The organism is Roseibium suaedae (assembly GCF_900142725.1).
Classification (GTDB): domain Bacteria; phylum Pseudomonadota; class Alphaproteobacteria; order Rhizobiales; family Stappiaceae; genus Roseibium; species Roseibium suaedae.
In genome coordinates, this window is the sequence record NZ_FRBW01000003.1 from 1 (window position 1) to 230,686 (window position 230,686).

Here is a 230,686-nt window from a genome sequence, read left to right on the forward strand (position 1 = left end):
CTTGATGAGCGCTTGTCTCGCTGGGTGCGCAAGCCCTGAGGGAAGTTTCTGCGAGGTGTCGCGCCCGATCTATCTGGATAGCATCGCAGGCAAGTCTGTCGCGGAGAAGCGGGCGATCCAGTCGCACAACGAAAAAGGTGAGGCCCTTTGCGGCTGGGAGCCGGTTCATGACTGACACTGTGAATACGGCGCTGATGAAGATGATGGACGAGGGCTTCCGGGAAGTCCGTTCCATTCTGGCTTCGCAGCAGGAGACCGCCTCGGAAAGCCGCAGGCGCCTCTATGCAAAGCTGGAAGAAATGTCGGGCGAAATGCTGGCGCTCAAGAGCCGCGTTGATGCGGTAGAGCGGAGTATCGAGGCGTCTGGACCGACGCTTGCGGAAGTCCGCCAGTATCAGCTTCAGGTGCAAGGGGCAGGGCGGCTGGGTCGATTCCTTTGGTGGGCGGGCGGCGGTCTCTTGACCATCGCATTTGCGCTTTACTCGTGGCGCCAGGTCATCGCGGAGTTTCTCAGAAAATCCTAACAGTCATCCAATCATTGGCTAAACGATCAGACGTCGCGGCAAGGCCAGTTTACAGTATTTTCCCCATCCAAGTTACCTGCATTTGGTGCTTCATATTGACTTGGTGGTGATGGGGCATACTGTATCTAGTGTTCGAGGTCTGACGATTCTAATGAGTTGTCAGCTAAGAGGGAAGCCGGTGCGCTTTGTCTTTGAGGCAAATCCGGCGCTGCCCCCGCAACTGTGAACGGTGAGCCGTTGTCCAAAAGCCACTGGGATATCCCGGGAAGGTGGATGACTTAGCTTTGACCCGTGAGCCAGGAGACCTGCCTTGGATGAAACACGTCAGCGGACGGTGGGTCCGGGCGACGCTTGAAGGTGTGTGCCTCACACATGCTCTCTTGTCCCGCCTGCCGTTCAGATTTCGATATTCTTCGGGGTGCAAGAGACATGACCGTCATCGTTTACAGCAAGCCTTCCTGCGTTCAATGCAATGCGACCTACCGTGCGCTCGATCAGCGCGGCGTCGACTATACCGTCATCGATCTAAGTGAAGACACGGTTGCCTTCGAGCACGTGCAGTCGCTCGGCTACAGGCAGGTCCCGGTTGTCGAGGCACTGGGCGAGCACTGGGCTGGGTTCCGTCCGGACAAGATTGCAGCGCTGAGCTAGGTTCTTGGCACAGCTCGTCTATTTTTCGAGCGCTTCGGGAAACACCCATCGGTTCATCGAAAAACTAGGAAGTCCGGCGTTCCGCATTCCGCGGCACAAGTCGGAAGCGCTTCCCTATGTCCGTGCGCCTTTTGTCCTGATCCTGCCGACTTACGCGGATGGAGAGGGCCGGGGAGCCGTGCACAGCCAGGTGATCCGGTTTCTGAACGATGCGCCGACGCGATCCTTCCTGAAAGGCGTCATTGCCTCCGGCAACCGCAATTTCGGGGCCTATTTTGCCCATGCAGGAGATGTTGTGTCGAAGAAATGCGGCGTTCCACTGCTCTACCGTTTTGAGCTTGCCGGAACCGACACCGATCTCCACCGCGTCCAACACGGGATGACAGAGTTTTGGAAACGACAGTCCTAGACCGTCCGGCAAGCCCGGCGGCAAACCTCGACTATCATGCGCTCAACGCGATGCTGAACCTCTATGACGCAAACGGCAGGATCCAGTTTGATGCCGACCGTCAGGCAGCGCGCCAGTATTTCCTCCAACACGTCAACCAGAACACGGTTTTCTTCCATTCCCTGGAGGAGAAGCTCGGCTATCTGGTGCGTGAGGGGTACTACGAAAACGAGGTGCTGGAACAATACGACGAGGCCTTCGTCAAGGCGATCTTCGAGGCGGCCTATGCGCGCAAGTTCCGCTTTCCGGCCTTCCTCGGCGCCTTCAAATATTACACCAGCTACACGCTGAAGACCTTCGACGGAAAACGCTACCTGGAGCGCTTCGAGGACCGGGTGGTGATGGTTTCTCTGACACTGGCCGCCGGCGACGAGGATCACGCCATGCGGCTGATGGACGAGATCATTTCCGGCCGGTTTCAGCCGGCGACGCCGACCTTCCTCAATGCTGGCAAGAAGCAGCGCGGCGAGCTGATCTCCTGCTTTCTGCTGCGTCTTGAAGACAACATGGAATCCATAGGGCGCGGTATCAATTCTGCACTCCAGCTTTCCAAGCGCGGCGGCGGCGTGGCGTTGCTCCTGACCAACATCCGCGAAGCGGGCGCGCCCATCAAAGGGATCGAGAACCAGTCATCCGGCGTCATTCCGGTGATGAAGCTTCTGGAGGACAGTTTCTCCTATGCCAACCAGCTCGGCGCGCGCCAGGGTGCAGGAGCAGTCTATCTCAACGCCCATCACCCGGACATCCTGCGCTTCCTCGACACCAAGCGCGAGAACGCGGACGAGAAGATCCGCATCAAGACCCTCTCACTCGGCGTCGTGATCCCGGACATCACCTTCGAACTCGCGAAGGAAGACGACGACATGTACCTGTTCTCGCCTCACGATGTGGAGCGGGTCTACGGCACGCCGTTTTCGCAGGTTTCGGTCACGGAAAAGTACCGTGAGATGGTCGATGATCCACGCATCCGCAAGAAGAAGATCCGGGCGCGCAGTTTCTTCCAGACCATCGCCGAGATCCAGTTTGAGAGCGGCTATCCTTACGTCCTGTTCGAGGACACCGCCAACCGGGCCAATCCGGTTGACGGGCGCATCAACATGTCGAACCTCTGCTCGGAGATCCTCCAGGTCAACGAAGCGTCAGAGTTCAACGACGACCTTTCTTACAGCTATCTCGGCACGGATATTTCCTGCAATCTCGGGTCGCTGAACATCGCCAAGGCAATGGATGGCGGCGACCTCGGTGCAACTGTCGAGACTGCGGTTCGCGCCCTGACCGCCGTCTCCGACATGAGCTCAATCGAGAGCGTTCCGTCCGTGCGCCGTGGCAATGACGAAAGCCATGCCATCGGTCTTGGCCAGATGAACCTGCATGGCTACCTAGCCCGTGAACGCATCCATTATGGTTCGAAGGAGGGTGTCGACTTCACAAGCATGTATTTCTGCGCGGTCGCCTATCACTGCATCCGGGCTTCCAATGCCCTGGCGCGCGAACGCGGCAGGAGCTTCAAGGGGTTCGAGAAAAGCAGATACGCCGACGGTTCCTTCTTTGACAAATACACCGAGCGCGGGTGGAAACCGAAAACCGGTAGGGTAAGGGAACTGTTCGAGGAGGCGGGCATCGATCTTCCGACGCAGGCGGACTGGCTGGCGTTGAAGGAGGCCGTCATGGCGGACGGGCTCTACAACCGGAACCTCCAGGCCGTTCCGCCAACCGGCTCCATCAGCTACATCAACAACGCCACATCCTCGATCCACCCCATTGTCTCGAAGGTCGAGATCCGCAAGGAAGGCAAGATCGGCAGGGTCTATTATCCGGCCGCCTACATGACCAACGACAATCTGGAGTTCTACCGGGATGCCTACGAGATCGGACCGGAGAAGATCATCGATACTTACGCGGCTGCGACCGAGCATGTCGACCAGGGCCTGTCCCTGACGCTTTTCTTCCGCGACAGCGCGACGACACGGGATGTCAACCGCGCCCAGATCTACGCCTGGAAGAAGGGCATCAAGACCATCTACTACATCCGCCTGCGCCAGATGGCCCTTGAGGGCACGGAAGTGCAGGGCTGCGTGTCCTGCTCGCTTTAGGGAACCTTGATCATGACCATTCACACCCCCGTATCGCGTCTCGCGCGCAAGGTGCCCAAGGCCGTCAACTGGAACCGGCTTCAGGACGACAAGGATCTGGAGATCTGGAACCGCCTGACGGTCAATTTCTGGCTGCCGGAAAAGGTTCCGCTTTCCAACGATATCCAGAGCTGGGCAACGCTCCACGAGGACGAGCAGCAGCTGACCATCCGGGTCTTCACCGGCCTGACCCTGCTCGACACGATCCAGAATACGGTCGGCGCCCCTGCGCTGATGGCCGATGCGCTGACACCGCACGAGGAAGCGGTTCTTACCAACATTGCCTTCATGGAGGCGGTGCATGCGCGCAGCTATTCCTCTGTGTTCTCGACGCTTTGCCGCACAGCCGACGTCGATGAGGCCTTCCGTTGGTCGGAGGAAAACGAATTTCTCCAGGCAAAATCGCGTCTGATCCTGGGTGAGTACGACACGGCTTCCTCGCCGCTGAAGAAGAAGATCGCCAGCGTCTTCCTGGAGAGCTTCCTATTCTATTCGGGCTTCTATCTGCCCATGCACTGGTCTAGCCGGGCAAAGCTCACCAACACGGCCGATCTCATCCGCCTGATCATCCGTGATGAGGCCGTTCATGGCTATTACATCGGCTACAAGTTCCAGCGTATGCTGGAACGGTTGCCGGAGGCCGAGCGCCAGGAAATGAAGGACTTCTCCTTCGCGCTGATGTTCGATCTCTACGAGATCGAGAGCCGATACACCGAAAGCCTCTACGATGGTGTCGGGCTAACTGAAGATGTGAAGCATTTCCTGCACTACAACGCCAACAAGGCACTCATGAATCTCGGCTACGAACCGCTCTTTCCGGACAGCGTGTGCCAGGTGAACCCGGCGATCATGGCGTCCCTGTCGCCGAACGCGGACGAGAATCACGACTTCTTCTCCGGATCCGGTTCGTCCTATGTCATCGGCAAGGCGGTCGCGACAGAAGACGAGGACTGGGATTTCTGATGAGGCTTTTCTTCAATGCACTGATGATGGTGTCTTTGACGTCAGGCCGCGAAGTTTGATACCCGAACGAAGCCCTTACCTAGTCCGCTTAAGCAACATCAAACTTGCGTATCATGTTTGGGAACCGTGACAAAAAGGGTGTTCTGGAAGTTTCCAAGACCCAAAACCTGGAGATCTAAATGACGGCAAAGTCCCGACCGGCCCCTGATCAGGATGGCTCCCTGGCAAGTATGATTGAATGCCATGGCTTGATCTTGTTCACTGAGAATTATGAAGACTGCGTGTCTTTCTATCGTTTTAAACTAGGTCTGCCGCTGTGGTACGAGAAAGATGGTCTGACTTGCTTACATTTCGGTGATGGATACCTGATGATTGAGACGGGCGGGATCGCCCGCAAGTCTCGAAAAACCGTTTCCGAGAACCCGACTGCGATCCGATTTAACGTGCAGGACGTCAAGGCTGCGGCCCAGAGATTGGAAAAGCAGGGCGTCGACGTACGTATCAATGAGTATAGTTGGGGAACAACTGGCAGCTTCGTTGATCCAGATGGCAATGTTTGCAGTCTAAAGAACGCTGATGATCCTTACTTCAAAGTTAGCTAAAATATAATCAGCCGTTCTCATCCTCCGGAAAGAGGCGGGGCAGGGATGACCCGCGCCATCTCTGGCCGGACGTCGCCAGGATCATCAGAGAATGCGATCCCGAATGGGTCTTCTGCGAAAACGTCGAAGGACATCTGGACCGTGGATTTGAAGAGGTCGCCGGGGACTTTCAGGCAATGGGCTATAGCGTCAACGCGGGATTGTTCTCGGCGGTTGAAGTTGGCGCGGCCCACATCCGGAAGAGGCTCTTCATTCTGGCCCACGCCGACCATAAGCCTCTACTGCTGCCGGACGGATGTCCTTATCGATCAGGGAGCGTTTCGTTTCCGGACGGCGACCGATCAGAAGGGCAGCCAGCATTCGATCGGGAATGCCGCAAGGGTATGGTCGGTGTTCTGGATGACTGCGCAGACCATGGGGCTGAAGCCCTCTCAGGCTCTGATCTCCCGATCTTCGCACCCGCTCCATGTGACCTTGATGCCTGGAACACGCACCTGTCCCGGGGACTGGACCTTCAACCCGAACTTTTCCGACTGGCTGATGGGCTGGCCAATCGGGTGGAGCGATCCAGGGCAGCCGGTAACGGGGTTGTCCCGCTGGCTGCAGCGCATGCGTGGCGAAATCTCAAGGCTGAGCATGTTTAGATGCGGTAGCTGACGGCTCCTTGCTGCCGTTAAGATCTTGGCTGACCCACTTCCGCCTAGCGTCGCCCACGCAGTCGTTTACCGGCTGATGCGGATTTCCTGAAAGCGGTCAGACCATTCGGCAGGAATTGATTCGGCGGCCACCTGCGTTGCTAGTCGAATCACAAGAAAACGTGCATAAGTTTCCAGTTTTTCGATCGGCTAAAGTAGATTCAGTAGACAACATGGCGAAGGCGAAAAAAAACAAATCGATCAGTGAAGAGGCGAAGCTTGCAGCGGAGCAGGCCGTCATCGCCATCTCGAGGCAGGTAAAATTCAACGTCGCGGAATATCCGGTATCGATGTACGTGAGCAGGTTCAAGGATGATGTTAGCGATCGATATTTCGTTCCGGAATACCAGCGCAATTTGGCCTGGAACGACGAGCAGAAGTCTCAGTTTGTGGAATCGTTGTTGGTCGGCCTCCCGATCCCGTTCATGTTTTTCTATCAGACCCCAGAAGGACGCATGGAAATCGTGGACGGTTCGCAGCGCATGCGCGCGATGCGTTCGTTTTTGAAGGAAGGTCTGCGGCTCAGCGATCTGGTATTGGTACCCGAACTCAATGGCTTTTCGTTTTCCGATCTACCTAGCGATCGGCAGAATAAGCTCGAAGATATCACGATCCGCACGATCCTACTTGATACGGACACCGATCCGGCGACACGCGCGGAGATGTTCGCGCGCATCAACAGGACGGGTACGATGGCCAATGAGGCGGAGATACGCAGGGGCTCGCTCCCAGGTCCTGTTACTAGCCTGATCCAGGAGCTTGCCGAGTCGGCTCAGTTCGTTGAGGCCACACCTCTTACCGAAAAGGCTGTCGCGCAGCGCGAGCGTGAGGAACTGGTGACGCGGTTCTTCGCTTACCTCAACAGGAACGACACACCGGATGGCCGCTTTCCGGGATACCGCGACCGGCCGAAGAAATTCCTGTACGACTATCTAAAGGAGGCGAACACGGCAGCCACGGCCGATCCTACGATCGTACCCGCGATGCGGGAGGAATTCGTACGAATGCTAAATTTGGTCTCGGCTTCTTTTCCGCTCGGCTTTCGCAAGACCAAGACCGCGAACACGGTGCCGCGCGTCCGGTTCGAAGCGATCGCTGTCGGCTCAGCACTTGCGTTGCGGCAAGACCCCGACGTAGTCGTCGCGCCAGAGGTGGTTGCGGACCGGATGGTCGCAGCAAACTTCGACAAAATCGTCGTGTCCGATGGAGCGAACGTGCGCTCTAAACTCGAGGGGAGGATCGATCTCGGCCGGTCGCTCCTGATCGACGAATGACAGATCTACATGCGACCCTTGCCGAACGTAGGCAGGAATTCGAGGGCCACCTTGCATTCGCGGCTGCACTCGACCGACGCCTGATTGAGGGGGACACAATCTCAATCGGCGAGATGGCCCTGTCGGCACGGCACCTCTTGACGATCAAGTCGGGCCTCATCGTCCATCTCTACAACGTTGTTGAAGCGACGATGACGAAGGTAATCGAAGAGATCGGCAAGGAAGTGTTAGCGGTTCCACCATCACAGTGGTCGCACATCACCGTCAAGGAATGGCTTCGTCACTATGCTGCGATCGGCGTGGATGGAAACGAACACACGAGGCTTGAGGTCGTCCATGGAGCGGCATTAAAACTCCTTGCTAGGGAGCCAATCGAGCACTCTAAATTCAAGAAGCCCTCCGGCACCTGGTCCGACAAGGTCATCCTGGAGTTCTCTCGACGGCTTGGCGTGAACTTTCCGCTCAATGCGCAGATTGCACCGCGCATCCAGCCATCGCCGAAATACAGGGATATGACGCCTTTGGAATTCCTCGCCGATCGAAGAAACGCTATCGCGCATGGGCGGCGTACGTTCGAGAACGGTGCGAACGACCTTACGCTGCCCGCGATTGCAGAGCTCGCTTCAGTGTCCCTCGACTATCTGGTGCTGGCGGTGACGGCGTTCGAAAACTATATTGTCCAGAAACAATTCAAAACAGCCGATGCATAAAGTAGAGCAACCAATAATTGTAGCGGTCGACCTCTTCTGCGGAGTAGGGGGGCTCACCTATGGCCTGCAATCGTCTGGCATCGCGGTGAAACTCGGCGTCGATATTGATCCCGACTGCGCCTATGCCATAGAGCATAATTCCGGCGCGACTTTCCTGGAGGCCGACGTCGCTTCGCTTGATGAAGGGATCATTACCGGCGCGTTCGAGAACGCGGAAGTCAGTCTCCTGGCGGGATGTGCTCCATGTCAACCCTTCTCGACATATTCCCGCGCGGCGAAGCAGAAACACGGTGATGCGGCGGGAGAGAACCGCAGCAAGGATTGGCGCCTTGTGGAGCACTTCGCCAATCTTGTCGAGCGAGTCCAACCGGATCTGGTGACGATGGAGAACGTGCCTCCCTTGGCGCAGCAACCCGTTTTTGGGCTGCTCCTAGAGAAGCTTCAAGGGTATTGGGTGGATTGGCGGATCGTAGAGTGTCAGGCAATCGGCCTTCCTCAAACTCGGAAGCGCCTCGTGCTTGTCGCGTCCCGGCTCGGGCCAATTGCCATTCCCGATTTCGAGAAACCTATCCTGACGGTCCGCGCTGTGATCTCAGAGCTTCCAGAACTGGAAGCCGGGGGACAGGATCCCAATGATCCGCTGCATCGCGCGAGCAAGCTGAGTGCCGTAAATCTGGCAAGAATACGCCACTCGAAGCCGGGGGGGACATGGCGCGACTGGCCGGAGGACCTAAGGTCCTCGTGTCATCTTAAAGAGACCGGAGCAACTTATCCGTCGGTGTATGGAAGGATGCAGTGGGATAAGCCTGCGCCAACCATCACAACCCAGTGTTTCGGTTACGGCAACGGTCGATTTGGCCACCCAGAGCAGGATCGGGCTATCAGTCTGCGAGAAGCGTCGATGCTCCAAGGCTTTCCCAAGGACTACTCGTTCCTACCGAACGAGAAAAGCGCAAGCTTCGACAAGCTCGGCCGTTTGATCGGCAATGCGGTTCCGGTCAAGCTTGGACAAGTCATTGGCGAATTGTTCTCGGACCATGTCGCTAAAATTCGCCTGCACAGGTTAAAGCATTGACGTGGTGCCGCAGGCTCGTCCCATGGTCTTCAAGTCTGAGCTGCTTTTCCGTGTTTTACGTTTCCTTTATCTGAAAAGGAGTGGAAGATCCCCGAGCATGGGCCATGGCTAATAGCGAAAACACCGTTCACACCGTGCGCGGTTTCCAGGCCGCAAGCGCGTCAAAGATGTTCAAACGTATGCCACACACAAATTTCCTGACAGTCCCGCCAACCATGTTGTTAGTTCTTTCAAAGCCAGTTCACTAGACCCTGATTCCTTAGACCAGACAGTCTGCAAAAGGCCTCTTTCGGTAATTAGTTCCGACCACAGCGAACGTCCGCTCTCCGCCGTGTCTAGACCTTGGAGCAGAGCGTATCGAACGGTCGAATACGGAAGCTGAGGGCGCAAAGCAGCCGGATGATAGAGCTGGAAACCCAACTCTGCCTCTCAATGCTTTAGTTTGAAACTGGGTGCCAAGTGAAGTTGCGCGCTACACTTTGTGGCCCAGAATGTGACCCATTTTGTGACCCAGTGTGCAGATTTTTGAGCCTAAGGTGCAGGCGCTTTCTGCAAAAATCACTTTAAAATCAATAATTTAAAGGAAAAACGAGTGGCGGATGGGGTGGGATTCGAACCCACGGAACGCTTCCACGCTCGGCGGTTTTCAAGACCGCTGCCTTAAACCACTCGGCCACCCATCCGTTGCCTTCCGTTTCATATCTTGTGAGCGGCTTGTCAAGCACTTGCGGGCAAAGAGCTGCAATTCCTGACAGAAATCCCCGGAAGGGCTGCCCAAAAGAAAACAGCTCCCGGGATCCTGGGCTGTGGATCCGGGGAGCTGAGCGAAGGCTGCTGGTTCCCATTCATGGTGGGCAGGGTTGAGAACCAGCAGCTCTAGCCGGTGTGGCCGGCGGTCTTCGGGAGTGGGCTGCCCCGTCGACAGAAACAACTCTAGGAGGCGGAGAGATTCTCGACTGTGACCTGCGTCACACCTTTGCGCCTTGTCAGTTTTGCCATGGCGTTTCCCGCTGCGGCGATCTGTCCCTGCCAGTGAAACGGGCGCCAAGGCACTTTCAGGTGAGGCTTGAAAGACCCGGAAAATGCGGAAATTCGTGCGGTTTTTCAGGTGGCTTGAGGGGAGGCGGGGGCAAAATCCTGCCGGGCGGTCAAAGGCCTCTCGACGGGATGTTCATGATGGGTTAATGAGTTTGATATCTACATGATTGCTGTGCGCTCTAGCGGGGGCTGGGTGCATTGCCAGTGTGGGATGTCCAAAGACATTTTCCGGAGCTTCCGGAGGTCAGATTCAGCAGTCGAGGCGCGTCACGGACGCGCGGCCTGACTGGGCAGGGATGTTCTGGTGTCTGGCAGCAGGAAGCATGTGTTTGAATGCGTGTGCATGGGGCCGCCAGCGCGTACGAGGTAGGACGGCAGAATGCAGGATAGGAACGACCCGTTTGAGCTTCAGGCGAAGGCGCCTGAGATGCAGCAGGCAGGCAACGTTGTGTCCTCTTCTCCGTCACAGATAAAAACTGCGGGACCAGTGGCAGAAAAAACCAGATCCTCAGCAAATTCCAGTGTGTGGTCGATGCTCCGCACCGTGTCTTGCGTCATTGTCGCTGGCGGGATCGTCGCGGCTTGCGGCACCACCGAGCAGACCACTTCCAAGTTCAGCCCGAAGAAATACGGTGTGAAGGGCAGCCCGCGCGTCGTGGCTGATGGACAGCCCGTTCCCAAGGGCGGCGGACGCTCCATCGTCGGCAAGAAGTACAAGGTTGCGGGCAAGTGGTATTATCCGACCGAAGATCCGGACTATAAGGCAGTCGGCCTTGCTTCCTGGTATGGTCCGACGTTCCATGGCCGCCAGACCGCAAATGGTGAAGTCTTCGACAAGCGCGCGATCACCGCTGCGCACACCACCATGCCGCTGCCGTCCTATGCCCGCGTGACCAACATGAGCAATGGCCGCTCGATGATCGTGCGCGTCAATGATCGCGGCCCGTTCCATGGCAACCGCGTGATCGACCTGTCCGAGCGGGCAGCCAATCTTCTGGGCACCAAGGCAGCCGGTGTTGCCAAGGTGAAGGTCGAGTATGTCGGCCCGGCCCGCATGGATGGCCGCGACGAGCAGTATCTGCTGGCCTCCCTGTCCGGACCTGGTTCCGTGGCTCCGGGTGCGACCATGCCGGGAACCATGCTGGCACAGGCAACGCCGCCGGCTCCGGTGGCTCCAGAAGTGCCTGTTCTCAGCTATGGTTCGACGGCACCGGCTCCGGCACCGCGTCCTTACTTTGATGCGCTTGTGCAGGTGGCCTCCGCGACCCCGGCTCCCGCCTATTCTGCTGGCGCGTCCTATGACGTTGCCTATGATCCGGCGATTGCGTTTGAGGCAACGGCGACCAACGTTCAGGTTGCTTCCGCCAACACCTTCTCCGCGCCTGTCATTTCCACCGGTTCGCCGGTCGTCGAAACGACTCCGGCCGCTTATGTCGAACCGACGGCTCCGGCCTCCGGCTCTCTCGGCGTGCTGCGGATGCCGGCAAACGGCCAGATGTCGTCACTCATGACTGGCAGTGCCGTGTCTTCCTATCGGGCGGACAGCCGGATCAGTGCAGCCCATGAGGCGGCCGCGACCTTCAGTTCCGGTTCCATTCCGCTGGCACAGCTCGTGAAGCTGCAGCAGGGAAGCTGAGACGGGCTGAAAGGCTGAAATCAGAAAGGCGGTCTGGATCCCTCCGGCCGCCTTTTCTTGTTTCTGGCCGGCAATCAGGTCTATTGTGCCGGCATCTTGTGGCAAGGTGGAGGAAGTGCGTGGGGGCTCTTCGCAAAAACGACCGCGGGTTATTCGCCCGGTGCCGTCAAAAGGCCGGGACGTTGTTCAAAGGGGTGGCGGCCATGGCCGTCTTTGCAAGCGGCAGTCTGTCCGTGCAGGCAGAAACCCTTGGCACCCGTGCGCCCATTGCCTTTCTCTATGCGCCGGCGACCGACACAAGCCTCTATCTGAAGGATGCGGATACCGGGTTCGAGCCGGGCTCTCTCGTCAAGGTCATGACGGCGGCTACCGTGTTCGAGGCCTTGTCTTCGGGTGAAGTGACGCCCGAGACCACTTGCAAGGTTAGCGAACACGCCTGGCGCACGGGCGGTGCGCCTTCCCGCCGGGCGACGATGTTTGCGGCGATCAAGTCCGAGATCCCGGTGATGGATCTCCTGCGCGGCCTCCTGATTCACAATGCCAATGATGCGGCCATCGTCTTGGCCGAGTGTCTGGATGGCAGCGAGGAGGCCTTTGCCGGGCGCATGAACACGCTGGCGGCCGCCCTTGGGATGAAGGGCAGTCATTTCGTCAATCCGACCGGCTATGGCGAATTGGAAAATCCGGATGGCAAGGCCGAGGCAAACAGGACGACGGCGCGGGACATGGCGATGCTGGCCAAAATGATCCTGGACCAGCACAAGTCCTACTATCCGCTGTTCTCCGAACTCGAGTTTACCTGGAACAACATCTTCCAGCGCAACAAGAACCCGCTTCTGGGCGAGATTCGCGAGCTGGATGGTCTGGGGGCAGGGCAGGCCGCCAGCGGCTTCTCCGGGCTCGCCTCCGTGGAGCGCAATGGGCGCCGAGTGATCGCGGTTGTGGCGGGCCTCGCCGATGAAAAAGCCAGACTTGCCGCCATGAAGGAAGTGGTCGAAGGCGCCTGGGACTATTTCGCGGTTCAGCGAATCTTTGCCAGGGGCGAGACGGTGACCGATGCCAAGGTCTTCGGTGGCACGGCGTCCTCGGTTCCCTTGCGTGCTGTTTCCGACGTGGATGTGCTGCTGCCTCGCGGCGGCACGCTGGACTATCGCCTGAGGGTTGTCTATTCGGGTCCTTTGAAGGCTCCCGTCAGGATGGGCACTCCGTCCGGCGAGATTCAGGTGCTCGGAAATGACGGCATCGTCTACCGCGCTCCGCTTGAAACAGCGGGTGAGGTTGATGAAGGCAGTCTCGAAGAACGGGCGCTTGGGGCGGTCAGTTATTATCTGTTCGGCTGGTTCTGAGGGCGGAAAAGATCCCGCCCGGATAGGAGCCTGCTTGGAGCAGCACAGGATTGGGCAAGACGTGCAGGGACGGTTCATAACCTTTGAAGGCGGCGAAGGGGCAGGCAAGACCACCCAGATCAAGCGCCTGAAAAGCTATCTGGAAGACCGCGGCCACAAGACCATTGTCACCCGGGAGCCGGGCGGCTCGCCGGGTGCCGAGAAGATCCGCGAGATGCTGCTTTCCGGTGCGGCCCGGGATCTGGGGCCGCGCGGCGAAGCCATGCTGTTTGCTGCGGCCCGTGCCGATCACGTTGATCATACGATCCTTCCCGCGCTGGAGCGCGGCGAATGGGTGTTGTGCGACCGGTTTGCAGATTCCACCCGCGTCTATCAGGGTGAAGCCGGTGTGGATCCGGCCTATCTCGACCTTCTGGAGACGGCTGCAGTTGCAGGTGTCCGGCCGGATCTGACCATCCTCATCGATGTACCGCCGGAGATCGGTCTTCAGCGGGTGAATTCCCGGGCCGCGGAAACGGCTTCCGGAGGTCCGGACCGTTTCGAGGCGGATGATCTCAAGGTTCATGAGCGCCGCAGGGTGCTGTTTCTCGAACTCGCCAGAAGCCATCCCCAGCGCTTTGCCGTGATTGACGGGCGGCAGGATGCGGACAAGGTAACAGGGGATATCCGGAAGGCAGTCGAAGCTCATTTCGCGCTGGAAATCGGGGAGGGTGCCCATGGCCCGCGCGACTGAAGTGATTGAAGCGCCGGAAGTCGATTCACTGCCCGGCATCCCCTTGCCCCGTGAGCGGGCCGTGCTGGTCGGCCACAGGGATACGGAGCAGGAGCTTCTGGACGCCTATCGATCGGAGCGCCTGCATCACGCCTGGATCCTGGGTGGCCCGAAAGGCATTGGCAAGGCGACGCTGGCCTATCGTTTTGCCCGGTTTGCCATCGCCAATCCGGACAGGTTTGGAGCGGCAGTGGCTGCGGCCCGTGATCTCAGCGTGCCGGAAAATCATCCGGTCTTCCGCCAGATTGCTCAGGGCGCCAATCCGAATCTTCTCCATCTGCGCCGCCCCTGGGACGAAAAGGGCAAACGGTTCAAGACGGAACTGCCGGTCGACGAGATTCGCAAGACCGTTTCTTTCTTCGGCACGACCGCGTCTGCCTCCGCCTGGCGGATCTGCATCGTGGATGCGGCGGATGACATGAACATCAGCTCGGCCAATGCCTTGCTGAAGATTCTGGAAGAGCCGCCTGCACGCTGCCTGTTCCTCGTTCTCTCCCATGCGCCGGGGCGCCTTCTGCCAACGATCCGCTCCAGATGCCGCCGGCTCGACATGTCGCCCTTGAGCGGCGATGAAATCGCTGAAGGTCTTAAAGGCCTGTGCCCGGAGGATTTGCCGGGTTCTGCGGAAATGGCCGACCTGATCCGGTTTGCCGATGGCAGCCTTCGGTCCGCGCTGACGCTTCTGTCCGGCGATGGTCTGGCGATCAACCGCGGGTTTGTTCAGCTTGCCGAACAGGCGCCCAATGTGGACCAGGCCGCTCTTCACGGGTTGGCTGATCTGGTCAGTGCCCGAGGTCAGACAGACAACTGGGAAAGCTTCCTGCATATTGCCCGCCAGTGGCTGCACCAGCGCATGCGGGCTGGCGCTCAGACGGGGACGCCGCAAGGTGCTGGTGAGGGTAACCGGCAAGGCCTCGGGCGTCTTGTCAGCTGGGCCGACATGTGGGAAAAGATGAACCGCGCGGCGGCGGATGCCGACGCACTCAATCTCGACAGGAAACAGGTAGTTCTCGACGTGTTCCGGACCCTTTCCCAGGTCATGCGAATGCCCCGGTAAGGGCACGAAGCGGAGCTGCCCCAAGAGCTCCCGAACCCTGTTTCCCGGACCTATCCGTCTTTCTTTTCAGGCGCCTGCGCCAGAACATTCAAGAGCGTCATGACCGACCGACAGAGCTATTACATCACGACCGCCATTTCCTATCCGAACGGCGCCCCCCACATCGGCCATGCCTATGAGGCGATTGCGACCGATGCCATGGCCCGTTTCCAGCGGCTCGACGGGAAGGACGTCTACTTCCTGACCGGCACGGATGTTCACGGCCAGAAGATGCTGCAGACCGCCCAGAAGGAAGGCATCACCGCCGCTGAACTGGCGAACCGCAATTCTGACCGGTTCCAGGCGATGGTCGAGGCGCTCGGCTGCACCAACAACGACTTCATCCGCACCAGCCAGGAGCGGCATTACAAGTCGTGCCAGGAAATCTGGCGCCGCATGGCGGCCAATGGCGACATCTACAAGGACAGCTATTCCGGCTGGTACTCCGTCCGCGACGAGGCCTATTACCAGGAAGCGGAAACGGAAGTGCGCGAGGATGGCGTGCGCTACGGTCCGCAGGGCACTCCCGTCGAGTGGGTGGAGGAGGAAAGCTACTTCTTCAAGCTCTCTGAATATCAGGACCGTCTGCTTGCCCATTACGAGGCGCATCCGGACTTCATCGGTCCGTCCGAGCGCCGCAATGAAGTCATGAGCTTCGTCAAGGGCGGCCTCAAGGACCTGTCCGTATCGCGCACCACCTTTGACTGGGGCGTGCCGGTGCCGGGCGACGAAAAGCACGTGATGTATGTCTGGGTGGATGCCCTGACCAATTACATCACCGGTGTTGGTTTCCCGGATGAGGAAACCCCGCTGTGGAAGCATTGGCCGGCTGATGCGCATATTATCGGCAAGGACATTATCCGCTTCCATGCGGTCTACTGGCCTGCCTTCCTGATGTCCGCTGGTCTGCCGCTGCCCAAGCGCGTCTACGCCCATGGCTTCCTGTTCAACAAGGGCGAGAAGATGTCGAAGTCGGTCGGCAACGTGATCGACCCGTTCAATCTGATCGAAGCCTACGGACTGGACCAGACCCGGTATTTCTTCCTGCGTGAAGTGCCCTTCGGCAAGGACGGCAACTATAGTCATGAAGCCATCGTCAACCGTATCAACGCGGATCTGGCCAATGACCTTGGCAACCTGGCGCAGCGCTCCCTGTCGATGATCTTCAAGAACTGTGACGGCAAGCTGCCGGCACCCGGAGCCTACAGTGCAGAAGACAAGGCGATCCTCGATCAGGCCGACGCCATGATCGCGACCTGCCGCGCGGCCTTCAACCGCCAGGAACTGCATCTGGGCCTTGCCTGCGTGTGGGACTGCGTTGCCGAAGCCAACCGCTATTTCGCAGCACAGGAACCCTGGGCGCTGAAGAAGACCGATCCGGAACGCATGGGCACGGTGCTCTACACCACAGCCGAAGTGATCCGCCAGATCGGGATCCTGGCGCAACCGGTGACGCCGACAGCGGCAGGCAAGTTGCTGGACAACCTGTCTCTGGCTGAAGAAGACCGGGTCTTTGCCAAGCTTGGACCGGACAACCGGTTGACGCCAGGCGCAAGCATTCCCAAGCCAGAAGGCGCTTTCCCGCGCTATGTGGAGCCGGAAGCCGAAGCTGGCGCCTGATCGCCCTGGTCCTTTCGAACAGGGACCAACTTGAGAAGACATTCCGGCCAAGCCCAGGCGGGCCGGGATGATCAACCGGACATCGCCATCCTCCCGGTGGCCCGCTTATCTGAACAACGGCAAAGCCTCTCATGATCGTAGACAGTCACTGCCACCTGGACTTCCCGGATTTTGATGGAGAGCGGGACGAGATCATCGCCCGCGCCCGGGAAGCCGGGGTCGAATTGATGGTGACCATCTGCACGCGGGTGCGGAAGTTCGATCAAATCCGGGCCATCGCCGAACAATATGACAAAGTCTATTGCTCCGTCGGCACCCATCCGAACAATGCGACGGAAGAAAAGGGCATTCCGGCTTCGGAAATCCTGGAGCTGACGAAGCATCCCAAGGTGGTCGCCATCGGCGAGGCGGGGCTCGATTATTTCTACGACTATGCCAAGCCTGAAGACCAGCAGGAAGGCCTTCGCACCCATATCGCTGTGGCGCGGGAGACCGGCCTGCCGCTGGTGATCCACTCCCGTGACGCGGATGCCGACATGGCCGCCATCCTGGAAGAGGAAATGGGGAATGGGGCCTTTCCGGCCATCCTGCACTGCTTCTCTTCCGGTCTGGATCTAGCTCTGAAGGGCGTCGAACTTGGCCTCTACGTGTCCTTCTCGGGTATCCTGACCTTCAAGCGGTCAGAGGAAATCCGCGACATTGCCCGCCAGTTGCCGCTCGACCGGCTGCTGGTGGAGACAGACGCTCCCTATCTTGCGCCCCAGCCCCGGCGCGGCAAGCGCAACGAGCCTGCCTATACCGCGATGACGGCTGCCGTCCTTGCAGAGACTTGCGGCCTCTCCTATGAGGCAATGGCACGCCAGACGAGCGAGAACTTCTTCCGGCTGTTCAAGAAAGTGCCGCGTCCTGCCGAATTTGCCGGGGTTATCTGATGCGTGATGGACTGACGATCACCATTCTCGGCTGCGGCTCCTCCGGCGGCGTGCCCCGGATCGGCAATGACTGGGGAGCCTGTGATCCGAACAATCCCAAGAACCGGCGCCGCCGTTGTTCGATCCTGGTCGAGCGCCAGTCGGCCACCGGCAAGACCACGGTCCTGATCGATACCGGCCCGGATCTGCGCGAACAGATGCTGAGCGCCGATGTTCAGGCTCTGGATGCGGTGATTTATACCCATGCCCATGCGGATCATCTGCATGGCATTGACGACCTGCGCATGTTTGCCATCCGAACCCACAAGCGGGTTCAGGCCTATATGGACGAGGCGACGCTGGCCCGGATCCACGAGGCCTTCGGCTATTGCTTCAGAACGCCCTACGGGTCGTCCTATCCGCCGATCATGGAAGCCAATCTCATCGAGGCCAGAAAGACCGTGCGGATTGAAGGCGAGGGTGGTCCGATCGACTTCCTGCCCATCGAGGTGGTCCACGGCGATATCAATGCGCTCGGCTTCCGCATCAACGACCTCGCCTATCTACCGGATGTGTCGGATATTCCGGCAAGTTCCGCGCCCCATTTCAAGGGCCTGAAGATCTGGGTCCTGGATTGCCTGCGTCATGCGCCGCATCCGAGCCATTTCAATCTGGATGATGCCCTGCGCTGGATTGCGGACATGGCGCCCGAACAGGCGGTACTGACCAATCTGCACAATGACCTGGATTATCTGGCGCTCGCCAGCCAGCTGCCGGACAACATCACCCCGGCCTTTGACGGCATGGTGATCCAGGCCTGATCAATCAGGCCTTCAACTGGGGTTCCGGAGCCCGGGTTTGCGAGTTGAGACTCAGGCTTCCCGGTTGGTGCCATAGGCTGCCAGAAACACGTCCACGGCCGAAGAGACGTGTCTTTCCATCTCTTCCCGTGCAGGTGCGCGCTCCACATTCAGGAGAATGCGGCGCAGGATCTGAGAGACGCAGAGGCTGAAAAACTGGCCAGCGGCCAATTCCAGATCGCATTCCTTGAGTTCGCCTTGCTCGATCCGGGACGTCAGGAAGGCGCACATCTTGGCTGTTCCCCGCTTGGGGCCAGCCTCATAAAGCATGGCTCCGAACTCGGGAAACTGATCGGCAGAGCCGACAACCATCCGGAAGGTGGAAACCCGCTCGGGCTTGACCATCTTGGTCACGTAGCCAAGGCCGATGGTCTGGAGAGCCTCACGGATCGGGCCGAGGTCCCGGCCAAGGTTCAGGCCGCTTTCGGCCTGATCGCTGCTTTCACAAAGGATCAGCGCCTTGAACAGTTCTTCCTTGTTCGGGAAATAGACATAGAGCGTGCCCTTGGAAACGCCGGCCTCCTTGGCGATCATTTCCATGCTGGCGCCTTCATAGCCGCGCGCGCGGAAAACCACCCTGGCTCCGTCGAGAATCTGCAGGCGTTTGGCCGGCTCAGGGGGGGAGGCTGGCTGTACGGCTTGCTCTTCACTCATAGGCTCTTTTCGTCCCTTCACTTCGGGCTTTCATGCCGGGACATGTGTCCTGGCGCCGATGACTTTCCAATACCATCAAGGCGTATGGCAGCCATGCATTTTTTGACTGCAAGTCAACTTGCACTGCCGAGTGTACATTGCTATATACGATTGACCGAACCGTTCAGTCAATATTTTCTCATGACCGTCTCCCTCCCAAGCAGGCGGTGAGACAAACGGTTGAACGGCAGAATTATTGGGGCATTTCCGTGACCGAAAAGACCGAAGCACCGGCCGACGCGCCGCAGACCAAATCCGTTGCAGCCGAACCTGCCAAGCCCAAGAGCGGCAAGGGCAAGAAGATCCTGACGCTCGTCCTGCTCGCAGGCGTCTGCTTTGCAGGGTTTGAAGGCTATAACTGGTGGACTCATGGCCGCTTCGTCGAAGAGACCGATGATGCCTATGTGACCGCCGACATCACCACCGTCCTGTCCAAGGTTTCCGGCTACGTGTCTGAAATTGCGGTTTCGGACAATGAAGTCGTACGCCAGGGCGACGTGCTGCTGACCATCGAGGACGGCGACTACAAGCTGGCTGTTCAGGCCGCCAAGGATGCGCTCAACAGCGCAAAGGTGACCGTGGAGCGCATCAGCGACCAGATCAAGGCTGGTGAGGCCTCGGTTCTGGAAGCGCAGGCCGGTGTCAAATCCGCAGAGGCTTCCCTCGAAGATTCCAACCTGACCTTCAAACGCCAGGAAAGTCTGACCAAGAGCCGGGTCGCCAGCCAGGCAACCCTCGATACGGCCCGCACTTCCCAGATGAGCGCGGAAGCCAAGCTGGAACAGGCCAAGGCAGCCGTTGAAATTGCCAAGGCGAACATATCTGTTCTGGAAGGCCAGAAGAAGGAAGCCGAGCAGGCCGTGAAGTCGGCACAGACCTCCCTTGAAAAGGCCGAGCGCGATCTCGAGTTCACCGTTGTGCGGGCAACCGTTGACGGCATCGTCGGCAACCGTGCGGCGCAGATCGGCTCCTTCCTGCAGGCCGGCAGCCGGATTGCAGCGATCGTTCCCTTGAGCGAAGCGCATATCTCCGCGAACTTCAAGGAAACCCAGCTTGGTGACATCCGCCAGGGAGCCAAGGTTAAGGTGTCCGTGGATGCCTATCCCGACGCGACCCTGACCGGCACCGTGGAGAGCATTTCCCCGGCCACCGGATCTGTCTTCAGTCTGCTTCCCTCGGAAAACGCCACCGGCAACTTCACCAAGGTTGTCCAGCGCGTCCCGGTCAAGATTGTTGTGACGCCGGAAGAACTGGCAGCGCATCCGCTGCGGGCCGGAATGTCCGTGATTGTTGAAGTCGACACCCGGACGGGTGGCGAAGGCAAGCCTGCCGCGCTGGCCTTCAAGAACTGACTTTCAAACCGGCAGGCATCGAGAGCATAAGAAATGTCCGCAGCGGCAGCCTCAGATACGATCGACAAACGGAAGCTTTTCACCTTCCTTTGCATGGTCTTCGGCATGTTCATGGCGATCCTGGACATCCAGATCGTCTCGGCTTCACTGCCCGAGATCCAGGCGGGCCTGGGCGCATCGCAAGATGACATCGCCTGGGTCCAGACAGCCTATCTGATCGCCGAAGTGATCATGATCCCGCTGTCGGGCTATCTCTCTCGCATGCTGTCGACCAGGTGGATGTTCACCCTGTCGGCTGCCGGTTTCACCCTGATGAGCCTGATGTGCTCCACCGCCACCACGATCAATGAAATGATCATCTGGCGGGCGCTGCAGGGCTTCCTCGGCGGCGGCATGATCCCGACCGTGTTTGCCTCTGCCTATACGATCTTTCCGCGCAGCAAGTTCAGCATCATCTCTCCGATGATCGGGCTCGTCGCAACACTTGCTCCGACCATCGGGCCGACGCTTGGCGGTTATCTGACCGAGTTTGCCTCCTGGCACTGGCTCTTCATCATCAACGTCATTCCGGGGATCTTCGTCACGCTTGCCGCAGTGACCCTGATCGACTTCGACGAGCCGGATTTCAGCCTGTTCGACAAATTCGACTGGGTCGGCTTTGCGGCCATGGCAGTGTTTCTCGGCTCTCTGGAATTCGTTCTGGAGGAGGGGGCTTCCGATGACTGGTTCCGCAGCGAAGAGATCGTCTTCTTCACCATCCTCGCTTCCGTGGGGGCGCTGCTCTTCTTCTGGCGCAGCTTCACGGCGGAAGAGCCGGTTGTCGACCTTCGCGCCTTCAGCGACAAGAACTTCGCCATGGGCAGCATCTTCAGCTTCACCATGGGGATCGGCCTCTACGGTCTGACCTATCTCTACCCGGTCTATCTGAGCGGCATCCGTGGCTATACCTCGCTGCAGATCGGTGAAACCATGTTCGTTTCCGGTCTCGCCATGTTCTTGGCCGCGCCTTTGGCTGGCCGCCTGATGACGGTCATGGACCCGCGGGTGATGATGGGCTTGGGTTTTGCCGGCTTCGGGCTGGGCACCTGGATGGTCACCGGACTGACCCATGACTGGGATTTCTGGGAACTCTTCGTGCCGCAGATCCTGCGTGGCGTCTCCCTGATGATCTGCATGGTGCCGATCAACAACATCGCCCTTGGCATGCTGCCGCCGCACATGATCAAGAACGCGTCGGGCCTCTTCAACCTGACGAGAAACCTTGGCGGTGCGGTCGGTCTGGCGCTCATCGGGACGGCTCTGACCAACCGTCAGGACTTCCACTATGCCCGTCTCGCGGAAAGTCTGAACTGGACCCGTCCGGTTGCGACCGAGACCCTGGACGCCATGACGAGAGCCTATTCCAGCCTTGGTTCGCTGTCGGAAACCGCGGCTCTCAAGGCCTTGTCCGGGATTGTCACGCGGGAAGCTTTTGTCATGTCCTTTGCGGATGTGTTCCTGGTTCTGACCGGCCTCTTCATCCTGTTGCTCTTTGCGCTGTTCTTCGTCGACAAGCCGAAGGCAGGTGCCAGCGGCGGGGGCGGGCACTGATCCCTGTTTCAGGCGGTTTGGCGTCTCCATTTCGCAAGGTTCTCAGGCTCTTGTCCTGAAAACCTTGCGAATTTTCTTTGATTTGCGCCGTTTTTTCCGTAAATTCGCTTCATGGAACAAGACGGGAACAAATTCTTCGGGTCTTTTGCGCTGACCGGAACTGGCAATGAACGCCCGCCAGAACCCAGCGATCGGCAGCCCTCCGGCCAGAAATCCCAGAAGCCGCGCCAAAAGCGCCTCAAACTGCCGACGGAAGAGCGTTTGACCCGGTCCGCAATTCATTATCTCGACAGATATGGCTCGTCTTCGGAAAATCTGCGCCGTGTGCTGACCCGCAAGGTCGACCGGGCTGCCAGGTTTCATGACAAGGATCCTGCCGAATTTGCCGGTCTGATCGACGCTGTGGTCGACAAATGCATCCGCTCCGGAATGGTCGATGACCAGGCCTTTGCCGAGGCAAAGCTTGCTGCAGACAGGCGCCGCGGCCGGTCTCATAGACAGATCGCCATGCGTCTGAGGTCCAAGGGCGTGAATGCCGGAACCGTGGCAGAGGTGCTCGCTGGCGATGAGATGAGCGATCTGTCTGCGGCTCGGATTGCCGCGCGGAAAAAGCGCATCGGAGCCTGGCGGCCGGAAACCAAACGCAAGGACAACCGCGACCGGGATCTGGCCGCACTGTGCCGCGCCGGATTTTCCTATCAGATCGCACGCGCCGTGATCGACGAGGATCAAGACCAGAACGGCGACGATCAGGAGATCTGAGGCGGAAGCCTGACCGACCGTTCCAGTTCAGGCGGCCGTGTGGCAGGAAAATGGTTTGGGTGTCTTGCCGGGGTGTTCAGTGGAGGCTGAGCATTCAGTTGGCCATGGCGGCGTTGTTGTCGACTGGCGGGCAGGATCGACCCTGGACACAGGAGGCGCATTCCGGAGACGCCTCCAGGAGCAACTGGAAGAAGCCCCAAGGAAGCGTCAAGGAAACCCTCCGGGGACCGCGCCATTTCAGGTCAATCTAAGAGGTTCCATAATCTACATTATCCGACTTTTGTAATTGCTACGGGCGGAGCCACTCTGAACCCAGCATCCGTCCGCGCTGATGCTTTGACCACAAGGTTCATACGCCGTGCCACGGTGCCTTGAACGTTCATGCCGGCTTCTGGTGACCAGCCATCTGCATTCGCCTGCGCCGGTCATATGGGATTGACGCTTCGGACGGGATGGTCTGTGATCCGGGTCCATCCCAAGTCGGGTGTTTGCCGATGATCGTACCCAGCCATATCACCCATTACTATTCTCGTGCTCAGGGACCGCTCCGCAACCTCAGCGATTTGAGCGAGGCACAAGCCGCAGACGTGATCGCGGATCTGGCGCAGCGGCGTCTGGAAGATCCAGCGTTCAAACGTGTCTTCGGCCGGACCTATATGGAGCTTCGCCGTCGGACGGAAGACAGGTTGCGGGCTCTGTTTGTTTCCGGCGGCGGAAAACCGGAGCGCTCATCGCCTCATTATTTCGTGCTGGGTTCCTGCGATTGGTTCGCCGGTCTTTATCCTGATACGGGTGTTGTCAGCCTTGATTGGCGCGATCTACCGCAGGAAACCACCAGTTTCACCTATCCGGACAGTTTCATTTCCATGCGGCTTGGCGAGCCATATGGCCTGCCACCAGTTCCATTGCAGGACTATCACGAGAAGGTCTTCAGGCTCGAACAGCTTGATGAGATGGTCGCTGCCCACGGCCTTCCGGAAGGTGGTCGTGACACTGGATATCAGGGCTATCACACCAGACCATTCGAGAAATACATTGAGGTTCAGATCTGGTCGGATGGGCCGGTTTCGGCGTATCTGGGAACCTCCGGCACCGGAATTTGAGAGGCGCTTTGTGGCTCGTCTCAAGGCAGATCCGCAAGCTATTCATGGGAAACCGGGAAGGGGACCCCTCCCCGGTTTCCCAGGTTTTCATTCAGTTCCCTGTTTCAAAAATCTGCGCAAGTAACTGAAATAAAGGTGCTTTTCTCAGTCACTTGATCATGAAATACGGAGCCAGGTTGGCTCTTACGCGGGCCAGCGGTGTTTCGCCGGACATGTCAGGTACAAAGGTCTGGCCGGTGATCGCTTCGAAGGCGTTGACATAGACCTGTGCCGTCGCCTGGATCAGGTCGGCCGGGATCTCCGGGATCGGATCCTTGTAAGGGTCACAGCGGGCATCGACCCAGGCGCGGATGATGTCCTTGTCGAAAGACGGCGGACGGCTGCCTTCTTCAAAGGCCTTGGCATAGCCATCGGCCAGCCAGAAACGGGAACTGTCCGGAGTGTGAATCTCGTCGGCGAGGATGATGTTGCCCTCCTCGTCGGTGCCGAATTCGTATTTCGTGTCAACAAGGATCAGGCCACGTTCGGCAGCCATCTTCTGACCGCGGGCAAAGAGAGCCAGGGCGATGCTGGACACCTTTTGCCACTGGTCTGCGCTCAGGATACCCTTCTCGACGATTTCCCCGGCTGTCATCGGCTCGTCATGGCCGCCATCGAATTCCTTGGAAGTCGGTGTGATGATCGGCTCCGGCAGAGCCTGATTGTCCCGCATGCCATCGGGGAAATCCAGGCCATACATCCGGCGCTCGCCCTTCTTGTAGCGGGTCAGGATCGAGGTGCTGGTGGTGCCAGCCAGATAGCCGCGCACGACCACTTCCACCGGCAGGATTGTCAGGCGCTTGCCGATGACCACATTCGGATCCGGATAGCTGATCACGTGATTGGCGCAAATGTCCGCCGTGTTCTCGAACCAGAACCGGGCGGTCTGGGTCAGCACCTGTCCCTTGAACGGAATGGAAGCCAGGATCCGGTCGAACGCGGAAATGCGGTCGGAGGAAATCAGGATGCGGCTGTTGCCGGGCAGATCATAGCAGTCGCGGACCTTGCCGAAATAAGGGTTCGGAAGTTCGTCGATGCGGGCATGATCAAGGATGCGGTTTGGAACGGACATCAGAGCCTTCATGTGGATGTGAGCGCAGACGGAGCCTTTTGAGCCGGCGCCACCTTAACGCATCAGGCCTCAGGTGCCGCGCAGAATATTGTGCGCGGCAGGAAGCTCAAGTGCCTTGTTGGCCCTTCCTGAGGCAATGATGCCGGTTGTCCCCTTCCAATGCAGTCTTGAGGGACCGGTCAGGCCGTTGTGGCGGCCCGATCCCTGGCTTCATGTCCGGCCCCTACCCCTGCTCCCGGCCTATGCCCAACCGGTTGGCGCAGCGGACCAGCCGGTTCTCAGTTGGCCTTTGGCGCATCCTGCCGGCCGAGAAAGGCGGTTGCCCGCTCCAGGACCGACTTGGTGTCATTTTCCATCCAGACCGCCTGAGACATATCGGGCAGATGGTGGGCGATGCCCTTGTGGCAATCGATGCAGGTCTTCTCACCGGTGAAGAGGAAACGCTGATGCTGTTCTGCGGCGCGTCCGCTCTGCCGGGTGATGTCCATGCTGTCGGCGGAATGGCAGTTCCGGCATTCCAGCGAGTTGTTCGCCTTCAGGCGGGCCCACTCATGCTGGGCCAGCTCCAGGCGTTTCTCCAGGAATTTCTCGCGCGTGTTGATGGTGCCGAAGATCTTGCCCCAGACTTCCTTGGAGGCCTGCATCTTGCGGGCGATCTTGTCGGTCCATTCGTGGGGCACATGGCAATCCGGACAGGACGCGCGCACACCGGAGCGGTTGGAATAGTGGATGGTGCTCTTCAATTCGGCGAACACATTGTCCCGCATTTCATGGCAACCGGTGCAGAATTTCTCCGTGTTGGTCAGCTCCAGGGCGGTGTTGAAACCGCCCCAGAAAATGATGCCCATTAGGAAGCCGCCAAGGGTCAGAGCCCCGAGGCTGTAATGCACGCTGGGCCGCCGGATGGTGTTCCAGAGCCTCTTCAGAAAGGACAGCATTATTTCGTCCCCTCTTTCGACTTCACATAGTCAATCACCGCATCAACATCGATAAAGCCGTTTTCGACCAAGGGCTTAGCGTCTGTCTGCGGCACGTGGCACTGATTGCAGAAATAGCGGCGTGGGGTTACGGACGCGAGAAACTGGTTCTCTCGGTTCATGAAATGGGTGATCGACACCATGGGGGCCTGGCTGACTTCGACGGCGGTGCGCGAATGGCATGTCAGGCACTTGTTGGAGTTCTTGTCGATCTGGTAGCCCTCGATCGTATGGGGGATCAGGGGCGGCTGTTCCGGATAGTTGCGCACCTGGCGCAGGTCCGAATTGACGGGCTTGGCCATGGGCGCAGGCGTGCCATTTTCAGCCAGCGGCGTATGCGGTCGCAGGGTGGCGATGTTGTCGGCTGCAAAAGCTGCGGCGCTCAGCAGGCTGACGGCGGCGAAAAGGCTCAGAACGATGCGTTTCATGACACACCTCAAACAGCTTCGATGCGCACGGCGCATTTCTTGAAATCGGTCTGCTTTGAAAGCGGATCGGTTGCGTCCAGCGTCACCTTGTTGATGAGCTGGCGGGCGTCGAACCAGGGCACGAAGACCAGCCCCTTCGGCGGCCTGTTGCGGCCCCGGGTTTCCACCCGGGAGATGATCTCGCCCCGGCGCGACTTGATCCGGACTTCCACACCCCGGCGCAGGCCAAGGGCCTCCGCATCGTCCGGATGCATGAAACAGACCGCATCCGGCACGGCCTTGTAGAGTTCGGGCACGCGCTGGGTCATCGAGCCCGAATGCCAATGCTCCAGCACGCGGCCGGTCGAGAGCCAGAACGGGAATTCGTCATCCGGGCTTTCTGCAGGCGGCTCGTATGGCAGCGCGAAGACAACGGCCTTGCCGTCCGGCTTGCCGTAGAAGTCAAAGGGCGCGCCATTACGCACATAGGGATCGAACTTGCCGTTGTAGCGCCACTTGGTTTCCTTGCCGTCCACCACGGGCCAGCGCAGGCCGCGCACTTCGTGATAGGTGTCGAAGGCGCCAAGGTCATGGCCATGGCCGCGGCCGAACGTGGCATATTCCTCGAACAAGCCCTTCTGGATGTAGAAGCCGAAATCCTCGGCTTCATGGTTGCCGTAGCCTTCGGCGCGCTGCTCGTTCGGGAAGGCGTTGACGTTGCCGTTCTCGTACAGCACCTGATAGAGGGTCTTGCCCTTGTAGTCCGGATTTGCATCCAGGATTTCCGCCGGCCAGACCTCGTCCGTGGTGAAGCGCTTGGAGAATTCCACCAGCTGCCACAGATCCGACTTGGCCCCCTCCGGCGCCTCGACCAGCTGATGCCAGAACTGGGTCCGCCGTTCGGCATTGCCATAGGCGCCTTCCTTTTCCACCCACATGGCGGTGGGCAGAACCAGATCGGCAGCTTCCGCGGTTACGGTCGGATAGGCATCGGAGACAACGATGAAGTTGTCCGGGTTGCGGTAGCCCGGCAACCCCTCCTCCATCATGTTCGGAGCGGCCTGCATGTTGTTGTTGACCTGCACCCAGTAGACGTTGATCTCGCCGTCCCGGAGCTTGCGGTTCTGGAGCACTGCATGGGCGCCGACCCAGTCCGGCACCGTGCCTGTCGGCAGTTTCCAGATGGTCTCGGCCGTTTCCCGGTGGGCCGGGTTGGTGACAACCAGATCGGCAGGCAGACGGTGGGCGAAGGTGCCGACCTCACGGGCGGTGCCGCAAGCCGAAGGCTGGCCGGTCAGAGAAAATGGCGAGTTACCCGGCTCGGCGATTTTGCCGGTGAGCAGGTGGATGTTGTAGAGCAGGTTGTTCATCCAGACGCCGCGGGTGTGCTGATTCACCCCCATGGTCCAGAGCGACATGACCTTGACCTTCGGGTCCGCATAGAGCTCGGCGATCTGCTTGAGCGTTTCCTTCGGCACCCCGGACTTTTCAGCAGCAAACTCGAGCGTGAACGGCTTCACGAATTCCGCGAATTCTTCCAGCGTCATCGGCTCGCTGTCGCCGCTGCCGGCATTGGCGGCGGCCATTTCCAGCGGGTTGTCTGGACGCAGGCCATAGCCGATATCTTGCGCGCCCTTGCGGAAATTCACATGCTGGGACACGAAGTCCTGATTGACCGCGCCGGTCGAAATAATGTGGTTGGCGATGTAGTTCGCGATGATCAGGTCGGTCTGGGGCGTGAAGACCCCCGGAATGTCGGCCAGATCGAAACTGCGGTGGGTATAGGTCGACAGCACCGCCACCTTCACATGGGGGTGGCTCAGGCGCCGGTCGGCAATCCGGGTCCAGAGGATCGGATGCATTTCCGCCATGTTGGAGCCCCAGAGCACGAAGGCATCCGCATGCTCGAAGTCATCATAGCAGCCCATCGGCTCATCGATGCCGAAGGTCCGGATGAAACCGACCACGGCCGAAGCCATGCAGTGGCGGGCGTTGGGGTCGATGTTGTTTGAGCGGAAGCCGGCCTTCATCAGCTTGGAGGCGGCATAGCCTTCCCAAACGGTCCACTGGCCGGATCCGAACATACCGACGGCCTTGGGGCCCTTGGCCTTCAGCGTGGCTTTCCACTTCTCGGCCATGATGTCGAAGGCTTCGTCCCAGGACACAGGCTCGAAGTCGCCGTTCTTGTCGAATTTGCCGTTCTTCTTGCGCAGCAAGGGGGTGGTCAGCCGGTCCTTGCCATACATGATCTTGGACAGGAAATAGCCCTTCACGCAGTTGAGGCCACGGTTGACCTCTGCTTCCGCGTCACCATGGGTGGCAACCACCCTGCCCGCCTTGGTGGCGACCATGATCGAACAGCCCGTGCCGCAAAACCGGCAAGGCGCCTTGGACCACTTGAGGTCCGTGAGGTTCGCGTCGGTGATCAGGTTCTGCGCGGAGGCCGGGACGGCAATTCCGGCCGCAGCTGCCGCAGCAGCGATGGCCTGAGCCTTGATGACATCGCGTCTGGTAATTCCACTCATCATGGTCTCCTCAGTGTTCAGCAGTCAGGCTGGCCTGCCCGCTGTCCGCCTGGTGGTAAACTAGGGACGCGCTCACCACCCCGGTGAGCAGCTGAATGTTGGTCAGGGCATCGACGATCTCGGCTTCGCTTGCGGTTTCCAGCGTCACGATCAGGCGGCCCTGTTCATCGGAATGGGCAACCTCTGCCCCGCAGCCGAGACCCAGGATCCCGGCTTCGATTGCGGCCCGGTCCTGGGGATGAGCCTGCACAAGCAGGCTGGCGATATGGACGGTCTCGCTCATGCGGCTTCCCTGCCCTTGTTGCTGTGGGTGATGGCGATGACGTCTTGCGGACAGACCCCGAGGCAGGCGCCGCAGCCCGTGCAGGCATCCGCGGCGATCGTCAGACTGCCGAAGGGGCGCTTGGTGAGATCGACACGGATGGCTGAAGTCGGACAGCTGTCACGGCACAACTGGCAGCTGATGCCATGCTGCTGAAGACAGCCCTCGCCGATTCCTGCCTTGAGGTCCCAAGGAGCTGGCTGGTGCAGATCGAACACCGGCTCTTCGCAGGCTTCCGCACATTTTCCGCAAAAGGTGCATTCCCTTCCGTCGAAGACGACCATGGGTTTCTGGGTCTGATCCAGTTGCAGGATGGATTCCGGGCAGGCGCTTACACAGGCCTTGCATCCTGTGCAGCTGGCAGCAATCCGCCGCCCGTCCGTCCAGGGAGGTCTAAACGTAACGGTTTCCGGCTGGCTCCGAAGCTTCAGAAAGGCTCTGCGGCTTGCCGAGAAGTCTGGGTCTGGGGACATGGTGTGCCTGCGGTATCAGCCTGTGGGGGGACCGAGAACGAGCTGGGACATCCAGATGATGAACCCGTAGCCCCCGACAATCGCCACCGCCAATGCAGGGGCAAGCACAACCGCAAGAAGGACAAACGCAATGCGCTCATCCCGCTTGGTATGAGTTACGTCTTCCACCTTGAGCTCTCCCTCAAGCAGTCCGTAAAAGTATAAAAATCAGTCGTTTTGATTATTTTATAAGCATTTCCGGCAAGGGGCCAATTAAGGGGAAACACGCACCAGTTATGTTCATGAAAGTGAATTTATTGAGCGAAGTATCTTTGCCTGAAAATTTGCATCAAATTTCGCGCCGAAAGAACAGCGCCAATCCTGCTTCAATAAACTGTCGAGTTTACAGTCAAACGGCAGAAATACGCCGGATATCCTTGAGGGTTAGATTGCAATCGGCGGGATCCGCTTTCCCTATGGGAAGGACCGGAGGGCAGCTGGCTAAAAGACTGCAACCGACCTTTGCGCAGGGCAATTTGGAATATTGTCGGCTTAATCCAGACCTTGCCGCCTGTGGACAAGTTTACCATGGGGCAGAATGACCAAACAAAACCCGCCCCGATTGCTCAGGGCGGGCTCAAGTCATGCGGAGGAAGAATTATTCTTTTGGGAGAGTTTCGTCCGCGTCACGCCAGTCAGGAGGTCAGGCTCTGGCTGGAGAGGTAGCGCTGCAGAACGGCGCGTGCACCGTCCTGCCATAGCGCCTTGAGATGGGCGGAAAAGGCCGAGGAGAAGGCCTGGTCCTGCCCGAGATCCCCGAAGACATCGGTCAGGGAGAGGAAGGCCGCCGGATCTTCCTTAGCGGCAAGGGCCGCGCTCTGGAGCTGATCGCGGCGCTCGTCTTCCAGCGGAATGCCCGAAGCTTCATCGGCCGTCAGGGCGCAATAGGCACACCAGAAGGCGACTTCCAGGGCAAGGCCATTGACCGGCCGCCCTGCCCTGCGCGCATCGGCAATGCTTGGCAGGATGAACTTCGGCTGACGGTTGGAGCCGTCAAGGCAGAGCCGGGCAATGGTGTCGCCCACTGCGGGGTTGGCGAAACGTTCGGCGCAGGTATCCAGATAGGTCGCAAAGGAGATGCCGGGAATGACGGGCACGATCGGGATCACTTCGGTGCTGATCAGGTCCTTGAGCCAGGCCGCGATATCCGGATCTGCCATGGCCTCATGGACATAGGTGTGTCCGAGCAGTGCAGACGGATAGGCGATGGCCGCATGGCCGCCATTCAGGATCCGCAGCTTCATCAGCTCGTAAGGGGCAACGTCTTCCACGAACTCGACGCCGACCTCTTCAAGGCGCGGGCGGCCGAGCGGGAAATGATCTTCCATGACCCACTGGCGGAAAGGCTCACAGGCAACAGGCGCTGCATCAGCAATGCCGAAAGTGTCGCGGACCAGCGCACGTTCCCGGTCGGAGGTCGCCGGTGTGATGCAGTCGACCATGGAGCTGGGAAACGCGACTTCATTCTCGATCCAGCCCGCCAGATCCGGGGCCATCAGTTTTGCAAGACCGACGACGGCCTGCCGCGCAACCTTGCCGTTTTCCGGCAGGTTGTCACAGGACAGGATCGTGAAGGGCGAAAGGCCGTTGTCCTTGCGCAGCCCCAGGGCGGCGATCAGGATGCCGAAAATCGTTTGCGGATCGCCAGTGCGGGCAACATCACCCTGAATGTCCGCATGATCGGCGTCAAACCCGCCGGTCTTGGCATTGACGTAATAGCCACCTTCCGTGATCGTCAGGGTCACGATCCGGATTTCCGGCTGGATCAGCGTCTTGATCAGGGCGGACGGATTGATGTCGGAAAAGCCGATCATCGAGCCGGTCACCCTTGCACTCAATCCATGCGGGTCGAGTTCGATGATGGTGGTCAGCCAGTCCTGGGCCTCCAGACGCTCGCGCATGGCCGCGTCATATGTCTTCACCCCTGCGCCGATCAGGGCCCAGTCAAGATCCAGCCCCTTGTTGAACAGCCGGTCCAGATAGACCGCCTGATGAGCCCGATGAAAATTGCCGACGCCGATGTGAACGATGCCAGGAGACAGGTCTTCGCGGGAATAGGACGGCGTGGCAACGGAGCCGCCGAGATCCGGAAGGGTTTTGAGAGACAGTTGACGTGCCACTTTCGCCTCGTAGGTCATGGGTCCTCGGCCGGGAGCCTTGATGGGGGCCGGGACGGATACTGAATTTGTCATGTCTTGAACCGGTGAGCTGACCTCAGCTCATCCAGTTGCCGCCATCCACGTTGTAGGTCTGGGCGAGGATGTAATCGGCGTCGGAACTCGCGAGAAACACGGCCATGCCGGTCAGGTCCTGTGCTGTGCCCATGCGCCCGAAGGGCACGGCTTCGCCGACCAGGCGCTTCTTTTCGCCAAGCGGACGGTTTTCGTGCTTTGCAAACAGCGCATCGACCCCGTCCCAATGTTCGCCGTCGACCACGCCGGGGGCGATGGCGTTGACGTTGATGCCGTATTTGATGAGGTCGAGCCCGGCAGACTGGGTCAGGCTGATGACGGCTGCCTTGGTGGCGCAATAGACACCGACAAGGGCTTCCCCGCGGCGGCCTGCCTGGCTTGCCATATTGATGATCTTGCCGCCCTGCCCGCGTGCAATCATGGATTTTGCCACGGCCTGCAGCATGAACAGGGTGCCGGAAACGTTGATCGAAAACAGCCGGTCATAGCTTTCCCGGCTGATCTCGACGATCGGGGCCAGATCAAACAGGGCGGCATTGTTGATCAGGATGTCGATGCCGCCGAAAGCGGTTTCGACTTCCGCCACAGCTGCATCGATGCTGTCCTGACGGGTCACGTCCAGATGGACCGCGATGCAGCCCTTGCCGATTTCCTCTGCGGTTGCGCGGGCGCGTTCAAGGTCAATGTCGGCGATGGCAACCCTTGCACCTTCGCGCACATAGGCTTCGGCAAAAGCCTTGCCGATGCCGCGCGCCGAACCCGTGATGATGGCCGTCTTGTTTTCCAGGCGCATCATGCTGTCGCCTGCCGGATCGCCAGGCCATTGGCTTCAAACCGGTGAAGGTTTTCAGCGACCGGGGAAATGAACACGGTGTCGCCATGGTGAACGCCAGCCTCGCCCTGAACGCGGACGGTCAGCGGATCCATGCCGGGAACGGTGACATAAAGGAACGTGTCGGAGCCAAGGTGTTCGGCAACGCCGACCTTGCCCTTCCAGGTGCCGTCCGTGGTCGACAGAACGCAGTGTTCCGGACGGATGCCGATGGTGTGGGCCCCAAAGCGGGCGGCTTCCTCGCCGGTAATGAAATTCATCTTCGGCGAGCCGATGAAACCGGCCACGAACTGGTTTGCCGGGGTGCGGTAGAGCTCCAGCGGCGTTCCCACCTGCTCGATGCGCCCTGCCCTCAGCACCACGATCTTGTCGGCCATGGTCATGGCTTCCACCTGGTCATGGGTCACGTAGATCATGGTGGTGGCCAGGGACTGGTGCAGTTCGGAGATTTCCAGGCGCATGTTGACGCGCAGGGCCGCATCCAGATTGGACAGCGGTTCATCGAAAAGGAAGGCTGCCGGTTCGCGCACAATCGCACGTCCGATGGCGACACGCTGGCGCTGACCCCCGGACAACTGGCCCGGACGGCGGTCCAGATAGTCGGTCAGGTTCAGAACCTTGGCGGCTGCCGTGACACGCCGCTCCTGTTCCGCCGGATCCATCTTTGCCATCTTCAGCGGAAAGGCGATGTTCTTGCGCACCGACATATGCGGATAGAGCGCATAGGACTGGAACACCATTGCCAGACCGCGCTTTGCGGGCGGCACTTCGGTGGCATTCTGGCCATCGATCTCGATCGTGCCGCTGGACACATCTTCCAGACCGGCGATCAGACGCAGAAGGGTGGACTTGCCACAGCCGGAGGGACCGACGAAGACCACGAACTCGCCTTCGTTGATGTCCAGATCCAGCGGCGGAATGACCTCGGCATCGCCGAAGGCCTTGGTGACTTGCTTCAAGGAAATCTTGCCCATCGGTCCGGTCCTATTTCACTGCGCCGAAGGTGAGGCCGCGCACCAGCTGCTTCTGGCTGAACCAGCCGAGAACCAGGATGGGAGCGATGGCCAGCGTCGAGGCGGCAGAAAGCTTTGCGTAAAAGAGGCCTTCCGGGCTGGAATAGCTCGCGATGAAGGCGGTGAGCGGTGCGGCCTTGGCCGCAGTCAGGTTGAGGGTCCAGAAGGCTTCGTTCCAGGCCAGAATGACGTTCAGCAGCAGGGTCGAGGCAATCCCCGGAACCGCCATGGGCGTCAGCACGTGGATCACTTCTTCCCACAGGCCAGCCCCATCCATGCGGGCGGCCTCCAGGATTTCGCCGGGGATCTCCTTGAAGTAGGTGAAGAGCATCCAGACGATGATCGGCAGGTTGATCAGGGTCAGGACGATCACCAGACCGGTGCGGGTATCGAGCAGGCCGAAGTCCCGGAACAGCAGGTAGATCGGGATGAGCACACCCACGGGCGGAAGCATCTTGGTCGAGAGCATCCACATCAGCACGTCCTTGGTCCGCTTTGCCGGGACGAAGGCCATGGACCAGGCTGCTGGAATGGCGATCGCCAGACCCAGAAGCGTGGAGCCGAGGGAGATGATCACCGAGTTCATGAAATGCAGGAAATAGTCCGAGCGTTCATTGACTTCGGTGTAGTTCTCAAGGGTCCAGTCGAAGAAGACGAAGGACGGCGGCGAGGCAATGGCTTCGGCTTCGGTCTTGAAGCTGGTCAGCACGGTCCAGAGGATCGGGAAGAAGATCGCAATCCCGATGGCCCAGGCAATCACCGTCACGAGAGCCTTGCGGCGGTTTGATACGCGTCTCGACATCTCACGCCTCCAGGTTCTTGCCGATCATCCGCATCAGGAAGACCGCAACGATGTTGGCGAGAATGACGGCGACGATGCCGCCAGCGGAGCCGCCGCCCACGTCGAACTGAAGCAGCGACTGGGCATAGACCAGATAGGTGATGTTGGTCGAAGAGGTTCCCGGCCCGCCGTTGGTCGTCACCAGAATCTCGGCGAAGACGGACAGGAGGAAGATGGTCTGGATCAGGATCACCACCGTGATCGCCCGGGACATGTGCGGCAGCACGATGTAGACGAACCGGTTGAGGAAATTCGCGCCATCCATTTCAGAGGCTTCCAGTTGCTCCTGGTCGAGGGACTGAAGCGCGGTCAGCAGAATGAGCGTCGCAAAGGGCAGCCACTGCCAGGCTACGATGACGATGATCGAGGCCAGCGGCGCATGGGCCAGGAAGTCGAAGGGCTGCAGGCCGAGCGCCTTGGCGAAATAGGCGAACAGGCCGTTGACCGGGTTCATGAACATGTTCTTCCACACCAGTGCGGACACGGTCGGCATGACGAAGAACGGGGCAATGACCAGGATGCGGACGATCCCCTGCCCCCAGAATGGCTGATCAAGCAGGAGGGCGAGCAAGGTTCCGCCGACAATGGTGATGACAAGCACACCGCCGACCAGAAGCAGCGTGTTGGCCAGTGCCGCGAAAAACGCGGGATCGGTCAGAAAGAACTCGTAGTTGGTGAAGCCGATGAATTCTTCCATTCCCGGCATGAGCAGATTGTAGCTCAGGAAGGAGAAATACACGGTCATCGACAGGGGCACGATCATCCAGCCGAGCAGCAGCAGCACGGCGGGGGAAATCATGAGCCTGGCCGCGGCACGGGAATGTGCGGTCGCCATGGGTCAGCCAATCCGGTCAGAGGTGAAATAAAAGAGAGGCTGGCCCTGACACGGGCCAGCCTCGGAGTGTCGAAGGCTTACTTGATGTAGCCAGCCTTCTTCATGGTGCGTTCGGTGATCGCCTGGGCGTTCGCCAGAGCGTTTTCCGCGCTCACGCTGCCGGCAAGAGCTGCCGAGAAGGCCTGACCGACGGCGGTGCCGATGCCCTGGAACTCAGGGATTGCGACGAACTGGACGCCGACATACGGAACGTCATCCACGGTCGGGTGCTGGGGATCGGCCGCATTGATGCTTTCCAGCGTCATCTTGGCGAAGGGAGCAGCTTCCTGGTACTTCGGGTTCTCATAGAGAGACGTGCGGGTTCCCGGAGGAACGTTCGCCCAGCCTTCCTTTTCGGCGACCAGATCGAGGTATTCCTTGGAAGTTGCCCAGGCCACGAACTTCTTCGCAGCTTCGGTCTTCTGGGAACCAGCCGGAATGGCCAGGTTCCAGGCCCACAGCCAGTTGCCGCGCTTGCCCAGACCCTTGTCCGGAGCCAGTGCAAAGCCGACCTTGTCCGCGACCGTGCTGTCCTTCGGGTTGGTCACGAAGGAAGCCGCCACAGTGGCGTCGATCCACATGCCGCACTTGCCGGTCTGGAACAGGGACAAGTTTTCGTTGAAGCCGTTGTTGGACGCGCCCGGAGGACCGTAGTTGGTCATCAGGTCGAGATAGTCGGTCAGGGTTGCCTTCCAGGCTTCCCCATCGAACTGGGGCTTCCAGTCCATGTCGAACCACTTGGCGCCATAAGAGTTGGCCATGGCGGACAGGAAGGCCATGTTCTCGCCCCAGCCGGCCTTGCCGCGCAGGCAGATGCCATAGACTTCGGCGTTCTTGTCGGTCATCGCGGCCGCAGCCTGCTTGATGAAGTCCCAGGTCGGAGCATCCGGCATTTCCAGACCGGCCTTCTCCATCAGGTCCTTGCGGTACATGACCATGGAGCTTTCGCCATAGAACGGCGCAGCGTAGAGCTTGCCCTCGACGGTCAGGCCGCCACGGATGGCCGGCAGCAGATCGTCGACGTCATAGTCTGCGCCCATGTCATCCAGCTCGACCAGCCAGCCCTGCTTCGCCCAGATCGGGGCTTCATAGGTGCCGATGGTCATGATGTCGTACTGGCCGCCCTTGGTGGCGATGTCGGTCGTGACGCGCTGACGCAGAACGTTCTCTTCCAGCGTGACCCATTCCAGCTCGATGTCCGGGTTCTTGGCCGTGAACGCATCGGTCAGCTTCTGCATGCGGATCATGTCGCCGTTGTTCACGGTCGCGATCGTCAGCTTCTCGGCAAGGGCCGGCGAAACAGCGAGCGTCAATGCGGTCGCGCCCAGAAGGACGCGTGCGAATTTGGTCATGATTTCCTCCCAAAGCTCACAGTGTGAACTCACTGTCTGAGCATTTGCTAATCTAGCGGGCAAATACTCACAAAACTCGGAACGAACGTCAAGACACACTGAGAAACCGCCACAAACTTTCGATGCTGCAGCGCGGAAACGAAAATATTTTCAGAGGGTTGGGAGGCCGGGTTTCGGGCGAAACTGTCCGGCAGGACCCAAAATGGTGGGATATGGCACCGGCAAATGTGCCCGATTCCGCGCCTTCGATCAGGCACGGAATGGAGGTGGTATCGGTCGATCGCACGCTAGGATTTTTGGCTGTTTAGGGGGGCAGGATCTGCGGTCATATCCTGGTTGAGCGCATAAGATCGCGTCCGGAGAGAGGGGGCTCTCCGCCACCAGATCTCACAGACTGGTCTTCTGGGGACTGACCTGTCTGGCTTAGCGGGACAGAAGACGCTCGGCTGTGGCCTCGTTGGTGATGAGCCCGCTGATCAGGCGGCCGGTCAGAGCGCCATGGATGGCCTTGACCTTCATTTCACCGGCGGCAATGCCGATCACGGACCGGCCGACCGCCGGGTTGAGCGGCGCGCTGGCAACCCGGTCATTGGTCAATCCGTCGACCAGCTGTCCGCCTGCATCGAACACCCAGCTGGTGATTTCGCCGACTGCTCCGGCTGCGGTCAGGTCATTCAGCTCCTGCCGGTTGATGAAGCCGTCCACATAGAGCGGCGCGGTCTCGTCCATGTTGCCGATGCCGACGAAGGTGACGTCCGCCTGTTTGGAAAGCTCCAGGATATTGTGCACCGGCTCAAGGTTATGGAGCAGCGTGCGTTCTTCCGTCGATCTCGCAAAGACCGGCAGCGGCATCGGATAGTGCTTGGCGTTGACCCTGTCCGCCATGCGGATGATGACGTTATAGGCCGAGGCCGAGCCGTCGAAATTCATGTTGCCGAGCAGCGACACGATCTTGTGCTGCGGACAGTCCATGGAAGGCAGCTGATCGACAGAGGAACGCAGGGCGCGGCCGGTACCGAAGGCTATGATCTTGGGATCCGGGCACTTCAGATGCCGCTCCATTTCCACGGCGGCCGCCTGGGCAAGGCCGGTGATGGCGGAGGGATTGGCCGGATCGCTGGGCACTACCTCGCAAAGGTCGAGGGCGAACGCCGCTTTCATCTGCTCGGACAGTTCCATGCAGCGGGCAATCGGGTGGTCGAGACGGACCTTGATCAGCCTTTCACTGACCGCCAGGGACACGAGCCGCTGGGCGGACTGGCGGGAAACCCCAAGCTTGCGGGCAATCTCGTCCTGGGTGTTTCCGGCGACATAGTAGAGCCATCCGGCGCGGGCCGCTTCGTCAAGACGAACCGTCTCATTGTCAGACTTTCCGGCCATGCTCGGGCTCCCGCTCTCAGGTGTCGTGCGTTTTCAAATGAGGGGCCATATCAAAAAATATGTCCCAGGTCTCGAAAAACGGCACTGGCGGCGTCACAGGCGCCTTGGCAGCATCGGATGCGTCCAGATGGCTGCCGCCGACGAAATGAGCGACTTTCATGTTGGCAGCCTTGGCAGCGATGAGCCCCGGAATGCTGTCTTCGATGACCAGACAGGCTTCAGGCTCCACGCCGCAGACCTTGGCCGCATGAAGGAAAAGATCCGGAGCCGGCTTGCCGTTTTCTACCAGAGAGGCGGTGAAAACGGCATCCGGAAAATATCTGTCCAACCCGGTCAGTTTGAGGGAATGGGCCGCTCTCGGCGGTGAGCTGCTGGTGGCAACGCAGGCCCGGCAATTGAGCTTCTCCAGAACGTCGAAGATGCCCGGTACCGGTCGCAGCTCCTGGTCAAAGGCTGCCAGCAAATTCTTGCGGTAATCGGCCTCGAAACTGTCCGGCAGTTTGACCTGAAAGTCCGAGCGCACGCTGGCTGCCACTTTCGGAAAGCTGCGGCCAAGGAAATTCGCCTTGAAATAGGGGAAATCCACGTCGACGCCCTGCTCTTTCAACGCCTGCATCAGCACACGGGCGCTGATGATTTCACTGTCGATCAGAACACCATCGCAATCGAAGATCACCAGCTCGATCGGGCCATCAAAGACCGGAGCAGCCGTGTCCCGGGACAGTAGCGGAGAGAATACCATGACAATCGGCCACAGGGTTGCGGGCAAAGCCCTAAGAGACGGAAATCTTATCTGAAAGGCGGATCTTGCGCCAAGAGCCTCTTGGATGTGAGGCGACGGCGCACTTGCTCAGGACAGTGCCTCTTCGACGGCCTTGGCGGCAGCAAGCAGGATGTCGTCTATGCCCCCTGCGCCAATCAACATGGCGCTTAGAACCTTGCCCTGGCTTTGGAACGGCAGAGCCACGCTGCAGCCATCAGCGCTGTTGGCAAGCGAGGGATTGCGCAGGGCAAGCAGGTTGAACCGTCCGAAAGCCTCGTCGTCCTGCAAGTCGCTCAGTGCAGGCGGCAGGATCGGAACGGTGGGCAGCAGAAGCAGATCATCGCCAAGCTCAGCAGCAAAGGCACGGACGAATTCGTAGTGTCGGTTCAGGCTCTGCCGGTAGGTGACTGCAGATATCTCGTCGGCTTTCGCCATTCTTGCATGAACGCGCGGATCAAACTCGCTGGCTCTTGTCTGGAACTGGGTTTCGTAATGGGCACGCGATTCCACCGACGTCAGATGCCAGGCTGCGATCGCCTTGTGCAATTCGATGGCTTCGATGGGTCTTTCGGTGATCTCGAACCCCGCCTGAATCAGTCTTTGCTTCAGGTCATCAAATCCGGCGGCGACCTCTGGGTCGAGAACGTCGAGACCGAAGTTCAGCGGCACGATCAGGCGCCGCGTCTGAGCCTTGACGGGCTCGGCGGGGCGTCCTGCCATGATCTGCCAGGCAAGTTCGCAGGCCGCAACGGTGCGGGCCATGGGGCCGAAACTGTCGAGCGTGTCGGACAGGGCATTGCCGCCTGCCATGGGCACGCTGGCTTGAGAGGGCTTGAACCCGGTAATGCCGGTAAATGCGGCCGGAATGCGAAGGGAACCGCCGGTGTCGCTGCCAATGGCAATGTCGCACAGGCCGAGCGCCACGGCGACCGCGCCGCCGCTGGTGGAGCCACCGGGCGCGCAGCCTGGATAGGCCGGATTGTCCGGGGTGCCGTAATGCGGGTTGAGCCCAAGCCCGGAATAGGCAAATTCCGACATGTTGGTAAGGCCGGTGAACACCGCACCAGCGCTTCTGAGGCGGGCGATGCAGGGGGCATCTGCCTGTGCGGGCTCATTGGCGGTCATGACTTTGGCGGCCGAGCTTGTCACTTCTCCTGCAACATCGAACAGAGCCTTGATGCTGACAAGAGCGCCTGCAAGCGGCAACGCGTCACCAGCTTCTGCCACACTCACCGCCTGAGCTCGGGCCGTATCAGTAAACGCACTGATGTAGACGGACGCTGCCGAGGGATCGGACTTGATCCGGGCAAGAGCTGCCTCAAGACGCTCAGGCGCGGAAGCCGCTGCCCAGGAAAAATCCGTTCTCGAAGTCATTGCGCCCGCTCCCGCTTGCTCTGTCGTTCCACAATCCGGCTTAGCCGAAACGGCATGGCTCTTGTAGTCCAAAATGCAATCGCACCGCCTTGAACTGGCGATTGCACTTCCATCCCTAGCGGAGAAAGAAAGGTGCAGGATCTGTAAGCGCAATTCGGTCTCCGGGCCCTGTTTCACGGATTAATTTAGCTGGATAAATAACTCCGTGAAACATCATATGACAGCGGAAACGCTCGTCGTTTCTTGCCTTTAGGTCCCGGCCGCCTTAGACAGTTGCCACGCAGTTCGGCAGAATGGGGCGCTAAGACATGAAACAAATGGTCATCATCATGGGCGTTGCCGGTTGCGGCAAAACGACGGTAGGCGAGCGGCTCGGCGAAGCATTGGGCTGGTCCTTCCTGGATGGTGACAGCCTTCATCCTGCCGCCAATATCGAGAAAATGTCTGCAGGCACGCCCCTCACCGATGAGGACCGCTGGCCCTGGCTGGACATTGTCGGGCAGGAGTTGGCGCGAAGTGCCGGATCCATGATCATCGGGTGTTCAGCGCTCAAGCGCAGCTACCGGGATTGTATCCGCAAGGCTGCCGGTGGACCGGTCACTTTCGTGCATCTGGCCGGAAGCCGCGAGCTGATCGGCGCGCGCATGCAGTCCCGTCCTGGACACTTCATGCCGGTCTCCTTGCTTGAGAGCCAGTTTGCCGCGCTTGAAGCGCCTGCTGCGGACGAGGACGTGGTGACCGTCGATATCGCCGAAGATCTGGATACATCCATCAGCCGGCTGAAGCAGCATTTCACGTCTTTAAAGGCTTGAACAATCCCTTGAGGATCCAGTCATGAACCAGTCCCTGTGCCTCATGTCCCTCGTCGTTCGAGACTATGACGAGGCGATCGCGTTCTATACGGAGAAACTCGGTTTCGAACTGATCGAGGACACCTATCAGCCCGAGCAGGACAAGCGTTGGGTCACTGTGCGGCCGAAGGGACAAAGCGGGGCTTCGCTGCTTCTGGCAAAAGCCTCGAAGCCGGAACAGGAGCCCTTTGTCGGCAATCAGGCTGGCGGGCGCGTGTTCCTGTTTCTGCAGACCGATGATTTCTGGCGGGATTACAAGCTCTATCAGGACCGGGGCATCGAGTTCGTGCGGCCTCCCAACGAAGCAGACTACGGCACCGTCGCGGTGTTCAAGGACCTCTATGGCAATCTCTGGGATCTGGTGCAGTTCACCGGTCCGAGCCGTCTGGCGGGCGGTGCCGGATAAGCGCGCCTGAAATCCCGGATCTGACGGTTCAGTCAAAAGCTCCGGAGCGGCCGCGCATCTTCTTGATTTCGCCGCGCTGCTTTTTTGTTTCCAGCCGGCGCTTCTTTGATCCAAGCGTCGGCTTGGTTGCCTTGCGTGGCTTGGGCCGTTCGCAGGCCTTTTCCAAAAGGGCCACCAGCCGTTCAAGCGCGTCTTCGCGGTTGCGCTCACGGGTGCGGAACCTATCGGCCTGGATCAGGATTTCACCGGAAAGGATCAGCCTGCTTCCGGCGAGCCGTCCTGCCCGCGCCTTCACGTCTTCCGGTAGCGTGTCGTTGCCGGCAAGATCGAAGCGAAGCTGGACGGCGGTGGAGACCTTGTTGACATTCTGGCCGCCCGGGCCCGAGGCGCGGACAAAATCCTCCGACAGGTCTTTTTCCGAAATGGCAAACCGGTCCGTCACTGCGATCCGTCGACGCCCAAGGCCACGGCTGGGAGGCCGGTTTGGCGCCTGATTTGTCGCAGGGGCCGTCGCCCTGCCCTGCGCCCGGTCAGCTGGTTGGCCCGAAACTTTGCCCGAACTTTTGCCTGAACCGTGGTCCTGAAATTGACCACTCTCTGTGCCGGGCACCGTTCCCGGCCCCCGGCCAGGATTGCCATTTTGCCCGTCATTGCCAGCCATTTCGTTCCCATTCCGCGCGTGTGAGTCGCTCCAAGGCTGCCTCAACTCGCAGGCACGGTCAAAAGTACTGGAGAAAAAACGGTGCCCTGGACTTTCGTTTGTCCTTCAACGGTCCTTCGGAACCAGCCCGAGCCCGCTGAGCACCATGGCAATCACGGCTTCTTCAGCCCCCTTGCGGAAGTCCGGATCCTGCAGGGTGCGGCCGGTCAGAACCTCGATCTGGGTCTGGAAATCCGCATAATGCTGGGTCATGGCCCAGATCAGGAAGATCAGATGCACCGGGTCTGTCTGGCGGATCTTGCCCGCGGCCATCCAGTGCCGGATGACCTCGGACTTCTCCGCGACCAAGCCTTTCAGATCTTCCTCCAGAACCCGCCGGATACGCGGCGCGCCCTGCATCACCTCATTGGCGAAAAGCCTCGATGCTTCAGGCCGTTCGGCGGACATCTGCAGCTTCTGCCGGATATAGGCGGAGAGTTCCGCCGCCGGATCCCCTTCCGGATCGAGACTGCGCAAGGGCGCCAGCCAGACGTCGAGAATATGTTCCAGAACCGCTTCGTAGATGTCCGGCTTCGACGCGAAATAATAGAGCAGATTGGACTTGGACATGCCCGCCTCGCCCGAGATTTTCTCGATCGTCGTGCCGGAATAGCCGTACCTGGAAAACTGGCCGAGGGCCGCATCCAGGATCTTGGCCCGGTTCATCTCCTGAATCCGGCTCAGTCCCTCCGGGCGCGGCTTCCTGGTCTGGCGTTTTGCCCCGCTCATGCCCCGCTCCCGTTCTTCTGCTTTCCAAGACCTGCCGGCCGGATGCCGACGCCTGCCAGAATGATTGCCACGACAGTTGCCTTGGCCGTCTCGAACTGGGCATCGCTCAGCGGCGCGCCATGGTTCAGCGTGTGGATCTGGTGGTTGAAATCCGCATAGTGCTGGGTGGTGGCCCAGATCATGTAAAGCAGACTGCGCGGATCGATCGGGGCCATCCGGCCTTCCGCGATCCAGCGCTTGATCACGGCAATTCGCGTGTCGGTCCAGTCTCCCAGGGTCGTCTCCAGATAGTCCTGGATGACGGGAGCCTTGTGCAGGATCTCGTTTGCCCAGACTTTGGACCCCATCGGGTGCTGACGGGAGATGTCCATCTTGGCGCTGATGTAGCGGGTCAGCGCCTCCTCCGGATCGTCGCAATCATCGAAGGTGTTGGCCGCATCCAGCCAGATCTGGAAGATGTTTTCCACCACCTGCCGGTAGAGCGATTCCTTGGTCGAAAAATAGTAATGCAGGTTGGCCTTGGGGATGCCTGCCCTGTCGGCGATCTTGCCGGTGGTCGCGCCCTTGAAGCCGTATTCGGCAAACACGTCTTCTGCCGCCTTCAGGATCAGGCGCTCCGTCTCGGCCCGCGCGAGAGAGCGCGGCGTCGGCAGGGCTGCGTCCTGGGCGGACATTGGGCTTGAAGCCGTGGATTGGGGCTTTTCGGGCAAGTTCGGTCCCTGATCAAGTTTTCAGCATGCCGATTGAATTATCATCTTGACCGTTTGGTCAAGTCTTCATAACGTCTTCTTGACCGTTTGGTCAGGTTTCGTCTGTCTCTCCGCAGCATTGCCGCGGATCTGTGGCGGCACCTGTCCGCTGACGGAAGAAGATACAAACAAAATGACGGGATGCTGGAAAACAGCACCTGGGTGCCGGAACAATGGCACCGCTCCAGAGAATGTACCGGCGCTTCAAAAGGGGACTGGCAAGTCCCTTGGAAGATGTCACAGTGGGAACAGCCCGGGTGGCCAGCCTGTCGCGGGAGTCTGATCGGTAACCGGATCTGCCGGACCTGACAGCCTCGGACAGAGACAGGAAGCTTCTCCGCGCCCTTTAGAACCAGCAGATCCGGCCCGCAGACCCCGCGTGCCGCAAGGAGGACGTATGTCGAATCCGACATCAGCCGCGACAAACAATCTGGAAGCATTCTGGATGCCGTTTACGGCAAACCGGCAGTTCAAGCAGGCGCCGCGCATGTTCGTTGGCGCCAAGGACATGCATTACACCACGTCCGATGGCCGCCAGGTGCTGGATGGCACGGCAGGCCTGTGGTGCTGCAACGCCGGCCACAGCCGTCCGAAGGTGGTGGAAGCGGTGCAGAAACAGATTGCCGAGCTGGACTACGCACCGGCCTTCCAGATGGGGCACCCCAAGGCCTTCGAACTGGCTGCCCGCCTGGCAGCGATGATGCCGAGCCCGCTGAATCATGTGTTCTTCACCAATTCCGGCTCCGAGAGCGTCGACACGGCGCTGAAGATCGCCCTCGCCTACCAGCGGTCCATCGGTCAGGGCACCCGGACCCGTCTGATCGGCCGTGAGCGCGGCTATCACGGTGTCGGCTTCGGCGGCATTTCCGTTGGCGGTATCGTTTCCAACCGCAAGACTTTCGGCACCATGCTCACTGGCGTGGACCACATGCGCCACACCCATGATCCGGCACGCAACGCCTTTTCGCGCGGCATTCCGGAACATGGCGCGGAATATGTCGAGGACCTGATCCGCATCATCCAGCTGCACGACGCTTCCACCATCGCAGCCGTTATTGTTGAGCCGGTGGCCGGCTCCACCGGTGTTCTGCTGCCGCCGAAGGGCTATCTGGAACGTCTGCGCAAGATCTGTGACGACAATGGCATCCTGCTGATTTTCGACGAAGTCATCACCGGCTTCGGCCGTCTTGGTGCGCCGTTTGCCACCGATTTCTTCGGCGTTACGCCGGATCTGGTCACCACCGCCAAGGGCATCACATCGGGTGTGATCCCGATGGGTGCGGTCTTCTGCTCCTCCTCGATCTATGATGCCTTCATGAATGGTCCGGAGCACATGATCGAGCTGTTCCACGGCTATACCTATTCGGCCCATCCGGTTGCCTGCGCCGCAGCCCTCGGCACCCTGGACACCTACGAGGAAGAGGGTCTGCTGACCCGTGCGTCCGAGCTGTCCCAGTACTGGGAAGACGGTCTGCACGGCCTCAAGGATTGCCCGCATGTCATCGACATCCGCAACCTCGGCCTGATCGGCGCGATCGAACTCGAGCCGATTGCGGGCGAACCGACCAAGCGTGCCTTCTCTGCCTTCCTCAAGGCCTATGATGACGGCATCCTTATCCGCACCACCGGCGACATCATCGCCCTGTCCCCGCCGCTGATCATCTCGAAGGCTCAGATCGACGAGCTGTTCGACAAGCTGCGCAAGGTGCTTCACGCCATCGCTTAAGGAAACAGACGAGAGGCGGCGCTCTTTTGCTGCCTCTCGCTCGCCTTGAATGACGAAGCCTCAGCCTGACAGGAAACCATTTCCGGGAAGGATCCAGCACGTGACCAGACCTCAAGCCACTGCAGAACTGCTGATCGATGATGCGCGCGTGCGGGTCACGCGGTTTGACTTCGCACCCGGCGCCGAGACCGGCTGGCACAGGCACGGCATGGACTATGTGATCACGACGCTGACCGAGTGCCGCATGGTGCTTGAGGAGCCGGATGGCACCTCCCGTGAAGCCCTCATTCCCGCCGGCACGGTTTACCGCCGTCATGAAGGCGTCGAACACAATGTAATCAACGGCGGGGACGTGCCCATGTCCTTCGTCGAGACCGAATTGAAATAGGAGACTTTCCAAGATGGCAGCCCCAGGCGAAAACCTTCGGATCAACGGCGACCGGCTGTGGGACAGCCTGATGGAAATGGCGCAGGTCGGACCAGGCATCGCGGGCGGCTGCAACCGGCAGACCCTGACCGATGAGGATGCCGAAGGCCGCAAGCTGTTCCAGAAGTGGTGCGAAGACGCAGGCATGACCATGGGCGTCGACAAGATGGGCACCATGTTCATGACCCGGCCCGGAACCGATCCGGATGCCCTGCCCGTCTATGTCGGCTCACACCTCGACACCCAGCCGACCGGCGGCAAATACGATGGCGTCCTCGGCGTTCTCGGCGCGCTGGAAGTCGTGCGCTCAATGAACGATCTCGGCATCAAGACCCGGCACCCGATCGTCGTCACCAACTGGGCCAACGAGGAAGGCGCGCGCTTTGCGCCTGCCATGCTCGCCTCCGGCGTCTTTGCCGGCGTTCACAGCCTCGAATACGGCTATGGCCGCAAGGATCTTGAGGGCAAGACCTATGGCGAGGAGTTGGAGCGGATCGGCTGGCTGGGCGACGAAGAAGTCGGTGCCCGCAAGATGCACGCCTATTACGAGCTTCACATCGAACAGGGCCCGATCCTGGAAGCCGAGGGCAAGGACATTGGTGTCGTCACCCATTGCCAGGGCCTGTGGTGGCTGGAATTCACCCTGACCGGCAAGGAAGCCCATACCGGCTCCACGCCCATGGCCCTGCGCGTCAACGCAGGTCTTGCCATGAGCCGTATCCTGGAAATGGTACAGGACGTCGCCATGAGCGAACAGCCGGGCGCGGTCGGCGGCGTTGGCCAGGTCAATTTCTCACCGAACTCCCGCAATGTCCTGCCGGGCAAGGTCGTCTTCACTGTCGATATCCGCACGCCCTCCCAGGAAAAGCTGGACCGCATGCGGGCGAAGATCGAGGCGGAGGCAGCCAGGATCTGCGAAGATCTCGGCGTTGGCTGTTCTGTCGAGGCGGTCGGCCATTTCGATCCGGTCACCTTTGACGAGGAACTCGTCGGCAATGTGCGCAAGGCTGCCGAGCGTCTTGGCTATTCACACATGAACATCATCTCTGGCGCCGGACACGATGCCTGCTGGGCCGCCAAGGTGGCGCCTGCCACCATGGTCATGTGCCCCTGCGTCGACGGCCTCTCCCACAATGAAGCCGAGGAAATCTCCAAGGAATGGGCCAAGGCCGGAACGGACGTGCTGTTCCATGCTGTGCTGGAAACGGCGGGGATCGTGGAGTGAGAAATAGACTTGCACGCCCCGGCGTCAGGTCGGGGCAGTACGGGATCAGGTCGCCAGCATTGAAATCTAGCTTGGAGAACACTCCAAGAAGAGTGCAGATTTGTATGACCCTGAAAAACTACGGAGAACAGATGTGGTCTTAACTAGAAAATCAATTGGCTACATTTCCGTTCTTTCTGCTCTGGCAGCAACTTTCGATGTGTCCCAATCGTTTGGAAGCGAAAGAACTTTCGCAAGCCTCAAAATTGGCGAGACTGCATACGCTTGGATTGAAGACTTGTGCTCGGTCCCTACCGGCGGGGAAAAGGAATTCACGTCAGTATTGAAGTCGAACAACAAGGTGCGCTCGGAGCCTCCACAAGGAGTTCCGTTCATGGTCGTCTACGGAGCAAAAGATGGAGCATTCCTGATGATACATGCTCCTGTCGGGTCGACCAATCCAAATGACGTTATCCTAGCCCACTCAAGAATTCATGCAGGAAAAGATCGGGGCTGTGTTCCGGACGATGGGCCGATTCCTGTGCTGTTTGGTTTGGATGGTTTTTCGAAGTTTGATGAAGATTTATCTGTTCTGGACGTCCCCAAGTAGTCGCTTTTCCAAAGCGGGAAAACTGGGAACTGAACTATTCAGGAGCAAGAAATGGCAACAAAGGTGATCAAGGGCGGGACGGTGGTAACAGCCGATCTGACCTATGCAGCGGATGTGAAGATCGAGAACGGCACCATCATCGAGATCGGGCCGAATCTGTCCGGTGACGAGACCCTGGATGCCACCGGTTGCTACATCCTGCCGGGCGGCATCGATCCCCACACCCATCTGGAGATGCCCTTCATGGGCACCTATTCCGCCGACAATTTCGACAGCGGCACCCGTGCTGCGCTGGCAGGCGGCACCACGATGGTGGTCGACTTCGCCCTGCCCTCGCCGAACCAGTCCCTGCTGGAAGCCCTGCAAATGTGGGACAACAAGTCCTCCATGGCTCATTGCGACTATTCCTTCCACATGGCGATCACCTGGTGGGGTGAACAGGTCTTCAACGAAATGGAGACCGTCGTCCGCGAGAAGGGCATCAACACCTTCAAGCATTTCATGGCCTACAAGGGGGCCCTGATGGTGCAGGACGACGAGATGTTTGCCTCGTTCCAGCGCTGTGCGGAACTTGGTGCCATGCCGATGGTTCATGCGGAAAATGGCGATGTGGTTGCAGACCTTTCCGCCAAGCTGCTGGCAGAGGGCAATAACGGTCCGGAAGCCCACGCCTATTCCCGCCCCACCCAGGTGGAAGGCGAAGCCACCAACCGCGCCATCATGATCGCCGACATGGCGGGCGTGCCGCTTTATGTGGTTCACACCTCCTGCGAGGAAGCCCATGAGGCGATCCGCCGGGCCCGCCAGGCCGGCAAGCGCGTCTATGGCGAGCCGCTGATCCAGCACCTGACGCTGGACGACAGCGAATACATGAACAAGGACTGGGATCATGCTGCCCGCCGGGTGATGTCGCCGCCCTTCCGCAACAAGCAGCATCAGGACAGCCTGTGGGCGGGTCTTGCCAGCGGTTCCCTGCAGGTGGTCGCCACCGACCATTGCGCCTTCACCACGGACCAGAAGCGCTATGGAGCCGGTGATTTCACGAAGATCCCGAACGGCACCGGCGGCCTCGAAGACCGCATGCCGATGCTATGGACCTATGGGGTGAACACGGGCCGCCTGACCATGAACGAATTCGTGGCGGTGACTTCCACCAACATTGCCAAGATCATGAATGTCTATCCGAAGAAGGGTGCGGTGCTGGTCGGCGCGGATGCGGATCTTGTGGTCTGGGATCCGGAAAAGACCAAGACGATCTCGGCCTCCAGCCAGCAGTCGGCCATCGACTACAACGTCTTCGAGGGCAAGACCGTCAAGGGCCTGCCGCGCTTCACGCTGACCAGGGGCCGCGTGGCGCTGGTCGACGGCGAGATCAAGCCCGCCCAGGGCCATGGCAAGTTCGTCAAGCGTGAGCCCTATCCGGCCGTCTCCAAGGCGTTGTCCACCTGGAAGGAACTGACGGCTCCCCGCAAGGTGGAGCGCAGCGGCATTCCCGCCAGCGGCGTGTGAGGAGAGCAACCAGGTGCTGCAAGCTGCTAGATTAACGAGATGAGTACGAACTCATCTGTAGATCGGGCTTTACATGCTATCGCAACCTATGCCGAATTTTTGGGCTCGCTCCTGACCGACGAGCGCTTTCTTTTCGTCATAGTATTCGGTGTTATTGTCCCATTTCTTGGAATTTGGGCAATTATCGCCATTCTTTCGCGATGGCTGCACCCATTTTGGGGGGCAGGCCTCGGTCTCCTGTCAGCGGTGGGCTGTGCCTACTATGCGTATTCGGAAATCCAGTTTTGTAATGCACCACCAACACTAGTAAGCAATTCCGGAGATCCGAATGATCTAGGCATGGTCATCTTCAATTGTGATGCTCCTTGGGGACTATATATTGTGGTTTATGCCAATTTCCTGCTCCCAATTTTGTGCGTCGCTCTAGTAATTCTTACTATAATGCACTTTAGAAGCGGGTTGAAACAAACGCGAAGGGTTGGGGACAAGGCCTAAATGAGCAGCGTAATTGACATCGAAAAACTGTCGCTCACCTTCCAGACCAATGACGGCCCGGTGCATGCGCTGTCCGAGATCGATCTGAAGATCGAGGAAGGCGACTTCGTCTCGTTTATCGGTCCGTCCGGTTGCGGCAAGACCACGCTTCTGCGTGTCATCGCCGACCTGGAACAGCCAACCGACGGCACCATTTCCGTCAATGGCATGACGCCCAATCAGGCCCGTCTTGCAAGGGCTTATGGCTATGTGTTCCAGGCTGCGGCGCTCTACCCCTGGCGTACGATCGAGAACAACATTGCCCTGCCTCTGGAAATCATGGGCCTGTCCAGGGCCGAGCAGCGCGAGCGTATCAAGCGCAACATGGAGCTGGTGAACCTTTCCGGCTTTGAGAAGAAATACCCCTGGCAGCTCTCCGGCGGCATGCAGCAACGCGCTTCGATTGCCCGCGCCCTCGCCGTCGAGCCGGACCTTCTGCTCATGGACGAGCCTTTTGGCGCGCTGGATGAGATCGTCCGCGACCATCTCAACGACCAGCTTCATCAGCTTTGGGAGAAGACCAACAAGACCGTCGTCTTTGTGACCCATTCAATCCCGGAAGCAGTCTACCTCTCAACCAAGATCGTCGTGCTCTGCCCCCGCCCCGGCCGGATCTATGACGTGATCGAAAGCGACCTGCCCCGTTCGCGTACGCTGGACATTCGCGAAACCCCGGAATTCCTCAAGATCGCCCATCGTGTGCGTGAGGGGCTGAAGGCGGGGCACAGCTATGAGGATTGAGGCCTCTGAAGCGCTCGGGTTCGCCTCCAGTCCGGCAACAGTATCGGCACGCCTGACGAGAACAGACGTTGGGGAGCGCACGGAGTTCGAATTCGCGCAGCGTTGTCGTTGGTACGACTTGCTTGCAATTCCGTTGAGCATACTGATGGCTGGAATGTTGGTGTGGGATTATGCAACAGGGTTACCGCGGGCGCTCCCAACCTTTGAATGGCAGCACATCACGTTGGCAGCATTGTTCTTTCTCTTTACCATGTACTTGTACAGGTGGCTTTTGCTTTCCTTTCTGTGGGGTAAGTTTGGTGCAAGGGTCATCGAGGTTGGTGATCGCGTTGTGATGTCAAACAAGCTTTTCAACGTGAAGGTTAAATACAAGTCTTTCAGAATGGCGAAGGTTGTGAGTGCTGAAGTTTGCCATCGTGATGACGGGAAAACGGACGGGACAGCTGAAACCCCTGAACCTGGTCAGTATTTTGTCCGCCTCCGGTTCCCGAGCACAACTTTCATGATTACCGACTGGATAGAAAAATCAGAAGCAGCAGCGATTGCTGAAGGCATCAACCAGAGACTCCCGGATGGGAGGACTATTTAATGGCGCGGACAGCCACCCAGACCGGGCAGGAAAAGGTTAAAGTAGATGCAGGCGTGGTATACGATCCAAATCACTCAGAGCGCCTGAGTTTTTCCTATTTTAAGCGTTCGAAACGAGTGGAACTCAAAGGCTCCCTCGATGGTCCCGTGTTCATTTTTTTGACGCTCACCTACATAGCTCTCTCAACTGCCGTCATGGTCTATTTTTCACTGCCGCAATCATCGATATTGGCTTTTATAATTCTGTTCGCGTTCTGGGAATATTTAAATCGCACTAAATATCCGGTTTCGTTTTCTTTTATTATTACGAAATCGAACATCGATTTTATTCGAAGAAATTTCTTCTTGATGAAGCGCCGTGTTTTTCAAAGCGACGCGATCGAGCGAATAATTGTAGCGCCGGTTTCTGTAACCAGGCCAATTCCGGGCAGGCCTTATGCAAGAAAAAAATATCGCGTCGAACTTGAATACGCTGGAAAGCGAGAAGTTATCCTCTCAGGAGCCTGTCATGCGGAGGCGAATACTGTCGCGTTCGAAATCGTCAGATCCACACCGGTTGAGAATATTGAATTCTACGAAACAACCCCAGGCTTGCTTCCCTTGAGCATTCAGGGTCCCCTGGAAACTCAAAGCCAATTGCCCGTGATATCTGACGATTCCAATAGTGGCAAGGTTGAGTTTTGTCCTGACTCCGGCGAGGTAAAAATATACTCTAGGGTGAAATTCAGCCTGAATATGTTGAACGCATTTGTTGCCATGTTTTATTTTTTCCCAAAATTATTTTTTGACGATGTTGGATTTGTAGATTTTATTGCCTATTTACTTATAATTTTCACTCCTTTTATTTTATTCGCCTGCATGCTTTTGCAAGACCTCACTTTTCGTGAGGTTGTCGCGGTCGACGGGGACGATTTGCGCAAATCATCCAGCTCATTATTTTCCTCGAAGGACGTTTTGTTTGAGAGATGCCTGATTTCGAATATATCCGTTTGTTCTGAAATTGATGAATACCTCTCCGAAGAGGATGTGAAGACCAAACCTGCGTTCAAGGTCAGATTTGACTACGGGCTTTCAACACACAGTGTTGGTCGCAACCTGACGTATTCTGAAGCCAGGAAAGTTGAAGAAATTCTCATTCAAATGACTTCTGACAAGGGCCTCAGCATAACCGACAGGAGTGCCGCATGACTGCTTCCACCCTTCCCGCTTCCCGGAGCACAAATCCGTTTGCCGGGTTGATGCGTGGCACGACCGGCCCTGTGATCGTCGTGGTTCTGGCACTTCTTGCCATCTGGTATGTGGCTGCGGTGGTGCTCAACACGCCATTCCAGCGCGACACCTATGCGCGGGCAAACCAGAGCGATGTGCCCTTCAGCCAGCTTGTCGGTGATACGCTGGCACAGGAGCGGCCCGTGCTGCCAGCGCCCCATCAGGTGATTGCCGAGATGTGGGACACGACGGTGAAAAAGGCTGTCACCTCCAAGCGCTCCCTCGTCTATCACACCTGGATCACCCTCTCGACGACGCTCCTCGGCTTCCTCATTGGCACGTTGCTGGGCGTTCTGATTGCCATTGGCATCGTCCATTCAAGAGTGCTGGACAAGTCCCTGATGCCCTGGGTGATTTCTTCTCAGACCATTCCGATCCTGGCCATCGCACCCATGATCATCGTGGTGCTGAATGCGGTCGGCATTTCGGGTCTTCTGCCCAAGGCGATGATTTCCACCTACCTGTCGTTCTTCCCGGTGACGGTCGGCATGGTGAAGGGGCTGCGTTCGCCCGAAATCATCCATCTGGACCTGATGCATACCTATAGTGCCTCGAAGCTTCAGGCCTTTTTGAAGCTGCGCCTGCCCTATGCGGTGCCCTATCTCTTCACGTCGATGAAGATCGGCATTGCCGCAAGCCTCGTCGGCGCCATCGTTGGTGAATTGCCGACTGGCGCCGTAGCAGGCCTTGGTGCCCGTCTTCTGGCCGGGTCCTACTATGGCCAGACCGTCCAGATCTGGTCTGCCCTGATCATGGCGGCGCTTCTCGCCGGATCTCTCGTCGGCCTGATTGGAATTGCGGAAAAGATCACGCTGAAACGGATGGGAATGGCACAATGAACGAGTGTTTCCTGCGCCCGCGCGGCAATGCGCTGATCCTGTCGGCCGCCACCGGACTTCTCGCCCTTGCCTCGCTTCTGAGTAATGCGTTTGGCGATGATTTTCCGATCGTCTCCGTGCCGCGCCTGACGATTGCCGCGGTGCTTCTGGCCGTTCTGGGCTGTGCCTTTGCCCTCGGCTTCATCCGCCGCCTGCCCGGTGACATCGCCATTCTGTTCTCCTCGCTCTTCTCCGCTTATGCGTTGATTGAGACCGTCTCCGAGCACCCGGCGTCTTCCAGTGGCGGCTTCTGGCTTCTCACCTTGGCGGCCTGGACATGCGGCTGGCTCTTTGTCGAGCGGCTTGCCGCCTGGCAGGCCGTCGGACTTGGGGCAAAGCGGGTCATCAATCTTGCCATTCCGCTGCTTTTTGGCGTCTGGCTGCTGATCCTGTGGCAGATCGTCGTCACTGGCTTCGGCGTGCCGAAGGTTCTCCTTCCGGCGCCCTCTGAAATCTGGCTTCGGCTGACCGGATCGGTTCCCACGCTCTGGGCCGATTTCCAGCAGACGTTCCTGAAGGCCGTTCTCTTCGGCTATGCGGCGGGCTGCGGTGCCGGTTTCGTCATCGCAATCCTGGTCGACCGGGTGCCGTTCTTGCGGCGGGGGCTTTTGCCGATCGGCAATCTTGTGTCCGCTCTGCCGATCATCGGTGTCGCGCCGATCATGGTCATGTGGTTCGGCTTTGACTGGCCGTCCAAAGCCGCGGTCGTGATCATCATGACCTTCTTCCCCATGCTGGTGAACACGGTCTCCGGCTTAGCTGCCAGCGACGCCATGCAGAAAGACCTGATGCGCACCTATGCCGCCGGTTACTGGCAAACGCTGGTCAAGCTGCGCCTACCGATGGCCATGCCCTTCATCTTCAACGCGCTGAAGATCAACTCCACCCTGGCGCTGATCGGTGCCATCGTGGCGGAATTCTTCGGCACGCCGATCGTCGGCATGGGGTTCCGTATCTCAACGGAAGTGGGCCGCATGAATGTGGACATGGTCTGGGCGGAGATTGCTGTCGCAGCCCTCGCCGGGTCACTGTTCTACGGTCTTGTCGCACTTCTCGAAAAGCGTCTCACCTTCTGGCATCCGTCGCAGCGGGGATGAACATCTGGAACCTCATCTCCGAGACCCTGGTTATTCCGGCGATAGCTATAGCGATTGTTGGAAAGCTCACCTCGTATTGGAACAGGCGAACCGGTCCGTCGGATAACGGTGAAAGTCCTGGAAGGTTCAACAAACCCTTTCTGGCATTCACTGTCTTTTGCCTGCTGATCTATTACGGCTATTTTCTCGCAAGCTGGCTGTCCACAGCGCCTGATTCCGGAACGGCGATGGTTGATGTGGTTCCTTCAAGACCCTCATCAACCGAGGTGAGAAAATTGCTTGAGAAGTGATAGACCCGCTCGGAATGACAAACTCAAGTCTCAAGGAAATCCGATGAAACCGGCACGCGATGTCTCCCGTCTCGTTGAAATCATGGCGGCGCTCAGGACGCCGGTGACCGGCTGCCCCTGGGATCTGGAGCAAACCTTCGAGACCATCGTGCCCTATACGCTGGAAGAGGCTTACGAGGTCGCCGATGCGGTCCGCCAGGGCGACATGGACGATCTGCGCGAGGAACTGGGAGATCTTCTCCTGCAGGTGGTCTATCACGCCCGGATGGCTGAGGAGGAAGACCACTTCGACTTTGCCGATGTGGTGGAAGCGATCACGAAGAAGATGATCCGCCGTCATCCTCATGTTTTCGGGGATGAAGACGCCCGGTCTTCCGGAATGGCCAAGGGCATGTGGGACCGGATCAAGGCAGAAGAAAAGGCCGAGCGCTCGGCCCGGCGCGAAGCGCTGGGATTGCCTGACAAGAAGAAGCGCTTTCTGGATGATGTCCCGGCGCTTTTTCCGGCCTTGGTCGAAGCGGAAAAGCTGCAGCGGCGGGCGTCAAAGGTCGGGTTCGACTGGGGCGATCCGGTGCCGGTTCTCGCCAAGATCCGTGAGGAAACCAGGGAGCTGGAAGCCGAGCTGACCAGCGGCAATCCGGACCGGGCGCGCATCGAGGATGAGTTGGGCGACACACTTTTTGCTCTCGCCAATCTTGCCCGTCATCTGGACATCGACCCGGAAGCGGCCCTCAAGCGCACCAATACCAAGTTCCGCACCCGCTTTGCCGCCATCGAGGATCATGCACAAGACACCGGCACAACGCTGGACGCGATGACCCTCGATGAGATGGAAGCCGTCTGGCAGGCCGCGAAGAAAAAATAGAAGACGTGTGAGGACGGGCTCAAATCCCCTCACACAGGATTCCCCCAAGGGAGACGGGTGGTTGAGTGGGGTCATAAAGCGGCTGCGTGCAGGACAGACCCGGATCGATTTAGCCTGCCGCCCATCCTTCGAGACGCAGCTGATGCTGCTCCTCAGGATGAGGATGTCGTGTTGAAACCGCGTAGAAACAGGGAAAATCCACACAACACCTCATCCTGAGGAACCGCGCAGCGGTGTCTCGAAGGATGGGCTTCTTGTCGAATTCCGTATTTTTCCAGCGGAAACGACCTTCCATGCTTCTTGTGGATACGCGCCACCTCTCCATCAGGGAGAAGCCGGGCTGCAGGTCCGGGTGACGGCTTATTTCCCCGAAAGGTCGCCCGCCGTCGTCAGGATCGGGGCGGCGTCCAGATCCTGAGCATTGAGCATTTCGGCGATTGCCTCGATTGAGGACACCAGAACCAGCCGCTGTTCATCGGACATCTGGTCGAATTTTCTGCCGAAATCCTCATGCAGGAGGCCCGGCACCTTGGCCATCACCTCCACGCCTCTATCTGTCAGAAAAGCATGCACGATCCGCCGGTCCGTGTCCGAGCGGTAGCGCCCGACAAGCTCCTTTTCCTCCAGCTTGTCCAGGATCGTTACCACCGTCGCGGAGGAGAGGTCGGCATGGTCGGACAGGGCCTTTGTCGTGACCTTGCCAAGGTCACGGATGGCCTGAAGGACAACGATCTGGGGGATGGTCAGACCGGACACTTTGGCCACCTCCCGCGAGCGCAGGTCGATGGCGCGGACAATGCGCCGGATCGCCTTGAACACGCGGGCGGGATTTTCGGTCTGCATATTTATAACTCTGATGATTTGAACTCGAACGATTAGGGCTCTATGTATCTAGCCGATCGATAACAGACAAGGAAATTTGAAGCCTATGTGTGGCATTTGCGGAGAAGTGGTGTTCAACGATGGTCTGGCCGACACGGCCCGCGTCGACCGGATGGCCAAGGCCATGGAAGCCCGGGGACCGGACGCCATGGGCGTGACCATGCGCGGGCGCGTCGCCTTCGGCCACCGCCGGCTGATGATCATCGACCTGTCTGAAAAGGGCACGCAGCCGATGACCGATGCGGGCCTGGGCCTTACCCTGGTCTTCAACGGCTGCATCTACAATTACAAGGAGTTGCGGACCGAACTGGTGGCCAAGGGGCATCTCTTTGCCTCCACCAGTGATACGGAAGTGATCCTCAAGGCCTTCTCTGAATGGGGCCGCGAGTGTTTCAGCCGCTTCCATGGCATGTTCGCTGTCGCCATTCACGAACATGACAGCGGACGTATTCACCTTGCCCGCGACCGGTTCGGCATCAAGCCGCTTTATTATTCCGAGAGCGGCAAGCGCCTTGCCTTTGCCTCTTCCCTGCCCGCGCTTTTGGCTGGTGGCAATGTCGACACGAGCATCGACCGGATCGCGCTCAACCACTATATGAGCTGGCATGCGGTGGTGCCTGCACCCCGGACAATTCTCAATGGCGTGCGCAAGCTGAATGCTGCAACAGTCCGCACCATCGAGGCAGACGGCTCCTCCCGGGACTTCACCTATTGGGAGCCGGCGTTCGAGAAGTCGTCTGAAGACATGAACCGCTCTGCGGAAGAATGGCGCGACATGGTGCTGGAAGGCCTGCGTACGGCTGTGCGTCGCCGCATGGTCGCAGACGTTCCCGTGGGCGTGCTGCTGTCGGGTGGTGTGGACTCCAGCCTGATCGTCGGCCTTCTGGCAGAACAGGGACAGAAGGATCTCGCGACCTTCTCTATCGGCTTTGAAGAGGCCAATGGCGAAAAGGGCGATGAATTCCAGTATTCCGACCTGATCGCCGAGCACTACGGCACGGATCACCGCAAGATCTTCATTCCCTCTTCGGAAATGCAGGAGAACCTGCCGGCGGCCATCAAGGCAATGTCGGAACCGATGGTGTCCTATGACAACATCGGCTTCTATCTCCTGTCGCGGGAGGTCTCCAAGCACATCCGGGTGGTGCAATCCGGTCAGGGGGCGGATGAAGTCTTTGCCGGATATCACTGGTATCCCAAGATGCAGGGCTCCAACGATCCGGTGAACGATTACGCCAATGCCTTCTTCGACCGGTCCGAGGAAGCCATGATGGAGGCCCTGGCTCCCGCCTATCATACAGAGCGGGACGAAAGCCGGGCCTTCGTGGAGGCGCATTTCGCCCGTCCGGGGGCGGAAGATCCGGTCGACAAGGCGCTTCGACTCGACACGAATGTCATGCTGGTCGATGACCCGGTCAAGCGGGTGGACAACCATTCCATGGCCTGGAGCCTGGAAGCGCGCGTTCCCTTCCTTGATCATGAGCTGGTGGAACTAGCCGGCCGCATTCCGGCAGAGCATAAGCTCGCTCAGGGTGGCAAGGGCGTCCTGAAGGAAGCTGCCCGCCTGGTGGTCCCTTCTGCCGTAATTGACCGGCCGAAAGGCTATTTCCCCGTGCCTGCGCTCAAATACATTCAGGGCGACACGCTGACCCTGGTGCGCGACGCGCTGACCAATGACAAGGCCCGCGAGCGCGGCCTATTCCGTCCCGAGTGGCTGGACAAGCTCTTTGCCGACCCGACCCGCTACATCACCAAGCTAAACGGGTCCGAGCTGTGGCAGGCAGCCTTGCTGGAAATGTGGCTTCAGGCCCAGGAGATCTGAGCATGGCACAAAGTGAAATTGCGCGCCCCCGCCGCAAGGCGCATGGCCAGCGGTTCCAGCGCATGAAGGATCAGGCCCTGGATCTTAAGGTGCGGCCGGATGCGCCTCTGGACCAGCAGAACCGCTTCGTGGACTGTGGCTGGGGCCGCCTGATCTTCGGTCACACTTTCCAGGAGCCTGCAGATCTGATCGAAATGCTGCGCGAGGAAGGTCCGGACAGGCGGGACATTGCCTTTTATGTCCGTGATCCGCATGTGCTGCTGGGTCAGGCGCCTCAGGAACTGTTCCTGGATCCGTCCCACACGTTCCGTCTGAACCTTGCCACTTATCGCCCTGCCCGCAGCCGTAGGAAGGGCTTCACCGTGCGCCGGCTTGCCTCCCGGCGGGATGCGGATGCAATCAATGTTCTATACGCCAGCCGGAAGATGGTGCCCGTATCGCCGGAGTTCTTCTGGAACGGAATGGACCAGCGGGAAATCACCATTCTTGTGGCCGAGGAAGACGAGACCGGCGCGATTGTGGGAACGGCCATGGGCGTCAACCACAATGCCGCGACCAACGGGGCCGATCCCGGATCGTCGCTCTGGTGCCTTGCGGTCTCGCCCCAGGCCCGGTTTCCGGGAATTGGCGAGGCATTGGTGCGCCGGCTGGCGGAGCAATATCGCGGTCTCGGCATCCCCTATCTCGACCTGTCCGTGCTCCATGACAATGACATGGCCATCGGGCTTTATGAGAAGCTCGGGTTCGAGCGGGTGCAGGTTTTTACGGTCAAGCGCAAGAACACCATCAACGAAGCGCTTTATGCGGGTCCCAGTGTCGAGGAACGGCTGAACCCCTATGCTGCCATCATCGTCAATGAGGCCCGCCGCCGGGGCATCAGGGCCGAGATCATGGATGCGGACGGCGGCTTCTTCCGCCTGTCCTATGGCGGACGCTCCGTGCGCTGCCGGGAGTCCCTGTCCGAATTCACCAGCGGTGTTGCCATGTCCATCTGCGATGACAAGGCAGCAACCCACCGGATCGTTTCGAGTGCTGGCGTGAAGGTGCCGCAGCAGATCCTGGCTGGCGACGAAACGGGACTGAAGGCTTTTCTGGCCCAGCATGGCCAGGTGGTGGTGAAGCCCCTGCGTGGAGAGCAAGGAAAGGGCATTTCCATCGGCATAAGCACCATGGACGACCTGCAGGCCGCCATCACCACCGCACGCACCTATTCCTCCGAGGTGCTGGTGGAGGAATTCGTTGAGGGCGACGATCTGCGGCTGGTTGTCATCGACTTCAAGGTCGTCGCTGCCGCGATTCGTAAGCCTGCGGAAGTCATGGGCAATGGCAGGGCGACAGTTGGAGACCTGATCGAGGCCCAGTCGCGCAGGCGTGCCGCCGCCACCGGGGGCGAATCCCGCATTCCGGTGGATGCGGAAACGATCCGCTGCCTGGCCGCCGCTGGCTGCGATCTTGAGACCGTGCTGGAGGAAGGCCGGGTCATCCGTGTGCGCAAGACTGCCAATCTTCACACTGGCGGCACGATCCATGACGTGACCGGCGAGACAAACCACGCCCTGATCGAGGCCGCGATCAGAGCTGCCCGGGCCATCGACATTCCCGTGACCGGCATCGACCTGATGGTGAAGTCGCCTCGCGAGGCGCAATACCATTTCATCGAGGCCAATGAGCGGCCGGGTCTTGCCAATCATGAGCCCCAGCCGACGGCTGAACGGTTTGTCGATTTCCTCTTTCCCCTGTCCGTGCCCCAGCCGGTGCGGGACGCCATCAGCCGGAGGCCCGCATGAGCCTGGTCGCCATCGACATCGCCTATCTGGCGCGGGTGCTGCAGGACATTCTGGCGATCCCCAGCCCCACCGGATACACGGACGAGATCGCCCGGCATGTCTGCGAGGAGCTGGAACAGCTGGGGATCGAGTACGAATTGACCCGCCGCGGCGCGATCCGGGCGCGCATGAAGGGGCATTCGCCAAAGGCTGCCCGCGCGTTCGTTGCCCATGTGGACACGCTGGGAGCCCAGGTGAAATTCCTGAAGGACAATGGCCGTCTGGAACTGGTGCCGATCGGGCATTGGTCTTCCCGCTTTGCCGAAGGCGCAAGGGTGACCGTGTTCTCGGAAAAGGGCGCCTACCGCGGCACGATCCTGCCGCTCAAGGCGTCCGGCCACACGTTCAATGACGAAGTGGACACCCTGCCCGTCAGCTGGCGCACGGTGGAACTGCGCATCGACGCCTATGCGAAGTCAGCGGAGGATGTGAAGAAGCTCGGCATTGATATTGGCGACATTGTTGCGGTCGATCCCCAGCCCGAGTTTCTGGACAATGGGTTCATCGTGTCCCGGCATCTGGATGACAAGGCCGGGGTCGCCGTCATGCTGGCGACATTGAAGGCACTGATTGCCTCGGGCGAAACGCCAATGGTCGACATCTACTGGCTCTTCACCATCGCCGAGGAAACCGGGCACGGGGCAACCTCGATCCTGCCGCCGGATGTGGCCTCCCTTGTCGCGATCGACAATGGCACAAGCGCTCCGGGGCAAGCGTCCGAGGAATTCGGCGTCACGATTGCGATGGCCGACCAGACCGGACCTTTCGACTATCATCTCTCGCGCAAGCTGGCCCAGCTCTGCCGGGACCATGAGATCAAGCATCAGAAGGACGTGTTCCGCTATTACCGTTCGGATGCGGCAGCTGCCGTCGAGGCCGGGGCGGATGTGCGCACGGCCCTCATCACCTTCGGGATCGACGCCAGCCATGGCTATGAGCGCATCCACATGCATGCTCTGCGCTCTCTGGCGGAACTTGCCGCTGCCTATGCCCTGAGCCCGCTGGCCATCACCCGCGACACCCGCAATTTCAGCGGCCTCAAGGGTTTTACGCATCAGCAGGTCGAAGAGGCCGAACAGACCCTGGCGCCTGAGGTGGAGGAGCCGGAGCCCGAAGCGGAGGAATAAGGCTGCATCAAGGTGTCGTGGCGTATCCGCTCCAGACACAGCATGCCATGGCTAAACCCAACGTTGACCGGTTTAATTCCGGGACTTCATCAAAGATGATGAAATCTAAGCTTATTTCCGGCTCAAAGTTGGATGAGGCACGAAAGGCGTGCGGCATACACTCTTCTCCACCCTTGCGGGGGAGATGTCAGCGATAGCTGACAGAGGGGGGTAAGGCTTCGGCATATTCCGAATAAGTTGGAATGTTCCGATGGGCTTATACCCCCCTCTGCCCCCAATTTTGGGGGCATCTCCCCCTCAAGGGGGGAGATTGGAGCCTGCCGAACCGGCGTCCATCAACCATAGTTGATTTTAAACCGGACAGCAGTGGGGCTGGCCTGAGCATGATCAGGCCCAGATCCACTCAAAGCTTCAGAAGCGCGCGGGCGTTTTCCTTCAGGATCAACGGGCGGACTTCGTCGCGGATGTCGATCTTCTCGAAATCGGCAAGCCAGCGGTCCGGGGTGATCGCGGGCCAATCCGAGCCGAAGAGCATCTTCTTCTTCAGGATCGTGTTGGCATACTGGATCAGGATCTGCGGGAAATACTTCGGCGACCAGCCGGACATGTCGATGTAGACGTTCGGCTTGTGGGTTGCGACTGACAGCGCTTCTTCCTGCCAGGGGAAGGACGGATGGGCGAGGATAATCGGCATGGTCGGGAAGTCGGCCGCCACATCATCGAGATAGAGCGGATTGGAGTATTTCAGCCGCATGCCCATACCGCCCGGCATGCCTGCGCCGACGCCGGTCTGGCCGGTGTGGAACAGGCTGATGGCGCCTTCCTCCGCAATGGCCTCGTAAAGAACATAGGCATTGCGGTCGTTGGGGTAGAAGCCCTGCATGGTTGGGTGGAACTTGAAGCCCCTGACACCGAATTCCCGCACCAGGCGGCGGGCTTCGCGGGCTCCAACCTTGCCCTTGGCCGGGTCGATGGAGGCAAAGGGGATCATGATATCCGCGTTTTCGGCAGCAATTTCCGCCACTTCCTCATTGGAATAGCGCCGGAAACCGGTTTCCCGCTCCGCATCCACCGGGAAGATCACGCAGGCGATCTTGCGTTCACGGTAATAGACAGCTGTTTCACGAACCGTCGGCAGCATGCCCTTTGCGCCGGCAGGGTTCCTGAAATATTTGGCCATTCCGGCCTGAAACTCGTCATAGCCATCGTCCCGGTGACCGCAGCACGGCTCTTCCGCATGGGTGTGGAAGTCGATGGCGATGATGTCGTCCATATTCATTGAACGCTCTCCCTCGAAATGCCTGAGAACTTTGCCAGAAGACGGATCAGCTCGCGGGTCTCCCCTTCATCGAGCGGACTGTCCAGGGACTGGATGTAGCCGAAGAAGTCCGGCTTGTGGCGGGCGACAAAGGCCTCGCCCTGTTCGGTCAGGGACAGTTCCACCGAGCGGCGGTCCTCTTCCGGAATGCGGCGCTCGATGAAGCCATAGACCTCGAAGCTGCGGATCAGTTTGGTCATGTGAGCATTCTTGATCGCCAGGCTCTGGGCCAGTTGCCCCTGACGGATGCCCGGGTTGTGGCTGATCACCCAGAGCACGGAATATTCACCTGGCTTCAGGCCGATATGGCCAAGCTTTTCAAAGAAGTGGTCGAATACCTTCAACTGCGAGACACGCAGCAGAAAGCCGAGAGACTGTTCCAGTCCACCGAGATTGATCCCGTCGCGGACCTGCGGATCAAGCATATCCAGGCTCATGCGTTGCCTCCATTGGGGTTGTGTACTTTTGCCGCCCGCTTTTCCAGGAAGGCCCTGAGGCGTTCCTTGGCTTCATCCGTGGTGGTGGTGAAGGAGGCGACGAAGGATTCGGTGAAGAGACCGTCTTCCCGGGCCATGTCATGAATGCGCGGCAGCGCATGGATCACGGCGTAGTTGGAAAGTTCTGCATTGGACGCGGCCTTCTTGGCCAGTTCGACGGCCTTTGCCCGGGCCTCTCCCGTCTCGACGACATATTGAACCAGATTGACGCGCTCGCCTTCCTCCGCATTGAGGGAGCGGCCGGTCAGCATCAGATCCATCATGCGGGCAGTGCCCATCAGGCGCTGGATGCGCACGGAGCCGCCGCCGCCGACGAAAATGCCGCGCTGGCCCTCGGGCAGCGCGAAGAAGGCGCTCTTGTCGGCCACACGGATGTGGGTGGAAGCTGCAAGCTCGAGCCCGCCGCCAACGACAGCACCATGCAGTGCGGAGACCCAAGGGATCATGCCGAATTCGATCTTCGCGAAGACCGCATGCCATCCCCGGGAATTGCGGATACCCTCGATGGGGGTGCGCTCGGCATGTTCTGCCAGATCAAGCCCGGCGCAGAAGTGGTTTCCGGCGCCGAACAGAACGCCCGCCTTGGCTTCCCGGTCAGCCCGGTCGATGGCCGCAGACAGGGCGTCGATCACCCGATCGCTGACTGCATTGCGTTTTTCCGGCCGGTTCAGCCCGATCAGGGCGATCCCCTCCGAAAGCTCATAGGTCACCAGAGGCTGTTGATCCGCTCGAGTCATTCCTCACCCATTCTTCTTGTCGCCGCGTCTTGTCCTGCACCGTTTCAGGAGCTTGAAAAAAGACTACACATAAAATGTTTACAAGGAAACAATTATCATGCAAAGCATTTATAGGCGCACTTCTCGAGGAGGAGGAGTGTGCTGGCATATCCGCATTCGTGCGCGAAACCGCACATTCGGGAGGACGAGTGATGGTCACGGCAGCACAGCCGGCAGGCAATGGATCACGGGCCGCGGGCAAGGTTTCGACCTGGACCCCCGAGATTCGCTGGGAAACAAGGGCAAATGGCGCAACCTATGTCTGGCGCGCCGATGAGCTCGCGGCTTACCCCGACCGCATGACAGAGCGCCTGGAGCACTGGGCCAGGACCACGCCGGAACGGACCTGGATCGCAGCACGGGCCAAGGACGGAAGCTGGCGCAGGGTTTCCTACGGCGAAGCGTTGAAGCTGGTCCGCTCTCTAGCTCAAGGCCTCATGAATCTGGGCCTGGGGCCTGATCATCCCGTCCTGATCCTGTCCGGGAACTCCATTGAACATGCCTTGATCGCGCTGGCTGCCCAACATGTCGGCATTCCCTCCGCAGCCGTTGCCCCCGCCTATGCGCTTGTCTCCGAGGACTTTGCCAAGCTCAAGGACATTACGGCGCAAATCACCCCCGGTGCAGTCTTTGCCGACAAGGCTGGGGGGTATGACCGAGCAGTTTCCACGATCTTCGACGGGTCTGTTGCCGCCATTGCCGGGGATGGCCAGTTTTCGGGACGTCCGACGATATCCTTCAGCGAGTTGCTTGCAACAGAACCGACCGATGCGGTCGACCTGGCAGCCTCAAGGGTGGGACCGGACACAGTCGCCAAATTCCTCTTCACGTCTGGCACCACAGGCTCTCCCAAGGCCGTGATCCAGACCCAGAGGATGATGTGCGCGAACCAGGCGATGGTCGCCGATTGCTACGCCTTCCTGACGGAAGAGCCGCCCGTGATCGTCGACTGGGCGCCCTGGAATCATGTTGCCAGCGGCAACAAGGTCTTCAACATGGCGATCTACCATGGTGGCACCTATTACATCGATGAAGGCAAGCCGACCCCCAAGGGCATTGCCGAAACATTGAAGAACCTGCGGGAGGTCTCGCCAACCTGGTATTTCAACGTGCCATCCGGCTACGAAATGCTGATCCATGCCATGGAAAGTGATGACCAGCTGCGCGAAAGCTTCTTCAAGAATCTCAAGATGATGATGTATGCGGGGGCCGGAATGGCCCAGCATACCTGGGATGACCTGATTGCCCTGTCGACCAGAACCGTCGGCTATCCGGTCAATCTGGTGACCGGGCTCGGGGCGACCGAAACGGCACCTTTCTCGCTCGCCATTACTGAAACGCAGGTCTCTCCAGGTAATGTGGGCATTCCCTCGCAGGGCATTACCCTGAAGCTGGTTCCCAATGGCGGCAAGCTGGAGGCCCGGCTCAAGGGACCGAACATCACGCCTGGCTACTGGCGCAATCCGGAACTGACCGCGAAGGCCTTCGATGACGAAGGCTATTATTGCCTCGGCGATGCCTTGCGCTATGCCGTGCCGGGTGATCCCTCGAAAGGCTTTTATTTCGATGGCCGCATTGCGGAGAACTTCAAGCTCCAGACCGGCACCTGGGTTGCCGTCGGTGCGCTGCGGGCAACGCTCGTCAACGATCTTGGCGGATTGATCCGGGATTGTGTGATCACCGGTGAGAACCATGAGGAATTGGGGGCCTTGATCCTCCCGGCCATGCCTGCGGTGAGAGCGCTGTTGGGCAATGACTGTCCCTCTTCCGATGCCGAGGCATTGACCCATCCCAAACTATTGGCGGAACTGGCCCTGCGCCTCGGCGCTCATGGCCGCAAGGCGACGGGGTCTGCAACACGGATCACCCGTTTGATCTTCCTTGATTCAGAGCCGTCCTTTGACCGGGGTGAAGTGACGGACAAGGGCTCCCTCAACCAGAGAGCCATCCTTGCTCACCGGGCGGAACTGGTTGACCGGCTTTATGCAGATGGAACCGGTGTGGTCTTGCCGGAACAGCAAGGAAGAGCCTGATGCAGATTGAGGGAACCACAGCTCTTGTGACCGGCGGCGGATCGGGCCTTGGCGAGGCGACGGCCCGGCTGCTCGCCAGCCGTGGCGCACATGTCGGTGTCTTTGACCGCAATGGCGAAGCGGCAGCCCGCGTGGCCGGAGACATTGGCGGAGTGGCCCTGACTGGGGACGTCACCAGTGAAGCAGATGCGTCCAGGGCAATCGCTGCGCTGGCGGATCAGAAGGGTCCGGTGCGGATCCTCGTCAATTGCGCCGGCATCGGGACGGCGAAGCGGATCGTCGGACGGGAGGGAGCCATGCCTCTCGCCGATTTCGAACGGGTCATCAGGGTCAATCTGATCGGCACCTTCAACATGCTGCGGCTCGCGTCCGCTCACATGGCCGAACAGGATCCGGTTGCGGACAATGCGCGGGGCGTCATCGTCAATACGGCCTCGGTGGCAGCCTTTGATGGCCAGATCGGTCAGGCCGCCTATGCGGCGTCCAAGGGAGGCATCACCTCTCTGGCCCTGCCCGCCGCCCGGGAACTTGCCCGGTTCGGCATCAGGGTCAACACCATCGCTCCCGGCATCTTTCTGACGCCTCTTCTGGCGGAGCTGCCGGACGAGGCGCAGCAAAGTCTGGCAGCCAGCATTCCCTGCCCCGCCCGCCTGGGCGATCCAGCCGAGTTTGCCGATGCGGTGCGTTTCGTGATCACCAATGGCTACATCAACGGCGAAGTCATCCGCCTTGATGGCGGCGTGCGCCTTCAGCCGAAGTAATTCCCTCAAGCGATCGAAGACGTCTGCCCATGACCGGATTTCAGCACCAGGCTCAAACCTCTGCCGCGCTTTTGGCTGCCTTGCCTGGCTGGGCTGCACTTCAGGCAGCACGTCCGGATCTGGACCGGGAGACCGTCGAGGCAATCCTGTCGGAGGCCGCAAGGTTTGCAGAAGGCAGGCTGGCACCGGTCAATGGCAAGGCCGATGTGCAGGGCTGCCAGCTGGTCTCTGGCCGGGTGAGCGCCCCGCAAGGTTTTGCCGAGGCCTATCAGGCGCTGGCAAACGATGGCTGGATCGGCATGGACGTGGCAGAAGACCTCGGTGGCCAGGGGCTGCCGGTGGTGCTTCACACGGCTGCGCAAATGCTGTTCGACCGGGGCTGCACCTCGCTGATGATGCTGGCCGGTTCAAGCCGTGCGGCCAGCCATCTTCTCGCAGCGCATGCAGACGATGCGGTGCGCGCTGACTGGGTGCCTGCGCTCTGCTCGGGTCATTCAGCCGCGACCATCTGCATTTCCGAGCCGGATGCCGGATCCGATGTTGGCCGCATCCGTACACGAGGGGAAAAGCGGGAGGGGATCTGGAGGATCACCGGTCAGAAGATCTGGATCTCCTTCGGGGATCATGACATGGCCAGCCGCCTTGGCCATTGTCTTCTCGCCCGCACGAGCGATGCTCCCGGCACCCGTGGGCTCAGTCTGTTCCTTGTCCCGGATACTCTTGAAGACGGCCGCCGCAACGCCATCGTCATTGAGCGGCTGGAAGAAAAGATGGGCCTTCACGGCTCCCCCACCTGTGCCATGCAGTTCGAAGGCGCGGAAGCCATCCTGATTGGCGAGGAAGGGCGCGGTCTGGCCCAGCTTTTCACCATGATGGAGTTCATGCGTCTTCAGACGGGCGCTCAGGGGCTCGGTCTTTCTCTCAGTGTGGCCGATATTGCCGCCGGCTATATCAAGGACCGCTGCCAGGGCGGTGATCCGAAGGGACAGCCCCTCCCGATTGCCGCGCACGGCGATGTGCGCCGCCAGGTCATGGATCTGTCCTCCAAGGCCGCCACCTTGCATATGGCCGTGCTGGATCTGGCCCTGCTTCTGGACAGGATCGGGCTTGAACCGGCCCCGCAAGCCCGCGCAGCACTGGAGGCGCAAGCTGCCTTCACCTTGCCGATGATCAAGACCTTCGGTGCAGAAACCGCGTTCGAGACCGCAAGTGCAGCCATGCAGGTTCTCGGCGGTGCGGGCTATACCCGTGAATGGCCGGTCGAACAGGTGCTGCGCGACAGCCGGGTGCTGGCGATCTATGAAGGCACCACCGGCATGCAGGCACAGGACTTCCTCATGCGCCGTCTGTGGCGGGAAGACGGGGCCGGGCTCAAGAGCTTTCTTGCCTCAGCGCGGAACGAATCGAATCAGTTCGCATCTTCAGATGGTTGCGGGCAGTTGCTTGATGCATTGCTTCAAGACTTCGAGTGCTTGAGTGCCGAAATGGACGGCCTCAAGACCGGCAACGCCCGCGCAGGCGAGTATGCGGCTGAACCATATCTCAGGGCTGGCTGGATCGCTGTTTCTGCGCTCAACGCATGGCGCCTTACCAGGCTTCATGGCCAACCGCGTCTGGCAGCCCTTGGCCGCTACCGGCTGGAACAGCTTTCCGGAGAGTTCTCTCTTCACGCAGGCAAGTGCCGCTCCGCCTCAGGCAATCTGGACGATCTGTTCGAGACGGCGTTTCCACCAGCCTGACAGGAGTGGGACCGTTTGGCCTCAGAATTCTGCCGGTTCCACCAGTCAAACTTTGCGATGCCGGGCACAAACAAAAACGCCGTCCTTTCGGACGGCGTTTCGTTGTGAGACAGGCCTCTGGCTGTGCAGATTACTGCGGCTTGCCGTCGGTGCCCTTCTGAGCGTCGATCAGCTTCTGACGGGCTTCGTCAGCGCGGCGCTGCAGTTCGTTCTGGAGCTCTTCCTGCTTGCGCTGCAGTTCTGCAACGTCGGTCGGAGCGCCCGTATAGACCTTGGTGAAGCCGGCGAGGGTCAATTCCATCGGAATCGGCTTTGCCTGCTGGTTCAAGGTGGTCAGAACGAGCTTGCCGCCAGCCTTGAGCGTGCCGATAAAGGCATCGTCAACGACCAGTTCGGAATAGCATGCGTTCGGGAAGCAGATGCCGTACTTGCCTTCGGTCTGCTTGCCGGCATCAACCTGTACGCGCAGGCCCGGCTGGATCAGCATTCCCGGCGGGACGGCGATCAGAAGGGTCTTGCGTGCTTCCCCTTCGATTTCGCGAAGGGCAACAGAAGCCAGGAACTGGCCGGTGTTGGTGCGAAGCTCCTGCGTGATGAGGCAGATCTGCTTGTTGACCTTGGGGTCGACGTTACAGACCTTGATCCAGGGAGATTCTTCCCCTTCACTCTGCGCAGCTGCGCCGGTCACCGAAGAGGAGATTGCCAGTGCGGCAAACGCACAGCCGATCAATCCTCTTTTGAAAAAACTCGTCATTCGAACCTTCCTCAAACGTTCGTCCGCGAACCTAACGCCGTTCTGCTGCATTCACGCTTCAACTTCAAGAGCCAGAACCGGCGGTTTGTTGCCCGGCGCACCGTTGAATGATGAATAGGGCAAGAGGGTGGCGGAATTGCAACGCTAACGCTTTCAACGTGTGTGTTTTCAAATCACCTTTTACAAAGCAGTTCCAACTGCCCTGTCTAACCTCGCGAAGTCAATATCTTGTCCTCAGTGTTGCATAATCAAGGTTTGGTTTGAAGCGACTGGGGCAGCAGATTGGCCCTTGTGTTAACATTGTTCGAGAATCAAAGCCGGATGTGAGCCCCGGACCGAGCACCTGCAGACTGAGCCCCAGACCATGACCCGTACCGCCATTACCCGTTTTCTGTTCCGGTTGGGCATGACTGCCCGGTCCGTTGCGCCCGTCCTGGGCGCGGCGCTGGTCCTGGCTCCGTTGAATGGCCATGACGTTTGGGCGCAGGACGCGGACGTGCCATCCGTTCCGGCGATCGCCATGCATGGAGAACCGGAGCTGTCGCCCGGGTTCACATCCCTGCCCTTTGCCAATCCGGATGCCCCCAAGGGCGGAATTCTGACGCTTGGCGTTCAGGGCACGTTTGACAGCATGAACTCCTTCATCATCCAGGGGGGCTGGACCAGTGCCCGCGGCATGCGGGAGCGGGAGTTCGGCAACAACGTGCTGGAAAGCCTGATGATGCGCTCCTACGGGGAGCCTTTCACGCTCTATGGCTTGCTGGCAGAAAGCGTGCGCATGCCTGACAGCCGGGAGTGGATCGAGTTTACCCTCAATCCCAAGGCGGCATTTTCCGACGGAACGCCCGTGACCGTCGAGGATGTGGCGTTCTCTCTCGACATTATCCGCGACAAGGGCCGTCCGCCGTTCCGCAACTGGTACAAGCAGATCGTCCGCAAGGAATTTCCCGCTGAACGGACCATCCGCCTGGTGTTTGAGAACGGCAACAACCGGGAACTGCCCTTGCTGATTGCGCTGGCTCCGGTCTTTTCGAAGGCCGCGACGGATGCGGAAAACTTCGACAAGTCCTCTCTCAAGCCGCTGGTTGGGTCGGGTCCCTATGTCTTTTCGGAGATTGACCCGGGCAAGCGCACGGTTCTGAAGAAAAACCCGGACTACTGGGCAAAGGATCTGCCGGTAAAGGCCGGCTTCGACAATTTCGATGAGATTCGGGTCGAGTATTTCCGTGACGAGACAACGCTTCAGGAGGCCTTCAAGAAGGGCCTGATCGATGCGCTGAAGTTCGGCGACCCGACCCGCTGGGCCACAGGCTTTGACTTTCCCGCCGCCAAGGATGGCCGGGTCAAGCAGCTTTCCATCGAACTTGGCATTCCGGCCAATACGCAAGGCATTGCCTTCAACACCCGTCAGGACGTGTTCCAGGATGTGCGCCTGCGCCGAGCGCTCGCCATGCTCTATGATTTCGAGTGGGTGAACCGGAACATGTATCACGGCCTCTACAGGCGGACGGCCGGATATTGGGACAATTCGATTCTCTCTTCCATTGGCCGTCCGGCCGACGACCGTGAGAAGGCATTGCTTGCTCCCTTCCCGGACGCGGTTACCCCGGAGGTGATGGACGGCAGCTGGCGTCCGGTTCAGGCCGATGGCACCGGACGTGACCGCAAGGTGATGCGTCAGGCTTTGGACGCCTTCAAGTCCGCCGGATATGACATCAAGGACGGCAAGATGATCAATCTGGCAAGCGGCAAGCCGCTGACCTTCGAGATCATGACCAAGAACGAGGATGAGGAGAAGCTGGCGCTGGTCTATGCCCGCACGCTCAAGGCGCTCGGCATCGAGATCTCCGTTCGCGCCGTCGACCCCTCCCAGTTCGAGGATCGCCGCACCAAACGACATTTCGACATGGTGTTCAACACCTGGATCTCGTCGCTTTCGCCGGGCAGCGAGCAATATGGCCGCTGGTCCAGCGCCTCCGCCGATGCGGAAGGTTCGTTCAATTTCGTCGGGGCGCATAATCCTGCCATCGACGCCCTGATTGATGCTATCGTTGCGGCACGCACGCAGGAAGATTTCCTGGCGGCCGTGCGTGCGCTCGACCGGGTTCTGATTTCGGGAGCCTATGCGGTTCCCCTGCACCATTTGCCGGATGAATGGATCGGCTACTGGGCCAACAAGGTTCAGCCGCCGGAGACTTTCTCTCTCTATGGCAATTCCTTTGATACCTGGTGGTCTGCCGAGGCAGCTGGCAAATGACCGGATACGGGATCTGACGCGATGAAAGTGATCACCGACAAGCAGGCGGAAACCTACCGGCAGGCCGGCATCTGGGGCGATGCGACCCTGGACAGCCTGTTCGCCGCCACAGCTGCCGCTCATCCAAACCGGGTCGCAATGGTGGATTCTCCGGACCGCCCCGACTGGACCGGCGGCACGCCCCGCAGTCTGACCTATGCCGAGGCGGACCGGGAGATCGACCGCCTTGCAGCCTTTTATGGCGCGGTGGGGATGCAGCCCGATTTCGTTCTGGGCATCCAGTCCCCGAACACGGTGGACACGGTTCTGGCCTTCCTTGGAGCCTTGCGCGCAGGACTGATCGTCTCGCCGCTGCCGCTTCACTGGCGCCAGAAGAATGTTCTGAGCGCGCTGAATTCCATTGGTGCCAAGGGCTTCATTGCTGCTGACCGGGTGGAAACGCGCATGATGGCCCATGCCGCGCGGGATGTGGCTGGCGAGTTGTTCAGCCTGCGCTTCGTCTTCGGGCTGGGCCATGAACTGCCAGATGGTTTGGTCGAACTCGGCCCGATGCTGGAGGAGATGGGCAATGACCTGCCGCCTCTGCCGCAGCCCCGTGACGAAGCCTCCGATCATATCGCCACCATTTCCTGGAGCCGGTCTTCCAAGGATACGGTCGCTGTCACCCGCAGTCACAATCACTGGATGGCGGCAGCTCAGATGATCATGAGCGAAACGGGCCTCAAGGAAGGCGCGTCCGTTCTGGTTCCCTATGCGCTGAGCGGGCTGACCGGCCTTGGCGGTGGTCTTGCGCCCTGGCTGATGTGCGGCGGCACCCTGCACCTCCATCATCCGACGTCCCTGCCCGGTCTTGCCCGTCACGCGAACTCTGTGTCTGCGGATTACATTCTGGCACCGGGACCGCTGGCGCAGATCCTCGACCGGGGCGTTGCCTCCAAGGATGCCGCGATCATTGCCGCCTGGAACATTGCCGCGCCGTTGCCTGGACGTTTCACCCCGCGCCACCCCCTCATCGACCTGCATATTGCCGATGAATATGCACTCGTCGCCAAGAAGCGCACCCATGAGGAGGTCGAGGCCGTTCCGGTGGGAAAGCCCCTGGGGCCTGACGGATGCCAGCCCGGGGCAGCCCTTCTGGAGATCGGCCTGAAGGATGGCATTACCGCGAATTATCCCGGAACGCTTCTGGTGAAGGGGGCCGTCGTGCCGGGCACGGACTGGCCAACGATCCCGGAACACAAGCGGGTCAAGAAGGACGCCGAAGGATTCCTTGAGACCGGCATCATGGTGCTCACCCACGACGATGGACTTCTCGGTTTCGGCATTCCCGGGGTCTATGCCCAGGGTGTGGGCGACCTGGAGCAGGTGGACGAGGCCTATAAAGGGTTCCCGGGCTTGCGCGAAGCCGCTGCGTTTCTGGTTGAAGACGAGGTGCTCGGCAGCCGCATCTTTGCAGCTCTTGTTCCCTCGTCCGGAACCGTACCCGATGCCCGCGCTTTCTATTCCTATCTGGACGCGCAGGGTGTCGATCTGGCCGCGATTCCCCACCGGGTTCTGGTTCTCCAGAGCCTGCCGCGTCTGGAAGATGGATCTGTTGACCGTGAGCGTCTCACGTTGAGGACGCAGCGCATGTCTGCACAGGTAGCCTAGGGTTCTGACCCTAGACCTTCCTGTGGCTGCGCGAAACGGATAGTGTCGCCCGATGGATTCTGAAAGTTCATTTCTCTGGCAGGGACCAACCTGGTTCCTGGGCTGCATGCCGCCTGTTCCCACTGGCGGTCTTCCGGGCCTGGGAGCGGATGTTGATCTTCTGACAGCCTTTGCCGCGGATGAGGACATTTCCTTTCCGCTTCCAAGCTCCGTTTTGGTCGATCCCGAACAGATCCCGGCTGACGTCAGGGACAAGTTCCTTGTCTGGCTGGCAAACCAGTTGCTCGCGCTGCCGAGTGACGTGCCGGTCATCTATTTCAGCGAAGGCGATTGTCTCGTACCGGACAAGCCGAAATCCTCCGCCATCCTGAACAGGAGCATTTCAGAGACCGCGCTGTTCGAGCGGATCTGTGACCTGCAACGGGTGTTGATCCGGTCTGAAGAGGCCCGGCTTCGGCGCTTGGTCTTCGGCAGGGTTCCAGGATATGGCGCAGCGCCCCATATCTCCGGACGCGGAGGCCTTCTGGTGATCGGCTTCGGCGGACGATTCCTGGATGTGATGCAGGCGCGGCAGAAGAATGTCGACGTGATCGGTGCCTTCGATCAGCGCATGGGCGAGGAATATCTGTCCCAGCGCGCGTTCGATGCGGTCATCCTCGATGGCGCATTTGATGACGTGCTCGAGAACCTGCGCTGCCTCAGGCGGGATGCCCGCTTCGCGTCGATTCCCGTGCTGGCGGTCACAAGCTTCGAGAGTGATCTTCCGATTTTCTATGACGCTGGCGCAAACGACGTGCTGCTCGCCCCGCTCTCCCAGGACATGCTGCGTCAGAGACTGGCGGCGGCCATCCGCCTTGGCAAGCGGCGCCGGCTGGCTGACCGGGTTCTGGCTGAAAGCCGCAAGTGGCTCATGCAGCAGCAGCAATCCGGAGGCCTCAAGCGCCGGGATTATGACAGCTATCTCCAACAGGCGGCAAAGGCCCTGTCTGCCCGCGGATTGATGATCTGGCAGATCAGCCTTTTGCCCGATGTTCCGCCGAGCGGTGACTTTACCGGCATGATCGCGCCCGACCTTTGCGGAACGGTGCTGTCCATCGCCGATGCTACCAGCCGCGAGGAAGATCTTGTCTGTTTCGTCCGTGATCTCGGTCCCGTCGCTGTTCTCAAAAGCGAAAGAGGCTGCGAGAGACTGAAATCCCGGATCAGCGCGATCCTCGGCCACACGAGGCTTTGAAGGTGAGATGAGCGTGCTGTTGCGCTAGTATCTGCCTGACAAGCCATCAGATTGGCGGAGTTTGCCGCCGAAGGACCCATCATGACGTCTTCCCCTGCCCCGATTTCCGTCGATATCGTTTCCGATGTCGTGTGCCCGTGGTGCTACATCGGCAAGCGCCGGCTTGAGGCCGCCCTGTCGCAGGTTTCTGATCTATCCGTGCAGGTGCGCTGGCATCCCTATCAGCTTGACGAGACCATTCCGCTCGAAGGCAAGGACCGCCGCCGCTACCTGCTCGACAAGTTCGGCCCGGACCGCATTGAAACGATCCATGACCGGATTGAACAGATCGGCGCGGAAGAGAACATCGACTTTGCCTTCGACAAGATCGAGATCAGTCCGAACACGCTGGACGCCCACCGCCTGATCCTCTGGGCAAAGGCAGAAGGCAAGCAGACGGAAATGGTCGAGCGCCTGTTCCAGGCCTTCTTCGTCAACGGAGAGGACCTGACAAAGGCCGAAACGCTCATCTCGATCGCAAAGGAAGTCGGGCTGGAAGAAGACCTTGTCGAGCAACTTCTCGATACGGATTCCGACGTGGAGAAAACCCGCAAGCAGATCGCCAAGGCCCGGCAGATCGGTGTGACCGGCGTTCCCTTCTTCATTATCGATGGCCGTTTCGCCGTTTCCGGTGCCGAGGCTGCAGAAACGCTCGCCGCCGCCTTGCGCCATGCGGAAGAAACCCGTCCGGGCGACGGGATGCAGGCGCCTCCCTCCCCCTTGTAATTACAAGAGGATAGCTCCCCTTTCTGCGATTTCAGATGATCGGCGACAGGCATGTCAGGGGCCAGATCATAGAGGCCCCATGTCATAAGGGATCAATGTCTTAGAGGACCCATGGAATTTCAAATCCGCTACCGCTTCGAAGACTATGTCCAACCGATCTACTATCCTTTCAAGCGCCGCATAAAGCGCCGCTGGCTGCGGCAACTGATCTTCTGGGGTGCCATCCTTGCCAATTTCGGCATTTCGGCCACACTCATTCGCACGAGCCTCAGCAATGGCAAGCCTCTCGACTGGTTTTATTTTCTGAACGGGCTGCTCGGCGTGCTTCTGCTCACGCTGACCTATGTCGTGACGCCTCTGGCCTTGAGAAAGAGGTTCAAACGCACGGTCTTTCAGACACATGATGTTCAGTTCCGCCTGTCTGAAGCGTTTTTCGAGGTCACAGCCGGACCGATCTACAACAAGGTGGAATGGTCCGGAATTCAGGGGCTTGGGGAAAGCCCTAGCTGCTATCTTGTCTGGATAAACAGTCAGGCGTTCGTTGTTCCGAAACGCTGCTTCAAAACGGCAGAAGAGCAAACAGCCTTCACCCATTTTGTCGAGGAGCGGACAGGGTTCCGTTTTTCCTGATCTTCCTGCGCCGCTCGTGACGTACACGGAAAATACCTGAAAAACAAAACCCCCGGACCGATTTGGCCCGGGGGTTTTGCTGTTTTCGGACAGGGCCAATATCCTGCGCCATTAGGGGCGAAGGGTTTCGGCGTGCCTGCTATTAGCCGCGCAGGATCGAACGGCCGGCGTAGATTGCCTGTGCGCCCAGTTCTTCCTCGATGCGGATGAGCTGGTTGTACTTGGCAAGCCGGTCGGAACGGGCCAGGGAGCCGGTCTTGATCTGACCGCAGTTGGTGGCAACCGCGAGGTCGGCAATGGTCGCATCTTCGGTTTCACCGGAGCGGTGAGACATGACAGCGGTGTAGCCGGCCTTGTGGGCGGTCTCGACGGCGTCCAGGGTCTCGGACAGGGTGCCGATCTGGTTGACCTTGATCAGGATCGAGTTGGCGATGCCTTCGGAGATCCCGCGGCGCAGGCGCTTGGAGTTGGTCACGAACAGGTCGTCGCCCACGAGCTGGCACTTGGAGCCGAACAGGTCGGTCGCAGCCTTCCAGCCAGCCCAGTCATCTTCAGCCAGACCGTCTTCGATCGAGATGATCGGGTAACGGGCAGCCAGGTCTTCCAGGTACTTGGCCATTTCTTCCGGAGACAGGGTCTTGCCTTCACCGGCCAGAACGTACTTGCCATCCTTGAAGAATTCGGTGGAAGCAGCATCGAGCGCGAGGAACATGTCTTCGCCCGGCTTGTAACCGGCCTTTTCGATCGCCTTCATCACGAAGCCGATGGCAGCATCGGTGGATTCCAGGTTGGGAGCAAAGCCGCCTTCGTCACCGACGTTGGTGTTGTGGCCAGCGTCGTTCAGGGCCTTCTTGAGGGTGTGGAACACTTCCGACCCCATGCGGACGGCTTCCTTCAGGGAGGAGGCGCCAACCGGCATGATCATGAATTCCTGGAAGTCGATCGGGTTGTCCGCATGAGCGCCGCCGTTGATGATGTTCATCATCGGAACCGGCAGGGTGCGGGCAGACGTGCCGCCAACGTAGCGGTAAAGCGGCAGGCCGGAAGCCTGAGCAGCAGCACGCGCGACGGCCAAGGAAACGCCGAGGATGGCATTGGCGCCAAGGCGGCCCTTGTTCTCGGTGCCGTCCAGGTCGATCATGGCCTGGTCGATCTTGAGCTGCTCTTCCGCATCGAGGCCGGAAACCGTCTCGAAGATCTCGCCGTTCACGGCATCAACAGCCTGCTCGACGCCCTTGCCCAGGTAGCGGGAGCCACCGTCGCGAAGTTCCACGGCTTCATGGGCACCGGTGGATGCACCCGACGGAACGGCTGCACGGCCGAAAGATCCGTCTTCCAGAAACACGTCCACTTCGACGGTCGGGTTGCCGCGGCTGTCGAGGATCTCGCGGGCCTTGATGTCGATGATTGCGGTCATAGATCAACTCCTGTGTTTGCCGCCGGGCGGCAGATGCGGACCCTCCCGGGAGGTATGGATCCAATTGCGAAGGGCTGCCCTGATGGACAGCCCTTAAAGTCAAATTCAAGCGGAAGCGCTGGCTTTCACCACGGTGTCGATTGCCTTGAGCTCGGACAACATCGCCCCGAGATCCTTGAGAGCAATCATGTTCGGCCCGTCAGAGGAAATGGTGTTGTCCGGATCCGGATGGGTTTCGATGAAGAGACCACCGACGCCGACGGCAACAGCGGCGCGTGCCAGAACGGCAACCATGCGACGGTCGCCACCGGACGAGCCGCCAAGGCCGCCCGGCTGCTGGACCGAATGGGTCGCATCGAACACGACCGGGGCACCGGTCTCCGCCATGATCGGCAGGGCGCGGAAGTCGCTCACCAGCGTATTGTAGCCGAAGCTCACGCCGCGCTCGGTCAGAAGAACATTCGGATTGCCGCTTTCGACAATCTTCATCAGAACGTTCTTCATGTCCCAGGGCGCCAGAAACTGCCCCTTCTTCACGTTGACAATCGCGCCGGTGTTGGCTGCGGCAACGAGAAGGTCGGTCTGGCGGCACAGGAAGGCCGGAATCTGAAGCACATCGACCACCTCAGCGACCGGAGCACACTGATCGGCGGAGTGGATGTCGGTCAGAACAGGAAGTCCGTAGGTTTCCTTGATCTCGGCAAAGACCGGCAGGGCGTCCTTGAGCCCAACCCCGCGCGAGGCGGACAGAGACGTGCGATTTGCCTTGTCGAAGGAGGACTTGAATACAACCGGAATGCCGAGGCCGCCCGCAATTTCCTTGACGGCGGCTGCGCATTCCAGAACGTGCGCACGGCTTTCCATCTGACAGGGACCAGCGATCAGGCTGAAAGGGGCTGCATTGTCAAAGGTGACGTTGCCGACGCGAACCTGACTGTTCGGCTGGGACATGAGGCATTCCTTATGGAAATGTGGCCTGGCCATTTTGAAGGTGGCACGGCCACTTTGGAAATCGCCCGTTCCATAGCCTTTCTTGGCAATGGCCGCAAGATTCACAGCACCTTTTGCAGCTGATTAAGGACCTGTGTTTCACAGTGGAAAAGTTATAATGTAGAATGCGATGTCCGCGAGATGCTCCGCCTCGAATTCGACATTATAAGACTTGTTATTGGAACCACCTGAGGTCTGCTGCGTTATCGATTTGGCCCTTGGCCAGTTTTCTCCGCCGTGACCTTTGAACTTATAAGATTTGGAAGATTTCTGAATGACCAGACCGATCCGTAAAGCCGTCCTTCCCGTTGCCGGTCTCGGCACGCGGTTTCTGCCAGCCACCAAGGCTGTTCCGAAGGAAATGCTGACAATCGTCGATCGTCCGATTGTTCAATATGTGGTCGAGGAAGCCAAGGCTGCCGGCATCGAGCACATCGTCTTCGTGACGGGCCGCAACAAGCAGGTCATCGAAGACCATTTCGACCGTGCCTATGAGCTGGAAGACACCCTTCAGGCCCGCAACAAGAAGTCCGCGCTGGACCTGCTCGACAAGCTGCGCCCCGTCGCCGGTGCAACCAGCTTTACCCGTCAGCAGGACCCGCTCGGTCTCGGTCATGCGATCTGGTGTGCCCGTGACATCATCGGTCATGAGCCCTTTGCCATTCTCCTGCCGGACATGATCATGAAGTCCGACCCGGGCTGCCTGAGCCAGATGGTCGACATCTACAATCAGAAGGGCGGCAACGTGATTTCCGTTGAAGCCGTACCGGAGGACCAGACCCATAACTACGGGATCGTCGAGATTGATGGCGATCAGAATGATCTGACTTTCGGCATCAAGGGCATGGTCGAAAAGCCGGCCCAGGGCACTGCCCCGTCCAATCTCTACATCAATGGCCGTTATATCCTTCAGCCCGAGATCTTCGATCTTCTGGAAAAGCAGGAAAAGGGTGCGGGCGGCGAAATCCAGCTGACCGATGCCATGCTGACGCTGATGGGACAGCAGACCTTCACCGGCCTGCGCTTCACCGGCCAGACCTATGATTGCGGCTCGAAGGCGGGCTTCCTCAGCGCCAACATCGCCTATGCTCTGGAAGATCCGGAACTGTCCCGCGAGCTTCTGCCGCTGCTACGCGACATGATCGGTGACAAGAGCCTGATGGCCGCCGCCGAATAAGCCAAAGTCTGCTGCCGCTTGCATTCAGCGGCAGCTTCCGGCTAGGAGAGAACCGGGTGTCCATGGCGTGTCCTTGGCGCCCGGTTTTTCTTTGTCCCCAAAAGGTTCCCGCTCCCCATGACTGCCATTGCTTTGGAAGACACCCGGATTGCCGTTATTGGTCTGGGCTACGTGGGCTTGCCGGTGGCCGTCAGCTTTGCGGAAGCGGGCTATGACATTCTGGGCTTCGACATCAAGGAAGGCCGGATTGCCGAGCTGAGCAAGGGGACAGACAGCACCTCGTCAGTGACCTCCGAAAGACTGCGCAAGAGCACCCTGAAGGTCAGCTCCGACCCTGCAGATCTCACCGGCTATGACGTCTTTATCGTGGCTGTGCCGACACCTGTCGACAAGGCCAAGCGCCCCGACCTGACACCCTTCGCCAGTGCAGCGCGCACGGTCTCTGGTGCCCTGCGCCCCGGTTCCGTCGTGGTGTTTGAATCAACCGTCTTCCCGGGCGCAACGGAAGATGTTGCGGTTCCGATCCTTGAGGCAGGCTCCGGGCTTCGTTTCGGAGAAGGGTTCGAAGTCGGTTACTCTCCGGAACGAATCAATCCGGGGGATCCGGACCGGGACTTCAAGGACATCGTGAAGATCGTCTCCGGCAGTTCCGCCTCGACCCTCTCGTTCCTCTCTGCTCTCTACGGCAGCGTTGTCACGGCGGGCATACACGAGGCGCCATCGATCAAGGTGGCGGAAGCGGCCAAAGTCATCGAGAACACCCAGCGGGATCTCAACATCGCGCTGATGAACGAACTTTCCATGCTCTTCCATGCCATGGGCATCGATACAAGGGATGTGCTTGCGGGCTCTTCCACGAAGTGGAACTTCCTGCCGTTCCAGCCCGGTCTCGTCGGCGGCCATTGCATCGGGGTCGACCCCTACTACCTCACTCACAAGGCCCATGAAATCGGTCTGACCCCTCAGGTCATTCTGGCCGGACGCGGCACAAATGAGGCCATGCCTTCCTATGTGGCTGGCAAGATCATTCAGGCCTGCGTCCGCCTGGGGCGCCAGATGCCGCCAAAGATTGCCGTTCTCGGCCTGACCTACAAGGCGAATGTGCCGGATACGCGCAATTCCAAGGTCGTGGATCTGGTGAGGGAGTTGAAGGATTTCGGCGCGGACGTCCGTATCCTGGATCCGATGGCGGATGCGGAGGACGTGCGTGAGGAATATGGCCTCGAACTGAGCACGGCTGCCGATCTGAAGGGGTCGGATGCGGTGATCCTTGCCGTTCCCCATGATGACCTCTTTGAGGGTGGCCGCAACTGGGGGGCAATCACACCCTATCTCGGTGAGGGAACCTGTCTGGTCGCCGACCTGCCGGCCCGTTTGGATCGGGATCTTTGCCCGGACAATGTACAACTCTGGCGGCTGTGATTTTTGAGCTGGGCTGAACAGTCTTGCGAAATCGTCCTGCCAAAATTACCAGCAATCCAATCCGGATTTTCTGACGTATACTGACCGTTCCCCTTTGAAGAGGAGTGGTCCGTCATGCGGTTCATCGGCTTTTTCTGTCTTTGGGTACTGGCTGCCGTGGTCTTCGGTACGGCAGGCAGCAGTGTATCGGCGCAAGACGCCTCAAGTGGCAATGGTCCTGCCTTCCAGAAGATCATCAAGGGCCAGATGAATGCCTTTGCCCGCGGGGACGCGGTGCAGGCCTTTTCCTTTGCCAGCCGTGACCTCCAGCACCGGTTCCAGACCCCGGATTTCTTTATGCAGATGGTGCGTCAGGGCTATCAGCCTGTCTACCGTCCGCGCGACGTATCCTTCGGTGCCTTGAAACCGGGACCGCAAGGGCCAGTGCAGGAAGTCTACGTGATCGGCCCGGATGGCGAGACCTGGCTGGCGCTCTACAGTTTCGAACAACAGGAAGACGGCACCTGGAAGATTTCCGGCTGCTATCTGACAAAGTCGCCAGGCCTTTCGGCCTGACGGCGTTCTTTGCTGCCTGACAGTCCTGGACTAGAGGGCGGCGATATCGCCCCGGGCCCAGTCTTCCTTGGTCTTTTGATAGAAAGCCTCGAAGGTGCCTGCCTCGATCGCATCGCGCATGCCCTTCATCAGGGTCTGATAATAGGCGATGTTGTTCCAGGTCAGCAGCATGGCTGCCAGACCTTCGCCGCAGCGGACCAGGTGGTGCAGATAGGCGCGGCTGTAGGTCGAGGTCGCAGGACACGCCGCTTCTTCATCCAGCGGACGCGGGTCGTCCGCATGACGGGCATTCTTGAGGTTGACCTTGCCGAAACGGGTATAGGCAAGGCCATGGCGGCCTGCGCGGGTCGGCATCACGCAGTCGAACTGGTCGATGCCGCGCTTGACGCTTTCAAGCAGATCGTCCGGTGTGCCGACGCCCATCAGATAGCGCGGCTTGTCGACCGGCATGACCGGCGTGGTGATGTCCAGCATGCGCAGCATCACGTCCTGCGGTTCGCCCACGGCCAGTCCCCCGACGGAATAGCCTTCGAACGGCATCTTGCCGAGTTCTTCAGCCGACCGGATACGCAGGTCCGGCACATCGCCGCCCTGAACGATGCCATAGAGCCCCTGCCCCTTGCCCGGACCGCCCATGGTCTCGAACTGGCGGCGGGAGCGTTCTGCCCAGCGGAGCGATAGCTCCATGGCGCGCTTCACTTCCTCAGGAGGCGACGGCAGCTTGATGCATTCATCGAGCTGCATCTGGATATCGGAGCCGAGAAGTCCCTGGATCTCGATGGACCGCTCCGGGGTCAGGTGATAGCGCTGGCCGTCGATGTGGCTCTGGAACTTGACACCGTCCTCGTCCAGCTTACGCAGCTGAGCGAGCGACATGACCTGAAACCCGCCGCTGTCGGTCAGGATCGTGTGCGGCCAGTTCATGAATTTGTGCAGCCCGCCCAGCCGGTCAACACGCTCGGCGGTGGGGCGCAGCATCAGGTGATAGGTGTTGCCAAGCACGACCTCGGCACCGGTCTGTTCGACATCGTCCATGAACATGGCCTTGACGGTCGCCTGGGTGCCAACCGGCATGAAGGCCGGGGTCTGGACGGTGCCATGGGGCGTGGAAATTTCCCCACGGCGGGCCATGCCGTCCGTCTTGATCAGCTTGAAGGAAAAGGGCTTGGCGGAGGCGCTCATGGCGTCAGTCCTGTTGTTCGCGCGTCAGCCGGGGGAACAGCAACGAAGAGTCCCCATAGCTGTAGAAGCGGTATTCGGTCTGGATGGCGTGGGCATAGGCCCGGTGCATGGTCTCAAGACCGGCAAAGGCCGAGACCAGCATGAAGAGGGTCGAACGCGGCAGATGGAAATTGGTCATCAGCGCATCGATGGTCCGGAAGCGATAGCCGGGAGTGATGAAAATCCGGGTTTCACCGCAGAAAGGGGCGAGACCTTCCTCCCCTTGGGAGGCGCTTTCCAGAATGCGCAAGGAGGTGGTGCCAACGGCAACCACCTTGTTGCCACGCGCTTTCACAGCCTTCAGAGCCGCGACAGTGGACGCAGAGATTTCTCCCCACTCGGCATGCATCTTGTGGCCGTCCGTATCATCGCTTTTGACGGGCAGAAATGTTCCGGCGCCGACATGAAGGGTCACGCCATATGTTTCGACACCGCGAGCCTCGAGGTTTTGCATAAGCTTTGGCGTGAAATGGAGACCGGCGGTGGGAGCGGCAACAGCCCCTTCCCGTTCCGCAAACATGGTCTGATAGTCGGCCCGGTCCTGCTCGTCTTCAGGGCGCTGCGCGGCGATATAGGGCGGCAGCGGAATGTGGCCGACGGTGGCGATCGCCTCGTCGAGAGCGGGGCCTGCGACATCGAACATCAGCAGAACCTCCCCCGCATCCCCTTTTTCGGCGACGGTCGCGTCCAGCGTCCCGGAAAGGCAGGTGCTGCCTTCACCGCCAAAGCGGACACGGTCACCGATCACGAGCTTCTTGGCCGGGCGGACAAAGGCCCACCAGCGGTCATCGCCGGCACGAAGGTGCAGGGTTGCGCTGATCTTTGCCGTGGCTTCGCCTCTCGTGCGCGTGCCTTCCAGCTGGGCCGGGATCACCTTCGTGTCATTGAAGACAAGCGCGTCGCCAGGTTCGAGCCAGTCAGGCAGCGCACTGACGATACTGTCGGTCAGCTCCGGTGATCCGTCCGGCCTGACCACAAGCAGCCGGGCAGCATCGCGCGGGCGTGCGGGACGCAGGGCAATCCGCTCATTGGGGAGCTCGAAGTCGAACAGGTCTACGCGCATGGGTCTTCTTCCGGCGGTCCGCTCCGGTCAAGACCGGTCAGGCAGATCACTGCCTAAAGCGTCCAGGCTCTTCTTTGAAAGACGATCCGGTAGCCTTCCGGATCCTCGAATGTCATGCCGACATCATCCCAATAGGGATTGTGCGACCGGACTGGCTTATAGCCATGGTGCTGCATGCGATCAATGGCCGTCTGCCACAGCTGGTCCTCAGGCATGTAGAGAACCAGAAGATGCTCATCACTGTTGCAGCGGGGAGCTCTGACGCCCTCCTCCCGCAAGAGTTCCAGATGCCACTTGGCTTCTGGAATGCCCAGAATGAGGCCCTGGTAGCCATTGTGATCGAAGCTGGTCAGTTCGGAAAAACCGGCGCCATCACAATAAAAGCGGTGCAGCGCGGCGAGGTCATTGGCTGGCCTCGCCACGCGCAGGGTCGGATATCCGGCCGCAGGCGCCATATCAGGCGTCCGCTGCAACCTTCAGGGACAGGATCTTGTCCGGGTTCTGGACCGGCTCGCCGCGCTTGATCTTGTCGACGTTTTCCATGCCTTCGATCACTTCACCCCAAACGGTGTACTGACCATCCAGGAAGCCTGTGTCTGCAAAGCAGATGAAGAACTGGCTGTCACCGGAATCCGGGTTCTGGGCACGGGCCATGGAGCAGACGCCACGGCCATGGTGAGCCTTGTTGAACTCAGCCTTGAGCTTCTTACCGGAACCGCCGGTGCCGGTGCCATGCGGGCAGCCGGTCTGAGCCATGAAGCCTTCGATGACGCGGTGGAACACGATGCCATTGTAGAAGCCTTCGCGAGCCAGTTCCTTGATGCGGGCAACGTGGTTCGGTGCCAGTTCCGGCTTCATTTCGATCACGACATTACCGACGGTGGTTTCCATCAGCAGCGTGTTTTCCGGATCTTTGATATCGGCCATGACTTGTCTCCGTTGTCTTTAAATCAGGCTCTCGCCTTGTCCTTGAGAAAGGGTTCTGATGTCAGATCACTTGGCGTCTGCCGCGACCTGCATCTTGATGATCTTGTCGGGATTTGCCGGCGGCTCCCCCTTCGCGATCTTGTCGACGAATTCCATGCCGGAGACAACCTGGCCCCAGACTGTGTATTCGCCGTTCAACCAGTCGCCATCAGCGAACATGATGAAGAACTGAGAATTGGCGCTGTCTTCTGACGCTGCACGGGCCATGCCCAGCACACCGCGCTTGAACGGTGCGTCGCTGAATTCGGCCTTCAGGTTCGGCTCGTTGGAGCCGCCGGTGCCGGTCGCCGTGGGGTCGCCGGTCTGCGCCATGAAGTTGTCGATCACGCGGTGAAACAGAAGACCGTCATAAAAGCCTTCGCGGGTCAGCTTCTTGATCTGGGCAACATGGTTTGGTGCAAGATCCGGACGCAGCTGAATGACGACGCGGCCATCCTTCAGGTCGAGATAAAGCGTGTTTTCCGGATCAAGGGTCTCTGCGCGGGCTGTGACGGTCGCGATCATCAGGGATGCGAAGACCGCGAAAATGGAAAGGATACGTGACACGTGGAACTCCGTTCGGATCATTGAAACAGGGCGCCGTCAGGCCCCTGCCGCGGTCTTTGCCTTGAGGGCCCGGGCCGCCGCTTCCGGGACAAAGGGCTCAATGGCCCCGCCCATTTTCGCGATCTGCCGAACAAGCGTGGCGGTGATGTGGCGAACGCCGGGCGAAGCAGGAAGAAACACAGTTTGCACGTCGGGTGCCAGAGTGCCGTTCATGCCGGCCATCTGCATTTCATAGTCCAGATCCGTGCCATCGCGCAGGCCTCTGAGAATACAGGCCGCACCGGTCCGGCGGGCCGCTTCCACCACGAGGCCATCAAAGGATTCGACGGAGATCCGCTCTGCAGCTTCCGGTCCGAAGGCCTCAAGGGCGCAGGCCTGGATCATTTCCACGCGCTCCTCGAAGGAGAACATGGGGGCCTTTCCCGGATGAATGCCGATCGCAACGATCACCTTGTCCGTGAGCGTCAAAGCCTGACGCAACACATCCATGTGGCCATTGGTGACCGGATCGAAGGACCCGGCATAAAGAGCGGTTCTGGTCATGGCGTTTCCATAGCCCGCCCGGCGCTTGCGGGCAAGCGTCCCTGAGTGCGGTGCCGGTTATCCTTTTTGCCCAAATTATGAACAAAACGTATTTTCTGCGGAACTGTGATGGCCATCACGGAGTTTATCTCTCAAATGCCGCACTGTGAGGGTGCCTGATACGGCTGAATGTCAGCACGGAGTAAGAACAATGCAAACATGGGATAACGAAAACAGAGAGAGCAAGCGCCGTTTCTTTAACCGGGACGTTTTCTTCTCGTCGCCTGAAGCAAGCCATCCTGCCGCTGGCCTGCAGGTCGCGGCCATCATGTCCCTCGCAGTCGGTGCAATCTTTGTCGCCGGAATCATGACCCTGACACCTGTCGGCGCCGCTGATGCCCGCAACGTCAATGCCGTCAACAAGACCGATCGCCTGGAGCGCGTTGAAACCGCAACTCCGTGCAAGGGTCAGGCCTGGGGGGCTTGGTCGACCGAATGCGCAGCACAGCTCTCCGGCGCTTCAAGCGTCCGTCAGGTCGGTTTTGTGACCACCTCTTCGGCTTCTGTAACCGAGCCGAACACGACCGTCCTGCACCGCATGCCGATTGACGGCTGATCTAATTCCAATGTCAGCCGTGGCTGACTTGACCTGATTGAGATTATCCAGCCCCAAACGGCAAGACAGCGGCCGAGGCATATGCCCGGCCGCTGCCGTTTTTTCAGGTCCCGTGTGGCAGATGAGGCTTATTGAGCCTCGCCGCCCTCACCTTCTTCGGATGGTCCGGATGCGTCACCCGCTCCGCCCTCGGAAGGTTCGCCAGTCACACCGGCCTCCCCGTCGAGCACAACGCTTTCGACTTCCTCATCATCCACTTCGCTGATGCGTTCGACAGCCACGACGTTTTCATCGGCAGCGGTCTTGAACACGATCACGCCCTGGGTCGCACGGCCCGCGATGCGGATGCCGTCTACCGGGCAGCGGATCAGCTGGCCACCATCGGTCACAAGCATGATCTGGTCGCTGTCTTCCACCGGGAAGGAGGCGATCAGGCCGCCGTTGCGCTGGTTCACGGCCATGGCCGTGATGCCCTTGCCGCCACGGCCGGTGACCCGGTACTCGTAGGACGAGGTGCGCTTGCCGAAGCCATTCTCGGAAATGGTGAGAATGGTCTGCTCGTAGGCGCTCATCTCTGCATAGCGTTCCTGCGGCAGCTCTCCGGCCACCACATTGTCCTCGTCGGAAGACCCGGCCTCATCGGCTTCGCCACGCAGGGCACGGGACATCTTCAGATAGGCCGCACGCTCTTCCGCCGACACATCAATGTGACGGAGGATTTGCATGGAGATGACCGTATCCTCATCCGCCCGGTTGATCCCGCGCACACCGACCGAATTGCGGCCGGCAAAGACGCGGACATCCGTAACGGGGAAGCGGATGCACATGCCGGACGCCGTGGTCAGCATGACGTCATCAAGCTCGGAGCAGGTCTCGACGCCGACGATGCCGTCGCCATCGTCCAGCTTCATCGCGATCTTGCCGTTCCGGTTGATCTGGATGAAGTCGCTGAGCTTGTTCCTCCGCACGGTGCCGCGCACCGTTGCGAACATCACGTCTAGGTTTGCCCAGGTGTCCTCATCCTCCGGCAGCGGCATGATCGAGGTGATCATTTCGCCCTGTTCCAGAGGCAGCATGTTGATGAGAGCCTTGCCGCGGCCGGTTGGGCCGCCGAGCGGAAGCCGCCAGACCTTCATCTTGTAGGCAATACCGCGCGAAGAGAAGAACAGGACCGGCGTGTGGGTATTGGCCACGAACAGGCGGGTGACGAAATCTTCGTCCTTGGTCGCCATGCCGGACCGGCCCTTGCCACCGCGGCGCTGAGCCCGGTAGGTCGCCAGCGGAACGCGCTTGATGTAGCCGCCGTGAGACACTGTCACGACCATGTCTTCGCGCTGGATCAGGTCTTCGTCGTCGAAATCTGCGCCGCCATCAACGATCTGGGTGCGGCGGGGCGTTGCGAACTCTGCCTTGATCTCCAGCATCTCGTTGCGGACGATGCTCTGAATTCTGGCGCGGGAGCGCAGAATGTCGAGATAGTCAGCAATCTCGCCGCCGATCTTGTTGAGTTCATCCGCAATTTCGTCGCGGCCCAGAGCTGTCAGGCGCTGCAGACGCAGATCGAGAATGGCGCGGGCCTGTTCTTCCGACAGCTTGTAGGTGCCGTCTTCCAGAACCATGTGGCGCGGATCATCGATCAGGCGGATCAGCGGCTCCACGTCACGGGCCGGCCAGTTGCGCTCCATCAGCTGGGAGCGGGCGGTCGCCGGATCCGGCGCCGTCCGGATCAGGTGGATCACCTCGTCGATATTGGCAACGGCAATGCCCAGGCCCACCAAGATATGCGCGCGGTCGCGGGCCTTCTTGAGCAGGAAGCGGGTCCGTCGGCCAATGACTTCCTCGCGGAAGTTCACAAATGCCCTGAGCATGTTGCTCAGGTTCATCTGTTCCGGCTTGCCGCCGTTCAGGGCCACCATGTTGCAGCCGAAGGAGGTCTGTAGCTGGCTGAAGCGGTAGAGCTGGTTCAGCACCACATCGGCAACTGCGTCGCGCTTCAGCTCGATCACGACGCGCATGCCCGACCGGTCGCTTTCGTCGCGAATGTCGGAAATGCCTTCGATGCGCTTGTCGCGGACAGCCTCGGCGATCTTTTCGATCATCGAGGACTTGTTCACCTGATACGGAATTTCCGAAACGATCAGGGCGTAGCGGTCCTTGCGGATCTCTTCGACTTCGACCTGGCCGCGCATGACGACCGAGCCACGGCCGGTTTCAAACGCCGAGCGGATGCCCGAGCGGCCGAGGATGATGCCGCCGGTCGGGAAGTCAGGACCCGGGACGATCTCCATCAGCTCTTCCAGGGACAGAGCCGGATTTTCCATGATGGCAATGGCCGCATCGATCACTTCGCCGAGGTTGTGCGGCGGAATGTTCGTGGCCATGCCGACAGCGATGCCGCCGGCGCCATTGACAAGGAGGTTCGGGAACTTGGCCGGAAGAACGACAGGCTCGCTTTCGGAGTTGTCGTAGTTTTCCTGGAAGTCGACCGTTTCCTTGTCGATGTCGTCGAGAAGCTTGTGCGCCACCTTTTCCAGACGGCACTCGGTGTATCGCATCGCAGCCGCAGGATCGCCGTCGACGGAACCGAAGTTGCCCTGACCGTCGATGAGCGGCAGGCGGAGCGAAAAGTTCTGCGCCATACGCACAAGCGCGTCATAAATCGCGCTGTCGCCATGAGGGTGATATTTACCCATGACGTCCCCGACCACACGGGCGGACTTGCGGTACGGCTTGTTGAATTCGTACCCGTTCTCATGCATCGAATACAGAATGCGGCGGTGAACCGGCTTGAGGCCGTCCCGGACATCCGGCAGCGCACGGCTGACGATCACGCTCATCGCGTAATCGAGATAGCTGCGCTTCATTTCATCGACGATGGAGATCGGCTTGATATCCGACGGCAACCCGCCCCCGGAAGTACTTGTGTCCTGATCAGCCAAGGATTGAACTCTTAGGTCTTGTTAAGGTGCAGATATTTATATCCGATTCACGATTGCCGACCAAATCCGGCCGATCCGTGGCGCCATATTATTGTTAAGCGTTTTCAATACCTTGCGAAGGTAATGCACAGGCCGGAAAATAGATTGGGGGTATCTGCGCGACGGAATGGCGATTTTGCGCCAGAATTGGCCGTGCGATGCGGTTCCGCGCAGCCTGCCCTGGGCCGGTGCCCGGATCTTTTGAGGATTAGCTGGATGCCCTTGTCAGATTTCATCATCAACGCCTTCGCGACGCTTTTCGTGACGATTGATCCGGTCGGCCTTGCACCGATGTTTCTCGCCGTCACGGCGGGCATGAGCGCGCTCGAGCGGCGCCGGATTGCGGTCCGTGCGACCTTGACGGCAGCTGGCATCCTGCTGGTGTTCTTCGTGGCCGGTCAGACCGTGCTCAATGTGCTTGGCATCTCGGTTTCCGCCTTCCGTGTCTCCGGCGGCCTGCTTCTGTTTTTGATTGCGGTCGAAATGGTGTTCGGCAAGCGCAGCCAGCGCAAGAGCGAGACGGCAGAGAAGGCAATTGAGGACCAGCAGAAGACCGACTTCCACGAAGTTGCGATCTTCCCGCTGGCAATTCCCCTAATCGCAGGCCCTGCCGCGATTTCTGCCATTATCCTTCTGTCCGGCCAGGCGCCCAGCACGGTTGCCTATGCGGGGCTTGGAGTGGTCATCTTCTTCATTCTGGCCTGCTGCATGCTGGCCTTCCTGCTGGCTGACCGGATCGAGCGGCTGATGGGCGACACGGCTCAGCTCGTGATCACCCGTCTTCTAGGCGTGCTTCTGGCCGCCCTCTCCGTTCAGTTCATCGCCGACGGCGTGCTCGCCTTCCTCGCCAAATAGGCTGGCACAAAAGGCTGCAGGAAGCCCCTCAGGGCTTCAGTAGCTCGTAGGCGACGGGATTGTCCGGGCAGGCGTCAAAACCGCACTCCAGCAGCGTGCTGGCCGCATTGAGGCCCGCAAGAAGAATGACGCTGAGGACAGCAGCCTTGCCCAAGCCCGTCACTTGCGGCTTCTCTGAGGCCGTTTGCGCGTCGCGGATCATCAGCATGAGTGCGCAGGCGGCAATTGCCCCCAGAAAGACGACAAGCGCCCAAGTATAAAAGTGTATCCCCAGGAAGGGAGCGCCATAGCCTGCATCGCCCGGCTCGATGTGCAGGAGCACCTGCCGGGCGGCGAACCCGGCCCCCAGAAGCCCTGCGAGGATCGCGATCCCATAATGTGCAGGCTTGGGACCACGCATCACATTCAAGACAGGGCCGATGGCGAGCAGCAGAAAGCCGGCCCTCTGCAACAGGCAGAGCGGGCACGGCAGTTCCTTGTTGGCCACCTGATCGTAAAAGGCAAAAAGCAGCACAGCCGCGATGCCGAACAGACCGAGAGCGTTCAAAAGAGTTTCAAGCTTGCGGGAAATCATCGGTCAGTCCTCAAAACGACAGCGGCAGCGCATCGGTTGCATGGTGGAAATAGATCAGGACCGCCACAAGGAAGCTTGCGGAAACCAGCGGCAGGATCAGCCGCTGCGGCCCGAAGGCGGCAACGCAAAGCGTCAGACAGAGAAGCGCAAAAAGCGTCATGAGAAACATGTGTGAAGCCCCAGCCCCTGCTTGAGTTCGCCCGGCGTCCAGCAGGATGCCTGGCGGACAAAAGCAATCGTGAAATGAATTTTTTGACCCGTCAGCCAGTACCCAAAAGGGCTTAATGTTCCTAAAACCCTGAGAGACATTCTTTTTGTTTTAGGCATGAAGGGGGATCCGCATGGCGGGGCATGGGTCCAAGAAGGTAATTTTCGCGGCTTTGGCAGGCAACGCCGCCATTGCGGTCACCAAATTTGCAGCAGCCGTCTTCACCGGATCCTCGGCGATGATGTCGGAAGGCATCCACTCGCTGGTCGATACCGGCAATCAGGGGCTTCTGCTCTACGGCATGAAGAAGGCGAAACAGCCTGCAGATGAGCGCCACCCCTTCGGGTATGGCGCAGAACTCTATTTCTGGTCCTTCGTCGTGGCCTTGCTGATCTTCGCCGTTGGCGCGGGGGTCTCGATTTACGAGGGTGTCCAGAAGGTTCTGGAACCGCATCCGGTCAACGATCCCTATGTGGCCTATGCGGTGCTTGGTCTTGCCTTTGTGTTCGAGGCCATTGCCTGGCTGATCGCCTTCAAGGAATTCAACCAGGTCCGGGGCGGCAAGAACTTCCTGACCGCTGTTCACGATTCCAAGGATCCGACGGTCTTCACGGTGTTGTTCGAAGATACGGCGGCTATGTTGGGTCTGATCGTGGCCTTTGCGGGTCTTCTGGGCGCACAGCTTCTGGGCATGCCCTGGCTGGACGGGGCTGCCTCAATCGCCATCGGTGTTATCCTGGGAGCCACGGCCTGTTTGCTCGCCTATGAAACCAAGGGGCTGCTGATTGGCGAGGCCGCGGCTCCGGAGCTTGTTGCCTCTGTCCGTTCTATCGTCGAGGCTGCGCCTGCGGTTCATGCCCTGAACGAGATCCGCACCCTTCACCGGGGTCCGCAGGACGTGCTGCTCGCGCTGTCCGTCGATTTTGAGGACAATCTCAACGCCGGAGCGGTGGAGGATGCCATTTACGCCCTCGAAATTGCCATCAAGCGGCAAAATCCTCTGGTCAAACGCCTCTACATCGAGGTCCAGGCGACCTGCCATCACGAGGAAATGCTGAAAGCGGAACTGCAGCGCGACCAGACCGCCTGACCGTCTTTATACCAACCTCAAGAAATAGCGACCTATTTGACCGCGTTTTCGGATTGTCCGGCAAGAAGCGTTTCGCAGGGAGATGCGGTGCATCTTCCAAGGAACGCGACGTAGCCCGGGCGGTTCGAAAACACGGCCTCCGGTGGCCACTTCCGGCTCCCCGGACGTCGTTACGCTGCTTGCCCGATGCCCGGCATCGGGCGGCGCACCGCGCCTAGCCGGGAACCCGGCTGAGGCCATCAAATAGGTCGCTATTTCTTGAGGTTGGTATACCCTTCAAGCCGTTGCGGTCTGCTCAATCTGGGCGACCGTAACAGCCTCCTGAAAGCGCGGGACCGGGCGGGAGAACAGATAGCCTTGCAGGGCATCTACGCCGATCTCTTGCAGTGCCTCCGCCTGGGCCAGCGTTTCCACGCCTTCCGCAATGACCCGGATCCCGAACTGGCGGGCAATAAGCACACTGCCTTCGATGATGGCGGTTGCCTGGGCATCGCCCTTCTGCACGAAAGACTTGTCGATCTTGAGGGCGGTGATGGGCATTTCGTGAAGGCGCGACAAAGACGAGTAGCCGGTGCCGAAGTCATCGAGATGAATTTCGATGCCGTCCCGGTGCAGCTCAGTCAGAACCGTGTTGATCAAGGCTGTGTTGCGGTCATCAAAGATGGATTCGGTGACTTCAAGAACCAGACGGTGAGCAGAAATGCGATGCTTTGCCAGGGCGTTGCGCACCTGGTCGACAAGGCCTGGCGCCACCAGCTGAAGCAGGGACAGATTGATTGCCAGCTTGCCCGACCGGCTGGCGGAGCCGCTGGCTGCATATTGATGGAGAGCCTCATCAAGAACATAGGCGCCGATTGCGACGATCTCCCCGGATTCTTCCGCGATTGGAATGAACTCGTCCGGCGACACGGACCCCAGGACGGGGTTGTTCCAGCGCAGCAAAACCTCATGGGCTTCAATCGATTGAAGCGAAGAAGAGACGATTGGCTGGAAGGACAGAGAAAATTCCTTGGATGAGACGGCCTGCCGCAGGAACTGGCCGATCATCAAGCGCCGCTCCTGGTCGCATTTCATATGTTCCGAGTAGACGAGCGTGGTGCCGCGCAGCGTGCGTTTGGCCTGCCCCATGGCGAGATCGGAGGCGCGGATGGCCGATGCGAAGGCTTCGCTCTCGGGCGCGGAAAGCGAGAGACCTGCGCTGAAGCTCACATGCAGTGTTTGCCCGGATGCCTTGATTGGCAGTTCCACAGCCTCCCGCATGCGGTTGGCCAGCATGAGGCCTGCCTGTTGCGCCATGGCGCCGTGAGCGGGACAGGCAACGAGAAACTCATCGCCGCCCCATCTTGCAAGGACGGCTCCTTCCGGAAGAAGTTTTGAAAGCCGGTTGGCGGTCTCGCTCAAAACGGCGTCGCCAATCGTATGCCCAAGGCCGGCGTTGATTTCCTTGAACCGGTCGAGATCGATGAAAATGACTGCGAAGACAAAACCGGGTGCAAGTGACTGGTCACTGACCCATTGCTGCAGGCCTGTGCGATTATAAAGACCGATCAACGCATCGCGCTCGGCCCGTGTCTTTAGCTCGGCTGTTCGCCTGCGCACCCTGTCTTCCAGCGTTGCATTCAGCTGTTCAAGTGCCCGGCGTTCTGCCTCGACGTCCTTGACCAGACGACTGTTGGCGAAGCTCAGCTTGATGGAACTGCGCAGCAAGAGATGATTGCGATAATGACCAAAAAGCATCGCTGCCCAGAACACAAAGCCGAGCAGGCCCGTGATCATCATAGCCCCGCCCTGGAAGAGCAGTGCCACGCTTCCCTGAATAAGGAGAGCGCTGAGATAATATCTTCCGATGATCAACTGCGGCGCCATTGTGCCGGTCGCCCCGGCAGCGAGCGAAGCGACAATCAGGACGTTGGCGAACTGAAGGCTTGGAGTATCGTAGCCCGTCACCCGGAACGTCATGATCATCCACAAAAGGGCCGAGAACCCAAGGCCAATGGCCGTGATTTTCTGCCATCTGCGTTTTGTCAGGGGGGGCAGTGCCTGGAACTGGTCAAGTGTCCGGGCTGGTAGAAACTGGACGATAACGCGGAAGGCCGTAACAGCCAGAAGTCCTGCGGCCCATGCCAAGCAGAAAACCGGATCATCGACCATCAACCAAAGTGAAATCAGTACAACTATGCCGCAGACAAAATTGACCAGCATGCTGGTCAAATTGTTCCCATAGGCAAAGTCAAGCAATGCGTCTTCGACTGCCGCCGCACTTTCGGCATCCACCCCCTCTGCCTGCCGGGAGGAAACAGACTGCATTTGTGAGGAGAGTCGAACTGAATTCCCGTTGTCTTCAACGGGCTGAAGGCCGCCAGAGGGAGCGCTGTTGAACCAGTTCACGGCAATTCTTCATGTCTTGCTATAGACGCACTGAAATAGCCGGCGCCCTTGTTGGATCATGGAAAGACATGATCTCATTTAGATGAGAAAAACTAATAAATCCCGAACCCCTACGCAGCTTTTTCAATAGAACCTCAGCTACGGAGGTCTCTTTCATGAAAAAGGTGAGCCGATCCTTGAGGGAAAGCCCATCTTTATTGTCAAAAGTGACCATGCTGAGGGGTCAGGCATCCGCCTTGCGTAGACCGAGAAGGCTTCGCGCCTGGGCTACTGTGGCAACGGGCCGTTCGAACTTCTCGCAGAGACCCACCACCCGGCGGACGAGTGCTGCATTCGAAGGGGCAAGCGTGTCCTTGTCGATCCGGACATTGTCTTCAAGGCCTGTGCGCGCATGGCCGCCCGAACTGACCGCCCATTCATTGATCACACATTGCTCGCGCCCAATTCCAGCTGCGCACCATTGGCTTTCCGGCAGAAGCCGCTCCATCGTGCGGATATAGTAGTCGAAGACGTCCCGGTCCGCCGGCATCGCATTCTTGACGCCCATGACGAACTGAACATAGGCGGGCGCCTTCAGACGACCGTCCTTCTGCATGGAGGCTGCCTGATGAATATGGCTGAGATCAAAGGCTTCGATCTCAGGCTTGATGTCATAAGTCAGCATTTCCGAAGCCAGCCAGTTGACCAGATCCGGCGGGTTCTCATAGACGCGGGTCGGAAAATTGTTCGAGCCGACGGAGAGCGAGGCCATGTCCGGCCGCAGGGGCAGCATGCCACCGCGGGCCTGACCCGCCCCAGAGCGGCCACCGGTCGAGAACTGGATGATCATTCCGGGGCAATGCTTTTTCACCCCTTCCTGGAGCCGGGCGAACTTCTCGGGATCACTGGACGGGGTCTCATCCTCATTGCGCACATGCGCATGTACGATGGTGGCGCCAGCCTCGAAAGCCTCCTGCGTGCTTTCAATCTGTTCTTCTACCGTGATCGGCACAGCCGGATTGTTGGCCTTGGTCGGCAGGGAGCCGGTGATGGCAACACAGATAATGCAAGGTTTGCCTGCAACAGTTTCCGGCATGGTGGTCCCTTCTCCTGGCTCCGTTCCTGATCATTCAGAGCTAGGCAAGAGCTCCGGGAGCTGTCAAGGGCGAACCGGCTGTGCGTGCCGGGTCATGCCAGGCGCTCAAAAGAAAAGGCCGCGAAATCAATCCGCGGCCTGTTCTCATTTGTGGCTGGTTCAGAATGGCACTGACAACCTCAGCGCTCCGCCAAAGGCTTCAAAGTCCTTTGCGCCGATCCCGTCGTAGTAGCCTTCCCCCTTGACCTGGATATTCCGGCCGGGAACGACAACGGCGACACCGCCCTTGGCCTTGGCGCGGAACCGCTGGTTGGCCGATTCCAGCGACGGATCGGAGACTGCCTCCGACTGAAGCAGGTCAAAGTCATAGATCCCGGAGAAGCCGAACATCAGCGCCAGCTGCAGCCCGTCGTCGGTCGGGATGTCCCAGGTCACCTGGGGCCCGAACTCCAGCCGCCCGAGATCAAAGTCCTGGCTGGGGATCCAGTTGCCGAGCGTATCTGTGTATCCTTCCTGTTCTTCCCAATAGTAGGTCACCTTTGCAAAGGGATTGAAGGCCAGGTCGCCAAACTGGAAATCACCGGTCAGACCGCTTTGCAGAAGCAGGCGGTTGGTTGTGAAGTCATCGTAGAAAAGCCCCAGCGCATTGACCCTGTTGTAGGATTGGCCATAGGTCGCCCGCGCATCGAAATAAAGGTTCTGATGCAGCCGGATGACCGTATAGGGACCGACCATCCAGCCCGTGCCATCAGCCGCAGTGTTTGCCGCCCGGTTCTCTTCATCCGTGATATCGAGCTGCCCCATGATCCCGACCAAGGCGCTATCGGCAAAACGATAGTCGACACCGGCAAAGAAGATGCCGCTTGTTCCCTTGTTGCTGCCGCTTGAGGACTTGTTGAAGGATCCTTGCAGCCAGAGGTCAAAGCCGGATTGAGGCTCTCCGCCCTCTCCGTCTTCAGGTGCATTGTTGGCAGCAAGCGCAGCCTCAGTTGCTTCCTGCGCCTCGGAGGCTGCGGATTGGGCATAGGCATTGGTCAGAAGTGGGTTGGAACTCTCCTCCCCGGTTTCCTGCTTCTTGGTGAAAGTGTCAAAGACGGCAAAGCGGTCATTGGCCGGCTTGTCGAACTTTGCCCGGCTTTCCGCAGGCTGCTGCATCCGGTTCATGAAGGAGCGCAGGGAAAACTGGAAGCTGCTGTTGAAGCTGCCGGGTGATGCATTGAAATTGAGCGCATTGACGCCGCTTTGCTGCCCGAAAGGCCCACCCATCAACCGGCGGACCAGCTCGGGCTGGGCATTGACGATCCGGTCTGCGCGCCGGGTCACAAATGTTGCAATGACGTCCTGGGTCTTTTTCACGTCGGCAGCGGAGTCGCGTCCATTGGTGAGAGAGAAGGAAACGCTGCTGAGACCGGCCGAACTTGCAATGACGTCATAGGCGGCAAAGGACCGTCCTCCGAGATAGGTCGAAGCTGTTTCATTCGCTGTCATGGCGGAGCTGGTTGCAACGCCGGCCGCATTTGTCGTCACGGTCTCGGAAGGGCCGCCGGAGCTTTCAAAAGTCAAGGAAGCACCTGTCGAAGGGGCCGTGAAGGTGACGCTGACGTCCGGAATCCCCTGCCCGCTGCTATCCACGACGGTGGCGACAAGCGGCGAACCGAAACGCTGGTTGATCACGGCTTCCTGGTCCGACCCGGATACCGCGATCAGGCCCGAGGCAAGGCCAAGTGCGTTGCCTGCCGCATTGATGACGAAGGGATTGTCATCCGGATCATTGTTGGCAAGGCTGAGCGTGAAGCCGAAAGAACCTGGCCCCTTTGGCGTATAGGTAACGGCAAGGGTCGCGGAACCACCGGAGGCAGGCAGTGTCGCTGCGGACAGAGTGAGGCTGTCGACGGTGACATTGGTCAGCGCGCTGACACTGGATGCGATGCTTGGCGGTGTCAGGACCAGATCAGCATTGCCACTGTTGGTGATGGTGTAGGTTACGGTTGACTTTACATCCTGAGGCCGGTTGCCCTTGATGGAGTCCTGACCGCCATTGGAGATCGCGCCCCCTTCGGACGAGGACACGGCCATCTCGGCATTCCCCACCGCTGTGCCGGCCGTTGTCACACGGAACACAGGCGTCGTCGGATCATCCGACGTGAGGCTGAGGGTGAAGCCGTAATCACCAAGACTGACCGGCACATAATCGATGGCGAGCGTTGCCGTGCCTCCGGCAGGGATGACCACTGTATCGGCAGCCGCAGCAGCCATGGTCAGCGCAACCTTCTCCATGCCTGCTGCCTGGCGGGACAGTCCGGCCGTCATGATGCTGTAGCGCGAGGCGCGCCGCATCACGGAGAGGGAAAGGCTGATGCTGCGGACATCCACATTGAACTGACCACTGATGCTGCTGCCAACAGTCGGCTGCGTGATGCTCAATGGGGACCCGCCCGGATTGGTGATGGTATAGGTCATTGTCGCCACGGCACCGGCAGAAGGCGGCGTAGGCACGGTCTGCTGGCTGCCGTTCGAGACCTCGCCTCCCCCAGGTGCCCAGACCGTCAGATCCGGTGTCGGCTGGCTCGCCGCCCGGCCAGACACATTGATCGAATATGGATTTTCGTCCGGATCATTATTGGCGAGCGTGAACGAGAAGGCGAAGTTTCCACTCGCCGTTGGCGTGTAGCCAACGGTCAGGGTCGTCGTTCCGCCGTTTGCCGGAACACTGGTCGCGGCAAGAGTCATGCTATCAACCGTGACATTGCTCGTGGAACTGACATTGCCCGCAACCGTCGGGCTGGTCAGCGTCAAGGCTTCCGTGCCGGAGTTCGTGATCGTGTAGACGATTGAAGCTGCGGAAGCGGCCACGGGAGACGAGCTGACCGTATCGGTTCCGCCACTGGCCACGGCACCGCCTTCTGAAGAGCTGATTGCAATCTCCGGAATACCGCCGGCAGTCCCGCTCACGGTGACGGCATAGGGGTTCTCATCACTATCACTATTGGCAAGCGAGAAGCTGAACCCGAAGGCGCCGGCAAGCTGAGGTGTGAAAGTGACTGTGAGGGTGGTAGAACCGGAGGCCGCAACGCTGGTGGCGCCCAGAGAAAGACCATTCACGACGACATTCGACAGGCCACTGACGTTGCCCGCCACCGTGGGCGTTGTCAGAGACAAAGGCGCAAGGCCGGTGTTGCTGATCGTGTAGACAACGGTCGTTGCCGCCCCTGCTGTCCGGACCTGGGCCAGCGTGTTTGTTCCACCACTGCTCACAGTGCCGCCATCATTCGAAGACAACCCGATTTCCGGCAAGGCACTTGCGGTGCCTGAGATGGTGACGTCAAACGGGTTCTCATCGGCATCATTGCTGGCCAGCGACAAGTCAAAGGAGAATGCCCCCGACACGGACGGCGTGTAATTGATCGTCAGGTCTGTGGTGCCGCCTGCTGCCGCGACAGTGGTGGAGGTCAGTGTCAGGCTGTTCACCGTGACATTGGACTGGGCGCTGACATTTGCGGCGATTGTCGGCGCCGACAGCAACAGGGCATCCGTTCCGGTGTTTGTGATCGTATAGGTCAGGCTTGTCGCAGCCCCGGCGGATTTGGTGGCCGTAAGCGTGTTGGTGCCACCATTCGTGAGCGTCCCGCCCTCCGATGACGAAATGTCAATTTCCGGAGTGCCGCTTGCCGTGCCTGAAACTGTTATGTCGTAAGGGGTTTCATCGCCATCCGTGTTGGCAAGTGCCAGATTGAAGGAGAAGGCGCCTGCATTTTCCGGCGTGTAGGTGACGATCAGGGTCGTCGTTCCGCCTGCGGGAGCAACGGTGGTCGAGCCGAGAACGAGGCTGTCGACAGTCACATTCGAGAGGCTACTGATGTTGGAGGCGACTGTCGGGCTGGTGATCGTCAGCGGGCCGGTCCCGGAATTGGTGATCGTGTAGGTGACCGACGCTGCGGTGCCGGCGACCTTCGTGCCGGACAGGGCATTGGTGCCACCATCGCTGACAGCTCCCCCATCCGAGGAAGACACGTCAATTTCCGGTGCGCCCGAGGCTGTGCCGGAGACCGTGAAGTTGAAGGGGTTCTCGTCTGCATCATCATTGACGAAGGACAGGTCGAAGGAGAAGGCACCTGTTATCGTCGGCGTATATTGCACGGTGAAGGTCGCCGTACCGCCTGCGGCAGCTATGGAGGTTGAGGACGGGGCTCCAATGGAATTGACCGTGACATTTGTGAGCGAAGAGCTCGTTGCGGTCGCGATCGTCAGGGTGTCGGTGCCCGAGTTGGTCACCGTATAGGTGACCGAAACCGGCGTGCCTGCGGCCTGTGAGCCTTGTGCGTTGGTGCCGCCATCTGTCACCGCGCCGCCAACGGAGCCGGAAACCGCAATTTCCGGGGTGCCGCTCGCTGTGCCTGTGACGGTGATATCATAGGGGGTTTCGTCGCTATCGGTGTTGGTCAGGGCCAGATCGAAGGAGAAGGCGCCTGCAATTTCCGGCGTGTAGGTGACGACCAGGGTCGTCGTTCCGCCTGCGGGAGCAACGGTGGTCGAGCCGAGAACGAGGTTGTCGACAGTCACATTCGAGAGGCTGCTGATGTTGGAGGCGACTGTCGGGCTGGTGATCGTCAGCGGGCCGGTCCCGGAATTGGTGATCGTGTAGGTGACCGACGCTGCGGTGCCGGCGACCTTCGTGCCGGACAAGGCATTGGTGCCACCATCGCTGACAGCTCCCCCATCCGAGGAAGACACGTCAATTTCCGGTGCGCCCGAGGCTGTGCCGGAGACCGTGAAGTTGAAGGGGTTCTCGTCTGCATCATCATTGACGAAGGACAGGTCGAAGGAGAAGGCACCTGTTATCGTCGGCGTATATTGCACGGTGAAGGTCGCCGTACCGCCTGCGGCAGCTATGGAGGTTGAGGACGGGGCTCCAATGGAATTGACCGTGACATTTGTGAGCGAAGAGCTCGTTGCGGTCGCGATCGTCAGGGTGTCGGTGCCCGAGTTGGTCACCGTATAGGTGACCGAAACCGGCGTGCCTGCGGCCTGCGAGCCCTGTGCGTTGGTGCCGCCATCTGTCACCGCACCGCCAACGGAGCCGGAAACCGCGATTTCCGGCGATCCGGTTGCAGTTCCGCTGATGGTGAAGTTGTACGGATTTTCGTCTGCATCGTCGTTGACGAAGGACAGGTTGAACGAGAAGGCGCCTGCGACAGTCGGGGTGTATTGAACCGTGAAGGTGGTCGTCCCGCCACTCGGAGAGAGCGACGTCGACGCCGGTGCACTGATGGAATTGACCGTAACATTGGTCAAACTATTGGATGTCGCAGTGGCAATCGTGAGGTCGTCTGTTCCGGAGTTTGTGAGGGTGAAGGTCAGCGTCAGGGCGCTGCCGGCCGCTTGGGAACCCTGCGAGAGAGTGCCGCCATCAGCGACACCCCCCTGGCCCTGCCCTGTTTCGGCCACTGCTATTTCCGGCGATCCTGTCGCCGTGCCGCTGATTGTGAAATTATAGGGGTTCTCGTCCGTGTCATTGTTCACGAATGACAGTTCGAAAGAAAAGTTTCCTGCGATGGTCGGGGTATATTGAACTGTAAAGGTCGTGGTTCCACCACTGTTTGCAACCGTCGTTGACCCGGGCGCACTGATGGAATTGACCGTGACATTGCTTGGTGAAGCCGATGTTGCTGTGGCGAGTGTAAGACTGTCGGTGCCGGAGTTGGTAACGGTGAAGGTCAGCGTTACCGCACTGCCGGCCGTCTGGGTTCCCTGCCCGAGTGTCCCGCCATCAGCAATAGCCCCTTGGCCCTGCCCAGTCTCGGAAACGGATATTTCCGGTGTTCCAGTCGCAGTTCCGCTGATCGTGAAATTATACGGATTTTCGTTTGAATCGTCGTTGACGAAGGACAGGTTAAACGAGAAAGCGCCTGCGACAGTCGGGGTATATTGAACCGTGAAGGTTGTCGTTCCACCGCTCGGTGCGACCGTTGTCGACGCCGGTGCGCCGATGGAATTGACTGTGACGTTGGTCAAAGTGTTGGAAGTCGCAGTGGCAATCGTGAGGTCGTCAGTCCCGGAGTTCGTGACGGTAAAGGTCAACGTCAGGGCGGTGCCGGCCGTCTGGGTTCCTTGCGCCAGCGTACCGCCATCAGCGACAGCCCCTTGGCTCTGCCCTGTTTCGGCCACCGCTATTTCCGGCGTTCCTGTCGCCGTGCCGCTGATCGTGAAATTATAGGGGTTCTCATCCAAATCATTGTTCACGAAGGACAGGTCAAACGAGAAATTTCCTGCGACGGTCGGGGTATATTGAACCGTGAAGGTTGTCGTGCCACCGCTCGGCGCGACCGTTGTTGAGCCTGGCGCACCGATGGAATTCACGGTGACGTTGAGTGGCGAAGCGGACGTTGCTGTAGCGAGCGTAAGATTATCGGTGCCGGAGTTGGTAACGGTGAAGGTCAACGTCAGGGCTGTGCCGGCCGTCTGGGTTCCCTGCGCCAGCGTACCGCCATCTGCGACAGCCCCTTGGCTCTGCCCCGTTTCCACTACCGCGATTTCCGGTGTTCCCGTTGCGGTTCCTGAGACCGTGAAGTTGTACGGGTTTTCGTCGCTGTCATTGTTCACGAATGTCAGGTTGAACGAAAAGGCTCCTGCGATCGTCGGGGTGTATTGAACCGTGAAGGTCGTGGTTCCTCCCCCCGGCGCAACCGTTCCGGAAACGGGCGCGCTAATCGAGTTGACCGTGACGTTCGAAGGAGTTCCGCTGACGGTTGCCGTTCCCAGCGTCAGGTTGCCAGTTCCAGAATTGGTGACGGTATAGGTTACCGTAATCGGGCTGCCGGCAGTCTGGCTGCCCTGGGCACTTGTGCCACCATCCGCAACAGCCCCGCCAATGGAACCGGAGACGGCAATTTCGGGAATGAGAGCGCTTTTGGTCGCCGTATCGGTTGCCGTAGATCCGGTATTTCCGTTGGTGTCAGTCAAGGTTACTGACAGGGTCAGTGTACCATCGCCAAGACCCGAAACATCCAATGAAGAAACCGTCTGACTTGCAAGCGCGATCGTGCCGGAGCCTGTGACGTTCGTGCCTCCGCCGGAAGAGGAAATGGTGTAGTTGTAGGTTGCAGCGAGTTCAGCTCCGGCAAAGGTAAAGGAAACCGCGGTCTGATTGGCGCTGGTGACCGGATCCTGATCGAAGGTAACCGAATATCCGGATGGCGCCGCAGTGTCCTTGGTCGCTGTGTCCGTCGCAGCTGTGCCAGTGTTGCTTGCTGCGTCCGTCAAGGTCGCGGATAGAGTGAGGGTGCCATCGTTCAATCCGGAGACATTGATCCCGGAGATTGTCTGACTGGCCGAGCTGATGGTTCCTGAGCCGGTGACATTGGTGCCGCCACCCGAAGATGAAATCGTGTAGTTGTAGGTCGTACCGGTTTCTGCCCCCGAAAAAGAAAACGAAACGGCAGACTGGTTCGATGAATTCACCGGGTCCTGATTGAGAGAAACGGAATATCCGGACGGCGGTGTTGTGTCTGATGCGCCGTAAAACGTGTTGGATAGAGTGGCAGTCGTGACGCCACCACCAGGAAATATGATGTCGAACCCGAAATTTTGAGAATTGTAAGCGCCGACTACATTTATGGTACAGCCAGTATTGATGTTGCAACGGGGAGCAATAAACGTTCCCGTTCCGTTGTCGCTATCTCCACCTGTTACTGTCACCGACGATCCGACGTCAACTGAAATCAAGATCTGATAAGTGTTCGCCGCAACAGAACCATTGTTCACGAGCTCAATATGCTCGCCGCTAAATACAGTGAAACATTCTAGCGTGTCCAAATCGACCGTTATTGTGTCATTTCCTCCTGGAGGTTGGAGGGAGCCCCCTTCACATTCGAACGGAGCCGCATAACCTGTATTTGCGAACAATGCGGCGGAACAAAACAGAATGACTGCGAAAATGTAAGATAGAATCCGCACCTTAGAAGCGCTCCCAACGGCTGTTCCCCAGATCCAAGACCCCGGCAGTCCTCCGGTCCGATCGGGAATATTTGCAAGCAAAGGGTGCAATTAATCCATCCGAATAACGCAGAGTCGGACACCGCACCCAAAAACTGAATCGCCAGAAACAAGATGAAAAACAATGGCGACTACCACATCAGATAACTGCCCAACTTTTGTCACAAGACAGACAAATTGCAATCTGAAAAGGATAAAATCTTCATAAGCACCTAATAAGTGCAGTTCGTGTGGGGTTTCTGCAACTATCCGATGAACTGAAATTGTTTCAGGCGTCAACTCTAAGCTGAACGCGTAATCTGGCGTGCGTCTTAAGGGGTAATTTATTGTTACATCGAGAAAAATTTAGATTTTCAAGCTCAATCACAAAGTCCCATAGGTGACGTGCAGCACGCACTTTGAAGGCAAGTTTTGAGCCAAAAAGCTCTTTTTTTCAGGACTGTCTTCACATCCGGCGTAAAAAAGTTCGAATGGCTGGAGGATTTTTCTCCTCCCGTGAGAATCACTTATGGTTGTAAAAACTTTTTAGACTCTATAAAGTCGCTGCACCTTGAGGGGATTTGCTGGAGGGCAAATTCGCGGGAGGATGTTTTCTAAACCTTCAGGTTTCATGCCCGGCTTGTCCAGCTTTTGTTTGATTTCAGGGCTTGCGGGTGTTTTTTATACATTTGGGAGACAGTATGTCTGAGCCCTTTCTTGCAGAAATCAGAATGGTCGGATTTGACTTCGCGCCACGCGGCTGGAGCTTCACCGATGGTCAAATCCTTCCCATAGCCCAGAACCAGTCGCTTTATTCCCTGTTGGGCACAATTTATGGAGGCGATGGCAGAACAACCTTTGCGCTGCCGGATCTTCGCGGGCGCACCCCCATTCACCGCGGGATTTCAGAACCTCTCGGTTACAAGGCCGGCGTGGAAACCGTCACGCTTTCAATCGACGAGATACCCGAGCACCGGCACGAGATCTATGCTCAGGACCAGCCTGGAAACAACCGCAGTCCGGCGGGGCGTTATCTCGGTATGCCCGCCTCCGCGTCCAACGGAACCTATTCCGATGGCAGCGAACTGCTGGAAACAACGCTGTTGAGCGGAACGATTTCCAATACCGGCGGCAGCCAGGCCCATGACAACATGCAGCCCTACCTCGCTGTGAGTTTCTGCATTGCCCTTCAGGGCCTCTTCCCATCCCGCAACTAAGGGGAACTTTCATGTCTGAACCTTTTGTGGGCGAAATCCGCATGTTCGCCGGCAATTTTGCGCCGCGCTCTTGGGCTTTCTGCGATGGGCAGCTGCTAGCCGTTTCCCAGAATGATGCCCTGTTCTCGCTTCTTGGAACGGTCTATGGGGGAGATGGCAGGACGACCTTCGGCCTTCCCGACATGCGTGGGCGGATCCCCGTTCATCAGGGAACAGGACCTGGGCTCTCTCCTCGGCGGCTTGGCTCCAAGTCGGGATCTGAATACGTAACCCTGACGGTGAACCAGCTCCCGAGCCATACCCACACATTGAACGTAAGTTCCGCGCAAGCAATGCAAACGGCTCCCACACAGCGGATGCTCGGCGAAGTGACGGGATACTTCCTCTACCGCGATGACATCCTGGACGTGCAGCTCAATGCGAACACGATTACCAGCTTCGGAGGAAGCCAGAGGCACACGAACATGATGCCAAGCCTTTGCGTGAATTTCATCATCGCACTCTTCGGTATCTACCCCAGCCGCCATTAGGAGACCGGAATGTCTGATCCTTTTCTTGCGGAAATCCGCATTTTTGCCGGCGATTTCGCACCGCGCGGCTGGGCCTTTTGTGACGGCCAATTGATGCCTATTGCAAATAATACCGCCCTCTTTTCCTTGATTGGAATAACTTATGGCGGTGACGGGCAAGTTACGATGGCCCTTCCCGATCTCAAGGGCCGTGCCCCGATGCACCCTGGACGGGGCCCTGGGCTGCAGGATCGGTGGCTAGGGGAACCAGTCGGCACAAGTTCCGTGACCCTATTGGAATCCCAGATTCCGCATCACACCCATGCTTTTCGGGCCTCTTCAGGCCGCGGCAGTTCGGCCACCCCGTCAAGTGAGCGCGCTCTGGCCCAATCGTTTCCAGAAATCCTTTACACCAGCGACGATTCGCGAACGGTTGCCATGGATTATACGAGCCTTCACGCCACGGGGGGCACTCAGGCGCATAGCAACATGCAACCGTTTCTGGCGCTGAACTTCATCATCTCTCTGGTCGGGATCTATCCCTCCCGGTCCTGAACCGGCACTGGGCGCGGGATTGCGATCCGCATGATCAGCAAACTTTCCCGCGTCTGTCAGGTCACGTTGATGAGCCCACACAAGGACAACGAGCATGCAGTCCAACGTAGAGATGTCTGGTGAACTCCCCCAGGAGGCCGCAAGCGAAACGGCCTATTTCCGGATCTTTGTCGCAGCGACGAACACTTCTGGAACTCTTGGTTATTTTGATCAAACCATTGAAAATGGACCATTTTCGAACAGTTTCACGCCATTGACCGGCGATGCCTATGTGCCTTCCACCTTGCGGGCCGGCACGACGATGAATGGCTATGTCGCTCTTCTGGCCGAGGACAATGCGACCGGCCATTTGAGCTTTATCCGGGAGGAAGCGGAAGGTACTGACCGGTTCGAGGTGCCGCTTGATCTCGGCCTTCCCTCTGCCGGGCCATGCAAGTCAACCGCAATGATCCGCGGTCTCGACGGCATGATCAATGTCTTCGCCGTCTGTGCCGATCAAACGATCTGGTGGAAGTATCAGAACACCTATTCGATCCGTGAAGAGACGATCACGACCACACCCCCTGGAACAGACACACCGATCGAGGTGAAAGTTCCGGTCCGTGTTCCGCCGGAGAAGGCCTGGTCGGACTGGCAGCAACTGCCTGGAGCTCTTGTCTCGATTTCAGCGATCCACAATGCGGACGGACGGATCTTTCTGGTTGGTCTCAATGCAGATCAAGTCCCGTATCTCAACATGCAGACCAGTGATCACCCGCAACTTCCGGAACATTGGGCCGGATGGGAGGACCTGTCTGGCGGCCTGACAGGCTTCGAGCAGATCACGGCGGGGATCTCCGGCAACGCACTGGTCCACATCTTTGCGAGGATCGGGTCGAAGGTCTATCAGCGTGTTCAAACCGAAGTTGATGGATCGGAATTCACTGGCTGGGTTCTGTTCGCCTCCTTCTCCGATACGGTGTCCACCCTGGCCCTTGGACCAGCCATGAACACCGGCCTCTACCTTGCTGCCCTGGTTGGCAATGCGGTCTATGGCAGCAATGAGATCATGGACGGCAGCGGCAACTGGTCTCAGCCAGCAATCATCGCCCATGTGGACGGTCCTAGCGTGCTGGGACTTTGGCCAAATGCAAACAGGCAACTCAGCCTCTTTGCGCTGAACCCGGCAAGCAGCACCCTCTCCTACGTGACGCAGCTCTTTGCAGACCGCTGGTCGGCCACGTGGTTGCCGGTTGGAGCAGGGCTGACCAGCTTTTCGCTGACCAGTGACGTAACGCCGAATACCTGATCTTTTGAAGGATCTGGCGCAGGGAACAGACAAAGGTCCGGCCGCATGAAGAACAACTCGCCCCTGTCGAAACGGGCGGCCCGGCATGAGGTGTCCTACAGGCCCCTCATGCCGGAGGACATGCCGTTCCTGCGGCGTCTCTACAGAAGCACGCGGGAGGCTGAGCTTGCCCGCGTGCCTTGGAGCGAGACTGAAAAACAGTCCTTCAGCGACATGCAATTCAATGCGCAACACGCGCATTACCAGGAGCATTATCCCGATGCCGTCTGGCTTGTGATCGAACAGTCTGGCAAAGCCATCGGCAGACTTTATCTTGAACGCTGGTCTTCAGAGCATCGGATCATCGACATTGCGCTCATGCCCGAAATGCGCGGTGCAGGCATTGGCCGGGCGGTTCTCGAAGATCTGATCGAAGAAGCCGCGGAGAACGGGAAAGCCGTTGGCATTCACGTTGAAAAGATGAACCCGGCCATGTCGCTTTATCGACGGCTCGGGTTTGAAACCGTCGAGGACAAGGGCGTCTACGATCTCCTGAAGTGGCAGCCGGCCTCCTAGCGGCCGGCTGGCCGCAAGGTCTCAGGTGAAAATCACTTCGTACTGAAATCCGGTTGTTTTCTCGGCGACGGGAACAACGAAGAAGTCATGCTGGCCGAGCCCCTCATGGGCAAAGCTGTAGATCCGTTGCGGCAGAAACGGATCCTGTGGTCCTTGCCAAAGAAGGGAGAAGGCTCCGCCTTCCCGCATGCCGGAGCCCATGGACTTGACCTCTACGAGTTTCAACTCAACAGCGTCCTGTCCGTCGGAGACAGAAAAGACTTCGCCTTCAACCGGCTTGAAGTCCTCGATGGTCAATTTCTCAAGCATACGCATCCATTCATCCTGTAAATTCATCAAATATCTTGCGGATTGAACTAAGGCCGAGCGCAAAACGCAGCCGGGTTTTCCTCCTGATGACCCGCAAGCTCGAAAATTTGTAGAGCACCGTTCTGACTGGTGCAATCGATCATTTCGGCAATTTCAGGATGTGTGAGCGTGCCACTCAAAAGGAAGTTTTTGGCAGGGGCATCGCAAAAATACCGGAACAGGTCTTGAAGCTATAGGGACTAGAGGTCCTACACAGGAGTTGATCAGGAAAGGATTGACCCATGACCAGCTCCCTGCAGAGCCGTTTCCGTGTTTCCGGAATGGATTGCGCCAGTTGCGCCGCCAAGATCGACACGGCCGTCCGCCGCCATGCCGGCGTTGAAGATGCAGCCGTCTCCGTCTCTGCGGCTACCCTGACTGTGACCCATTCCACCGAAACCGATCTCCAGGGACTTGGCCGGAAGATCAAGGGGCTTGGCTATGAACTGACACCCCTTCCCTCTGGCTCCGGCCCTTCCGCTTCTACCAAGGATGAGAAGCCGGGAGACCATGATTCCTGTGGCTGCGGCCACGACCATGAGCACCATGACCATGGAGATCATGACCATGGTGAAGAAGACGGGCACGGGCATCATCATGAACCGTTGGACGGGCCCTGGTGGAAGAGCAAGAAGGGAATGCAAACCCTTCTGACGGGGGGAGCTGTTCTCATCGCCTATGGCGCAACCTTGGCCATGCCATCCCTCGAACCCTATGCCTTCACGCTCGCCATGCTGTTTGGCCTTGTTCCGATCGCAAGGCGCGCGGTCATGGCAGCCCTTGCAGGCACACCGTTTTCCATCGAGATGCTCATGACCGTTGCGGCTCTCGGCGCTGTCATTCTTCAGGCAACGGAAGAGGCCGCGATGGTCGTGTTCCTGTTCCTGATCGGGGAGTTGCTGGAAGGAGTGGCCGCAAGAAAGGCCCGCGACGGCATCACCGCTCTCAGTGCCCTGGTGCCCAAAACCGCCTTTCTGGAAACAGACACCGGCATTTCGGAAGTTCCTGCAGACAGCCTGACGGTCGGCGCCAGCATTCTGGTCCGTCCGGGGGACCGGGTGCCGGCAGATGGCACGATCCTGTCGGGAAGTAGCTCCCTGAACGAAGCACCGGTGACGGGCGAGAGCGTGCCGGTTCACAAGCAGGCTGGCGATGCGGTTCTGGCAGGCACCATCAATGGCGATGGCGCCTTGACGGTCCAGGTGACGGCTGCGGCCCAGGACAACACGATTGCCCGTGTCGTGAAGCTGGTTGAAGAAGCTCAAGAGACAAAAGCGCCAACCGAGCGGTTCATCGACCGCTTCGCCCGCTACTACACCCCAGGTGTTGTGGTGGTGGCCGCGCTGGTGGCGGTCCTGCCGCCGCTTCTGGCCGGTGCGAGCTGGAACGAGTGGGTCTACAAGGGCCTCGCTATCCTGCTCATCGGCTGCCCTTGCGCTCTGGTGATCTCGACGCCGGCTGCAATTGCGGCCTCCCTGTCCGCTGGCGCAAGGCGTGGCCTTCTGATGAAGGGCGGCGCGGTGCTGGAACAGCTCGGCCGCCTCACAGCCATTGCTTTTGACAAGACCGGGACCCTTACCGAAGGCAAGCCGCAGGTAACCGGCATTCTTGCGTTTGACCTTCCTGAGGCAGAGGTTCTCAGGCTGGCGGCCGCCCTTGAGACCGGGTCCAATCATCCGCTGGCCGAGGCAATTCTGGCAAGAGCAAAGGCCGATGGTCTTTCCCTGCCGTCTGCCCAGAACAACGCAGCCCTTGGCGGCAAGGGCGTGCTCGGTCTCGTTGAGGGCAAGGAGATCTTCCTCGGCTCCGTCAAGGCAGCAGCAAACCTGGCAACGCTGACACCAGATCAGCTTCAGGAAATCGAAAGCCTTCATGACCAGGGACAGACCGTTTCCGTTCTCATTGCCGATGGCAAGATCGCCGGAGCCATCGCCATGCGCGATGAGCCGCGGGAGGACACGGTTCAGGGTCTCGAATTGCTTTCGTCTGCTGGTATCCGCACGATCATGCTGACGGGAGACAATGCGCGTACGGCCAAGGCAATCAGCGAAAAGCTCGGCATCGAAATGCAGGCGGATCTTCTGCCGGAAGACAAGCAGCGCATTGTGACCGAGCTGAAAAGGCAAGGCTTCGTGGTGGGCAAGGTGGGGGACGGCATCAATGATGCCCCTGCCCTTGCTGCCGCTGATATCGGCATTGCCATGGGCGGTGGAACTGATGTCGCGCTCGAAACCGCGGATGCTGCCGTGCTTCACGGCCGGGTCTCGGATGTGGCCGCCATGATTCGCCTGTCGCAAAGGACCATGCGCAACATTTTCCAGAACATCACCATCGCGCTGGGACTGAAGGCCGTCTTCCTGGTGACCACGATCGCAGGCATCACCGGGCTCTGGCCCGCCATTCTGGCTGATACGGGAGCAACGGTTCTGGTGACGCTCAATGCCTTGCGGCTGCTGCGTCCGGTGCGTTGATCAGGACTTCACGCCTGTCAGTCTCAACCGGGAAGCTGAGAGTTACGACCGTTCCTTCCCCTTGCACCGAGGCAATCCGGACATCCCCGCCGGATTGCCGCATGAACCCATAGACCATGGCCAGTCCCAGGCCGGCACCGCCGGTCTCGGACCGGGTGGTGAAATAGGGTTCAAACGCCTTGTCCGCGACGTCCGGCGACATGCCGACGCCCTTGTCTTTCACGCTGATCTCCAGAAAGCGGCCGGATAGGTTGCTGGAGAGGGTGATCGGACCGCCACCCGGCATGGCAGCGGACGCATTGAGGCAAAGGTTCAGGATCGATTGCTCGAACAGGGCCGGGTCGATCTGGGCTGCGGGAAGATTGGCATCGGTCTGAAGCCGGACCGAACAGTCTGGTCCGACAGCAATTTCCAGAACATCGGTCATGCCGCGCAGAAAGGCCGCCACATCCAGCGGCCTTGGATTGATCGGCTGCTGACTGCCAACGGAGAGCATGCTGCTTGCCAGCGCCCTGCCCCGGTCAGCGGCCTTGCGGATGCGTGCAATGTGCCGGCGCTGCTTGTCATCAAACCGGTCATCCCGCTCCAGAAGACCCAGGCTTCCGGTTATGATGCCGATCATGTTGCCCACTTCATGGCTCACCTGATGGGTCATGCGCATGAAACCATCCAGCCGTTGAGACTTGGCCGCTTCCGCTTCCTGCCGGTCGGCCTGGGTGATGTCGCGGGCAAGCAGGATCACGCCGCCATCGGGTTGGCGTGAGAGTGAAATCTCCGTCACTTTGCCGCTGGCATCCCTGTGGCGGACCGAAATCGCCCCCTCCAGATCGCCGGGGGCGCCTTCCCCAGGCAGGAGCGCCGGGTCAATCTCTGGAATGGTCTCGACGAACCGGTGCAGGGCCAGCTTGCGGGCAGACCCCTTGCGACCCATCAACTGGATCACGCGCCGGTTCATGGTGATCGGTTTTCCCGTCGGGTCGAACAGGGCGATGCCTTCATTCATGCTGCGGAACGTGGAACGGATCGTGCGGGCAGCAGCCTCGGCGGTGCGCCGCAGGCGCGTGACGCGCTCGACGCTTTCCCGGAAGGCGCGGAATGCTTCGCGCAGCTGTAACAGCTCGCTCTCATCGCCTTCATACTCGGGCGGTCCGACGTCCTTGCGGCCTTTTGCGAGCTCATTCATGCCCTTGGCCAGATCCACGATGCCGCGTGAAACGCGCATCACGGTACGGATGGACAAAATGGCCGCAATCATCACCAGCAGGGCTGCAAACGCGGTCACCGTGAGGAAACGGGTCAGGCTCTGGGACGCGGAATGAATGTTTGCATCGAGGGTCCTGGTGACGATTTCGGATTGGGTTTCTGTTGCTTCCGACAAGTCCCGCGCCACCTGGTTCAACCGGACGACGGAAGACCGGATGGCATACATTTCCAGGAGATACTGGGTCTGGGCATCGAACACCCGGTCATAGGGAACGAGGATATCTGCTGGCAGTGGCGGCGGTCCCGCGATCGGGTCAACGGTCGTGGTTTCCTGAACATATCTGCGGCGCAGTTCGCCAAGCTGGAACAAACTGTCCGCGGTAGAGACGAGCTGCACGATGGAGTTCAAGCGTCGTCTCAAGTCCTTGTTAGAAATGTCGCTGTTTACGGCGATTTCCCCCAGTGCAGTTGCTGCCTTTGCCTTGTGCTGCTGGGCGGCTTCTGCATTGGCCGCCAGCAGAAGCGTCTGTTCGCGGATCGCCTGCAGCAAGGAAATGATGCGCTCTTCCGCCTCACCATAGACGGCTCCGCCCGAGGGCTGGCGCTGAACCGCAGCCAGAAGCGTGTCCGCCTGTTCGACCAGCGTCCTGCTCTTTGCCGAGACCCGGTAAGGCGACGTGGCGTTGATCAGGAAGGGTGCGCTGGAAACGAGATCGGACACTTGCCGGGATACCAGCGATGCCTTGGCAAGGCTGGAATAGGCATCCAGCCTGTAGGCCGTCATCTCGTCCCGCGCCTTGGCGAGGCCATAGATGGCAATCGCGGAAAGACAAATCACCAGGACACAGATGAGCCCGATGGCAAAGGGCAGCCGGAAGGCAATGGAGGACAGGAAGGGACGGCTGATCACGGAACCTGAGGCCCGCCCCCGTCCAGGTGCAGGATATAGCCTTTGCCGCGGCGGGTGCGGATATGTCGGGGCAGATCAGGGTTGGGTTCGATCTTGCGCCGCAGCCGCAACACCAGCACATCCACGTTCCTGTCCACATGCCGGTCTGTTTCGGCGCCAAGCTGTTCGAGGATCTGCGCCCTGCTAACCGGCTTGTCCGGTGTCGACGCCAGGATCTCCAGAAGCGAAAACTCGGCAGAAGTCAGCGTCCGGCTCGGGTCACTGTTGCAGGTCGCCCGCCGGCCGGACAGATCCACGGACCAATCGCCCAGGATCAGATGACCATTTGACGGCACAATCGGCGGCTCGGGCAAGATCTGATCGGAGCGGATGGCCGGGTTGGTCCTGCGCAGAACGGCCTTGATGCGGGCGGTCAGTTCAATGGGTTCGAAAGGCTTGACCACATAGTCATCCGCAGCGGTTTCAAGCCCTAGCACCCGGTCGGCTGCACTTCCGGCGGCCGTCACCATGACGATGCCCACATCGCGCTCGCTGCGGAGCTTCTGGGCAAAGGTGCGTCCAGATGTGCCCGGCAGGTTGTGATCGACCAGAACCAGACTTACATCCTGCTGCGACAGGATGGTGGCGGCCTCTTCCGCCGACCCGGCACAAACCGGCTCCCACCCTTCTGCCTCTATTAGATCGCAGATGAGTTCCGACATGTCCGGATCGTCTTCCACGATCAGGATTCGAACCTTTTGACTCAGCACACTTCAATCCTCCCGCCGATATCATAGAAGCAGCGGCCGGTAAGTTCAAAGTCCTGATTTTACTTGGATTTGTAACAATTGTAACAATTGCAAGACGTGAAACTCTTTTAACCCCTACCTGCAACAACAGTAACCAATCTCTTGTTGCGCCTCGACCGCCGCCAACCCATGCTTGGGCACCTTCGGGAAGAGGACCCGAAGGCGGGAGGATCAAGGTGAAAGCAAAGCTTGCGGTCAGCGCAGTGCTTGCCCTTTGGGCATGCAGCGCGGTTCCATCACATGCCGAAGAACGGTTGACCGTTCTGTGCGGCGTTGATGAGGACTGGTGCGCGGCTATGGAAGCTGCCTTTGAGAGCCGTACCGGCCTCGACATCCTCATGAGCCGCAAGAGCACAGGCGAGATTCTCGATGAAATCCGCGCCCGCCGCGATGCACCCACAGTGGATGTCTGGTGGGGCGGAACAGGCGACACCCATCTTCAGGCAGCGGCCGAAGGGCTCCTCGAACCCTACACATCATCCGCAGAAGCAGATCTCCTGCCCTGGGCACGGAATTTCCACGAGATGTCACAGGGTCAGGCATCCGGCATCTACGCCGGAGCATTGGGCTTTGCCTATAATGTAACGGAGCTGGAAGCCAGGAAGCTGCCTGCTCCCACATGCTGGAACGACCTGACCTCCCCGGCCTACCGCGGCCTCGTGCAGATCGCCAATCCGGAAACTTCCGGCACCGCCTATACGGCGCTTGCCACACTCATCCAGTTGTTCGGTGAGGATGAGGCTTTCACCTACATCCGCGAACTCAGCGCAAATGTTTCAAGTTTCACCACCACTGGCTCCGCTCCCGTGAAGGCTGCGGCCCGCGGCGAGACCATGATCGGCATTTCCTTCATCCATGACGCGGTGACCCAGAAGAGCGCGGGCGCTCCGCTTGCCATCGTCGCTCCCTGTGAAGGCACCGGCTACGAGATTGGAGCGGTCAGCATTGTCCGGGGCACCCGGCTCGTGACGCTTGCGCAGACATTCGTGGATTTCACCTTGAGCGCTGAGGGCCAGGCCACGGGCGCGGCATCGGGACAGAACCAGGTGCCGTCGAACGCAAAGGCGCTTTTGCCGGCAGCTGCACCGGATATCTCTCTGATCCGGATGGTGGATTACGATTTCGCGACCTTCGGGTCACCTGACCAGAGGCGCAGGATACTGGACCGGTTTGAAAGAGAGGTTGCGCTCACGAACTGACCGGCCGGGCCTTACCGCTCACAGCACAGAACATGCCCAACGGGCTGCATTTCGCGGCGCCGGACGGAGGAGATTTGCCTCCGGTTCCGCTGAACAACCAAGGACACGCCGCATTCGGATGAACCGGATGACGGCGGCCTTCAAGAGGAGGAATACCATGTCGAAGAAGACACTTGCCATGCTGACCCTGGCGGCCGGAACCGCCCTTGGCACCAATGCGGCTCTTGCCGCTGGTGAACTGAACCTGATCTGTTCCGCGGACGTGGTGATCTGCGAACAGATGAAGGGTGACTTCGAGAAGTCCCATGACATCCAGGTCAACATGGTGCGCCTGTCTTCCGGCGAAACCTACGCAAAGGTGCGCGCCGAATCCCGCAACCCGAAGACCGACATCTGGTGGGCAGGCACCGGTGACCCGCATCTTCAGGCAGCCTCCGAAGGCCTGACCGAGGAATACAAGTCTGCAAAGCTGGACGAGTTGCATGACTGGGCAAAAAGCCAGGCAGAAAGCTCCGGCTACCGCACTGTCGGCGTTTACGCCGGTGCACTGGGCTGGGGCTACAACACTGACATCGCTGCAAAGAAGAACCTGTCCGAGCCGAAGTGCTGGGCGGATCTCCTGAAGCCCGAGCTCAAGGGTGAAATCCAGATTGCCAACCCGAACTCTTCGGGTACCGCCTACACCGCTCTGGCAACCCTGGTGCAGATCATGGGTGAAGACGAGGCCTTCGACTATCTGAAGAAACTGAACGACAACGTCTCGCAGTACACCAAGTCTGGCTCTGCTCCGGTCAAGGCCGCTGCCCGCGGTGAAACCGGTCTCGGCATCGTCTTCATGCATGATGCAGTGTCTCAGGTTGCCGAAGGATTCCCGGTGAAGGTTGAAGCTCCGTGCGAAGGCACCGGCTATGAAATCGGCTCCATGTCGATCATCAAGGGCGCCCGCAACATGGACAACGCCAAGATCTGGTACGACTGGGCCCTGCAGCCGGACGTCCAGTCCCGCATGAAGGATGCCAAATCCTTCCAGCTGCCGTCCAACAAGAGCGCAGAGATCCCGAAAGAAGCTCCGCGTTTCGAGAACATCAAGCTGATCGACTACGATTTCACCACCTATGGCAACCCGGACAAGCGCAAGGCTCTGCTTGAGCGCTGGGACCGTGAAATCGGTTCCATCGCCAACTGAGGCATGACTATCCACCTCGTCAGCATCAGGACCCTCCGGATGCTGACGGGCTGGCATCCTCCCGCGCCGCCCCGGCCTTGAGCCGGGGCCAATTCGCCTGCGTGCGCTCTCCATGCAGACTGTATTGCGGACCGGTCCCGGATCTCCGCTACGCTGCGTCCGGGACGGCGCGGGATGAAATGCCCCATTCGCCCCTCCGGCTTGTTCCGGACCGGGCCCCTTTTCCCGCAGACAGAACGGGCAGGTATGGCCATGCAGAATGGCAATCGACGACTGGATATACTCATTCTCCTGGGCGCCGCAGCGTTTCTGCTGGTTCCCTGGTACCGGATTGACCGTGGCTTTTTCGGCCTGAGCTGGGTTCCGGATTTTCCCTTCAGCAGCAATGTGGCCCCCGGTCTCCTGCAGATCGCATCCCATGACCGGCCCTGGATTGCCATTGCGCTGCTGCTGTTCCTGATCGGTGCATCTGCAAGGTTGATGACAAATGCATCAAGCCGTGGCCTGCTGATGGCCATTGCCGGTGGCGCAGGTGTCCTCTTCCTGGCCGCTCAAGGTCTGGCGATCAGTTTCTCCGGCTGGGCTTGGACGATCACGGAAACCGTTTTTGGTCCCTTGTCCCAGGGCCAGCCCTCCATGGGCGCTGGCGCGGTCACTCTGTCTGTTGTCTTCGTCCTCTTCTTTGCCTTCGGCCTTGCCGAACGGGGCGCCATGAAGGGCGACGCTTTCATCACGGGATCGATCTCCCTTCTGATCTTCCTGGTGACAGTGTTCGTGTTCTATCCGATCGGCAGCATGTTCGCCGGGTCGGTGCAGGATTTCGATGGCTCCTTCCGCCCGGATGGCCTGATCCGCAACATGCAGGATCCCGGTATCTGGAGCCTCGGCTGCATCACTGGCGATGGCCGCTGCGGTGTGGCCTGGCGCACGCTCTGGCTGGCAGTGATGACGGGCCTCGGCTCCACGATCATGGGCCTTGCCTTTGCCCTGGTTGCGACCCGTACGCAGTTTCCGTTCAAGAAGGGCCTGCGGCTCCTGACGGTTCTGCCGATCATCACTCCACCCTTCGTGATCGGTCTCGCGCTGACGCTTCTGTTCGGCCGCTCCGGCGTCATCACGGAAGCCCTGTCCGCACTCTTCGGCATTGAGCCTGGCCGCTGGCTCTATGGTCTGACCGGCATCTGGATCGCTCAGGTCCTGTCCTTCACCCCCATTTCCTTCCTCGTTCTCATCGGTGTCGTGGAAGGGGTCAGCCCCTCCCTGGAAGAAGCCTCCCAGACCCTGCGGGCCGGACGGTGGAAGACCTTCCTCAAGGTGTCCCTGCCCCTGATGAAACCGGGTCTCGCCAATGCCTTCCTGATCGGATTCATCGAAAGCATGGCCGACTTCGGCAACCCGCTGGTGCTCGGTGGCAGCCACGGGGTTCTGTCGACGGAAATCTTCTTTGCAGTCGTTGGCTCGCAGAACGATCCTTCCCGCGCTGCGGTTCTGGCGATGATCCTGCTAACCTTCACCCTCACCGCCTTCATGGCGCAGCGGTTTTGGCTCAAGGGCAAGAACTACGCGACCGTAACCGGCAAGGGCGACAGCGGTGCGCATATCGCCCTGCCTCGCGGCCTCAACTGGGGTGTTCACGGCATCGTCGTGCCCTGGATGATCTTCACCGTTATTGTCTACGGCATGATCATTTTCGGTGGGTTCGTGAAGACCTGGGGCCTCGATCATTCTCTCACGATCGAGCATTACGCCAAGGCCTTCTCAATCAGCTTTGCCGATGGCGCGATTGCCTGGACCGGCGTTGCCTGGAACTCCTTCTGGACCACTATGGAGATTGCGCTGATCTCCGCTCCGCTGACGGCTGCGGTCGGTTTGCTCACCGCCTATATCATCGTGCGCCAGAAGTTCGCGGGTCAGAATGCCTTTGAATTTGCCCTGATGATGAGCTTTGCCATTCCCGGCACGGTCATCGGCATCAGCTACATTCTGGCCTTCAACCTGCCGCCGCTGGAAATGACCGGTTCGGCCCTGATCCTGATCGCCTGCTTCGTGTTCCGCAATATGCCGGTTGGCGTGCGTGGCGGCATCGCGGCCATGAGCCAGCTCGACAAGAGCCTGGACGAGGCCTCGCTGACACTCCGGGCCAACAGTGCGCGGACCATGCGCAAGGTGATCCTGCCGTTGCTCCGTCCAGCCATCACCGCCGCTCTGGTCTATTCCTTCGTCCGGGCGATCACATCCATCAGCGCCGTCATCTTCCTGGTCAGCGCCGAGTACAACATGGCCACCTCCTACATTGTCGGTCTCGTCGAGAACGGCGAGTACGGTGTCGCCATCGCCTACTCCTCCATGCTGATCTTCGTGATGATCACCATCATTGCCGGGTTCCAGATGCTTGTCGGTGAACGCCGCCTGCGCCGGGAAAACCGCGTTGCGGGCACAGCCCCCAAGACCCAATCCAATTCCGGGACGCAAGGCCCGTCCGTTCAGGAGAAAACCGCATGACCACCTTCAAGCCAGGCTCCGTCGTCTTCGAGCATGTGCGCAAGGACTTCGGCAGTTTCACCGCCATTCCGGACCTGTCGCTCACCATCGAGCCGGGAACCCTCGTCACGCTGCTCGGCCCGTCGGGCTGCGGCAAGACCACGACCCTGCGCATGCTGGCAGGGCTCGAGCATCCGACTTCCGGCCGCATTCTGATCGGCGGCAAGGACGTCACCATGCTGCCGGCCCATTCCCGCGATGTTTCAATGGTCTTCCAGTCCTACGCGCTTTTCCCGCACATGAGTGCTCTGGAGAACGTCGCCTATGGACTGGAATCCTCCGGTCTCAAGGGCAAGGAAGCCAAGGAAAAGGCCGAGGAAGGCCTCGCCCAGGTCGGTCTTGCCGGCATGGGGCACCGGCTTCCGGCGGAGCTGTCCGGTGGCCAGCAGCAGCGCGTTGCCGTTGCCCGTGCGCTGGTTCTGGAACCGCAGGTTCTTCTGCTGGATGAGCCGCTTTCCAATCTCGACGCCCGCCTGCGCCGCCGGGTGCGGACGGAAATCCGCGAGCTGCAGCAGCGGCTTGGTTTCACCGCGGTCTATGTGACCCACGACCAGGATGAAGCGCTGGCGGTTTCCGACACGATCGTGGTGATGAAGGACGGCCATATTGCCCAGTCCGGCGCCCCGCGTGACCTTTACGAGGCTCCTGCCAGCAGCTTCATCGCCGACTTCATGGGCGAAGCCAATGTGGTGCCTTGCAGCGTGGTGTCGGTCGAGGGCGGAATGGCCCTGGTCCGGGTCGGAGATCTTGAGCACAAGGTACCAAGTTCAGGCGCCCGTCCCGGCTCTGCCCAGCTGGCCATCAGGCCGGGCGCTGTCGGCGTCAGCGAGCGCAACGGCTCGGGTCTGGCCGGCAAGGTGCTGACCTCCGCCTATCTCGGCGATCATGTGGAGTATGAGGTAGAGACCGCTGCGGGCACCTTGTTTGTGACGGACCACACTGTCACTACTCCCTTACCCTCGCAGACCGAGGTTTCGATCAACCTGCGCCCAAGGGGCATCGCGCTGATCGCGGCCTGATTTTCGTCCCATTGTCATACGGATCCGACAAGAACATGACCGAAGTTGCCCAATCCGGCGCAATCGCAGACCGCCTTGCCCTCGCCCGTTCGCTTGCCGACGAGGCCGGGGCCATGGCACTCGATTTCTTCAACCGGCGCGAGACGCTGGTGATCGAGACCAAGAAGAACCTTCAGGACGTGGTGTCCATTGCCGACCGCACCGTTGAAGAAATGCTCCGTGCGAAAGTCGCCGAAGCCTTCCCGGAAGACGGGTTCCTCGGCGAAGAATACGGCCAGACCGAGGGAACCTCTCCCTTCACCTGGATCGTTGATCCCATCGACGGCACGGCTCCCTTCGTCAATGGCATGCCGACATGGTGTGTCTCCATCGCTGTCGTGCGCGATGGCGAACCGGTGATCGGGGTGATCATCGTCCCTTGCCTGAATGAGCTCTATGTCGCCGCAGAAGGCTTCGGCGCCTCTCTCAACGGCAAGGTCTTGACCCTTGATCCGGCCCGCACCATGCAGAACGGCCTGACCGGTATCGGCAGCAACAGCCATGTCACACCTGAGAAGGTCGGCGCCATCGTGACGGCCTTGATGGCCAATGGCGGCAATCTGATCCGCAACGGATCGGGTGCGCTGATGCTGGCCTATGTGGCCGCCGGCAAGCTGGTTGGCTACTACGAGCCCTATATGCACGCCTGGGACTGCATGGCCGGCTATTGCCTGGTCAAGGAGGCCGGTGGCCACTACCTGCCTTTCCCGGCCGATCAGCAGGGCATCACCAAGGGCGCTCCCGTCATCGCCGCCGGCCCTGGTGCCCGCGACGACATCTGGAAGCTGGCAGACGTCTGAGCCGGATAAAAAGCCGGCGTCCGGGGTCATGTCCGGACGCCGGCTTTTTTTTTGAGAGCACTTGGGTTCAGTAAAACCCATGCAGAAACTCGTGCTCAGGAGTGTCTGCGAAGGCACACAGACGTTGGCCAGAACCGCTCTGCGAATGAGTAGGCCCCGGTCTCGCGTTGCTCGCCCGGGGTGACTGCTGTTCCCAGCCCGCAGACGTCACCCCGGCCGCAGGCGTAGCCGGAGAGCCGGGGCCCACTCATTGCCAGAGTGTCCAAAATTGTGGCTGCGAGTTTCGGCATAAGACCGTTTCAGCGACCTAAAACATGCCGTGCAGTCACCGCCGCTCCGGCATCCTTGCCCGTGTGGTCACCTGGCCCTTGATCCAGCTGATAAATTGCGCTGCTAGCGGATTGCGCGTACCGGACGGCGTGGCAATGAAATAGGCTTTGTCGGTCGCAGGTGGCACCTTTGCCACTTCCAGAAGCGCACCGGAGGCAATTTCCGTCTCGATCAGATAACGCGGGATGATGGCAGCGCCCAGACCCGCAATCGCGGCGGCGATCACCAGAGAGAACTGGTCGAAAGTGCTTCCCTTTCGCAAGGGCCGCAGTGTCCCGCCAAGGGATTGACCGAACTGGTCCCAAAGATAGGGACGCGACGAAATATGCAGGAGCGGCAGAGCCAGAAGATCTGCCGGAGCAACCGCTTCCCCATGTCCCGCGAGTGCCGGGGCGACGACCGCCACCAGTCCTTCCGGGCATAAAGGTGTGAGTTGGGCTCCCGGCCAATCCGCACTGCCGAAGTGAATGGCCGCATCAATCCCGCTTGCCGCAATGTCGAACGGTTCGCTGCGGCTATAAAGAACTAGCTCAACATCCGGTTCCAAGCCTTTGAAACTTTGCAGTCTTGGCACAAGCCAGCGGGCACCGAATGTGGGCAGAGTGGCAATACTCAGGGTCTGGCGCGTGTCTCCGGCTGCAATGGCGTGGGTGATCGTCCGGCGCAAACGATCCAGATCCCCGGAAAGACTGGCAGCCAGTGTCCGGCCTGCGTCGGTGAGCCTGACCCCACGCCCCTCCCGCCGGAACAGGGCCGCGTCCACATGCTCTTCCAGATCACGGACATGCCGGCTGATGGCACCCTGGGTCAGGGACAGATCTTCGGCAGCTGCGGTAAAACTCTCATGACGGGCTGCAGCCTCGAAACACCGCAGAACGGCAAGGCTCGGTAAATCGGTGGGCTTGAAAGCCTGTGACACGGGCTGAGTTCCATGATTATTACTCATGCAATTAATCCGTTTTCACGCATTTTCTTCAAGTTAAAAACAGCTACTCTCCTGGCAAATCACGCCTGCGCAGGTCCCTTGCCTGCTTGCGGCCGACCTCACGAGGAGTTTCAAGATGGACCATCAGGACGTACTCAAGGCCAATGGCTTTACTGCAAGCGAGCTTTCCGGCGGCACTCTTGCCGTTCGCTCTCCCATTGATGGCGCGGAAGTGGCCCGCATCGCCGAGACGCCGCTTGAGAGCATGGACGCCGTCATTGCCCGTTCACAGGCAGCCTTCAAGGACTGGCGCACAGTTCCGGCCCCGCGCCGCGGCGAACTGGTCCGCCTGCTTGGTGAAGAACTGCGCGCCGCCAAGGACGCTCTTGGCGCTCTGGTGACCCTGGAAGCTGGCAAGATCACATCCGAAGGCCTTGGCGAAGTTCAGGAAATGATCGACATCTGCGATTTCGCGGTTGGTCTTTCCCGTCAGCTCTACGGCCTCACCATCGCGTCCGAGCGCCCGGGTCACAAAATGTCCGAAACCTGGCATCCGATGGGGCCGTGCGGTGTCATTTCCGCCTTCAACTTCCCCGTGGCCGTCTGGTCCTGGAATGCGGCACTCGCCATTGTCTGCGGCAATCCGGTGATCTGGAAACCGTCCGAAAAGACCCCGCTGACGGCTCTTGCCTGCCAGAAGATCTTTGAAAAGGCCGTTGCCCGCTTTGGCGCGGATGCTCCTGAAGGCCTGTCCCAGGTCGTCATCGGTGGTGCGGAGATCGGCAATGCGCTGGTGGAAAGCAAGGACGTTCCGATCCTGTCGGCCACCGGTTCCACCCGGATGGGCCAGATCGTCGGCCCGAAGGTGGCTGCCCGATGGGGACGTCCGATCCTGGAGCTTGGCGGCAACAACGCCATGATCGTTGCCCCTTCGGCCGATCTTGAGATGGCCGTGCGCGCCATCGTCTTCTCAGCGGTCGGCACGGCCGGTCAACGCTGCACGACCCTGCGCCGCCTGATCGCCCACAAGTCGGTGAAGGCAGAGCTTGTGGCAAAGCTCGCCAAAGCCTACGGCACGCTGCCGGTCGGCGATCCGCGCAAGGCCGGCACTCTGGTCGGCCCGCTGGTTGATCAGGCTTCCCTCAAGGCCATGCAGACAGCCCTCTCCAATGCCAGGTCCGAGGGCGGTGTCGTCCATGGCGGTGAAATCGTCTCCGGAACGGTTCCGGGCGGCGCCTATGTGACGCCGGCTCTGGTCGAAATGCCCGGCCAGACCGCGACCGTGAAGACCGAGACCTTCGCGCCGATCCTCTATGTGATGGAATATGACACTCTGGAGGAAGCCATCACCCTTCAGAACGACGTGCCTCAGGGCCTTTCCTCCTGCATTTTCACCCTGAACATCCGGGAAGCGGAAACCTTCCTGTCGGCTTCCGGTTCTGATTGCGGCATCGCCAATGTGAACATCGGCCCGTCCGGTGCTGAAATCGGTGGGGCCTTCGGCGGGGAAAAGGAAACCGGTGGTGGACGTGAAAGCGGTTCGGATGCCTGGAAAGGCTATATGCGCCGCCAGACGTCTACGGTGAACTATTCCGCCTCCCTGCCGCTTGCCCAGGGCGTCAAGTTCGACATCTGAGGCACACGAACTGGCACTTCAGAAAACGGGCAGCTTCGGCTGCCCGTTTTGTTTTGAAACGAGCTGTTCGTGGCAAAGCCTAGGCTTTGCCTTCCTTCAAAGTGTCGGCAACCAGAGCATTTGCATGGCCGTGACCCAGCCCGTGCTCCTGCTTCAGCCAGGCAACGATCTCCATGTGTTTCAGACCGGCCTTTGACCGGATCAGATCCTTCCATTCGGCAATCGGCCGGCCGTATTTGGCCTCGATGGATGGAAAATAGGACGCCGGTCCCTTCACGCGCTCTGTCATGGTTGATCCCTCACCTCCCGCTTGCAGATCCTGCTTTTACTCTTCAAGGTCTCGCCCGAAGATTCAATCTACCCAGAGCAGAAACCGCGGGTGAAAGATCCGATCCACTAACCGCCGAAATAGACAAGCGGATCGACGCCCAGGAGCAACGGGTGCAGGAGCAGCATGAACACCATGCAGCCGGCGGCAAAGATCACCCGGATGAGGAACGCCGGAAATGGCGCAAACCCTTTCAGCCACGACTGGGCCTTCAGGTCCTGAAGCAAACGGTCCCACTCTGCGCCCATCGTCCGCTTCTTGCGCCTGTCGATCAGGCGCATGCCGAGAAGCGCGAAAAGACCCAGGCTGCCGAACAGGATCACGTGGGCCAGATCGCCATTCGAAATCAGGTGGCCGATTGCCCAGAGCGCGAGCGCTGCAAGCATCGGATGACGGATCCAGCGGACGATCCCCGGACGCGCCGGATCGAAAGCATCATTGCGCAACCCGCCAAACGAGAAAGGATTGGGCCGGGAAATCGCCAGACCGAAAAGCAGGAAGGCGATGCCCATCAGCAGAAAGGTTGTGTGAACCAGCGGAACCGTCGGCTCCCACAGGGAGATATAGGGCGCGTCGGCAGCTGCCTCGATCACCCAGGCCAGCAGGGCAAGAGACAGGAGCGAATAGACGATGGTGAAACCAGTCTTGCCGAGAATGGCCGTCAGCTTGCCGCGCACTGGAGGCAGGACGGGCAGTCTGTGAGCCCCCAGAAACACACCGAAGGCCAGGGCAAATTCACCCCAGGCAGCACCATCACTCATTCCCGAACTCCCTTCAGCTGCAAAGCGCCACGCGCTGTGCCGGATCACATGCCGTCCGATTCTCCGGTTGCATGTCTAACGTGTAAGGCAGCAGCGATCCACAGCCGAGGCCTTCCAAACAAGTCTCACCTTTCTCAAATCTCCGCCAGGAGACTGTTCGCGAAGTTGATGTGCATCAACAACCGGAGCAATTCGTCCCCTTAAGGTGCTGTCCAAACGTCCTTTTCTTTCCCGGAGATGTCGATGACAGCACCTGCCTTCCAGACGGCAGCGGACAAGGCCATCCCGCAGATACCAGCAGCTCTTGCCCTTGGCTTGCGTCTTGCCCCTTCGCTTCCTGCAGAGCATCTGCTTACCCACCTGGCCCGGCGCATATTGGCGAAGCACTCCGGGCTTTTGAGCCGGCTTGGTCCTTACCGGCACTGCCGCTTTGCGCTCAGCGCGAGTGACGTGCCCCTGTCCTTCTGCCTGGACCTGAGCCAGAATCCGTTGGCCATCACGGTCCATGCAAGTCCGCCGGAGGCTGATGCGAGAATCACGGGCAAGCTGGCAGCTCTCATCGGCCTGGTACATGGGGTTTGGGATGGGGACGCGCTGTTCTTCTCACGGGATCTGACGGTTGAGGGCGATACGTCGGCCGCGCTTGCCTTGCGCAATGCGATCGATGACGCGGAACTGGATCTTGGCGCGGAAGTCGCCGCCCTCACCGGCCCGCTCGCCGGTCCTACCGCCCGTCTCATCTCTCTTGCCGAAACCCTGACAGGGGTGCCTTTCACGCGCTCCGGAGCTGTTCGATGATGGAACTTGTCTGCCCTGCCGGCACACCGGCCTCCCTGCGTGCGGCCGTCGATGCCGGAGCCCATTCGATTTACTGCGGCTTTGCCGACGACACCAACGCCCGCAACTTCCCCGGCCTGAACTTCTCGCGGGAAGAACTGGCATCCGGGATTGCCTATGCAAAGTCCAAGGGCGCGAAGGTGCTGGTTGCCATCAACACCTTTCCGACGGCAGGCAACGAGGATCTGTGGCACCGGGCTGTTGCAGATGCGGAGAAGGCCGGGGCTCATGCGGTGATCCTTGCCGATCTGGGTCTCATCGCCCATGCCGCAGAAAGGCACCCGGGACTTCGCCGTCATCTCTCCGTTCAGGCCGCTGCTGCCAATCCGGACATCATCAACTTCTATGCCGAAACCTTCGACGTGAAGCGCGTGGTGCTGCCTCGGGTGCTGAGTGTTCAGGAGATCGCGGCGATCAACCGGGAAATCGACGTGGAAACGGAAGTCTTCGTTTTTGGCGGGCTCTGCGTCATGGCGGAGGGCCGTTGCTCGCTTTCCTCCTTCATCACCGGCCGGTCCCCCAACATGAATGGCGTCTGCTCTCCGGCCAGCCACGTGACTTATGCCGAGGAAGACCAGGAGCTGGCGGCAAAGCTCGGCGGATATACGATCCATCGGGCGGCCAAGGGAACGCCTGCGCCTTATCCGACCCTGTGCAAAGGATGTTTCAAGGTCGGCAGCCGCACCGGCTATGTTTTCGAAGATCCGGCGAGCCTTGATGCGTCAGAGCTGCTGCCGGCGCTTTCCACGGCCGGTGTCACGGCTCTGAAAATTGAAGGCCGCCAGCGCTCGCGGGCCTATGTCGCGCAGGTGGTGCGCAATTTCAGGGCGGCTGTCGAGGCGCTTGAACAGGGTCGCCCGGTGCCCGCCGGCATGCTGGCCCAGTTGACCGAGGGCCAGAGCGCCACTGCCGGTGCCTACAACAAGATCTGGAGATAAGCGGATGGACCTGACAATCGGCCCTGTACAAGGCTTCTGGGAGGCCGGCCACTGGAGCGACTTCTATGCGCGGCTCGCTGACACGCCCGGCGTGAAGAAGGTCGTGCTTGGGGAGCTGGTCTGTTCCAAGCGCCTGCCCTTCTATCAGACCCGCATACCGGAAGCTGTCGAACGGCTCCAGACTGCAGGCAAGGAGGTTGCGCTGACAAGCCTGGCTCTGGTCACCTTGAAGCGCGAGCGCAAAATGACCGCGGAGCTGGCAGAGACGGGCATCGAAGTCGAGGTCAATGACCTGACGGCCCTCCCTCACCTGCCGGAAACATCTCCTTTTTCCGTCGGCCCGCTGGTCAATGTCTACAATGAGGGCACGTTGTCCTTCCTCAAGCAGCGTGGAGCAAAAAGCTTCTGCCTGCCGCCGGAATTGCCGCTGGGCTCTCTGGCGCGCCTTGTTCAGGCTGCCGGTTCGACACCCGTGGAGGCTTGGGGCTGGGGCCGCCTGCCACTCGCCATCTCCGGCCGCTGCTATCATGCCCGCTATCATGACCGGCCCAAGGACCAGTGCCAGTTTGTCTGCGCCGATGATCCGGACGGACTGGCCGTCGACACACTGGATGATCAGAAATTCCTGGCCATCAATGGTGTGCAGACCCTGTCCGACCCTTGCGCTAATATGGCGCCAGACTATGAGGACCTGAAAACGGCCGGGATCCGCAGGCTTCGCCTGTCGCCCCAGCACACGGGCTTTTTCAACATCATTGCCCTGTTCCATGATCTGGTCAGCGGACGCATCGATGCAGAAGAGCTGAGTGCCCGCGCCCTGCCGCTCGCGCCCGGCGGCGCCTTCTGTAACGGCTTCCTGAGCGGAGCAAATGGCATCGCCTGGTCCGGACAAGCCCGGACCCCATAAGAACCTGCGGCCAAACCCGGACGGCCGAAATTGCGGCAGACAAGTAGGCGGCGGCGAGGATCCAGACTTGGTTCCTTGCGCCGCCTCACATATAAGGGCGCCATCGCCTGCTGCGGCAGTGCGCCTTCTCACTCTGCTTTTGCCGGTCTGCTGTCATGATCCCACGCCTTCAATCGAAGCTCGCGTCCACTCTTCCGCCCGCAGGCTTTTTTGAAAGGCTGATCGAGGCCGGGTTCAAGGGCGAGATCGAAACCGGCGCGGCCATGCGCACGGTCTTTGCAACAGACAATTCCATCTATCAGGTGCCCCCTGCAGGTGTGCTCTTCCCCAAGGGCATTGAAGACCTGAAGACCATCGGGCGCGTGTTGAGTGAACCGGCCTATGCCCATGTGGTGGTGGCGCCGCGTGGCGGCGGGACAGGCACCAATGGTCAGTCCCTGACCAGCGGCGTTGTCATCGACTGCTCGCGCCACATGAACCGCATTCTCGAGATCGATCCGGTTCGGCGCATTGCCCGCGTGGAATCGGGTGTGGTGAAGGACCAGCTCAACCGGGCCCTTGCTCCGCATGGACTGTTCTTTGCCCCGGAACTCTCCACGTCCAACCGTGCCACCATCGGCGGCATGATCTCGACAGATGCCTGCGGCCAGGGCTCTTGCCTCTATGGCAAGACCAGCAATCACATCCTGGGACTAAAGGTGGTCCTGACGGACGGTTCAGAGCTGAGTTCCAAGGCAATGAGTGCCGAAGAGCTGGAGGAAGCTGTTCTTCTGCCTGGCCGCGCCGGGGATATCTATCGGACCGTGGAGACGATCGCCCGCGAGAAGAAGTCGGAGATCGAGACGATCTTCCCGAGCCTCAACCGCTACATGACCGGGTTTGATCTGGCTCATGTCCTGCGGGAAGACGGGAGCTTTGATCTCAACGCGATCCTTTGCGGCTCGGAAGGCACGCTGGCGATGATCGCCGAGGCGGAACTCAACCTGCTGCCAATCCCGGCCCGCTCTGCCCTGGTCAACATTCGCTACAGCGACTTCAACACGGCGCTGGAAGATGCCCGATCCCTGACGGCGATGAACGTCGCCTCCGTCGAAACCGTCGACGAGAAGGTGCTCGGCCTTGCCAAGGGCGACATCGTCTGGGGCGGCATTTCCCGCTACTTCCCCGAGGATGCGGCCAATCCGGCCAATGGCATCAACATCGTCGAGGTCCTCGCTGAGACCGATGAAGAGATTTCCGCCAAGCTGGATGTCCTGACCTCCGCGCTCGACGGCTCAGCTTCCATGCAGCACAAGGGCTATACGATCACCCGCGAGGCAAAGGACGTCGAGGCGATCTGGACCATGCGAAAGCGTGCGGTCGGTCTGCTGGGCAATGTCGATGGCCCTGTCCGTCCGGTTCCCTTTGTCGAGGATACGGCGGTTCCGCCGGAAAACCTTGCGGCCTATATCCGCGAATTCCGCGCCCTTCTGGATGGTGAAGGCCTTGCCTATGGCATGTTCGGCCATGTGGATGCAGGCGTTCTCCATGTGCGCCCAGCCCTGGATCTGACCCGCGACGACCATCAACCCATGGTCCGGCGCATTTCAGATGCGGTGGTGGCGCTCACACGCAAATATGGCGGCGTCCTGTGGGGGGAACACGGCAAGGGCGTGCGTTCGGAATACGTGCCGGAATTCTTCGGGCCGCTTTACCCTTGCCTTCAGGACATCAAGCGCGCCTTCGATCCTGAAAACCGGCTGAATCCGGGCAAGATTGCTGCTCCTGAAGGGGCGTCCCTGCTGAAGATCGACGAAGTGCCGCTGCGGGGAACAAGCGACAAGATCCTCGGCCTGGAGATCCGAAACGGCTTTGACAATGCCGCATACTGCAACGGCAACGGCGCCTGTTTCGACTTCGACGAGACGAGCCCCATGTGCCCGTCCTACAAGGCGACACGGGACCGGCGCTATTCGCCCAAGGGCCGTGCCTCGCTCATGCGCGAATGGCTGAGCCTTCTGGCAGAACAGGGTGTCGATCCGCGCAAGGAAGCGGCAGACATCCGCAGCAGATTCTCCGTCCTGTCCCTGCCCGTCCGGGCCTGGAACTCGCTCAACCCGTCCAACCGGGATGACTTCTCCCACGAAGTGCGCGATGCGATGGACACGTGCCTTGCCTGCAAGGCCTGTGCGGGCCAGTGCCCGGTGAAGGTCAGCGTTCCGGCCTTCCGCGCCAAGTTTCTCGAGGTCTATTACGGCCGCTATCTGCGCCCCATGAAGGACCCGCTCGTCGCTGCCATCGAGTCCATGCTGCCGCTGATGGTGCATCTGAAGCCGGTCTATAATTTTGGCGTGCGCAGTCTACTGGGCAAGGCCGCCCTGAAGGTTGCGGGGCTTACGGCCCTGCCCGTCCTGCCGCAAATTACCCTTCGCCGGCAAGCCGCGAAGGTGGGGGTCCGCATCGCAACCGAAGCGCTCATGGGCTCCCTGTCACGGGAAGAACGGCAAAAGGCCGTCGTCTTTGTCGCCGACGCCTTCACCGAGTATTTCGATCCCTCCGTGGCTGCAGCCGCCGTGGAGCTGGCCAAAAAGCTTGGCTTCACGCCCTATCTGGCCGCACCGCATCAGAACGGCAAGCCGCTCCATGTCCACGGCTATCTCGGCGCCTTCGAGAAGGAGGCCGAAAAGACCCGGATCTATCTGGACCGGCTCGGAGACCTCGGGATCACCCTGGTTGGCCTGGATCCTTCCATGACCCTGGCCTTCCGCAGCGAATATGCCGCCCAGCCCAGAACAACACTCAAGTCCAGGGTGCTCCTGCCCCAGGAATGGCTGGCAGGGCATCTCGACCGCCTCAGCACCACGCCTCTTGCAGATGGCAAGAGCTACAAGCTCATGACCCACTGCACGGAGCGCACCAACGCGGCCTCTGCCATGAAGGAATGGCAGAGCATCTTTGCCGCTCAAGGCATCACGCTTGCGATCGCCGGCACCGGATGTTGCGGCATGGCCGGAACCTATGGCCACGAGGCGAAGAACCGGGAGACGTCCAAGCAGCTCTATGCCATGAGCTGGGCACCCGTCGTGGCAAAGGCTGGCGCAGATGAAATCATCATGGCCACAGGCTATTCCTGCCGGTCACAGGTGAAGGAAATCGACCACAAGTCCCTCCCGCACCCTCTGCAGGTTCTGAACGGCCTGACCTTGGCACAGAGCGTTTGAAGCGACTGGAACTTTGAGACTCCGGTCTCGGCAGAAATAAAAAAAGCCCGCGATTTCGCGGGCTCAGACTGCTGACAAAGCTTCTACCTCTCCACCGTCATCCTCGGCCTTGAGCCGAGGACCTACACAGGTCAATGGCTTGCAGATGGTCGGGTCAAGCCCGACCATGACGAACGGGGAAAGAGCACCTTTTGTCAGCAATAAAAAGCCCGCGATTTCGCGGGCTTTTTCATGACCTCAAACCAGAGCGGGGATCACTCCCACTCGATGGTTCCCGGCGGCTTGGAGGTGATGTCGTAGGTGCAGCGGTTGATGCCCTTGACCTCGTTGATGATCCGCGTGGCGGTTTCGCCCAGGAATTCATGGCTGAACGGATAGTAATCCGCAGTCATGCCGTCGACAGAAGTCACGGCGCGCAGCGCACAGGCGTAGTCGTAGGTGCGACCATCGCCCATGACACCGACAGTGCGCACGGGAAGGATCGCGACAAAGGCCTGCCAGATCTCGTCGTAGAGACCGTGCTTGCGGATCTGGTCGATATAGACCGCATCTGCCTTGCGCAGGATATCCAGCTTCTCGCGGGTGATCTCGCCTGGGCAGCGGATGGCAAGGCCGGGTCCCGGGAACGGGTGACGGCCAATGAAGCTTGCCGGAAGACCGAGCTCGTGGCCAAGGGCCCGCACTTCGTCCTTGAAGAGTTCACGCAGCGGCTCGACCAGCTTGAGGCCCATCTTTTCCGGCAGGCCGCCAACATTGTGGTGCGACTTGATGGTGACCGAAGGACCGCCCGAGAAGGACACGCTTTCGATCACGTCCGGATAAAGGGTGCCCTGAGCCAGGAACCGGGCGCCATCGATCTGGTCGGCGTATTTCTGGAACACGTCGATGAACAGCTTGCCGATGATCTTGCGTTTGGTTTCAGGGTCGGAAACCCCTTCCAGCTCACCGAGAAACAGATCCTGTTCCTGGGCATGGATCACGCGCAGGTTCATGTGGTCGCGGAACATGCCGACGACTTCTTCCGCCTCGTTGAGACGCAGCAGACCGTGGTCAACGAAGACGCAGGTCAGGTTCTCGCCGATGGCTTCATGAATCAGGGCCGCAGCAACGGAGGAATCCACACCGCCGGAAAGCGCACAGATGACCTTGTCATCGCCCACCTGACGGCGGATCGCCTCGACCATTTCCTCCCGGTAGGCGGACATGGTCCAGTCACCGGAGAACCCTGCCATCTTGACGAAGTTCTCGTAGAGGGTCTTGCCGTTCGGCGTGTGGTGCACTTCCGGGTGGAACTGCACGGCAAAGAACCGGCGCTCTGCATCTGCCGTGATGGCAAAGGGTGCGCCCGGAGACGTTGCATAGACCTTGAAGCCCGGCGCGATCTCGGAAACGTGGTCGCCATGAGACATCCACACCTGTTCGCGGCCGCTGCCATCCAGGAACCAGCCGGACAGAAGGTCCAGACGCTCGCCACCGGGGGTGACATAGGCGCGACCGAATTCAGCGGTGTGTGACTGGCCGGCTTCCACCTTGCCGCCCAGATCCTGCATCATGACCTGCTGGCCGTAGCAGATACCAAGGATCGGAACGCCCAAGGAATAAACCGACTGGGGCGGACGCGGAGATCCTTCGCGCACGACCGAATCCGGGCCGCCGGAGAAGATCACGGCCTTGGGCGCGAACTCTGCCAGAAAAGCGTCCGTGACGTTCTGGTAGGGATGGATTTCACAGTAGACGTTCAGTTCGCGCAGGCGCCGGGCGATCAGCTGCGTAACCTGAGAACCGAAGTCGATGATAAGGAGGCGGTCATGCTGTGTCATGGGCCAAGCTTCTAGCCTCTTCCGGTCTCAAAATGAAGGTCAAAATGATGTTGTGGGCGGCAGTTTTTTAAGGGGCGCGTTTTGGGCCTCTCTGTGCCAGCATGTCCATGGGCGAGTGTTTGCCTGATTGGGCGGAACCTCAGCATTTCCGCCATCGGATGACCGCAATCGCACGTGTAGACTGTTCTTGAGATTCGGTTTGCAACGCATCCTTGCCGGGAGCGTTCCTGCACCGGCAGACCAGTTGGGGCAAATTCCCCGCTGAGATGGGGCAGCTGCAAGGTCAGCGCCGCCCCGAAGACTTGTGACATGCCAGATGGCGGCGCTTGCTGCCTCAGGCATCTGGATTGGCCCGGAGGGAAACCTCCACAGGGAAACTGTGATGACCACACCGGCCCGGACGGCCTTTGACGAGGCCCTCGAATTTGACCGGCAGGGAGACAGCGGCAGCGCGCTCAATGCTTATCTGACTGCGCTTGAGCTTGCCCCCGATGACATGGAAATCGCCTACCGGGCGGCAACAGCCCTGTTGCGGGCCGGTCATCTGGAGGAAGCGGCCTCCCAGCTGCGCCGGGTCGTCTTCGTCGAACCGGACAATACGGCGGCCCGGGCCAACCTCGGCAATTGCCAGTTTCTACTGGGCGATCACGCCAATGCGGAAACCAATTTCATCGAAGTGCTGGCCGCCTCGCCCGACAATCGCAATGCGCTTTATGGCCTTGCGACCGTCCGGATGGAACAGGGCAAGCGGGCCGCAGCCCTCGACCCGGCCCAGCGGCTGCTGGCCCTGATGCCTGACAGTGCACCGGCACTGACACTCTATGGCCAGATCATTTCCACCGATGCGCAGACATCCAACGCGGTTGCCTCCTTGCGCAAGGCCGTCAACATCGATCCGACCTATCAGCCGGCGCTGATCTCGCTGGCGGAACTCTGCATCCGCCGGAAGCGCTTTGATGAAGCGCTGGATCTGGCCCGGCGGGCTCACGAGCTTCAACCCTCGGCTGGTGCCCCCTTACGCATCATGTCGGATGCGCTTCAGCATCAAGGCGCCTTCGAGGAAGCCCATGATGCCCTGATGAAGGCAATCGAAGTGGATCCCGGCCACCGCCTGGAAACGCTGGTGCGCCTGAGCACCGTCTGCCGGAAGATGGGCAATGGCATCGACGCGCTGCTTCATGCCCGTCAGGCTGTCCGCGTATCGCCTCAGAACCCGGAAGCCGGCAACGCCCTCGGGTCTGCCCTGGCCGCTCTTGGTCAGATGCTGGTTGCCCGTGCGGTTCTCACCAACATTGCCCGCAAGACCCCGATGGACGATGCCCTGCTCGACCGGGTGGATGAGGCTTGCCTTGCAGCAGAGCAGCAGAAGGCGCTGCAGACTGCGGCCGAACTTTCCGCTGCGGCTGAACAGCTGAAAAAGGGCATCGAGCCCGCCAAACCGCCTTTCTCGAGCGCGCATGAGGAAGTGCATCCTGAAGAAGCGTCCTATGAGACCGAAGTGCCGGAGGACTCGCAGGATCCTGCTCCGGCAAAAGCCGCATCCCCCGCACCAGCACCAGAGCCTCAGGAGCAGGGCCTGTTCCAGCACGAAGCAAGCCCCGAAGAAATGGAACAGATCGACATGTTCGCATCTCCCGGTGACCGCTCTGCCGGCTGAGCCTGCTGCTCATTCCGTTTCTGGAAACCAAGCAGAACGTATTCAGGGCAAGAAAACCGGAGCTATTTTGCTTCGGTTTTCAGGCTTCTGACAAAACTATCAAGCTCTCCACCGTCATCCCGGGCGCAGCGAAGCGGAGTTCCGGGACCCACTCACTCGCAGAGCTTTTCTTGAAACGGCAAGGGCTCGCAGCCCAAAGCGCATTGAGAGCCGTTTCGGCAGAACGCCTTCGGCGCCCTCTCCTGCCTGCCTTCCCGGACAAGCGAGTAGGCCCCGGCTCGCGCTCCGCTTGGCCGGGGTGACGGCCCAAAAGGTTTCGAGCGGGAAAGCTGGCTAAACCAGCCTTTCCGCACGAGAAATCCCCTCCGTCTTCGTCCTGCCGACAAAACTATCAAGCTCTCCACCGTCATCCCGGACGCAGCGAAGCGAAGATCCGGGACCCACTCATTCGCAGAGCTTTTCTTGAAACGGCAACGGCTCGCAGCCCAAAGCGCATTGAGAGCCGTTTCGGCAAAACTCCGTCAGCTTCCTTCTCCTGCCTGCGTTCCCGAACAGGCGAATGAGCCCCGGCTCTCCGGCTCCGCCTGCGGCCGGGGTGACGTCAGGGCATGGGGTGCGCGTCCCTGAAAACAAAAAAGCCGGAGGCATTGCTGCTCCGGCTTTTTCATTTCAATGCCTAAAGCTTTTTCAGGCCGAGCGCTCGAGAAGCGCGAAGTAGAAACCGTCGGATCCGGTGGTCGCCGGTGTCAGAAGCAGGTCCCCCAGCTCGCCCGCATAGGCCGGATCCTTGTCGGTCCCGAACAGACCTTGCCAGGAAGCAAGGGCCGGGCGGACGGAGAACTCAGGATGCCGCTCCAGGAAAGCCTTGATCTGGCCGCTGTTTTCCTGCGGCAGGACGGAGCAGGTGACATAGGCCAGGCGGCCGCCCGGCTTGACGAAACCGGCAGCCGTGTCCAGCACGCGGGCCTGATCTTCCACCCGGTCGGCAAGGGCCTTCTCGGTCAGCTTCCACTTTGAATCCGGACGACGGCGCCAAACGCCCGTTCCGGTGCAGGGCGCGTCGATGAAGACGAGGTCCATTCCATCCTTGAGATCGTCCAGCTTGGAACTGGCCGGATCGCGAACCTGAACGTTATGAACCCCTGCCCGCTTCAGGCGCTCATGGATCGGCGCAAGGCGCAGACGGTCGGCGTCAAACGCATAGATCTGGCCCTTGTTTTCCATGGCTGCGGCCAGGGCAAGGGTCTTGCCGCCACCACCAGCGCAAAGATCCAGCACCTGTTCACCGGCCTTGGCACCGGCAAGCAGGGAGACGATCTGGCTCGCCTCGTCCTGAAGCTCGAACCAGCCCTTCTGATAGCCTTCTTCGGCCTGGACATGAGGCATGCGGGCAGATCCGGCCTTGGCCGCAATGCGCAGGCCTGTTGGGGCGATCGCAGTTGCTTCTGCACCGGCATGGGCAAGCCGCTTGAGCAGCTTTTCTCGGGTGGATTTCAGCGTATTGAGGCGCATGTCGATCGGTGCGCGGGTCGCAAGTGCCCTGCCCTCCGCCTCGGCATTCTCACCGAACACTTCGAGGAAGGACGGCCACAGCCAGGCCGGAACATCGGCAGCATCATGAGCCTCGGGCGTCCCCTCGGGAGCTTCCGCCAGGCGCTGCTCTTCTGTTTCGCTCAAGGGCTCCGGAGCATGGTGATCTTCAGCCAGAACGGTCTTCAACCGCTCGAGCCCCTGTTCCCAGGTCAGCACATAGGTTGCCAGAACCAGCACGCGCGGCTCTTCCGAGCCCATGCGCCAGGCCAGCGACTGACGGTAGCGCAGGGCATCATAGACCAGATTGCCGATGACGGTCCGGTCGCCGGACCCGGCAAACCGGTGAGACGTGCCCCAGTCGCGCAGGGCAAGCTGGACGGGCCGGTGACGGCTTTCCACTTCACTCAAGACTTCAATTGCAGCGGAAAGGCGGCCACCATCCCTCATGGGTATTCTCCTGACAGGCCAGCCCGTTCCGGCTGGCCTGGATATGATATCAATTACAGATTGGTCGGATAGTTCGGGCTTTCCCGCGTGATCGTCACGTCATGTGCGTGGCTTTCGCGCAGACCGGCACCGGAAATCCGGACAAAGCGGGCCTTCTCCTGGAAGTCCTCAATGGTCTTGCCACCAACATAGCCCATTGCGGCGCGCAGGCCACCCGCAAGCTGATGAAGAACGCTGGACAACTGACCCTTGTAGGGAACCTGACCTTCGATGCCTTCCGGAACGAGCTTCAGCGTGTCGCGCACTTCCGCCTGGAAGTAACGGTCTGCCGAGCCGCGTGCCATGGCGCCGACGGAGCCCATGCCGCGGTAGGACTTATAGGACCGGCCCTGGTGCAGATAGACTTCGCCCGGGCTTTCTTCCGTACCGGCCAGCAGGGAGCCGATCATGACAGCGGAAGCACCGCCTGCAATCGCCTTGGCAAGGTCACCGGAATACTTGATGCCGCCATCGGCGATCACCGGAATGCCGTGCTTGGCAGCTTCGTTGGCAGCTTCCATGATGGCGGTCAGCTGCGGTACGCCAACGCCGGCAACGATACGAGTGGTGCAGATGGAGCCCGGTCCGATGCCGACCTTGACTGCATCCGCCCCGGCATCGATCAGGGCCTTGGTGGCTTCCGGGGTCGCGACATTGCCTGCCAGAACCTGAACGGCATTGGACAGGCCCTTGACCTTGCTCACCATTTCCAGAACGCGGGCAGAGTGGCCATGGGCGGTGTCGACGACAACGAGATCGACACCTGCGTCGATCAGGCGGACGGCCCGTTCGAAGCCTTCATCGCCAACGCTGGTCGCGGCAGCTGCCAGCAGGCGGCCCTGGCTGTCCTTGGACGCATTCGGGTTCAGCTTGGCCTTTTCCATATCCTTGACGGTGATCAGGCCGATGCAGTTCTGGTCCTTGTCGACAACCAGCAGCTTTTCGATCCGGTGATGGTGCAGAAGGCGCTTGGCTTCTTCCTGGCTGACATTGTCAGAAACGGTGACCAGGCCTTCGCGGGTCATCAGCTCATAGACGCGCTGTTCCGGGTTGGAGGCGAAGCGGACGTCGCGGTTGGTCAGGATACCGACCAGACGGCCGGTGATCTGACCGCCTGCGCCACCGTTTTCGACGACCGGCACGCCGGAGATGCCAAAGCGCTCCATCAGGTCCAGGGCATCCTTGAGGGTCGCATCCGGTCCGATGACGAGCGGATTGACCACCATGCCGGATTCGAACTTCTTCACCTTGCGCACTTCTTCGGCCTGCTGGTCGAGGCTGAGATTGCGGTGAATGACGCCGATACCGCCGGCCTGTGCCATGGCGATCGCCAGGCGGCCTTCGGTGACCGTGTCCATGGCAGAGGACAGGATCGGAATGTTCAGTTCAAGAGTATTGGTGACGCGCGTGCGCAGGTCGGTCTGACCCGGCATGACCTCGGAATGACCGGGGATCAGCAGGACGTCATCGAAGGTCAGCGCTTCGTGACCGGTGGACGGAACGTAGAATGAAGCCATTGCCAATTCCCCTAAAAAGAATGCTGGTTCGGGACGCAAAAGAGAGCCCTTTGCATCCAACGAGTCGTTTCGGCTGTGCCGGAGAAGTTGGCGCGGGTCAATAACATGCAGGTGACAGGATGGAAAGCCCGTGTGGAGGAATTTCGTGAGGCAGGCGGTGGAAAGCCTTCCTGATACAATTTGACACTCTCTTTCAGCGCGTAATGCGTAAATATACGCAAGCACGCCCGGCTCCCGCCCCAATTCGCGCTATAAGAGAGCTATTCCAAACCGGATTCGTTTCCTTGACCTCCCGCCAACGCCTGATTGCCCTCATCGTCGCCTGTGCGCTGTTCATGCAGAATCTGGACTCCACGGTCCTCAGCACGGCACTTCCCTCCATTGGCCGCTCCTTCGATATGGACCCGGTCCGGCTCCATCTGGCCCTCACCTCCTATCTGATCGCCCTTGCCGTCTTCATGCCCATGAGCGGCTGGCTGGCGGACCGGTACGGCACGCGCACGGTGTTCCGTCTGGCCATTGCGGTGTTCATCGGGGCATCCGTCGGCTGCGGAGCGGCGACCTCCCTACCCTGGCTTGTCGCCATGCGCTTCCTGCAAGGCATCGGCGGCGCAATGATGCTGCCCGTTGCCCGTCTTGCCCTGCTGCGGTCCGTTCCCAAATCCTCGCTTGTGCAGGCCATGACCTGGGTGTCCGTTCCGGCTCTGATCGGCCCGGTGGTCGGCCCGCCGCTTGGCGGCTTTCTAGTCACCTATGCCAGCTGGCCCTGGATCTTCTGGATCAATGTCCCCATCGGCATCATCGGCATCGTCATGGCGACAATCTATTTCGAGAACATCAAGGCTCAGGACGTTCCGAAATTCGACAAGGCCGGTTTCCTTCTCTCGGCCGCGGGTATTGCCGGCATTCTCTTCGGTCTGGAACTTGCGCCCCACGCCAGGGATATGGGCCCTTATGGCTATATTCTGATTGCCCTTGGCCTTGCGATCACCGGTTTCTATATCCGCCACGCCCTGAGGCACCCCGCACCGATCATCGACATCCGGCTACTGAAAGTGCCGACCTTCCGGGTGTCGATCATTGGCGGTTCGCTGTTCCGGATCGGCATCGGCGCCATTCCCTTCCTGCTGCCGCTCATGCTGCAGGAAGCCTTCGGCAAGTCCGCCCTGGCCTCCGGTGGCATCACTTTTGCGGCGGCAGCCGGTGCTCTTGCGATGAAATTCGCAGCCCCCCGCGCCCTGTCCCGGCTGGGGTTCCGCACCGTACTTATCTGGAATGCGGTGCTGGCCTCCTGCTCGATTGCCGTCTGCGCAGCCTTCAACAGCGCCACGCCAGCTTTCCTGATGATCTTCATCCTCTTCACCGGCGGCTTCTTCCGCTCGCTGCAGTTCACCGCCCTGAACGCGCTCGGCTTCGCGGATCTCGACGAACGGCAGATGAGCCGGGCGACAGGCTTTTCCGCCATGGCGCAGCAGCTGTCCCTGTCCATGGGGGTCACGATCGCTGCCCTGTCCTTGCAGTTCCTGCCGGGGTTGACGGGCGCCAGCACCGAGACCGGAGGCGTCTATGACCTGGCCTTCCTGCTGGTCGGCAGCATCATGATGCTCTCCGTCTTCTCCTTCGCAAGCCTGGAAGCCAAGGCCGGTCATGCAGTCTCCGGCCATGCCGCGACCGCAGGCGGAGAAGCGCGGCCGCCATCAGATCCAAGAACCTGACAAAGAAAAAAGGCGCGTCCGGGGAATTCCGGAACGCGCCTTTTTCATAAGTTCACTGGAGTAAGATGCCCTGCCGATGTCAAGGCATCCCCTTTGAAGACAAGGATCACTCTTCCTCGTCGTCGCCCAGCCGGTCTTCCGGACGGCCACGGAACCCCTTGGCGATCACATAGAGCTCCGGGCTTTCCTTGCGGCTTGCAGGCGGCTTGATATGCGCCACGGTCTTGAAATCGCGCTTCAGCTCGTTCAGCAGCGCATTCTCCGTGCCACCACGGAAGACCTTGGCCAGGAACGATCCGCCAGGCACCAGGTTCTGCTGGGCGAAGTAGATTGCGACCTCGAAGAGATGAGTCGTCCTGAGGTGGTCCGTCTGCCGGTGCCCCGTGGTGGGCGCAGCCATGTCGGACAGCACCACATCGGGCTTGCCGCCGAGCGCCTCGACCAGCGCATCCGGCGCATCATCATCCAGAAAGTCCTTCTGAAGGAAAGTCACGCCCGGAATGTGATCCATTTCCAGATAATCGATCCCGACGACCTTCGGCGCCTCCGGCTTGGACTTCACCCGGTCCACGGCGATCTGGCACCAGCCGCCAGGGGCCGCTCCAAGGTCGACGACCCGGTAGCCCGGCTTCAAGAGCTTGTGCTTGTCGTCGATCTCGATCAGCTTGAAGGCCGCACGCGAGCGGAAACCTTCCTGCTTTGCGCGGCGGACATACGGATCATTCAGCTGGCGTTCCAGCCAGCGAGTGGAGGATTCTCGGCGGCGGGCGGCCGTCTTCACCTTGACGTGAAGACCGCGGTCACCTGATCCCTTGCTTGAACGGCTCATTTTCTGCCTCTTTGGCGGCTGGGCCTGCGCGGGCCGGTCCGTCTCGACCAGACACCATCTGCGGCCATCAGTTCCGTCAGAATACCTTCGCGGAGCCCCCGGTCCGCGACCCTGAGGCGCGAACAGCTCCAGCGGCGGCGGATTGCTTCCAATATTGCGCAGCCGGCGAGCACGAGATCGGCACGGTCTGCGCCGATACAGGGGTTCTCGACCCGCTGGTCGTACGGCATTTCGCGCAAGTGATCAATCATGGCGCTGACCTGATCATTCTCAAGCCAGGCTCCATCGACCCTGCGCCTGTCATAGCGCTTGAGTCCCAGATGCACGCCCGCAAGGGTCGTGACCGTGCCGGACGTGCCCAGCATATGGACGCCGCCGCCTGCAATTGCGGCCGTCAGCTCATCCCCGAGATCGAATGTCTGGAGATGAGAGGCCACATCGGCAACCATGGCCTCGAACACCTCGTGGGTCACGTCAACGCCGCCATGACGCTCGGCCAGATTGACGACGCCTACCGGCAAGGAAGTCCAGGCGCGGATGAAGCGCGTCAGGGCAAAGCCCCGCGCCCCACACCGGTTCCTGAGGTCCAGCCAGACGATTTCCGACGAGCCGCCGCCGATATCGAACAGGATCACCCCTTCGGCATCCTGATCCACAAGCGACACGCACCCGGCCACCGCCAGCCGGGCTTCTGTCTCCCGGTTGACCACTTCCAGCGCCAGACCAGTCTCCGACTTTACCCGGGCAATGAACTCATCGCCGTTTTCGGCCGCACGGCAGGCTTCCGTGGCAATCAGCCGGGACCGCTCGACGCCGCGCTCCAGCAGCTTTCGGTGACAATTGGCCAGCGCCTCGATGGCGCGTTCCATGGCCGGTTCGCCCAGGCGGCGGCTGGCCCCAACCCCTTCGCCGAGCCGGACGATGCGGGAATAGGCGTCCACCACCCGGAAGCCGCGTTCTTCCGGACGGGCAATCAGCAGGCGGCAATTGTTGGTTCCAAGATCCAGCGCCGCGTAAAGCGGACCAGACCTTGAAGAGTGCGACCGGGCACCGGCATAGGGCGCAGACGGCAGCCGCGCCGGGAACCCGCGCGTATCATGCCCAGGATCAGGCTGAACGTTGCCGGGCTGAAAATGATCCGACTGAACGGCTGCAGCCTGGTTGTCTGCCACGGATGCGCCGGTTTCGCTTACGCCACCCTCAAGGGCTGGCCGGCTGCCTGCCGCAGAATGCCCCCGCGCGGGATCCACCTTGCGGCGGCGTCCCCGGCGGCGGCCACCAGAACGGCCCTCTTCATGATGGTCCATACCAGCGGATGGCTGGATTTGTTCAGCGCCAGAAAAAGACGGATCAAGAGGCGCTTGATGACCTGACACAGCCTGAGAACCATACCGGGTATTGGCAGACGGGTCTGGCCGCCGTCCGCCCTTGCGGGCGAGAGCAGCCTTGGCCCCCAGCCGTCCACGCCGGCGTTTGGATTTGCCACTGCCCTCTGACGCAGGCTCAGTTCCCGCCGCTCCATAAGCGGCGGCTAGCGAGTCCTCAGTCTCTTGACCATTGCCCGGACGGGCGGCCAAGGCACCAGCTTGCTGCCCGGGACGCTTGCCCCGGCGCTTACGGTTTTTCCGGCTGGATTTCGAGGATGAACCAAGGTTTCCGCCGCCAGCGGACTGGGACGCTCCGGCTGGAGACTGCCCGGCACCGGTTGCATCGCGGCCGCCTGATGGCTGCCCACCCGGTTCACCTGTGCCAATCTGCCCGCTCTCCTGCCCACCGGAACTTCTGGCCTTGGCGCCGCCCCTCTCCGCCTGAATGAGACGGTTTTCGGGCGTGTGGCCGTTTTCCGGTCCGGATCCCTGACGGTTTCCGGGCGTCTGGCTGCCGCGCTGCTTCCGGCGGCGGCGCTTGGAGGAGGCCCGTCCCTTGACGGACAGACCCCTTGCGGACAGTTCAGCGGATCCGCGCCCGGTTGCGGGCGGTTCCTGTCCTGATTCTGTCACGTTTCACCTTTCGGCGCCCGGAAGCGGCCATTTCAGCCAGCTTCGGCGCACAAACTTATCGTTGACGAAAGTGTATCAGGTTGCCCGCCAAAGGGATAGCACCCTTGGGCCAGAACATGGCCAGAACGGCGCAATTGCCCAAGTGTTGACGTCGTGGCCAAGGAATTGCCCGACCGGTATTTGCTTTTGCCAGCAAAGCGAAGAAGACCCCTCCGCTCTTGTTCGGGCAGAGGAACACCAGCCACGGTCATTCGAACCGGACTATTTCCAGACCGATCAGCAACCAGTGCAGCTCAGACGGTGGACTTGCTGCCGGATCCTCGCCCAACAGACGCTGGTCCGCACACAAATTTCAAGATGCCGTCTGGGCATGAACGGGCAATGAGGACGCGCCTTCCATGCATCTCCTGCCCGACCTCGTTCATTCACCGCCTAGTCATCTTGCCACGCGTGAAAAACTGCATCCCTCATAAGCATCAGGTTTGAATCTCGGACGCGGTTGCGGCCCCCTTCGCCAGAAACGCAGAATCTCCGAAGCCGCATGAGGCGCGTTTCGAAAGCACTCCGGCATGTTTTGCATTCGTCGCTGCACTTGGACGCAACAAGCACCAGCCTTCTGCCAGATATAAGAACTGCGAAAGAACCGCCGATTTCTCAAGCTCTTGGCGGCGTTTTCAAACAAGCTGTGAAAAACCGGAGAGAAAATGTCACCGCCCCTGTTGCATCCTGAGCCGACTTGGATGTATACCCCCTTCCAACGCCGGAGCGCAGCGCACTGGCGGCACGGATCACATTGTTTTCTGGCCAACCAGCCCACAAAACAAGATCCACCGAACGCCTCGGCGTTTCCTATTGGGGAATAGGTTAACGGTAGACCCACGGACTCTGACTCCGTTAGTCCTGGTTCGAATCCAGGTTCCCCAGCCAATTTTTTCCAAGGTATTGATATAATTGAGATAATCGGATCAAAGAGTCCGCATTCTCAGTCGTTTTGTCCAAGTGATGCCCAAAACTGGTCCCCAGACGTGGTGCCCATGAGCGCCGTCTGGCTCAAGGATACTGGGCTATGGCTCGTCGACATGACGTTCAAAATCTCCTGCGCCGCGGGAACATCTGGTACTGGCGCCCTCGCCTCCCGATCACCCTTTCTCAATCCGACCTTAACCAGAAGCTGTCATTCAGCCTGAGACAATCGGATCACCACCGGGCACGGTTCATGGCACGCCGCCTGAACACCATGCTCGCGGAAATGAGGTTTCGACGGAACTTGAGGACATCACAACAAGACGCTCTGAAGGTGCTGTTCAAGGCGGAAATCGACCGCATGAACGAGATGATGGACGATCTCGTCACCGCGTCGAAAGCGACCGGCACCAGTCACCAGTCTTATCATCTCGAAGCAGACCTGATGAATGGCTGGGCGTTCCGCCTGCTTGAGGTCTTTGGAACTGCGCTTGATCTGTCGTTCGACGTCGATTGCCCTGGACGACAGTACCTCCTCCAGCACGGTGTCCCGGACGACTTTATTCCGGTCATTGCGGAGACCTTCCGACAGGAGCGGCAGTTCGCGCGCACACTCCTGTTCGAAAAACCTCTGAAATATGAAATGGGCGACGTCGGCCTCGACGTCACAAGGCTCAATATCGAGCGGGCCCGGACCGAGATCTTCCGTGCCAAGGCCGACGTTCTCCTCAACACGCAGTCGCTGTATCCGCAGACTAAAAGAGCGCACCCTGAGACAATCGCACGCGATCCAATCTCTTGCGATGAGCTTCTTTCGCTTCAGCCTGTGCCGGAACCCGCGCCGGTTCATGTCGCTGCTCCGCAAGAGGCTTTGCCCGCCACGCCAGAGCCCCAGACGGTTGAACCCCAGATGATCGAAGACGGGGAAATCGTCGCCGATGAAAGTCCTGCAAATCTGCCTGTCGCCGACTTCCTCGAGAAATTTGACATTCTTCGACGCAACAAGCGCAAGGAATGGAGACCGGAAACCGCGAGTGATGTCGGTGTTGTCGTCCGGATGTTCATCGACATCCTGGTCGAAAATGGTGTTGAGCACTCCGGCCAGATCCGTCAGGCCCATCTGGCTGCCCTGCGCGACTATTTCAGCCTTGTTCCGACCAATTATGGCCAGAGCTCAAGACTGAGGGTTTTGTCGGTGCCGGAACTCCGCGCCCTGGGCCAGAAAATGCTTGAGGATGCGGACGATGACAGCGGCGCCAGGGTCGGTCTTGGCTCACAGACGATCCGCAAGCACCTGAGCAACCTTCAGACGTTTCGGGCTGCGCCTCGGAAGTCGAAATGGACTTGTCCGGCGGCGAGACCATCCACAACTCGCTCTACTTTCTCCCGATGATCCTCGTCTACCTCGGCATGCGCCGGGTCGAGGCTGCCGGACTGATGGTCGACGAAGTGGTCGAGACGGCGTCAGGATGGGCATTCGATATCAAGAGCAATGAAATCCGCGGTCTCAAGACGCCACAATCCGCCCGCTTGCTCCCAGTTCCTCCCGAGATGCTCCGCCTGGGATTTCTGGGCTATATCGAAAAGGTCCGGTCGCTCGGCTATCGACAGCTCTTTCCCGAACTCTGCAATCCGTTCGATCGCAAGAATGCCGATCCGGGCGATCGCTTCTACAAGAATTTCAGCCCGCTGTTCATTGCCAACGCTGCAAACGGCGGCCCGCAGTGGATCCGAGTGCTTCATGCGCTTCGCCACGGGCATGCGGATACTCTGAAGCAGAACGGGGTCTCTCCGGAACTGATTGAAGACATTCAGGGCCGCGACGGCGCCAGCCAAACAGCCATTCGCTACACAAACCCGGCCGGGCTCCCGCTCCTCAAGGATCTCCTGTCACGATATCCGGTCGTGACCGGGCATCTGGAACCAAAGCCGATCCGGCTACTGAGCTTCGTTGAGGCAAAAGAGCCTGCGCCGTGGTTTGAGGATCTCGACGTGAAACGGGGCTTGAGGGGTAAGCGGACATAGCTGGCAGAGTGGCTGCGGTTGTTCCTAGAGCACAACGGCTTTGTACCGCCTATTCGGTCACTCGCCGACGCTCGGGCTTATCCTGAAAACTGCCGTTCGTTGCGAACTTAGTGAATGCACGTATAGGGCGGAGAGCCGACATTCGCTGCGTCTTGGACGAATGACAGAGATTGCGCAATTTCGGCTGCTGCAAAGTCGTCCGGACGACCCGTACTCGATGTTCTAGCTAGGCAATCCTCTGCGAGCCGCTCCGCTAATTGCCATTGCGCCGCAGGCGCTGCGCCCTCTTGGCCTCCCTTCTGGCTGCACTTGACTTATCCGCTCTTGATACGATATCAATTATCGTATCAAGAGCGGATATTGGTTCATCATATGATATCGGGCATCAACGGTACCAACCTTGTACTGGAAGCAATGGTCAAACTGCGGATCGAGAAAGGAATGATCGATCGTGCAGATATAGTGAGAGGTGAACACGGCTACATCATTCAATTCTTTGGCCGAGCGGCTGAGTGGAGCGGGGAACCAGTCGTTCTTTGTAGTGCGAGAAATCCGTACGAACCTAGGCAGTTTAAGAGCCTAGATGGTGCGGTCTCTCAGGTCACAAGAATTGGCTTTGACAAGCTGGTCATAACAGCAGTGTCATCGACGACTTGAGATCGTGTCTGCATGGCGCGGGCATAGTCGTATCTGCCGGACCACAGAGGTGGATTTCTTCATCCTCGGAATGGCGGCAAACCTCAATGTCTGTCATGGGTTTCTTATTAAAATCATGAGGTCGCCTGTAAGAATACATTCTATACTCGGACTAGCAGTACTTGTTTCGGCATTGGTTGGGTGTGCGCCGCAGACGCCATACGATAGGTACAAGGCGGGTCAACCGATACAGAATTTCCCCTATAAAGCTGGTACTACTCCGGCTGAAACGCAGAGATCCGTTACTGATTGCCAAATCGAAGCGGCTCAGCGAGTTCCGCAGCAAATGGTTATTCAAACAACCCCATCTTATACCACGCCGGTTCAGACGCAGTGCAATCAAATTGGTACGCAGACATTCTGCAACTCCACAGGTGGCGACGCATATGGTGGTCAGACGTACACATCCGATGCAAATGCGGGACTGAGGGTCCAAGCTTTTGCTCAGTGTATGGGTGACAAGGGGTACCGCTTTATGAATGTTCCTGCATGCCCAATGGGCACAACTGCTGCGGACCTGGATAAGTCACCAGTGCTTCGCTCATTTTCTCGAAACACCTGCTATTTCCTCACGGAAAGCGGGCAAAGCGCCGTGGGTAACCTCGGCGAATAACTGTTCCCAAAAGGACCGCCGTTTCCCTCATTTGGGAGAGGCGGCTGCATGCACCTCAGGCCCAATGGCGCGGTCTGCCATCTTTGCGGCCATTCTCGCGAGCCGCCGCTGCTTTCGCTGCAGAGTTCGCTGGCCACGCATATTTCAAGGGGATCTGGCTACTTCCTTCTGAGTTTTGCATTCACCCTTGCTGCTGGTACTTCAAATCTGTGCGGTCGGTGATTCCGCTGAGCTACCGTCTGTTTCATGCCGCAGCGAACAGAAGCTGCTTTTCTAATTGCCGACAAGGTACGGCGGCTTGGGGGCTGGAAGCGATCATCTGCCGCGCCTGGCGCGAAGGTCGGCTTCGGGCAGTCACTTCCTGCACCAACGTCGAACGGTCCGAGCGATATCAGGCCCCGCACTCCATCCCCAGCCGACACCTATTGCTGTGAAGACTGATACGCCAGCGGTCGCTCCAAACGGTCCGCCAACGATGCCGGTACCAGCCCCCAGAAGGAGGCCGATAGCTCCTCCAATCAGGCTGCCCATTATTCGATCTTTCATCACAACACCTCACTTTTGATCAGCCTACAGCCTGTCTCCGCTATACGGAAGCTGCATTGCAGCGTGCAGGGTGTTCTCAACAAGCAGCTCTGGCCGAATCCTACCGCAGAAATTGCTCTGACGAATTTCGGCTCAAGTGACGGAACTTCCTAGAGTCGCCAGTCAACTCCCAGCTCCAAATTGCTCATTCTAGGGCATCCCCCCAAGCCCAGCCAAAAGTATCCTATCCAGTGGACATGCAGGTCGCCTGCCTTCCCGATCGCGTTCTGTTAACGATGCGATCGTTTTGCCTCCGGACGCTTTCCTCAGGATGTGCCAGGTTCCGCCGACTTCGACGCCAATGTCGGAAATTGATCTGACGATGCACGCAATTCCGCGTGCAACCGGCAAACAGCCAGCGGAAGGGACACTTTTTTGACTATCCATGTAGACACCATGACCGCCCAGCAGTTGAGCTCCGACCATCGGGCGGTCGATCGCGCGCTGGCGAAGCTCTTTGCAATCCGGGAACAGCTCTACGATCCCGACCTTCCGCTTGAGGACGATGCCAGCAACGAATTGATCGAACGCGAGCATCGCGCGATCCAGTCCGTGGCTCTCGCGAAGGCCAAGTCGGTTGACGCCCTGATGGAAAAGTTCGGTCTGCTGTCTTCCGAACTTGCTCGTGCGCCGGTTTCTCGTCCGGTGCGTCTTCTGGCAGCGTCCATCTGCTCCGACGTTCAGGATCTCATGAACGTTTGAATACGGCTCCAAGCCTTCAAGCACCGCCGGGGGCGAACCCCGGCGCTTGCTTCTGTTGCCCGTTTGGTTGCCTCGCCGAGCCGGAGCGATCACATGGCGGTCCGGTAGTGCTGTTTGGCCCCGGAAATAATTTCCAGCACCTCAATTCCTTTAAGGTCATGACGCTCCAGTAGAGCCTCTACCAGCGCCTGATGGGTCGCTTCATTCTCAACGAGAATTGTCCGGGCGCCCTCGAAAGCCGCTTCCAGCGTTTCCTCCACACGACGACGCAATCCACGGTCCCTCAGCAGAAGATCGGGCACGCGGTTGGACCCGCAATTCAGGAGCTGGACGAGACTGTCGCCCAGGCCAACACTTGCCTCCATCTCCGTTGCCAGTTGCGTCGCGAAGGCAAGATCCGACTGCGGCGCACCACCACCACCATCCGAAAAGGCGCCGAAGATGAGCTCCTCCGCCGCGAGGCCTGCCAGATGAACCATCAATTGCGCCTCGTGATCCCTGCGGGTGTTGCATTTCGGCTTCATGGTCCGGATTGAAAGGGCTCCAGCTTCTCCATTAGAGCGACCCGGCACGTAATCGGGATTAATCGACAGCCGGACAATTTCACCGACCCCAACAGCAGCATGAACGACGGCATGTCCTGCTTCGTGCACGGCCATGCGTCTGAGGTCCTCAGGATCAAACCGAATCCTTTGCGGCAGAAGGACGGTCAGATCAGCCAGGCACAGTTCCCGGCTGTTCCTGCGAGCGATCCTCCTGGCGTCACGCACCAGCTTTCCGATATCCGCGCCAGAGAAGCCCTCCATCTTATCAGCGATATCCCGGATCGGCTCGTTGCTGAGACAGCCATTTAAATGCCATTTCAGGATCTGCTCCCGGGCGGCGGCATCCGGCAACGGGATGCGGACGGTGCGCTCCAGTCGCCCCGGACGCAGCAGAGCCGGATCGATCAAGCTAGGGTAATTGCACGCTCCGACCACGACGACACCCTCGCGACCGTCGATGCCGTCGAGACATTCCAGCAGACCATTGATCTTCTCGATTGTGTAAAGCGCGTTGTCTCCGCGGGCCGTCGCTCGGTCCCCGACAGCGTCGAACTCGTCGATGAAAAGGATGCATGGCGCTTTCTTCCTTGCTTCCGCGAAGGAGCGGCGCATCGCCTTCAACAGGTCGCCGAGATGACCTGCCGCCTGCCATTGAGCCAGCGAGGTAGCCACCAGGTTAACACCACAGCTGTTCGCAAGTGCTTTGGCTAACGTTGTCTTGCCGGTTCCCGGAGGCCCGGCAACAAGGACGCCACGGTCAACCTCGGACCACGGCAGCTTGCCGGATCGCCAGTCACCAAGATCGCGCGCGAGCTCCCTGCCCCAGTCTGCGGCCTCACCAAGACCAGCCAGATCCTCCAGACGGAACTCCAACCTGCTGGCCGACTTTTCATCATTCGCCGTCTCTCCGGACACCGCCTGGAGAACACGACGCCAGCCTTTTCCCCGGGAGGCTGCCAAGGTCAGGTCAAAGAGCGAATAGCCAGTGAGCCCCTCAGCTTCATCAAGGCCGACATCCACGCCAACACAATATCTGAAGGCCGCGCGGATATGCTGCGGCGTCGGGTTTCCGAGATGAACGATAGCATCGGCGATAATCCGAAACAGGTCCGGGAGATCCTCCTCGCACTCCACGACCGCGAAAATTGCCTTCCTCCTCTTCATCGCCTGAAGGAATTCCGAACGGGCCTGCTCGAGCTCCCGTGGTCTGCGCTCATCTGCCGGAGGGCATTCAAGGAATACAGCCAGGGACTCCGGGTGCCGCTGCCTGAGAAAATCCAGGTTCGGCAGGCGCATCACCGTCAGAGCATCTTGGATCTCGTCGATCGGCGGATTATCGCCGGCAACGATCCCGATGATCGGAGGATCAGAGCGGTGCATTGCGGGTACACCACGAAGTGCGCGACGAACGACGCAATGAGCGAGAAACTGGTGAAACCGCGGCTTTTCGCGGCGGAAGTAGTGTCGAAGAACATCAGACATGTCAGGTCCTTTCAAATCAACTGGACACAGCTTTCCCCTGCTCGCGGACGACACGCCCACGGGTTGAAAGGTCAGCAAAGACTGGGAGGAAGACGGAGCAGCGATCCGGCCTGATCCGGCCTGCGCTATCAGGATCGCAAGTTCAGGGCACCCGGAGCTCGTCCGGTCCGGTTAGGGAACAGGACTCCGACTGCGACGATTTCGATCAGCTGATCAGTTACCGATCCGACGCATCTGTCGTCCCTGGCGCCGGAGGGGAAGAACCGAGAGACACTCAGCAAAGCTTGCAGAGCCCAAATGGGACCGGTCTTCCTCGAAACCCGGCAGACCAATGTCGGCGCCATAAGCATCGTCCTGATTGGAACGACCATCAGATGAAAGGTCATCACGCCCTACTGCTTTGAGAAGACGGGGCGCCATCCGATCGGCAATGGCTGCTTGCATGCGCGCAGACATGGCGTCGACCATTGCTGCAATCGGCACGCCAAAATGCTCGTCAACCGTCTCACGCGTCACGGTCTTGCGTGCGATAATTCCGGAGCGACCATACCAGTCGACAAGTACCTGGCTCACCTCGCGAACCGGTCGTCCCTGCTGCCGCAGCAGATTTTTCAGAAGCAATCCGGCGGTGAGAAGATCCGTCCTCGCCTCCCGGGCCGCACGACCACCCTGAGCACCCCCGCCCCGCTTCACCGAAATCACATGAAGGAGAGACGTCAGGCGATCGAAGACCAGCACGTCGATGATCACCTGCTTCACGCGGCTGTCGGACACCGGGAGATGAAGACCCTCTAGGCACTTCAGCGGATTGTTTTCGACAAGCAGGATTGCTGCTTTCGAAACGCTCACCGGAACCTGCGTCCAGACCACGAAGCGATCCCCCTGTGCGGCAAATCCGTGTGCAATCGCAGCTTCGAGCAAAAAGCCATGGCGCTTGCAGAGGCTGTCGAGCGGCCCACGAATTTGGGTGAAATCATCGCCAAGCAGTTCATCGGTGCGATACTCCTTGGCAAAGCATTCTTCGACGGATCGATCGACCGCTTCACAGAGCTCAACGGGCAAAATGAGCCCTTTCGTCCCGGTATCCACGTCGGATTTGTTGAAAACATGGGGTGCGCTGGCATTAAGGTACTGATTGTGCATAGGCTTCCTTTCGAGCTGATTGGATGGCCTTAGATTGCACATTTTGATCAGAGTTGATAGTTCGAAGCAGATTTATGGTTACCAAATGATAAACGCAAAGCAGTGTCGGGCAGCGCGCGCGTGGCTGGGCTGGTCCCAGGATGAACTGGCGGAAAGAGCCAGTTGCGCTCGCCGGACCATCGCGGCGTTCGAGCAGGAGAAATCAATCCCCTTCGACCGAACCCTCCGGGACATCCAGGGCACTTTCGAAGCGGCCGGTATTGTGTTTCTCATGGACGGTGCGCAGGGAATTGGATTGCGCGAAGGTCTGACTGACCTCGCAGGCAATTGACGCAAATTGCACGAAACCGGATATGCATCAGCGCCAATTTCTCGCGACTGGATTCAAATTACGCTCTATCGATTCAATGATCGCGCGGTGCGATTCAGGGATGATCTAAAGCGATACATCTGGGAACGGCGTGACCTGAAGAGCCGAATTCGTGGTGCCTCGCACCATCGGGCACTTCGACATGATGGCGTTCAGTTGAAGAAGGTTCACGCTTTGCTCAAATCGTGACGGCAGTTGTGATGCGCGGGCAGACGTCAAAAATCCCAATGTGATACATGCCCCCCCGAAATTCGTAAACGAGGACAGGCGCGCGCCCAGACGAGCGTTCAAGGATTCGCGGGACATCGTGACCCCAGGCCGACGAATTGATCACGAATCCTTGCGGCTTTGCCGCCAACGGGTTGCTAACGCGCCTGGCTCCCCGGTTGTCATCGCCGACCCCGGAAACGGCGAGTCCTTGAGCAAATCAGATTACCCGCAATGCGAGCAAGGATTCGCAGTGGGTCCACACGACTTCTACATAGAAGAAAATATATTAATATGTTGAATTTTAGACATTTTTACACGGAACAAACTCTTAACGACGTCACCCGGATTTCATTGCGAAGGCTGAGTTTCTTGTCTAGCGAATATGCCTGAGCGCCACCTTTGCGTGTGCGCGATACGGTCGGACGAGGAGAAGAGTTTGACGAAGGAAGCCCAGGCATTTGATATCGACGCGTTGGATGGCAATACACGGAAGCGGCTCACGCTTCTGAACAGCAAGATCGAACAGCACAAGAAAAGGGATGCGGAGGGCGCCTTTGAGCTGGGCGAGTACTTCGATGAAGTTGCGGAGGTTGTCGGCAACGACAAGGCTTGCGAAGCTTGGCTCGAGATCCAATTCGGCTACTCCGGCCGTCACACCCGGAACTATCGGTCCCTCCGGCTCTTGAAGCCCTTCAAGGCACGCTGCATCAGTTCGGCGATCCTGCCGACAGCTCTTTTCCAGATGGCGCATGCGGATGGAGACGTCATCGAAGCCGTCCTGGTCGAGTTCGAGGCTGGACGGAAGCTGCGCGTTGAAGATGTAGCCCGGATCATCAAGGGCGACAGTGTCGAGCCCAAGGACGCGATAAACCGGTCCGTCGAAAACATCCCCGGACTGAAGGGCTTCGAAAATATGCCCTTCAAGTCTCAAAAGACCGGTCCGGACGTCTGAAGGATCTCCTGACCCACATTCTGACTGAGGTCGTCTCCGCCTATGAGCCAAAGCTTCGCGGGCGTGCGCTTGTGAAGAAGGATCTCCGCGAGGCCGTCCGTCTCCAGGCCGAAGAGGCATATGAAACGCTGAAGGCGTCCCTTGGGAGTTTCAAGCGCGACGGTTACTGGCAAAATGCCATCGGTCACCTCAACCTTGAGGCTCCAAAGAATGATGGTGGCTGGAGCATGCTCCTGCCGACATTGCACTCTCTGAGGTACTTCGAAGACGTCCCGGCGACCGATGCTCCGGAATTCCTGAAGACGACCGTGATCCCGCAGCTCCAGTGGGCGCAGGGATTGAACGATGAGCAGATCCAAGCCCTATTTGCACAGGCCTCGGAGAAGAACAATCCGAAGTTGGCAAAGTCGAAGACGCCAACAAAACGCAAGAAGCCAGGGTCTCAGTCGAAGACAACGCCGGAGACCGAAACTCGCGTCGCCAACGGTGCCACCGAGCAGCCTTTGTCACGGCCAGTCTTCAAGCTTCCGGATTTCGTGAAGCACGCACAGGAGAGGTCAAGATCATCGCACGCGACAAATGAGGACGCAGCGTAAGAGGTATAAGGCCGGTCGCCGCTCATGGGGACACCCATGGCACATCATTCAGCCCGCGGAAATAATTTCCGCGGGGCTTCTCACCTAGGTCCAGTTTCATATCCCAGGAACTTGCATGCCCCCGCGCCCTTCGCTCAAGCAACGTCAGGCCCAAAAAGCCGAACGTCAGCGTGAATACTGACAACGTCAGAAAGAGGCTCGACGCCCTTCCCGGGACGATATTGCCGAGACGACGTTTCTCTACCTCGTCCAGGAGACGGCTCGTGTCGGCAATTGGGACACATTCAATGAAATCATGGGCCGTGTCACCGACCGGCTTGTCGAACGCGGCTTCGATCGACAGGCATCCACACGGGCGATTGATGTCCTGATTGACCGTTACGAGGACGGCTGGGAATTTCAGAGGCGCCGGAGTCCGGAAGACGACCTTGATGAATAACGCCGTTCGCCTGCCCTGAACCGAGTCCCCCATTACTCCCTGGAACGGCGTTACCGCTTGAATCTAGGAATTCCCTCGACCCCATACATTTGACGGGATCAAGGGAAGCCGAACTATCAGGTCTCGATTATGCTAGTGCTTCGCCGAAGAACGACCGGAGCTTGTCAAAGGGAATGACATCGGTCTTGTCGTAGAGGTCGACGTGACCGGCTCCCGGAACGACATATAGTTCCTTCGGCTCCTGAGCGGCTCCGAAGACATCTTCGCTGAAGTAGCGGGAATGTGCTTCTTCGCCCATGACGATGAGCACTGGTCGGCCATTCAGCCAGGACAGGTTGTCAAGCAGGGCGAAGTTCATCCAGCTCGGTGCGCTGGTTATGGTGAACTGGGTGATCGAGTTCGGGTGGTAGCCGCGCGGCCGGGAATAGAACTCGCCGAATTCCGCACCAATCGGATTTGCTTCCGCGTCCCATTCCAGAGGGGACCCGCGATCGCTCATACCAGGGGCCGCGCCTAGGAAGTCCGCATAGCGCTGCTCCGCCACGAACGCCAGGAAACCTGCACGATCATCGGCCGACATGCTGTCCGCGAACCCGTTCTTGTGATAGCGGGAAATATCGTACATCGAGACCGTAGCGACTGCCTTGATACGGGGATCGATCTGCGCGGCGGAGAGCGCGAAGCTGCCCGATCCGCAGATGCCGATCGCTCCGATCCTGGCCCGGTCGACGAAGGACCTGGTTCCGAGGAAGTCGACGCCCGCCATGAAGTCCTCGACGAAAAGATCCGGCGACGACAGATGATGCGGCTTTCCTTCCGAGTACCCGTTGTAAGCGGGATCAAAGGTCAGGACGGCGTATCCCGCCTGAGCCAACTCGTTGGCGTAGATCCCCGGCCCCTGCTCCTTTACACCGCCATAAGGCGCACCGACGATCAGTGCAGGATACCTTTTGGTGTCGTCGAAGTCGGCGGGACGATAGAGGTCCGCGGAAATTTCAATGCCATACCGGGTCCTGTAGGAAACCGGCGTACGGTTGACCTTGTCCGAAAGGTCGAAGATGTAGTTGTCTCTGGCCATTTTCTGGTCCCTTCGTGAGAAATTGTTTGGGCTTCGCAGTCCGGGCGGCGATCACAGTTGCTGCGCGGTTGGGCGGAAGATGATCTCGTTGACGTCGACGTCTTCGGGCTGACTGATGGCGAAGGCTGCCATTCGCGCAAAGCTATCCGCCGGAATGCCGACCTGACCGACATAGTCCCGGTTGACGGACTGAACGGCTTCGTCGGTGATGTGATCGAGCAGTTCTGTCTTGACCGCTCCGGGGCTCAGAAGCGTTGTCCGGATATTGTAGTCCTTGACCTCCTGACGGAAGCCTTCGCAGATCGCACGGACCGCGAACTTCGTTCCTGAGTAGACACCCGATGCCGGAAAAATGAGATGTGCTGCGACGGAGGCCGTCGTGATGACGTGCCCGGATTTCTGCGATTTCATATGAGGCAGAACCGCGGCGATACCGTGAAGCACGCCCTTGATGTTCACGTCGATCATGTTGCTCCATTCGTCGACCTTCAGGCTTTCGAACGGTGACAGCGGCATGATGCCAGCGTTGTTGATCAAGACGTCGACCTTACCGAAACCGTCGACAGCCGCATCGACGAGTGACTTGACGTCTTCGAGACGGGTGACGTCGGTCGGCACCGACCTGGCCTCACCGCCGGAGGCGGCAATCTCGGCCACGAGCGCATCGAGCCGTTCGGCACGGCGGGCACCGAGCACAAGTTTCGCGCCTTTACCGGCGAGGTGGCGCGCCGCGGCCTCGCCCATGCCGCTGGATGCGCCGGTGATAACGATGACTTTTCCGGAGATGTTATCGGTCATGGTTTTGTCCTTTTGGTCTTGAGTGCCGGTGTTATTCCGGCAGCGGAATTTTTCGATTGGTCGGTGTCAGAGTGATGCGAGCCGCCGCGAGAGAAGACTGTTCGAATGCATCGATGAGGCGTTGCAGGCCGACCGCGTCATCGAATGTGGACGCGCTCGAGCTTCCGGTGCGGATATCGCGGGCCATACGGGCATAGTTCCGGGTCACGTTTCCCGGTATCGGATCGGCTACCTGATTTTCACGGAAGGTCTCTGGAACCTCGATCGGTGCGAGCTCACCGGCGCCGACTTTTGCTCCAGAAAGCGACAGCTGGGCCATCTGTCCGTGTCCGAAGGGTGCGGTTACGCGGATGTCGCCTTCGGTCCCATGAATGTCCCACGCAAGTCCTGGAATGCCGTTGGCGCCACCACCTTGGTAGTGAATGGACAATGGCGCTCCGTTTTCCAGCTTGGCGAATGCCAGAATCTGGTCCTCAGCGGTCTTTTGAAGGGTTCCGCCCTCGTCGTCGTTACGTACGACCGGGATCCGGTTAGCCAGAAACGCGGAAACTTCGACGACGTCACCAAGCACATCCCTCAGGGCAGCCAGCGTGTGGCCCAGCGGAATGGTCAGCATGGTCGCGCCGTTCTTCTTGTCCAGCAGATAGGCAAGGCGGTTGAGGTTACTGGCGCTCGCTCCCCATCCTCCTCCCCAGGCGGCCAGACCGGAAGCCAGCACCTCGCCGACAAATCCGTCCTCAATCAGTTTTCGCAGATAAAGGATTTCAGGCGCAACGCGTGCTTGGAGGCCGACAATTGCAACAACCTTTTTCTCACGCGCCAAAGCCGCCATTTCTTCCGCTTCAGCCGCTCCATTGCCAAGCGGGGCTTCGCAATAGACGTGCTTGCCGGCTTCAAGCGCAGCTTTCACGACCGCAAGATGCTGCGGCACCGTAATGGTCACGACAATCACGTCGATGTCATCGTCGGCGATCATCGTGAAGGCATCGGGATAGGCAACCGGAATACCAAGCGCTTCGGCTGCCGCCTTGCTGCTTTCAAGGCTGCTGTTGGCAACGCCGGCGATGACGAAGTCGTCCGAAAGAGCCCTGAGGGACGGAACATGGGCTACCGCTGCCCAGCTTTCCCCTGGTTTCAGGCCGACAACTCCAACATTGAGCTTCCTGAATTCCATTTGTAACTCCTCGAAAATTAATCGAGCTCCATCGGTCGGAGCGATCGGTTGATCGTCCGTGACGGTGCTTCATGATTTGAGTGCGCGTCAGTCGGCGGCTTCGATGCGGACGTGAAAGCTTCCATTCCGGATCAGCGCATCGATCGGTCCGTCGAACTCTCCAAGCCTGACAAGGCCTCGAGAGCTCTGGAACGGCTTATAGAAGATCGCCAGATTGCCCCACGGCGCATAAAGCGTGATGTCTCCGGTCTTCGGAGCGTAGCTTGCCGGCGCACCGGTGGTGTCAAGCTCGCGGGGAAGGTCCGCGACCTTTTCGATGCCGTGGTAATCAGTCAGCGTCAGGTCGAGAGGCAGAAGCGCCGCGAAATCCCGGCCAGCGGGCGTGTCGTCAAGCGTTGCCGGAAGCGCCTGGCCTTCGATGATTATCCTGATGCTGGTCATAGCTGGCTCACTCGTTGGTTCGGTTGCATTTCCCGGAATATCCGGACCAGCTAGAAGGAGTGCGAACGACAGAATGACTGTACCTGTTTTGAAAACTGACATTTCGTATTCCTCCCTTCCGCTGGTCACAATCTAAGCGATCAGGCGGAAACGATAAGGCCTCTTCTTGCACTGCCTCTCATGAACCGGGCTCATGAATCTCTGTTCGAGCCTCGTTTCGGTTCGTAAGTACAAATCTCTCCTTCTGACGTCGCCAGGTGGCACCATCCGCGTGTGCCCATCCTTGTTAAAGGTCAACCGTCTGCGGTTATGAGTGGTCCTCATGACTGCTTGCGAAGAAGGCAGCATTATCCGAGAGCGGGCTCTCCCTACGTTATGACGGCAGGCCGAAAGGCCGCCTCACAACTGATGGAGACGACCTGACATGAAACGTACAATCACCGTGCTCGCGCTTATCCTTTCCGCTTCGGCTGCGTTCGCGCAATCGGTTGAGATCACCCGCCACCCAGATCGTGCGGGTATGACCGGATCGGCCGACTGGTTCACAGGGACTGCTTATGTCTCGCCGGTTTTCGGGCCGAACATGAACGATGTCAGCGCGGGTGAAGTAACCTTTCTGCCCGGCGCGCGCTCGGCCTGGCACACCCACCCTGGTGGCCAGATGCTTGTCGTGACGCATGGAACCGGCTGGACCCAGGAACGCGGCCAGGAAAAACAGGTGATCCGTGCCGGTGACGTCGTCTGGTGCCCACCGGACGTGGAGCACTGGCACGGCGCGACCGATACCACGTCGATGACCCACTACGCCATTCAGGCGAATGTCGACGGGTCTGCCGTGACATGGGGAGCACATGTCACGGATGAAGAATATGGCAAATAATCTCGTCACCCTCCTGCGCGGCCTTTTCATGGCCGCGCTTCTTCCAGTCGCGGCGGAGGCTTCCGAGACAGTTCGGCCGGATCTCGACTACCCTTGGGACATCGAAGCCCATGACGATGCAATCTACATCACCGAGAAGGCCGGCACCCTCGGCCTACTCGAGAACGGCGTCTTCACCCGGTTCCCGGTGGAGACCTCCGCACCGATCCTGAACGACCGCGGTGGAGGCCTTATGGGCCTTGCGCTGCGCCCCGACTTCGCCGAGACCGGCCGCGTCGTGCTGTATCACCATACAGGCACACCAGACGAGCGCAGAAACCGCGTTATCGAGGCGGAACTTCGGGACGGTACATGGCAGGAGACCCGCGTTCTGCTCGACGGCATCCCGGGACATCCGCTCTACAACGGCGGCCGGGTCGCCTTCGGGCCGGATGGCATGCTTTACATCACCACGGGTTGGACCGAAAACCATGCGCGACCGCAGGATCTCAACAGCCTTGCAGGCAAGATCCTCCGCCTGACGCCGGATGGCAAAATCCCGTCGGACAATCCTTATCCGAACTCCCCAGTCTGGTCTCTGGGGCATCGCAACCCGCAAGGCCTGACGTGGGATGCTTCCGGTCAACTCTTTGCTGCCGAGCACGGACAGTCCGGACACGACGAAGTGAACCGGATCGAGCGGGGCGGCAACTATGGCTGGCCATTGATCCAGGGAGATGAGACCGGCGAAGGAATGCAGGTTCCATTCGCCCATTCGGGCGGCAGTACCTGGGCACCTTCCGGATTGACATGGGACGGCAGCAGGTTGCTTCTCGCCGGATTGCGGGCTGGCGGCATTCTTGAAATCGGTGCGAACGGCGGCGTCTCGGAAGCGTATCGGGTCGGAGAACGTATTCGCGACGTGCTCGTCGTGGACAGGTCGGTCTACGCGATCACCAGCAACCGGTCGCCGCGCCGGGACGGTGCATCGAAAGACCGGCTGATCCGGCTGGCTCCGTGATTGCATAATCCATGGACCTCATGAGCCCTGGACATATATTTGAGGGAGACCAGTTATGATTCTGGACGATCAGACCAGGGCCTCCCTCATGCTCCGCGAAAACATCAACGACCTCATCGCACTTGCTGCCGTTGCCGAAGAACGCAGTTTCACACGCGCGGCCGCACGGCTGAACGTATCCCAGTCCGCGCTGAGCCATACGATCAAAGGCCTGGAACAAAGGTTGGGGCTTCGTCTTCTGACACGGACAACCCGCTCTGTCGCGCCGACGCTGGAAGGCGAGGACCTGCTCGCTACATTGAATCCCTGCCTTGAGAAAATCGAGGCCAGACTTCAGGCGTTGAACGACGCCCGAGACCAGCCAACGGGAACCGTCCGGATCGTAGCAACCGAATACGCCATTGAGTCCCTGCTCTGGCCAAAGCTTGCTCCCGCGCTCAAAACCTATCCATTGGTCAATGTCGAATTTATCATGGACTACGGCTACACCGATCTTGCCGACGCACAATGCGATGCTGGCGTCCGCTACGGCGAACAAGTCAGCGACGGAATGATTTCCATGAGGATCGGCCCCGATGAACGAATGATCTGTGTCGGCGCTCCGGACTATTTCAAAGGAGCTGGAATTCCAGAGACGCCTCACGATCTCGTTGATCACCAATGCGTCAACCTGCGCCTTTCCACGCATGGCGCCCTTTACGCCTGGGAGTTCGAAGACGAAGAAGGCAATGAAATCCGGATCAAGGTGAAAGGCCAGGCCTGTTTCAACACCATCAATCCGGTGATGCGTGCGGCCATTGACGGGAACGGTTTGGCTCTGGTTCCCGAGCGGATGGCCGAAACGCATCTTGCCGCGGGAGCATTGCAGCTTTGCCTCGAGGGTTTCTCCCCCTTCTTTCCCGGGTTTCATCTGTACTATCCGAGCCGTCAACGCCCGTCTTTCGCGTTTCAGGTTGTGCTGGATTGCTTACGAGAGCGTGGGTGAGCATTCATGAGGTCCGATCATGATTGCCTTGAGGGGGCAGGTTATTAAGCTTTCCCCGAAGTGCTCCAAATTAAGCGGGTAGATGCCCCCTTCGCTTAATAGGAGCTCCCGATGAAGACGTTTCTCGCCGCCACAGGTGTTGCGCTGATTGCCGGAACCGCTGCCGCCCAGGATGCTGCAACGACCCTTCCAACGGCCGTCGGCCGCGTCGCCCCGGCCCTTGACGCTTACTCAAAGGACGATCTGTTCGGTTCCGTTTGGAACGGTGCGGAATTGTCGATGCGCGACCGCGCGCTGGTTACCTTCGCAGCCCTCATGACCCGTCACGAAACGGGTAATCTTGGAGCCCATATCGCTCTCGCCCTCGATGCCGGCGTCACTCCGGCGGAAATCTCCGAGACAATCACCCATCTTGCCTTCTATACCGGATGGGGCAATGCCACAGCTGCCGCTGAAGCCGCTGCCCCCGTTTTCGAGGAACGCGGCATCGCGAGTACGGATCTTCCCGTTGCCGACCCGGAACTGCTTCCGCTCAACGAGGAGGCCGAGGCTGCCCGGGAAGAATTCGTCAGCGGAACTTACGGATCCGTCAGCAAAGGCGTTGTCGACAATACCCGCGAACTCCTGTTTCGCGATCTCTGGCTGCGCCCGGACCTCGCGCCACGCGACCGTAGCCTCGTGACCGTTGCAGCTCTGATCGCCGCGGGTCAGCCTGAACAGATGACGTTCCATCTCAACCGGGCAATGGACAACGGCCTGACACAGACTGAGGCTGGCGCCATGTTGTCTCATTTGGCCTTCTACACCGGATGGCCAAAAGTGTTCTCCGCCTTGCCGGTGGCCAAGGCCGTCTTCGAGCAACGCGCACAGTGACCACTTCCTGCGGGGCTAGCCCCCGCCGGACAACCGTCAGGATCATGACATGAAAATCGGCATTCTGGGATCAGGCCTCATGGGTGGAAAGCTCGGGCGCCTTTGGGCCGGATGCGGGCATGACGTAACCTTCGCCTACTCTAGGAGCACCTCAAAGCTCGAACGCCTTGCCCGTGAGGCGGGAGCCGCGCATGGCTCGGTGGCAGACGCCGTAGAGGACGCGGACGCGTTGCTCCTCGCTGTTCACTGGTCCCGAGTGGAAGATGTTCTTGCCAAGGCGGGAGATCTGTCTGGCGCGGTCGTTTTGAATTGCTGTGTTCCCCTTGACCTGTCCAACACGGATCTTGTTGTCGGCACCACCACATCCGGAGCCGAGGAACTCGCCGCCATGCGTCCGGATGCCCGCTGGGTCTCCTGTTTCAACACGATTCCCTCTGAGGCTTTCATGCCAGTGTTTTTGAGCAAGGAGAAGACGCCACGCCCTCAGGTCCTAACTTATGGCGACGATGCCGGCGCGAAGGAAGTCGCCGCCCGTCTGATCCGGGATATCGGGTTTGAACCGCTGGAAGCCGGTTCCCTCCGCATGGGGCGTTTTGTCGAGCCGTTCGCCATGGCGACCGCGGAACTAGCCTACAGCCAGCCGGGCGGCCCCGCCCTCACCTACCGTTTTGAAAAACTACGCGCTTGATCGCGTCGCAACCTAAAAGGAGTTACGAAATGAAAATCATCAAATCCGGCACCAACGCGTCCGTGAAGGGTCCTGACGACTGGTTTACGGGCACTGTCCGTGTGGATCCGCTCTTTGCCGCGGAAGAACCCGGCCGCACCAGCGGTGCCCATGTCACCTTCGAACCCGGCGCGCGGACCGCGTGGCATACCCATCCTGCTGGACAAACACTGATCGTCACCTTCGGCCGTGGCCGGGTTCAGCGCGAGGGCGGTCCCATCGAAGAAATTTCGCAGGGTGACGTCGTCTGGTTTCCGGCCGAGGAAAAACATTGGCACGGGGCGGCAACCGATACCGCGATGAGCCACATCGCGATCCAAGAGAGCATCAACGGTACGCCAGTCACCTGGATGGAGAAGGTTTCAGACGAAGACTACAACGGCTGATCCGATAGCTGCATTGATGAACGCCGGGCAACCTGACCCGGCGTTTTTCGTCATATCCTATCGCGGGTGAAGACGTAGTCGTTCGATTCCTGCGGGACGTGACAGGATTCACGGGATCCGCTTTTCTCATCGGATTTGACGGTTCCATCAGGAACACTCCTGCGAGTGCAGGAAAAGTCCATCTGATCTGATGGCACTTACTCCGATTTGTTCTTGATCCAGAATATCCCTTTGACTGTCCTTCGATTAGCACCGCGTATTCATTGCCGAAGATGAAGACACTTCATCAATCCGCCCTCAGGCCGCTCATGAGTGTGGCTCATCGGTGATAGAGAACTTCGGTGTATTCCGCGGAAGGTGCGGGGCATTTATCTTTTCGGCAATGACCCGGGCAAGCGATCAGCGCTGCCCTCCAACAATCAAAAATTTTCGAGTTCCTATGTCCCCGCCCCCCTCACGCCCGCACATCATTTGCCATATGGCCACTTCTCTGGACGGACGCCTGCGCGTGGAGCGCTGGCCATGCTCTGACATGGAAGTTCTCGCAACTTACGAAGAACTTTCGGTTCGTTTCGATGCGGACGGATGGATCGTCGGGCGCAAGACGATGGAACATCACGTTGCCTCCGGAGAACCGAATATTGCCCCCGGCCCAAAGCATCGCGCCGATCATGTGGCTTCCGGGGTCTCTGGACAGATTGCAGTCTGCTTCGACAGACAAGGACGCCTGCGGCCGGAAACTGGCGAGATCGACGGCGATCACCTGGTGCTCGTCTTGTCCGACCGTGCATCCGACGACCATGTAGATTTTCTTGTCGCGCGGGGCGTTTCCGTATTTTTTGCGGGGCCCGAAGGAAACGACATCGGCGATGCCCTGGTGCGTGTCCGCAGTGCCTTTGGAACGGAACGTCTGCTGCTGGAGGGCGGAGGCGTGATCAACGGGGCTTTCCTCGAAGCGGATCTGATCGACGAAACAAGCACCCTGGTCTTCCCGGTCGTCGACGCGGAGCAAGGATCACCTTCCATCTATGAAAACACCCGCAAGGGGCGCGCGCGCCAACTTGAGCTCCTGTCTGCCCACACACTTGATGGAGGCATTGTCTGGCTCCGTCACAGGGTGGTTCGCGGATGAAGCCTGTAATGAAACATACCATGGCCGATGAAATGCCTGGCGCCGAGCGAGGTGCACTCTCAATTATCGCCTCGGCGACGTTCCTTGCGCTGGTCGTCTTCACCGCGCCGCTGACCACGCTCGATTCAATGACCGACGCCCTTCGGCTCACCCCGGATGCGCAAGCCTGGATCATGAGCGGCATGCCCCTGGGCGCTGCCTGCGGATTGCTGACCGCTGGTGCAATCGGCGACACGCTCGGACGCAAGCGGACTTTTGTTGGCGGTCTCTGGCTGACGGTGGTGTCATCCGTCGCCGCCGCCCTTGCGCCCGACGGGACTTTTCTCATCGCGATGCGCGTCATCCAGGGATTTGGCAGCGCCGGCATCATGGCCTGCGGTCTGGGTCTTCTCGGTCAGATCTTTCATGGGGAGTCCCGGCGACATGCCGCCGCGATCTGGGCCGCCTCTCTCGGCGGCGGTGTCGCCGCAGGACCGATCATCGCGTCGCTGCTCCTGTCCGCTGGTGGCTGGCAGGGCATTCACTGGCTTATCGCGCTCGTTTCTGCTGGCCTTGCCGTAGCGGCGGCAGCCCGTCTTCCCGAGAGCCCGCGAAGCGGTGAGAAGGTCGACATCGCCGGAAGTGTCCTGCTGATGACGGGTCTCGGCTGCCTTCTTGCCGCCCTGACCGAAGCGCGCGTCGGGGAAGCTGCCATGGTCGCCACGCTCTGCGTGGCGGGCGTCGTACTCGTCCTCCTGTTCGTGGTCGTCGAGACTCGCGTGAAAAACCCGATCCTCACGCTGGATCTTTTCCGGGACATGAATTTCACCGGCGCCACGCTTGCCGCCTTTGCCTCCGGCGCCGGTGTCCTCGCCCTCATGTCCATGGTTCCGACAGTACTGGTCCGAGGCCTTGGCAAAGGCCCGCTATTTGCTGCGATCGTTCTGGTCACCTGGTCCGGGCTGACGGTGGTCGCTGCCCTTTGTGCGCGCTTTCTGCCGCACCGGTTCTCATCCCGGCAACGGGTGATTTGGTCCATTCTCGGCTGCGCGTTTGCCCAATTCCTGCTGATCTTTGCAGATGACGGCTGGACCTGGGCGGCTGTCCTTCCCGGGCTCGTCCTCGCCGGGATCTCCAACGGCATCCTGAACGCATCCCTTGGCCACGAAGCGGTGCAGACCGTGCCGCTCGAGCGTACCGCGATGGGATCCGCCGCCAACAACACGGCGCGCTATCTCGGCTCAGCCATCGGCATCGCCATGGTCTCGCTCCTGATTTCCGAGCCCACTGTTGAAGGCTTGTTTGCCGGATGGCATGTCGCGGTTCTTGCGAGCACGGCAATAAGCCTGTTTGGCGTCGGGGCAATGCTGTTTGTGGCCAGACGTGGTGCGGAAGGGCCTTCCTGAAATGGCCTGGCCGGAGACCCTGCTCGACCCCAGGCATATTCCTGAACAGCTCTCATGATCGGCAGGTCATTTGCCCGCTCAATCTCAGTCCTCTCTCCCACTACATGAAGGTCGAGAGAACCATAGAGAAGAAACAAGAACCTGCGCCGTTATTTGGCGATCCGGACAATTGACCGTGTCACGAACCTGAACGCAGGCACCTCTCACTTTTCCGAGAAATTATCGAGCGGTTTCGGCGCCCCACCTCAAGTCCGAAGCCAACGGCGCCGCAGTGCCTGCACAAAAGCAATTTGCGTGTTGGCTGCGCATTGCTCCTGAAAGGTTGAACAATGACATCTCGAGAACCAGGCTTCACCAACCGTATGAATTGGCCACTCCTGGCGCTTGGATTGAGCGCTTTTGGCATCGGCACGGCGGAATTCGCGCCTATGGGGCTTCTGCCGTCGATTGCGGACGGCATCGACGTGTCCATACCTGCCGCCGGTCAACTTGTCACCGCCTACGCGATCGGCGTGATGGTCGGAGCTCCTATCCTGACCCTGTCGCTCGCTCGGTTCAGCCGCAAGTCGGCATTGCTAGGCCTCATGGTGATTTTCATTCTCGGGAATTTGTTTTCGGCACTTGCACCGGAGTACTGGTCCTTGCTAACCGGCCGTGTTGTCACAAGCCTCAGTCAGGGCGCCTTCTTCGGTTTCGGAGCGGTCGTCGCAATGTCGGTCGTCCCGCGCCACCGTCAGGCAAGCGCCATCGCGACCATGTTCATGGGGCTCAGCATAGCAAACATCATCGGAGTTCCCGCTTCTTCGTGGCTGGGACAGACGATTGGTTGGCGCGCTCCCTTTGCTGGAATGGTTCTGCTTGGCTTGCTTTCGTTCGTCTCCCTCTACTTCGCCCTGCCGAATGACGGCCGGGGCGAACGTCCGAGTGTTCGGTCCGAACTCGCAGCGATGGTGCAGCCGCACGTCCTGGCAAACATTGCAACGACGGTCTTGTTCGCAGGCGCCTTCTTCACCGTTTACACTTACATTGCCCCCATCTTGAAGACCGGAAGCGGAGTGTCCGACGGTTTCGTCACATTCGCGCTGCTTGCAATCGGCGTCGGTCTAACCGCGGGCAACTGGATCGGCGGACGTCTAGCGGATTGGTCCCTCTCTGGCGCGACGCTCGTTTCACTCGCAGCGCTCACCCTCACGACGCTTGCCATCGCCTGGTTTGCCCCCTTCCCGGAAGCCATCGGCGTCGTCCTCGTTCTCTGGGCAACTTCGGCCTTTGCAGCAGTGCCGGCACTCCAGATGCAGGTGATGCGCTCGGCTTCCGGAGCCCCGACGCTCGCGGCCGCCCTCAACATCGCCGCCTTCAACCTCGGCAATGCCATCGGCGCGGGCCTGGGTGGCGGTATCATTGGCGCAGGTTACGAGTTCGGCGCCGTTCCTGTGGTTGGCGCGGTGCTCGCGGGCGCAAGCATTGCGATCGTCGCAGCGGTCTCGATGCCGTTCGTACGCGCTCAGACAGAGGCGGAATGACACTTCGACTCTCGATCGAAGAGTCGCGTTCGGCGATAGTTACTTGCGGGAGCTGGAGGTGGTCGAACGCCTGGTGACACTTGATTCAACAGTCGCTTTGCGCGCTCATTTCGGTCGTTCGCAGGGTTTCCTCCCGGTCTGCACAGCTGCTAATCATTGCACGAAGTGCGAAGGTCAATAAAGGGCAAGAGACCGGCCATTAGATGCAGATTGCCCGAATGACCGAGACGCGCAGCATGGACAGGAACTGTTCCTGCGTTGGCGACGACTGTACGCTCAAGCCTGACATCTCAGGCTGGGAGGGGGCTTAAGACCAGGAGAGCAAATGTCCCCTATTGGCTGTCAAGAGTGGATAATCGTCTCACTTCCCCCATAGGTCGCCTCTCAAGCGAAAACTTGAAGGGTAGAGAGTGGACGGGCACGCGGCCCGGCCACTCAACGGAATTAATTGCTTCAGGCCAAATGGCGGTCGAAGAAAGCTTGAAGCCGGTCGAAGGGGATGATCTCCACCTGATCATAGAGGTCGACGTGATCGGCTCCTTCGATGATCACCAACTCCTTCGGTTCTGCTGCGGCAGCGAAAGCGTCTTCACTGAAATAGCGCGAATGAGCCTCGGATCCCGCGATGATCAGCGCCGGGCGCGGCGAGATCTCGTTCACGTAGGTTAGCTGCGGCATGTTCATGAATGACATGGCCGAAGTGATGTTCCAGCCACCGTTCGAGTTCGCTGAGCGGGGATGGTAGCCACGATCGGTTTTATAGTAGTTCCAGTACATGGTGATGACCGGATCATCTATGCCGTCAAGTGTCTCCGGCAGGCCTCCATCCCGAGCTGGAGCAGCCTCAGAGGACGCGTCATCCCACCGTTGCAGGCTCAGACGGGTCAGTCGCTCATTGCGCTGCTCATCTGTCATCGCATCGTAATAGCCGCGCGCGTTAACACGGGACATGTCGTACATGCTGGTTACAGCGACCGCTTTCACCCGCTTATCCGCAGCAACGGCATTCAGCGCCAGACCGCCCCAGCCGCAGACGCCGATCACACCGATCCGCTCACGGTCAACGAGATCATGCAAGCCGAGGAAATCGACCGCGGCCATGAAGTCTTCGCTGTTGATGTCGGGCGAAGCGACAAAGCGTGGCTCTCCACCGCTTTCCCCTGTGTAAGAGCCGTCAAATGCCAGCGTAATGAAGCCGCGTTCAGCCATTGTCTGGGCGTAGAGGCCCGACGATTGCTCCTTAACCGCTCCGAAGGGGCCTGCCACAGCTAGTGCGGGCAGCGTGCTCTCTGAGCGATTTACCGGAATGTAAAGATCGCCTACCAGCGTAATTCCGTAGCGGTTGGCAAAACTCACCTTGCTGTGCTCGACTAGATCGCTCTTGGGAAAGGTCTTATCCCATTCGGCGGTTGTCTGCGCCAGCACCGCTCGACCGGAAAGCGTGGCAAGACCCAAAGCGGCCACGCTGGCGCCAGCGGTGACAAGAAGGCTGCGACGCTCGGGACTGTCGGGCGCGTTGAGCTGGGTGTCGTCTGTCATGTCGATATCCTCTGTTGGGGGCAATTGCAGTCAAGATGGTCGCTGCCGGTCCAACGGATAAGGCTGCAAAAACCTATTGCAGCCATGAAACAGATTCATCATCTATGAGCAGATTGGCAACAGCTCAGCGGGGGCATCCTAGCTCTGGGCGCACAGGAGGCACATATGGACCGCGACCTGATCGGAGACCTCTCCATGCTTCTCGCCGTGGCGGATGAGGGTAATTTCACCCGTGCGGGTCATCGCTTAGGTATCTCCCAATCTGCCGTGAGCCATACGGTCCGGCGACTCGAAGACCGCATTGGTGTCAGATTGCTCAACCGGAACTCCCGTAGCGTGACCCTGACCGATGCGGGCGAGCGCCTGGTCTCCACCCTGCGCCCCAGCTGGCAACAGGTCAGCGACCGGATCGAGGAAATCCGCACCCTCGGCGAACATCCTTCCGGGCTGGTTCGCGTGACCGTTAGCAAATCCGCAGCACAGCGGATTCTCTGGCCTGTTGCATCACAGCTGGTGCGGGATTTTCCTGCGGTCACGATCGAGATCAGCACTGACGGACGCCTTTCCGATTTGGCTGAGGACAGGTTCGATTGTGCGATCCGTCTGGGTGAGCACCTAGGACCAGACATGATAGCTGTGCCGGTCGGCCCGCCTATCGCGATGGCCGCATTTGCCAGTCCGGATTATCTAAAGGACCGCCCCCTGCCACAACATCCGGAGGATCTAATTGCACACAACTGTCTGGTCATGCGGCACCGGGTCGATGGCGGCACCTATGACTGGGAGTTCGAGAAGGAGGGGGAAGAGCGGGTCGTTCGCCTCAAGGGGCCGTTTATCCTCAATGATTCAGGAATGGTGTTGCAGGCCGCGCTGGAAGGGCACGGGATTGGCTTCCTGACCGCTCCCGAGATCGAAGAGGAGGTGGCCGCGGGGCGCCTTCGCCGCCTTTTATCTGATTGGTGCCCACCCTTTGAAGGGTATCACTTGTGCTATTCCGGGCGTCGCAATGTGAGTTCAGCCATGCGCGTCCTGATTGACCGTCTGCGCTTTAAAGGATGATTCTCATTCATGCTGGCAATGCCGATTAGCAAGCTGCCGGGTAGACCGCCAGGAGGTTAAGAGGGACACTCCTCGCGACGGTGTCCTGCGGCGGGGGTTTATTCCTGGAGAGCCAATGACATCCGCCATCCCCTCATCCTCAGCTATGTCCTCCGATCGCCCCGCCAACTGGGGCGCTGTCGTCGCGCTGTCCCTCGGAGCCTTTGCCCTCGTCGCCTCCGAGTTCATGCCGGTCAGCATTCTAACCCCAATTGCCTCTGACCTCGCTATCAGCGAGGGGCTGGCTGGACAAGCAATTTCGGTCTCTGGCGCCTTCGCGGTGCTGACAAGCCTAACCCTCACTACGCTAACCCAAAACATGGACCGCAAAATCGTGTTAATGGGCCTCGTCGCGCTCATGCTGGCCTCGGGTACACTCGCAGCGCTGGCACCGAGCTTCGGTATCTTTCTCGTAGGCCGCGCCTTTATCGGTGTCGCCATCGGGGGCTTCTGGTCCATGTCTGCCGCTGTCGCCATGCGGCTGGTGCCGGAATCCTCGGTCCCTCGGGCCCTGGCAATCTTTAACGGCGGCAATGCCTTGGCAACAGTGATTGCTGCGCCGATGGGAAGTCTTCTTGGAGGGCTGTTCGGCTGGCGAATGGCATTCCTTTGCCTCGTCCCGATCGCGGCCCTTGCCTTCCTCTGGCTCTTAAGCAGCCTGCCGAGCATGGCCCCCACACAGCGCAAACAGGGGGGAACGCTTTTCGTTCTGTTTAAATCGCCGGTGGTCAGTTTCGGAATGCTCGCCACGGCGTTATTCTTCATGGGACAATTCACGTTGTTCACTTACCTTCGCCCGTTCCTCGAAACAGTCACAAGCGTCGCGGTTTCCGACCTGACCGCCATGCTGCTGATGTTGGGTTTCGCGGGATTTGTCGGCACAGCGGGAATTGGCAGACCGCTGGCGCGCGCACTCTACCCGGTTCTAATCCTTTGGCCTCTGTTCCTGGCGGCTGTCGGACTGGGCATGCTTGTCTTTGGCCACAGTTTGATTGGGATGGGTGCGTTGATGATCGGGTGGGGCTTCTTTGCTACCTCAGCTCCCGTTGGGTACTGGACTTGGCTTACCCGAACCCTGCCCGATGACGCAGAGGCTGGCGGCGGGCTGATGGTCGCGATTATCCAGCTGTCGATCACATTCGGAGCAACACTGGGTGGCGTTCTCTATGACGCGTGGGGTCATATCCCGGCTTTCGGAGCAAGTGTGGTTCTGCTGTTTCTGTCGGGTATCGTCGCAGGCTTGGCGAAAAAATTCTCGCCAAACACCGACGATGTCTGAAAGATTTCGGCGGACGCAATTCCGGTTGCCTTCTACCTGATGACAGGCACCAAAATGCTGCATGAACAGCGGTTCCCCGCCTCGTCCACTCCCTGCGCGAACGCGCAGGGAGCTCCGTAGATCATGAGCGCGACGCCAAACGCGGCGATGAATTTTCCAATCACCCGTTTGCTCCGGAAAAATCATATTTGGACAGCGGTAGGCTTCGGATGCGCTCGCCTGTCAAGACCGCCAAGGCATTCACAACCGCTGGAGGCACACCCGGCAGGCCGGGTTCGCCAATCCCTCCCATGGGCGCACCGCTTTCCGCGATCCGTACGTGCACTCGGGGCATACGCTCAGGAGGCAGGATCGGGTACATGTCGTAGTTCCGGGCTTCAGGCATCCCGTCAGTGTAGACGACCTCCTCAAGCAGCGCAGAGGAAAGCCCCAGAGCTACCGCAGAGTTCACCTGAGCCTCGATGATTGCCGGGTTGACGATACTGCCTGGATCGATCGCGACCCAGATATCATGAACCACCACTTCGCCGTCCTTGAGGGAGACCTCGGCAATCGTCGCGACTTCGCTGCCGAACGGAGACGCCATGGCAACGCCACGGGCGCGGCGGGTTCCGTCTTCCGCTTCGAAAGGTCCGCGCTTCCATCCGCCGGAGAGATCACCGACCGCTTCCAGCAAGGTTTTGTGGCGCGGGCTTTTCTCGAGCAGTTTGAGACGCAGTTCGTACGGATCCTGTTCGCCGGCATCCGCCATTTCGTCGAAGAACGTCTCATAGAAGAAATCGTTCATCGAATGGCCGACAGAACGCCAGAATCCGATGATCGCCGGATCGTCGACATGTATCTGACCCACACGCCGATTCGCAATTGCATACGGTTTTCCGGCAATGCCCTCGACGGACGAACTATCGACCTTGCCCGGCTGGCGGCCGTACCAGCGCCCCGTCGGCCCTTCGCCAACGGCAACAGCGTCGAACGCGACGGGCAAGCCATCTTCGCCAATTCCAGCACGAAAACGCACGGTTCCGATCGGCCGAACCGGATCGCGCAGAAACTCCTCCTCGCGGCTCCACAGGAGCTTGACGGGGCGTCCCGAGGCCCTGGAAAGCATAATCGCCTGAGGATAGGGGTTTGCCGTTTGGTAGAGGAAATGACGGCCGAAGAAGCCCCCGAGCATGGGCGAGTGAATGATCACCTTGTCCGTAGAGATTCCTGCGACCTTCGCGGCATCCCCCTGGAACATTTCCGGAGCCTGGTTCGGCACCCACATTTCCAGGCTGCCATCGTCATTGAACCGCACCAGCGCTGAAGGTGGCTCGAGCTGGCCATGGGCCAGATAAGGCGCATCATAGGCTGCTTCGATCACCCTAGCTGACGAGGCAAGCGCGGCGGCTGCATCACCTTCGGTTTCAAATGCGATACCTTCGCCCGGCGTTGCCTTCAGCATCTCCTTACGGCCTTCGGACGAAAAATCCGCAGGCATGGCATGCAGAGTTCCGGCAGGCGCTTCGTTCCAGCTGACTTCCAGCTTTTCGACAGCCATGCGGGCACGCCACCAACTGTCTGCCAGAACAGCCATTGCTCCGGGTAATTTATGGATGGAATGGACACCGGGCATAGCTGCCACGTCCGCCTCGTTGGCGACGTCACCCGGCTCCTGGCCGAGGCGCGGGGCATGCTGGACGGCTCCAAAAAGCATATCTTCCAACGTCAGGTCGATAGCGTATTGCGCCCTGCCCGTCGACTTGTCGCGAACATCAAGCCGGTCTTGCGGCTTGCCGATCCATCGAAAACTGTCGTTCGACCGCAGTTCGACCGTCTCAGGCACAGGCAGATCCGCGGCAGCCTCCGCCAAGTCGCCATAGGGGATCGATTGGCCAGTCACAGTGTGGATCACTTGACCTGGTTCGGTCGAAAGCTCTTCAACCGGCACACCGAGGCGGACGGATGCTGCTTGCAGCAGCATTTGGCGGGCAGTGGCGCCGAGTTTGCGCATGGCATCATAGCTCGTGCGAACAGACATGCTGCCGCCGGTAAAGCGCATCTGTCCGCCAATCAGAAGATAGTCCGGCCCCGGAGGCGCCGTTTCCACCTGAAAATTGACCGGATCCACGTCCAGTTCCTCGCCGACAATTTGAGCCATCGCCGTATAAATGCCCTGACCACCTTCCACGAAGGCGCTGCGGAATTTCACCGTGCTGTCGGAGAGAATTTCCAGGTAGGCGTCGATCCTGCTGCCCGGCGTTCCTTGGGCGGCCTGCGCGATAGCCTGTCCGCTGCCAACGGGAAGTGCGACGGTCAGGACAAGCGCGCTCATCGAACCGGCCAGGAAGCCACGGCGCGAAACGTTGAGGGGGCGTCCAGCGCTGTTGTTGCTATGCGGCGCCCCTATATGATCTAGAACTTTCATTGGAGCGCCTCCTTAAGCTTCCGCCGCCTGACGAACGGCCTTTGAAATGGCATTGTAAGTGCCGCAGCGGCAAAGATTGATCATCGCAGCAGCGATGTCTTCTTCCGATGGGGAAGCGTTTTCCTTCAGAAGCGACGTGGCAGCCATAACCTGACCGGACTGGCAGTAACCGCACTGAGGTACCTGGTTGTCGACCCAAGCCTCGACCACCTTCTTGCCAACCGGATCTTCTTCGATCGCTTCGATGGTCGTGATTTCGGAGCCGACGACGCTCTCAACCGGCGTCACGCAGGTTCTGGTCGCGTAACCGTCAACAAGCACCGTGCAAGCCCCGCACTGCGCCAGACCGCAGCCGTATTTGGTGCCGGTCATGCCGAGAGTATCCCTTAAGACCCAGAGTAGCGGGGTATCCGGTTCAACGTCGATCTCATGACGAGATCCATTGATGTTCAGTTCCATAGGTCCTCTCCTCTGGCGTTCCTAAAGGCTTGCCGCCCCATTTCTGGGATCGGCGCTTCAGCGGAAATAATTTCCGGACGGCACGTCCGGATCCGTTTCAACGCGATTGCGTCCGAGTTGCTTCAAGGCCGCAGTCGGCCTGACGCCTGCCTAATATGAAGCCTGAGGTTCAAGCGATTAAGGTCTGTAACGTGAAGCTAGTCATGATTTGGCTTCATGAAATGGGAGGGAACCTGACCTGAGTCCCGACTTCCCTCCAGATTTCGGGAGAGTCTTGGGTTTCCTATCTGGCCTCATGCGGCCTGTTGTTCCATAGCCATTTTCATTGCGAACTCGCTGGGAGTGATGTTGCCCAGCGATGAGTGCGGTCTGTTTCTGTTGTAATCCTCCTTCCATGCGGTAATAGAGGCGCGCGCGTGGTCGAGCGACGAGAACAGGGTCTCGTTGAGGCATTCGTCTCGGAAGCTGCCGTTGAAGCTCTCGACGAAACCGTTCTGCATCGGCTTCCCGGGGGCGATGTAATGCCACTCGACACGTGTTTCCTGGCACCATTTGAGGACGGCCATACTGGTCATCTCCGTGCCGTTGTCCGAGACGATCGTCTTCGGCTTTCCCCGTCTGGCGATGAGGCTGTCCAGCTCGCGAGCAAGCCAAGCGCCCGACAAGGATGTGTCTGCGATCAGGCACAGGCATTCCCGGGTGAAGTTGTCGGCGACAGCCAGAACACGGAAGCGGCGACCATCCGTGAAGGCATCACTGACGAAGTCCAGGCTCCAGCGTTCGTTGGGGCGTGACGGCAAAGCCAGGGGACACCTCGTCCCTAAGGCCCGTTTGCAACCGCAGCGCTTGCGCAGCATCAGGTTTTTTTTCCCGGTAAAGCCGCCTGAGCTTCTTCAGGTTCATGACGATCCCCTGTCGGTCCAGCATGACGTGGATGCGCCGATAACCGAAGCGGCGGCGCTCCGACGCAACCTTCTTCATCGCCTTCCGAATGGCCACATCGTCAGGCCGCACGCTGCGGTATCGCATGGGGGACCGATCAAATGACGACACCTCGCACGCCCGACGCTGGCTCACCCCATGTTGCGCACAGACATGAGCCACCGCATTCCGCTTCACATCGGGCGTCACCATTTTTTTGAGGCCACGTCCTTCAGGATCGTATTGTCCAGCATGGTCTCGGCGCACAGTTTCTTCAGCTTGGCGTTCTCGTCCTCCAGCGCCCTCAGTTTGCGGGCATCGGAAACGTCCATGCCGCCATACTTCGCCTTGTATTTGTAGAAGATTGCATCCGAGATGCCCTGCTTGCGGCAGACATCGGCCGTCTTCGCACCCGCCTCCTGCTCTTTCAAAATCCCGATGATCTGTTCTTCCGTGAACCGAGAACGCTTCATGTCGTCCGTCTCCTCAATGTGACGGACTCTACCAAAATTTGGAGGAAGTTTAGGGGCCCAGGTCAGACCGGTATGAAGACGGCTGGGAATTTCAGCGGCGCCGGAGTCCGGAAGACGACCTTAGTGAATAACGCCGTTCGCTTGCCCTGAATCGAGTCCCCCCATTACTCCCTGGAACGGCGTTACCGGGTGAATCGCTGGTTTTTGAAAAGATCGACATTATCAGGCACAGTCTAAAGTGACTGAGCGATTGCCTCTGCTTGCTTGAGTACAAGCTTGATGGCCTCCGAGGCCAGATCCGGCGGATAGCCATGCTTTTGAAGGATCTTTTTCACAGCAATGCGCATTTTGGCGCGCACGTTTTCACGCCGCCACCAATCAACACCCGAGTTGTTTCTGATCGTCGTAACCAGTTCGGTCGCAATGATACGAAGCTCCTCATTGCTCATGACTTCGACGGCGCTCTCGTTCTGGGCCAGCGCATCATAGAAAGCGCGCTCCTGCGGCGTTAGCCCATCCTCCGGCTCCTTGCTCAGATCCTTCGCGATCTGGATCAGTTCCTGAAGGATCTGGAGAGCGTCAACGCTTCGGTTGTGATAGCGCGCGATCGCCTGCTCCAACCTTGAGGAAAACACTTCGTTCTGGACAACGTTGGTCCTCGTTCTGGCGCTGATCTCACCATTCAGAAGCTTCCTGAGCGCTTCCACGGCCAGGTTCTTGTGCTGCATATTTTGCAGCTCGAGCATGAACTCTTCGGAGAAAACGCTGATATCAGGTCTGTCGAAGCCGCAGGACTCAAGGATGTCGACCACTTCAGTGGACGCCACGGCGTTGTTGATCAGTTGCTGGATCGCAAAGTCGGGACTGTGCGACGATCCCCGCCCTCCCCCGGTTCCCAGCTTTTCAAGGCCTGAACGCACGGCGACGAAAAACGCCACCTCTTCTGCACTCTCCGATGCTGCCGGACTGCCCGCTGCCAATTTAAAACCCTTGACCAAGGCTGCCACCGCATCGCGGAAACGCCGTACGGCACCGACGCTCGTGTCCTCCTGCTGCTCCTTGCTCAGGATAAAGTCCAGCGCACCTGGCAGAACCCGGCGCCGTTGATCAGGCGTGCCTCCAAGCGCCGCCTTATAGTCAAAGCCATGGAACTGAGCGCGGGCGACATCCAGTGCGTCCAGGAAGGCTGCAATCGCCTCGCGCTCATCGATGCCCGTTTGCGCCTGGTCCGTCTGTGAGTAATGCGACAACGCCTTCTTCAGGTCAGAGGCGATCCCGATGTAATCGACCACCAGGCCGGATGGCTTGCCACGGAAAACCCGATTGACGCGTGCGATCGCCTGCATGAGCCCATGGCCCTTCATCGGCTTGTCGACGTAGAGCGTGTGCATGCAGGGCGCATCAAACCCGGTGAGCCACATGTCACGGACAATCACCAGATTCAATCCATCGCTCAGGTCTTTGAACCGGTTTCGGATGGATTCCTGCCGGCTCTTGGAGCGGATGTGCGGCTGGAACTCGATAGGATCCGTCGCTGATCCGGTCATGACAACCTTGACCGCGCCCAGGTCATCCGTCTCGCCGTGCCAATCCGGCCTGGCAGCAATGATCCGGTTGTACACCTCCACACAGATGCGCCGGCTCATGCAGACAATCATGGCCTTGCCGTCCATCGCTGTCAGCCTGGCGTCAAAGTGGGTCAGAATATCCTGAACCACGGCGTCCAACCGCTTGTCTGCGCCGACCAGAGCTTCGACACGGGTCCATTTCCTGGCAATGCTGCTGGCCTCAGTCTCGTCGAGGGTTTCCGTCGCCTCTTCGAAATCTTCGTCCAGATCCTCGACGATTGCGTCATCGAGCTCGATCTTGGCGACCCGCGCTTCGTAATAGATCGGCACTGTCGCCCCGTCCTGGACGGCCTGGGCAATGTCATAGACGTCGATATACTCCCCGAAGACACCTCGGGTGTTCGCCCCGACCAGATCGACCGGTGTGCCCGTGAAGGCCACATAGACGGCATTTGGCAGAGCCGCACGAAGCTGGTGCGCCAGTCCGTGGCGGACTTCTCCGGTCTCCTTGTTCAGCTTGGCCTCGAAACCATACTGGGTTCTATGCGCCTCATCGACCATGACAACCACGTTCGAGCGGTCAGTCAGCTCAGGGAACAGCTCGCCTTTCTCGGGGCGGAATTTCTGGATCGTCGAGAAGATGATCCCGCCAACCTCACGATCCAGCAGGGTTTTCAGCTCGCCGATGCTGTTGGCCTGGACGGGTTCTTCTCCGAGCAGATCTTTGCAGCGGGCAAAGGTGGCGTAGAGTTGGTTGTCGAGATCGTTACGGTCGGTGATGACCAGAAGCGTCGGGTTTTCCAGGTCCCGGTGGTGCATCACCCGGCCGGCAAGGAAGGTCATGAGCAAGGATTTGCCCGACCCCTGCGTATGCCAGATCACCCCGCCCTTGCCGTCTCTGCCACGAGCGGTGAGGACCGCATCCACCGCCTTGCGCACAGCGTGGAACTGATGGTAGCCGCCAATCTTCTTGATTGGCCCCTTGCCCTCGTCCTCGAAGACAACGAACCAACGAAGCATGTCCAGAAGTGTGCGGGGGTTCAGCAAACCATTGGTCAGAGTTTCCAGTTCCAGCGCCGAGCTGAGCGAGGCGACGGTTTCGCCATCCACAGTCCGCCAGCGCATGAAGCGGTCAAAGCCGGCGGAGAGCGACCCGTAGCGTGCCAACACATCATCGGAGATCACCGAGAACAGGGTGGTGCGGAAGAGATCGGGAATGTCGTTCTTGTAGGTCTCAATTTGCCGGAAGGCTCCTTCCAGATCCACTCCACCAATGCCCTTGAGCTCGATGACCACCAGCGGCAAGCCGTTCAGATACAAAATGACATCCGGCACCCGCGGGGTCTTGCCGACAACATCGACCTGATTGATCGCCCGCCAGTCGTTCTTCGCATCGTCCCAGTCTATGACCCGCACGCGGGCGTTCCGCTCTTCACCGCCAGCGTAATAGGTCAAGGGAATGCCATTGACCATCAGATCATGAAGGCGGCGGTTTTCCTGCAAGAGATCGGTTGCGAAGACGCTGTCCTCGATCCGCTTCTGCGCCTCGGAAATTGCGCTCTCCGGCAGGTCAGGATTGAGCCGGGCAAGGGCAGCGTTCAGAACGGGGGCAAGAATGGCATCGCGATAGCTGGCCCGCATAGCGGATGGCAGGTCCGGCGCGATCTCTGACCCGTGCTGTCTGACAAAACCCAGTTTCACCAGATCCTGAAGAAACACCTCTTCGAGTTCGGCTTCCGCAAAATACGCCATCAGCTTTCACCGTATTCTGCGGAAAGACGGGATTCCGAGATTTCGTTCAGCGCCCCCCTAAGCGCTGTTTCGAGCTCGCAATATGTGTTCACGAGCCAGTCGGCGATTTCATCAACCACCTCGTCGCTATATGGGTCACTAGATTTCGACAACTGAATGCGCGCCGTTCTCTTTTTTTCGGGCTTGATCCATTCAAGAAGCTGTCCGAACTTTCCCTCTATTTCTGCTTGGCGAGCACAGAACCTATTGAAAACTAATTCGGTTTCTTCCCTTGTTGGCCACGCAAGGAAGAGCTCCGCCCTTATGTGACGTTTTTGCAGAACCAAAGAAAAATGGGTGTTTTCAAGGGGGGAAGGAATGCTCAACCAGTGGTTCCGGCTTGAAGACAAGTCCTTGTACTTTGTGGCATCTTTCGTGTTCAAATGTCCAATGACGCGGTTCCAATAGACCTCATGAAACCTCTGCCGCTGACGCATTGTGTCATGCCAGTTCTTTTCCTCGGCAGTTTTCTCCGTCATACCGATCATGAAGTCGGCAGCTTCCGGCGTCGGGATCACTTGCTGGATATCGACGAAGAGCTCCTCGCCGAAGCCGTAAGGCACGACCTTGAAACACCGGGCGTCAATCCGGTGCTCGCGCAGCCAGAGCACGGTGGACGTCACCTCCTTGCGGAAGTTGGCGGCGATGAACATCAGGCGCTGGTCGTTGCCCGGGTTCAGAACCACCTCGTCCAGTTCATCGACCTCGAGGAAGTCGCAGATCGACTGGACGGCGTTCCCACCGCCACAGAACCGGTCGAGGTAATGCTGGTAGATATCGATGATCTGCGCCTTGGTCAGGCTGGAAACATAGGCAGTGTATTTCAGCGCCTGCCAGGCAACGTCGCGGCCGGAATCATCCAGCTTGTTCTCGATGACGACCAGATGGCCGTCCTTGTCGAGGGCAAGAAGATCCAGCCGCTCGCGGGTATCCGCAAAGCCGTCGAACTCCTTCTGGATGATCAGCAGCTCTTCACCGAGTGTGTCCGGCTGATTGGCCAACCATTCCTGCAAATGCTCCCGTTCGCGCAGCTGGAGATCAGCAAAGCGCTTCTCCTCCAGTTTGCGCAGGCGGTTTTCGGATCGGTTGACCTGAAACATGTCTCTCTCACAACATGAAAACTAAAACAATTAGATTACCCAATCCGGGTGGCAAGCAGCTTTGAAGAAGGAGACAGACGAAGCGGTAGGAGCTTGCCCCAGCTTATCTCTGTGCGGTTCCAAGATGGCGACCAAATCTTGGTAAAACTCTTGTTCGCCATCCCATATTTCGTCGGCAGTTTTCAGCTCCAGATGCCGACGATAAACGTAACAAATCGCGTCCGCGACTTGAACGAGCGACGAGTGATCGGACTTAATCGCAAAAGCAGTATTGATGATATGGTCGAACCGATCCGTCGGCTTACGGTCGATCCATATCGGCTTTCCTCTTCTCCTCCCACGGATCTGATAAAGGGGGTCATACCAAGCTTCTGCATTGTAAAGCCCGTCCGAGAGCTTGGGCATGTCAACCTTGTTGTCATCCATAATGACAACTGTAAGACCTTTGCTGTTTTTCACCCCTTGCATTTTCTTCTGCACGAGCGCGCTGCTGAACATGCTGCTGGCGAGCCAATAGTTATTGCCGAAAGGGTGCCCATAGCCAGCATCAATGGCGGCATCGAACGCCTCAAATGACAAGCCAATGCCGAAAAGCTTGCCACCGTTAGAAACGGCGAGGCGGCATACATCAGTCAGGAAGGCCTTTCGTTCTTGCGCAGGCACTGCGCGCCATCCTCCCTTGCCGTTGATGAAACGCTTCGTTTTTAGTTCAGTCCCAGATCCCGGGTGACGTGTGAGCAGAGCTGCAAACATCTCATCGAAATCAGCGGTTTTCTTGCGAAGTTTGTAAGCATCCACCATCAAGCCGCACATCACGAAGACGTCGCCTTCGTCCCTAGATCCGCTTTCGTCGAAATAGATGAACTTCATTACGCCACATCCTCCACCTGTTCCCGTGCTTCGCCGACGCGGAGGTCTCCGGACATGAGGCGTGGCAGAAGCGTATCGCGAAGGGTGGCGAGGGTTTGGTTTTCCTCAACGATATTCCATGCTTTTTCCCGGAATGGCCGCACCAGTTCGCAGAATGCTCTGATGACGCTGGCGTCATTGGGCGCAACCAGTTCGAAATTGCAGATATCGTCCTTTGAGAGGCTCGGGAAGACCGACCCCGTTGTCTTTTCAAGGAGTGTGGGCATGTTGGACAAGACTGCGCATTCGATGAACTCATGCGTCCCTTTGTTACCGCGGATCCCTGTGACGCCGCGACCGAGACAATACTCATCATCTGCGAAGGCGTGGCGACCCGTGGTCGATCCGCGAATGCAGATAATAAGATCGCCGCGCTCTGCGAGACGGGTTGGTGCCGTGGTCCATTTCGCCTTCTTCAAGAAGAAATCGCCATATTCGACCGGCCCATTGCACAATGGGGTGCCGATGGCCTGGTCGTTGTATGAAGTCCCCTTTGGGGATAGACCCATGGTGACTGTCGCAAGGGACTTCAGCGACTGCACCTCCCACCCCTCCGGCAGCCCCTCCTCATCAAACCGGTCCGGAAACAGGGCGGCGGTGGCGGGGTCCATATGGGCGGGGGCGCGGCCTTCGAGTTTGGCCCAGACGGGGTCGAAATCGACGAACCAGGACCGGTACAGCGCTCGCGCCATCTCCTCCAGCGTCGCCGCCGTCTTGCGGTTCAACTCGATCTTGTCGTCCAGCGCCCCCAACACCGCCGCGATCTGGCGTTGTTCGTGCAGCGGTGGGATCGGGATTTGAACTTGCTTTAGATCCCGAATGGGTAACTGCGGCTGGGCACTTCCCGAAGTTAGAGACACAATCTGATCTGAAAACGCTTCAGAGCGCAGAAAGAATGAAAGGAACTTGGGAGAAAGACGGTTTTGGTCCGGCCGGATAATGACCATACCAGAGTTAATCCTAATGTTTTCAAAGGAAACCTCTTGTCCAAAGTATGCAACATTTCCAACGGTTCCACGGGTCGTGAGAACACAGTCGTGTCGCTGAAGCTTCCCCTTTCGTAACGAGTTGTCTTTTTCCGCCGAAATGAACTCGCAAGATGAAAAATCAAAGCCGCGTTTTGTCACATTGGCGGCGCTCAGGAAAAGACAGTCCCCCGATGGTAAAAGCTGCTGTTTGGATGGATAGTTCTTCCCGCGATCTCCATCCAAAATCTGCGTAGCCTCAAAACCGAGCGCTTCGCTGTGCCAGTCGCTCATCCCAACGCCCCCAGCCGCGTCTCAATCTCGGCTTCCAGCCGCCGCCCCTCCGAAAACTGCTCCCGCAGCGTGCCCATCAGGCGCTCGAATTTTTCCTCAAACGGCTCGCCGTCATCTTCAACGGCCCCTGCCCCGACATATCGCCCCGGAGTCAGGACGAAATTGTGCCTGCCGATTTCGTCCAGCCTGGCGGATTTGCAGAAACCCGCTTCGTCCTCGTAAGCCCCTGCATCCGGTTCGCCGCGCCAGGCGTGATAGGCGGTCGCGATCTTCTGCACTTCCGCGTCGGACAGTTCCTTCTGCTTGCGGCTGCCCGGCACCAGGGCGCCCATCTTGCGCGCGTCGATGAACAGCACCTCGCCGCGCCGGTCGCGCAGCTTGGCGTCCCTGGCGATGCCGTTGGACTTGTCCTTGGCCAGGATCCAGAGGCAGGCCGGGATCTGGGTGCCATAGAACAGCTGACCGGGCAGCGCCACCATGGCATCGATGGCGTCGCCCTCCACCAACGCCCGCCGGATCTCGCCCTCGCCGCCGGACATCGATGACATGGAGCCATTGGCCATGACCACACCGCCAATCCCGCTTGCGGACAGATGCGCATGGATATGCTGGATCCAGGCGAAATTGGCATTGCCCACCGGCGGCGCACCATAGCGCCAGCGGCGGTCTTCCCGGAGCAGCTCGCCTGACCAGTCGGAAATGTTGAAAGGCGGATTGGCGAGGATGTAATCGAACCGCTCGTCCGGAAACGCGTCCTTGACCAGCGTGCCTTCCGAGTTCCAGCGGATATCACCGAAGATGCCACGGATCGCCAGGTTCATGCGCGCCAGACCGAAGGTGGTGTGGTTGCGCTCCTGACCATAGATGGCGATGTCGTCGCTCTTGCCGGAATGGGCGTCGATGAACTTTTCCGACTGAACGAAGAACCCGCCCGTGCCGCAGCAGGGATCATAGACCCGGCCCTTCGTCGGCTCAATCATCTCGATCAGCGTATCGACGACAGATTTCGGCGTATAAAACTCCCCGCCCCGCTTGCCTTCAGAAGAGGCGAACTCACCGATGCAATATTCATAGATGCGCCCGATCAGATCAAAATCAGCGCGAGTGCCTTCCAGCTTGATGTCATTGGTGAAGAGGTCGATCAGACCAGACAGCATGGCCCGGTCGATGCTCTCCTTGCCATAGACCTTTGGCAGCGCACCCTTCAGGCTCTCGTTTTCCTTCTCGATCGCCCGCATGGCGTCATCGATCAGGATGCCGATCCGCGGGTCCTTGGATTGGCGCGAGATGGTCTGCCATCGCGCCTCCTCCGGCACCCAGAAGATGTTTTCCGCCAGATACTCGTCGCGGTCTTCCGGATCTGAATAGGCTTCAGCGCTGAGCTTCTCGTGCAGGCGGTTGAAGGAGACCGAGACATAGCGCAGGAACAGGAGCCCCAGCGCAATATGCTTGTACTCGCCCGCATCCATCGAACCGCGCATCTTGTCGGCAGCGGCAAACAGTGTCTTCTCGATACTCACGACGTTTCCCTGTTTTTTGTTCTTGCCGGCAAGATCAACACGACATGCCCTTATTGCCAAAACAACCTGCGGCTGATTAGGCTCTGAATCGGCTAGGTTTTTCAAGCCTTGAGGGCTCGTAAATGAATAAGAATAGCGTCTTGAGCAGAAGACGGACCTATTGGTGGGGACTTGGCTTCTCAAAGCTTTCTGGCGGCAGGCTAACGCAGAGACCGATTCATGATCGGATTTCTTCTGAGAAGATCAACTTGGCCCCTCGACACAATTTTTAATATCTATAGAAACATTTATATACACATGGGGTTTGGCTCATGATCTCCATTCCGAACCAAAACGAAAAATCATCGATAGCCCAATTATTTGCATCACCTGCGACACAGTCTCCACGGCTGCCTAGCTTGATCAGAAATTGATTTGATTACAAAAACACCTACAGGAGCTTGAAGTGGACCTCATGAACGGTGTCGATCCTGGCCTGATGCTCAAAGATGGCATCATCTTCCTGGCAGAATATCTGACACTCTCCGATAGTAGACCGGGTTATTTCGCAGCTGGATTTTTCCTGATTACGGCCTTCTGCGGCCTTTTCTACATTTGGCGAACAAGAAAGCAATTCAAGGCTGTACAGGATTTGAATGCGCGAGTTCGCCTGCACGAAGGCATCAATGACTTTGCTCAAGGCTATGACGACTTCCGCGCGACCTTGAAGGACAATTATTGCACTTCGCCCCAGCGGATGGCTGTCTGGGAGGCCTTCGACGAATTTAACGAGACTGTCGTGCCGGATGATATTGACGGTCCATTGCAGCTCAGGAATTCGATCCGCCCCGCATCATTCCTGAATGTTGAAGATCTTGGCTTCGGGCCAGGTATGTTTCGCATACTCCCGAACATCTTCGTCTCGGCAGGCCTCCTGCTAACCTTTCTTGGACTTGTTGCCGCTCTGCACCAATTCTCCCAGTCCATGAGCGCAGGTTCTGGCGGCATGGACAGAGCAATGCAAGACTTCATGCAAATCGCATCGGCCAAGTTTGTCATGTCCCTTGTTGGTCTGTTTTGCTCCATCATTTTCACAGTCCTGCTGCGCCTGAGACAAAACCAGATTGAGGCAGCGCTCCATCGCCTTTGCTCCGCAATAGAGCGCAGGCTGGTTTTTGTCAGCCTGGAAGACATTGGTTTCCGGCAATTGCGGGCAGCAACAGAGCAGCGCGAGCACTTGCGCGAAATCGGAACGGGTCTCGTTGCTCAGCTGCGCGAGCCGCTAGATGCTTTGCCAAATGCCATCACCGACGCGATCGCAAGCAAGATGGACCCGATCTTTGAACGCGTTTCCTCCATGGGAACCAGCAATATGGAAGGACTGGTAGGCGACCTGTCCCAGCAGCTTTCTCATTCCGTCGGAAATGCCCTCACCCGCGCCAGTGAATCCCTTGGCGAGGCGACTGATCGGATTGGCCTTATGGTCGACCGGATGAATGGCGCCAACACCCAAGCAGGGGATGGCCTACGCGATGCCCTCGACCAGATGGCTCGGGCGATGGCGGAAATGCGATCGGAAGTCGCCGCAAGCGGACGTATAGCGTCCGAGGCCATGAACGAGGGAGCGGAACGTCTGCTCTCTGTCATGAACGACACCCTTGCCGGCATCCGGGAAAACACCGGTCAGGGCGCGGAAGCCATGCGCGCGGCCGCCGAGGAAATGAAGCAGGCTGCCGACAGCTTCCGCCAGACCCTGGACAATGCCAGCCAGGAAAGCGCTGAAGCTGCAAGGCAGCGCATGGCGGCCTCCACAGAGGAGGCAGGCCAGGCAATCTCAGGCGCCGGGCGGGCGTTGCTAGACAGTTTCGGCCAGACCAGTCACGACATCGCAAAGCTTGGCACCGAGATGGGTGAAGTCATCGGCGAGAAACTGCTGTCGCGGCTTGAGGAAATCGGAAATCGGCTTTCTGAAATGGCTGACGCCGTCCAGCGTGGAGCTTCCGGTGCGCAAAGCGCTGCACAGGGCATGAACACTGGCGCCGATGCGATCCACGGCGCCTCCGAAGGCTTCCGCACAGCGAGCCAGAGCCTGAGTGCAGCAGCGGAGCCTATCCGGGCATCGCAAGATCGCATTGAGGTAACACTCCGTCGCGTTGGCGACCTTGTGGAAACCGTCTCAGAAACCCTCATGCAGAATTCCGCCTCTGTGGCAGAAAACGCCGCCCATGTTCTGGAAAGCGCTCAGGCGGCCCTCGGCACGGAACGAGAAGGCATCCGCCGTAATCTTGAGGCTACGCGTGCCGCAATCTCCCAGCTTTCCGAGGAAGCCGAAAAGCTCGACCAAATCGACCAGATGCTGGGTCGAGCCCTCAAGGACTATAACGCTCAGCTCGAAGCAGCCCTCGGCAGTGCGCAGGACCATGTCGGCCAGATGCGTGATGCCTTGGCACCCGGCCTCGACACGCTTAAAGGTGTTGTCGAACAGGCTGAAAACTTCATGCCAAAGCAGCCCCGGAGCCTTGCATGAGAGCTCAAGCTAAACAGGTCCGGCATGAGGAGGAGGAAGAAAGCGCCTTCGTCTCAATGACCGACATGACCGTCGGGTTCCTGTTCATCATGATGATCCTGCTGGCCTTCTTTGCCAGTCAGGCGCGGGAAACCGAAACGGTGCCGCGCAGCATGTACGAAGAGATGGAGGCAGAGCGGAACGATTGGCGTGACAAGGCTGAGGCTCGCCAACAGACGATCGCACGCCTCGAACACGAGTTGGCGCAGGCACTGCGGAAACTCGAAAATCTGACAGCTCAGGTTGCTGATCTGACCCGTGAGCGTGATGAATTGAAAGTGGAGAACACCGCCCTCACCCGCCGCATTGATGAACTCGAGAAACTGATCAGAAAACTTCAGGCATCGATCGAGGAAAAGAACGAGGAAATTGATAAGCTGCGGTCCGAATTAGAGCGATTGAAACAGGTCGATCCTCTGGAAGCCTATCTCTCACAGGTTTCCTCGGCGCGGCGAGAGGTTCTGACCCGCCTGCGCGATGCTATCCTTGCGGATTTTCCAGACCTTAAGGTCGAGCTGAGTGAGGAAAGCGATGCCCTTCGTTTTCAGGGGGAAGGTCTTTTTGCCTCGGGAAGCCCAGAGCTGACTTCAGATAAGGCTGTAATCGTTTCAAAGCTGGCTGCGCGTCTCGACGAAATTCTGCCCTGCTTCACGCTCGGAGAGGCCTCACGTTTCGACGAGAGCTGCAATCCGTCCTTCGCCATGGTTGAAGCTGTCCAGATTGAGGGTCACACGGATTCTGACCAGGGTCCGAACGTTAACCAACCTCTTTCTACCAACAGGGCAAATAAAACCTATTTTACGATGATCAATTCCGCCAATGGATTGAGAATGCATCAGAACTTGAAACACCAACCAGTATTGTCAGTTGCGGGATATGGTGCTGAACGTCCGATTGCAGATAATAATACGACGGAAGGCAAAGCGACCAACCGACGTATCGACCTTCGTTTCATAATGGTAACGCCACAGGACACCGGAGGAATAGAGCTCATCCGCGAGGCACTTGAAGCAGTTGGAACACGCCCATGAGCGACGCTCAACAAGCTACCGAAAGTACCCGCGCGCTCCTCGCTCGAAGGGGCGTCTTGCATACACGCACCCTGCCCCCCCTTGACCAAATTCATCGTTCTGTTGGCAGTATCCTTGCGAAATGGCCTGACGTCGTGCGCACGCCTTCGGCCGAAGATCGCGAGAAGCTTGCGCTCAACATGCTGTTCCGCGTCCAGAACTGGAAGTGGGACGATTTGACCACCCAACGTGTCATTTCAGCTGCCGTAGCCGTTTTCGATGAGGAACGGCGGGAACGTGCAGATCTGCGCCCTGTCCGTGACTTTTATCTGGCTGAAATCTCGACATGTAACAAAGGCGCATTCCTTGACGGTATGGTGGGCGTCTATGTGGATAGTTTCGTTCCAGGTGCGGCCCATACCAGAATTCTAGCGCAAGCGCTTGCCGTGCGAAGTGCAGACATTGGCGGTCGAAATCGAAAGCTGACTGAATCGCTCCCTTCCCTGTTTCGGCCTGATGAAGCACCCAAAGAGCTTGCAAAGGTGATGCTCGGCGCGCAAGACCCCTATGAAACTCTGAAAACGATGGGTCTCAGCAGTCCCCATACATCAGGGCTTGCAAAGGCCGCGCACCATACATTCGTGGAGCGTCTCGCACCTGACCTCGCCGCCACGGACGCTCGCTCCAAGCTCTTCAACTGGCTGGCACCGGAAAGTGGCACGGTCCTTCAGGCTGGCGCAGGCCCCGCCATCGAAGCCGTTCTGGCAGTTTGGAAAGATCTGAAGCCACCTGATGCGCTGCGGAACGAACTTTCAGAACAAATAATTGCCGGATGGAATGATCCGCGACTACATACCGGCGGCATCTGGTCGGGATTCAATCCGGATCTGAAGTCGGTTCTGCTGCGCTGGCTAACGCATCAGGATATGAAATTCTTCTGCGATATGGTTACGGCAACGCAGGATAGCCACATGTGGGCACCACGTCGGGATTTCTGGCTCAAGCTTTATCAAGACAAGATGATCGATGAGGCTTGGGTCGCCTTTGGCGCTGATGCACGGCGATATGCCAGGCGGAACCTGATGCGCAGTGGCAAGACGGACATGAACCGCCGTTTCGGCCATCAGCACGATCGCGGTGGCAGCACCTCCCTGCTGATCATGCGGATCGGCAAAAAGATCGTGGTCGACGGCTGTCATAGCTACAAGACGCACATCTTCCGTGCAGACGATCCGAACGCGCCAAAGCTCTATCAGCCCGATTATTATTGCGACGACATCCTCGGGGTATCGCACAATTCCAAACCGCATAATTCGATAAACAACTGGTCCCAGTGGGTACTCCAGAATGTCTGAAACCTCGCCAGTCTGGTTCGAAACCGCCGATGCCGTGGAAATCCGGTTTCCCCAGACCCGACAAGGCATGTTGTCACGTTTCCTTTCGAGGCCGGGTCGGCGCAGTTTTACGGAGCTTGCGCCGAAAGATCGGGATCTGCTTCTTGCGATCGGAGACCTGCGCGCTTGGGAAGACCGGCATCCGGGCGAAGTGACAATCGCGGAGGACCATCTGCGCCTTTCCCATGACGCGGTCGCAAGCCTCTCCGGTCCGGCGGCAGAGGTTCTTGGCTTGCCGCGCACCGTCGACCTGACCCTGACGACCGACGTGACCGGCGTCCTGGGGCGCCCCAACTTCAAGCTTCACTACGAATGGGCACGTCATGGCCGCCGCGAGACGCCCTCGCGCGTCGGATCAATCCTGAAGACCGCCGAGGGCGCGCGCCGCGTGCCGCTCTGGATGAAGCGGGCCCTCGATCTGGCGGATTCCTTTGATGCCACGCGGCCCATGGAAGAGCACTGGCGCGCGCTCAGCGACTTCCGGCGTGCGCTCGAACCGGGTGACGGCTCTTCGAACGCGGACATGCCCGAAAACCGCGAGATGGCGGGGCTGTCCATGACAGCCTTCTTGCGCGGGTTGCAGGTGCGTATCGCGGATCGCTTCTCCATTTCTCCGGACAGCTCGCTGGGCCAGTTCGAAGTGGTCCCCTATTCGTCGGAGCGGCTGGATGAGAAAGGGATAACGGACAATATTTCAGAGGCTCAAGCAGAGCTCCCCGGCGAGGCCCTTGCCGTCTTCCAGTTCGGGTTGCGTGAACGCGGCGTACGCCCGGCCTATCAGCTCGGCCACAACTCCTATCTTGTCATCGACAAGGGTACCGTTCCTGTCCTGGAGGAAATGGCACGGGCGCAGAAGGCGCCCCGCGAAGAGCGACGCGCCTTCATCCAGAACCCTCGGGCCTTCATCAACGATGCGGTCACCCGGCATCTGACAGACACTGGCGCGCTGGATGGTCTTGATGACGCGCAGCAGGCGGAAATGGTGGAGGCGGTCGCGGGTCCGACCCTGATCGAGACGCGCGAATATTCCGAAAGGGTCACCGGTGTCATCGTTTACACACGGCCGCAGACGTCCATAGAGGGCAGCGGAACGACCTGGCTGCCCGAACATTTTGCCAAACATCTAACAGAGGCCATCCAGGCCATGCCGGATGCAAAGCTTCACTCTCTCCAGGCGCAAATGAGCGAGGCCATTCAAAGTGGGACGGACACACCGGTCGAGATCGCAGGAAAAGAGATCCCGGTCACACCTGCCAGTCTCGCGGCAATCAACGGCGAGATCGAAAGGCGCATTCAAAATGGCACACAGCCGGATGTGACCGAAGAAGATGTCGCCGAAAAAGGCGGACCGATCATCCTCGACACCAAGGACAATTACGAGGAACTGACCTGGGAAGCGAAGCTCTCGCCCCGGATCCCGTGCCTCCCCGTTGCCTTGCCTGCCGCGGTCCTCACCCCGCTGCACCAGCACCAGCTGGAAAGCTTCAACTGGGCGACAAGCGCGTGGACATCTGGCCTTCCCGGCATCCTCAACGCAGATGAGCAGGGGCTCGGCAAGACCCTCCAGACCATCTCCTTCCTCACATGGCTAAAGGAGCACATGAAGCAGCCGTCCGCGCGAAATCGAGGTCCGATCCTCATTGTCGCGCCGACGTCCCTTCTGCGAAACTGGGAACAGGAAGTAGAAAGCCACGTCGCCGGACGAGGTTTCGGGACCCTCATTCGTCTTTACGGTGGCTCCCTCGGATCCCAGAAGCGTCGCGATTCGCGTGGCACCGAAACCCAATCGGGACAGCCCCAGCTCGATCTGGACTGGTTGCACGAAGCCTTTGAAGACGGACGGGCACATCGCTACTGGTTCCTGACCACCTATACGACGCTTGCGAACTATCAGCACTCGCTCGGAACGATCCCTTTCTCCGCGATGGTCATGGACGAAATCCAGAACATCAAGAACGGGGTGACCCTGGCCTCAAAGGCCGTTGAGGCGATGAACGCCGATTTTCGCATCGGCCTAACCGGAACGCCGATCGAGAATGCGGCGATCGACCTCTGGACGATCATGGACCGCATTGCGCCGGGAAGCCTGGGATCCGGCGCCGACTTCAAGGAACGCTACGGGGCGCCGGATGCAGAGAACATGGCGGAGCTGCACGCCCGGGTCTTCAAGCCCCGAGGTACGGTGCCGCCGCTTGGCCTGCGCCGTCTGAAAGACGAGGTTGCCCGGGATCTCCCGGCGAAGCGCCGTTACCTTCACCCTCGCCTCATGCCAAAGGCCCAGGCAGACGCCTATGACCTCGCCCAGCTCAAGCTGGCCAATGGCGGCCCGGGGGCGGCCCTCAAGATGCTGCACCACATCCGCTCCGTTTCCGTCCATCCGGGCAGTACCGGCCCCTTGTCCCCAGAGGACTTCATTTCGAGGAGCGGCCGTCTCGATGCGGTCATGGATATCCTGCACCGGATCAAGGCGGCCAACGAACGGGTTCTGGTCTTCATCGAGCATCGCGATATGCAGTTCCGGTTTGCCGAGATCGTGCGTCATGTCCTGGGCCTTGAGCGCATCGACGTGATCAATGGGGACACGCCGATCCCGCGCCGTCAGGAAATCGTCAACCGCTTCCAGAGGCATCTCGCGGCGGATGGCGGCTTCGACATGCTGATCCTCGGTCCGAAGGCGGCAGGTACGGGTTTGACGCTCACGGCGGCCACCCATGTCATCCACCTGTCGCGCTGGTGGAACCCGGCCGTCGAGGAGCAATGCAACGACCGTGTCCACCGCATCGGTCAGACCCGCCCGGTATCGGTTCATATCCCCATGGCGCTACACCCGGAGCTGGGTGTTCACAGCTTCGACTGCCTCTTGCAAAGCCTGATGCAGCGGAAGCGCAAGCTCGCCGAACAGGCGCTCTGGCCCATGGGTGACAGCTCCTTGGATGTGTCCAGTCTGACGGAAGCTGTCGCGGCACCGGCGCGCGGCGGTCATACCGTGCTCGCAGACAGCATGGCCGAACAGTTTCGCCGTGATGGCCTGACCCCATCAGGCCCGGACGCTCAAGGCGCCTGGGAACTGCGCTGACCCGAATTCAATAAAGGACGTCTCATGAAGGTATCTCGAGGTCTGGTCATCGATGCCCCCTGGATCGGGCACATCCTCGAAGGCCGAAAGGACTGGGAAATGCGCTCGCAGCCGACATCCCATCGTGGGTGGTTCGGCCTGATCCGAAAGGGAAGCGGACAGGTGGTCGGGCTGGCAAACCTACTGGATTGCGGAAAGTCGCTCTCGACATCCGAGATGATCGAGACCCAGGAACACCACCGAATCCCGGAGGCCATGATCCGGAACGGCGACGTCTCGAAGTGGGTGATCCCCTGGAAGCTGGAGGATGTCCGCCGACTGGAGCAGCCAATACCCTATGAGCACAAGAGTGGTGCCGTGACTTGGGTTCTATTCTCGGATGAGGTTGCCGTCCGGTTGGCAAACGCCCTGGAGGGTTTCCCCCACATTCCCGAGATCAATGCAGCGCAAGCCACGCGTCAGATCGCGAATGAGCTTGTGACCTCGACCTCGGATCGTGCGGCTGTTGAAGTTCAGCCATACCCGCGAAAGCCGAAGGTACCGTCGGGATCCTTGACCGAGGTGCCCGGCCGGGTTTTGGGCAGGACGACGGTTACAGGGGGGAACCTCCGCAACGATCATTTCTATATCAGGGAGTTTCTCGACAGGTTCCCAGCGGACACAATTGGCGGAAGCAACAAGAGTGCGGCTGCTCCCCGAGAGATCACAATCGACTGGGGTGGCCCGTCACTCGTCATGACGGACATTGACCGAACAAAGGGTATGTTTCGCAAGCGCGGCTGGGTCGGCAAGTTCTTCGAGGCTTCTGCGGCAAGCGAAGGCGACGCCATTGTGGTGACCTCCCGCGCTCCCTACCGTGTCCATGTCCGGATCGAACGCCGGCCCAAATCCACGGCTTCCGAATTGCGAAACAAGGCGTCGTGAGCGAACGACAGACGGCAGGCTTGACTGGACCCCAAAACCGCGGCACAGATGTGGTCCTCACCGGGTATCCGGAACTGGTAAAATGATGCGATATCAATAGCTTGTTTCAATTGGCTGAGATTCCAGGTTCCCCAGCCAACTCTCTTCTGCAAGACAAGTTATTAGACAGAACATGGATTGATCTCCCGTGTTCAGGCTCGCTTACAAGCTCCTTCGTGCCTCGGGCATTGGTTAAGCTACGCGTTTCTTCGTGCCATTTCGGCTGAGAGATGAGTTTGAAACCTTGGCGGACTTGCTGGCCTGTTGACAAAACCGGGTGTCGCGACTTCCTTCAAAATAACTTCTGATTGCCGGAGTGCAGAAAACACCGGCGGTTTACGTCCAGTTTGCGATTTCCGCTTACTGTGCGGGTCATGGCAAAAATTACGGTATCTTCTTGCGCGGAACCGGAAGTTCAGAAGTCTGTCGACGTCTTCTCTCCGACCGAATACACGACCATGCTGATTGGCTTTCTTCAGGAAAATGCCGATCGGGTGGCGGACCGCGCTGTCTGCGAAATCGGCACCGGCAACGGTGTCATCGCGATGCAGGCCGCAGTGCTCGGAGCCCGGTCGGTCACCGTAAGTGACGTGGAACAGGACGCACTTGATGCGGTGTCCGCGTCCTTTTCGCGGCTGGGTCAGGGGCCGACGGAGTTCAGCTGTCTCAATGGGCCGCTGTGGCAGCCTCATGGCAAGCGGCGCTATGATGTGATCCTCGCCAATCTTCCCCATTTCCCGACGCCCTCGCTGACCTTGCCGGGCCGTCTGCCGACCTGGTCCATGGGCGGGGCGGACGGGCGCAAGATGCTCGATCCGTTCCTTGAAGGCCTGACCGGGCATCTGGCGCCCGGCGGCCTTGCAGCCTTCACTCACAATCGTTTTGTCGGCATCGATCAGACCCGCACCTTTCTTGAAGCGCGGGGAATGTCATTGCAGACCTGCTGTGAGACGATTGTCCATCTTTCCCCGCTCAAGGTGTCGGCTCTGACCCACGGCCCGGATGGCTATGGCCCGGATGTCTTCACACTGGGGAACCATGTTTTTGGCCGGGTTTGCCTGGCCATCGCAAGCTGGACATGAAACCGGGAAGCCTGATGCCGAGACGTCTTCTGTCCCTGTTGCTGCTCGCGCTGATGCTTCTGCCTCAGGCGACTGCGGCCACTGCCCAGCCTGCCTCTGCGCTTGTCGAGCAGGCCAGGGCAGACGCGGCTCCCTTGTGCGGTTCAGCTGATCGCGGAGACCGTCTGTTCGACATTCTTTGCGATGGCGTGATCCGCGTTGGCGTGCGCAACGGATATTCCCGCTTTGCCACCGAGCGACAGGGTATACGTGAAGGCTTCGAGATCGATGTCGCGGAACAGATCGGCGCCTTGCTGGGCGTCGACGTGGAATTCATCGACGTCACGCCGGTGACACGCATTTCCGCCCTGTCGGATGGTCAGATCGACCTGGTCATTGCCACCATGGGCCACAATTCGACCCGTGACGCCAATGCCCGCTTCATCCGGCCGCATTACTATTCGAGCCAGACAGTCATCATCGGGCCCCGGCGGCTGGAAGTCACTTCCTGGGATGCCATGGCGGACAAGACCGTCTGCACGACGGTCGGCAATTACGCAAATACCCTGCTCGTGCCGCGCGTTGCCCGTGTGATGCTGTTCGATACGCCCGACCGGCTGGTGTCCAATCTGCGTTCTGGCACCTGCACCTTCATTGCACAGGATGACAGCGTCCTCGCCAATGCCATGGCTGATCCGGAAATTGCGGCGCAGTTTGACCGCAAGCTGGGTTTTGGCGAGATCCCCTGGGGCATGGCAGTCTCCCTTCAGGGCAGCGACAAGCTGGGTGACCTGCTGGACCGGCTTTCCATCGACTTGCACGCCAGCGGCATCTTGCTGGAGATTGCCCGGCAGCACTCGATCGAGACCGAATATCTCCTGCGCATGGAAACCCTGTGGCAACGCGACGATTGCCAGGCGGCACCGTCGAAATGCCTGGCGCCACCGCTCAAGGCAGAGCTTTCTCCAAGTCCGTTCAAGGCGTTTGTCGATTCTCTCTATGCCTGGGCTCAGGAAAACCTCTCCGTGTTTTTCAGCGAGGTTGCCTGGGATCTCTTCACCAATGGCATGCTGGTGTCCCTGATCGCGGTGGCTGGCGCAATGGTGGCCACGCTGGTCATGAGCTTCCTTTTCGCCCTGTGCCTGACCTCTGAAAGCCGGCTGCTGAAATGGCCGCTGTCCGTGTTGCTGGCGGTCCTGCAAAGCAGTCCCCCCATCCTGATCCTGGTCTGCGTGGCAGCGGCTGCGAACCAGCTTTTCTCCTATTCGCAGGTGGTTGCGCTGCTGGTTGCCATCCTGTCCATTGCGCTCATGAACGGAGCCTTCGCGGGACAGGCGATCGCCGATGCCTGGCGGTCCGTGGACACTGCGGAGGGAAAAGGAGAGCGCTGGCGTCAAGCCATCATCCGGTCGGCGTCGCAGATCGAAGCCTTTCTCACCAATGCGACGCGCGGGATTTCCGCTGCCAGTTTCGTCGGCGTCGCCGATCTGACCAACGCACTCAACGACATCACGTCCTTCTCCCGAAACCAGGCCACAACCTATTGGATTCTCTTAATCTTCTATGTTCTGGTCGTCATGGTCGTCGTTCGCCTGAGCCGCAGGCTCCGCGTGAGCATCGAGCGACTGGAACCGAAAGGCTGACACCATGATTGGACCTTTTTCGGAAGATCTGCCGCTGCGCATTGCCGGAGGCTTGCTGGTCAATTTCGAGATCGCGATTTCTGCGCTTGCTATCGGGCTGGCAAGCGGCGGGCTCCTGGCGCTGCTGGGCCGTTTGCAGAACCCTTTTGTGAATGCCGCAATCGGTTCCTCGATCTCGGTCCTGCGGGCGACACCGGTCTTCATCGCGATGTTTTTCCTGGCGGGGGTTCTGCGCAGTTACACATCCGAGCTCGAAGCTTACTTTGCCAATCCCAAGGCCATGTTCGTGACCCTGGCATGCCTGCCTTACATCACGTCCTACGCCTATGATCAGATCAGCGAAGCCATGGTCCAGTGGCATCGCGGCGCCCATCGTGCCGCCATGCTGCTGATCCCCAATATGGCAAGATCCTTTCAGATCCTTGTGTCCACATCCTGTTTCGGTGCGGCAATCGGCGTCAACGAGGCCATGAGCGTCGTTCTGTCCGAGGCTGAGCTGCTTGGCCAGTCTGTCTGGCGGTTCGTGCTTTATGCGCTGACCGTGCTGCTGTTTTTCTGCCTGATGCAGACGGTCGTCGCGTCCTCGCGTCTGCTGCACCGGTTTGTCAACGCCCGGTTTTCGGATGTGCCCCGGGCCTGCTAGGGTGAGGAGAAGAGGACCGGCCAATCAGGCCCAGAGATCAGGCAAGGGATGTCGTGGTCTGGTCTGCAGAACTCATTTCGGCCAGAACTGTCCGCGCGACCGGATCATTGGGATAGTCTTCCAGGATCTGGCGATAGAGGGCGATGGCCCCGTCCTCATCCCCGGCAAGACGGCGCTCGAAGGCTGCGCGGCTGCTGTCGGCCAGCTGCAGGGTTGCTTCATCCGGCTCGTATTCGGCCCCTTGTCCATAGGCGCCCAGCAACTCGTAGACGGTGATGCTGGCGCGCCGGCCCTTGACCCGCACATCGCCGATCGGCCGGACACAGAAACTGTCGCCTGCTTCCTTGTAGACCGAGTGGCTGAGGCAGATGTTGGTTCCGTAGGTCTTGTTCAGTGCCTCCAGCCGCGAGGCGATGTTCACACCATCTCCAAGCACCGTGTAGCTCATCCGCTCCGACGAGCCGATGTTGCCGACAATCACCGCATCGCTATGGATCCCGATCCGGACCCTGAGCGGATTGCCACCAGCGGCCACAACGTCCGCATTCAGTTTCCCGACCGCATGCTGGATATGCAGGGCCGCCAGACAGGCCCGCCTTGCATGGTCTTCCATGACTGTGGGTGCGCCCCAGAAAGCCATGACACCATCACCGATGAACTTGTCGATCGTGCCGGCTTCCCGGTTGACCGATTTGGTCGCGATGTTGAGATAGTCGGAGACCCGCTGGACCAGCTCTTTGGACGGGATTTTCTCTGAAAGGTCGGAAAACCCTTCAATGTCCGAGAAGAAAATCGTCAGGAAGCGGCTGCTGCCGCCAATCTCCAGCTTCTGCTCCGACTTGAGCAGGTCCCGCACCAGACTGACAGGCACAAAGGAGGCGAAGGAGCGGATGGCGGTGTCCAGGGTCTCGACCGCGCTGGACAGCATCTGAATTTCCCGCACCCGTGTCCTGGGCAGGTCGTTCACCGTCTCCTGCCGGAGATCCCGGATGTTTTCAACGCTGCTCACCAGCCGTTCCAGCGGCGTCGACAGTTTCCGGGCGAGCATCCAGATGATCAGGATCTGCAAGGCCGTCGCCCCAAGACCGATCAACAGCATCCGGCGGTTGTTCAGCTTGATTTCCGCATTGAAGTCATCCATCGGAGCGATGACGAAGATCTGCCAGTCCTTGTGCGCGACGGATTCGATCGGCTTCAGGGAAGCAACATAGTCCCGCCCTTCTTGCTGCACGAAGTAGGATTGTGCGCCCCGGTCCTGGATCTCGCGTTGGCTGTAGATGATGCCGACCATCTTGTCGGCCCATTCGCTGATGTGGGTCAGTCTCAGCCTGTCGCCGATCTTCTGGGAAACCGTGCGCTCCTGGGAGTTCGCAATGATGTTTCCATGGGAATCGAGAATGAAGCTGACGGAATTCGGGCTGACCCTGCGCTCTGCCAGATAGCTTGAGAGCCCGTCCAGCGTCAGATCGATAGCCACGATGCCGGAAAACTGCTCGTTCCAATAGATCGGCGCGGCGATGGTGAAGCCGACCAGCGACAAGGTGGCGAAGAGGTCCGGGTCTGAAATCGTGAGCCTGTCAGCAGCCTTGGTTACCTCGTACCAGAGCCGCTTTCGGGGATCATAGGTGCTGTCGGCCTGCGACCTGCCCGTGACCTGGTTGTCCGCGTTCAGGAACTCATAGGTCTCATCAAACGCGCCATTACCATCGGGAACGATCCAGCGGTGGGCGAAGGTCGTGCCCTCTGGCAAAGGCGCGTCATGAATGCTCTGCCCGGGCAGCATTGTTCTGGCCTGAAGGAAAGTCCCGTCCTGCTCAAGACCGACATAGGCGCTCAGAACATCCGGCGTTCCGCGCGCAACCGTCGCCAGGAAATCCAGCGAGCTGGTCCCTTCGAAAAGATCCGGCTGAACGCGCCCGGCGCTGGCCATTGTCTCGACGCTGGCGGAAACCTCGCGGAAGAGATTTTCAACGCTGTCCGCAGCGTTCGACTGATGCTGCTCCAGCCGCTTGAGCGAGTCGCTGCGGGCAATGGATTCGCTGGAGAGGTAATTAAAAGCGATGACGCCAATGAAAACCGGAAGGGTCAGGATCAGAAATAAAGTCAGGATGACCGACTTCAGGCTTGGATTTCGCATTTCTTGCTGCCGCTTCCATCAATGACCAACCCAGAATGCCGATCCGAACCTTCATTCCCCAAGCGATCTTCCGCTTGCCCGCAAGATCCCCCGATCACGCTGCCGGATCAAGCCTTTTCCGCTCTAGCGCCAGTCCCCGCGATGGAAACTGGCCAAATGGCTCTGCTCCCGCTTGAAGCGCCCTGAAGATTAAGGGTTAAGGATTTGCCGTACCGGACGAACGGCTTGGATTTCGCCCTCTGTCCGCGGATGACAGTCATGGTTAGGGATCATCCCGGCGAGGCACTATTTGCAAAGACCTGCATCCGAAGGATGCCCCTCCTCACTTAGAGGCTAGCAGTCTTGGTGGTTTGTATGTTGTATACAAACAGACTGAGTCCTGTTTCCGATCCGGAACGCGCCCCTTGAACCACCCTTCCCTTTACGGAGATCTGATGACCGAGCATACCCATTTCGATTTCTCCGAACTCAACGAGCGGGAGCGCTACAAGATCCTGATCGGGACCGTCATTCCGCGTCCGATTGCCCTGGTCACGACCGTCGGCAAGGATGGGCGTCCGAATGCGGGACCTTTCAGTTTCTTCAACGTCCTGACCCACGATCCGGCGATTGTGGCCATCGGTGTCGAGAACTATTCGGACATGCGGTTCAAGGACACGGCGCGCAACATTCGCGATACCGGCGAGTTCACGGTGCACATCTGCGACAATGCGCTTGTCGAGCAGATGGAGATCTGTGCGATCAAGTTCGGGCCGCAGGTCAATGAGCTGGAAGAAGCAGGTCTTGCGACGGTTCCCGGCCAGATGGTGGCCTCCCCGCGCATTTTGTCCGCACCGGCCGCCCTTGAGTGCCGCAGCCACTCGACGCTGCAGGTTGGTCCTGCCCGTGAGATCATTCTGGGAGAAGTCGTCGGCGTCTTCGTGCGCAGCGACGCGGTCAATACGGCCAATTTCCATATCGACCAGCAGATGATGGATGCGGTCGGCCGGATGGGCGGCCACACCTATGCGCGCACCCGTGACCAGTTCGACATCAAGACCCTGTCGCCACAGGAATGGGCCGACAGAAAGGCCGTGGCGAAGTCCGCAGCCGAGTGAGTGGATAGGCCCGGACGTTACTCACAAGGAACCATGGCTTCAACAAAGCGGACGGCACGCAGCTGTGCGTTCCGCGAGGTTGATGACAAAGGGCCCCTTTTCTATTCGTCATGGCCGGGCTTGACCCGGCCATCTGCAAGCATTGACTTGTTTAGATCCTCGGCTCAAGGCCGAGGATGACGGTGGAGAGGTGGCATGACAACTTTTTCAGCAGTCTGACGGAAGGCACGCCGCCGCGCCTTCCGCAATCAGGATCATCCGAAGGCCTCAGGTCAGGGTCAGGAACAGACCGGCAGCCAGTTTGGCGCGTTCAGTGAGACTATCGATCTCGATATGTTCGTTGAGCGTGTGCAGCCCCGCGCCGCGCACACCGATGGAATCAATGGTGGGAATGCCCATGGCGCCGGTGAAGTTGCCATCCGAGCCGCCGCCCGCGCTGGCATGGGTCAGGTCGAAGCCGATCTCTTTCGCAAGCGACCTTGTGATCTCGTAAAGCGCAAGAGTGCCGGCATCTGCCTCCCAGACCGGACGGGTCACGCCCCGGGTCACTTCCACGATCACGTCACCTGAGGCATCGCTCAGGTCCAGCATGCGCTTGACGCCCTCGTCGAGATCCTCCTGCCGCTTGGCCATGGAGAGGACTTCGGCAGCACAGGAAGATGAAACGCAATTGACCCACTGGCCGGCGTGAATGACCCCGACGCTAAAGGTGCAGTCCTCGCCGGTCATGGCTTCGATTTCCAGCACCTTGCGGGCCATGGCCGCAATTGCCGACCGGCCATCCTTCAGCGCCCAGCCGGCATGGCTCGGGCGGCCCACGGTCTTGAGATTGAACCGGGCGATCGCATAGCGGCCCGTGACACAGCCGCCGTCAGGCCGGGCCGGTTCCGGCACCATCACATATTTGTTCCGCGCGGCCTCGTTCTCGATCAGGTCGCGGGTAGAGGGCGTGCCGACCTCTTCATCCGGGGTGAACAGAACCGTGACCGGCAGCGGGGTTTCGAGACCGGCAGCCAGGATCTGGCGCAGGGCTTCGACGCTGACGTAGTTGCCGCCCTTCATGTCCTGAATGCCCGGACCATAGGCCTTGTTGCCGTCCACCCGGAACGGCAGGCCCTGCAAGGTGCCGACCGGATGCACCGTATCCATGTGACCGCTGAGGAGAATGCCGGGCGTGCCCTTGTTCTTGTGCGGCAGTCGGGCCCGCAGCGAACCACCAAAGCCCATGCGGCCCGGAATGCGTTCAATCTCGGCTCCAAGCGCAGCCAACTCATAGGCGGCCAGATCCATCATCCGGTTGACGGCTGCGGCATCGAAGGTGGGGCTTTCGCATTCGACCCAGGTGCGAAGGCCCGGCAGCATCTGGCCGGCATCAAAAGGCAATTCCTTGAAATTCATCGTCTTGTCCTGATTTTTAAGTCAAAGGAGCCGCAGAATTCTCAGACTGCGAGCCGGCGCTCGATGATGCGGGCATAGATGCTGGCACCGACCGGGAGGATGGCGTCGTCCAGAACAAAGCCCGGATTGTGAACCGGAATGCCGCCCGCATGGCCAACGGTGCAATAAGCACCGGGAACCACATTGAGCATGTCGGCGAAATCCTCGCTGGCCGGAACCAGAGCGGACTGATCGGAAACATTCTCCACGCCGACAATATCGGCCGCCGCTTCCAGATAGGCCTCGGACAGAGCCGGATCATTGCGCAGCACTGAGAAGGTCGGGCGCAGGTCCGGCGTGACCTCAACTCCGTAGCTGATGGCAAAGCCCGCGCAGATTTCCCGGATACGGGTGTAGATCAGCTCCTTCACCCCATCATCGAAATAGCGGATCGTGCCGGAAAGAACGGCCTTTTCCGGAATGACATTATAGGCGCTGCCCGAATGGATCTGGGTGACAGAGAGGACCGCTGGCTGGATCGGCTCCACGTTGCGGCTGACGATGGACTGAAGGCTCTGCACAAGGCTCGCCGCGATCAGGACCGCATCCTTGGAATGCTGGGGCGCTGCCCCGTGGCTGCCACGGCCTTCGATGGCAATATCAAAGGAGGTTGCCCCAGCCATTGCAACACCGGGCCTCAGGCCAACCTTGTTGGGCGCCGCCAACGGGTTGTTGTGCATGCCATAGATTTCATCGCAGGGAAATTTCTCGAACAGGCCATCGGCCAGCATGGAACAGGCGCCGCCCAGACCTTCTTCGGCCGGCTGGAAGATGAACACCACCTTGCCCTTGAAGTTCCGGGTCTCGCTCAGATAGCGCGCGGCACCCAGCAGCATGGTCGTGTGGCCGTCATGGCCGCAGCCATGGAACTTGCCCGGCGTCTTGGAGCTGAATGGCAGGTTGGTCTGCTCATCCATGGGCAGTGCATCCATGTCTGCGCGCAGGCCAATGGTCTTGCCGCTGCCGCCTGAACCTTCCAGCACGCCGACGACACCGGTCTTGCCAAGCCCGCGATGGACCTCGACACCCCATTCGGCGAGCCGCTTTGCGACGATCTCGGACGTGCGCACTTCCTCGAACCCGATTTCCGGATGGGCATGGAAGTCATGACGCAAGGCAATCAGGTCATCTGCGAAGGCGGCAATTTTCGGAAGGACGGACATGGAAGCTTTCCTTTGAGGAAACAGGAATGAAAGAGGAAGGGCCTGAGGGAAACTCCCTCAGGCGGAGGCGGCCTTGAGCTCGCGGAAATTGGCAAAGTCCCAATCGCGGCCGGGAGCCGCATCGATCAAGGCCTTGGTATAGGGATGCTTGGGGTTGCCCAGAACATTGGCCGCAGTGTCATGTTCGACGATCCGGCCCTTCTGCATGACCACCACCTCGTCACAGATCTGGGCCGCAACCCGCAAATCGTGAGTGATGAAGAGGATCGCGATCCCGAGCTTCTGCTGCAATTCGTCCAGCAGCTTGAGCACCTGATCCTGCACCGAGACATCGAGAGCAGACACAGCCTCATCGGCCACCAGCACGTCCGGTTCCATGGCAATGGCACGGGCGATCGCAATGCGCTGGCGCTGGCCGCCGGAAAACTGGTGCGGATAGCGGTCGATGGCATCGGCCGGAAGCCCGACAAGCGCCAGAAGCTCCCGCGCCTTGGCCATGGCCACCTGCTTGTCCTGCCCGCAATTGAGCGGTCCCTCGACAAGGCTGCGCCCCACTGTCCAGCGCGGATTGAGCGAGCGGAACGGATCCTGAAACACGATCTGGATGTGACGGCGGTGCGGGCGCAGCGCTGCCCGGCCGAGGGTGGCAATCTCGAGATCGCCCACCTTGACCGATCCTTCTGTCGGATCGATCAGCCGCATGATGCAGCGGGCAACGGTGGATTTCCCTGACCCGCTTTCTCCCACAATGCCAAGGGTCCGGCCACGGGGGATCTCGAAACTGACGTCCCGGGCCGCATTGGTCGGCTCCCGGTTTACCAGCCATCCGGAGGCGCCATAGACCTTGCGCAGCCCCTGGACGGTCAGGGCCGAGGCCGCTGCTGCCGTTTCCCGGGCCGGGCGCGGCGTCAGGCTGGGCACGGCCTGAAGCAGCTTGCGGGTATAGTCCATCTGCGGATGGCGCAGCAGGGTTTCGACCGGTGCCTGTTCCACCAGCTCGCCATGCTTCATCACCTGCACCGTGTCGGCAATTTCAGCGACAACCCCCATGTCATGGGTGATGAACAGAACGGCTGTTCCGTGCTTGGCCTGAAGCTCTGAAATCAGACTCAGGATCTGCCGCTGGGTGGTCACATCCAGCGCGGTGGTCGGTTCGTCGGCGATCAGAAGCTGCGGCTCCAGGATCAGCGCCATGGCAATCATGATGCGCTGGCGCTGGCCACCGGACAGTTGATGCGGATAGGACCGGTAGATGCGTTCGACATCGGGCAGATGCACCTGCTCCATGATGTCGAGAACCTTCTTCTGCCGGTCCTTCTGGGACAGCCGGGTGTGGGTGTTGATCACCTCCTCGATCTGCTGCCCGACACGCATGACCGGATTGAGCGCAGTCATCGGCTCCTGAAACACCATAGAGAGATGCCGTGCGCGCATGTCCCGCATTTGCCGGGAAGACAGATCAAGCAGGTTTCGGTCCTGCAGCAGGATCCGGCCTCCGGTCACTTCCAGGGCTGACTTGGGCAAGAGCCCCATGGCCGCAAGCGACGTGACGGATTTGCCCGAACCGCTTTCCCCGACAAGGCAGAGGGTTTCCCCTGCCCTGATCTGGAACGAAATGCCGTTGAGGACGGGCTTTGCCGCCGGATTGCCGGTCAGACCGACGGTCAGGTTTTCAATGGAGAGAACGGGCGGCACGCCGTCGAAGGATTTTGTGCTGAACTTCATGGGTCAGGCCTCCCGCTTCTTGAGCCGCGGATCGAGCAGATCTCGGGCGGTGTCGCCAAGGAGATTGATCGACAGGATGCAGAGAGACAGCATCAGGCCCGGCCAGAAGATCAGCATGGGCTTGATCTGGAAGTAGAGCCGGCCCTCGGCCATGATGTTGCCCCAGGTCGGGATTTCCGTGCTGACGCCGGCTCCCAGGAAGGACAGGATCGCTTCCACCAGGATGGCCGAGGCGCAGATATAGGTCCCCTGCACGGTCAGGGGCGCCAGCGTATTCGGCATCAGGTGCTGCCAGAGGATCTTCGGCATGGAGGACCCGAGCGCGATGGCCGCTTCCACATAGGGCTCTTCGCGAGAGGTCAGCACGACGGAGCGCACGAGGCGCACCACCCGCGGAATTTCCGGAATGGTGATGGCACAGATCACGGACCAGAGGCTCGGCCCGTTGAGCGCGACCAGGGCGATGGCCAGCAGGATCGAGGGAATGGCCATCAGGCTGTCCATGATCCGCATGATCACCGCATCTGCAGAGCGGAAGAACCCGGAGACAAGGCCGATCACCAGGCCAAGACCCACGCTGACGATTGCAGCGCCAACACCGATGAAGAGCGAGACGCGACCGCCCATGACCACTCGGGAAAAGAGATCGCGGCCAAAGGCATCTGTGCCCAGCGGAAAGGCATCGCTTGGCCCCTTCAGGCGATTGAGCGCATCGATCGCGAGCGGATCATGAGGGATGTAGAGCGGCGCGAAGAGCGAGGCGAGAACGATGATCAAAAGCACGACGGCGGCAATCATCGGACCTACACCCAGACGCATGCGTTTGGGCAGGGACAGCAGGCGCAGAACCGGCTGGAGATGGGAAACGGCTTGAGAAGGAGCTGTCATCAGTACCGGATCCTCGGGTCAATCAGGCTGTAGGACACGTCGATCAGAAGATTGATGAAGACGTAGAGAGCACTGGTCAGAAGGATCATCGCCTGGATCACCGGATAGTCGCGGGCCAGGATCGCATCCACGGTCAGGCGGCCGATGCCGGGAATGTTGAAGACACTCTCGGTTACTACGACACCGGAAATCAGCAACGCGAAGCCGGTGCCGATGATGGTCAGGATCGGCACGGCGGCATTCTGGAGCGCATGGCGGAACAGGACCACCGTTTCACTGACACCCTTGGCACGTGCGGTGCGGACGAAATCCTCCCCGAGCACTTCCAGCATGCTGGCGCGGGTCATGCGGGCAATCAGCGCGACATAGATCGTGGCGAGGGTCAGACAGGGCAGGATCGCCTTGGACAGGAACTTGCCGAAATCCTGCGAGGGAGCTGTGTAACCCTGCACCGGCAGCCATCTGAGTTCGATGGAGAAGACCTGGATGAAGATATAGCCGATGACAAAGACCGGCACGGAGAAGCCGAGAACCGAAAAGCTCATCACCGCGTAGTCGGCCCAGGTCCGGTGCCGCCAGGCTGCCAGAACGCCCATGGGCACAGCCAGAACCACGGACAGGATGATGGTCATGATGGCGATGTTGATGGTCGGCCAGATCCGGTCTGCAATCATGCTGGACACGGACGTGTTGGAAATCAGGGAAATGCCGAGGTCACCCTGGAACAGGTGTCCGACCCAGGTGGCAAACTGCACCGGCAGCGGATCATTCAGGCCAAGGGAGGTGCGGATTTTTTCAAGCTGCGCAGGCGTTGCCGCATCACCGGCGATGATGGCCGCCGGGTCGCCGGGGGTCAGCCGCAACAGGAGAAAGACGAAGACCGCAACAATCGTGATCACCGGTATTACGGCCAGAACACGTCGGAAAATATAGCCAATCATCGGCGTTCAAGGTCCTTTCAGGATCTTGAGGTCGGAGGATCAGGCGGGCCGGAGACAAAGCCCCGGTCCGCCCGGCTGAACTGCGGCGTGTCAGTCTTCTTTCGTGATGTTCCAGAACACCGGCACCGGCGACGGGATCATTCCGGTCAGCTTGGTGCTGCGCGCCTGGGGCGAGAGATACTGGCCAAGGGGAATGTAGTTCACCACATCCATGGCATGGGTCTGGATGAGCTTGGCGACAGCAGCCTGCTCTTCCGGGGTTTCCGCCTTGATGAAGTCCTTGCGCAGGGCTTCCAGTTCCGGATCCGTCGGCCAGCCGAACCAGGCCTCATTGCCGCGGCCGTTGAGCATCGGGTTGATCAGCGGCGTGTTGATTTCCGGAACGCCCCAGTTCGTGAAGAACAGGTTCCAGCCACCTTCCGACGGCTTGGACTGGCTCGCACGGCGGGTCACAAGGGTCTGCCAGTCCATCGGCTGCATGTCGACGTTGAAGCCGGCATTGCGCAGGGCCTGAGCTGCCACGATCGGCTGGGCGGAGATGGTCGGAACGTCCGTCGGCTGCATCAGGATGACCGGCGTGCCGTCATAACCGCTTTCGGCAAGAGCCTTCTTCGCGCCTTCGATGTCGCCGCCATTGATCAGGGTTTCAGCTCCGGTTTCATCGGCAAGCGGCGTGCCACAGCCAAAGACCGCACCACAGACCTTGTAATAGTCCGGGTTGCCGATGAGCGTCCCCAGAACATCCTGCTGGCTCAGGGCCATCAGGGCCGCCTTGCGCACCTTCACATTGTCGAAGGGCGGATAGAGGAAGTTCATCCGGCCCATGGTCTGATAGCCGAGCGGATCGCGCACTTCGGCAACAACCTCGTCGCTTCCCTCCAGGATCGGCAGAAGATCCACCGGCACCTGTTCCATGTAGTCGATTTCACCGGAGAGCAGCGCGTTGATAGACGTCTGGCTGTCGGGCATGGTCACCCACTTGACCTTGTCCACGTTGACAACCTTGCCTCCGGCCATCCAGCTCGCCGGCTCGGTCCGCGGCACGTATTCCTTGAACTTCTCGTAGGTGACGCTGACGCCAGGCTGATATTCAGCCTCAACGAACTTGAACGGACCAGACCCGATGAAGCTGGTAATGGAGGTGTCGACAGGGGTCGCTGCCACACTGGCCGGCATGATGAACGGAGGCAGCGCGGACTGTTTCGCGATCGTGTCGATCAAGGGTGCGTAGGGCTCCTTCAGCGTCCAGACGAGCGTCTTGTCGTCCTTGGCTTCCAGACTTTCGGTCACGTCGAAGATCAGCTGGCCGCCGGAATCCTTCTGGCCCCAGCGCTTCATGGACGCCGCCGCATCAGCAGCGGTCACCGGAGCGCCATCATGGAACAGCAGGCCGTCACGCAGGGTGAAGGTGTAGACCTTCTTGTCCTCGGAAATTTCCCAGGACGCCATCTGCGGCTGAGGCTTGAAGTTCTCGTCCACGGCAACGAGAACGTCATAGATCATATAGGCGTGGTTTCGCACGATATGGGCGGTTGTGATCACCGGATCGACCACGCGCAGACCGGAGTGCATCACCGCCGTGATGACCTTTTCCTCAGCCTGAGCCGCCGTACCGAGGCCTGTCCCGGCCAGCAACGCACCCGCGATGAGACCGCTTGCTGCCCGCAGGCTCACGCCCGACCAGAAGCCTTTCAGTCTCGCCTGTTCTTGAACCCTGTCTCTTACACTCAACATGTCTGTTCCTGTCTGGTTAGGTGATGTTTTGTGTTTTGATTTTTCCCGGCCTGTTTCCGGCCGGTTCAGTGCGGGCACAGTTCAGGCCGTAAGGGTGGCCCCTGTACCCGGATCGGTCAATGCGCCAGGCCGCTTCCAGCGGGCTCCAACGGCTTTGCCTTCGCTTCGCCCTTCAGGAAGGACGGACCACAGGGAGACATGCGGATGCCTTCCCTCAGATTTTCAAAAGGCAGGTCACTGGCAAGCAGGGCCATGGGACCCGGCGATTTGCAAACGAGGATCGTCTCGGCAATGGGCGTGAAGTCCGCCCGGAAATGCACGGAGCTCTTGTTGACGAGGATGGCCTGTTCGGTCGGCTCGATACCGACGAACCGGTACATGGCTTGATCGGCCAGCTGAACTTTCCGGCTCGCCAGAACCACACGCACACCGCCAATGGCAAGACAGGCCGACGGGCCAAGGCTCATGTGTGACGCCCCGAAGAAGGGCCCCGTTGCCGTGAATTCGCCATCGGAGAGCTTTTCGACCGTGAAGACCGCCGTGAAGGGCTCATCCCCCGCGACACCGGACTTGCCGCCAAGGGTCAGCGTAACCTCTGCCCCCTCACCGGCCGCATGCGCCTTTGCAGCGGCTTCCGGATCAACAATCAGGCCGATGGCTGCCCTTTGGGCATCAGCACTGACAAGAGCCCGAAGGATCCCGGCCGTGTTTGAATCCCCTCCGGCTCCCGGATTGTCCTGGGTATCGGCAATCACCACCGGACGGCTTGCCGCTGCGCTCAGGGACTGGGCCAACCGGATGCAGTCATCTGGATCATGGGCCTTGCCTTGAAACTCGGCTTCCCGGGCCAGAACCTTCGCCACAAATCCATCCGCCGCAGTGTCTGCGAGCGATGCCTCATCTGCATAGACCAGCACAGAGGGGCAGCAATCTGCGAAATCCGCTGCAGGAAATCCCATCAGGAAGGACGTGCTGAAGACATCCCCGGCCTCCAGAGCGGCCACCTCGGAATAAAGCCCCTTAGCTGGCTCAATATCCGTGCATTGCCAGGGGATCGGGATCAGGAAAGGCAACTGTCGGAAGGCTTTCGCAAAAGGCTTGCCCCGGTTCATCAATGCGTCCAGCTGCACAGCGGTGCGGTAGCCGGTTTCAGCCATGTCCACATGGGGATAGGTGCGATAAGCGACCATCACATCGCTGGCGTCGACCATCTTGCGGGTCACATTGCCATGAAGATCCAGACTGGCGGCGACCGGAATATCCGGTCCCACGACATCGCGAATGCGCGCCAGGATTTCTCCCTCGCCGTCCTCCAGATGCTCGCACACCATGGCGCCGTGAAGGTCGATGTAGACACCATCCAGGGGACCGGCGGCCTTGAGCATGCCGACCAGTTCGTCAAGGATCCGTTCGAAGGCGTCCTTTTCGACATGGGCAGAGGGAATGGCAACGGTCCAGAGCAGCGGAACCATCTCCCAGCCGGCTTTCGCGGCAAAATCCGAGGCCCCAGCGACGCCAATATTGACGCCCTTGCACCGGCTCAGGATTTCCTCACCGCGGCTGATGGGAATGTGGCCACCGCCCTCCTCGAAATGAGCATAGGTTGCAGGAGATGGCGCGAACGTATTGGTTTCATGGAGAAACCCTGCGACAGCCACACGTCTGGACACTTCAAACCACCTCCGCTCTACCTGAAATCACGTCAGCCGGACTGCCACTCCATCCCTTGGTGGCGGCGTGGTTCGGGCTGTGCCAAATCTTGTCTTGAACCGGAGTATCGCTATGCGATACAGTCGTATCTATATTCATGCTAGGGCTTTTCTCCGGCTCCGGTCAATCGCCTAACCGGCTTATTTGAAGGCAACATGAGCCCAAATTATTTGCGATCGCTGCTCAGCACGCCGACAGAAAACGGCGAAGCGGAAAGGGACCCTCTTTTCGTGCAGTCGATTGCACGGGCCATGGAAGTCCTGTCCATCTTCCATCAGGTCGACCGGCCGCTTTCCCTGCAGGAAATCGCCTCGATGACCGGACTTGGCCGCAGCAATGTCCAGCGGATCGTGTTCACCCTGCGCAGTCTCGGCTACATCACCCGCGATCCGGACGACCGGGGCTATGTTCCAGGGCTCCGGCTGCTCGACCATTCCCTCGATTTTCTCCGGCTCAACCCGGTTGTGGTCAAGGCAACGCCCATCCTGCTGGAACTCAGGCGGGCGGTGCGGGAGCGTGTCGATCTCAGCATCTGGGACGATCTGCGGCTGGTCTATGCCTCCCGCCTGCAGAGCAAGCGCGAAATCCTGACCTCCACCTTCCTCGGCTACAGCGTTCCGGTGTTCTGCGTCTCCGGCGGCTGGGCCATTCTTTCCCAGCTGGACGAGGACGAGGTCTCCGACATCATCGAAAGGTCGCACAGGGCTCCCTTGACGCCGCTCACAATCACCGACCCGGACCTCCTGAAAGACAAGATCCGGGAGACAAGGGAAAATGGCTATGCCCTGGCGCTGGAGCAGATCCTGCCCGGCGAAATTGCCATCGGTGCGGCCATTCTGGATCAGGCGCAAAGACCTGTTGCGGCCATACATGTGGCCGGCTCTCTCGCGGAATGGACGCCAGAGGAATTCACCCGCCAGTTTGCCCCGCTTCTGATCCAGGCGGCCCGGACCATAAGCCGGGGCTGACCCCGGCCTGGACAGGCATTGTGCCTGCGGCCTCAAGCTGCAATCACCGGCCAGTTGGTGATCGGTCCGCGCCAGTCTTCAAAGGCCTTAGCCAGACGCAGCACGGTCAAATCCTCGAAACGGCCGGCGACGATCTGGAGCCCTATCGGCATTCCCGACTTCGAGAACCCGCAATTGATGGAACACGCCGGCTGATCCCCCATGTTCCAGGGCATGGTGAAGCCGATATGCTCGAAGGGCAGTGCGGGATCATTGGTCGGAGATGGCCATTCGGCGGGATAGCTGACGATCGGATTGACCGGAGACAGGATCGCCGTCACCCCGTTGAGCAGGGTGGCGCAGGTCTGGCGCATGGCGAGCATGTGGTCAAAGCCTGCCGCAACAGTGGCCCCATCGATCTGCGCCGCAGCACTGGCCCATTCCAGGATATAGGGCAGGACTTTGCCACGAGCCTCTTCACTGAGCTTCTGCATCTGGGTCCAGAACCGTGCCCGCCAGAACGCATCAAGGCCATTGAGATTGTCCCGGGACAACATGGGGCCAAGTTCGACGATCTCGGCGCCCTGCTCCTCGAACATGCGGGCTGCGGCAAGCACGGCATCGCGCACCTCGCCATCCACCTTCAAGCCTGTTCCTGCCTCCAGGATCAGACCGATCTTCATGCCTTTCACATTGGCTGGGGCAACATCATAGTCCAGCGCCTCATAGGGAACAGAAGTCGCATCGCGCCAGTCGGGCCGGGTAATGACCGGCAGAACCATGAGACTGTCGTCAACGGTCCGGGTCATCGGACCAACACAGCGGCCCGGATAATAGGGATAGACCGGCACCCGCCCCTGGGTCGCCTTGAACCCGAAGAGACCGGTCCAGCCGGCAGGAAGGCGCACGGAGCCGCCGATATCCGTGCCGATATGCAAGGGACCATAACCGGCAGCGCCAGCCGATCCGGCACCGGCGCTCGATCCGCCCGGATTTGTACTGAGATCCCACGGGTTGCGGCTGAGCTGATGGAACGTCGACAGGCCTGAACTCAACATGCCGTAGTCAGGACAGGTGGTCTTGGCAAAAATGATCGCACCGTCTTCCTTCAGCCGTGCGGCTGTGGGCGCATCCGCATCAGCCGGCACCAGCTCGGTTGCGGCGGTGCCCATGGGAACCGGATCTCCCTTGGTGGCAATCAACTCTTTCAGGGTGACCGGCACGCCGTCGAGGGCACCATCCGGCTCCCCCTTGAGCCATCTCTGCGTTGCCTCGGCAGCCTGTTTCATCGCCTGCTCGGGCCGGTAGTCGTAGAGCGCACCGACCTTCGGCTCGCAGGCGTCCACCCTTTCGCAGACTGCCGCCATATATTCGCTCGGCGACACGGTCTTGTCGGAGAAAGCCTTGAGGAGATCGCGCACTCCAAGATCAATGATGCCGCTCATGGAACCATCCGGAAAGTCAGGAGATAAGGGAATAGTCCGGCGGAATCCTGCCGGATTTCAGGGCGGGTGCCGTGCAGCAAACCGCTGCCTGCCCGAAAACTCTGCCCGACTTCGCCGTGCCAATTCAACGACTATATTGTGGCCACAGTGCTACGGTTTCCGTTGCACTCAGCGTGGCATTCCCTTCTCGCCATAAGACCGCAACCGGGTCTCCAGATAGGCCGAAAGCTTTTCGGCAGCAAAGCTCAAGGAGCGCCCCTGAGGCAGGCTGAGCTGGATCAGCGTGTCGATGGCCGCATCCTTCGCAAGAGGCCTTGCGACCAGTTCCGATGTGCGAATTTCCCGCGCCACAGAGATTTCCGGCAGGATCAGGATGGCTGCGCCCTGCCGGGCAAGTTCCTTCTGGATGGTGACCGACGGCGTCGTGAACACCACATCAGCCGCCGCCCTGCCCGCCGCAGCAAGCCGTGCCTCGAAGGCCTGTCTCAGGCTGAAGCTCGTGTCCGGCATGGCCAAGGGATAGGAACAAAGGGTCTCAAGGGAGAGTTCCGCCAGACTTGCCGCCGGATGGGCCGGAGACAGGATTGCCGCATGCCGGACGGGAATGCGGCTTCGGGCAATCACCTTTGGCTCGGAGGGCGAAAACAAGGTCAGCGCCATGTCCGCATCGCCTTCGTGAACGGCCTTCAGTGCCTCTGTCGCAGACCCTTCAAGAAGGCTTGCCCGGATGGCCGGAAAGTCACGGGAAAAGCCGGACAGCACGCCTGCGAGAATGGCGCCCCCGGTCGCGCCATTGACATAGACCGTCACCTCGCCCCGCTGAAGACCACGCATGTCGTCGATCAGCTGGCGGGCCAGGTCGAATTCCTTCATGGCACTGCGCGACCTGCGGACAAGAAGCTCGCCCGCAGCGGTCAGTTCAATGCCCCGGGCCGTCCGGTCCACAAGCGGCGCACCAAAATGATACTCGAGGTTTTCAAGCTGCCGGCTGATGGCCGTGGGCGACACGCCGAGGTTCTGGGCAGCTTCCCGGATGGAGCGGCAGCGGGCAAGTTCGTTGAAATAGGCAATGGCTTGAAGCTGCATGTCTTCCGGTCCTGATATGACGTGCGCCCGTTCCTTCGTCTGGCGGGTGGGCATGAGCCAAATGCAGCACAAAAACAGCAGGCCAAGCAAACAGGAAAGCAGTAACAATTTCAAGAAGGTTGGAAAGACCTTGAAGACCGCTGCTGCCTGCCTAAACTTTAACCTCAGCGCGTAAATTTCCGCCTAGAAAAGCAACCGAAGAACAGTCGTTTTGGTTTGTGAAAGCCAAGTAAAAGTGACAGGCTGCTGACCCAAACCCGGCACGACCCCGATACTACCCCGGTACGACCCAGGAGCAGACTTGGCATGGCGATCACGGCGGCAATCAGGCATCTCACCCACTACCGCTACGACAGACCCGTAACACTGGGACCACAGATCATCCGGCTCCGTCCCGCGCCCCACAGCCGGACCAGGGTCATTTCCCATTCTCTCAAGGTCAGCCCGGAACCCCATTTCGTCAATTACCAGCAAGATGCCTATGGCAACTGGCTGGCCCGCTATGTCTTTCCGGAACCCGTCCGCGAATTGAAGATCGAGGTCGATCTCGTCGCCGACATGACAGTCTATAATCCGTTCGATTTCTTCGTCGAGGAAAGCGCGGAAGAATGGCCCTTCGCCTATCCTGAAGAGATCCAGGATGACCTGTCGATCTACCGGCAAACCGAGCCAGCGGGTCCGAAGCTTGCCGCCCTTCTGGAAAGCATCGACAAGACGCCCCGCCGCACAGTTGATGTCATTGTGGGGCTGAATGCCCGCCTGTCCCAGGAGATCGACTATGTGATCCGCATGGAGCCCGGCGTCCAGACACCGGAAGAAACCCTGACGGTGGGCAAGGGCTCCTGCCGTGATACGAGCTGGCTTCTGGTGCATGCCCTGCGTCATCTGGGTTTTGCGGCCCGCTTTGTCTCCGGCTATCTGATCCAGCTGAAGCCCGACCTCATTTCCCTGGATGGACCGGCAGGCACGGATCACGATTTCACGGACCTTCATGCCTGGTGCGAAGCCTATATTCCGGGTGCAGGCTGGATCGGCCTTGACCCGACCTCCGGTCTGCTGACTGGTGAAAGCCATATTCCACTCTCGGCCACACCGCACTATCGCAATGCCGCACCGATCTCGGGCGTCGCCAGCTATGCGGAAGTCGACTTCAGTTTCGACATGCAGGTCACACGCGTTGCCGAACATCCGCGCATCACCAAGCCCTTCTCGGAAGAAAGCTGGGCGGCTCTGGATGCGCTTGGAAACAAGGTAGACGAAGCGCTCCAGGCAGGCGACACCCGACTGACCATGGGCGGCGAGCCGACCTTTGTCTCCATCGACGATTTTGAATCTGCTGAATGGAACACGGCAGCTGTCGGCCCCCAGAAGCGGGCGCTGGCGGACCAGTTGATCCGCCGCCTGCGCGAACGCTTCGCCCCTGGCGGCTTCCTGCATTATGGCCAGGGCAAGTGGTATCCCGGCGAAACCCTGCCCCGCTGGACCTTCTCGCTCTATTGGCGGCGGGATGGCAAACCGATCTGGTCCAAGCCGGAGCTGATTGCCACTGAAAAGGAAAACACCGGCGTCACCGCTTCAGATGCGGAAAAACTGGTCAGGGAAATCGCTACCCAGTTGCAGGTAGATCCTGAAAATGCCGTGCCCGCCTATGAAGATCCGGCCGATTGGCTTTTGAAGGAAGCCAACCTTCCGGAGAACGTCACGCCGGAAAACTCCAAGCTGAAAGATCCGGAAGAGCGGCACCGCATTGCCAAGGTCTTCAACCGGGGCCTGAACCAGCCTGCCGGCTTCGTCCTGCCGGTCCAGCGCTGGCAGACAAAAGCGATGGATCACCGCCGCTGGCAGTCGGAAAAGTGGAAGCCCCGGCGCGGTCATGTCTATCTGGTGCCCGGAGACAGCCCGGCCGGCTACCGCCTGCCCCTTGGCGCCCTGCCCTATATTCCGCCCTCGCAATATCCCTATGTGAACACCGCCGATCCTACGGTGCCAAAGCCTGCCCTTCCGGACCGGATGATGCCGGAGGCCAGCACGCCGTCAGATCCGGATCAGCTGCGGGCCAGCTTCACCCCTGCCACGGGAACCCAGGAGCGGGTAGAACAGCAGTTGGACCTTTCCAACACAGCCGTGCGCACGGCCCTTGCCGTTGAGCCCCGGGATGGGCGGCTGTGTGTCTTCATGCCGCCGGTGGAACGGGTGGAAGACTATCTTGAGCTGCTGGAAGCTGCGGAACAGGCTGCAGAATCCCTTGGCCTCAAGGTGCATATCGAAGGCTATGCACCGCCCCACGATCCGCGCATCAACGTCATCCGGGTTGCACCGGATCCGGGCGTGATCGAAGTGAACATCCATCCGGCCTCCAGCTGGCAGGACTGCGTGGAGATCACCAATGCGGTCTATGAGGAAGCACGCCAGTCGCGGCTTGGCGCAGACAAGTTCATGATCGACGGCAAGCATGTTGGCACCGGCGGCGGCAACCATGTGGTCGTCGGCGGGGCAACGCCCATGGACAGCCCGTTCCTGCGCAGACCCGACCTTTTACGCTCGCTGATCCTGCACTGGCAGCGGCACCCGAGCCTGTCCTATCTGTTCTCCGGCCTGTTCATCGGCCCGACCAGTCAGGCGCCCCGTATCGATGAGGCCCGCCATGACGGGCTCTATGAGCTGGAAATCGCGCTCGACCAAATGCCCCATCCGGACACTGGCGTCCCGCCGCTGCCCTGGCTGACGGACCGCTTGCTGCGCAATCTTCTGACAGATGTCACCGGCAACACCCACCGGGCCGAGATCTGCATCGACAAGCTCTATTCGCCAGATGGCCCGACCGGGCGCCTTGGTCTGGTGGAATTCCGGGGCTTCGAGATGCCACCGGACGCAAGGATGAGCCTTGCCCAGCAGCTTCTGATCCGCGGCCTGATTGCACGGTTCTGGAAGACGCCTGCGACGGGAACCTTCAGCCGCTGGGGCACGAGCCTCCATGACCGCTTCATGCTGCCGCATTTCCTCTGGGAGGATTTCCTGGACGTGCTGGCAGATCTGCGGGACCACGGCTTCTCGTTCCGCCCCGAGTGGTATGAGGCACAGTCCGAGTTCCGTTTCCCCTTCTGCGGCGAAATTGAACTTGAGGGCGTCCATCTGGAGCTCCGGCAGGCGCTGGAGCCCTGGCACGTGCTTGGGGAAACAGGTGCCATCGGCGGCACGGTGCGCTACACGGACAGTTCCACCGAACGTCTCCAGGTCAAGCTGACGACGGCCAACCCGGACCGCTATATCGTCACCTGCAACCAGCGCAAGGTCCCGCTGAAAAAGACTTCAACCAACGGTGTTTCCGTCGCCGGTGTGCGCTACAAGGCCTGGCAACCCGCCATGGCAATGCATCCGGTTCTGCCAATTGACGCCCCCCTCACATTTGACATATTCGACACTTGGTCCGGACGGGCGCTGGGCGGATGTGTCTATCATGTGGCCCATCCGGGCGGCCGGAACTACGATGTTTTCCCGGTCAACGCCAATGAGGCGGAAGCCCGGCGGCTGGCCCGGTTCGAAAAACATGGCCACACGCCCGGAGGCTACTGGCCGCAGGTGGAATACCCCCATGAGGAGTTTCCGATGACACTCGACATGCGCCGGAAGGCAGGCATCTGACAATGAACACCAGACCGGACCCGGCCTGCATCAGCGACTATGGCGATCTGCTCGACACCTACAAGCCGGTGGCGGGGGTTTCCGATGAGCTGATGGATTCCAGCGGCGCCGTGCGTCCCGTCTGGCAACCGTTCCTGCGCGGCCTGGCGCAGCTGCCGGACGAGGCGCTGGAACTGAGCCTGTCCCGCGGCAACCAGTATCTGCGCGATGCCGGTGTTTTCTTCCGCCACTATGGTCCGGGCGACGACACGGAACGGGAATGGCCGCTGAGCCACGTTCCGCTGCTCATTGACGAAGGCGAATGGGCGGAAATCGCGGCCGGTCTCGTCGAACGGGCGGATCTTCTCGAACAGGTCATGGCCGATGTCTACGGGCCGAACCGGCTCGTGACCGAAGGCCGGCTTCCGCCCTCGCTGCTGTCGGCAAATCCGGAATGGCTGCGGCCCATGGTCGGCGTGCAGCCGCGCGGCGGGCATCACCTGCATTTCGTCGCCTTCGACATCGGGCGCGGCCCGGATGGCCAGTGGTGGGTGCTGGGGGACAGGACACAGGCGCCCTCGGGCGCCGGTTTTGCGCTCGAAACCCGCATGGCGATATCGCGCTGCTTTCCCGGCCTGATGACACGGTCCAATGTGGAGCGGCTCGCAGGGTTCTTCCGCACCTTCCGCGACACGCTGCTCAACATGCGTCCGGACGAGACGAGCCGGGTGGCGATCCTCAGCCCCGGCCCGATGAACGACACTTATTTCGAGCACGCCTATATCGCCCGCTACCTCGGCTTCATGCTGGTTCAGGGGCAGGACATGGCCGTGCGCAACGGCGAATTGATGGTGCGCACTGTAGCGGGCCTGCGTCCGGTCTCGGTTCTCTGGCGCCGGCTGGACTCCGGCTGGGCCGATCCGCTCGAACTCGAGGAAACCTCGCATCTGGGCACGCCGGGCCTTCTGTCCGCCTTGCGGGCCGGCACCTTCACCATGATCAACGCGCTCGGCTCGGGCGTTCTGGAAATGCGTGCGCTGATGGCCTTCATGCCCGGCATCGCCGAGCACTTCAACGGCCGCCCGCTGAAACTTCCGAACATCGCGACCTGGTGGTGCGGCGGTGCGGAAGCAAGAGACTATGTGAAGGCCAACGCGGACCGCATGACGCTCGATGACGCCCTGTCGACACGCCTCCCCTTCGACCACGGCGAGGATGTCGTTATCGGCGGACGGAGGATCGATGGCGGCAAGGTCGAGGCAGAGTGGATCGACGCCCGTGCCGAGAAATTGGCCGCCCAGGAAATCGTCTCGCTCTCCACGGCCCCGGCCCTTGTTGACGGCAAGCTTGAACCCAGACCCATGAGCCTGCGCGTGTTCCTGGCCCGCACCCCGGAAGGCTGGCAGGTCATGCCCGGCGGCTTTGCCCGGATCGGCCACTCCGGCAGCAGCACCGACATTTCCATGCAGCGCGGCGGTTCGGTCTGTGACGTCTGGGTCGTCGCCAAGGAACCGGTCAAGAACGAAACGCTTCTGGAACAGCCGGACAAGCCGTTCCACCGCACCAATCTCGGCGTCCTGCCGAGCCGGGCAGCGGACAATCTGTTCTGGCTGGGCCGCTATGTGGAGCGCGCGGAAGAAAAGATGCGCCTTTTGCGCGCCTATCATCTGCGCCTTGCCGAAACGGACATGGCGGAACTGCCTCTCTCGGCCTTTCTCGCAGAGCATCTTGAAACGCTTGGCCTGTCGACAGACGAGCCGCTACCCGCCGGCCTGATCAACGACATCAATTCCGCGCTTTTCAGCGCCGGCCAAATCCGGGACCGGTTCTCGACCGATGGCTGGAACGCACTTGCGGACCTGCTTCAGACCGCGCAGACCATGGCGCCCCGGCTGAAGCCCGGCGATGATACGGCCCGGGCCATGGGCGTGCTGCTGCGCAAGATCTCCGGCTTTACCGGTCTCGTCCATGAAAACATGTACAGATTCATCGGCTGGCGGTTCCTGACGATCGGCCGGGCGATCGAGCGCACTTGGGCAACCTCCGGCTTCCTTGCCGCTTTCACTCACCCGGAAGCCCCGGAAGGCGCGCTGGATCTTGCGATCGAAGCGGGCGATTCCATCATGACCCACCGGCGCCGTTATGCAGTGTCCACGAGCCGCAACACGGTGATCGACCTGCTTCTGCTCGACGACATGAACCCGCGCTCCGTGCTCTATCAGCTTCATGCCATCAAGGAACACCTTGGCTTCTTGCCGGTCGCCGATGATCAGGGAGCGGCCGTTTCACCGCTGCTCAGATCGGTCATGACCCTGGAGACGTCGCTTGCGGTCTCTTCGCTGGAGGAAATGACCCCGGAACGGCTGCAGGACATTGCCGCGCAAACTGCACAATTCTCTGGTCTGCTGTCCCGATCCTATCTCGGTTAGGTGCCGCCTTGATCTACGACATCACGCTCCGCATCACCTACTCCTATGACAGCATGGCCGACGCAGATCATCAGATCCTGCGCATGACACCGGCTGACCTGCCGGGCGAACAGCGCGTGATCCTGAGCAGCCTGTCGATCCAGCCTCAGCCATCGGAACGGCGGCAGCGCAGGGACTTCTTCGGCAACGGCTGCGTCGACATTGCCTTCAGCGAGCCCGTGGCCGAGACCGAATTCGTGATGAAGTCGCGGGTCGAACGGCAGGAACCCAACAATTTCCTGGATGAGTCGCCGGACCTGGCAGGGCTGACCGCAGAACTGGACAGCCTTCAGTCCGTCGACGGACTGTCTCCTCACAATTTCCGCTTCAACTCCCCGCGCATCGAGCGGGACACGGAAATCGGCGACTGGGCCCGGGCCATTGCCGGGGACGGGCAGTCCGTCCTGGCTATCGCCGATGCGGTGTGCATGGCAATCCATAGCGAGATGACGTTCGATCCGGAAGCGACCGCCGTCGACACACCGGTTCGGGAGGCATTCAAGGGACGCCGGGGCGTCTGCCAGGACTATACCCACATTGCCATTTCCGCCCTGCGCGATCTGGGCATTCCCGCCGGCTATGTCAGCGGCTTTCTCAGAACCATTCCGCCGGAAGGCCAGCCCCGGCTGGAAGGCGCAGATGCGATGCATGCCTGGGTCATGGCCTGGTGCGGCAGTTCCATGGGCTGGGTGGAGTTCGATCCGACCAACGCCATGCGCGCCGGTCTTGATCACGTCGTCATCGCCCGCGGCCGCGACTATTTCGACGTCGCCCCGGTCAAGGGCGCATTGCGCACGGCAGGAACACAGACGACCACCCAGGCGGTGGACATGATCGCGGGCTGATCCCCTATTTAAAGACCAGCCCGCGCTGTTTTCAGATTTTACCCGAGGGGCAGAACCCTAGAACTTGTAGCCGAGCTTGAAGCTGACAGCCTGGCCAACCGCGCTGTCACTGAACTGGCCATCGTAGCGCAGCTTTGCCTCAAAGCCGTTGTCGCCCAGAAGATCCAGTCCGAGACCCAGGGTGGCGGAGACATCCTCCCGCTCCAGGGCCAGCTTGCGCGGGTTGAGACCTGCAAGACTGTCCGGAAGGAAGCTCGTCAGCTGGCTGTCGTTCAACGCAAACCGGGCACCCGCTTCCAGGTAGGGCCGGAAGGTAAAGCCATCCTGCAGCTTGAAATCATGACCGAAGCGCACGGCCGGACGGAAATCAAACAGGGCATGATTGGCTTCCTTCACCTGAAGGTTCAAGGATCCGGCTCCCCGCTCCCGGTAGCCATAGTCATGGATCCAATGTGCATCGAGATCAGCCAGCGGCATGACGTTGAAAGCGCCGAACTCGAAGAGATAGGCCAGACGCAACCGGGCACTGAGCGAGGCGGCCCGCTGATGTGAGGACGCAAAGCTTGTTCCCGCGCTCATATCGATCCGCCGGGTGGCGTCTGCCTCGCTATAGGCGCCGACAAGAGCACCAGCCGCAAGCCATGGCCCGTCGGTGTATTTCAGCACGGCACCTGCAAGATAGCGCTCGCCATCACTGTTGACCGTTTTCCCGTCCAGGGACGTGCCCTGGAACCCGGCAGACACGCCGAGACGCCAAGTGTCGCTCAAGGCTGCCTGATGACCGATGGCAAATCCGGCGCTGCGGCTGGTCGCATTGGTGTCGAAGCTCTTCTCATTCGAGGCAAGCCCCTTGATCCAGGTGCATTCCCCCTCGCGGATCGCAGCAAAACTGCCAGAGGCCATGCCGCAGCTCAGCATGGCCGAGGCTCCGGCACTGGCCGCCGCCGCATGGTTTTCGGAGGTCTGATAATGCTGGGTTGGGTCCAGCGCTTCCAGCTTGGCATCAAGCTCTGCCTGATTGCGGGCATTGGCAACATCCAGCGCCAGCGTGTACAGCCCTGTATCCGCACTCGAAACTGCCACGCCATTCGTCCAGCTTTCAACTGCAGTCTTGATGGTGTTGAGCGCCGTTGCGTCATTGCCGCTGACGCTGGCCCGGCTGAAGTCGAGATCAACCCCAGTCAGCGTCACGTCATTGTTGTCTAAGGAGAGCTGGAAGTCCGTCAGCAGACTGTCAGTGACCTGATCAAGACTGCCGTTGAACGTGTCGGTGTCGATGAGTTTCTTCGGACCGGAAAGAGTGCCGAACCCTGACAGCAACGGGCGCACCTCACCATCCAGGGTAAAGGTGTTGGCGTTGATCGTTGCGGCTATTCCCTTGGCAAGATCGACGGGCAGATAGTGAAGGCCACCGTTCAGGAGGTAGTTGTTGATGCCAGACACACTGCCCTGCACCGTGCCACTGTTGATCAGGGTGAATGATCCGAAATTGCCCCGGATTGCGCCAAAGACGGAGCCGCCAGCGTCGACGACAACCATGCCATGGCCATCCAGCTTGATGGCCGCCTGACTGTCGGAAATCCCGTCTCCCGCCGTAATAACGGATCCAGCGACGTTGACGTAGATATCGTCAAAAACGTCCTGCGCATAGATGCCGTAGCCTTCCCCGCCAATGCCGGTGAAGGACACAAGGCTTGTGCTGTCGACCTCGATGGTCGTGGAAAAGAGATCCTTGGACGTACCGGTCGGGCTTGTGCCGTTGCTGGTCCGAATTGCAGCCGCGCCCGAACCTGAAGCCGTCACAGCCCCTTTAACTTCGACGGCGAGACCCGCGCTATCGCTAGAGGACGGTGTGAAAACGCCATGGCTGTTTGAAGCAATGGCGTAAATGGCGTGAGCCCCTGCGCCAGATGTGCTGATCAAACTGCCGTCGGCCGTTGCCACATTCACCCGGCCCGACGTCCCGTTGCCGGACAGGATCGTCATGCCATTGTCATCTGCATGCACCAGGGCCCCGCCACCGGCGGATTGCGCCAGAATGCCATAGGCATGAGCCCCGGTCGTCTGGATTGAACCGCGCAGGGAAACCGTGACATTTCCGCCATCTCCCGCAGTTGCGGAGCCCGGCTCATAGAATTCGACGGATTCGGTGTTCTGGTCGGCAATGATCGAAAAGCCGCCGCCGCCGCCAACAGATTGCGCGAAAATGCCATGGGATCCAACGCCGCTGGTGCGGATCATCAAGGCGCTGTCTGCCGTCGAATCGCTGACCGTCACCGCCCCGCCGTTCCCTTTGCCGTCATTGGCCAGATGAACATTCACGGGCAGTTCCGTGCCGGTGATCAGTTCACCGGTTCCCGCGATCCCGCCACCGCCGCCGACAGACTGGGCCAGGATGGCAACTGCGTGTTTGCCGGAAGTGGTGATTTCACCGCCCCGGTTCACGGTGACCGTGCCGCCGTTGCTGCCGGAACCGCCGCCACCGCCAAGATGCAGGGACAGACCGACGGGAATGCCATAGACGCCCCCGGAGGACGCCCCGCCAGCCCCGCCGCCGCCGCCAACCGACTGGGCGACAATTCCGTGAGACTGCGCGCCGAAGGTCAGCACCGTTCCTGAACCGGAAATTGTCACCGAGCCGCCCTTGCCACCCGAGCCGCCTGAGCCCCCGAGCGAAAAGGCGAACAACCCGCCCCCCTTGGAAGCATCGCCCTGAGCAGCCGTTCCGCCGCCGCCGCCAATGGACTGGGCAAAGATGCCGTAGGAATTTGCTCCCGACGTCCAGATCGCACCATCACGCGTAACTGAAACCGTCCCCCCGTCCCCGGAGGCCCCTGCGTTGCCGCCAAGGGCCAGCGAAAAGGTCTTCTTGGAAATGCCGGGAATGCTGGGAGAGCTTGCGCCAGAGGTTCCGCCATCCCCACCGCCAGCACCAATTGATTGAGCAAGAATGCCGTTGGAATGATCGCCTGTTGTCCGGATCAGGCCAGAGATGGCATTGGTTGTCGTGTCCGTAATGGTGACAGAACCACCATGGTTGCCCGATCCCCCTGTGCCGCCAATGGCAAGAGACACCCCATAGGTGCCGTAACCAGCTATTGCATAGGAATGCGCCGCACCCCCATTGCCGCCGCCGCCGCCGATGGATTGAGCCAGAACCCCATGGGAATGGCCGCCTAAGGTTTCGATGGTGGAACTTGTGTCCAGAGTGACCGTGACAGCCCCACCTGTTGCCCCCTTGCCGCCATTTCCGCCAACGGCAGCCGAGAACGAATAGGACGTGCCCGGATTGTTGGTGCCCGGTTCGTCCCACGGGACGTTCGGGAATTTCTTCGTCAGCCAGTTGAGGATGCCGTTTCGGGCCTCGGTCGGATTGGGCACGAGGGTCGACAGTGCAATGGTCTGGGCACTTCCGCCAGCCCCGCCACCGCCACCGATGGACTGGGCGACGACGGCACTGGACTCATCCCCTCCGGTCAAAATCGACGAACCGGCCCCGGCGGTGAAATTCACCGAGCCACCGGTACCGCCTGATCCGCCCTTGCCGCCAACCGCGACGCTCGCTGAAACAGCGGTTCCACCATAGGAATCCGAGCCGGAAGACCGGTTGAGGGCAGCTGCAACGGAGAGCGCAGAGACATTGCCGCCAAGACCACCGCCGCCGCCAACGGACTGAAGCACCACACCGAAGGAATTGGCACCGAAAGTCCGGATCGAACCGGTGTTGGTCAGAGAGACCGTCCCGGCGGTGCCGCCAGCCCCGCCACTGCCGCCGACTGCCACGCTGGGCGAAAAGGCCTTGCCGCCGCTGGAGGATGAGCCTGTGGCAACAGATACCGAATAGCTGTGCACGTTGCCGCCATGTCCGCCGCCGCCCGCAACAGACTGGGCAACCACCCCATGAGACTGAGCGCCCTGGGTCAGGACTGTACCGGACTGGGTAACGGTAACGGTGCCGGCATCCGCCCCGCGGCCGCCATTGCCGCCAACACCAACGCCGACAGAAGCCGCAATGCTGCCGAGAGAGGCCGCAACATCCGTGACGTTGCCACCGGAGCCACCGCCTCCCCCGATCGACTGTGCCAGAATACCCAGCGACTGGCTGGACCAGGTAGAAATCGAGCCGGAGTTTATTGCGGTAACCGTGCCGCCGGCCCCGCCGGAACCTCCGCTGCCGCCAATGCCAACGGAAACGGACCCGGCTTGCGGACCGACAGAAGCGGCAACCGTGGTGGAAGAGCCACCGGCCCCGCCGCCACCGCCAATCGACTGCAACAGCATCGCCGTTCCATGACGGCCATAGGTAATCAGGCTGCCCGCATTGGTAACGCTCACAGCGCCACCTTCCCCACCGGAGCCGCCCTTGCCGCCAATGCCAACGGCCACGGCGGCGCTCGGTCCTTCCGGATTGGCTCCGACGGCAACCGACACCACATTGCCGCCCTTGCCGCCGCCACCGCCAATGGACTGGGCCAGAACCGCATAGGAATGGTCGCCCTTGTCCTGATTTTCCGCAAGCTTGGTGACATCCGCAGGCGTCACAGTTGCTCCGGAACTGGTGTCATCGATCAATGGCTGCTGACCGGTGACAATGGAAGCCCCGGCCTGCACTGTGCCGGAGACAGTTCCGCCCTTGCCGCCAGAACCGCCGCTGCCGCCGACGGCAACACTGACCGCGACAGGGCCAAGGGCGACGCTGACCGCGGACCCGCCATGACCGCCGCCACCGCCGATGGACTGAAGCACCAGGCCATCGGAGTTCTGGCCAGATGCGGTAATGCTGCCCGAAACGATGCCTGACACCGAACCGCCGTTGCCGCCGCCGCCGCCCCGGCCGCCAACAGATACACTGACAATACCGATCGCCGTCGCGTTGCCACCCCGGCCGCCGCCGCCGCCAACCGACTGAGCCATAACAGCAGCGGCATTCTTGCCCGATGTCTCTACGGTTCCGCCAATGCCGACATAGACCGTGCCACCATTCCCGCCCTTGCCGCCATCGCCGCCAACCGCAACGATGCCCGTCTCGCTGCCGCCGTCGCCGCCATTTCCGCCCGTGCTGGAGGCGAAGATGCCGGAGGAAGACGCGCCGCTGGTCGTGATCGAGCCCGTCGTGCCAACGGCCACAAACCCGCCGGCATTGCCGCTGCCGCCGTCGCCGGATCCGCCGAACCAGCCACCACCGGACCCGCTGCCGCCGCCGCCGCCAAGGCTTTCGGCGTTGATGCCGGCAGCGTTGGTTCCGGCCGTGATGATCTTGCCGGCGTTGTTGACGTTGACTGCCCCGCCATTGCCGCCAACACCGCCATCATTGCCTGACGAGGCCCAGGACGCGCTGCCTGCGGCCCCGCCCTCACCGCCAATCGACAGCGCCAGGATCGCCGCCTCGTTGGCGGCCATGTTCTGGATGACGCCCGTGCTGTCATTGATGACATAGACACCGCCGCCATTGGCACCGCGGGCTCCCCGACCGCCATGACCGCCGATAGCCCCGCCGCCGGCCTTGCCACCATGGCCACCGTCGCCTCCTGCGGAGGCCACGGTGACCGTTCCGGATGCAGGAAGCCCTTCCGGCACCACAGTGGTCGTGCCGGTGCTGGCAATCACTCCGCTGTTGGTAAACTTCAGATCACCGCCATTTTGCCCTTCATGTCCAGGATGACCGGAGTGGAAGAAGCTGCCATTGCTCCCGTTCGCACCGTCTGTCCCGAAGGATGTGATCAGGACGGCAGGAGAATGGCTGTCTCCCGTCAGGGCACCACGAGACTCAATGTCCACGAGAGGCGCGTAAACAGGACTATCGACGCCTGTCACATTCGCAAATCCGAAAACATTCAGGAAGGAACCGATCAGTCCGGACCTTTGATGGATTGCGTTGATCAGGATGCCAATGAACTTTGCGTTGCTATCTGCTTCCGTCGCGCCTTCGGTGATAATCGTGATCGGGCGGCTTGTGGCCGTGAAAGCAAAATCCTTGTCGATCGCACCGGAAACCTTGAGCGGCCCGACGGTTGGAATGGGCCAGGGTACAGGCAACCAGGGCAATTTGACATAGCGCAGCCCGGCCGGGGTCAATGCGATGTTGCCAAGGGATTCCGGTATTCCCGACTGTAAGGTGTCACCCGTGTGGAGGACGTAGACCAAACGATTGTCGGCATCCAGCTGGCTGGTCACCCACCATTTCGCATCGGCAGCAGCAGGGCTCGAAAGCACGGCGAGCGCGGCAGTTCCAAGCAGCACTTGCCGAAGAGCGGAAAGCCTTTGGCAGGAACGGTGAGAGTTTCCAATCGCCAGCCCATTTGAAAAACCAGCCATCATCGCGTCCCCCGGCAAAACCCAGCAGCCCGGAGGCGGTGCTTCCGAAGCCAGCGTCATAAAATCAAAAAAGGCGATCCGCAGACGTCGAGAGACGAATCCTGATCACCAACCAAGAGATGAACACATTTCCGCCTGAATTGCATTTCCTTTCCGGAAGCTTCCAATGTCTTCTGAACATATCAAACTAAGAAAAACACTTGCTCAAATGCAAACGAGCGAAACCCGTACAACTCTGAGAAAATCAAGAAAAGGAACACGTTTTTCCGAAGACGAAGTGGCATAGACGTCGCAGGAAACCAAAACGGCAGATGGAAAGACCATCCGCCGTCAATTTGTGAAATATCTGGTTCTGTGCCGATTTGCGGGGCCTACTTCCTCGGCACACCCTTTTGCCTCAGCATCCGCTTTTGAGCCGCGATCCGGAACGGGGCATTGGGCGCACCATAGCCACGGTAATTGCCACGGCGCTCCAGAACTTCGAAGAACATGCCGCCGGCAAAAGGCCGGGAATAGATCTGGAAGAACTCCCCTTCCGCGTCCCGGTCATAGAGAATGCTGTGACGTTTCATCAGGGCGAGACGGTCCTCGGCAATGTCAAACCGGCTGACAAGATCCGCATAGTAATTGTCGGGCATCGGCAGAGCCTTGAACCCGGCCGCCTCAAGCGCTGCTGCGCTCGCGAAGATGTCTTCCGAGGCAAAGGCCACATGCTGGACCGGCGCACCGAAACTGTCTGCCAGGAACGAGCCTGCCAGAGTGCGGTGCGTTTCCGCGCCATTGAGGGTGATGCGGAAACCTTGCCCGTCGGCTTCGACCGCCTGGCTGCGCACCAGCCCATCCGGATCGATCACATCCACCATCGGCGATTTGCCCATCCGGAACAGGGACGTATAGAACAGCGTCCAGCTGAGCATCTCCGTATAGGACATGGTCTGGGCCACATGATCGACCCGTTTCAGACCCGCACCGTCACGGGCCGGCTTGTCGATGTGGAACTCCGACGCCCAGACAGACTTCAGCTTGGAAGACCCATCCAGGAAATGCAGCAGGCTGCCGCCCAGCCCCCGGATCGCCGGAATGTCGATCTGGCCTTCGGTCAGCGGCTGCTGGAACGGTTCGGCTCCAAGGGCCGTGGCCCGGGCAACTGTCTCCTCCGCCGAGGCGACCTCGAGACCGATGTCGCAGATGTTGGTGCCATGAACCGTGTAGGTCGTGCCTGCAAAGTCCTTGGCTTCCTGATTGATGATGATGCGGATATCGCCCTGCTGCCAGAGGCTCAGGTTCTTGGAGATGTGCCGTCCGGTTTCGTCAAAACCCAGGGTGGTCAGGAAGTGGCTGAGGTTCCGGGCCTCCTCCCCTTGCGAGGCGAATTCGATGAAGGCCGTTCCGGAGACTTCGACCCGTGCGGGCATCTCCGGCAGATCAATCCGGGTGCCCGGCTCCCTGCGGCGCACATCATCCATCAGGCTGACCAGAGAGCGCAGACCATCCTTGGCAACGGAGGCCGGGCTGCCGCCCCGGAACTGGTCATTGAAGATTTCCAGGCTCACCGGTCCCTGATAACCGGTCGCCGTCACAGCCTGCATGAAGGCGGTGACATCCAAATCGCCCTCGCCCGGCATGTTGCGGAAATGGCGGGACCAATAAAGAAGATCCATCTCGATAAGCGGCGCATCCGCCAGCTGGACGAAGAAGATCTTGTCTGAAGGAATGCGGCGGATCGTGTCCGGGTCGATCTTGCGGCCGAGTGTGTGGAAACTGTCGAGGATCAGGCCGATGTTGGGATGATCCGCCCTTCGGACGATTTCCCAGGCATCCCGGTGATCATTGACATGCCGGCCCCAGGCCAGCGCTTCATAGCCAACGCGAATGCCGCGCTTGGCCGCCCTTTCACCCAATTCACGGAAGTCATCGGCTGCCCGGTCTATGCCGCCGAGCGCCTCCGGATGAAGGGAGGAGCAGAAGAGGACAAGATCGGTGCCGAGTTCCTGCATCAGGTCGAACTTGCGCTCGGCCCGGTCGAAAGCCTTGACCCGCAAGGCACCGGGCAATCCTTCGAAGTCCCGGAAAGGCTGGAACAGGGTGATCTCAAGCCCCTGATCGCGGATCCTCTGGCCCACTTCACGCGGACTGCCCTCGTCGGCGATGAAATCCTGCTCGAAAATCTCGATGCCATCGAACCCGGCGGCAGCGATGGCTTCCAGTTTTTCCCGAAGATTGCCGGGAACGGAAACGGTGGCAATCGAGGTCTTCATGCAGTTTCTCCCGTGTGGATCAGGTCGTGGCGCAGGCTGTCCTCATCGAGCGGCTTGCCTGAAAATAGCTTCCAGGCGTGAACCCCCTGATAGAAAAACAGCTCCCAGCCGGAAATGATAGACAGGCCGTTTGCTGCCGCATCGCCCAGAAACCGGGTGTCGGCCGGCGTATAGACCGCATCGAAGGCCCATTCGGCCCCTTGCATGGCCTCAGCCTCGATCGGGGTCCCCTCATAGCCAACCATTCCGACAGGCGTGCAATTGACAAGACCGGAGACGCCGATTGCGGCCTCCTCCGCCTTGTCCCAAAGACTGACTTTCATCGCGGGCGCTGCCTTGCGGACGGCCTCCGCCATGATTTCCGCCTTGGCCCGGTCCCGGTCGACAAGGCGCAGTTCCGAGGCGCCGAGACCAATCAGTCCGAAGGCAACCGCTCGGCCAACGCCGCCGGTGCCGATCATCAGCACCGCCCCAGGCGCGGCATCCCCACGCACACGGCGGTATGCGGCCATGAACCCGGAATAGTCGGTGTTGTAGCCCTTGGGAGTTCCCTCGCCGAAGATGACGGTGTTGACCGCTCCCATGCCACGCACCAGAGGATCCTCGATAGTCACATGCTCCGTCACCCTTTCCTTGTAGGGATAGGTGACATTTGTGCCCCGGTAGTGTTCGCGCTGTGCCAGAGCGAACACTTCTTCAAAACCGAGCCCCAGGTCTTTCGGCACAAGCCGGATGTAACTGACATCCATGCCATTCTGGCGGCCGGCAAGCTTGTGCAGCAAGGGCGAGCGGGAGGCGGCGATGTTGTCGCCGATCAGCCCAAGCTTCAGAGGTCCGGAAGTGGCCGGATCTTGTGTCATTTGGTGTCTCCTACTGACCCTGGCGCCGTCCAAGAACGGACTTGGCCCTGGACCAGACCGGTGTCTGGGAAACGAAGATCAGAACCACAGCCACAAACAGGGTCAGCGACAGCGGACTGCTGAGAATGCCCCAGGAGAAGCGGCCAAGATCCTCACGCTCGGAGATGATTGCCCGGCGCCAGTTGTCATCCAGAAGGCGGGACAGGATCACGCCGAGGATCACCGGACCGAGCGGATAGCCATAGTGGCGCATGAAGTAGCCGAAGAAGCCGAAACCAAGCATCCAGTAGACATCGGTGATCGAGTTGTTGACCGCATAGGCTCCGACAATCGACAGCAGCAGGATCAGCGGGATCAGGACGGCACGCGGCATCTCCACGATCTTCACGAACAGGCGGATGCCGGTCAGTCCGAACAGCAGCATGAAGAAATTGGCCATGACCAAAGCGCCGACGATGAACCAGAACATGTCCGGCTTGTCGATCATTAGCATCGGTCCCGGATTGAGACCATGGATGAACAGTGCACCGATCATGATGGCGGTTACCGCATCCCCCGGAATGCCGAGGGTCATCATGGGAATGAAGGCACCGCCGACGGCCGCATTGTTCGCCGTTTCAGGAGCAACAAGCCCTTCGATAGCGCCCTTGCCGAAGGGCCGCTCCGGGTTCTTGGTCACGCGCTTGGCATGGTCATAGGCCATCAGCGCTGCAATATCGCCGCCGGTTCCCGGCAGGGCGCCGATCATCACGCCAATGGCGGAAGTCTGAAGCGACAGCGGCAGATGCTTGCGCAGGGTTCCCCAGGACGGGACGATGCGGGTGATCTTCTGGCGGATGGCCGGCAGACCGATATGGTGCAGTTGCAGCAGGGCCTCGGACACGCCGAACATGCCGATCATGACCGCGATGAAGCTGATGCCGCTGCGCATCAGCGGAATGTCAAAGGTGAAGCGTTCGGTGAAGGTCAGCGGATCCATGCCAACCGTGCCGACGGCAATGCCGAAGGCACCGGCGAAGATGCCCTTGGCCAGACTGCCGGTCGACAGCGATCCCACCAGCAGGATGCCGAGCACAGCCAGGAGCATGTAGTCGCGCGGCTGGAACTTCAACGCGAAGTCGGAAACGAAGGGCGCCGCGACGGCAAGCACGGCGATGCCGATGAAGCCGCCGAAGAAGGACATCACCGTGGTGATGCCGATGGCCGTTCCCGCCTCGCCGCGCTGGGCGAGCGGATAGCCATCCATGGCGGTCGCAATGGCGGAAGGCGCCCCCGGAATGTTCAGGAGGATGGCCGTGCGCGCACCGCCATAAACCCCACCCATGTAGATGCCGATCATCAGCGAAATCGCCGGATAAACATCCCAGGAGAAGGTGAAGGAGATCAGGATCGACACGGCCATGGTGACGGACAGGCCGGGAATGGCGCCGATATAGACACCGGCAAAGGTTCCGATGCCGACCAGCAGCAGAAGGTTAGGCTGGGTGAAAACCGTGAAGAAGGCCAGGAGACTGTCCATCATGCCGCTCCGTTGTGAACAAATGCGCGGAAGAACTGGATGATCTCGGCTTCAGGCACGATGCCCACCGGCATCAGGACCGTGAAGACAATGCGGAAAATCAGCCAGATGCATAGAAGGCTGCCGGCAGAGACGGCGAATACAAAGCCCCAGCTCCGGTCGGACAGGAGCCGGATGGAGGCAACCAGGAAAAGCGCGGACGTGGGCAGGAAGCCGAGCGGCTTGAGCAGCACGCCATAGGCAATCAGCAATCCGGTAAAGATGATCACGATACGCGGCAGAATACTGCCCGAGATCGTTTCCTTGGCGAAGGTGTGGAGCCTTGCGGTGCGCACCACCACGACCAGCGCCGAAATCACCATCACCACGGTGGTTGCCATGGGCACGGCACCTGGCGAGGACAGAGCCTCGAAGCCGGCAATGCCATAGGCCGAATAGAGGAGATAGAGACTGGCGGCCAGAAGAACCCCTGCGAAAGCCAGTTCGCCCGGCCTGCGCCGGTCCGGATAACCACCCGGCGTTGCGTCCGACGTTCCGTCGTGGTTGTCGTAGTCTTGATCCTGCATGGTTTTCATCCATCCCAAACTGGCCATCCCAATCTGGCCATTCCAACCTGACAAGTCAGGTGCCAGGACACGGCGTGCCGCCGGTCTCATCCTGCCAGTCTGCCGTCATTCCAGCGCGCTAAAAAAGCGGCGCCGCCCTTCGGTCCGGAAGAGCGGCGCCCTTGTGCATGGTGCAGTAGCGCCTGATCAGGTTCGCCGGTCGGGCCTTACTTAGCCGGACGTGCGATACCGAACTTTTCCGGAGAAGCCTTGGTCAGGCCTGCGTCCTGAAGAAGCCAGGTGGTGTTCTGCTGCCACTTGGACAGGAAATCCTGCGCTTCCTGACCGCTGACACCCATCATGGTGAAGCCGCGGTTGTCCATCAGCGCAACGAACTCAGGGTTCTTCGCACCTTCGGCGTAAGCGGACGCCAGCTTTGCAACAACGTCATCCGGAGTGCCATTGGCGACGAAGACACCGAAGAACGGGCCCCACGGCAGCATCTCGTTGTACTTGTCGTTGAAGGACGTGATGGTCGGGACATCCGGCAGCTTTTCATTGGCGGCAACATCGAAGATCGCGAGCGGCTTCATGTTGCCAGCCCGGATACCTTCGATGGACGCGCCCAGAACAGCCGGCATCACGTCGATCGCGCCGCCCTGAAGGGCTGTCAGAGCCGGGCCGTCACCGTCGTAGGGAACCGCAATCACGTCAAGCTTGCCTTCAACCGTGTTCATCATCGCGGTGATGACGGAGGGCAGACCGCCAGGGCCGGTGGCGCCGAGGCGCAGTTCACCCGGATGCTCCTTGATATAGGCCATCATGCCTGCGTAATCGTCGAAGGGAGCGTCCTTGTTGGCCACCAGGATCGGCGTGCCACGGGCCAGAATGCTGACCGGAATGAAGTCGCTGTAGTCCTTGTCGCCCAGGCCCATGACCTTGTAGAGCAGCGGGTTTTCAGCGCCCATCAACAGGGTGTAGCCGTCAGCAGCCTGACCGGCCACGTAGTTCAGTGCGATCGCGCCAACGCCGCCGGTCATGTTCTGCATGACAACGGTGCCGCCGAGTGCCTTTTCCGCATGCGGGGTCACGGACCGCATCACTGTGTCGGTGGAACCGCCGGCTCCCCACTGGATGATGCCCTGGATTTCCTTGGACGGATAATCGGCAGCGCTTGCTGCGGACGTTGCCATGACCAGCGCGGAGACGGCGCCGATGATAAACTTTTTCATGAGTTCCTCCCTAGAGACCTGAACAGCAAGCTTTCTCCCAAAGCCGCTTTCTAACCCGAGATTTGCTGATCCAGAACCTAACGTCAAATATCAAATTCAATGATCACTTAACTTGATGTTATTTTTCCTCGCCGCTGCGCTCCAATGAAGATGGGCCTCAGTCAGCTCCTTGCGGAACTGCCGGATCCCGTAGTCGGCAAAGTTGGACAGCACCCGCCCCTTCTTGCGAACCACATAGATCGCCACGTCCACCTGTTCCTTCAGAGGTTTCCGGATCACCCCGGGCATATAGACCTCGGCAACGGAGAATTCGTCGATCAGGGCGACGCCCATGCCGTGCCGGACGAGGCTGACAACGGTCTGCGCAAACCGGCCACGCATGCTGTGGCGAAGTGGCAGCTTCTCCTGAAGAAAGGCGCGGGCGACAATGGCACCATAGGGGTCACTTGGATCGATGCCGATCAGCGGCTCATCCTTGAGGTCATGGACCGAGACCTCATCCCGATCCGCGAGCGTATGACCTTCGGGCAGAATGGCAACCACCTTGCCCCTCGCCATCTCCTCGTTCTCGACGCCCGGGTTGTTCACCGGGGAACTCATGATCACGAACTCGCCCCGCTCCAACAGCAGATAGTCCAGCGTCTCCTCGATCTTCAGGATGTTCAGATCGATGAAGAGATCCGGATAGCGCTTGCGAATGGAGCGGATCGCGCGCGCAGCGATGAACTGGGCAACCGACGGCGCGGAGGCAAAGGCGAGGCGCACATCCACGCCCTTTTGAAGGGAATCGAGCGCCACCTGAAGGTTCTCGACCCCTTTGTAGACCTGCCCGATCTGATCAAAGACCGCGCCAGCTTCCACGGATGGAACGAACAGCCCAGCATGACGCTCGAACAGCCGAATGCCGAGGGACTCCTCCGTGTGCTTGATCAGCCGGCTGATGCCGGGGGCCGAAACCCCCAGATGCTCTGCCGCCCCATTGATGGTTCCGCGCAACATGACGGCACGGATCACCTCGATCTGCCTGAGTGTAATTTCCCGCAAGGTCAGCTCCTCCCCGCCTCAAATTAACACCATG

181 protein-coding genes, 2 tRNA genes, 2 pseudogenes and 1 riboswitch are annotated in these 230,686 nt (G+C 59.7%); of the genes and pseudogenes, 101 read left to right on the plus strand and 84 right to left on the minus strand.

Annotated elements, in window-relative coordinates:
- Positions 1–167: 167 nt before the first annotated feature.
- From BUA94_RS13685 to BUA94_RS13730, 10 genes and pseudogenes are all read left to right on the plus strand, one after another.
- Positions 168–524 (plus strand): hypothetical protein, encoded by a 357-nt coding sequence (locus tag BUA94_RS13685; RefSeq protein ID WP_073013908.1) that lies wholly within the window; start codon positions 168–170, stop codon positions 522–524.
- A 118-nt stretch (positions 525–642) separates the two neighbouring features.
- A riboswitch (cobalamin riboswitch) is annotated at positions 643–851 on the plus strand.
- Positions 852–953: 102 nt separating this feature from the next.
- Positions 954–1,175 carry a glutaredoxin-like protein NrdH gene (gene nrdH / locus BUA94_RS13690; RefSeq protein ID WP_073013909.1) on the plus strand — a complete coding sequence of 74 codons (222 nt, stop codon included), beginning with the start codon at positions 954–956 and terminating at the stop codon, positions 1,173–1,175.
- Positions 1,176–1,179: 4 nt separating this feature from the next.
- Positions 1,180–1,584 carry a class Ib ribonucleoside-diphosphate reductase assembly flavoprotein NrdI gene (gene nrdI / locus BUA94_RS13695; protein ID WP_073013910.1) on the plus strand — a complete coding sequence of 135 codons (405 nt, stop codon included), beginning with the start codon at positions 1,180–1,182 and terminating at the stop codon, positions 1,582–1,584.
- A complete protein-coding gene (gene nrdE, locus BUA94_RS13700) occupies positions 1,566–3,716 on the plus strand; it encodes a class 1b ribonucleoside-diphosphate reductase subunit alpha (RefSeq protein WP_073013911.1) in 2,151 nt (716 codons plus the stop codon). Before nrdI ends, nrdE begins: the two co-directional genes overlap by 19 nt.
- A 12-nt stretch (positions 3,717–3,728) precedes the next feature.
- Positions 3,729–4,718, plus strand: a complete 990-nt coding sequence (gene nrdF / locus BUA94_RS13705; protein WP_073013912.1) for a class 1b ribonucleoside-diphosphate reductase subunit beta — start codon at positions 3,729–3,731, stop codon at positions 4,716–4,718.
- 179 nt (positions 4,719–4,897) lie between these two features.
- On the plus strand, positions 4,898–5,320 hold the full coding sequence (locus tag BUA94_RS13710; RefSeq protein WP_139251136.1) for a VOC family protein: 423 nt from the start codon (positions 4,898–4,900) through the stop codon (positions 5,318–5,320).
- Positions 5,321–5,340: 20 nt separating this feature from the next.
- Positions 5,341–5,964: pseudogene (locus BUA94_RS23815) on the plus strand (DNA cytosine methyltransferase); the annotation flags it as partial.
- 224 nt (positions 5,965–6,188) lie between these two features.
- Positions 6,189–7,289, plus strand: coding sequence for a DUF262 domain-containing protein (locus tag BUA94_RS13720; RefSeq protein ID WP_073014364.1), 1,101 nt, complete (start codon positions 6,189–6,191; stop codon positions 7,287–7,289).
- Positions 7,286–7,999, plus strand: a complete 714-nt coding sequence (locus BUA94_RS13725) for an MAE_28990/MAE_18760 family HEPN-like nuclease (RefSeq protein WP_073013915.1) — start codon at positions 7,286–7,288, stop codon at positions 7,997–7,999. The genes BUA94_RS13720 and BUA94_RS13725 overlap by 4 nt, the downstream gene beginning before the upstream one ends.
- Positions 7,965–9,074 carry a DNA cytosine methyltransferase gene (locus tag BUA94_RS13730; protein ID WP_235860599.1) on the plus strand — a complete coding sequence of 370 codons (1,110 nt, stop codon included), beginning with the start codon at positions 7,965–7,967 and terminating at the stop codon, positions 9,072–9,074. Before BUA94_RS13725 ends, BUA94_RS13730 begins: the two co-directional genes overlap by 35 nt.
- Before the next feature lie 593 nt (positions 9,075–9,667).
- Here the strand turns inward: BUA94_RS13730 and BUA94_RS13735 are convergent.
- A tRNA-Ser gene (locus BUA94_RS13735) sits at positions 9,668–9,757 on the minus strand.
- An 887-nt stretch (positions 9,758–10,644) separates the two neighbouring features.
- Between BUA94_RS13735 and BUA94_RS13740 the strand changes: the two genes are divergently transcribed.
- The 7 genes from BUA94_RS13740 (at position 10,645) to BUA94_RS13770 (ending at position 18,314) form a co-directional block, all read left to right on the plus strand.
- Positions 10,645–11,748 carry a septal ring lytic transglycosylase RlpA family protein gene (locus BUA94_RS13740; RefSeq protein ID WP_073013917.1) on the plus strand — a complete coding sequence of 368 codons (1,104 nt, stop codon included), beginning with the start codon at positions 10,645–10,647 and terminating at the stop codon, positions 11,746–11,748.
- A gap of 203 nt (positions 11,749–11,951) precedes the next feature.
- Entirely contained in the window at positions 11,952–13,094 is a 1,143-nt protein-coding gene (locus BUA94_RS13745; RefSeq protein WP_073013918.1) for a D-alanyl-D-alanine carboxypeptidase family protein, read from the plus strand.
- A gap of 61 nt (positions 13,095–13,155) precedes the next feature.
- Positions 13,156–13,827: a dTMP kinase gene (tmk, locus tag BUA94_RS13750; protein ID WP_073013919.1), complete on the plus strand. Its 672-nt coding sequence runs from the start codon at positions 13,156–13,158 to the stop codon at positions 13,825–13,827.
- Complete coding sequence (locus BUA94_RS13755) at positions 13,811–14,923, plus strand: DNA polymerase III subunit delta' (protein WP_084082031.1); 1,113 nt, start codon at positions 13,811–13,813, stop codon at positions 14,921–14,923. Before tmk ends, BUA94_RS13755 begins: the two co-directional genes overlap by 17 nt.
- Positions 14,924–15,022: 99 nt before the next feature.
- The gene (gene metG / locus BUA94_RS13760) at positions 15,023–16,582 is read left to right on the plus strand and encodes a methionine--tRNA ligase (protein ID WP_073013920.1); all 1,560 of its coding nucleotides are present in this window, start codon (positions 15,023–15,025) and stop codon (positions 16,580–16,582) included.
- 131 nt (positions 16,583–16,713) lie between these two features.
- Positions 16,714–17,514 (plus strand): TatD family hydrolase, encoded by an 801-nt coding sequence (locus tag BUA94_RS13765; RefSeq protein ID WP_073013921.1) that lies wholly within the window; start codon positions 16,714–16,716, stop codon positions 17,512–17,514.
- Positions 17,514–18,314 carry an MBL fold metallo-hydrolase gene (locus tag BUA94_RS13770; RefSeq protein ID WP_073013922.1) on the plus strand — a complete coding sequence of 267 codons (801 nt, stop codon included), beginning with the start codon at positions 17,514–17,516 and terminating at the stop codon, positions 18,312–18,314. The genes BUA94_RS13765 and BUA94_RS13770 overlap by 1 nt, the downstream gene beginning before the upstream one ends.
- 51 nt (positions 18,315–18,365) lie before the next feature.
- On the opposite strand, the gene BUA94_RS13775 is transcribed toward BUA94_RS13770, so the two are convergent.
- Complete coding sequence (locus BUA94_RS13775) at positions 18,366–19,007, minus strand: TetR/AcrR family transcriptional regulator (RefSeq protein WP_073013923.1); 642 nt, start codon at positions 19,005–19,007, stop codon at positions 18,366–18,368.
- Positions 19,008–19,255: 248 nt separating this feature from the next.
- Here BUA94_RS13775 and BUA94_RS13780 point away from each other — a divergent pair, with 248 nt between their 5' ends.
- The 4 genes from BUA94_RS13780 (at position 19,256) to BUA94_RS13795 (ending at position 23,853) form a co-directional block, all read left to right on the plus strand.
- Entirely contained in the window at positions 19,256–20,398 is a 1,143-nt protein-coding gene (locus BUA94_RS13780; protein ID WP_084082071.1) for an HlyD family secretion protein, read from the plus strand.
- A 33-nt stretch (positions 20,399–20,431) separates the two neighbouring features.
- The gene (locus BUA94_RS13785; protein ID WP_073013924.1) at positions 20,432–21,988 is read left to right on the plus strand and encodes a DHA2 family efflux MFS transporter permease subunit; all 1,557 of its coding nucleotides are present in this window, start codon (positions 20,432–20,434) and stop codon (positions 21,986–21,988) included.
- Between the two features lie 261 nt (positions 21,989–22,249).
- Entirely contained in the window at positions 22,250–22,750 is a 501-nt protein-coding gene (locus BUA94_RS13790; protein WP_235860601.1) for a regulatory protein RecX, read from the plus strand.
- 494 nt (positions 22,751–23,244) lie between these two features.
- Positions 23,245–23,853, plus strand: a complete 609-nt coding sequence (locus tag BUA94_RS13795) for a hypothetical protein (protein ID WP_073013925.1) — start codon at positions 23,245–23,247, stop codon at positions 23,851–23,853.
- Positions 23,854–24,001: 148 nt separating this feature from the next.
- Here the strand turns inward: BUA94_RS13795 and BUA94_RS13800 are convergent, their stop codons facing one another.
- The 16 genes from BUA94_RS13800 to BUA94_RS13875 form a co-directional block, all read right to left on the minus strand.
- On the minus strand, positions 24,002–24,964 hold the full coding sequence (locus BUA94_RS13800; protein WP_073014368.1) for a phosphoribosylaminoimidazolesuccinocarboxamide synthase: 963 nt from the start codon (positions 24,962–24,964) through the stop codon (positions 24,002–24,004).
- 278 nt (positions 24,965–25,242) lie between these two features.
- Entirely contained in the window at positions 25,243–25,902 is a 660-nt protein-coding gene (locus tag BUA94_RS13805) for a cytochrome c3 family protein (RefSeq protein WP_084082033.1), read from the minus strand.
- Positions 25,902–26,369: a nitrate reductase cytochrome c-type subunit gene (locus BUA94_RS13810; RefSeq protein WP_073013926.1), complete on the minus strand. Its 468-nt coding sequence runs from the start codon at positions 26,367–26,369 to the stop codon at positions 25,902–25,904. Before BUA94_RS13810 ends, BUA94_RS13805 begins: the two co-directional genes overlap by 1 nt.
- Positions 26,370–26,377: 8 nt before the next feature.
- A complete protein-coding gene (gene napA, locus BUA94_RS13815) occupies positions 26,378–28,873 on the minus strand; it encodes a nitrate reductase catalytic subunit NapA (RefSeq protein ID WP_073014369.1) in 2,496 nt (831 codons plus the stop codon).
- Positions 28,874–28,883: 10 nt separating this feature from the next.
- Positions 28,884–29,156, minus strand: coding sequence for a chaperone NapD (locus BUA94_RS13820; protein WP_073013927.1), 273 nt, complete (start codon positions 29,154–29,156; stop codon positions 28,884–28,886).
- Entirely contained in the window at positions 29,153–29,668 is a 516-nt protein-coding gene (gene napF / locus BUA94_RS13825; RefSeq protein WP_073013928.1) for a ferredoxin-type protein NapF, read from the minus strand. The genes BUA94_RS13820 and napF overlap by 4 nt, the downstream gene beginning before the upstream one ends.
- A 15-nt stretch (positions 29,669–29,683) precedes the next feature.
- A complete protein-coding gene (gene napE / locus BUA94_RS13830; protein ID WP_084082034.1) occupies positions 29,684–29,836 on the minus strand; it encodes a periplasmic nitrate reductase, NapE protein in 153 nt (50 codons plus the stop codon).
- A 506-nt stretch (positions 29,837–30,342) separates the two neighbouring features.
- On the minus strand, positions 30,343–31,827 hold the full coding sequence (locus BUA94_RS13835; RefSeq protein WP_073014370.1) for a mannitol dehydrogenase family protein: 1,485 nt from the start codon (positions 31,825–31,827) through the stop codon (positions 30,343–30,345).
- Positions 31,828–31,921: 94 nt separating this feature from the next.
- Positions 31,922–32,695 carry an L-iditol 2-dehydrogenase gene (locus BUA94_RS13840; protein ID WP_073013930.1) on the minus strand — a complete coding sequence of 258 codons (774 nt, stop codon included), beginning with the start codon at positions 32,693–32,695 and terminating at the stop codon, positions 31,922–31,924.
- Positions 32,692–33,705 carry an ABC transporter ATP-binding protein gene (locus tag BUA94_RS13845; protein ID WP_073013931.1) on the minus strand — a complete coding sequence of 338 codons (1,014 nt, stop codon included), beginning with the start codon at positions 33,703–33,705 and terminating at the stop codon, positions 32,692–32,694. The genes BUA94_RS13840 and BUA94_RS13845 overlap by 4 nt, the downstream gene beginning before the upstream one ends.
- Before the next feature lie 10 nt (positions 33,706–33,715).
- The gene (locus BUA94_RS13850; RefSeq protein ID WP_073013932.1) at positions 33,716–34,546 is read right to left on the minus strand and encodes a carbohydrate ABC transporter permease; all 831 of its coding nucleotides are present in this window, start codon (positions 34,544–34,546) and stop codon (positions 33,716–33,718) included.
- A gap of 1 nt (position 34,547) precedes the next feature.
- Positions 34,548–35,420 carry a carbohydrate ABC transporter permease gene (locus BUA94_RS13855; RefSeq protein ID WP_073013933.1) on the minus strand — a complete coding sequence of 291 codons (873 nt, stop codon included), beginning with the start codon at positions 35,418–35,420 and terminating at the stop codon, positions 34,548–34,550.
- Between the two features lie 77 nt (positions 35,421–35,497).
- On the minus strand, positions 35,498–36,811 hold the full coding sequence (locus BUA94_RS13860) for an ABC transporter substrate-binding protein (RefSeq protein WP_073013934.1): 1,314 nt from the start codon (positions 36,809–36,811) through the stop codon (positions 35,498–35,500).
- Between the two features lie 423 nt (positions 36,812–37,234).
- On the minus strand, positions 37,235–38,191 hold the full coding sequence (locus BUA94_RS13865) for a sugar-binding transcriptional regulator (protein ID WP_073013935.1): 957 nt from the start codon (positions 38,189–38,191) through the stop codon (positions 37,235–37,237).
- A gap of 16 nt (positions 38,192–38,207) precedes the next feature.
- Entirely contained in the window at positions 38,208–38,933 is a 726-nt protein-coding gene (locus tag BUA94_RS13870; RefSeq protein ID WP_073014371.1) for an HAD family hydrolase, read from the minus strand.
- A 108-nt stretch (positions 38,934–39,041) separates the two neighbouring features.
- Positions 39,042–40,328: an amidase family protein gene (locus BUA94_RS13875; RefSeq protein WP_073013936.1), complete on the minus strand. Its 1,287-nt coding sequence runs from the start codon at positions 40,326–40,328 to the stop codon at positions 39,042–39,044.
- A 308-nt stretch (positions 40,329–40,636) separates the two neighbouring features.
- Here BUA94_RS13875 and BUA94_RS13880 point away from each other — a divergent pair, with 308 nt between their 5' ends.
- Both BUA94_RS13880 and BUA94_RS13885 read left to right on the plus strand, forming a co-directional pair.
- Positions 40,637–41,140 (plus strand): gluconokinase, encoded by a 504-nt coding sequence (locus BUA94_RS13880; protein ID WP_073013937.1) that lies wholly within the window; start codon positions 40,637–40,639, stop codon positions 41,138–41,140.
- Positions 41,141–41,162: 22 nt separating this feature from the next.
- Positions 41,163–41,585 (plus strand): VOC family protein, encoded by a 423-nt coding sequence (locus tag BUA94_RS13885; protein ID WP_073013938.1) that lies wholly within the window; start codon positions 41,163–41,165, stop codon positions 41,583–41,585.
- 28 nt (positions 41,586–41,613) lie between these two features.
- On the opposite strand, the gene arfB is transcribed toward BUA94_RS13885, so the two are convergent.
- From arfB to BUA94_RS13900, 3 genes are all read right to left on the minus strand, one after another.
- Positions 41,614–42,033 carry an alternative ribosome rescue aminoacyl-tRNA hydrolase ArfB gene (gene arfB, locus BUA94_RS13890; protein ID WP_073014372.1) on the minus strand — a complete coding sequence of 140 codons (420 nt, stop codon included), beginning with the start codon at positions 42,031–42,033 and terminating at the stop codon, positions 41,614–41,616.
- Between the two features lie 318 nt (positions 42,034–42,351).
- Complete coding sequence (locus BUA94_RS13895) at positions 42,352–43,014, minus strand: TetR family transcriptional regulator C-terminal domain-containing protein (protein WP_073013939.1); 663 nt, start codon at positions 43,012–43,014, stop codon at positions 42,352–42,354.
- Positions 43,011–43,688: a TetR/AcrR family transcriptional regulator gene (locus BUA94_RS13900; RefSeq protein ID WP_073013940.1), complete on the minus strand. Its 678-nt coding sequence runs from the start codon at positions 43,686–43,688 to the stop codon at positions 43,011–43,013. The genes BUA94_RS13895 and BUA94_RS13900 overlap by 4 nt, the downstream gene beginning before the upstream one ends.
- 472 nt (positions 43,689–44,160) lie before the next feature.
- On the opposite strand from BUA94_RS13900, the gene BUA94_RS13905 reads away from it, so the two are divergent.
- The 12 genes from BUA94_RS13905 (at position 44,161) to mazG (ending at position 55,501) form a co-directional block, all read left to right on the plus strand.
- Positions 44,161–45,489 (plus strand): omega-aminotransferase AptA, encoded by a 1,329-nt coding sequence (locus tag BUA94_RS13905; RefSeq protein ID WP_073013941.1) that lies wholly within the window; start codon positions 44,161–44,163, stop codon positions 45,487–45,489.
- A gap of 49 nt (positions 45,490–45,538) precedes the next feature.
- The gene (locus tag BUA94_RS13910) at positions 45,539–45,877 is read left to right on the plus strand and encodes a cupin domain-containing protein (RefSeq protein WP_208980102.1); all 339 of its coding nucleotides are present in this window, start codon (positions 45,539–45,541) and stop codon (positions 45,875–45,877) included.
- A gap of 13 nt (positions 45,878–45,890) precedes the next feature.
- Positions 45,891–47,141 carry a Zn-dependent hydrolase gene (locus tag BUA94_RS13915; protein WP_073013943.1) on the plus strand — a complete coding sequence of 417 codons (1,251 nt, stop codon included), beginning with the start codon at positions 45,891–45,893 and terminating at the stop codon, positions 47,139–47,141.
- A 100-nt stretch (positions 47,142–47,241) separates the two neighbouring features.
- Positions 47,242–47,730 (plus strand): hypothetical protein, encoded by a 489-nt coding sequence (locus BUA94_RS23340; protein ID WP_139251138.1) that lies wholly within the window; start codon positions 47,242–47,244, stop codon positions 47,728–47,730.
- 51 nt (positions 47,731–47,781) lie between these two features.
- Positions 47,782–49,239 carry a dihydropyrimidinase gene (gene hydA / locus BUA94_RS13920; RefSeq protein ID WP_073013944.1) on the plus strand — a complete coding sequence of 486 codons (1,458 nt, stop codon included), beginning with the start codon at positions 47,782–47,784 and terminating at the stop codon, positions 49,237–49,239.
- Positions 49,240–49,734: 495 nt separating this feature from the next.
- A complete protein-coding gene (locus tag BUA94_RS13925) occupies positions 49,735–50,514 on the plus strand; it encodes an ABC transporter ATP-binding protein (protein WP_073013945.1) in 780 nt (259 codons plus the stop codon).
- A gap of 145 nt (positions 50,515–50,659) precedes the next feature.
- Positions 50,660–51,103, plus strand: a complete 444-nt coding sequence (locus tag BUA94_RS13930; protein WP_139251139.1) for a hypothetical protein — start codon at positions 50,660–50,662, stop codon at positions 51,101–51,103.
- Positions 51,103–52,290, plus strand: coding sequence for a hypothetical protein (locus BUA94_RS13935; protein WP_073013947.1), 1,188 nt, complete (start codon positions 51,103–51,105; stop codon positions 52,288–52,290). The genes BUA94_RS13930 and BUA94_RS13935 overlap by 1 nt, the downstream gene beginning before the upstream one ends.
- A gap of 50 nt (positions 52,291–52,340) precedes the next feature.
- Positions 52,341–53,210, plus strand: a complete 870-nt coding sequence (locus tag BUA94_RS13940; RefSeq protein ID WP_073014373.1) for an ABC transporter permease — start codon at positions 52,341–52,343, stop codon at positions 53,208–53,210.
- Positions 53,207–54,346: an ABC transporter permease gene (locus tag BUA94_RS13945; RefSeq protein WP_073013948.1), complete on the plus strand. Its 1,140-nt coding sequence runs from the start codon at positions 53,207–53,209 to the stop codon at positions 54,344–54,346. Before BUA94_RS13940 ends, BUA94_RS13945 begins: the two co-directional genes overlap by 4 nt.
- Complete coding sequence (locus BUA94_RS23345; RefSeq protein ID WP_139251140.1) at positions 54,343–54,636, plus strand: hypothetical protein; 294 nt, start codon at positions 54,343–54,345, stop codon at positions 54,634–54,636. Before BUA94_RS13945 ends, BUA94_RS23345 begins: the two co-directional genes overlap by 4 nt.
- Before the next feature lie 43 nt (positions 54,637–54,679).
- Positions 54,680–55,501: a nucleoside triphosphate pyrophosphohydrolase gene (gene mazG / locus BUA94_RS13950; RefSeq protein WP_073013949.1), complete on the plus strand. Its 822-nt coding sequence runs from the start codon at positions 54,680–54,682 to the stop codon at positions 55,499–55,501.
- Positions 55,502–55,861: 360 nt separating this feature from the next.
- Here mazG and BUA94_RS13955 read toward each other — a convergent pair whose 3' ends face one another.
- Entirely contained in the window at positions 55,862–56,344 is a 483-nt protein-coding gene (locus BUA94_RS13955; protein WP_073013950.1) for a MarR family winged helix-turn-helix transcriptional regulator, read from the minus strand.
- A gap of 85 nt (positions 56,345–56,429) precedes the next feature.
- On the opposite strand from BUA94_RS13955, the gene BUA94_RS13960 reads away from it, so the two are divergent.
- From BUA94_RS13960 to BUA94_RS13970, 3 genes are read left to right on the plus strand one after another with little or no spacing between them, the layout of a single operon-like run.
- On the plus strand, positions 56,430–58,205 hold the full coding sequence (locus BUA94_RS13960) for an N-acetylglutaminylglutamine amidotransferase (RefSeq protein WP_073013951.1): 1,776 nt from the start codon (positions 56,430–56,432) through the stop codon (positions 58,203–58,205).
- Positions 58,206–58,207: 2 nt separating this feature from the next.
- Complete coding sequence (ngg, locus tag BUA94_RS13965) at positions 58,208–59,992, plus strand: N-acetylglutaminylglutamine synthetase (RefSeq protein ID WP_073013952.1); 1,785 nt, start codon at positions 58,208–58,210, stop codon at positions 59,990–59,992.
- Positions 59,989–61,158 carry an osmoprotectant NAGGN system M42 family peptidase gene (locus tag BUA94_RS13970; protein WP_073013953.1) on the plus strand — a complete coding sequence of 390 codons (1,170 nt, stop codon included), beginning with the start codon at positions 59,989–59,991 and terminating at the stop codon, positions 61,156–61,158. Before ngg ends, BUA94_RS13970 begins: the two co-directional genes overlap by 4 nt.
- A gap of 403 nt (positions 61,159–61,561) precedes the next feature.
- Here the strand turns inward: BUA94_RS13970 and BUA94_RS13975 are convergent, their stop codons facing one another.
- Genes BUA94_RS13975 through BUA94_RS13985 form a run of 3 tightly spaced genes read right to left on the minus strand, consistent with a single transcriptional unit; the run spans position 61,562 to position 63,710 of the window.
- On the minus strand, positions 61,562–62,437 hold the full coding sequence (locus tag BUA94_RS13975) for an amidohydrolase family protein (RefSeq protein ID WP_073013954.1): 876 nt from the start codon (positions 62,435–62,437) through the stop codon (positions 61,562–61,564).
- The gene (locus BUA94_RS13980; RefSeq protein WP_073013955.1) at positions 62,434–62,913 is read right to left on the minus strand and encodes a MarR family winged helix-turn-helix transcriptional regulator; all 480 of its coding nucleotides are present in this window, start codon (positions 62,911–62,913) and stop codon (positions 62,434–62,436) included. The genes BUA94_RS13975 and BUA94_RS13980 overlap by 4 nt, the downstream gene beginning before the upstream one ends.
- The gene (locus BUA94_RS13985; protein WP_073013956.1) at positions 62,910–63,710 is read right to left on the minus strand and encodes a crotonase/enoyl-CoA hydratase family protein; all 801 of its coding nucleotides are present in this window, start codon (positions 63,708–63,710) and stop codon (positions 62,910–62,912) included. The genes BUA94_RS13980 and BUA94_RS13985 overlap by 4 nt, the downstream gene beginning before the upstream one ends.
- 191 nt (positions 63,711–63,901) lie before the next feature.
- On the opposite strand from BUA94_RS13985, the gene BUA94_RS13990 reads away from it, so the two are divergent.
- The 3 genes from BUA94_RS13990 to BUA94_RS14000 are packed head-to-tail and all read left to right on the plus strand — an operon-like array spanning position 63,902 to position 68,282.
- Positions 63,902–65,782 carry a feruloyl-CoA synthase gene (locus BUA94_RS13990; protein ID WP_073013957.1) on the plus strand — a complete coding sequence of 627 codons (1,881 nt, stop codon included), beginning with the start codon at positions 63,902–63,904 and terminating at the stop codon, positions 65,780–65,782.
- Positions 65,782–66,543 carry an SDR family NAD(P)-dependent oxidoreductase gene (locus tag BUA94_RS13995; protein ID WP_073013958.1) on the plus strand — a complete coding sequence of 254 codons (762 nt, stop codon included), beginning with the start codon at positions 65,782–65,784 and terminating at the stop codon, positions 66,541–66,543. The genes BUA94_RS13990 and BUA94_RS13995 overlap by 1 nt, the downstream gene beginning before the upstream one ends.
- A 29-nt stretch (positions 66,544–66,572) precedes the next feature.
- The gene (locus BUA94_RS14000; RefSeq protein ID WP_073013959.1) at positions 66,573–68,282 is read left to right on the plus strand and encodes an acyl-CoA dehydrogenase family protein; all 1,710 of its coding nucleotides are present in this window, start codon (positions 66,573–66,575) and stop codon (positions 68,280–68,282) included.
- Positions 68,283–68,412: 130 nt separating this feature from the next.
- On the opposite strand, the gene BUA94_RS14005 is transcribed toward BUA94_RS14000, so the two are convergent.
- Entirely contained in the window at positions 68,413–69,036 is a 624-nt protein-coding gene (locus BUA94_RS14005) for an invasion associated locus B family protein (RefSeq protein ID WP_073013960.1), read from the minus strand.
- A gap of 364 nt (positions 69,037–69,400) precedes the next feature.
- On the opposite strand from BUA94_RS14005, the gene BUA94_RS14010 reads away from it, so the two are divergent.
- The 5 genes from BUA94_RS14010 to BUA94_RS14030 all read left to right on the plus strand — a co-directional run bounded on the left by BUA94_RS14010 (position 69,401) and on the right by BUA94_RS14030 (position 75,572).
- A complete protein-coding gene (locus BUA94_RS14010; RefSeq protein ID WP_073013961.1) occupies positions 69,401–71,293 on the plus strand; it encodes an extracellular solute-binding protein in 1,893 nt (630 codons plus the stop codon).
- A gap of 21 nt (positions 71,294–71,314) precedes the next feature.
- On the plus strand, positions 71,315–72,943 hold the full coding sequence (locus BUA94_RS14015; protein WP_073013962.1) for a class I adenylate-forming enzyme family protein: 1,629 nt from the start codon (positions 71,315–71,317) through the stop codon (positions 72,941–72,943).
- A 52-nt stretch (positions 72,944–72,995) separates the two neighbouring features.
- Positions 72,996–74,177, plus strand: a complete 1,182-nt coding sequence (locus BUA94_RS14020; RefSeq protein ID WP_208980104.1) for a response regulator — start codon at positions 72,996–72,998, stop codon at positions 74,175–74,177.
- A gap of 81 nt (positions 74,178–74,258) precedes the next feature.
- Positions 74,259–74,942, plus strand: a complete 684-nt coding sequence (locus BUA94_RS14025; RefSeq protein WP_073014375.1) for a DsbA family oxidoreductase — start codon at positions 74,259–74,261, stop codon at positions 74,940–74,942.
- A 111-nt stretch (positions 74,943–75,053) separates the two neighbouring features.
- Positions 75,054–75,572, plus strand: a complete 519-nt coding sequence (locus BUA94_RS14030; protein WP_073013963.1) for a YcxB family protein — start codon at positions 75,054–75,056, stop codon at positions 75,570–75,572.
- A gap of 142 nt (positions 75,573–75,714) precedes the next feature.
- Here BUA94_RS14030 and eno read toward each other — a convergent pair whose 3' ends face one another.
- Complete coding sequence (gene eno, locus BUA94_RS14035) at positions 75,715–76,989, minus strand: phosphopyruvate hydratase (protein ID WP_073013964.1); 1,275 nt, start codon at positions 76,987–76,989, stop codon at positions 75,715–75,717.
- 105 nt (positions 76,990–77,094) lie between these two features.
- Positions 77,095–77,940, minus strand: a complete 846-nt coding sequence (kdsA, locus tag BUA94_RS14040; RefSeq protein WP_073014376.1) for a 3-deoxy-8-phosphooctulonate synthase — start codon at positions 77,938–77,940, stop codon at positions 77,095–77,097.
- A gap of 313 nt (positions 77,941–78,253) precedes the next feature.
- Between kdsA and galU the strand changes: the two genes are divergently transcribed.
- The 3 genes from galU (at position 78,254) to BUA94_RS14055 (ending at position 81,133) form a co-directional block, all read left to right on the plus strand.
- Positions 78,254–79,156 (plus strand): UTP--glucose-1-phosphate uridylyltransferase GalU, encoded by a 903-nt coding sequence (gene galU, locus BUA94_RS14045; RefSeq protein ID WP_073013965.1) that lies wholly within the window; start codon positions 78,254–78,256, stop codon positions 79,154–79,156.
- A gap of 117 nt (positions 79,157–79,273) precedes the next feature.
- Positions 79,274–80,578, plus strand: coding sequence for a nucleotide sugar dehydrogenase (locus tag BUA94_RS14050; RefSeq protein ID WP_073013966.1), 1,305 nt, complete (start codon positions 79,274–79,276; stop codon positions 80,576–80,578).
- Positions 80,579–80,692: 114 nt separating this feature from the next.
- Positions 80,693–81,133 (plus strand): DUF4864 domain-containing protein, encoded by a 441-nt coding sequence (locus tag BUA94_RS14055; protein ID WP_073013967.1) that lies wholly within the window; start codon positions 80,693–80,695, stop codon positions 81,131–81,133.
- 30 nt (positions 81,134–81,163) lie between these two features.
- Here BUA94_RS14055 and tgt read toward each other — a convergent pair whose 3' ends face one another.
- The 6 genes from tgt to coaD form a co-directional block, all read right to left on the minus strand.
- Complete coding sequence (tgt, locus tag BUA94_RS14060) at positions 81,164–82,315, minus strand: tRNA guanosine(34) transglycosylase Tgt (protein ID WP_073013968.1); 1,152 nt, start codon at positions 82,313–82,315, stop codon at positions 81,164–81,166.
- 4 nt (positions 82,316–82,319) lie between these two features.
- Positions 82,320–83,417: a tRNA preQ1(34) S-adenosylmethionine ribosyltransferase-isomerase QueA gene (gene queA, locus BUA94_RS14065; RefSeq protein WP_073013969.1), complete on the minus strand. Its 1,098-nt coding sequence runs from the start codon at positions 83,415–83,417 to the stop codon at positions 82,320–82,322.
- Between the two features lie 53 nt (positions 83,418–83,470).
- Positions 83,471–83,872 (minus strand): VOC family protein, encoded by a 402-nt coding sequence (locus BUA94_RS14070; protein WP_073013970.1) that lies wholly within the window; start codon positions 83,870–83,872, stop codon positions 83,471–83,473.
- A gap of 1 nt (position 83,873) precedes the next feature.
- Positions 83,874–84,335, minus strand: coding sequence for a peptidylprolyl isomerase (locus BUA94_RS14075; RefSeq protein WP_139251170.1), 462 nt, complete (start codon positions 84,333–84,335; stop codon positions 83,874–83,876).
- A gap of 75 nt (positions 84,336–84,410) precedes the next feature.
- Positions 84,411–84,908, minus strand: a complete 498-nt coding sequence (locus BUA94_RS14080) for a peptidylprolyl isomerase (protein WP_073014377.1) — start codon at positions 84,906–84,908, stop codon at positions 84,411–84,413.
- A 78-nt stretch (positions 84,909–84,986) separates the two neighbouring features.
- Positions 84,987–85,493, minus strand: coding sequence for a pantetheine-phosphate adenylyltransferase (gene coaD / locus BUA94_RS14085; protein WP_073013972.1), 507 nt, complete (start codon positions 85,491–85,493; stop codon positions 84,987–84,989).
- A 190-nt stretch (positions 85,494–85,683) separates the two neighbouring features.
- Between coaD and BUA94_RS14090 the strand changes: the two genes are divergently transcribed.
- Entirely contained in the window at positions 85,684–86,088 is a 405-nt protein-coding gene (locus tag BUA94_RS14090; RefSeq protein WP_073013973.1) for a hypothetical protein, read from the plus strand.
- 128 nt (positions 86,089–86,216) lie between these two features.
- Here BUA94_RS14090 and gyrA read toward each other — a convergent pair whose 3' ends face one another.
- Positions 86,217–88,952: a DNA gyrase subunit A gene (gene gyrA, locus BUA94_RS14095; protein WP_208980120.1), complete on the minus strand. Its 2,736-nt coding sequence runs from the start codon at positions 88,950–88,952 to the stop codon at positions 86,217–86,219.
- 330 nt (positions 88,953–89,282) lie between these two features.
- Between gyrA and BUA94_RS14100 the strand changes: the two genes are divergently transcribed.
- Entirely contained in the window at positions 89,283–89,921 is a 639-nt protein-coding gene (locus BUA94_RS14100; RefSeq protein WP_073013975.1) for a MarC family protein, read from the plus strand.
- Positions 89,922–89,949: 28 nt separating this feature from the next.
- Here the strand turns inward: BUA94_RS14100 and BUA94_RS14105 are convergent, their stop codons facing one another.
- Positions 89,950–90,495: a disulfide bond formation protein B gene (locus BUA94_RS14105; RefSeq protein ID WP_073013976.1), complete on the minus strand. Its 546-nt coding sequence runs from the start codon at positions 90,493–90,495 to the stop codon at positions 89,950–89,952.
- Positions 90,496–90,505: 10 nt separating this feature from the next.
- Positions 90,506–90,664 carry a DUF5993 family protein gene (locus BUA94_RS23605; RefSeq protein WP_175558043.1) on the minus strand — a complete coding sequence of 53 codons (159 nt, stop codon included), beginning with the start codon at positions 90,662–90,664 and terminating at the stop codon, positions 90,506–90,508.
- Positions 90,665–90,836: 172 nt separating this feature from the next.
- Between BUA94_RS23605 and BUA94_RS14110 the strand changes: the two genes are divergently transcribed.
- Entirely contained in the window at positions 90,837–91,793 is a 957-nt protein-coding gene (locus BUA94_RS14110) for a cation diffusion facilitator family transporter (protein WP_073013977.1), read from the plus strand.
- 276 nt (positions 91,794–92,069) lie between these two features.
- Here BUA94_RS14110 and BUA94_RS14115 read toward each other — a convergent pair whose 3' ends face one another.
- From BUA94_RS14115 to BUA94_RS14125, 3 genes are all read right to left on the minus strand, one after another.
- Positions 92,070–93,920, minus strand: coding sequence for a putative bifunctional diguanylate cyclase/phosphodiesterase (locus BUA94_RS14115; RefSeq protein ID WP_175558044.1), 1,851 nt, complete (start codon positions 93,918–93,920; stop codon positions 92,070–92,072).
- Between the two features lie 484 nt (positions 93,921–94,404).
- Positions 94,405–95,256: a 3-oxoadipate:acetyl-CoA acetyltransferase gene (locus BUA94_RS14120; RefSeq protein ID WP_073013979.1), complete on the minus strand. Its 852-nt coding sequence runs from the start codon at positions 95,254–95,256 to the stop codon at positions 94,405–94,407.
- A gap of 159 nt (positions 95,257–95,415) precedes the next feature.
- Positions 95,416–102,714: a choice-of-anchor D domain-containing protein gene (locus tag BUA94_RS14125; protein ID WP_073013980.1), complete on the minus strand. Its 7,299-nt coding sequence runs from the start codon at positions 102,712–102,714 to the stop codon at positions 95,416–95,418.
- 1,214 nt (positions 102,715–103,928) lie between these two features.
- Between BUA94_RS14125 and BUA94_RS14130 the strand changes: the two genes are divergently transcribed.
- From BUA94_RS14130 to BUA94_RS14150, 5 genes are all read left to right on the plus strand, one after another.
- On the plus strand, positions 103,929–104,444 hold the full coding sequence (locus BUA94_RS14130; protein ID WP_073013981.1) for a phage tail protein: 516 nt from the start codon (positions 103,929–103,931) through the stop codon (positions 104,442–104,444).
- Positions 104,445–104,455: 11 nt separating this feature from the next.
- Positions 104,456–104,974 (plus strand): phage tail protein, encoded by a 519-nt coding sequence (locus BUA94_RS14135; RefSeq protein ID WP_073013982.1) that lies wholly within the window; start codon positions 104,456–104,458, stop codon positions 104,972–104,974.
- 9 nt (positions 104,975–104,983) lie between these two features.
- Complete coding sequence (locus tag BUA94_RS14140) at positions 104,984–105,508, plus strand: phage tail protein (protein WP_073013983.1); 525 nt, start codon at positions 104,984–104,986, stop codon at positions 105,506–105,508.
- Between the two features lie 94 nt (positions 105,509–105,602).
- A complete protein-coding gene (locus BUA94_RS14145; protein WP_073013984.1) occupies positions 105,603–106,796 on the plus strand; it encodes a DUF8189 domain-containing protein in 1,194 nt (397 codons plus the stop codon).
- A 45-nt stretch (positions 106,797–106,841) separates the two neighbouring features.
- The gene (locus BUA94_RS14150; RefSeq protein WP_073013985.1) at positions 106,842–107,351 is read left to right on the plus strand and encodes a GNAT family N-acetyltransferase; all 510 of its coding nucleotides are present in this window, start codon (positions 106,842–106,844) and stop codon (positions 107,349–107,351) included.
- Between the two features lie 21 nt (positions 107,352–107,372).
- Here BUA94_RS14150 and BUA94_RS14155 read toward each other — a convergent pair whose 3' ends face one another.
- A complete protein-coding gene (locus BUA94_RS14155) occupies positions 107,373–107,666 on the minus strand; it encodes a DUF6916 family protein (protein ID WP_073013986.1) in 294 nt (97 codons plus the stop codon).
- A 275-nt stretch (positions 107,667–107,941) separates the two neighbouring features.
- On the opposite strand from BUA94_RS14155, the gene BUA94_RS14160 reads away from it, so the two are divergent.
- Complete coding sequence (locus BUA94_RS14160) at positions 107,942–110,170, plus strand: heavy metal translocating P-type ATPase (RefSeq protein WP_073013987.1); 2,229 nt, start codon at positions 107,942–107,944, stop codon at positions 110,168–110,170.
- Here the strand turns inward: BUA94_RS14160 and BUA94_RS14165 are convergent.
- Both BUA94_RS14165 and BUA94_RS14170 read right to left on the minus strand, forming a co-directional pair.
- Positions 110,136–112,283: a sensor histidine kinase gene (locus tag BUA94_RS14165; RefSeq protein ID WP_073013988.1), complete on the minus strand. Its 2,148-nt coding sequence runs from the start codon at positions 112,281–112,283 to the stop codon at positions 110,136–110,138. The genes BUA94_RS14160 and BUA94_RS14165 overlap by 35 nt on opposite strands.
- Positions 112,280–113,032 (minus strand): response regulator transcription factor, encoded by a 753-nt coding sequence (locus BUA94_RS14170; RefSeq protein WP_073013989.1) that lies wholly within the window; start codon positions 113,030–113,032, stop codon positions 112,280–112,282. The genes BUA94_RS14165 and BUA94_RS14170 overlap by 4 nt, the downstream gene beginning before the upstream one ends.
- Positions 113,033–113,247: 215 nt before the next feature.
- Here BUA94_RS14170 and BUA94_RS14175 point away from each other — a divergent pair, with 215 nt between their 5' ends.
- The 5 genes from BUA94_RS14175 to BUA94_RS14195 all read left to right on the plus strand — a co-directional run bounded on the left by BUA94_RS14175 (position 113,248) and on the right by BUA94_RS14195 (position 119,855).
- On the plus strand, positions 113,248–114,270 hold the full coding sequence (locus tag BUA94_RS14175; protein ID WP_073013990.1) for an ABC transporter substrate-binding protein: 1,023 nt from the start codon (positions 113,248–113,250) through the stop codon (positions 114,268–114,270).
- Positions 114,271–114,427: 157 nt separating this feature from the next.
- On the plus strand, positions 114,428–115,456 hold the full coding sequence (locus BUA94_RS14180) for an ABC transporter substrate-binding protein (protein ID WP_073013991.1): 1,029 nt from the start codon (positions 114,428–114,430) through the stop codon (positions 115,454–115,456).
- A 252-nt stretch (positions 115,457–115,708) separates the two neighbouring features.
- Complete coding sequence (locus BUA94_RS14185) at positions 115,709–117,958, plus strand: ABC transporter permease (RefSeq protein WP_073014378.1); 2,250 nt, start codon at positions 115,709–115,711, stop codon at positions 117,956–117,958.
- Positions 117,955–119,016, plus strand: coding sequence for an ABC transporter ATP-binding protein (locus BUA94_RS14190; protein ID WP_073013992.1), 1,062 nt, complete (start codon positions 117,955–117,957; stop codon positions 119,014–119,016). The genes BUA94_RS14185 and BUA94_RS14190 overlap by 4 nt, the downstream gene beginning before the upstream one ends.
- A 35-nt stretch (positions 119,017–119,051) precedes the next feature.
- Entirely contained in the window at positions 119,052–119,855 is an 804-nt protein-coding gene (locus BUA94_RS14195; protein ID WP_073013993.1) for an inositol monophosphatase family protein, read from the plus strand.
- 325 nt (positions 119,856–120,180) lie between these two features.
- On the opposite strand, the gene BUA94_RS14200 is transcribed toward BUA94_RS14195, so the two are convergent.
- Entirely contained in the window at positions 120,181–121,131 is a 951-nt protein-coding gene (locus BUA94_RS14200; protein ID WP_073013994.1) for a LysR substrate-binding domain-containing protein, read from the minus strand.
- A gap of 115 nt (positions 121,132–121,246) precedes the next feature.
- On the opposite strand from BUA94_RS14200, the gene amaB reads away from it, so the two are divergent.
- The gene (amaB, locus tag BUA94_RS14205) at positions 121,247–122,746 is read left to right on the plus strand and encodes an L-piperidine-6-carboxylate dehydrogenase (protein ID WP_073013995.1); all 1,500 of its coding nucleotides are present in this window, start codon (positions 121,247–121,249) and stop codon (positions 122,744–122,746) included.
- Between the two features lie 79 nt (positions 122,747–122,825).
- On the opposite strand, the gene BUA94_RS14210 is transcribed toward amaB, so the two are convergent.
- The gene (locus BUA94_RS14210) at positions 122,826–123,035 is read right to left on the minus strand and encodes a DUF4287 domain-containing protein (RefSeq protein WP_073013996.1); all 210 of its coding nucleotides are present in this window, start codon (positions 123,033–123,035) and stop codon (positions 122,826–122,828) included.
- Between the two features lie 107 nt (positions 123,036–123,142).
- A complete protein-coding gene (locus tag BUA94_RS14215; RefSeq protein WP_073013997.1) occupies positions 123,143–123,835 on the minus strand; it encodes an NnrU family protein in 693 nt (230 codons plus the stop codon).
- A 243-nt stretch (positions 123,836–124,078) separates the two neighbouring features.
- Here BUA94_RS14215 and ubiT point away from each other — a divergent pair, with 243 nt between their 5' ends.
- From ubiT to ydiJ, 4 genes are all read left to right on the plus strand, one after another.
- On the plus strand, positions 124,079–124,633 hold the full coding sequence (gene ubiT, locus BUA94_RS14220; protein ID WP_073014379.1) for a ubiquinone anaerobic biosynthesis accessory factor UbiT: 555 nt from the start codon (positions 124,079–124,081) through the stop codon (positions 124,631–124,633).
- Positions 124,633–125,610 carry a ubiquinone anaerobic biosynthesis protein UbiU gene (gene ubiU, locus BUA94_RS14225; protein WP_073014380.1) on the plus strand — a complete coding sequence of 326 codons (978 nt, stop codon included), beginning with the start codon at positions 124,633–124,635 and terminating at the stop codon, positions 125,608–125,610. Before ubiT ends, ubiU begins: the two co-directional genes overlap by 1 nt.
- A gap of 4 nt (positions 125,611–125,614) precedes the next feature.
- Entirely contained in the window at positions 125,615–126,517 is a 903-nt protein-coding gene (gene ubiV, locus BUA94_RS14230; RefSeq protein ID WP_073013998.1) for a ubiquinone anaerobic biosynthesis protein UbiV, read from the plus strand.
- Positions 126,518–126,672: 155 nt separating this feature from the next.
- Complete coding sequence (gene ydiJ / locus BUA94_RS14235; protein ID WP_073013999.1) at positions 126,673–129,717, plus strand: D-2-hydroxyglutarate dehydrogenase YdiJ; 3,045 nt, start codon at positions 126,673–126,675, stop codon at positions 129,715–129,717.
- 254 nt (positions 129,718–129,971) lie between these two features.
- Here the strand turns inward: ydiJ and guaA are convergent, their stop codons facing one another.
- The gene (gene guaA / locus BUA94_RS14240; RefSeq protein ID WP_073014000.1) at positions 129,972–131,537 is read right to left on the minus strand and encodes a glutamine-hydrolyzing GMP synthase; all 1,566 of its coding nucleotides are present in this window, start codon (positions 131,535–131,537) and stop codon (positions 129,972–129,974) included.
- A 382-nt stretch (positions 131,538–131,919) separates the two neighbouring features.
- On the opposite strand from guaA, the gene BUA94_RS14245 reads away from it, so the two are divergent.
- Positions 131,920–133,194 (plus strand): tetratricopeptide repeat protein, encoded by a 1,275-nt coding sequence (locus BUA94_RS14245; RefSeq protein WP_175558045.1) that lies wholly within the window; start codon positions 131,920–131,922, stop codon positions 133,192–133,194.
- 687 nt (positions 133,195–133,881) lie between these two features.
- On the opposite strand, the gene BUA94_RS14250 is transcribed toward BUA94_RS14245, so the two are convergent.
- Both BUA94_RS14250 and guaB read right to left on the minus strand, forming a co-directional pair.
- A complete protein-coding gene (locus tag BUA94_RS14250; protein ID WP_073014002.1) occupies positions 133,882–135,174 on the minus strand; it encodes an RsmB/NOP family class I SAM-dependent RNA methyltransferase in 1,293 nt (430 codons plus the stop codon).
- Between the two features lie 53 nt (positions 135,175–135,227).
- A complete protein-coding gene (gene guaB / locus BUA94_RS14255; protein WP_073014003.1) occupies positions 135,228–136,730 on the minus strand; it encodes an IMP dehydrogenase in 1,503 nt (500 codons plus the stop codon).
- Between the two features lie 284 nt (positions 136,731–137,014).
- On the opposite strand from guaB, the gene BUA94_RS14260 reads away from it, so the two are divergent.
- Positions 137,015–138,445, plus strand: a complete 1,431-nt coding sequence (locus tag BUA94_RS14260; protein WP_073014004.1) for an MFS transporter — start codon at positions 137,015–137,017, stop codon at positions 138,443–138,445.
- A 106-nt stretch (positions 138,446–138,551) separates the two neighbouring features.
- Here the strand turns inward: BUA94_RS14260 and BUA94_RS14265 are convergent, their stop codons facing one another.
- Both BUA94_RS14265 and BUA94_RS14270 read right to left on the minus strand, forming a co-directional pair.
- On the minus strand, positions 138,552–139,274 hold the full coding sequence (locus tag BUA94_RS14265; RefSeq protein ID WP_073014005.1) for an RlmE family RNA methyltransferase: 723 nt from the start codon (positions 139,272–139,274) through the stop codon (positions 138,552–138,554).
- Positions 139,271–140,731, minus strand: a complete 1,461-nt coding sequence (locus BUA94_RS14270) for a Ppx/GppA phosphatase family protein (RefSeq protein ID WP_456238932.1) — start codon at positions 140,729–140,731, stop codon at positions 139,271–139,273. Before BUA94_RS14270 ends, BUA94_RS14265 begins: the two co-directional genes overlap by 4 nt.
- A gap of 1,396 nt (positions 140,732–142,127) precedes the next feature.
- Here BUA94_RS14270 and BUA94_RS14280 point away from each other — a divergent pair.
- From BUA94_RS14280 to BUA94_RS14310, 4 genes are all read left to right on the plus strand, one after another.
- Positions 142,128–142,201 (plus strand) — tRNA-Gln (locus BUA94_RS14280).
- Between the two features lie 289 nt (positions 142,202–142,490).
- Positions 142,491–143,630 carry a hypothetical protein gene (locus tag BUA94_RS23610; RefSeq protein WP_175558046.1) on the plus strand — a complete coding sequence of 380 codons (1,140 nt, stop codon included), beginning with the start codon at positions 142,491–142,493 and terminating at the stop codon, positions 143,628–143,630.
- Positions 143,576–144,262, plus strand: a complete 687-nt coding sequence (locus BUA94_RS14290; RefSeq protein ID WP_073014008.1) for a site-specific integrase — start codon at positions 143,576–143,578, stop codon at positions 144,260–144,262. Before BUA94_RS23610 ends, BUA94_RS14290 begins: the two co-directional genes overlap by 55 nt.
- Positions 144,263–146,531: 2,269 nt before the next feature.
- On the plus strand, positions 146,532–146,858 hold the full coding sequence (locus tag BUA94_RS14310; RefSeq protein WP_139251141.1) for a hypothetical protein: 327 nt from the start codon (positions 146,532–146,534) through the stop codon (positions 146,856–146,858).
- An 89-nt stretch (positions 146,859–146,947) separates the two neighbouring features.
- Here the strand turns inward: BUA94_RS14310 and BUA94_RS14315 are convergent, their stop codons facing one another.
- Together BUA94_RS14315 and BUA94_RS14320 are read right to left on the minus strand one after the other, a co-directional pair.
- Positions 146,948–148,885, minus strand: coding sequence for an AAA family ATPase (locus tag BUA94_RS14315; RefSeq protein WP_084082040.1), 1,938 nt, complete (start codon positions 148,883–148,885; stop codon positions 146,948–146,950).
- A gap of 213 nt (positions 148,886–149,098) precedes the next feature.
- Positions 149,099–150,028, minus strand: coding sequence for a hypothetical protein (locus tag BUA94_RS14320; RefSeq protein WP_139251142.1), 930 nt, complete (start codon positions 150,026–150,028; stop codon positions 149,099–149,101).
- A gap of 34 nt (positions 150,029–150,062) precedes the next feature.
- On the opposite strand from BUA94_RS14320, the gene BUA94_RS14330 reads away from it, so the two are divergent.
- The 3 genes from BUA94_RS14330 to BUA94_RS14340 all read left to right on the plus strand — a co-directional run bounded on the left by BUA94_RS14330 (position 150,063) and on the right by BUA94_RS14340 (position 152,156).
- Positions 150,063–150,359 carry a helix-turn-helix domain-containing protein gene (locus BUA94_RS14330; protein ID WP_235860604.1) on the plus strand — a complete coding sequence of 99 codons (297 nt, stop codon included), beginning with the start codon at positions 150,063–150,065 and terminating at the stop codon, positions 150,357–150,359.
- Between the two features lie 685 nt (positions 150,360–151,044).
- On the plus strand, positions 151,045–151,560 hold the full coding sequence (locus BUA94_RS14335) for a hypothetical protein (protein ID WP_073014014.1): 516 nt from the start codon (positions 151,045–151,047) through the stop codon (positions 151,558–151,560).
- Between the two features lie 71 nt (positions 151,561–151,631).
- Positions 151,632–152,156, plus strand: a complete 525-nt coding sequence (locus BUA94_RS14340; protein WP_073014015.1) for a hypothetical protein — start codon at positions 151,632–151,634, stop codon at positions 152,154–152,156.
- A gap of 22 nt (positions 152,157–152,178) precedes the next feature.
- On the opposite strand, the gene BUA94_RS14345 is transcribed toward BUA94_RS14340, so the two are convergent.
- From BUA94_RS14345 to BUA94_RS14365, 5 genes are all read right to left on the minus strand, one after another.
- On the minus strand, positions 152,179–152,628 hold the full coding sequence (locus tag BUA94_RS14345; RefSeq protein ID WP_073014016.1) for a hypothetical protein: 450 nt from the start codon (positions 152,626–152,628) through the stop codon (positions 152,179–152,181).
- Between the two features lie 94 nt (positions 152,629–152,722).
- Positions 152,723–153,673, minus strand: coding sequence for an alpha/beta hydrolase (locus BUA94_RS14350; protein ID WP_073014017.1), 951 nt, complete (start codon positions 153,671–153,673; stop codon positions 152,723–152,725).
- Positions 153,674–153,724: 51 nt separating this feature from the next.
- Complete coding sequence (locus tag BUA94_RS14355; protein WP_073014018.1) at positions 153,725–154,471, minus strand: SDR family oxidoreductase; 747 nt, start codon at positions 154,469–154,471, stop codon at positions 153,725–153,727.
- Positions 154,472–154,502: 31 nt separating this feature from the next.
- Positions 154,503–155,645 carry a Gfo/Idh/MocA family protein gene (locus BUA94_RS14360; RefSeq protein WP_073014019.1) on the minus strand — a complete coding sequence of 381 codons (1,143 nt, stop codon included), beginning with the start codon at positions 155,643–155,645 and terminating at the stop codon, positions 154,503–154,505.
- Positions 155,646–155,732: 87 nt separating this feature from the next.
- The gene (locus tag BUA94_RS14365) at positions 155,733–156,086 is read right to left on the minus strand and encodes a cyclophilin-like fold protein (RefSeq protein ID WP_073014020.1); all 354 of its coding nucleotides are present in this window, start codon (positions 156,084–156,086) and stop codon (positions 155,733–155,735) included.
- 520 nt (positions 156,087–156,606) lie between these two features.
- Here BUA94_RS14365 and BUA94_RS14370 point away from each other — a divergent pair.
- The 9 genes from BUA94_RS14370 to BUA94_RS14410 all read left to right on the plus strand — a co-directional run bounded on the left by BUA94_RS14370 (position 156,607) and on the right by BUA94_RS14410 (position 164,977).
- Positions 156,607–156,966 carry a (R)-mandelonitrile lyase gene (locus tag BUA94_RS14370; RefSeq protein WP_235860620.1) on the plus strand — a complete coding sequence of 120 codons (360 nt, stop codon included), beginning with the start codon at positions 156,607–156,609 and terminating at the stop codon, positions 156,964–156,966.
- On the plus strand, positions 156,956–157,966 hold the full coding sequence (locus BUA94_RS14375; RefSeq protein WP_084082041.1) for a PQQ-dependent sugar dehydrogenase: 1,011 nt from the start codon (positions 156,956–156,958) through the stop codon (positions 157,964–157,966). Before BUA94_RS14370 ends, BUA94_RS14375 begins: the two co-directional genes overlap by 11 nt.
- A gap of 55 nt (positions 157,967–158,021) precedes the next feature.
- Positions 158,022–158,951: a LysR family transcriptional regulator gene (locus BUA94_RS14380; RefSeq protein ID WP_328586299.1), complete on the plus strand. Its 930-nt coding sequence runs from the start codon at positions 158,022–158,024 to the stop codon at positions 158,949–158,951.
- Positions 158,952–159,062: 111 nt separating this feature from the next.
- The gene (locus BUA94_RS14385; RefSeq protein WP_073014022.1) at positions 159,063–159,824 is read left to right on the plus strand and encodes a carboxymuconolactone decarboxylase family protein; all 762 of its coding nucleotides are present in this window, start codon (positions 159,063–159,065) and stop codon (positions 159,822–159,824) included.
- A 49-nt stretch (positions 159,825–159,873) separates the two neighbouring features.
- Positions 159,874–160,512, plus strand: coding sequence for an NADPH-dependent F420 reductase (locus BUA94_RS14390; protein WP_073014023.1), 639 nt, complete (start codon positions 159,874–159,876; stop codon positions 160,510–160,512).
- 29 nt (positions 160,513–160,541) lie between these two features.
- Positions 160,542–160,937 (plus strand): (R)-mandelonitrile lyase, encoded by a 396-nt coding sequence (locus BUA94_RS14395; RefSeq protein WP_073014024.1) that lies wholly within the window; start codon positions 160,542–160,544, stop codon positions 160,935–160,937.
- A gap of 439 nt (positions 160,938–161,376) precedes the next feature.
- Positions 161,377–162,069, plus strand: coding sequence for a dihydrofolate reductase family protein (locus BUA94_RS14400; RefSeq protein ID WP_073014025.1), 693 nt, complete (start codon positions 161,377–161,379; stop codon positions 162,067–162,069).
- 8 nt (positions 162,070–162,077) lie between these two features.
- The gene (locus tag BUA94_RS14405) at positions 162,078–163,454 is read left to right on the plus strand and encodes an MFS transporter (RefSeq protein WP_175558047.1); all 1,377 of its coding nucleotides are present in this window, start codon (positions 162,078–162,080) and stop codon (positions 163,452–163,454) included.
- A 329-nt stretch (positions 163,455–163,783) separates the two neighbouring features.
- The gene (locus BUA94_RS14410) at positions 163,784–164,977 is read left to right on the plus strand and encodes an MFS transporter (protein ID WP_073014026.1); all 1,194 of its coding nucleotides are present in this window, start codon (positions 163,784–163,786) and stop codon (positions 164,975–164,977) included.
- Between the two features lie 453 nt (positions 164,978–165,430).
- Here the strand turns inward: BUA94_RS14410 and BUA94_RS14415 are convergent, their stop codons facing one another.
- Entirely contained in the window at positions 165,431–166,516 is a 1,086-nt protein-coding gene (locus BUA94_RS14415) for an alpha/beta hydrolase (RefSeq protein ID WP_073014027.1), read from the minus strand.
- Positions 166,517–166,681: 165 nt separating this feature from the next.
- Here BUA94_RS14415 and BUA94_RS14420 point away from each other — a divergent pair, with 165 nt between their 5' ends.
- A complete protein-coding gene (locus BUA94_RS14420) occupies positions 166,682–167,575 on the plus strand; it encodes a LysR family transcriptional regulator (RefSeq protein WP_073014028.1) in 894 nt (297 codons plus the stop codon).
- Positions 167,576–167,690: 115 nt separating this feature from the next.
- Positions 167,691–168,893, plus strand: coding sequence for an MFS transporter (locus BUA94_RS14425; protein WP_073014029.1), 1,203 nt, complete (start codon positions 167,691–167,693; stop codon positions 168,891–168,893).
- Positions 168,894–169,053: 160 nt separating this feature from the next.
- Here the strand turns inward: BUA94_RS14425 and BUA94_RS14430 are convergent, their stop codons facing one another.
- The 8 genes and pseudogenes from BUA94_RS14430 to BUA94_RS14470 form a co-directional block, all read right to left on the minus strand.
- Positions 169,054–171,300 (minus strand): xanthine dehydrogenase family protein molybdopterin-binding subunit, encoded by a 2,247-nt coding sequence (locus BUA94_RS14430; RefSeq protein WP_073014030.1) that lies wholly within the window; start codon positions 171,298–171,300, stop codon positions 169,054–169,056.
- Between the two features lie 12 nt (positions 171,301–171,312).
- Positions 171,313–171,759 (minus strand): (2Fe-2S)-binding protein, encoded by a 447-nt coding sequence (locus BUA94_RS14435; RefSeq protein ID WP_073014031.1) that lies wholly within the window; start codon positions 171,757–171,759, stop codon positions 171,313–171,315.
- Between the two features lie 293 nt (positions 171,760–172,052).
- Positions 172,053–173,153 (minus strand): annotated as a pseudogene (locus tag BUA94_RS14440) (IS3 family transposase).
- A gap of 233 nt (positions 173,154–173,386) precedes the next feature.
- Positions 173,387–176,473, minus strand: a complete 3,087-nt coding sequence (locus BUA94_RS14450) for a type I restriction endonuclease subunit R (RefSeq protein ID WP_073014033.1) — start codon at positions 176,471–176,473, stop codon at positions 173,387–173,389.
- The gene (locus tag BUA94_RS14455; RefSeq protein WP_073014034.1) at positions 176,473–177,612 is read right to left on the minus strand and encodes a DUF4268 domain-containing protein; all 1,140 of its coding nucleotides are present in this window, start codon (positions 177,610–177,612) and stop codon (positions 176,473–176,475) included. The genes BUA94_RS14450 and BUA94_RS14455 overlap by 1 nt, the downstream gene beginning before the upstream one ends.
- Before the next feature lie 30 nt (positions 177,613–177,642).
- Entirely contained in the window at positions 177,643–178,482 is an 840-nt protein-coding gene (locus BUA94_RS14460) for a DUF3800 domain-containing protein (RefSeq protein WP_073014035.1), read from the minus strand.
- Positions 178,482–179,780: a restriction endonuclease subunit S gene (locus tag BUA94_RS14465; protein WP_073014036.1), complete on the minus strand. Its 1,299-nt coding sequence runs from the start codon at positions 179,778–179,780 to the stop codon at positions 178,482–178,484. Before BUA94_RS14465 ends, BUA94_RS14460 begins: the two co-directional genes overlap by 1 nt.
- On the minus strand, positions 179,777–181,300 hold the full coding sequence (locus BUA94_RS14470) for a type I restriction-modification system subunit M (RefSeq protein WP_073014037.1): 1,524 nt from the start codon (positions 181,298–181,300) through the stop codon (positions 179,777–179,779). The genes BUA94_RS14465 and BUA94_RS14470 overlap by 4 nt, the downstream gene beginning before the upstream one ends.
- Before the next feature lie 445 nt (positions 181,301–181,745).
- Here BUA94_RS14470 and BUA94_RS14475 point away from each other — a divergent pair, with 445 nt between their 5' ends.
- The 8 genes from BUA94_RS14475 (at position 181,746) to BUA94_RS14510 (ending at position 193,635) form a co-directional block, all read left to right on the plus strand.
- Positions 181,746–183,806: an apolipoprotein A1/A4/E domain-containing protein gene (locus BUA94_RS14475; protein WP_139251143.1), complete on the plus strand. Its 2,061-nt coding sequence runs from the start codon at positions 181,746–181,748 to the stop codon at positions 183,804–183,806.
- Positions 183,803–184,876: an OmpA family protein gene (locus tag BUA94_RS14480; protein WP_073014039.1), complete on the plus strand. Its 1,074-nt coding sequence runs from the start codon at positions 183,803–183,805 to the stop codon at positions 184,874–184,876. Before BUA94_RS14475 ends, BUA94_RS14480 begins: the two co-directional genes overlap by 4 nt.
- Complete coding sequence (locus BUA94_RS14485) at positions 184,873–186,210, plus strand: EH signature domain-containing protein (protein ID WP_084082043.1); 1,338 nt, start codon at positions 184,873–184,875, stop codon at positions 186,208–186,210. Before BUA94_RS14480 ends, BUA94_RS14485 begins: the two co-directional genes overlap by 4 nt.
- Positions 186,203–189,325, plus strand: a complete 3,123-nt coding sequence (locus tag BUA94_RS14490) for a DEAD/DEAH box helicase (protein ID WP_084082044.1) — start codon at positions 186,203–186,205, stop codon at positions 189,323–189,325. The genes BUA94_RS14485 and BUA94_RS14490 overlap by 8 nt, the downstream gene beginning before the upstream one ends.
- 24 nt (positions 189,326–189,349) lie before the next feature.
- Entirely contained in the window at positions 189,350–190,249 is a 900-nt protein-coding gene (locus BUA94_RS14495; RefSeq protein ID WP_073014041.1) for an ASCH domain-containing protein, read from the plus strand.
- Positions 190,250–190,662: 413 nt separating this feature from the next.
- The gene (locus tag BUA94_RS14500; RefSeq protein WP_073014042.1) at positions 190,663–191,370 is read left to right on the plus strand and encodes a methyltransferase; all 708 of its coding nucleotides are present in this window, start codon (positions 190,663–190,665) and stop codon (positions 191,368–191,370) included.
- A 14-nt stretch (positions 191,371–191,384) separates the two neighbouring features.
- Positions 191,385–192,992 carry a transporter substrate-binding domain-containing protein gene (locus BUA94_RS14505; protein ID WP_175558048.1) on the plus strand — a complete coding sequence of 536 codons (1,608 nt, stop codon included), beginning with the start codon at positions 191,385–191,387 and terminating at the stop codon, positions 192,990–192,992.
- Positions 192,993–192,996: 4 nt separating this feature from the next.
- On the plus strand, positions 192,997–193,635 hold the full coding sequence (locus BUA94_RS14510; RefSeq protein WP_073014044.1) for a hypothetical protein: 639 nt from the start codon (positions 192,997–192,999) through the stop codon (positions 193,633–193,635).
- 37 nt (positions 193,636–193,672) lie between these two features.
- Here BUA94_RS14510 and BUA94_RS14515 read toward each other — a convergent pair whose 3' ends face one another.
- Complete coding sequence (locus tag BUA94_RS14515; RefSeq protein ID WP_073014045.1) at positions 193,673–195,772, minus strand: adenylate/guanylate cyclase domain-containing protein; 2,100 nt, start codon at positions 195,770–195,772, stop codon at positions 193,673–193,675.
- A gap of 434 nt (positions 195,773–196,206) precedes the next feature.
- Between BUA94_RS14515 and BUA94_RS14520 the strand changes: the two genes are divergently transcribed.
- Entirely contained in the window at positions 196,207–196,869 is a 663-nt protein-coding gene (locus BUA94_RS14520) for a flavin reductase family protein (RefSeq protein WP_073014389.1), read from the plus strand.
- 267 nt (positions 196,870–197,136) lie between these two features.
- On the opposite strand, the gene BUA94_RS14525 is transcribed toward BUA94_RS14520, so the two are convergent.
- From BUA94_RS14525 to BUA94_RS14555, 7 genes are all read right to left on the minus strand, one after another.
- Positions 197,137–198,267, minus strand: a complete 1,131-nt coding sequence (locus BUA94_RS14525; RefSeq protein WP_073014046.1) for a M20/M25/M40 family metallo-hydrolase — start codon at positions 198,265–198,267, stop codon at positions 197,137–197,139.
- A 41-nt stretch (positions 198,268–198,308) separates the two neighbouring features.
- Positions 198,309–199,469: a M20 aminoacylase family protein gene (locus BUA94_RS14530; RefSeq protein WP_073014047.1), complete on the minus strand. Its 1,161-nt coding sequence runs from the start codon at positions 199,467–199,469 to the stop codon at positions 198,309–198,311.
- Positions 199,470–199,526: 57 nt separating this feature from the next.
- Positions 199,527–201,194: an ABC transporter ATP-binding protein gene (locus BUA94_RS14535; protein WP_073014048.1), complete on the minus strand. Its 1,668-nt coding sequence runs from the start codon at positions 201,192–201,194 to the stop codon at positions 199,527–199,529.
- Between the two features lie 3 nt (positions 201,195–201,197).
- Positions 201,198–202,082, minus strand: coding sequence for an ABC transporter permease (locus BUA94_RS14540; RefSeq protein ID WP_073014049.1), 885 nt, complete (start codon positions 202,080–202,082; stop codon positions 201,198–201,200).
- Entirely contained in the window at positions 202,082–203,023 is a 942-nt protein-coding gene (locus tag BUA94_RS14545; RefSeq protein WP_073014050.1) for an ABC transporter permease, read from the minus strand. The genes BUA94_RS14540 and BUA94_RS14545 overlap by 1 nt, the downstream gene beginning before the upstream one ends.
- A gap of 90 nt (positions 203,024–203,113) precedes the next feature.
- Positions 203,114–204,757 carry an ABC transporter substrate-binding protein gene (locus tag BUA94_RS14550; RefSeq protein ID WP_175558049.1) on the minus strand — a complete coding sequence of 548 codons (1,644 nt, stop codon included), beginning with the start codon at positions 204,755–204,757 and terminating at the stop codon, positions 203,114–203,116.
- A 116-nt stretch (positions 204,758–204,873) separates the two neighbouring features.
- Positions 204,874–206,427 carry a M81 family metallopeptidase gene (locus BUA94_RS14555; protein ID WP_073014052.1) on the minus strand — a complete coding sequence of 518 codons (1,554 nt, stop codon included), beginning with the start codon at positions 206,425–206,427 and terminating at the stop codon, positions 204,874–204,876.
- Positions 206,428–206,697: 270 nt separating this feature from the next.
- Between BUA94_RS14555 and BUA94_RS14560 the strand changes: the two genes are divergently transcribed.
- Entirely contained in the window at positions 206,698–207,435 is a 738-nt protein-coding gene (locus tag BUA94_RS14560) for an IclR family transcriptional regulator (protein WP_328586300.1), read from the plus strand.
- 32 nt (positions 207,436–207,467) lie between these two features.
- Here BUA94_RS14560 and BUA94_RS14565 read toward each other — a convergent pair whose 3' ends face one another.
- Together BUA94_RS14565 and BUA94_RS14570 are read right to left on the minus strand one after the other, a co-directional pair.
- The gene (locus BUA94_RS14565) at positions 207,468–208,859 is read right to left on the minus strand and encodes an amidase (RefSeq protein ID WP_073014054.1); all 1,392 of its coding nucleotides are present in this window, start codon (positions 208,857–208,859) and stop codon (positions 207,468–207,470) included.
- Between the two features lie 168 nt (positions 208,860–209,027).
- The gene (locus tag BUA94_RS14570; protein ID WP_073014055.1) at positions 209,028–209,945 is read right to left on the minus strand and encodes a LysR family transcriptional regulator; all 918 of its coding nucleotides are present in this window, start codon (positions 209,943–209,945) and stop codon (positions 209,028–209,030) included.
- A 306-nt stretch (positions 209,946–210,251) separates the two neighbouring features.
- Here BUA94_RS14570 and BUA94_RS14575 point away from each other — a divergent pair, with 306 nt between their 5' ends.
- Genes BUA94_RS14575 through BUA94_RS14585 form a run of 3 tightly spaced genes read left to right on the plus strand, consistent with a single transcriptional unit; the run spans position 210,252 to position 216,879 of the window.
- Positions 210,252–213,587: a transglutaminase family protein gene (locus tag BUA94_RS14575; RefSeq protein ID WP_073014056.1), complete on the plus strand. Its 3,336-nt coding sequence runs from the start codon at positions 210,252–210,254 to the stop codon at positions 213,585–213,587.
- Between the two features lie 2 nt (positions 213,588–213,589).
- Positions 213,590–215,995 (plus strand): circularly permuted type 2 ATP-grasp protein, encoded by a 2,406-nt coding sequence (locus BUA94_RS14580; RefSeq protein WP_073014057.1) that lies wholly within the window; start codon positions 213,590–213,592, stop codon positions 215,993–215,995.
- A gap of 8 nt (positions 215,996–216,003) precedes the next feature.
- Positions 216,004–216,879 (plus strand): transglutaminase family protein, encoded by an 876-nt coding sequence (locus BUA94_RS14585; RefSeq protein WP_073014058.1) that lies wholly within the window; start codon positions 216,004–216,006, stop codon positions 216,877–216,879.
- Between the two features lie 57 nt (positions 216,880–216,936).
- Here the strand turns inward: BUA94_RS14585 and BUA94_RS23890 are convergent, their stop codons facing one another.
- The 7 genes from BUA94_RS23890 to BUA94_RS14620 form a co-directional block, all read right to left on the minus strand.
- On the minus strand, positions 216,937–223,194 hold the full coding sequence (locus BUA94_RS23890; protein ID WP_139251144.1) for an autotransporter outer membrane beta-barrel domain-containing protein: 6,258 nt from the start codon (positions 223,192–223,194) through the stop codon (positions 216,937–216,939).
- A 371-nt stretch (positions 223,195–223,565) separates the two neighbouring features.
- A complete protein-coding gene (locus BUA94_RS14595) occupies positions 223,566–225,452 on the minus strand; it encodes a bifunctional sugar phosphate isomerase/epimerase/4-hydroxyphenylpyruvate dioxygenase family protein (protein WP_073014060.1) in 1,887 nt (628 codons plus the stop codon).
- Positions 225,449–226,312 carry a shikimate dehydrogenase family protein gene (locus BUA94_RS14600; protein WP_073014061.1) on the minus strand — a complete coding sequence of 288 codons (864 nt, stop codon included), beginning with the start codon at positions 226,310–226,312 and terminating at the stop codon, positions 225,449–225,451. The genes BUA94_RS14595 and BUA94_RS14600 overlap by 4 nt, the downstream gene beginning before the upstream one ends.
- Before the next feature lie 10 nt (positions 226,313–226,322).
- Positions 226,323–227,834, minus strand: a complete 1,512-nt coding sequence (locus BUA94_RS14605) for a tripartite tricarboxylate transporter permease (protein ID WP_235860606.1) — start codon at positions 227,832–227,834, stop codon at positions 226,323–226,325.
- Positions 227,831–228,397, minus strand: coding sequence for a tripartite tricarboxylate transporter TctB family protein (locus BUA94_RS14610; RefSeq protein WP_073014390.1), 567 nt, complete (start codon positions 228,395–228,397; stop codon positions 227,831–227,833). The genes BUA94_RS14605 and BUA94_RS14610 overlap by 4 nt, the downstream gene beginning before the upstream one ends.
- A gap of 206 nt (positions 228,398–228,603) precedes the next feature.
- Entirely contained in the window at positions 228,604–229,608 is a 1,005-nt protein-coding gene (locus BUA94_RS14615; RefSeq protein WP_073014063.1) for a Bug family tripartite tricarboxylate transporter substrate binding protein, read from the minus strand.
- A gap of 96 nt (positions 229,609–229,704) precedes the next feature.
- A complete protein-coding gene (locus BUA94_RS14620; protein ID WP_073014064.1) occupies positions 229,705–230,652 on the minus strand; it encodes a LysR family transcriptional regulator in 948 nt (315 codons plus the stop codon).
- Between the last annotated feature and the right edge of the window lie 34 nt (positions 230,653–230,686).

Bases quoted from the DNA above. Each gene is read 5' to 3' on its own strand.
- BUA94_RS13685 (WP_073013908.1), top strand. From the start codon at position 168: ATGACTGACACTGTGAATACGGCGCTGATGAAGATGATGGACGAGGGC.
- nrdH (WP_073013909.1), top strand. From the start codon at position 954: ATGACCGTCATCGTTTACAGCAAGCCTTCCTGCGTTCAATGCAATGCG.
- nrdF (WP_073013912.1), top strand. From the start codon at position 3,729: ATGACCATTCACACCCCCGTATCGCGTCTCGCGCGCAAGGTGCCCAAG.
- BUA94_RS13710 (WP_139251136.1), top strand. From the start codon at position 4,898: ATGACGGCAAAGTCCCGACCGGCCCCTGATCAGGATGGCTCCCTGGCA.
- BUA94_RS13720 (WP_073014364.1), top strand. From the start codon at position 6,189: ATGGCGAAGGCGAAAAAAAACAAATCGATCAGTGAAGAGGCGAAGCTT.
- BUA94_RS13725 (WP_073013915.1), top strand. From the start codon at position 7,286: ATGACAGATCTACATGCGACCCTTGCCGAACGTAGGCAGGAATTCGAG.
- BUA94_RS13740 (WP_073013917.1), top strand. From the start codon at position 10,645: ATGCTCCGCACCGTGTCTTGCGTCATTGTCGCTGGCGGGATCGTCGCG.
- BUA94_RS13745 (WP_073013918.1), top strand. From the start codon at position 11,952: ATGGCCGTCTTTGCAAGCGGCAGTCTGTCCGTGCAGGCAGAAACCCTT.
- BUA94_RS13755 (WP_084082031.1), top strand. From the start codon at position 13,811: ATGGCCCGCGCGACTGAAGTGATTGAAGCGCCGGAAGTCGATTCACTG.
- metG (WP_073013920.1), top strand. From the start codon at position 15,023: ATGACCGACCGACAGAGCTATTACATCACGACCGCCATTTCCTATCCG.
- BUA94_RS13765 (WP_073013921.1), top strand. From the start codon at position 16,714: ATGATCGTAGACAGTCACTGCCACCTGGACTTCCCGGATTTTGATGGA.
- BUA94_RS13770 (WP_073013922.1), top strand. From the start codon at position 17,514: ATGCGTGATGGACTGACGATCACCATTCTCGGCTGCGGCTCCTCCGGC.
- BUA94_RS13775 (WP_073013923.1), bottom strand. From the start codon at position 19,007: ATGAGTGAAGAGCAAGCCGTACAGCCAGCCTCCCCCCCTGAGCCGGCC.
- BUA94_RS13785 (WP_073013924.1), top strand. From the start codon at position 20,432: ATGTCCGCAGCGGCAGCCTCAGATACGATCGACAAACGGAAGCTTTTC.
- BUA94_RS13795 (WP_073013925.1), top strand. From the start codon at position 23,245: ATGATCGTACCCAGCCATATCACCCATTACTATTCTCGTGCTCAGGGA.
- BUA94_RS13800 (WP_073014368.1), bottom strand. From the start codon at position 24,964: ATGTCCGTTCCAAACCGCATCCTTGATCATGCCCGCATCGACGAACTT.
- BUA94_RS13805 (WP_084082033.1), bottom strand. From the start codon at position 25,902: ATGCTGTCCTTTCTGAAGAGGCTCTGGAACACCATCCGGCGGCCCAGC.
- BUA94_RS13810 (WP_073013926.1), bottom strand. From the start codon at position 26,369: ATGAAACGCATCGTTCTGAGCCTTTTCGCCGCCGTCAGCCTGCTGAGC.
- napA (WP_073014369.1), bottom strand. From the start codon at position 28,873: ATGAGTGGAATTACCAGACGCGATGTCATCAAGGCTCAGGCCATCGCT.
- BUA94_RS13820 (WP_073013927.1), bottom strand. From the start codon at position 29,156: ATGAGCGAGACCGTCCATATCGCCAGCCTGCTTGTGCAGGCTCATCCC.
- napF (WP_073013928.1), bottom strand. From the start codon at position 29,668: ATGTCCCCAGACCCAGACTTCTCGGCAAGCCGCAGAGCCTTTCTGAAG.
- BUA94_RS13840 (WP_073013930.1), bottom strand. From the start codon at position 32,695: ATGATGCGCCTGGAAAACAAGACGGCCATCATCACGGGTTCGGCGCGC.
- BUA94_RS13845 (WP_073013931.1), bottom strand. From the start codon at position 33,705: ATGGGCAAGATTTCCTTGAAGCAAGTCACCAAGGCCTTCGGCGATGCC.
- BUA94_RS13850 (WP_073013932.1), bottom strand. From the start codon at position 34,546: ATGTCGAGACGCGTATCAAACCGCCGCAAGGCTCTCGTGACGGTGATT.
- BUA94_RS13855 (WP_073013933.1), bottom strand. From the start codon at position 35,420: ATGGCGACCGCACATTCCCGTGCCGCGGCCAGGCTCATGATTTCCCCC.
- BUA94_RS13860 (WP_073013934.1), bottom strand. From the start codon at position 36,811: ATGACCAAATTCGCACGCGTCCTTCTGGGCGCGACCGCATTGACGCTC.
- BUA94_RS13865 (WP_073013935.1), bottom strand. From the start codon at position 38,191: ATGGCCGGAAAGTCTGACAATGAGACGGTTCGTCTTGACGAAGCGGCC.
- BUA94_RS13870 (WP_073014371.1), bottom strand. From the start codon at position 38,933: ATGGTATTCTCTCCGCTACTGTCCCGGGACACGGCTGCTCCGGTCTTT.
- BUA94_RS13875 (WP_073013936.1), bottom strand. From the start codon at position 40,328: ATGACTTCGAGAACGGATTTTTCCTGGGCAGCGGCTTCCGCGCCTGAG.
- BUA94_RS13880 (WP_073013937.1), top strand. From the start codon at position 40,637: ATGAAACAAATGGTCATCATCATGGGCGTTGCCGGTTGCGGCAAAACG.
- BUA94_RS13885 (WP_073013938.1), top strand. From the start codon at position 41,163: ATGAACCAGTCCCTGTGCCTCATGTCCCTCGTCGTTCGAGACTATGAC.
- BUA94_RS13895 (WP_073013939.1), bottom strand. From the start codon at position 43,014: ATGAGCGGGGCAAAACGCCAGACCAGGAAGCCGCGCCCGGAGGGACTG.
- BUA94_RS13900 (WP_073013940.1), bottom strand. From the start codon at position 43,688: ATGTCCGCCCAGGACGCAGCCCTGCCGACGCCGCGCTCTCTCGCGCGG.
- BUA94_RS13905 (WP_073013941.1), top strand. From the start codon at position 44,161: ATGTCGAATCCGACATCAGCCGCGACAAACAATCTGGAAGCATTCTGG.
- BUA94_RS13910 (WP_208980102.1), top strand. From the start codon at position 45,539: ATGACGAAGCCTCAGCCTGACAGGAAACCATTTCCGGGAAGGATCCAG.
- BUA94_RS13915 (WP_073013943.1), top strand. From the start codon at position 45,891: ATGGCAGCCCCAGGCGAAAACCTTCGGATCAACGGCGACCGGCTGTGG.
- hydA (WP_073013944.1), top strand. From the start codon at position 47,782: ATGGCAACAAAGGTGATCAAGGGCGGGACGGTGGTAACAGCCGATCTG.
- BUA94_RS13925 (WP_073013945.1), top strand. From the start codon at position 49,735: ATGAGCAGCGTAATTGACATCGAAAAACTGTCGCTCACCTTCCAGACC.
- BUA94_RS13930 (WP_139251139.1), top strand. From the start codon at position 50,660: ATGGCTGGAATGTTGGTGTGGGATTATGCAACAGGGTTACCGCGGGCG.
- BUA94_RS13935 (WP_073013947.1), top strand. From the start codon at position 51,103: ATGGCGCGGACAGCCACCCAGACCGGGCAGGAAAAGGTTAAAGTAGAT.
- BUA94_RS13940 (WP_073014373.1), top strand. From the start codon at position 52,341: ATGCGTGGCACGACCGGCCCTGTGATCGTCGTGGTTCTGGCACTTCTT.
- BUA94_RS13945 (WP_073013948.1), top strand. From the start codon at position 53,207: ATGAACGAGTGTTTCCTGCGCCCGCGCGGCAATGCGCTGATCCTGTCG.
- BUA94_RS23345 (WP_139251140.1), top strand. From the start codon at position 54,343: ATGAACATCTGGAACCTCATCTCCGAGACCCTGGTTATTCCGGCGATA.
- mazG (WP_073013949.1), top strand. From the start codon at position 54,680: ATGAAACCGGCACGCGATGTCTCCCGTCTCGTTGAAATCATGGCGGCG.
- BUA94_RS13955 (WP_073013950.1), bottom strand. From the start codon at position 56,344: ATGCAGACCGAAAATCCCGCCCGCGTGTTCAAGGCGATCCGGCGCATT.
- BUA94_RS13960 (WP_073013951.1), top strand. From the start codon at position 56,430: ATGTGTGGCATTTGCGGAGAAGTGGTGTTCAACGATGGTCTGGCCGAC.
- ngg (WP_073013952.1), top strand. From the start codon at position 58,208: ATGGCACAAAGTGAAATTGCGCGCCCCCGCCGCAAGGCGCATGGCCAG.
- BUA94_RS13970 (WP_073013953.1), top strand. From the start codon at position 59,989: ATGAGCCTGGTCGCCATCGACATCGCCTATCTGGCGCGGGTGCTGCAG.
- BUA94_RS13975 (WP_073013954.1), bottom strand. From the start codon at position 62,437: ATGAATATGGACGACATCATCGCCATCGACTTCCACACCCATGCGGAA.
- BUA94_RS13980 (WP_073013955.1), bottom strand. From the start codon at position 62,913: ATGAGCCTGGATATGCTTGATCCGCAGGTCCGCGACGGGATCAATCTC.
- BUA94_RS13985 (WP_073013956.1), bottom strand. From the start codon at position 63,710: ATGACTCGAGCGGATCAACAGCCTCTGGTGACCTATGAGCTTTCGGAG.
- BUA94_RS13990 (WP_073013957.1), top strand. From the start codon at position 63,902: ATGGTCACGGCAGCACAGCCGGCAGGCAATGGATCACGGGCCGCGGGC.
- BUA94_RS13995 (WP_073013958.1), top strand. From the start codon at position 65,782: ATGCAGATTGAGGGAACCACAGCTCTTGTGACCGGCGGCGGATCGGGC.
- BUA94_RS14000 (WP_073013959.1), top strand. From the start codon at position 66,573: ATGACCGGATTTCAGCACCAGGCTCAAACCTCTGCCGCGCTTTTGGCT.
- BUA94_RS14005 (WP_073013960.1), bottom strand. From the start codon at position 69,036: ATGACGAGTTTTTTCAAAAGAGGATTGATCGGCTGTGCGTTTGCCGCA.
- BUA94_RS14010 (WP_073013961.1), top strand. From the start codon at position 69,401: ATGACCCGTACCGCCATTACCCGTTTTCTGTTCCGGTTGGGCATGACT.
- BUA94_RS14015 (WP_073013962.1), top strand. From the start codon at position 71,315: ATGAAAGTGATCACCGACAAGCAGGCGGAAACCTACCGGCAGGCCGGC.
- BUA94_RS14020 (WP_208980104.1), top strand. From the start codon at position 72,996: ATGGATTCTGAAAGTTCATTTCTCTGGCAGGGACCAACCTGGTTCCTG.
- BUA94_RS14025 (WP_073014375.1), top strand. From the start codon at position 74,259: ATGACGTCTTCCCCTGCCCCGATTTCCGTCGATATCGTTTCCGATGTC.
- BUA94_RS14030 (WP_073013963.1), top strand. From the start codon at position 75,054: ATGGAATTTCAAATCCGCTACCGCTTCGAAGACTATGTCCAACCGATC.
- eno (WP_073013964.1), bottom strand. From the start codon at position 76,989: ATGACCGCAATCATCGACATCAAGGCCCGCGAGATCCTCGACAGCCGC.
- kdsA (WP_073014376.1), bottom strand. From the start codon at position 77,940: ATGTCCCAGCCGAACAGTCAGGTTCGCGTCGGCAACGTCACCTTTGAC.
- galU (WP_073013965.1), top strand. From the start codon at position 78,254: ATGACCAGACCGATCCGTAAAGCCGTCCTTCCCGTTGCCGGTCTCGGC.
- BUA94_RS14050 (WP_073013966.1), top strand. From the start codon at position 79,274: ATGACTGCCATTGCTTTGGAAGACACCCGGATTGCCGTTATTGGTCTG.
- BUA94_RS14055 (WP_073013967.1), top strand. From the start codon at position 80,693: ATGCGGTTCATCGGCTTTTTCTGTCTTTGGGTACTGGCTGCCGTGGTC.
- tgt (WP_073013968.1), bottom strand. From the start codon at position 82,315: ATGAGCGCCTCCGCCAAGCCCTTTTCCTTCAAGCTGATCAAGACGGAC.
- queA (WP_073013969.1), bottom strand. From the start codon at position 83,417: ATGCGCGTAGACCTGTTCGACTTCGAGCTCCCCAATGAGCGGATTGCC.
- BUA94_RS14070 (WP_073013970.1), bottom strand. From the start codon at position 83,872: ATGGCGCCTGCGGCCGGATATCCGACCCTGCGCGTGGCGAGGCCAGCC.
- BUA94_RS14080 (WP_073014377.1), bottom strand. From the start codon at position 84,908: ATGATCGCGACCGTCACAGCCCGCGCAGAGACCCTTGATCCGGAAAAC.
- coaD (WP_073013972.1), bottom strand. From the start codon at position 85,493: ATGACCAGAACCGCTCTTTATGCCGGGTCCTTCGATCCGGTCACCAAT.
- BUA94_RS14090 (WP_073013973.1), top strand. From the start codon at position 85,684: ATGCAAACATGGGATAACGAAAACAGAGAGAGCAAGCGCCGTTTCTTT.
- gyrA (WP_208980120.1), bottom strand. From the start codon at position 88,952: ATGAAGCGCAGCTATCTCGATTACGCGATGAGCGTGATCGTCAGCCGT.
- BUA94_RS14100 (WP_073013975.1), top strand. From the start codon at position 89,283: ATGCCCTTGTCAGATTTCATCATCAACGCCTTCGCGACGCTTTTCGTG.
- BUA94_RS14105 (WP_073013976.1), bottom strand. From the start codon at position 90,495: ATGATTTCCCGCAAGCTTGAAACTCTTTTGAACGCTCTCGGTCTGTTC.
- BUA94_RS23605 (WP_175558043.1), bottom strand. From the start codon at position 90,664: ATGTTTCTCATGACGCTTTTTGCGCTTCTCTGTCTGACGCTTTGCGTT.
- BUA94_RS14110 (WP_073013977.1), top strand. From the start codon at position 90,837: ATGGCGGGGCATGGGTCCAAGAAGGTAATTTTCGCGGCTTTGGCAGGC.
- BUA94_RS14120 (WP_073013979.1), bottom strand. From the start codon at position 95,256: ATGCCGGAAACTGTTGCAGGCAAACCTTGCATTATCTGTGTTGCCATC.
- BUA94_RS14130 (WP_073013981.1), top strand. From the start codon at position 103,929: ATGTCTGAGCCCTTTCTTGCAGAAATCAGAATGGTCGGATTTGACTTC.
- BUA94_RS14135 (WP_073013982.1), top strand. From the start codon at position 104,456: ATGTCTGAACCTTTTGTGGGCGAAATCCGCATGTTCGCCGGCAATTTT.
- BUA94_RS14140 (WP_073013983.1), top strand. From the start codon at position 104,984: ATGTCTGATCCTTTTCTTGCGGAAATCCGCATTTTTGCCGGCGATTTC.
- BUA94_RS14145 (WP_073013984.1), top strand. From the start codon at position 105,603: ATGCAGTCCAACGTAGAGATGTCTGGTGAACTCCCCCAGGAGGCCGCA.
- BUA94_RS14150 (WP_073013985.1), top strand. From the start codon at position 106,842: ATGAAGAACAACTCGCCCCTGTCGAAACGGGCGGCCCGGCATGAGGTG.
- BUA94_RS14155 (WP_073013986.1), bottom strand. From the start codon at position 107,666: ATGCGTATGCTTGAGAAATTGACCATCGAGGACTTCAAGCCGGTTGAA.
- BUA94_RS14160 (WP_073013987.1), top strand. From the start codon at position 107,942: ATGACCAGCTCCCTGCAGAGCCGTTTCCGTGTTTCCGGAATGGATTGC.
- BUA94_RS14180 (WP_073013991.1), top strand. From the start codon at position 114,428: ATGTCGAAGAAGACACTTGCCATGCTGACCCTGGCGGCCGGAACCGCC.
- BUA94_RS14185 (WP_073014378.1), top strand. From the start codon at position 115,709: ATGCAGAATGGCAATCGACGACTGGATATACTCATTCTCCTGGGCGCC.
- BUA94_RS14190 (WP_073013992.1), top strand. From the start codon at position 117,955: ATGACCACCTTCAAGCCAGGCTCCGTCGTCTTCGAGCATGTGCGCAAG.
- BUA94_RS14195 (WP_073013993.1), top strand. From the start codon at position 119,052: ATGACCGAAGTTGCCCAATCCGGCGCAATCGCAGACCGCCTTGCCCTC.
- BUA94_RS14200 (WP_073013994.1), bottom strand. From the start codon at position 121,131: ATGAGTAATAATCATGGAACTCAGCCCGTGTCACAGGCTTTCAAGCCC.
- amaB (WP_073013995.1), top strand. From the start codon at position 121,247: ATGGACCATCAGGACGTACTCAAGGCCAATGGCTTTACTGCAAGCGAG.
- BUA94_RS14210 (WP_073013996.1), bottom strand. From the start codon at position 123,035: ATGACAGAGCGCGTGAAGGGACCGGCGTCCTATTTTCCATCCATCGAG.
- BUA94_RS14215 (WP_073013997.1), bottom strand. From the start codon at position 123,835: ATGAGTGATGGTGCTGCCTGGGGTGAATTTGCCCTGGCCTTCGGTGTG.
- ubiT (WP_073014379.1), top strand. From the start codon at position 124,079: ATGACAGCACCTGCCTTCCAGACGGCAGCGGACAAGGCCATCCCGCAG.
- ubiU (WP_073014380.1), top strand. From the start codon at position 124,633: ATGGAACTTGTCTGCCCTGCCGGCACACCGGCCTCCCTGCGTGCGGCC.
- ubiV (WP_073013998.1), top strand. From the start codon at position 125,615: ATGGACCTGACAATCGGCCCTGTACAAGGCTTCTGGGAGGCCGGCCAC.
- ydiJ (WP_073013999.1), top strand. From the start codon at position 126,673: ATGATCCCACGCCTTCAATCGAAGCTCGCGTCCACTCTTCCGCCCGCA.
- guaA (WP_073014000.1), bottom strand. From the start codon at position 131,537: ATGACACAGCATGACCGCCTCCTTATCATCGACTTCGGTTCTCAGGTT.
- BUA94_RS14245 (WP_175558045.1), top strand. From the start codon at position 131,920: ATGACCACACCGGCCCGGACGGCCTTTGACGAGGCCCTCGAATTTGAC.
- BUA94_RS14250 (WP_073014002.1), bottom strand. From the start codon at position 135,174: ATGAGGGATGGTGGCCGCCTTTCCGCTGCAATTGAAGTCTTGAGTGAA.
- guaB (WP_073014003.1), bottom strand. From the start codon at position 136,730: ATGGCTTCATTCTACGTTCCGTCCACCGGTCACGAAGCGCTGACCTTC.
- BUA94_RS14265 (WP_073014005.1), bottom strand. From the start codon at position 139,274: ATGAGCCGTTCAAGCAAGGGATCAGGTGACCGCGGTCTTCACGTCAAG.
- BUA94_RS23610 (WP_175558046.1), top strand. From the start codon at position 142,491: ATGGCACGCCGCCTGAACACCATGCTCGCGGAAATGAGGTTTCGACGG.
- BUA94_RS14290 (WP_073014008.1), top strand. From the start codon at position 143,576: ATGGACTTGTCCGGCGGCGAGACCATCCACAACTCGCTCTACTTTCTC.
- BUA94_RS14315 (WP_084082040.1), bottom strand. From the start codon at position 148,885: ATGTCTGATGTTCTTCGACACTACTTCCGCCGCGAAAAGCCGCGGTTT.
- BUA94_RS14320 (WP_139251142.1), bottom strand. From the start codon at position 150,028: ATGCACAATCAGTACCTTAATGCCAGCGCACCCCATGTTTTCAACAAA.
- BUA94_RS14345 (WP_073014016.1), bottom strand. From the start codon at position 152,628: ATGGGGGACTCGGTTCAGGGCAGGCGAACGGCGTTATTCATCAAGGTC.
- BUA94_RS14350 (WP_073014017.1), bottom strand. From the start codon at position 153,673: ATGGCCAGAGACAACTACATCTTCGACCTTTCGGACAAGGTCAACCGT.
- BUA94_RS14355 (WP_073014018.1), bottom strand. From the start codon at position 154,471: ATGACCGATAACATCTCCGGAAAAGTCATCGTTATCACCGGCGCATCC.
- BUA94_RS14360 (WP_073014019.1), bottom strand. From the start codon at position 155,645: ATGGAATTCAGGAAGCTCAATGTTGGAGTTGTCGGCCTGAAACCAGGG.
- BUA94_RS14365 (WP_073014020.1), bottom strand. From the start codon at position 156,086: ATGACCAGCATCAGGATAATCATCGAAGGCCAGGCGCTTCCGGCAACG.
- BUA94_RS14370 (WP_235860620.1), top strand. From the start codon at position 156,607: ATGACCGGATCGGCCGACTGGTTCACAGGGACTGCTTATGTCTCGCCG.
- BUA94_RS14375 (WP_084082041.1), top strand. From the start codon at position 156,956: ATGGCAAATAATCTCGTCACCCTCCTGCGCGGCCTTTTCATGGCCGCG.
- BUA94_RS14380 (WP_328586299.1), top strand. From the start codon at position 158,022: ATGATTCTGGACGATCAGACCAGGGCCTCCCTCATGCTCCGCGAAAAC.
- BUA94_RS14385 (WP_073014022.1), top strand. From the start codon at position 159,063: ATGAAGACGTTTCTCGCCGCCACAGGTGTTGCGCTGATTGCCGGAACC.
- BUA94_RS14390 (WP_073014023.1), top strand. From the start codon at position 159,874: ATGAAAATCGGCATTCTGGGATCAGGCCTCATGGGTGGAAAGCTCGGG.
- BUA94_RS14395 (WP_073014024.1), top strand. From the start codon at position 160,542: ATGAAAATCATCAAATCCGGCACCAACGCGTCCGTGAAGGGTCCTGAC.
- BUA94_RS14400 (WP_073014025.1), top strand. From the start codon at position 161,377: ATGTCCCCGCCCCCCTCACGCCCGCACATCATTTGCCATATGGCCACT.
- BUA94_RS14405 (WP_175558047.1), top strand. From the start codon at position 162,078: ATGAAACATACCATGGCCGATGAAATGCCTGGCGCCGAGCGAGGTGCA.
- BUA94_RS14410 (WP_073014026.1), top strand. From the start codon at position 163,784: ATGACATCTCGAGAACCAGGCTTCACCAACCGTATGAATTGGCCACTC.
- BUA94_RS14415 (WP_073014027.1), bottom strand. From the start codon at position 166,516: ATGACAGACGACACCCAGCTCAACGCGCCCGACAGTCCCGAGCGTCGC.
- BUA94_RS14420 (WP_073014028.1), top strand. From the start codon at position 166,682: ATGGACCGCGACCTGATCGGAGACCTCTCCATGCTTCTCGCCGTGGCG.
- BUA94_RS14425 (WP_073014029.1), top strand. From the start codon at position 167,691: ATGACATCCGCCATCCCCTCATCCTCAGCTATGTCCTCCGATCGCCCC.
- BUA94_RS14430 (WP_073014030.1), bottom strand. From the start codon at position 171,300: ATGAAAGTTCTAGATCATATAGGGGCGCCGCATAGCAACAACAGCGCT.
- BUA94_RS14435 (WP_073014031.1), bottom strand. From the start codon at position 171,759: ATGGAACTGAACATCAATGGATCTCGTCATGAGATCGACGTTGAACCG.
- BUA94_RS14450 (WP_073014033.1), bottom strand. From the start codon at position 176,473: ATGGCGTATTTTGCGGAAGCCGAACTCGAAGAGGTGTTTCTTCAGGAT.
- BUA94_RS14455 (WP_073014034.1), bottom strand. From the start codon at position 177,612: ATGTTTCAGGTCAACCGATCCGAAAACCGCCTGCGCAAACTGGAGGAG.
- BUA94_RS14460 (WP_073014035.1), bottom strand. From the start codon at position 178,482: ATGAAGTTCATCTATTTCGACGAAAGCGGATCTAGGGACGAAGGCGAC.
- BUA94_RS14465 (WP_073014036.1), bottom strand. From the start codon at position 179,780: ATGAGCGACTGGCACAGCGAAGCGCTCGGTTTTGAGGCTACGCAGATT.
- BUA94_RS14480 (WP_073014039.1), top strand. From the start codon at position 183,803: ATGAGAGCTCAAGCTAAACAGGTCCGGCATGAGGAGGAGGAAGAAAGC.
- BUA94_RS14485 (WP_084082043.1), top strand. From the start codon at position 184,873: ATGAGCGACGCTCAACAAGCTACCGAAAGTACCCGCGCGCTCCTCGCT.
- BUA94_RS14490 (WP_084082044.1), top strand. From the start codon at position 186,203: ATGTCTGAAACCTCGCCAGTCTGGTTCGAAACCGCCGATGCCGTGGAA.
- BUA94_RS14495 (WP_073014041.1), top strand. From the start codon at position 189,350: ATGAAGGTATCTCGAGGTCTGGTCATCGATGCCCCCTGGATCGGGCAC.
- BUA94_RS14500 (WP_073014042.1), top strand. From the start codon at position 190,663: ATGGCAAAAATTACGGTATCTTCTTGCGCGGAACCGGAAGTTCAGAAG.
- BUA94_RS14505 (WP_175558048.1), top strand. From the start codon at position 191,385: ATGCCGAGACGTCTTCTGTCCCTGTTGCTGCTCGCGCTGATGCTTCTG.
- BUA94_RS14510 (WP_073014044.1), top strand. From the start codon at position 192,997: ATGATTGGACCTTTTTCGGAAGATCTGCCGCTGCGCATTGCCGGAGGC.
- BUA94_RS14515 (WP_073014045.1), bottom strand. From the start codon at position 195,772: ATGCGAAATCCAAGCCTGAAGTCGGTCATCCTGACTTTATTTCTGATC.
- BUA94_RS14520 (WP_073014389.1), top strand. From the start codon at position 196,207: ATGACCGAGCATACCCATTTCGATTTCTCCGAACTCAACGAGCGGGAG.
- BUA94_RS14525 (WP_073014046.1), bottom strand. From the start codon at position 198,267: ATGAATTTCAAGGAATTGCCTTTTGATGCCGGCCAGATGCTGCCGGGC.
- BUA94_RS14530 (WP_073014047.1), bottom strand. From the start codon at position 199,469: ATGTCCGTCCTTCCGAAAATTGCCGCCTTCGCAGATGACCTGATTGCC.
- BUA94_RS14535 (WP_073014048.1), bottom strand. From the start codon at position 201,194: ATGAAGTTCAGCACAAAATCCTTCGACGGCGTGCCGCCCGTTCTCTCC.
- BUA94_RS14540 (WP_073014049.1), bottom strand. From the start codon at position 202,082: ATGACAGCTCCTTCTCAAGCCGTTTCCCATCTCCAGCCGGTTCTGCGC.
- BUA94_RS14545 (WP_073014050.1), bottom strand. From the start codon at position 203,023: ATGATTGGCTATATTTTCCGACGTGTTCTGGCCGTAATACCGGTGATC.
- BUA94_RS14550 (WP_175558049.1), bottom strand. From the start codon at position 204,757: ATGTTGAGTGTAAGAGACAGGGTTCAAGAACAGGCGAGACTGAAAGGC.
- BUA94_RS14565 (WP_073014054.1), bottom strand. From the start codon at position 208,859: ATGAGCGGCATCATTGATCTTGGAGTGCGCGATCTCCTCAAGGCTTTC.
- BUA94_RS14570 (WP_073014055.1), bottom strand. From the start codon at position 209,945: ATGCAGCTTCAAGCCATTGCCTATTTCAACGAACTTGCCCGCTGCCGC.
- BUA94_RS14575 (WP_073014056.1), top strand. From the start codon at position 210,252: ATGGCGATCACGGCGGCAATCAGGCATCTCACCCACTACCGCTACGAC.
- BUA94_RS14580 (WP_073014057.1), top strand. From the start codon at position 213,590: ATGAACACCAGACCGGACCCGGCCTGCATCAGCGACTATGGCGATCTG.
- BUA94_RS23890 (WP_139251144.1), bottom strand. From the start codon at position 223,194: ATGGCTGGTTTTTCAAATGGGCTGGCGATTGGAAACTCTCACCGTTCC.
- BUA94_RS14595 (WP_073014060.1), bottom strand. From the start codon at position 225,452: ATGAAGACCTCGATTGCCACCGTTTCCGTTCCCGGCAATCTTCGGGAA.
- BUA94_RS14600 (WP_073014061.1), bottom strand. From the start codon at position 226,312: ATGACACAAGATCCGGCCACTTCCGGACCTCTGAAGCTTGGGCTGATC.
- BUA94_RS14605 (WP_235860606.1), bottom strand. From the start codon at position 227,834: ATGATGGACAGTCTCCTGGCCTTCTTCACGGTTTTCACCCAGCCTAAC.
- BUA94_RS14610 (WP_073014390.1), bottom strand. From the start codon at position 228,397: ATGCAGGATCAAGACTACGACAACCACGACGGAACGTCGGACGCAACG.
- BUA94_RS14615 (WP_073014063.1), bottom strand. From the start codon at position 229,608: ATGAAAAAGTTTATCATCGGCGCCGTCTCCGCGCTGGTCATGGCAACG.